We start from the raw sequence: 227,430 nt of genomic DNA, 5'->3' as shown, positions 1-227,430 counted from the left end.
CGCCGCAGGGGTCCGGTGCGCAGCAGCGATGCTATCCGGGCCACCGATCCACATTGCAGGAAGTCGTTGAGCGAAATCTTGGCGCCGAGCAGCCGCTCGAACTCGTCAACGGCGACCGCTGCTAGGAAAGAGTTCCCGCCGAGGCTGATGAAGTCGTCCTCTAGGCCGATCGACCGAGCCCCCAGAACGTCTTGGAATACGCCCTGCACCTGCATTTCCAGGGCATCGCGGGGATTGTTGTGTCCGGATGTCACGACTGTGGTCTCCGATCGGGCGGCGCCGTTATCGGCGCGGGGACGGCTGTGTACGTGGCGAGGGATCCGATGCGCGCGCCACGGCGGGCCTGCCGCCGGTCATCGCGAGCGTCGATACCACACGTCCCCCACCACCATGTCGTCGATCCCGCGCGCCTCGCTGTAGCGGATCAGGTCGGACATTCGGTTGACAAAACCTTGGCCGTTGAGGTTGAGCGACGTGTTGCAGAGCACCCCCATGCCGGTCTCCTCGGCGAACGCGCTCAGCAGCGAATAGACCGATGGGTTGCTGGCCTGAGTGACGCTTTGGGCGCGAGCCGATCCGTCGACGTGGGTTACCGCGCCGAGGCGCGGAGAGCGTACGCGACGGAAGTAGAGCATGTACGGATCTGGGAAGCTTTCCACGAACGCGTCGGCCAAGTCCTCCTCGCGGCAGATCGGGGCGATCGGCCGGTAGTCCTCCCGCTGCTTGATCCAGTTCAACCGGTCCCGGGTGGCGGTTGAATAGGGCTCGGCGAGCAGCGACCTGTTCCCGAGCGCCCGCGGACCGATCTCCCAGCGCCCCTGCACCCACGAGACGACCCGGCCGGAGGCGATGGCCGCGGCCAGCTCGGTGTCGTTGCGCGGGACCGGCTGCCAACGTGACGCATCCGGCACACAGTCGTACACGAACTCTAGGCCCGAATAGACGTCCCAATCCAGCGGCTGGATCGATCCGTGGTGTGCCAATGCGTCGATGGCGGTGCCGATTGCCGAGCCGGAGTCGTTCGTGCACGGAGGGACGAACACGTCGCTGAAATGATCGAGGTCGCGCCATGCGGCGTTCCAGTCGCAATTCAGTCCGCAGCCGCCCGAGATGCGAAGCGGCAGCCCGGCCGGGATCTCGTGGAGCGCCGCGGCGGCGAACGTCTCGAAAAGACGCCGGCTGAGCAGCGCGGCCGCGGTCTTCGTGGCCTCCGATTCGACGCCGGCGTTGTAGAGCACCGTGTCGGCGAAGTCGCCCTTGGGCGCCGGGTTGAGGTCGTCGATCTTGAGTAGGCGGTCGATAGCGGCGATGATGTCCGCGTCAGCGTCGTCCGGATTCCCGTAGGAGGCCAGGGCCATGAGTTTGCCGCTGCCGTCCTGCCGGGCGGTCCGGCCGCGGTCTGGGAACGTCGGATCGGCCAGCGAGAAAAGGAACGCGTACCTTTCGCCTGGGGCGCTCAATACGGGGATCGTCCGCACCACCCGCCACTCCCGGTCGACAAGGTGGAACACGCCGGAGACGCCCTCCCAGACCAGCACAGCGGTTAGATCGGAATCGTTGTGCGGCGCCATGCCGAGAGCCATCATCAGGTGGGAGCGCTCGTGTGACGAGCTGAACAGTTCGACGTCCTTGCCGAAAAACCGCACGGTGCTCCGCTGGACCGTATCCACTCCCTCGTAACCGGCTCCGATGGCTCCGCCGATTCGCGGCTTCTCCCACCCTCCGAGAGCGACGACGTCGGGAATCCGCCCGAGACCTTCCGCCGCGGCCAGGACCGTGGTCGGCGTCAGCGCCACGCGCCGCGGAAAGGTGTCCTTCTCGGACTCCAGACACCAGAGCAGCCGGCCATCCTCAACCGCGGCGATCGAGCCGTCGTGTCCGGGCTTGATTGCCATGATCAACATTGCATGTCCTTTTGTTATGCGTTGTCGCGCATCGAATAGGCAAGATAGAGCGGCGTGAATTTTGCTCCGCGGTGCCGCTTGGGCGCCGGCGATTCGGTGCCGAGGTGCACCGACCGACCGCCGGTCGCGAGGGCGTACCGAATCGGCGCGTAAAAGCCGGCCTCGATGTAGCCCAGGTGCCGCAGATTCTCGTCGTCGATCATTCCGATCTCGTGGACTTCAAGGCTGTCGCCGGTGCGCGCCACGAAGCTGGTGGCGACCGGTCCCACCTCGGGGCTGGTAACCGTAAACGCGAGGTGCTCGTCGGCGCGCGAGTTCAACCAGGTGTGCAGCCGGTACGCCGCGATACGTGGATCGTCCATGACGCCGTGACGGATCTTGACCGCCGCGACGAGAACCGCCGCATTCTCGATCGCCTCCTCCGCCGGACCGCACGCCGTGGCCAACCCGGCCGCAGCGATGTGCCGCCAGTCCCGCCGCACGTTGCGCCGCCGGTCCGGGGCCAGACTTGCCAAGTACGCGTCCATCGACTCCGGTGGGACTTCGATGGTGGCGGCCGCCGCGGACTCCACTGACCGCCAGCCTGCCCCGGGGACGCTGACGAACGCGTCGCGGTCGGTGCGGCCGACATAGGGTGCGGCACCGTAAAGGCCCTCGTGTGTGGTGAGCCCGACTGCCCGGTCGGCGATCGCAGCACGCACCCTGGCGGCTGCGGAATCGGGCAGGTCGCGATGGATCAGAATCCCGCCCCGCAGGCTGTGCGCCCCGCCGATGACCAGCCACTCGCGCGCGTCAGCCGGGATGTCGTCTCGGTCCGACGACGCAACGAGGAGGCGCAGATCGTAGTCACGGTCGGCCATCCGCTGCGTCCGCGGCCGGCTCAGCGGCGTGATCCCTAGAACTTCACCGCCCTCAGCTGCGATGAGGTAGCGGGTCTGCCACCGAGGATCCGTCGACGGCCGGATGACATCGGCGGCGGCCGGCGTCGGCGCGTCGAGGACCCACGATGCGGTGACGACGCCTGCCGGCAGATCGGACGCATCAACAACGTCGAGGTTCATGACATCTGACCCAACCATTCGGCATCGCGGACGCGCCGGCCGTGCCCGTCGTGAAACTCGAAGAGCCCGTCCAGCGCCCGGACCACGGCGCTCGTCCGGTCCTCCAATTCGGCGGCGGTATCGGCGACGAGCCACAGTTTTGCCGCCGCGCCACCGGAACCAACACGCCAGCAAACGGCCGAGCCGGTCGCTGCCACATGATCGACGCCGACCACTCCCGGCAGGTCCGCGATCTGGACCCGCCGGGGAGACGCGGCCACGATACGGGCCTCCCTAGGCGGCTGGAAGAGCAGGCCCAGGACATGGTGCCGCCAAGTCTGGTCGAAGCTCGGATCCACACCCAGGTGACAGGCCAACGCGGTGCGCCCCAGGTCTACGCCCGTGCCGAGCTCAACCAGACGACGAACGTAGCCGCCGAGCCGACCATTGACCTCGATCACCTCAGCGCCGACGTCATCGATCTTCAGCTCGACATGGAACGCGCCGGTGGTCAGGCCCAGCGCCTTATGGGCCGCGAGAGCAACACGGAGAAGGTGCTCCTGCAAGTCGTGATCGAGGGCAGTCGGGCCGATGATCCCCGTTTCGCGGCACGGAGGGGCCAGCCGCGGCCGGTCGGTGATGAGTGCCGCCGTGCGTTGCGGACCGACGAACAGTTCGACGGACACGTAGTCGGCGCGCTGCCGCACGTGCGGTGGCGTCAAACCGGCGACGAACCGCTCCGCGACGAAAGACGACGGCGGCGTTCCCGATCGCTCCATCTCCGACAGGACGGCCGCGACCTCGTCGGGTCCGTGCAGGAGCCAGATGTCACGGCTTGCCACGCCCACGATCGGCTTGACCACCACCGGCCATCCGAGAGCGTCGGAGGCCGCGTGGAGGTCCGGTCCGGTGCGGATGAGCCGGTGCTCGGCACTGGACAACCCCGCGTCGAGCAAACGGCGGCGCTGGATGTCCTTCCCCCAGCGCCCCGGGCATACATCATCGGCGCCGGACAGCGCCGTCCGCAGCCGGTCGACCGCACCGCAGTACGCGTCGGAAAAGGTGAGCACCACGCCGGCACCGAGCTGGTCGAGGGCGGCCAGGGCGGCTCGGGTATCGCTGACGTTGACGACCCGGGTGGGCGCCAGGGCCCGCGTGAGTCGCTCCAGCATCGGTTCGCGTTGCACCTCTGAGGCGTCGATGATGAAGACGACCCGGGCGAGCCCGGCGGCGGCCCGGACGATGTCAAGCGGCGACATCGCCGCCTCGGCCGCCACCAGCACGGCAACGGTCGGCAGCAGGGCTTCAGCGTCCGGTGTCACGTCAGCAGCCGGCGGCGAACGAGGGAGTGGACGTCCGGACTGGCGAGCAACCCGACTTGCGGGACGTCGACGCGGTGGCTCACCACGGCATCGACACCGGGCCACGGCAGCGCGGCGTCGTACTCGGCGGACATGATCCGCGTCGCCTGACCGTCCCAACGCGGCCAGTCGCAGTCGATGGCCAGGGCCAGGTACCGTAGCCAACGCATATAACGGTCGACCAGCCCGTTGACGAGAGCGTCGTCCAGGCGAAACGATCGCCCGAGGGCGATGCAGGCGCGGCGCTGCAGATCCTCGGTGATCGCCTCGACGGCTTTCTGTGGCGTGGCGGCGACCGTGTTGAGATCGAGTCGCAGGATCGGCACTGCATCGGCTCCGACGATCTGCCCCGCCACGGCTTCGTAGGCGACTTGAAGGTCGGCGGGCTCGCATACGGTGGGGTCGAACGCTGTTAGCAATACCGGCTCCCCGCCCCGGTCGGTCAGGATTCTGGCGACCAACTGCGCGATGCCGGCGGCTAGGCAGAACGCCATGATGTGCCGGGGCCTCGCCGGTTCGATGCGGTCGGCCAGCATCGCGGCGTACTCGAGCGCGCTGGCCGGCAGGGCCCCGTCATCTCGGCCAAGCGCGAGATCGCAGCGCTCAAGAATGTCGTCCGGCCACGAGTGGAACGACGTCGCCTCGCGGGTACCGGCGAAGTCGATAAGCAGCGCACGATGCCTAACCAACGGAGTGCACCCCCGGGCTGTCCAACGATGCCTCGATCGCCGAACGGTTGATCTTGCCAGCGGTCGAGTGCGGCAGCGTCGCCTGGACCTTGATCTCCCTCGGCAGGTACGCCAATGGCAGGCGCTCCCGCAGCCAGTGCCGCAGGTCGCGGACCGCAGTCCCGGCGGTGGCCGATACCACCGCCACGATGTGCGCGTCGGACGTGCCAAGCAGCCGACCGAACGCGGCGCACTCGACGACATCCGGATGGCTCAGCATTGCCGCTTCGATGTCGCCGAGCTCGATGCGGTGCCCACGGATCTTGATCTGGCCGTCGATGCGGCCGAGAAACTCCAGGGTCAGGTCGGAGCGATACCGCGCCCGGTCGCCGGTCGCGTAACAACGCTCGGCCGTTGCGGCATCGACGAATCCGGAACGGTCGACCGCATGGTTGCGGACGTAGCCTTCCGCGATGCCGTCACCAGTCAGCACGATCTCACCTTCGGCACCTGGGCCGGTCAGCACCTCGCCGTCCGGCGAACGCAGTTCCAGGCGCGTGCCGGGCAGTGGATCCCCCAGCGACACCTGCGCGCCGGGAGACACCGGGCCCGCGGTGGCCCAGATCGTGGCCTCGGTCGGACCGTACATGTTCCACAGTCGATCGCTGACCGAAAGGAGATTCGCGGCCAGGTCGGCGGTGAGCGCCTCTCCACCGCACCAGATTTCGACCGGGAGTCGCCGATCCCAGCCAGAGGCGATCATCAGGCGGAAGAACGATGGCGTCGCCTGCACGACCGTCGGCCGGAACGCATCGACGGCTGACGTGAAGTCTTGGTGGTTCAGCCGGGCCGCTGCGGGCGCCGTCACCACGGCGCCGCCTACGATGAGCGGCAGCAGCAACTCCGCGAGACAGATGTCGAATGACAGGGCGGTCAGCGCCAGGATGGACGACTCCGTCCCGAACCCGGGAACGCTGGCCAGACCCCGAAGGCGCTGCAGGAGAACGTCCTCGGCAACCAGCACACCTTTAGGCGTCCCTGTCGATCCCGAGGTGTACATCAGATAGCCGCTTGTACCCAGCGACGATGACGCGTCAGCGTCCAGCGCGACGACCGTACCGACATCCTCGCCGGAGGCCTCAGTCACAAGAGCCACCGCGCGCGAGTCCCGCAACACTTGGTTCCGGCGGGTTTCGGGGGCCTGCCGGTCGAGCGGGACGAAGACTGCATCCGCGGCCAGCGCAGCCAGAATCGCCGTCAACCCGGTGACTGACGGCGTCGCGTCGATTGCGACGACCTGGCCGGGCTCGACGCGCATCCGCCCGCGCAGGCGGTGAACCCGACGCATGAGTTCCGCGTAGGTCACGTCGGTCGAGCCGCGCACGGCGCTCGCGTCCGGCCACCGACCGGCATTCGAGTAGACCATCTCCCACAGCGCACCCACGCTAGTTCTCCCGGGCGGGCAGGGCCTCGACGAGCTTGTCGACGAGGAGTGCCTCGAGCGCGGCGAGCGATGGGTCCGCGAAGAACTCCGCGAGGTCGATCTCGACGCCGTATTCAGCCCGGACCCGGTCGAGCAGGCGGAGCGCGCCGAAGGAGTCGCCACCCATCTCGAAGAAGTGGTCCTCCGCCGCGCAATCGTCGGCCATGAGAACGTCGCACCACGCGACTCTCAGACGGGCCACTCGGTCATTCACAACTGCTCGCTCTCCCGGACAAGCCGACGACTGGTTCGAGGCCCACCGATATTGCGGCCTGAGTATGCAGAAGATCATCAGCGGATATCGGCGTGTCCAGAATCAACGTCTCGATGCCGCGCCGGACGTACTCGCTAAGGATCGCGCCAACCTCCGCGTAGCTGCCCACGAGGTAAGGGCAGAACGTCTTATAGGTGCTGAAGGGATGCAGCCAGTACGTCGCCGCCTCGTCGCCGTCGGGTGCGGTGACATCGGCGACGCGATGCGCCAGGTCCTGTTGCCACGACGAGTCCGACCGCGAACTCACCAGGCGGGCTATCTCTCGCCCCCGATCGTCGACCGGGAACCGTTGCACGGCGGCCGACCATGCCTCCTCGCGCTCCGGCCGGGCGATGACGCCGATGCGTATGCCCGTACACGTCGTCGCCGGTGCGAACTCCGCCGCCGGTGGTGGGTACGACAGGCGGTCGATGCCGAGCGTGCGTGCCGCGAGCTCGCTGTCCGGCGACGAACCGGACAGGTACATCCGCGGCTGGAGTTCATCCGGAGGCGTTGCCTGCACCTGGGCCGAGGCCAGCTGGTAGTGCGAACCCGCGAAGCTTACCCGCTGGCCGGTCAGCAGACGGCGAACGACCTCGACGTATTCGACGAGTCGGTGGTACCGCTCGGCATGCGTCCGTCGATCCCCCAACGACGCGAGATCCGCTGCGAATCCCCCGCTGACGAAGTTCAGGTCGACGGCACGTCCATGCAGAAGACTGATCGAGGAGATCGCCCGCGCCACGGTGAAAGGATGCTGATAGACGGGCTGCACTGCGATCAAGGGGACGAAACCGCGCGAGTATTGCATTGCCTGCTGCGCGATGAGCCATGGATCGGCGAGCGAGTTGTCAGTGTAGACGAGCGCTCCACGGCAACCGGCCTGTTCGCACCAGTCCACGACCTGCCGGAGTCGAGCGCTGAAACCCTCGGTGCCCTCGCCCGCTGACGGGCATGTCGCGTACACGGTGAGCGCTAGGTTCGTCTTCGCAGTCCCAGGCATTATTGATATGTCGAACATCTCAATCTCGGCATGTATGGCTACCTCCCCTGTGGTCGTACGCCGTCAGCAGACGCCGATGGAAGCCCGCTCGGCCGTTCCTGGCGTACCAGCTGGCGAGATTAGCAGGCAGAACAGATCGGCACGAGGCGACCGAGCGTCCGGGGAGTGCCGCCCCCGTCGCTCTTCGCCAGCCCCGACGGGGGTGGAACGCCCGCAGTAAGACCAGGTAACCTCTCGCAGTCCCTAGCACGTCGCCCCACCTACGAGGAATAAGGGTCATCCACTGTGTCGGATCTGCTCCAGGTCTCGCCCTATCTGACCTGCTTCCCTTCCGGCGAGGCGAGTCAGATCGTGTTCGCCGTAGACGAGCTGGAGCCCGTCACGCCCGAAGTGAACCCTCCCTCCGGAGCGGCTTTCGGCGTGATCGGACTGAGCCGCGAAGTGGCCTGGCACAACGACGTGCGGGCGCTCGACGCCCTGCACGCCGCGTCGCGCTCGGCTGTTGATCGGCGATCACTCGAGGCGGACTTCGGTGTGGCGGTCGTCGCCGACCTCGTCGGGCGCGGGTGGCTGCAGCGACCGGCGAATCTCTGTCACGAATATCTCCTGACGACGGCGCAGATCGAGGTCACCGCCCACTGCAACTGGGGTTGCAGGTTCTGTCCGGTGTCGGTCGACCGCAAACCCTCGGCGACGATGCCGATGGACCTCTACGAGGAGATCGTCGAGAAGGTCGCCGTCCATGACACGATCCGCTACGTCACGTTCCACTTCTACAACGAGCCGACCCTCGACCGCTTCTTCGAGGAGCGGCTGCACGTGCTCGCGCGACACGGACTGCGCCTGCGCCTGTTCACCAACGCCAGCAATCTGACCGAACGAAAGATTGCCGAACTTCGGGATACCGGTGTGCTCCACCGGCTCGTGGTGAACCTCCCGGCGCTCGATGAGCAGGCGTTCGCGAAGCTGACCCAGTCGAGGACGTACGCGAGGACGGTAGGGAATCTCGATGCGGCCCTGGCGGCCGGGCTCCCGACCGACATCGTCGTCAACGGCATCGGCAGCGAGGGTGAGCGCCACGTCGCCGACCTGAGAAGCCGCTATGAGCCGCTGGGCGTCAACGTCAACGCGACTCTCGTCTCCGACCGGGCCGGGGCCGTCGCGGGCGAGTACAACCAGTCGGTGCGTATCGCCGGCCGGCTGACCGGGTGCGCGTGGCCGGTGAACCACGCGCACTTCTCCGTCAAGGGTGACATGTTCATCTGCTGCAACGACTACTACCAGCGCGAAGTTTTCGGCAACATCAGGCAGGGGACGCTGCACGAGATCATGACCAGCCCGCTGGCCGTAAAGATCCGCCGCCGGGTCTTCGGCGTTGAGGACGCTCCTGACGACTACATCTGCCGCACCTGCCACGACCAGTTACCGGAATTCCCGCGGCGGCAGTTCCGCCCGCTCGCCACGTTCCCGGTCCTCGCCGGCTGTGCCCGGTCCGGGGGCGGCCGGTGAGCAGTCAGGTCCGCATCTGGTACGTGTCCTCCCAGCGGCTGTGCAATTTCCGCTGCACCTATTGCGTTTCGATCAACGACTACGCCAAGAGCACCAGCCAGCACTGGCTTACCCCGCAGGAAGAAGCGGACTTCGAGACGATTGTGCGCTGGATGGGCGGGACTCCGTACCGGGTCGGGGTCCGGCTGGCAACGCTGGGCGAACCGTTCGCCTCCCGCGGCTTCCTGACCAGGGCGGCGTGGCTGAGCAAGCAGGAAAACGTCGACTTCATCGAGCTGCTGACGAACGGTTCGCTGCTCAAGCGCCGGCTCGAACAGCTCGATCGCGAGGGCGACATCACGAAGTTCTCGCTGTGGGTCACTCACCATGAGACCGAGATCAGCGTCGAGCGGTTCATCGACAATGCCCGCTTTGCACAGGAAAGGTACGGCTGCTTCGTCGTCGTCAACGCTCTGCTGTTCCCAGACAACGAGGAGTACATCACCCGACTCAGGGCCGCCGCGAAGGAGGCCGACCTCCGGTTCAACCTGGACCTCGGGTACGACCCGCTGACCCCGCACGGGACACTGTCCAAGATTGACTCGATGGTTCCCGTGCTGGGGGCCGAGGACGGGATTCAACGGGCCAGGCGGCTCGGCGCCGACCCCGAGGTCCTGGACCTCAATATCGGTGCCATGCGCGACCTGCGCGACCGGTCGTGCTCGGCTGGCCACCGATACTTCTATATCGGGCCGCGCGGCGATGTGTTCCGCTGTTCCCGCTACCAGTCGCTGGGGATCGGGAAATTGGGCAACGTGCTCGACGACGGGTTCGTGCTTCCGCTCGGCGAGTCGGCGTCGACGCCCTGTCGTGCCGGTTTCGGATGCGGTAACAAGGAGGACTATCTGCACCTCTCTCGCCGGCTGCAGGACGAGATGGCGAGCGTTCCGAGCCTGGGCTGGACGGGCGTAGCCGACCGCCTCCAGTTCGCGTCGGAGGCGTGACCATGATGGCGGGACCGATCCGCACTGAACTCACCTTCGTTCGCCACGGCCATGCCCACTGCAACGCGGCCGGGGTGATGGCTGGTGCGACCTGCACCGGCCTGACCGAAAGCGGGCGTCTCGCGGCGACCCAGCTGGCCAAACGGCTGGCCCAGGAGAGGCCAGTCACCCTGCTGCGTTCGAGCTCGACGCGGCGGGCGGTGGAGACCGCAGAAATTGTGGGCCACGCGCTGCGCGTGCCGGTTCGGGTCGACGACGATCTTCGCGTGCCGGATCCGGGGCCAGCCGAGGGAATGTCGTGGCGGGACTGGAGGGCCGTAGTGGCCAACGGGGACGCCGCCGGGTCGGAGCCGTGGCCGGACTACCTGGCCCGGGCGAGCCGGGGACTTGGTCGGATCCTCGATGAGCACACTGCCGGCGGGCGCGTGATCGTGGTCGGCCACGCCGAGACGGTGACCGCCGCATTTCAGTTTCTGCTAGGGATCTACGATCTGGGTCGACTGCGGATGAACCTGGACTACACAGCCATCACCACGCTCCATGAGTTGCCAGACAAGACGTCGACCAATGGTGGGAGGGTCTGGGACCTCGTCAGTCACAACGATTCTGCGCACGTACCGGCCGGTCTTCCCCGATATCCAGGACATGTGGCGGCCGTTTCACGCGAGTACCACTGATGGAAGAATCGTTCGAAGGGCAGATGTTCATCACGCGTCGCGGTGTCGACAACAATGTCGAGATCCCCGCCGACCGGTGGGCGTCACTTAACGACGATCAGCGCTGGGCCGTCCTCGATGGTGTGGCCGCCCGCTACCTCATACGGGAACACGATATCCGTTGGGCGAAGGATGGCCTTCCCGGCAGGCGCGACACGGCGCCCGACAAGCCACGCCGGATCGCCTACGACACAGAGTTCATCGAGCGTGGCACCAACCACGAACTGGTCTCGATCGGACTCGTGGAGGTCGACTCTGGCCGGACATATTACGGTGTGTCGGATGAGTTCAACATCGGTCACCTATTCGCCGACGACTGGCTTCGGACGAACGTCGCCCCCGCCCTGCCCTGGACAGGTGGCGCTGTGCACGGCCTCCGCGAACTGGATCGATCCGATCTGGCCGTGAAGAGCCGTTTGCAGATCGCCCGCGACGTGATGCAGTTCATCGTCGGTGACGGCAGTCCTGTCGAACTGTGGGCGCACTTCGGGGCCTTCGACCACGTCATGCTCTCCGGATTGTGCGATCTGGTGAGGCCGGTGCCGCCACAGATACCCGGCTGGACTCGCGAACTCAACCACCGGATCGAGCAGCTCGGGGTAGCCGGACTCTTGCCGGCACAGAGCACCGGTCGACACAACGCCCTGGAGGATGCGCGCCATCTGGCAGCCGGCCTGAGGCTTCTCGACCGCTTCGAAGCGAACGACTTCCGTGTCGACAACCAGGTGGGGAAATGAATCCGACAAACAACGTCGCGGATATGAACTGGCCGGAGTACGCGCAGCGCGTGACCCGCTCGCTTCTGATCCTTCCGGTCGGAGCGATCGAGACGCATGGCGCCCACCTGCCGCTCAATACCGACACGATCATCACGGAGCACCTGGCCCGGACGCTGGCCGCCGATACGGGTGGACTGGTCCTGCCGACTATGCAGTATGGGATCAAAGCATCTCCAATCCGCCTGGGCGGCGAATTCCCCGGAAACCTTGACCTCACCGCGGCGACGTTCATCAGTCATGTGGTCGAGGTTCTAGCGGCCGCCTACCGTGACGGTGCCCGGAACTTCCTGGTCCTCTACGCCACGTACTCCAACGGACCGCTGCTGTTTGAGGCCGCGAAGGAGTTCACCACCAGTCGGCCGGATGCCCGGATCATGGCCGCGGCATGGTGGAACCTCGTCAGCGAGGAAACTCGCAACGCGATCGCGGCCGAGACCGGTGTACCCCGTACCGAGGATCACCACTCCGGTGTCGTCGAGACCAGCCTCGTCATGCACATGGCGCCCGACGCCGTACGGGTCGATCTTCTCGCCGACGAGTCGAGCCGGCGTCGCGCCTCCTACCTGATACTCCCCATGCCGTCCGACTTCTCGACGCCCACCGGAACCGTCTACCGGGCCCGCGGCGCATCGCCCGAGATTGGCAAGCGGGTTACCGACGAGGTCGTCGCCAACCTGACCGACGCCATCAGCACCGAATTCGGTGCCCTCGATCGAACGGAGATCCTCCCGTGATCCGCTTGCCGTGGCGACGGCCAATGACGCCGAGATCCGAGCAGGTCGGTTTCGCGGTCCCAGGCCCAGCTCGCCGCCTGGTGGTCGGCAGCATGCTTGCCAGCATCGGATTCGGCCTCTACAGCGCCGGCAACCTCCTGTTCTTCACTCGCGTCGGCGGACTACCCGCCGTTGACGTCGGTATCGGGCTGTCCCTCGCTAGCGTCGTCGGCGTCGTGGCCGCCGTGCCGGGCGGGCGGTGGTGCGACATCGTCGGCCCCCGCCTGCTGGTCCTGTCGGCGGGCGCACTCAAGGTAGCGACGCTGGTCTTTGCGGCATTCGCCCGGTCATTCTGGTTGTTCCTGCTGCTCATGTGCGTACTTAGTATCGCCGAGCAGGTGGGCGGGGTCGGCCGGACAGCATTTGTCCCCGCGTTGGTGGGCGCGAACAACCGCGCGCGGCTCATGGCGTTCGTACGAACCGCGCAGAACGCCGGTATCACGGTGGGATTCCTGCTCTCCGGCCTTGCGCTCAGCCTGGACACGAAGGCTGGCTTCTATGCCCTCATCTTCGGCCACGCCGCCCTGACACTCATTGCCACGCTGGTGTTCACGGCGGTTCATGTGCCGCTACCGGAGCGTACCGCCGGTATGCCTCGCCGGAGGTGGGAGGTGCTGCGGGACGGTCCGTACATCTCGTTGGCGATCCTGTCCGGTTTGATCACGATGTCGGACCTGGTTCTCGTCTTGGGCGGACAGCTGTGGATCGTCGATTTCACCGACGCGCCGCGCGTGACAGTGTCGGCTCTGCTGGTGGTGAACACCGCCATGGTGGTGCTCCTACAGGTCTGGGCGAGCCGCGGCGTCGATGACATCGCCGGGGCGACCCGTCGCCTCAAGCTGGGACCGGTCCTCACCGCTGTGGCGTGCCTCCTGTTCGCCATCTCAGGGCTGGTGAACGCGGTGGTGGCGACGCTGGTCCTGATCACCGCGGCGATCGTGTTGACCCAAGGTGAGATGTGGGCCGCGGCCGGCATCTGGAGCCTGCGTTTCGCGCTTGCCAAACCGGATGTCCAGGGCGAATACAGCGGCATGTTCAACCTTGCCTCCGGTATCCACGGAATCGTGGGCCCGGCCCTCGTGACCGCACTCCTGTCCAACTTCCGGGGGTGGGGCTGGATCATGCTGACCGCCGCGTTCATCGCGATGGCGCTCCTGGTGGCGCCCGTGGTGAACTGGGGGCATCAACGACGCGAGGCCGAGTCAGCGCCGGTGGCCACCGGAGCCACCGCGGCGGCGTAAGCAGCTCTTGCGGTTCGACACGACAGGACGGATCGGATCACGTGCTCTTGGGGAACGCGCGCGAAACAGCCTCGGATTGGGTCCGCCAGAACGTACGGCACTGGCCGGGCTTCATCGGAGCCTTCTACAGTGGGTCAACCGTGGGGCTGCCGGACAGCGCTGTCCTGGCACCGACCTCCGACGTCGACATCAACGTCGTTACGACTGGATCCGCCGCTGTCACTGGTGTGGGCAAGATCTATCGAGACGACGTCGTGCTGGAGGTGTCCAGCGTTCCGCTCTCGGAGATCTCGACACCGGAACAGGTCCTTGGAAACTACCACCGGGCCGGATCCCTCCGCATGGACTCGATCATCTGCGATCCGACCGGGCGGCTGCGGCACCTGCAACAGCAGGTGGCCGCGAGCTTTGCGGATCGCCGCTGGATCCGGCAGCGATGCCGCAACGCCCGCGATCGAGTGACGAGCCATCTTGGCCGGTTCGACCCCGCAGGGCCGTGGCATGACCAGGTGACCGCGTGGCTGTTCGGCACGGGCGTGACGACCCACGTCATACTCGTCGCTGCGTTGCGAAACCCGACCGTGCGGCTGCGCTATCTCGCCGCCCGCGAGGCGCTCGCCGAGTATGGGTACACCGCGTTCTACGGCGACCTGCTGGACCTGCTTGGGTGTGCGAACCTTAGCGCCGAACGTGCGGCATTCCACCTACGTGGTTTGGCCGCGACGTTTGACACGGCGGCTGCCGCGGCCCGCACCCTGTTCCCGTTCAGCCATGACATCACCGCCTCGACCCGGCGGATCGCCATCGACGGTTCGGACGCGCTGATCCGACAGGGCGATCAGCGGGAGGCGGTCTTCTGGATGATCGCGACCTACGCGCGTTGCCACAAGATCCTCGCGGCCGACGCTCCCCGTCACGTCCAGCAGTCGCTGATGCCAGCTTTCAACGACCTGCTCGACGAGATGGGAATCACCGGCTCGAAGGATCTGTTGGCGCGCTGCGACGCGGTTGTCCTCGCTCTCCCATCGATCGCCGCGAAGGCCGAAGAGATCATCGAGTGCAACCCGGAAGCGTTCGACTCGGCCCCGCTTCCCCGCGGATGAAACTCCTGGTCGACGCCAGCTATCAAGGACTGGCCCAGCAGGTCCGTGGGAATGCGACCGCAAAGGGCAGCCGTCGCAGCGGATCGCGGTCGAGCTGCCATCGTGGAGCTGAAACGATGGCGCGTCCGCAACGCTTCACCGGATGCCATGAGTTGCTCCTCACCAACTGCGCACCAGGTCGTAGAATGGGGTCGTCGAAAGCGATTCATGATCGCCACTTCCTCGTGTCAGAACCGAGGACACACAAACTTGAACCGACGACACCATGTTGTAGAGCCGTCGTCATGGCTTGTCATTCGTTGCCAGAACCTCTTCGTCCAGAATTAGGCCCAATATCTGGATCATGGTGAGGTCTGGCTACATGCGCTGGTCGCGGCGTTGGTCGGTGTTGGGCCCGGTGGTCCGCCAGGGCCGAGAATCCAAGATCTACTCCCCGTGCCCTCCCCGCCAAATGGAGGGGTTTGTGCCATCGGCCTGTGCCGGCATCCCGTCGCGCAAGCTCCGCTCGGCCGGGCCGGAGGCCCTACCCACCGGAGGCATTCTGATTCTCTGCCTTCGAGGGCACCTGTTTTGCCGTGATCTGTGGTGGTCGCTGTTTCGGGGGATCCGCATAACGGAACAGGTAGGTGGCCAGCACTACTCCACCGAGGATCGCCAGGCCCCTGAGCAGGCTGCCGACGTACGGTTCATGGAACTGGAAGTGTTCAAGAGACGCCCCGATTGCGGCGAGGCCTACCAGGGCGGCGATCCGCCACGACCAAGCCTTCACGGATCGCATTTCGCAGTCTCCCTGCCGGTTTTATCCGGATCTTGACTGGCCCTTTTTCATGCTCTCTCGAGCCTAGCGGGTGCGACCGCCGCGGCGAGGCAGTTACGCTGATCTATTGCGCACGAACACACTCCGTTTTCCGGAGGAATCGACCCAAAGAGCCTACGGGGGTATCCCGGGGTGTCGGCGCCTGCGGGGTTGCTGTAAGACTGCATCGATCGATTTCACCGTCGTGTCCTCCGTGGAGGGCGTGTCGGCTGAGATGCAGCGGTCAGTCCGACCGTTGCGGTGATGGTACGGGGGTTCCATCGTGGCGTTTGGACGCATCGCCATGCGGCTTCACCAGCCGTATCGGGGTTTGCGGATGGCATGGGCGACCGGTAGCCGGCGCCTACGACCGCTCAGGGGCTGGCACGGCCGTGCCGCCTGACAACGGACGCGTCGCTGATGAGCGGCGCCTTGTCCTGTTTCTCGGCTCGATGTGGGAATGAGACTCGTGAGATCTTCGATGAGACGACGCCGCCTGCCCTGGATCGCGGGTTTGGCGGCCGGCCTGGCCGTTGCCGTGGCGGTGCCCGGTGGCGCCGCGATCGCGGCGCCCCGGGTGGAGACGCCCGCGGTGCAGCCGCGCGCGATGACCGTGCAGGAGGCGCTGCAGCAGCTGCTGGGCGCGGACACCAAGGCCCCGGCCGATACGCCGATCGGCGACGCCGACCTGGACCGGATGCTGACCCAGGATCTGGCCGACTACGACGAGGATCCGGCGGTGCGGGCGGCCGCGAAGGCGGTCCTGGCCACGAATGATCCGGCGCAGATCAAGGACTTCCTGGACAACGGGCTGCCGGTCTATCGCAAGGCCGATCAGCAGCGGAAGAAGGACGAGGCGGCTCGGAACCGGATTCAGGTCCAGGAATGGGCCGTCACCGGCAGCCCGACCGTGCGCCAGCGGGCGCAGGCCGCGCTGGACTCCAACAACGACGCGAAGATCGCGGCGTTCGTGGCGACCGGTAAGGACGCCGCTGATCTGGCGGACAAGCAGGACGCGCTGAACGCGGCGCAACAGGCCGCGTTGATCCAGTCCCGGGTCGAGCAGATGGTCGCGCACGGCGGCTACGAGGTGCAGACGCTCGGGCAGGCCGCGCTGGACAGTGAGGACCCGGTAATCATCGCCGAGTTCTACAACACCGGGTACGCGGCGGCCAGCAAGCAGGACGCCGACGCGCAGCAGCAGATCACCGACGCGCTGGCGGCCCGGTCGAAGGCGGTCGCCGACCTGACCGATCTGGCGCAGCGGGCCACCCAGGCAGCGGACGCGCAGAAGAAGATCATCCAGGCGAGTGTCGCCGCGACCCAGGCGCTGACGTCCGCGTCCAACGCGATGGGGCTGGCGAACAAGGAAGCCAAGCAGGCCGACGCCATCTACGCGGCGGACCTGCCGGTGCGCAAGGCGGGACGGCCGACGCACACCGCGGACTTGGCCACGCTGCGGATGCAGGCGTGTCGGGACGCCGCTACCGCCCAGCAGTATGCCGACCAGGTGACCGGCCAGTCGGGTGTCGCCTCGACCGCTGCGGCGACGCTGGAAAAGACCGGCCTGTCGTACAACATCGCCTGGTCCGAGGTGATCCAGGCGCAGGCCGACGCGGGCACCTCGGCCGCCGGGGCCGCGATGACCGCCTGCCAGGCCGCGACGGCGACCGAGGCCGCCAGCCGCACCCTGGACGCCGACCACAACGCGACCGTGGACGCGAACAACGCGGTCAAGTACCGGCAGGCGGCCGAGCGCGAACAGGCCTCCGCGGAGCAGCTCGCCGACCGGGCGCAGAAACTCGCCACGGCCGCGCAGGCCGCCGCCGCGGACGCGCACAAACAGCGGCTGCGCGCCGAGGACGACGCGGACAGCGCGCAGGGCCACGCCGACAACGCCGCCGCCGACTACCAGGCCGCCAAAGCGCAGCAGGCCAAGGCCCGGGCCGCGGCGAGCGCGGCGATCAGCCAGTCGATCACCGCGTATCACGCGGCCGGCCGGGCGATCGACCAGCAGAACATCGTGGTGGGCAAGGCGGGTGAGGCCAAGAAGAAGCAGGAGGACGCGCTGGCCGCCGGCGCCGCATTCGCTGACAAGGCGCAGCGGGCGAAGACGCTGGTGGAGAAGGCCAAGGCGGACGACGAGAACACCAGCTCCAAGGAGCTCGCCGCGCAGGCGGCCGAGGCGCACCTGCTTTCCGCGGAGATGGCATGCAAGCACCCGGACAACCCGTCGGGGACCGGCTGTCCCGGCACCGCGGAGATGCAGCGGCTGCGCGATGACGCCGCCCAGCTGCGGGCGATCGCCAACGCTGCCAAGAACGCCTCGGACCAGTCGAAGAGGGACGCGAACGCGGCGTCCGACGCCTCCTCGGCAGCGGCCGCCGACGCCCGGCGGGCCGCCGCAGCTGCCGCTGCCGCGGCGGCAGACGCCCGTGCCGCCGAGCACCAGGCCGCTCTGGCCCGGCAGGATGCCGCGGACGCCAGGACCGCCGCGGTCAAGGCGATCAAAGACGCGAACACGGCGAACGCTGACGCGCGTGCCGCGGTGCAGGCCGCCCGCACCTCGATCAACAAGGCGATCGCAGCCCGGAATGACGCGGACCTGACCGCGCAGGCGGCGCAGGACGCGGTCCGGCAGTCGGCGATCGCCTCGTTCTGGTCGCGGGTGTCCGGCCGGGCCGCGATCGACGCGCGGATCACCGCGGCCGGCGTCGCCGACCCGGTGGCTTCCGCGATCGATGTCGCCTCGGGGTATGCGGCCACCGACAACGACGCCGCGATGGTCGTCGACATCGCCACCAACGCGTTGCAGATCGCTGACGCGCAGGCCACCGCCGCCCAGCAGCACGCCGACGACGCCGCCGCGGCGGCCGTTCACGCGCAGCAGATGGCCGACCTGGCGGTGGCGCAGGTGAAGCCCGCTTACGTGGCCGCGCAGAAGGCCGCCGAGGCCGCCAACCGCGCTGTTCAGGCCAGCAACACCGCGATCCACGCGGCCCAGGCGGCGGCGAAGGACGCGCTGGGCGCTGTCGACGCGGCCAAGGATGCCGCTGAGGCGGCGAGGGACGCCGGCAATTCGGCCGAGAATGCCGAGATCGCGGCGGCGCGGGCCGGCAGCGACGCCGGGACGGCGCAGCAGGCGTCGAACAATGCGAGCGGCTATGCCAGCAAGGCACAGCAGGCCGCGACCAATGCCGGGGTGCTGTCCGGGAAGATCAGCGACGTCAGCACCAACATCACCAATCTGTCCGACAGCATCTGGAGCATCGCCCAGGCGATGTCGGGGATCGCCAAGGACCTGAAGAACGCCGCCTGGGCCAAGTACAACGCCGAACAGGCGGCCGCCGAGGCCAAGGTCAACTCCTGGATCGACGACAAGGCGAACTGGCTCAACGACCACGTCTTCGGCGGTTCCCAGGGCGGCAAGGGCATCACCGACAGCGCCGCCGGCATGGCCAAGGGTCTTCTCCTCACCAGTAGTTGCGTCGGTGGCACCTTCCTGGGCAGCGACAACGCGGCGGGTGACGAGTGGAGCGTCCCGGACGTCAGCTACCTGCCGAAGTCGGACAAGGCCTGCAACGCCCTGGTCACCGGGATCAAGAACCTCATCCTGGATCCCAAGCAGCTGCTGCACTGGGACGACTGGAAGACCAAGGGATGGCAGTACACCCTCGGTGAGGTGTTGTTCGACGTCGCCACCATCGGCGGCACGGACGGCATCGGCATCGTCGGCAAGCTCGGCGAGACCACCGCCGCGCAGACCGCAAAGGCGGCCATCAAGGACGTCGCCAAGATGTCCGCGAAGGATCTGCTTGCCGGTGCGGCCAAGTTCACCATGGACAACCTGGCCAACGCGATCGAGAAGCTCGGCGCGGTCAACGTGGCCCGTCTGATCGAACTGACCGAGAAGATCGGCGCCAAGCTCACCTTCTCTCCGGACGAGCTGGCCGCGCTGTCCAAGGCCGCTGTCACCAAGGGCATGGACGCGATCGAGGACACCCTTCGCAGGCTCGCCGACACCCCGGTTCTCCAGGGATTGAAGGACCTCGCGGAGAAGTGCTTCACCCCGCACAGCTTCACCCCCGACACCCGCGTCGTGCTCGCCAATGGCTCCACCAAGCGGATCGTGGATGTCGCGGTGGGCGACCGGGTCCTCGCCGTCGACCCGATCACCCACGTCCGCCGGACCGAGGCGGTCACGGCACTGCACCGCGACATCGACACCATGCTGGCCGACGTGAAGGTCCGGGACCGGGCCGGTCGCGTCGCCGTCATCCACACCACGCCGGGTCACGTGTTCTGGGACCAGACGAACCGTCGCTGGCGCGAGGCCGGCCAGCTTGCGCCCGGCACGCTGCTCGCCTCGGCGGACGCCCGGCGAGTGACGGTCGTCGACGTCCGGACCTTCCGCGGCAGCCGGCCGATGTACGACCTCACGGTCGACGTGATCCACGCCTTCATGGTGATGGCGGGCCGCACGGCCGTCCTGGTCCACAACGAGGACACGCCGCGGGCGCCCAAGCCCGACGTGGACCACGATTACCTCAAGACCATGGTCGATTACCTGTACAAATCGCACGATCTGCCGCCCGGGATCCCGATCTATGGTGACGGCACGACCATGGCGGCGCTCATGAACGAATGGGCGACCGGCGAGGCGACTAACGGTAGTATGCACCTGACGAAGCTCCAGGACGTACAGAACTCGCTCAACAAGTTCCTCAACACGGACGGATACTGGAAAAAGCCGGGAAAGGGGAAGCCGAAGGTGTTCATCGACTTCACGAACCGCACCGCGAAGGACATCGCGGTCGCGAACGACCTTCTCAAGGCGGTCAATGACTCGCTGGCGAACAAGTACGTCAGCTTCCAGAAATACTCGGGGTTGCTGGGGTGCTGATGGACGCCCGACCGGCCGCGGAGAGGGTCGCCGACGCTCTGGTGGCGGCTGTCCCGGACTTCGAATACGTGTACTCCAACAACATCGAAGCCTATGACGTGTTCTCGGTCGCGTTGTTCTTCTGGGAAGTCGTCCAGGTGACGGTCCGGTCCTACCTGGGTGACCGGGAGGAGCCGGATTGGCGCAGCACACTCCAGTTCATGGAGACCGCTGTGCAGTCCGCCGACCAGTTGGAGCGAAAAGCTATCGGCTTTCACTTCCTGTGGAACCTGCCGAACCGCGGCGAGCCGGGGCACGACCTGGTCGGCGAGCTCGGTCCGGAGCTGACCCGGGTCTTTACCCGGCTACAGCAGGGACATCCGGTCGACTGAATCGACCCTCCGGCCGATCGGCGCGTTGCTCAGCCGATCGGCCGGAGCGCCCGGGACACCGCGTACGCCAGACCGAGCAGTACCGCCACGGCCAGCAGGCTATTCAAGCCTTTGGTCGGGTCGCGCAATTCGCACATCACGCCCGCGATGCGGCGCGCATTCTGCGACGGGCTCACGGAACGGTGGGATGTGGCCCTGCGTGCCCGAAAGGCGCTGGCGCGGCACTCGCCGTCAATGTGCTCGACCGGCTACTACGGACCCTTTGAGAGGGCGCCTGATTGACGTTGTTTTCGTGTTATGCGGTTTAGTCGTATCGCCAGGTTGGGAGTGGTTTCGTCGGCGGCGCGTCGGGTGGGGTTGTCGTTCTTGGCGATGCGGATCATGGTTGTGCCATATCGGACGTCGCGATACCGTGGCAACGACATCGACAGATAGGAATGTTATGAGTCGGAAGTTTGCAGTCTTGCTCGCAACGTCGGTTGCGGCTTCTTCTGTTGCCCTCGTCAGTACAGCTACGGCTGCGTTGGCAGAACCGTGCGGAGCCTCGAGCTACGCGGCTAGGGGAATCCGCTACATCGGCTATAGAAACTGTGGTTCCAAGGGGATCAGCGCACAGGTCAAGTGGAATCACGCTTCCTTCTGGGAGCGGTGCACCTACATAGGCGCCAACAGCGGGGAGACTCTGGGAGCTCATAAGGACAGTCCAGGCCTGACTTGGTCCGTGCGTACCTGCTGATCCACCGCTGCGACGGAGCGACTCTTTGAGCTTCGCGTTTAACGTCCGGATGGTGATCAGTCGCTCTCTTGAGGGGCTGGCAGCGAGCGGCCACCTGTTCACTCCGAGGAAGAAGGCGAATCTTCTCGGGAGGACCAGGTGGCCGTTGCTCGTAGTGTCGTGCAGGCCGAGCGGGCTCACGGTGGGTGGTCGAGCGCAGATTGCTGGGCTGACCGGACGCCGTCGCCTGGCCCGCGACCACGAACGTGATCCCGTGGCGTCCGACGCCTTGATTCGCTGGGCCGCGATCAACACCATGATCCGCCGCCTGGACCGCGGCCGACTCGCCACCCGCCAGAGCTCCCGGGCATTCACCACGCCCGGATAACAGCCCTTCTCAGACACTCACTGAGAGCCGTCTGGGAGAGGCCCCGCCCCAAACCCTGCCCCAAAATGGCCCTGGAAAGGCGATCAGGCCCGGTCGCCGTTTCCGGTGACCGGGCCTGACCTGCACTTTCTCTGGTCGGGGTGGCCGGATTTGAACCGACGGCCTCTTCGTCCCGAACGAAGCGCGCTACCAAGCTGCGCCACACCCCGAGCGTGCGGAGCAATAGTATCCGACCGCACCGGACAGGCAAATCCGGTATCCCCCCAAGGATGAAACCGCAGGTCAGCGCGGTATCAGCGTGATCACCGTGGCCTCCGGACGGCACGCGAAGCGGATCGGGGCGGTGGGGTGGGTGCCCAGTCCGGCGGACACGTGGAGCCAGGAGTCCGAGCCGGGCCAGCGGTGCAGGCCCTTGGCCATGGAGGTGGGCAGGTCGCAGTTCGTGGTGAGCGCGCCGTACCCCGGGACACACACCTGGCCGCCGTGAGTGTGGCCGGCGAGCATGAGGGAGAAGCCGTCGGCCGCCATCGCGTCCAGGACCCAGGAGGCGGGGGAGTGGACCACCCCGATGTGCAGGTCGGCGCCCGCCGAGGCGGGACCCGCGACCGACCGGTAGTCGTCGCGTTCGACGTGCGGGTCGTCGACGCCGACCAACTCCACCGAGCGTCCGCCGGCTTTCAGGACCGTACGGGCGTTGTTCAGGTCTGCCCAGCCGGCTTCGGTGAACGCCTGTCGCAGCGCTTCGTACGGCAGTTCGACACCCTGGACGTACTCCCGCTCGGGCAGCAGGTACTGCAGCGGGTTTTTCCAGACCGGGCCGCGGTAGTCGTTGGAGCCGAACACGAACGCCCCGGGAAGGCCCAGGAAGGGCTGCAGAGCGCGCAGCACGCCGGGTACGGCGTCGGGGTCGGCCATGTTGTCGCCCGTGACCACCACAAGGTCCGGGTCGGTGCCGCCGAGCGCGGCCACCCACTCCTGTTTGCGTCGCTGTCCCGGCATCATGTGCAGGTCGCTGAGGTGCAGGATGCGCAAGGGCTCGGCGTCGGGCGCCAGCACCGGCACATCGACCCGGCGCAGTGTGAACATGTTCCGTTCGACGAGCGAGGCGTACGCGAACGTGGCGGCGCCGGCGGCGAGCGTACCGGCGGCGAGGGCGATAAGGGGGCGCTTTCGCATAACCGCCAGGGTAGTTTGACCGTCCATGGGGACGCTGAAAGACCGCCTGAACGATGACCTGCACGCTGCGATGAAGGGCCGAGACGAGTTGACCACCGCCACGCTGCGGATGGCGCTCGCCGCGGTGCGTACCGCCGAGGTGGCGGGCACGGAGGCCCGGGAGCTCCGTGACGACGAGGTGATCGGGGTGCTGACCAAGGAGGCCAAGAAGCGCCGGGAGGCGGCGACCGCGTTCGCCGACGCCGGGCGCGCCGAGGCGGCCGCGAAGGAGACCGCCGAGGGGGAGATCCTGGACCGGTACCTGCCGCGGCAGCTCACCGACGCGGAGATTGCCGAGCTGGTCGCGGGGGCGCTGCAGGCGGGCGGGTTCACCGGCAAGGGCCAGATGGGCCCGGCCATGAAGGCGGCCCAGGCCGCGGTGGCCGGCCGGGCCGAGGGCGGCCGGGTGGCCGCAGAGGTACGCCGTCAGCTCGGCTGAGCCTGGGCTGCGGGTCGGCTGACGCCGGCTTGCCGGTACGCCGTCGGCACCGCTGAACACGAAACGGGCCGGCCCCTCGAAGAGGGAACCGGCCCGTTTCCGCCTCGGGGGCGGGTTCAGCGTTTCGGTTTCTTGTTGCCGGTTGGCGGGACGAGCACGATCGGCGGGGTCTGGCCCGGGTCGCCGACCGTGGGTGGCTGATCGGCCTTGCCGTTGCTGACCTGGATCTCCACCGCGCCGCCCTTGATCGTCCGGCCGCTGGGGTTCGTGCCGGCGGCCGTGCCGACGGGGCACTTCGAGTCGACCGTGCCACCGATGGTGGGGCTGAAGCCCGCGTTGTCCAGCCGGGCACGGGCGTCGCTGAGCGCGTCACACGTCACGTCGGGGATGGACCGCTGGTCGCCGTACGCCATCTTCTCGTTGCCGGGTTTCTTGAACTGTTCCTTCGGCTTGCCGTCCATGTAGTCGGCGACGGTCTCCCACACGGCGGGGTTGACGATGGCGTGCGACATCCGGTCCCGGTGATCGGGCCAGTCCGGATTGACCAGGTAGCCCGCGACGACGATCGAGGTGGTGCCGACGATGAGCGCGGCGGTCTTGTCGTGGTCGGTGGTGCCGGTCTTGCCGAACACCGGGTGCCCGACGGCGCGGTGCGCCTGCGGGGCCGTCGCCCCGCCGCAGTGGCCGAGCTGGGCCGAGTCGCCGACCGGGCAGCGCGTCGCGTCGAGCGCGGCCCGGGCCACGTCGGGGCTGGTGGCGCGGGTGCAGTGCGGCTTGCCGACGTCGATCGCCTCGCCGTCCTTGGTGGTGATCTGTTCCACCGGGGTCGGGTCGCAGTACATGCCGTCGCCCGCCAGCGTGGCGTACGCGTTGGCCATGTCCAGCGGGGTGGACGCGGTCACGCCGAGGGTGAACGCACCGAACTGGTGTGCGCTGTCGTTGTCGTTGACCAGATCGGCGTCCCTCGACGCCCGGAACTTGACGCCGAAGCGTTTCGCCACGTCGACGACGTTCTCGGCACCGACACGCTCCTCCAACGGCACGAAGAACGTGTTGACCGACTTTCCGAACCCGCTCCACATGTTGTAGACGCCCTCCTCGCCGCCGCCCGCGTTCGAGGGGCAGTAGAAGTGGGTGCCGGGGCAGGCGGCGGGGCTGCTCGGGCTGATGATGTAGCCCGACTTGTACCGCTTCTCCGCCTTGATCGTGTAGCCGAGCGGGTAGCCCTTCTCCAGCGCGGCGACCATGGTGAACATCTTGAACACCGAGCCGGCCTGGTAGCCGGTGATGTCGCCGCCGCCGCTGAGCAGCGGGTTCGTGGTGTTCGGGTAGGTGCCGCGGATGTCCTTGTCGGCCTTCGCCGGGTCGGAGGAGATCTCGTTCTGCGGGTGCGCGGGGTCGTCCAGCTTGAACTTGCGGTTCGCCGCGAGTGCGCGGACCTTGCCGGTTCCCGGCTCGACCGCGGCCAGCAGCAGGGCGTCCTTGTTCTTGTCGGAGATGTGGTCCGTGATCCGTTCGCGTGCGGCCTTCTGCGCGGTGACGTCCATCGACAGCACGATGCGGTAGCCGCCGCTCTTGAGGCGCCGCTCCCGGTCGTACCCGGTCGCACCGAACGTCTCCTGGCTGAGCCACCACCGGTAGAAGTAGTCGCAGACGAAGCCCCAGTTGTTCTTCGCCACCGAGGTGCAACCGCTGCTGACCCGCTTGACGGTACGGCTGAGCTCGGCCTTCTTGGCGTCCACGGCCTGCGCCGGGGTGAGGTACCCGAGCTCGACCATGTCGTTGATCACGTAGTTGCGCCGGTTCAGTGCCTGCGGGTACCCCGTCGGCGTGGTCGGGTTGAACGCGGTCGGCGCCTTCACCATGCTGGCCAGCAGCGCCGCCTCCGGGACGGTCAGGTCCTTGGGCTTCTTGTCGAAGTAGACCTGGCTCGCGGCGAAGACGCCGTACGCGCCGTTGCCGAACGGGGCGACGTTGAGGTAGCGCTCCAGGATCTGGTCCTTGGTGAGTTCCTTCTCGATCTGCAGCGCGTACTTCATCTCGTTGATCTTGCGCTTGGGGGTGTCCTGGGTCGCGTCGATGACCTCTCTGGGGTTGGTCGCCGAGTACGCCAGGGACATGCGCACGTACTGCATCGTCAGGGTCGAGGCGCCCTGCTTCGACTTGCCGTTGTTGTTGTTCACGAACGCGCGGGCGACGCCCTTCAGGTCGACGCCGTTGTGGTGGTAGAACTCGTGGTCCTCCGCCGCGACGATCGCGTGCTGCATGTTGAGCGAGATGTCACGCAGCGGCACGTCGCTGCGGAACTCGTCATACATGATCGCGACGAGGGTCTTGTTGTCCGACGCGTAGATGCGGCTGACCTGCGGCGCGGTGGCCTGCTTGAGCTCGCTGGGCAGTTGCGCGAACGTCTCCCCGCCGGCCTTGGCGGCCAGGCCGGTCATGGCGACGGCGGGGAACGCGGCGGCGGCGACGACAACGCCCGCGAGCAGGCCACAGATCAGCAGCGAGGTCGCATTGGCGAAGATGTTGTGGTCGCGGCGGCGCATCCAGGAGGTCACGCAGGCAGGGTACGCGACAGATGCCCGTGGTCGCCTGCCCGGAAACCACGGTTCGCCCTACGTGATTGTGCCGCCTCTCCCGGTGAGCGGGTAGCACGTTGCCGCCTTTGCACCGTGACTGCACCGTGACTGCACCGGAGTGTCGTGGGCGAGATGCCCGGAACTCCCGAGCTATACGTTTTTGAGGGACAACATTGCGTAATCGTCCGACTACGGAGCATGATGGTCCGGCGAACTGTCGCACGACGTCTGCGCGGCCTGGGGGGACGTGAGCCCGCCGGACGTCAGGGGGTTGAGGCAAGGGGGGACGTGAACACATGGGGATGATCAGCGACTGGCCCAGCATGGCGGCGTGTCAGAGTGGCGACCCTGACGCGCTGTTTGTGCAGGGCGCCGAGCAGAACGTGGCCAAGAGGATCTGCCGCAGCTGCCCGGTTCGCTACGAGTGCCTTGCCGACGCACTGGACAACCGGATCGAATTCGGCGTCTGGGGAGGCATGACCGAGCGGGAGCGCCGAGCGCTGCTGCGCCGCCACCCGTACGTGGCGAGCTGGCGAAAGATGTTCGAGGCCGCGCTGAAGGAGAAGAGCGCCGACCGGGTGCTCGTCTCGGCTCGCTGACTCCGCCGGTCCACGCCCGGGCCGATCACTCGGTGAGGGCGGCGCCGATCGTCCGCAGCCCGTCGACGTCGTGCACGTCGGCGGGCTGCGCGGTCACGGTCACCGCCGGCACCGCCGGGAACGAACCCGTGAACTCGGCCGTGACCTGCGCCTCCCGCCCGATCTGCCGCAGCAGCCGGGCGTGCACCCGCAACGCGTCCGCAGTCACCCGCTGGTCACCGGCGGCCTCCAGGGCCTCCGCGGCGGCCTCCGCCGCCACGGCCGGCACCGTGGTCAGCTCGGCCCGGTGCGTGCGGTTGAGTACCAGACCCGCCAGCGGCATCTGCTCCGCGACCAGCCGCTCCGCGAAATACGCGGCCTCCCGGACCGCGTCCCGCTCCGGCGCCGCGACCAGCAGGAACGCGGTCTGCGGATCCTGCAGGATCCGGTACGTCTCGTCCGCGCGGTGCCGGAAACCGCCGAACATCGAATCCAGCGCCGCTACGAAACCGGACAAGTCAGTCAAAAGCTGCGCGCCGAGCACCTTCTGCACCGCCCGGGTGAACAACCCGAACGACGCGGTCATCAGCGTGAACACGCTCCGGCCGCCACGCGCCGGGGCCAGCAGCAGGCGCAGCATCCGCCCGTCGAGGAACCGGGACAGCCGGGCCGGGGCGTCCAGGAAGTCCAGCGCCGAACGCGACGGCGGGGTGTCCACCACGATCAGGTCCCACTCGTCACGCGCCCGCAACTGGCCCAGCTTCTCCATCGCCATGTACTCCTGCGTCCCGGAGAACGTCGAGCTCATGGCCTGGTAGAACGGGTTTGCGAAGATCTCCGCCGCCCGCTGCGGGGTGGTGTGCGCCTGCACGACCTCGTCGAACGTGCGCTTCATGTCGAGCATCATGGCGTGCAGCTCGCCGCCGGAGGCATCCGTGTCGATGCCCTTGACCTGCCGCGGCGTGTTGTCCAGCTCGGTCAGCCCCATGGACTGCGCCAGGCGCCGGGCCGGGTCGATGGTCAGCACGACCGTACGGCGGCCGTGCCGCTCCGCGGCCCGCAACCCCAGGGCGGCCGCGGTCGTGGTCTTACCGACCCCGCCGGAGCCGCAGCACACCACGATCCTGATGGCCGGGTCGGCGAGCAGGCCGTCGACGTCCAGCCGGGGCACGTCCAGGTGCGGGGCGGTCAGGTCAGCGGCGGCCACCCTTCGAGCGTACTGAGTCGCCGCCCCCATCGCCTTTCCCCGCGCTGCGCGCTGTGGCGGGTCGAACACCGAACGCCCCCGGCTCAGGCGGTCAGCAGGCGCTCGGCCAGCTCGTCCAGACCCGCCCGGTCCACGCCCTGCTCCAGCAGCGGCAGCTCCACCATCGGGCGGCCCGCCTCGACCAGGTCGGCGCGCAGCGACTCCTCCAGCTCGCGCCGGGTCAGGTGGGCCTTCGCCTCGGCGTGCAGCCCGTTCACGGTCGCCGGGTCGGCCGGCAGCCCCGCCGCGGCGAGGCCGCGCCGCAACTCCGCCTTCGTCACCTTGCCGCCGGTCAGCAGCGGTGGGCGGGCCCCGTTCACGATGATCCGGCCCACCGGGATGTGCAGGGCCGTCAGCTCCGCGATCGCGTCGAGGCTCTCCTGCACCGGCATCTCCTCCAGCAGGGTGACCACGTGCACCGAGGTCATCGCGGAACGCAGCAGCGACGCGACGCCCTCGCTCTGGGTCTTGATCGGCCCCATCTTGGCCAGCCGGGCGGTTTCCGCGGTCACGTTCAGGAACCGGCCGATCCGGCCCGTGGGCGGCGCGTCCAGCACCACCGCGTCGTACGCCCGGCGGCCGTCCACCGAACGGGTGGTGGCCTCCTTCACCTTGCCGGTGAGCAGGACGTCGCGCAGGCCCGGGGCGATCGTGGTGGCGAAGTCGATCGCGCCCACCTTGCGCAGCGCCCGGCCCGCAGCGCCCAGCCGGTAGAACATGTCGAGGTACTCCAGCAGCGCCTCTTCGGCGTCCACCGCGAGCGCCCGGACCTCCCCGGCGCCGGGCACGGAGGCGATGTGCCGTTCCTCGTACGGCAGCGGGTCCGTGCCGAACAGCTGCGCGATGCCCTGCCGGCCTTCCACCTCCACCAGCAGCGTGCGCCGACCACCGGAGGCCAGCGCCAGCGCCAGCGCCGCGGCCACGCTCGTCTTACCCGCGCCGCCCTTGCCCGTCACCACATGCAGCCGCGCCGGCCAGCGGCCGGTCCGCTCGATCCCACCCACGACCTCACAGTAGGTCAGGCAGTTCAAGGGACGGTCAGGCGCCGCGGGTGGCGGTCAGCCGCGGACGTCGCAGACCAGCCAGCCGGTCTTGTGCACCACCGTGAACGTGAGCCCTTGCTGCGCCGTCTTCTCGTCCGCGGTCGACATGGTCAGTTGCACCGACACGGTCGCCAGCTCGTCGTTGTGCGCCGCGATCGCCGGCTCGCTCCACGTGAACGTCGGGGAGGCGTACTGGGCCGAGTAGCCCTTGATCTGCTCGACCCGGGCGGCCAGGCGCTTGGAGTTGCGTGCCTCACGGCAGACCAGGCCGTCGGCCGTGGACGCGTTCTGCTCCGTGTACACCGCGGTCAGGAAACGGTCGACCGCGGTCGCCGGGTCGGGCGCGCCCTTGGCCCGGTCGGCGTTGCGCAACAACAGGTACGCCGACACCGCGCCGCCGCCACAGAACGCCAGCGTCAGGACCAGGGCCGCGGACACCCACAGCCCGGTACGCCGACTCCGCCGGTGACCCGGCACACCCGTACCGATCAGCTCCGTCGGCTGCTCCTCGGCGCCCGGCTCGAACGGCGGTGCCTGTCCCGGTGCGGGCGGCTGCTGCCAGGCGACCGTCTGTTGCTGGGAGACGGGCTGGAACTGCTCCGTGACGTCGGCGTCCGGGGCGATCGGCGACGTGCTGGTCGGCTCGTCGGCGCCCGTCCCGGCCGCGCCCGCGATGATCCCGGTCGGGGAGTCCGGATTCCCCGGCTCGCCGGGAAACGCGCCGAGCGGCGGCCACTCCCGCTGCGAACGGGCGGGCAGCGCGTCGATGAAGTCCGCACCGTCGGCAGGCCTGGCCGCAGGCGGGGGCGACGCAGGCACCGCACCGGTCGCCCCGGACGGCGGCGCGGCGGGGCCGGGTTCCCCGGCGGCGGCCTCGGCGGCCGCGATCGACACCGTGGGGGGTCGGCCCGGTCCCCGCGGGGGCCACGTGGGCGGTTCCGGGGTCAGGACCGTGGTGGTGTCGTCCGTGGGGATGCTCGCCGGGTGCGGCGGCTGCGGCGGCGGGACCGGCTCCGGCAGCGGGATCGGCTGCGGCGGCTCCGGCTCGGGCAGCGGCGGCGGAGCGGGCTCGGGATGCCCCGGATGGGCGTCCTGCGCCGCGGAATCGTCGCGGGGCTCCTGTGTCATCGTGTCCCCTGCCCTGCCGGATGTGAGCTGTCGCTCAGCCTAACCAAAATGCCCGGGCCGGGAGCCCTAAGCTGACGCCGTGGCCGCGTCGCGGCCGGCGAGTAGGGAGCTGGCAGGTAATGCAGAAGTGGGAGTACGTGACCGTGCCGCTGCTGGTCCACGCGACCAAGCAGATCCTCGACAACTGGGGCGAGGACGGCTGGGAGCTCGTTCAGGTCGTTCCGGGGCCCAACCCGGAGCAGCTCATCGCCTACATGAAGCGGGCGAAGTGAGTACGCCGCCGGTCAGCGGCGGCGGCGCCGTGGACGTGTACGGGCGGCTCAGCGAACTGGGGCTCACCCTGCCCGAGGTGGTCCCGCCGCTGGCGTCCTACGTCCCGGCGGTGCAGTCCGGAAACCACGTGTACGTCTCCGGCCAGCTGCCGATGGTCGAGGGCAAGCTGCAGGCGGTCGGCAAGGTCGGCGCCGACGTGACCCCGGAGCAGGGTGCCGAGCTGGCCCGGATCTGTGGGCTCAACGCCCTGGCCGCGATCGAGGCACTGGTCGGCCTGGGCCGCCTCGTGAAGATCGTCAAGCTGACCGGGTTCGTGGCGTCCGCGCCCGGGTTCACCGGCCAGCCCGCGGTGGTCAACGGCGCCTCGGAGCTGTTCGGCACGGTGCTGGGCGAGATCGGGCGGCACGCCCGCAGCGCGGTCGGCGTGGCCGAGCTGCCGCTGGGTGCCCCGGTCGAGGTCGAAGTGATCGCCGAGATCGCCTGACCGGCCGGTACGGGCGGGCCGGAGGCGCGTTCCTCAGGCCCGCCGGTTGCGGCCGGAGTGCGGCCCGATTTCGGGGCTCGGCCGGGTCGGCGCGGGCGACGTACGATGCCCTGCATGCGGGGTGTCGCACTGGTCGACCGGTTGCCGGACGGGGTGACGCTGGTCCGCGCCCCCAACCCGGGGCCGATGACCCTCGACGGGACGAATACGTGGGTGCTGCGCCCGTCCGGCGCGACCGCGGCCGTGGTCATCGACCCGGGGCCGGACGACGCCGGGCACCTCGCCGCGATCGCCGCTCACCAGCCGGTGAGCACGATCCTCATCACTCACGGTCACCACGATCACGTCGAGGGTGCGGCGCGGCTCTCCGCGCTGCTCGGCGGCGCGCCGGTGCGTGCCGCCGACCCGGCGCACTGCGTGGGTGCGCCACCACTGACCGCGGGCACGCTCGTTCTGGCGGGCCTGGAGATCGAGGTGCTGCCCACCCCCGGGCACACCCGTGACTCGGTCTGCTTCCGGACCGCTGACGCGGTGTTCTCCGGGGACACCATCCTCGGGCGGGGCACCGCGGTCGTCGCTCACCCGGACGGGGACCTGAGTTCATACCTGGACAGCCTGACGCGGCTGACCGCGTACGAAAGCCTGCTGCTGCCGGGGCACGGCCCGGCGCTGGGCGACTGCGCCGCGGTCGCACGGGCCTACCTGGCCCACCGCCGTGACCGGCTCGCCCAGGTCAAGGCCGCGATGGTCGCGGGGGCCGACACCCCGGGCGCGCTGGTCGACGCGGTGTATCCCGACATCGACCCGGCCATCCGGTTCGCGGCCGAGGCGTCCGCCCGCGCGCAGCTCGACTACTTGCGGCGGGAATCACAGAAGCCACCGGAACAGTTGGACCCGCTGTGACCTGTCCGGTCTGTGGAACCGTCCCCGTGCCGGGCGGCCGCTTCTGCCACAACTGCGGTGCGGCGCTGCCCGCTGCCGCCACCCTGCCCGCCGCCGAGCGGCGCATCGTCACCGTGCTGTTCGGCGACCTCTCCGACTTCACCTCCTGGTCCGAGGACCTCGACCCGGAACGGGTCGGCGCGGTCACCGACCGGGTGCTCGCCGCGCTCGCCGGCGCGGTGAAGACGTTCGGCGGGCACGTCGACAAGCTCACCGGCGACGGGATCATGGCGGTCTTCGGGGCGCCGGTGGCGCACGAGGACGACGCCGAGCGGGCGGTCCGGGCCGCGCTGAGCATGCAACGCGCGGTGCGCCGGGTGCTCGACGACGAACGCGGCGGCGGCGCGCCCCTGGGACTGCGGGTCGGGCTGAACACCGGCGAGGTGGTCGCGGGCATCCAGGCCGCCCTGGAGTACACCGTCATCGGTGACACGGTCAACACCGCCGCGCGGCTGGCCGACGCCGCCGCGGTCGGCGCGGTGTACGCGGGCAGCCGTACCACGCTGGGGACGCGGCACGTGGCGTCGTGGCGCCAGCTGCGGCCGCTGCGCCTCAAGGGCAAGCGGGAGCCGGTGCCGACGTACGAGCTGCTGGGGCTGCACGACGCCCCGGGCACCCGCTCCGGGCTGGGCGACGAGGCGCCGTTCGTGGGGCGCGAGACCGAACTGGGCCGGGTCGCCGGGCGCCTCGGCGAGGCCATCGACTCCGGCACCCCGCGGGTACTCGTCATGACCGCGGAGGCCGGGATCGGCAAGACCCGCTTCGCGTCCGAGGTGAAACGGCTCGCCACCGGCTACGACGTGGGGGCGGGGCGGTTCGCCGGGCACACCGGGGCCCGGGTGCTGCGGGTGCGCTGCCGCGCGTTCGGGGAGCGGCGCCGGTTCGCGCCGCTGGCCGACCTGGTCCGCAAGTCCGCCGGCCTGCCCCGGGACGTGGCCACCACGATGAACCGGCCGGTGGTCGAGGAGCGGCTGCGCAAACTGGTGCACCGGCTCGGCCGCGGCGGCGAGGCCCCCGGCATCGACATCGACCGCCTGCTGGCGCTGCTCGGGTACGGCGAACCCCCGGCCGCCCCGGTCGGCCCGGCCGGGGTCGTGCAGTGGCAGCCCAGCAGCGGACCGCCTGACGCGGAAGCCATGCCGCAAGCGGTCGCGGACCTGCTCACCGCGCTGGCCCGGGAGGCCCCGCTGGTGGTGATCGTGGACGATCTGCACGACGCCACCGCGGAGACGACCGACGCGCTCGGCAGCACGCTGTCGCGGTTGGACGGCCCCGTCGTGGTGCTGCTGCTCGGCCGCCCCGAGCTGGTACGTACGGCCGGGGCGCTGACCCGGCTCGCCGACGCCGAGGTGCACACGCTGCCGCCGCTGCGCGGGGCGGACGCGGCGCGCCTGCTCACCGCGTACCTGGCCGGGGGGCGGCTGTCGCAGCCGGATGTCGATCGGCTGCTGGCCACCGCCCAGGGCAACGCGTTCTATCTGGCCGAGCTGGTCACACTGCTGCTGGAACGGGGCGCGCTGACCCCGGCGGTGGGCGCCGACGCGTCCGGCCGGTGGCAGCTGGCGGCCGGGTCGCTGGACAGCAAGCTGCTCTCCCGCGACCTCGCGGCGGTGCTGGCGGCCCGCATCGACGCGCTCCCCGTGGAGCCGCGTTCGGTGCTGCGGGACGCGGCGGTGGTCGGCGACCAGGTGCCCACCGGGGTGATCGAGGCGTTGCGGGAGCGGCGCATGCCCGGTGACACCCGGCCGGGCGCGGTGACCACGGTCGAGCTGGACCGCGCGGTGGACGAGCTGCTGCAGCGCCGCATGCTGCACCGGGTGCGGGGCGGCTTCGCGTTCGCCACCCCGCTGATGCGGGAGGCTGCGTACAACGGAATCAGCAAGGCCGACCTCGCGGAACGGCACGCGCACCTGGCCCGGTGGGCGGCACCGGAGACGTTCACCCAGCTCGGGTACGACGGAGCGGACCGGCTGAGCCTGACCGATCAGGAGCGGGACGCGTTCGTCGCCACCCACGCCGAATGCGCGCTGGCGCTCGCCGACGAGGTGCGGCTGCGCCCGGACGCCGCGGTCCGCCGGGTCGCGCCGCTCGGCGTGGCCGCACTGGGCCGGCTCGCCCGGCGCGCGCTGGCCAACATCGAGCCGGCCGCCGCGATCGAGTACGCGGAGCGGGCCACCGCGATCGCCCCGGACGGCCTGCCGCTGGCCGATCAGCTCGTGCACGCCCGGGCGCTGCTGCGGCTGGGCCGCGCCGAGGAGGCCCTGGCGTTCGGCGAAAAGATCGCCAAGGGGGCGGACGACGATCCGGTGTCGCGAGCCGAGGCGTTGTTGGTGGTCGGGCGGGCGCACGAGGCCCAGGGCGACTCGGCGCTCGCGGTGGCCTCCTGGCAGGAAGCGCTCGACGTGGCGACCGAGGCGCAGCTCGCCCCGGAACGCGCCAACGCGATGCGCCGCCTCGGCATGGCCGACTTCCTGGCCGGGCGGCTCAGCCAGGCCAGCAGCCGGTTCGCGGCCGCGTACCAGGTGACGCTGGCGGCGGGGGACCGGCACGGGCAGGCGTGGGCGTTGCAGAACCTGGCCTGGGTGACCACGACCCGCGGCGACTTCGCGGGAACGGACGCGGTGCTCGGGCGTGCGGCCCGGCTGTTCGCGGAACTGGGCGACGCGACCGGGCGGGCGTGGCTGCGGGGCACGGCGGCGTTCGCGCGGCTGCTCGCGGGGCGGCTGCACGAGTCGCGGCGGCTGGCTCGGATCTTCCTGCCGTTCGGCGACCGGGTCGGTGAGGGCTGGGCGGTGGGTACGCTGCGCGCGGTCGAGGCGTACGCGTCGGTCGAGCTGGGCGAGCTGGCCGAGGCGGACCGGGAGGCGCGCCGGGCGTACCGGGACTTCGAGGCGATGTCCGACGACTGGGGGCGCGGGCTGGCGCTGGTGGTGCGCGGCGCGATCGCGCGCGGCCTGGGCGAGCCGGAGCACGCCACGGACCTGCTCACCGACGCCCTCGGGTACGCCCACCGGACCGGTCACCCGCTGTTGCTGGGCATGGCGCTGACGTTGCGCGGTTTCGTGGCGTTGCAGCGCGGGGACGTGGCGAGCGCCGAGGCGGACGCACACCGGGTGATGGCCGCGGTGGAGCCGCACAACCCGCTCGCGCCCGCCCAGGTGGGGCCGCGGGTGCTGCTGGCCGAGGCACGCCTGCGCAGCGGTGACGCGGCTACCGCGGTGGGCCTGCTCGCGCCGATCGCGAGTGACATGGGCCGGCCGTCGCTGCTGTTCTCGCGGCGGCAGGCGCTCTCCTCGTACGCGTCGGCGCTGCTCGCGCAGGGCCGGGTGGGGGAGGCGCTGACGTGGGTGGAGCGGGCCATCCAGGTCCCGGCGGAGGACGTGCGCAGCAAGGTGGTCGCCGCGATGGTGGCGGCCCGGGTGCTGGCGGCGGCCGACCGGGGCGAGGAGGCGCGGCAGGCGGCGGAGGAGGCGGTGCGGCTGGCGTACTCGACGGAACAGGTGAGCGAGCGCGGCAAGGCCGAGGCGTTGCGGGACACGATCGGGCTGTCCATGATGGACCCGCCGGCTTCTGTCGCGTACGCGTCTGACGTGCCCGGATGATCCCGGCACCCGCTGGCGTATTTTCTTTACCGTGACGGAGATCCCGCCTGGCGCCCTGCCCACGCCGTACGTGCCAGGCATGTCCGGCTTGTCGGTCATGGCCCGCGGCGGTTACGCGACGGTGTACCGGGCGACGCAGGATTCCGTGGGCCGCGAGGTCGCCATCAAGATGGAGAACCGCACCCTGGACAACCACCGTGACCAGGCGCGATTCCTGCGCGAGGCCAGGGCGGCGGGGCGGATGTCGTCGCACCCGCACGTGGTGGACCTGTTCGACGTCGGCGTGACGGTCGACCAGCACCCGTACCTGATCATGGAGCTGTGCGACGGCTCATACCTGGACCGGATGCGGGTCTCCCCGCTCGGCCCGGCCGAGGCCCGCGACGTCGGGGTGAAGATCGCCGACGCGCTCGTGCACTCGCACGCCAACGGCGTGCTGCACCGCGACGTCAAGCCCGCCAACATCCTGTACTCGCATTTCAATCCGGCCGTGCTCGCCGACTTCGGGCTCGCTGTGCTGGGTGAGATGCGCGACTCGTCGGTCACGCTGGAGGTGCTCACCCCCGCGTACGCCCCGCCCGAGATGTTCCGCCAGGACACGCCGTCCGGCGCGGTCGACGTGTACGCACTGTGCGCCAGCCTGTACGCGATGATGCGCGGGCGTCCGCCGCGCTGGGACTCCGACCGCAGCCCCAGCCTGATCACGCTGATGGAGCTGTTCGACAAGCCGATCCCGGATCTCCCCGGGGTGCCGCGGACGCTCACCGATGTGCTGCGGGCCGGAATGGCCAGCGACCCCCGGGCCCGGCCCACCGCTGAGCAGCTGCGCGACCTGCTGATCCGCCTGCACCTCGACCAGGGCTCGCCGCACGCCTCGGCGTCGCCCCACCTGTACTGGTCCGGTGGGTTCATGCCGCCCCGGCCCGCACCGGGCGGACAGCCCCGGCCGGTCCCGCCGGCGTCACCGACCCGGGACCTGCCCGACGAGACCCCGACCGTGCACACCGAAGGGGCCAAGCGGGCCAAACGCCGGTGGCTCTTCGGCGGCTTCGGCGTGTTCCTGCTGCTGATGGCGCCGGTGGGCGGGCTGGCGTTGCCCCCGCGCCCGGCGGTGCGCGCGGTCCCGGCGGTACGCGCCTTTCCTGCCGTGCGCGCCCTGACCGGCCGTCCGTCCGCCGCGGACCGCCTGTCGGTGCACGACCGGCTGGTGACGTCGCGTGACCAGATCTTGCCGGAGGGGCCCACGGCGGACGCCTCGCTGGTGACTCTGCGCGGCCAGATGGCGGGCGCCGAGTCGCGGGTTGTCGACCCGGCGGGTGTGCTGCCGTAGGCGGTGGGAGTTCTCCGCCGCCGCGGACGGTCGCGTGACGCGGCCCGCGGCCCCGGCATCGGCGGCAAAGCGTGGCGCCGGACACGGACCGCCCTGCGAGGGGTCGGCGGAGGTTGACGCGGCCGGCGGAGTTGCGGGATGCGGGTTGAGGTGGAGGGAGCGCGGCTTCTCTGTTCAGCCCCTATAGCTCTGATGTCGTGGATGGATCGGGGACAGAGGCCGCGGATCGCGGATCGCCGACCGCGGTCTGCGACCTGATCGAGGAGTACGGCCGGTACATCGGCCACACCGAGATCGCCGAGCGTCGAGATCGCCGAGCGCCGAGATCGCCGAGCGCCGAGCGCCGACCGTCGAGCGCCGACCGTCGAGTGCCGACGGCCGAGCGCCTGCTCAGCGTGATGTCGGAAATGGATCAGACCTAGAAGGGCCCGGCTCAGAACACCGAGAGCCGGGCCCGTTGCGTCTCGCACCTGCACCCAGCCCCGATCAGGGCGCGGCGCTGTACTCCGCGGTCACATACGTCTCGTAGCCGATGACGGCGGGTACCCGTACGTTTGCGTCCGGCAGCGGGGCGATGTTCACACCGGGTTGTCGGTGCCGGGTGCTATTCCGGGTCGAGGACCGCCAGCAGCTCGCCGGTGTCGACCTCCGCGCCCGGCTGGACCGGCAGCGAGGCGACCACCCCGGCGGACGGTGCGTGCACCGGATGCTCCAGCTTCATCGCCTCCAGCGTGAGCAGCAGCTCACCGGCGCGGACCCGCTGGCCGGGTACCACCAGGACGCGGCGGACCGCGCCGGGCAGCGGGGCGATCAGCGAGCCTTCCGCGGTGTCCAGCGCGGGCAGCGGGAACCGGGACAACTCACGCAAGGTGACCGAGCCTTCGGGGCTGTCCACGTACGACACGTCGCCGACGCGGTGCACACCGAACGTGAGCCGGATGCCGCTGACGTCCAGGATCACCCGGGTGCCGTCGGCGTGCACCACCGCGGTCGGCGGGTGGTCGTCGATCGTCGGGGCCTGACCGAGGCCGGCCAGATCCAGTTCCTCGGGGTCCACGGCACGCACCCACCAGCCGGCCAGGTCGCCCTGCCGGTTCATCCGGTAGCCGACCTCGACCGGGCCGGCCGGGCCGTCGTACACCGCGGTCTGCGAGCCGGAGGGGACGTTGCGCCAGCCCGAGGGCAGCGAGGCCAGCACGGTGGCGCTCGCGCGCCGGGCCGCCGCGCCGGCCAGCGTCGCGGCCAGGCAGGACACACGTACGGCGTCCACGCTGGACAGCAGCGGGGCGAAGACCTCGGGGTGCCGGTCCAGGAAGCCGGTGTCGGTGTCCCCGGCCCGGAACGCCTGGTGCCGCAGCACCCGTACGAGCAGGTCCCGGTTCGACACGACGCCGTGCAACCGGGAACGGGTCAGCGCGGACGCCAGCATCCGGGCCGCCTCCTGCCGGGTCGGCGCCCACGCGACCAGCTTGGCCAGCATCGAGTCGCGGTGCACCCCGACCACCGAGCCGTCGGCCACCCCGGAATCCAGGCGCAGGCCGGGCTGCGACAGCGGACGGAACGAACCCGCCACGTCCGGCACCGCGAAGCGGTGCAGCGTGCCGGTCGCGGGCAGCCACGCGTACGCCGGGTCCTCCGCGCAGATGCGCACCTCGATGGCGTGGCCGCGGATCGGTGGCGGCCCCGGCATCGGCAGGTTGCCGCCCTCGGAGACCAGCAGTTGCAGCCGGACCAGGTCGTACCCGGAGACGCACTCGGTGACCGCGTGCTGCACCTGCAGGCTGGGCGTCAGCTCCAGGAACCAGAACCCGCCCTCGGAGTCGAGCAGGAACTCGACGCTGCCCGCACCGACGTACCCGATGGCCCGGACCGCGATGATCGCGGCGCGGCACAGTTCCTCACGCAGCGCGGGGTCGACCGCGGGCGACGGGGTCTCCTCGACGATGTTCTGGTAGCGGCGCTGCACGGAACATTCCCGCTCGCCGAACGGCACCACGGCCCCGTGCACGTCCGCGAAGACCGGGATCTCGATGTGCCGGGCGTCCTCCACATACGGTTCGCAGAAGACCTCCCCGCCCGCCTCCTGGCGGGCCGCGGCCACCGCCTCGGCCAGGGTCACCGGGTCGCGCAGCACCCGCATGCCCCGCCCGCCGTCGGCCGCGGTCGGCTTGATGAGCACGGGGAACTGGGTGACCGCCGCCGGGTCCGTCTCGGACGGCAGGACCGGCACTCCCGCCTCGGCCACGATCTTCTTCGTCTCGATCTTGCTGTGCAGCACGGCGAGCGTCTTCGCGGGCGCACCCACCCAGATCATGCCCGCCTCGGCCACGGCTGCCGCGAACGCCGGATCCTCGGCGAGCGTGCCGTTGCCCGGGTAGAGGGCGTTCGCGCCGGAGCGCTGGGCGGCGGCGATGAGCACGTCTCCGCGCTGGTACGTCGACGACGGCGTAGTGCCGGGCAGGTGGACCGCGTAGTCCGCCTCGGCGACGTACGGGGCGTCGGAGTCGGCGTCGGTGTAGACGGCGACCGTCTCGATACCGACCAGGCGGCAGGTGGCGAAGACCCGGCGGGCGATCTCGCCCGGGCTGGCCACCAGAAGACGTCGGATCACAGCTTCGCCTTTCAGGGTCGGAAGACACCCACGTGCTCGGCACCCTCGACAGCCGCGCTGTGCACGGCCGAGAGGCAGAGGCCGAGCACCGTACGGGTGTCGCGGGGGTCGATGACGCCGTCGTCCGGAAGCTTCCCGACCGGGTACGGGGTGGGCCCGGACGCCTCGCCGGACCGTTCGACCGGCCAGCTGAACAGGAACCGGGGCTCGTACGCCCGGCCGTAGATCCCGCCCGCCTCGGCGGCGGGAGTACCGCCGATCATCAAGGTCAGGTGCGGGACGGTGGACTTCGCCACGGCGTGTACCAGGGGGGCGCCGTGGCGCACGTCGGCCGCCTCGTTCGGCTCGGCCGCGGGGGCGGCGCCGGTGTACTGCAGGAACAGCAGCGAGGTGGCGGTCGCGTTGGCGATCTGGATGAAATGCACCGCCTTCTGGGTTTCCGCGGGCGAGAACGCCTGCCCCAGGTTGGCCACCACCCCGACCGGATAGCCGTGCAGTTCCCCCCAGCCGGTCACCAGCGCGGTGCCCTGGGTCGGCTTGAACTCGTCGAAGTCGCTGTCGTCGAGGATCCGGGCCAGTACCTCACGCGGCTCGAAAGCGGCGGCCGGGTCGGCCGCCGCCATGGTCAGCAGGTCCTCGGGATCGTGCCGGGGCGGCAGCGGCGGCGCGGTCCGCGGCCCGGGGCCCCGTTTGCGCCAGTTGAACCGGCGTACGCACTGGCGGGCCAGGCGCAGCCCGTCGCGTTCGTCCTCGGCGAGCTGGTCGGCTGGACCGGTCACCCCGGCGGGCACGGTCGGCGTGCTGCGCACCTCGGGGGCGGGGCGGCCGTTCGGCCCGGCCGCGCGGGCGGGCTGCGGGTGGATCGTGAGCACCTTCGCGTGGCCGCGCACCATGATCGTGTAGTCGGAGAGCGCCGGGAGGTACGCGGCGTCGCCGTTCGTGGCGCCGAACACGACACAGACCGTGGGCACCCGGTCCACCGTGAGCTGGCTGAGGTCGCGGGCGATGGCGCCGCCCGGCGGCGGCCCGGCGGGCGCGGCGGCCCCGGTCGACTCGACCAGGTTGATCAGGGGCAGGCGGTTCACCGAGGCGATCCGGGCGGCCCGCCGGATCTTCTCGACCGTGTACGGGTTGACCGCGCCGCCCTCGACGGTCGGGTCGTTCGCGACGACGACACACTCGACGCCCTCGACCACGCCGATGCCGGTGACCACGCTGGCGCCGACGCCGAACTCGCTGCCCCATGCCGCCACGGGGGACAGCTCCAGGAACGGGCTGTCCTGGTCGAGCAGCATCTCGACCCGTTCGCGGGGCAGCAGTTTGCCGCGGGCGTGGTGCCGGGTCACGGACTTCTCGCCGCCCCCGGCACGCGCCGCCTCCAGCGCGCACTCCAGCTCGGCCAGCCGCTGCAGCATGGCGCTGCGGCTCTCCAGGTATGCAGGGTGGCGCGGGTCGATCGCGCTGTCCAGCACGGTCATGGCGCCACCCCACCGCGTGCCGCGCCGCCCCCCACCGTCTTCAAAGCCCGCGCCCTCTCGCCGTCCTGCTGCCTCTCGACCACCTCCGTAACGAGCGGCCGACCGGGTGCGACACGGATCTCGGGCGGGCTGCTTCCTCCCCCGCTCAGCAGCACGCGGAGCAGGCCCGGAATCGCCGGACGGGCCACCCCGGAAAATGTGAAACGGGCAGGTGGCGTCGCCGTCGACGACGTGGTCGCGCGGTGGGCGCGGGAACTGGGCAGACGTTGAAGGGCCGCCCGGACGGGCGGCCCTTCAACGGCGGATCTGCAGGTCGGCGGCGGTCAGACGCGGGCGCGGCGGGCGAGCCGCTCCGGGTCCAGGATGATCACGCTCTTGCCGTCGAGGCGCAGCCAGGCGCGGGAGGCGAAGTCGGCCAGCGCCTTGTTCACCGTCTCGCGGGAGGCGCCGACGAGCTGCGCCAGCTCCTCCTGGGTCAGGTCGTGGGTCACCCGCAGCACGCCGCCGTCGCGGGTGCCGAACCGGCCCGCCATCTGGAGCAGGTTCTTCGCCACCCGGCCCGGCACGTCCGTGAAGATCAGGTCGGCGAGGGCGTCGTTGGTGCGGCGTAGGCGCCGAGCGAGCACGCGCAGTAGTTGCTCGGCGATCTCGGGCCGGTTGTTCAGCCAGGGGCGCAGCGAGGACTTCTTGAGCCGGGCCAGCCGGCTGTCCGTCACCGCGGTGGCCGTGGCCGTACGCGGGCCGGGGTCGAAGAGCGACAACTCGCCCAGCATGTCCGACGGGCCCATGATCGAGACCAGGTTCTGCCGGCCGTCGGCCGCCCGGCGGCCGAGCTTGATCTTGCCGGAGAGCACGATGTACAGGCTGTCGCCGGCCTCGCCCTCGTTGAAGACGATGTCGCCCTTGCGGACCTCGATCGTGTCCATCTCTTTGGCGAGCGCCTCAGCCGCCTCCGGGTCCACACCCTGGAAGATCCCGCTGCGAGCCAGCACCTCATCCATCGCCGCACCTCCGAATGCGCCACGCCTGCGCTCGATCAGTCTAGGCGCACGCGTACGGGAAACAGGGGAGCACCCCTTGATCTAGATCCGCAGCGTAACCGGTCCGGCGGGCGACCGGTATTTCGTCGCTCCCCGCGACCGATCATGGGCCCGACGGACGTCGTCCGACGAGGGCCGAACGGACGTCGTCGCGATTGCTTCCCGACAGTATCGTCGCCGTCGATGAATGCCCACCCCCCGCCACAGAGCGGCCTGTTCGGCCGTCCCATCCTCACCCTCACCATCGTGGTCGCCGCGCTGATCGGCGCGGGCCTCGGCGGTGTGGCGCTGGCCGACCGCGACTCCGCGACCGGCGCCCCCCAGTGGCACCAGCCGGCCGCCCCGGCCTCGCCGAAGGGCACCAAGCGGGCGAAACCGAGCACCGCGCCCGCAGGCCCGGCCACCGGCGGTGCGATCACGCTGTCCGCCACCGGCGACATCATCATGGGCAGCGCCCCGAACCGGCTGCCCGCGAACGACGGCGCCGGCTTCTTCGACTCCGTCGCCGAGGGCCTCAAGTCGGACCTGGTGATGGGCAATCTGGAACAGCCGCTCACCGACGACACGGGCACGAGCAAGTGCGGCTCGCCGAGCCCCAACTGCTTCGCGTTCCGCTCGCCGCCGAAATACGCGCAACACCTCAAGGACGCCGGGTTCGAGCTGCTCAACACCGCCAACAACCACTCCAAGGACTACGGCCCGGCCGGGTTCCGCAACACGGTCTCGGCGCTGGAGCAGGCCGGGCTTCGGCACACCGGCGCCGAGGACGAGATCACGGTGGTCGACGTCAAGGGGGTCAAGGTCGCGGTCGTCGGCTTCTCCCCGTACGCGGGGGCGAACAACCTCAACGACCTCGACCACTCACGTACGGTGATCCAGGCCGCGAAGCAGAAGGCCGACCTGGTGGTCGTGCAGGTGCACATGGGTGCCGAAGGCTCCGACCGGAATCACGTCAAGCCGGGCAGCGAGCTGTTCTTCGGGGAGAACCGGGGCGATCCGATCGCGTTCTCGCACGCGGTCATCGACGCCGGGGCGGACGTGGTCATCGGGCACGGCCCGCACGTGCTGCGCGGCATGCAGTTCTACAAGGGCAAGCTGATCGCGTACAGCCTGGGCAACTTCGCCGGGGGCGGCAACACGCTGTCCAGCTCCGGGGTGCTCAAGTACGGCGGCATCCTGCACGTCACGCTCAGTGCCGACGGCAAGTTCACGGGCGGGACATTTCTGTCCACGTACCTGAACGGGGCGGGCGTGCCCACCCGCGACAGCGCGAACGAGCGCGGCCGCGGCCTGGTCGCGCAGCTCTCCGCGGCCGACTTCGGCGACACCGCCGCGCGGATCGGAGACGACGGTTCGATCTCCCCGCCCGCGTGACAGTACGTTCACCAGAGCTGTCGGTGCCGCGACGTACTCTTGCACGGTGACTCGTCCGCCCGCCGCCCCCGCCCCGAGCGGGTCCGCTGTTCTTACCCGGTCGGCGAAGCGGTTCGCGCGGGAGACGCCGATCGGGCGCAAGCGCCGAGCCCGGCGGATGTCGCGGCTGCTCGCCGAGACCCACCCCGACGCCCACTGCGAGCTCGACTTCACCACCCCGCTGGAGCTGGCGGTCGCCACCATCCTCTCCGCGCAGACCACGGACGTGCGGGTCAACGAGGTCACCCCGATCCTGTTCCGCCGCTACCGCAGCGCGGCCGACTACGCCGCCGCCGACCGGGGGGACCTGGAGGAGCTGCTGCGGCCGACCGGCTTCTTCCGGGCCAAGTCGGATGCGCTGATCAAGCTGGGTGAGGCGCTGATCGACCGGCACGGCGGCGTCCTGCCGCGGACCCTCGACGAGCTGGTCGCGCTGCCCGGCATCGGCCGCAAGACCGCCAACGTCATCCTGGGCAACGCGTTCGATGTGCCCGGCATCACGGTCGACACCCATCTGCGGCGCCTGGTCAACCGCTTCGGCTGGGTCGCCGAAGAAGACCCGGTCAAGATCGAATTTCAGGTCGCCGACCTGATCGAGAAGCGCGACTGGACGATGATGTCGCACCGGGTCATCTTCCACGGGCGCCGGGTGTGTCACGCCCGCAAGCCCGCGTGCGGCGCCTGCACGCTGGCCACGTTCTGCCCGTCGTACGGGACGGGCCCGATCGACGCCCCGGTCGCCGCCCGGCTGCTGAAGGGACCACGGGCCCGCGAGCTCGCCGCCCAGGCCGGTGTGGACCCCGAGCTGGTCCCGGCGGCCGCCATCGTGACGCCGGAGGCGCCGTGACCGCACGCGGCCCGGCACGAGGGGTGCGCTGGCTGGCCGTGCCGCTCGCGCTCGTGCTGGCGGCGTGCACGGCCGAGGCGCGTTCCCCGGCCCCGCAGAGCGGGCCGTCGCCGTTCGCGGACTGCGCGGCGCTGGCCGCGCCCCCGCCGTCGGCCGAGGCGCCCGCGGCTGCGCCGTCCGCGGCGGCGGCCGGTGACGTGACGCTGCCCGATCTGGAGCTGCCGTGCTTCACCGGCGGTGCGCCGGTCCGTCTGGCCGGACTGCGGGGGCCCGCGGTGGTCAACGTGTGGGCGTCCTGGTGTGCTCCGTGCCGTACGGAGCTGCCGGCCATGCAGCGCCTCGCCGACCGTGCCGCGGGGCGGCTCACGGTCGTGGGCGTGGACACCGGCGACGACCGGGAGGCCGCGGCCGGATTCGCGACGGACCAGCAGGTCACGCTGCCGACCCTGTACGACCGGGACAAAAAGCTCATCGCCGCGCTGGGCCGCACCACGTTGCCGGTGACGGTCTTCGTCGACGGTCAGGGACACGCGCATGTGGAGCCGCTCCCGCTCGACCCGGGGCGGCTCACCGCCCACGTCCGGGACTGGACCGGCGTGACGGTGACCTCGTGAGCGGCGACGCCACACTCCCGGTGGGCGCCCGCCCCGACGGCCTGCCCGGCTGGTTCGAGCCGCTGCTGTCGCGCGTGGCCCTCAGCCGTACCGAAGACTTCACCCCGATCCAGCCGCCCGCCGACGGCGGCCGACCCAGCGCGGTGCTGGTGCTGCTCGGCGAGAACAGCCCGGACGCACCCGACGTGCTCGTGCTGCAACGGGCCGCGACCATGCGCAACCATGCCGGGCAGCCCGCGTTCCCGGGCGGCGCGGCCGACCAGGCCGACCGCGGCCCGGCGCACACCGCCCTGCGGGAGGCCAACGAAGAGGTCGGGCTCGACCCGGCCAGCGCCACCGTGCTGGCGCTGCTGCCACGGCTGTACATCCCGGTCAGCTCGTTCCTGGTGACCCCGGTGCTGGCGTGGTGGCACGCCCCGCATCCGGTGCATCCGCGCCAGCCTGACGAGGTGGCCCGCGTGGCCCGGCTGTCCGTCGCCGAGCTGGTCGACCCGACCAACCGGATCCGGGTCCGGCACCCGAGCGGCTGGATCGGGCCGGCGTTCCAGGCGCGCGGGATGCTGGTCTGGGGGTTCACCGCCGGAGTCATCTCGGCGCTGCTCGACATGGCCGGGTGGGCCCGCCCCTGGCAGCCCGGACGGATCGTGGACCTGCCTGTGACGCCGCCGGCCACGCCGGCCGGAACGCCCGACGAGGTGGTTTCATGAACGGCTGGAATCCCACTTCTACGCTGAGCGGGTGCACGTGGTCGATGGAATTCTGATCCTGCTGATGCTGGTCTTCGCGATCAGCGGCTACCGGCAGGGTTTTGTCGTGGGCGCCCTGTCCTTCGGGGGGTTCTTCAGCGGGGCGCTGATCGGGCTGCAGGTCGGTCCGCTGATCGCGGACCAGTTCGCCAGCGGGGCGACCCGGGTGGTGGTTTCACTCGTGTCCATCTTCGCGCTGGCGGTGCTCGGCCAGACCCTGGCCGGCTGGTTCGGCACCCGGCTGCGGCGCTCCATCTCCAGCCGCCCACTGCAGCGGCTCGACGACGCGGGCGGGGCGGTGGTGTCGCTGGTCGCGGTGCTGCTGGTCGCGTGGCTGGTCGCCGTACCGCTGGGGTCGTCCTCGCTGCCGTGGCTGAACCGGGAGGTGCGCAGCAGCGCGCTGCTCGGCGGCGTCAACAAACTGATGCCCGAGCAGGCGCAGGCCCTGTCGTCGGCGCTGCGCGAAACCCTGGACACCAACGGCTTCCCGGACGTCTTCGGCGGCCTGGCCCGGACCGAGGCCCGTGAGGTCGCCGCGCCCGACCCGGCGCTGGCGAGCTCACAGGTCGTGACGAACGCACGCCGGTCCGTCCTGAAGGTTCTCGGCACCGCGCCGAGCTGCTCGCGGCGCATCGAGGGCTCAGGCTTCGTGTACGCGCCGGAGCGCGTCATGACCAACGCCCACGTCGTCGCCGGCACCCGCAGCGTCCAGGTGGAGACGCCGCGTGGGCGGCTCGACGGCACCGTGGTCGTCTACGACCCGAAGCGAGACCTCGCGGTCCTCCATGTGCCCGGACTGACCGCGCCGGTGCTGCCGTTCGTGCCCAAGGCGGCCGGCACCGGCTCCAGCGGCATCGTGCTCGGCTTCCCGCTGGACGGGCCGTACGACGCGCAGTCGGCCCGCGTTCGGGACGTCAGCCGGATCACCGGCCCGGACATCTACGACTCGGGCGACGTGACCCGGGAGATCTACACGATCCGTGCGCTGGTGCGCAGCGGCAACTCCGGTGGCCCGCTGGTCGCGCCGAACGGCCGGGTGCTGGGCGTCATCTTCGCCGCCGCGGCCGACGACCGGAACGTGGGCTTCGCGCTGACCGCCGCCGAAGCGGCCGGTACGGCCCGGCTGGGGCTCGACCGCACCCGGGCCGTCAAGACCGGAAGCTGCGCCTGACCTGACCCGGGATGCCCGGCTCCGAGGCCGGGTGAAGGTTCGCGAGCCGAGGCCAGGTGACGTCAGCGAGGCGAAGCCGCATCACGTTCGCGAGACGAGGGTGACGTTCGCGAGGGTCAGGTGACGTTCGCGAAGCGGCGGAGCGTGACCAGCCCGGCCAGCACCGAAATCAGGAAGAGGGCTCCGGCCGCCCACCAGCCACGGTCCGAATGCGAGGCGGCGGCCTGCTCGGGCATCGCTGCGCCCGCGTTCGCGCCCGGCACGCGGGTGCCCGCGACGCCCGGGCCGTCGTCCGGCGCCGACTGGGCCTGCCCGGAAGCGGGCGCGCTGCCGAACTTGGAGATACCCGGATCGGGGGTGTTGTCCAGCGGGTTGCTCGGCACCCACGGCACGTCGGCCGTCAGCGCACCGGTCGGGTCGACCATGCCGAAGCCGTACGTGGAGTCGCGGCCCGGGGCGCCGCGATCCTTCGCGGTCCGGATGATCCGGTTGATCACCTCGGGGGCCGACATCGTCGGCCAGCGGGACCGGATCAGCGCCGCCGTCGCGGACACCATCGGCGCCGCGAAACTGGTGCCCTGCACCCGCCAGTACCCGTCCGGCCGCGCGCCGACCAACTGGGTCGCCGGTGCGGTCACCACGGTTTCCTTGCCGGTGATGGAGCCGGACCACAGCACGTCGCCGCCGCGTTCCATACCGGCGACCGCGATGACACCGGGCTCGCGGGCCGGATACCACACCCCGCTCGACGGTGAGGCGCTGGCGTTCCCGGTGCACGCCACCACGACGACGTCCTTGGCGAACGCGTAGTCCAGCGCGGCCGCGAGCGCGGCACTGCTGCCGTTGCCGCCGAGCGAGAGGTTGATCACCCGGGCGCCGTGGTCGACCGCCCACCGCACCCCTTTCGCCACGATCATCGCGTCGTCGTACCGGTTCTCCTCGTCCAGCACGCGGACGGGCAGGATCTTCGCCTTCGGCGCAATGCCGACGACCCCGTCGGCGTCGTCGTGGCCCGCGATGATGGCCGAGACCGTGGTGCCGTGGCCGACCAGGTCCGTGTCGCCGTCACCGCGCGGGTCGACCAGGTCCAGGCCGGGCAGCACCTGGCCCGCCAGATCCACGTGCCGGGCATCCACTCCCGAGTCGATGACCGCGACCGTCACCCCCTGCCCGGAGGAGTACGTCCACGCGCCGGCCACGTTCAGCGTCTTGAGATGCCACTGCTCCGCCCGGACCGAGTCGCCGTGCCACGGCGCGGGCATCTCCACCAGGTGGGCCGGCTCGGCCAGCGGGGCGGTCCACGTGGGCGCCGCCCAGGCCGGAGCCGCGCAGGTGCCCGCGGTGACGAGCCCGGCCAGGACTGCGGCGGCGAGACGCCGGGGCAGCCGCCGGCCGGTCACCAAAGGGCACCCCCGGCGGAGCGCGGGCACAGAAGAAGGCCGCTGGGGTGCGGCTCTACCGCGTCGCGCCGGGATCGGCGGGACGCACCCAATCGCGAAGTCGAAACGCTCACAGGTCGGCGTCGCCATTCTGGAAATGGACGGTCGATGCAGGGAGATTACTCCGATTCAGCGTCTTGTCGCGGGGGTCCGTCCATGCATTTCGCGCCGGGCCTCCCGGCGCAGCGGCCGGATCAGTGCGCGGGACGCCGGCGGGAGGCCCGGCCGGGCGGCCGGATCAGGGCGGCGGCAGGTGCGCGAGCTGGATCAGGCGCACCCCTTCGCGCCTGGTCAGCAGGTGCCCCCGGCCCGGCGGCAGCGTGCTGGGCGCGACCGTGCCGAGCAGCGCCCCCTCGTCCGCCGGTCCGGACATCACCAGGCCCGGCGAGGACAGCTCCCGCAGCCGCTGGATGACCGGCTCGTACAGCGCCCGGCCGGCGCCGCCCGCGCGGCGGGTGACGACCAGGTGCAGTCCGACGTCGCGGGCCTGCGGAAGGTAGTCGAGCAGCGGCGCCAGCGGGTTGGCCTGCCCGGCCGCCACCAGGTCGTAGTCGTCGACCAGCACGAACAGCTCCGGACCCTGCCACCACGAGCGGTCCCGCAACTGCTCGGCCTGCACCTCGGGGCCAGGCAGGCGCTTGGCCATGTACCCGGCGACGGACTCCATCAGGTCCTGCGTCTGCGGCGCCTGGATGCCGTACCCGATGCGATGGTCGGTCTCCGGCAGGTCCATCAGGCTGCGCCGGTAGTCGACCAGGATGATGCGGGCCTGCTCCGGGGTGAACCGCTGCGTCACCGACGTGGCCAGGGCGCGCAGGAACGACGACTTGCCGCACTCGGCGTCACCGAACAGCAGGAAATGCGGGTCGGTCGCGAAGTCGAGTTCGACGGGCCGCAGGTCGGCCTCGGCGACCCCGATCGGCAGCCGCAGCCCGGAGCTGCGGCTCAGGTCCAGTTCGGCGTACGGCAGGGTGGCCGGCAGCAGCCGCACGCGCGGGGCCGCCGGCCCGGGCCAGTTCGCGGCGATCGCCTTCACCAGTGCCCCGGTGTCGCCCAGCGTGCTCACCTCGGGGCGCACGGTCAGCAGATGCAGGCCCTTGGTCCGGTCTGTGGGGTGCTCCACGATGCCCCGGCCCGGCCGCTCGGGGACCCCGGCCGCGGCCCGCCGGTTGACCATCGAGTCGGTCGGGTCGCCGAGGCGCAGCTCCAGCCGGGAGCCGAACAGGTCACGGATCGGCGGGCGGAAGTCCATCCAGCGCGACGAGGCGGCCACCACGTGGATGCCGTACGACAGGCCGCGGGTCGCCATGTCCGTGATGGCCGGTTCCTGCTCCTCGTACTCCTTGCGCAGTGTCGCCCAGCCGTCCACGACCAGGAACACGTCCCCGAACGCGTCGTCGTCCCCGCCCGGTGCGTTCGCCCGTCGCCGCCGGTACGAGGCCATCGAGTCGATGCCGAGCTCGGCGAAGCGGCGTTCCCGTTCGGTGAGCAGGGCCAGCATCTCCCCGACGGTGCGGCGCACCCCGGCCGCGTCCACCCGCCCGAACACCCCGCCGACATGTGGCAGGTCCCGCAGCGTGCCCAGCGCGCCGCCGCCGAAGTCCAGGCAGTACACCTGCACCTCGGCCGGGGTGTGAGTCAGCGCGAGCCCGCAGATCAGGGCGCGCAGCGCGGTGGACTTCCCGCTCAGCGTGCCGCCCACCACCGCGACGTGCCCCGCCGCTCCGGCCAGCGACAGCCACATGACGTCGCGGATCTGCTCGCGCGGCTTGTCGACGAGCGCGATCGGGACCCGCAGCGCGCCGTGCAGCTCCGGATTCGGGAACGCCAGCCCGCGCACCGGATCGGCGGCGACCGGGCCCAGCAGTTCGTCCAGCGCGGCCGGCTGGTGCAGCGGGGGCAGCCACACCTGATGCGCGGGCGGCCCCTGCCCGTGGAGGCGGTCCACCATGATGTCGAGCAGGCTCGCACCGGCCTGCGCTGCCGTGTCGGGCGGGGGCGCGGCGGCGCGCGGGGGCGCAGGCACGAACCGCGTCGAGTACGGCAGCACCCGCGGCGCGCTGCCGTCCCCGGTATCACCCGCACCGCCCGGCGGCGTCGCGCGCACCACCGCGGAGGCGTACGCGGCCCGGAACCGCACCAGCGGATCGGTGCCGAACTTCAGATAGCCGTGCCCGGGAGAGCGGGGCAGCTCGTACGCGTCCGGCACACCGAGGACCGCCCGCGACTCCAACGCCGAGAACGTGCGCAGGCCGATCCGGTACGACAGGTGGGTGTCCAGCCCGCGCAGCCGCCCCTCCTCCAGGCGCTGGCTGGCCAGCAGCAGGTGCACGCCGAGCGAGCGGCCCAGCCGTCCGATCTGGACGAAAAGGTCAATGAAGTCCGGCTTGGCCGACAGCAGCTCGGAGAACTCGTCGCACACCACGAGCAGCGACGGGAGCGGCGGCAGGGCGGCCCCACCGGCGCGGGCCGTCTCGTAGTCGCGCACCCCGGAGTAGTTTCCCGCCTTGCGCAGCAGCTCCTGGCGCCGGACCAGCTCCCCGTCGATCGCGTCGACCATGCGGTCGACCAGCGGCAGTTCGTCGGCGAGGTTCGTGATGACCGCGGCGGTATGCGGCAGCCGGTCCAGCGAGGCGAACGTCGCACCGCCCTTGAAATCGACCAGGACGAAGTTCAGCGACTCGGACGAATGCGTCGCGGCCAGCGCCAGCACGAGCGTACGCAGAAGCTCGCTCTTGCCGGAGCCGGTCGCCCCGATGAGCAGGCCGTGCGGGCCCATGCCGTCCTGGGCGGACTCCTTGAGGTCCAGCTCCACCGGGCTGCCGTCGGCGCCCGTCCCGATCGGCACCCGCAGCCGGTCCCGGTGGGGCCGGGGCCGCCAGCCCTGCGCCACGCCGAACGCCACCGGGTCGCCGATGCCGAGCAGGTCGGCCAGGCCCGTCCCGGCGGCCGGCGGGGCGTCGGGGGACTTCGCGACCGCTGCGAGCCGCAGCGGTGCCAGCCGCCGGGCCACCGCCTCCGCCTGCTCCTCGGTCAGGCCGTCCGGGGTGCCGACGTCGGCGGCCGTGTCCATCGCGTACGTGTGCAGTTCGGGCCGGGCCCCGGCGGCCGTGCGGACCTCCAGCACCAGCTGCGAGCGGTCCAGCCGCCGGGGCGGCTGCCGATCCAGGTCGAGCACGGTCACGCCGTCGGTGCCGTCGTCGAGCCCGGCGGCGCCCTTGAGGTCGGCGCCGTCCAGCACGATCACCACGTGCGGGAAGGCAGCGCTGCCGCCGGACGGGTCGAACCGGGGACGGCTGCCGAGCACGTCCGCCAGCATCGTCTCCAGCTCGGGCCCGGAGCCCGTGACCAGCCGGATCGGGCCGAGCGCGTCCGACCGGGCCGGGTGCAGGCTGTGCGGCAGCCACTTCACCCACTCCCAGGCCGCCCGGCGGTGCGGCCCGGCGCACACCGCGACGATCAGGTCGTTCGGGGCGTGGAACGTCGCGAGCTGGATGAGCACCGCGCGGGTCACGGCACGGGTGTCCGCCTCCGCGCCCGGGCCGTGACCCCGCAGGAAGACCCGCGCGAAGCCGCGCAGCGACACCGCGACCGGCAGGTCCGGCACCACCGAGTACGCGTCGAGAAACCGGCGCAGCGCGCCCGCTGTCATCGGCTCCAGGTCCTCCAGCGGGCGGGTGACCGGCGGGACCAGTGGAGTGGCCAGGGTCTGCGGACCGACCGCGAGCCGGACCACGCCGAAGTCCGGATCGGCCGGGCGTCGTTCCCACAACCGGTGACTGGCCACCGTGGACCACAGCCGGGCCGGATCGGGATGCCGGTAGTACAGGCCCGCCCGCTGCCGGGCGGCCGTCTCCCGGGCGCGGCGGCGCACCCCGGACAGATGCCGCAGGTACTCGCGGCGGGCCGCCATCATCTCCGCCTTCTTCGGCGACCCGCCGGCACCGAACGAGGTGGCCAGCATCGCCACCGACGAGACGCCGAACAGCCCGCCGACCACATAGGAGAACGCGCCACCGCTGCCGCGGCCCATCATCAGTGCCATCGCGACCGAGCCGCCCAGCATCGGCAGGGCCATCATGGACTGCTGCCAGCGGGCGCCGGTGGTCTGCGGGATCTCCGGCGGCGCGTCGACGGCGATCTCACCCGCCGGGATCTCCGGGGCCGCACGCCGGGCGCTCCGTTTGATCAGCACCGTACTCATCGGTGGAAGCAGTCCCCTCGGCCCGTCCGCGGCCGGTCGCCGGTTGCCGCGATCGGCCCATGGTAGGAAAAGTGCGGTCCGTTCCGCAGCCCTCGACAGTCTCGATTGGACAGAAACATGACGGTCGGTCTGGCGCGAGTCACGATCAGTGCGCCCCAGCGCCGGGTGGATGTCGCGCTGCCCGAGCACGTCCCGCTGGCCGAGCTGCTGCCCGAGGTCCTGCGGCACGCCGGGGAAGGACTGGCCGACGACGGGGAGCAGCACGGCGGCTGGCTGCTGCGGCGTACCGACGGGCAGGCACTGGCCACCGCCGAGGGCCTGTACCCGCAGGGCGTACGCGACGGCGAGGTGCTGCACCTCGTGCCCGCCCGCGAGCAGTGGCCGGAACTGGAGTACGACGACGTCGTCGAGGCGATCGCCGACAGTGCACGGCGCCGCGGCACGGTCTGGTCACCGGCCGCCACCCGGGGCGCGGCCCTGGCTGGTGGCGGCGTACTGCTGGCGCTGGCCCTGACGGCGGTGCCGTCGGCGGGTCCGGGGTGGCCCGGTGCGGCGTACGTCGGGGTGGGCGGCGCGGTGCTTCTCCTGCTGGCCGGGGTGACCGCCTCCCGGGCGTACGGGGACGCGCAGGCCGGGGCGGTACTGGGCGCCTGCGCCCTGCCGTACGCGTTCGCCGGCGGCGCGATCCTGGTGGCGCCGGACGCCGGCGACCGGGTCGGGGTGCTCGGCGTACTGCCCTGGCTCGGCGGCCCCGAGCTGCTGGCCGGTGCGACCGCGCTGTTGTTGGCGGCGGTCGTCGGCGGCGTCGGGGTGGCCGCGGCGCGTTCGCTGTTCACCGCGGGCGGCACGGTCGGCCTGCTGGCGGCGCTGACGGCCGTGATGGGCCTGTTCACCTCCGCGGCGGGGGCGGCCGCGGTGCTGCTGTCCGTCCTGGTGTGCGGGATCGGCGCGTTCCCGCTGCTGGCGATCCGGTTCGGGAAGGTTCCGTTGCCGCCGGTGACGCTGCCGTCCGGGGCAGCGGCGGCCGACGCGGATTCGGCGGGTGTTCTGGACGCGTCGCGGGAGCGGCCGGGGCGGGCGATCGTTTTCGCTGCGGTGACCCGGACCGAGGAACTGCTCGCGGGGATGCTGCTGGGCCACGCGGTGCTGGCGGCCGGGGCGTTCATCGTGCTGGTGGCCGGTGGCGCAGGGTCGGCGCGGCTGCTGGTCGCGGTCGGGGCTGCGGCTCTGTTGCTGCGTTCGCGGCTGTTCGTCACGCTGCGCCAGCGGGTGCCGCTGGTGGCGGGAGGGCTGTGCGGGGTGGCGGCGCTCGGGGTGGACCTGCTGTCCGGCGCGCCGACAGGGGTGCTGCTGGCGGTCAGCGGGGCGGCGTTCCTGCTTGCGCTGCTCACGATGGTGGCCGGCGCGACGTACTCGCGCCGGCCACCATCGCCGTATCTGGGACGCGCCGCCGATCTGCTGGACACCCTCGTGGTGGTGTCCGTGATCCCGGTGGCGTGCGCCGTGCTCGGTCTCTACGACCTGGTGGGGGACATCAGCCTGTAGGCCGGCCCCGCCGGATCCCGCTCACTCCTCGGTGTCGTCGTGGTGCTCCGAGGCGGCGGCGCGCTTGAACGACGCGCGGATCTCCTCCTCGGCCTCGACCCGGCCCACCCAGGTGGCGCCCTCGACGGACTTGCCCGGCTCCAGGTCCTTGTAGACCGTGAAGAAGTGCTGGATCTCCATCCGGTCGAACTCACCCAGGTGGTGGATGTCGCGCAGGTGCTCCTGGCGCGGGTCTTCGAACGGCACGCACAGGACCTTGTCGTCGCGCCCGTGCTCGTCGCTCATCCGGTACATGCCGATAGCCCGGGCCCGGACCAGGCAGCCCGGGAAGGTGGGCTCCTGGATCAGTACGAGCGCGTCCAGGGGGTCGCCGTCCTGGCCGAGCGTGCCCTCGATGTACCCGTAATCCGCCGGGTACTGGGTCGCGGTGAAGAGCGTCCGGTCCAGCCGGATGCGGCCGGTCTTGTGGTCGACCTCATATTTGTTCCGCTGACCCTTGGGGATCTCAACCAAAACGTCGAAATCCATCATGTGCTCCCTTGTTCGTCCCGCGCTGGACCCCGGCGATGGGCCGGGCGGCGGAGGAGGGGACATGCAGGCCCACAGGATCCGCGCGCAACGGTGTGCCGGATGACAGTAGTCTCCCCTAAGTCTGCCGCCGTATCCGAGGAGGGGGCCACGTGGGGAGGCAAGATTCACAGCCCGGCCATGCCGCCGAGCCGTCCCGTCCGGGGCGCGCACCGGCCGGCCGGGCCAGTGTGCCGGTCCCGCCGCCCGTCGCCGGGCCGACCGCCATCCCGCCTGGTGGACCGCAGGACGGGCCGCGTGGAGTGCCGTCCGCGCCACCGGTTTCGCCGTCCCCGTCGCATTTTCCGGGCCAATCCCGGCAGCAGCAGCAGGACCCGCCGCACGCCGGGGGAATTCCTCCGATCGGTACCTACGGCCGGGCGGGCGTGCCTCCCGCGGCCGGACGGGCCGTGGTTTCCTCCGCCTCCGGAACGGCTCAGGTGCGGCAACCGATCGCTCCGCCCACGGCGACGAACGGACGGGCCGCGGTTCCGCCGGTCGGTCCGACCCGGCCCGCCGGTTCGGCCATGACGCCCGGCCAGGTTCCTCCGGCGACCCCGCCGGGCCAGGTTTTCCCCGCGACCCCGCCCGGCCAGGTTCCGCCTGCGACCCCGCCGGGCCAGGTTCCGCCTGCGTCTCCGCCGGGCCCGGTCCCGCCCGCGGCGCGGCGGAGCCGGCGTACCGTGCTTGTCTCGGTGCTGGCCACCGTGCTCCTGCTGGCGGTCGCCGCGACGGCCGTCCTGGTCGGGCAGCCCGGGCCGGTGCGCGGCTGGCTGGCGGCCGACACGACCGCGGCGGCGAAGGCACCGGCCACGCCCGACCCGGCCCCCACTCCGGTGCTGCGCGCCGCCGGCTCCGACGCGGCCGCCCCCTCCGCGGACGGGGTGCGTTCCGCGCTCGCGCCGCTGGTCGGTGCGCCCGCGCTCGGCTCCCGGGTGAACGTCTCCGTCGTGGACGTGGCCACCGGCCGGGCGCTGTTCGAGCAGAACGCCGACACCCCGACCACCCCCGCGTCCACCACCAAGCTGATCACGGCGGCCACCGTTCTCGCGGCGCGCGGGCCGGCGTACCGGCTGACCACGCGCGCGGTGGCGGGCAGCCACCCCGGTGAGGTGGTGATCATCGGCGGCGGCGACCCCACGCTGGCGGTCAACGGCGACGTCCAGCAGTTCCCCGGCTCCGCCCGCCTCGACCGGCTCGCCGCCCAGGTGCGCAAGGCCCTCGGCGGCACGAAGCCGACCCGGGTCGTGCTGGACACCTCGCTGTTCTCCGGGCCCACCACAGGCACCGGCTGGAGCTCCGACCTGATCGCCCCGCAGGGCCAGGTCGCCGCGATCCAGTCGCTGATGACCAACGCGGGCCGGATCCAGCCGGTGCACCACGAGCGCGCCCCCGACCCGCGCTACAGCGACCCGGCCATGTCGGCCGCGCGGGCGTTCGCGGCGCAGCTCGGCGTACCGTCCGGCGCGGTGACCCAGGGCAAGGCACCGGAGACCGCCGCGGGGGCGTCGACCGCGCCCGGGCAGGCGGTCGTACCCGGCACGCAGCTCGGCGCGGTGCAGTCCCCGCCGCTGGTGCACGTCCTGGATTGGATGCTGCAGCAGAGCGACAACGTCATCGCCGAGTCCATGGGCCGTCAGGTCGCGCTCGCCGCGGGCAAGCCCGCGACGTTCGAGGGCGCGGCCGAGGCGATGACCGCCAAGCTGGGCGAGCTGGGCCTGCCCAAGGACGAGGCCGATCTGTACGACGCCAGCGGCCTGTCCCGCAACAACGGCATCAGCCCGGCCCTGCTCACCAAGCTGCTGGCGCTCGTCGCCAGCGGTAAGCAGCCCGCCCTGAGCAGCATGTTCGGCGGCCTGCCGGTGGCGGGATGGTCCGGCACGTTGCAGGACCGCTTCGGTACGTCCACGAACTCTGTCGGCAAGGGCCTCGTCCGGGCCAAGACCGGCACGCTCAGCAGGGTCAACGCGATGGCCGGTGAGCTGGTGACCAAGGACGGGCGGCTGCTGGTGTTCGCGTTCATGGCGGACGCGACGAGTACCGACAACGATGCGGCCCGGGCGGCCTTGGACCGGCTCGCCGCCCGGCTGGTCGACTGCGGCTGCTGATCTCCGGGTTTCTTCCGGAGCTGCGCGCTGGCCGGGCGCGGGTACGGTGGTGGGCATGGCGCAGTTCGTGGACTGGGACCTGGCCGCCGCCACCGCGGGCGCCCTGTCGAAGTCGGGGCCGGCGGTGTCCTACGAGGAGGCCACCGAGGTCGTGGCGCAACTGCGGGCACTGACCGACGAGGCGGCCGAGCACGTCGCGGCGTACACGGGGCTGACCCCGCACGTCGATGTGCCGCCGGTGCGGGTGGTGGACCGCAAGGACTGGGCGGCGGTCAACCTCGCCGGTCTCAAGCAGGTCATCGTCCCGCTGGTCAGCCGCCTCACCGGGGACAATCCGCCTGGGGCGATGGCGGACGCGATCGGCTCCCGGCTGACCGCGGTCCAGGCCGGCACGGTGCTGGCGTACCTGTCCGGCCGGGTCCTGGGCCAGTACGAGGTGTTCACCGACGATCCCGGCCAGCTGCTGCTCAACGCCCCGAACATCGTCGAGGTGGAGCGCCGGATCCAGGCCGACCCGCGGGACTTCCGGCTGTGGGTGTGCCTGCACGAGGTCACCCACCGTACGCAGTTCACCGCGGTCCCGTGGATGCGCGGCTACTTCCTCGGCGAGGTGCAGGCGTTCGTCGACGCGTCGCAGAGCGGCGAGCACATCCTGGAGCGGCTGCGCCGCGGCGTGGCCACCCTGTCGGATGCGCTGCGCGACCCGCAGAGCCGTTCCTCGGTGCTGGATCTGGTGCAGACGCCCGCGCAGAAGGCGGTGCTGGACCGGCTGACCGCGCTGATGACGCTGCTGGAGGGGCACGCCGAGTTCGTGATGGACGGCGTCGGCCCGGACGTGATCCCGTCGGTCGAGTCGATCCGCACCAAGTTCAACCGCCGCCGCGAGGGCGGCAACCCGTTGGAGAAGGCGATCCGGCGGCTGCTCGGCATCGAGGTCAAGATGCGCCAGTACGCCGAGGGCCGCAAGTTCGTGCACGGCGTGGTCGAGCGCGTCGGGATGGACGGCTTCAACAAGGTGTTCAGTTCCCCGCTGACGCTGCCCCGCCTGGACGAGCTGAACGACCCGGACGCCTGGGTGAGCCGGGTGCACGGCCCGGCCGGGTCGCTGCCGCCGGCCGGCTGACAGCGCCGTGGCGCGCATCCCCGCCCCGGTGGCCGCCGTGCGGCAGGCGGTGCGTGCCGCACTGGCCGGGCTGCCCGGTGACGCCCGGGTGCTGGTGGCGTGTTCGGGCGGCGCGGATTCGCTGGCGCTCGCCGCCGCGGCCCGGTTCGTGGCCCCCCGCCTGGGTCTTGCCATCGGGCTCGTCACGGTCGACCACGGGCTGCAGGAGGGTTCGGCCGCCCGCGCCGCCGACGTCGCCGCGTGGGCCCGCGCCGCCGGGTTCGACCCGGTCGAGGTGGCGACGGTCGAGGTGTCCGGGCCCGGAGGCCCGGAGGCCGCGGCCCGCTCCGCCCGGTACGCCGCGCTGGACGCCGCCGCAGCCCGCCACGGCGCGTCCGCGGTGCTGCTCGGGCACACCCGCGACGACCAGGCGGAGACGGTGCTGCTCGCACTGGCCCGGGGGGCGGGGCCGCGCGGGCTGGCCGGGATGCCCGTACGCCGCGGCGTCCTGGTGCGCCCGCTGCTGGCGATCGCGCGTGCGGACACCCGCAAGGCGTGCGCGGCGCTGGGGCTGAGCCCGTGGGACGACCCGCACAACACCGACCCGGCGTACGCCCGGTCGCGGGTCCGGGGCCAGGCGCTGCCGGCGCTGGTCGCCGCGCTCGGGCCGGCGGTGGTGGACAACCTGGCCCGGACGGCGGCCCTGCTCGCCGAGGACACCGCCACGCTGGACGCCCTGGCGGCCGCGGCGCTGGCCACGGCCCGTACGGAGCAGGGCCTGTCCGTGGCGGCACTGACCGCGCTGGACCCGGCGGTGCGCGGCCGGGTGCTGCACGCCTGGGCCCGCGAACTCGGCGCCGCGGGTGGGGCTCTGTCGCAGCGGCATGTGGCCGCGCTCGATGCGCTCGTCGTGCGGTGGCACGGGCAGGGGGCCACGCACCTGCCGGGAGGGGCGGCGGTTTTGCGGCGGGCCGGACTACTCGTCCGGGTGGACCCGGACCGAGTGTGACGGTTGTCACGATCCGCAGGGATTTTCGGTCAGACGGGTCCGATCCAGGAGATACACGGTCGTCGGCGGGCCGTCAGGCCCGGACCCGTGCACCGGGACGGCACCGTCATGCGGCAGGCTATGGGCCATGGCTGAGGGCTCCTGGTACCACGCTGACATCGACCGCGTGATCATCTCCGAGGAGCAGATCCGCGAGAAGACCGCCGAGCTGGCCAAGCAGGTGTCGGCCGACCATGCCGACGCCGAGGGCGGCCTCCTGCTGGTCTGCGTGCTCAAGGGCGCGGTCATGTTCATGGCCGACTTCGCCCGGGCGCTGGGCCGGCACGGTCCGTCCGCCGAGATGGAGTTCATGGCGGTCTCCTCGTACGGCTCGGGCACCACGTCCTCCGGGGTGGTGCGCATCCTCAAGGACCTGGACCGCGACATCGCCGGACGGCACGTGATCGTGGTCGAGGACATCGTCGACTCCGGGCTGACGCTGTCCTGGCTGATGAAGTACCTCCAGTCGCGTTCGCCCGCGAGCGTCGAGGTGGTGGCGTTGTTCCGCAAGCCGGACGCGGTGAAGGTGTCCGTGCCGGTGCGTTACGTCGGCTTCGACATCCCGAACGAGTTCGTGGTCGGCTACGGCCTCGACTTCGCCGAGCGTTACCGCGAGCTGCCGTACGTGGGGATTCTGCGGCCCGAGGTCTACGCCCGTAGCTGAACGCGCTCCCAGCCGACTCACAGGAACGGGGCGCACGCCCCTCCGCTCGTGCCGTTTCGCCCCTGTTCGGGACGGTTGCCCCGCATCGGGTACGTGAGCGGGCCCCGCCGAGCCGCCCCGCGGCCGTCGGGCTCACGGGGCCGTACCGGGCACCCACGGTGTACCGTCGAGTGACCGACGGCGCAAGGTTCCGCGCGCGCCGGAGGGACGACAAACCCAGGTGATCAGGACGCCGATACAGGAGGGTCCGGGCGGTTGCCGCCCGACAACAGCATGGAACGTACGCGTTTCTTCCGCCGCCCGGTGGTCTGGATCATTCTGGTGATCATCGGTGCGATCGCGCTGAGCTCATTCTTCACCAGTGGCCCCAGCTACCAGCGGGTCGATACCTCGGTCGCGCTCGACCGGCTCAACCAGCCCGGCATCAAGAAGGCTGTGATCAAGGACAAGGAGCAGACGCTCCAGCTCGAGCTCGCGGCGCCGGAACGGTTCGACGACAAGACCACGAGCAAGATCGAGACTCAGTACCCGTACCAGGTAGCCAGTGACGTCTGGACCGAGGTCCAGGAGGCCAAGGCGGCCGGGCGGGTGACCGAGTCCTACGACACCAAGGTCTCCGGCGACAGCATCCTGCTCAGCCTGCTGGTCAATCTGCTGCCCATCGCGATCCTCGTGATCCTGCTGCTGCTGTTCATGTCGCAGATGCAGGGCGGCGGCTCCCGCGTGCTCAACTTCGGCAAGTCCAAGGCGAAGATGATCACCAAGGACACTCCGAAGACGACGTTCGCCGACGTGGCGGGCGCCGACGAGGCGGTCGAGGAGCTGCACGAGATCAAGGACTTCCTGCAGAACCCGGCCAAGTATCAGGCCCTCGGCGCCAAGATCCCCAAGGGCGTGCTGCTGTTCGGCCAGCCCGGTACGGGCAAGACGCTGCTCGCCCGCGCGGTCGCCGGTGAGGCCGGCGTGCCGTTCTATTCGATCTCCGGGTCGGACTTCGTCGAGATGTTCGTCGGCGTCGGCGCCAGCCGGGTCCGCGACCTGTTCGAGCAGGCCAAGGCGAACGCCCCGGCCATCGTCTTCGTCGACGAGATCGACGCGGTCGGCCGGCACCGCGGCGCCGGCATGGGCGGCGGCCACGACGAGCGCGAGCAGACCCTCAACCAGCTCCTCGTCGAGATGGACGGCTTCGACACCAAGGGCGGGGTCATCCTGATCGCGGCCACGAACCGGCCCGACATCCTCGACCCGGCGCTGCTGCGCCCCGGCCGCTTCGACCGGCAGATCCCGGTCGACACGCCGGACATGGAAGGGCGCCGCGCCATCCTTCGGGTGCACGCCAAGGGCAAGCCGTTCACGCCGGACGTCGACCTCGACGCGGTGGCCCGGCGTACCCCCGGCTTCTCCGGCGCCGACCTGGCCAACGTCGTCAACGAGGCGGCGCTGCTCACCGCGCGTAACGAGAAGCGGGCCATCACGAACGACTACCTCGAAGAGGCCATCGACCGGGTCATCGCGGGCCCCGAGCGCCGCACCCGGGCGATGAGCGACAACGAGAAGAAGATCACCGCGTACCACGAGGGTGGGCACGCCCTGGTCGCGTTCGCGCTGCCGCACTCCGCGCCGGTGCACAAGGTGACCATCCTGCCCCGCGGTCGCTCCCTCGGGCACACGCTTGTCCTGCCGACCGAGGACAAGTACACCCAGACACGCGCCGAGATGATCGACACCCTGGCGTACGCGCTGGGCGGCCGGGCCGCGGAGGAGCTCGTCTTCCACGAGCCCACCACGGGCGCGGGCAACGACATCGAGAAGGCCACCAGCCTGGCCCGGGCCATGGTCACCCAATACGGCATGAGCAGCAAGCTCGGCGCGGTCAAGTACGGCACGAGCAACGACGAGCCGTTCCTGGGCCGCACCATGGGTCACGAGCGGGATTACTCCGACGCCATCGCCGCCGAGATCGACGCCGAGGTGCGGGCGCTCATCGAGCTCGCCCACGACGAGGCGTGGGAGATCCTGGTGGAGTACCGCGACGTGCTCGACAGCATGGTCCTCGAGCTGATGGAGAAGGAGACCATCTCCCGCGAGGACATGGACCGGATCTGCGCCCGGGTCGCGAAGCGGCCGCCGATGGCCCCGTTCAACGGCTTCGGCAAGCGGCTGCCCTCCGAGGCACCGCCCGTTCTGACCCCCGCCGAGCGGGACAAGCTCAAGGCCCAGGCGGAGGCCGACGGTCAGGCCGCCGTGGGCGGCAGCGCCGGAGGCAGCGCCAACAGCACGACGGACGGCAACCACTGATCACCCACGACGCCAGCTCGACAGAGCCGGTCGACTCGGACGACGAGCTCGACTACCTGGCCGCGCGCCTGGTCGACGGCAAGCTCACCGGTGCTCCGGTGGAGCAGGTCGTCGACCTGGCGCGCATCGAGAAGGCAGTCCGCGAGATCCTCATCGCGGTCGGGGAGAACCCGGACCGTGACGGTCTGCGGCACACCCCGTCCCGTGTCGCACGGGCGTACGCGGAGCTCTTCGCCGGGCTTCGGGTCGACCCGGCGCAGGTGCTCACCACCACGTTCGAGGCCAACCACGACGAGCTCGTGCTGGTCCGCGACATCGAGGTGATGAGCCTCTGCGAGCACCACCTGCTGCCGTTCAAGGGAGTGGCGCACGTCGGCTACATCCCCGGCGAGGACGGGCGGATCACAGGGCTGTCCAAACTGGCCCGCCTCGTCGAGGTGTTCGCCCGGCGCCCTCAGGTGCAGGAACGGCTGACCTCCCAGATCGCCGACCTGCTGATGGCGAAACTGAACCCGCGCGGCGCCATCGTCGTGCTGGAGTGCGAGCACCTGTGCATGGAGATGCGCGGCATCCGCAAGGGCGGATCGCGGACCACCACGTCCGCGGTCCGCGGCGCGTTCCAGAGCGACGGCAAGGTTCGTGCCGAAGCGATGGCCCTGATCAACGCCCGCTGAGCTTCAGACCATCATGCGATACGCGTCGGCGCTGTCCATGGCCGCCTGAGCCAGCGTCGTTGCCTCGTCCAGCCGGGTCCGCGCCTGCTCCAGCTGCGCGATCGCGGCGGCCACCGACGGGTGCACCGAGCCGAACGCGGTCAGCCGCAACAACGCCAGCGCGTCGTCGAGCTGGTCCGCGACCTGCTGGATCCCCGCCACCGCGCGCTGCGTGCCGTCCACCGACGCGGCCACGTTCGCCTTGACCTCATCCACGCTCGCCACGACAACCCCTCACCGGAAGAACGCCAGCAGTCCCACGCCCATGCAGGTCAGCAGCACCGGCGTCAGGCAGGTCACCGCACCCACCAGCGGAGTGCGGTCCACCTTGCGGCCCTCGCCGCCGTACACGAAACCGAGCGTCACCCAACCCAGACCGAACGCCAGCACGGGCATGCTCAGCCCGCACAACAGCGCGTACGTGGGCAGCGAACCGGCCGGGGCAACCAGGTACAACACGATCTGCACCAGCAGCACGGCCGCGGCGAACGGGCCGTACACCAGCAGGTTGCGCGCCCACGGCCGCCACGGCGCGGGCGGGCCCGGGCCCAGCAGCGCGGCATCCGCGGCATCGGCCGTGACCCGGGCCTGCCGCAGCGCTTCCAGAACCGCGGCCGGGCCGCCCGCCACGGCCTGCGCGGCCAGCACCTGGTCCGCCGCCTGCGGCGCCAGATCCACTTCGGGTACGCCCAGTTCCTGGACAAGCCTCGCGTGCTGGGGCGCCATCCGCGCCCGTACCCCGGAAAGCTCCTGTTGCGCGGCCTGGACCGTCGCCGCCTGCTTGCCCGCGGCGGTGCTGGCGGCCCGGCGCACCGCATCGAGGCGCTGCGCCGCCGCCAGGTACTCGTCCCACGGGCCAGGGGTCTGCTCGTCACTCACGACTCGTCGCTTTCCGGCCGGGCGAACGGCACGAACGTCACCGAACGGTCCGCCTGCCGGTCGTGCAGCAGCGCCCGGTTCTCCCGCGGCTGCCAGTCCACCGGCCTGCCGACCAGCAGCGTCACATCCTGCTGCGGCACGTTGAGGAAGACCAGGCCCGCGACGTCCTCGCGGCCCGCGCTGCCGCCGGTCTCCTCGGTGAACCGGCGCAGCCCACGCCACCACGACAGCAGATGTGCTCCGCGGCCCGGCCCCTCGCGCAGAAGGCGGCGCAGCGAGGGCAGCGAACCCGGGCCGGCCGCGTCCATGCCGAACACCACCCGGTAACCGGGCCGCTCCACGTCCAGCTCGGCGGCGAGCCCGGCCGCATCGACGACCACGACCTCCTGCCGGTGCCCGATCTCCTCGGCCAGGTCCCGGGCCAGGTCGTCGCCCTCGGCGACCAGCGACGAGATGACGAACCGGGTACTGCGCGGAGGGTGGAACGCCGCCACGCCGCGCGCCGCCGCGTCCAGCACCTCCGCCCCGGCCGTGGACGAGCCGAACACCGCCAGATGCCGCCCCGGCGAACCGTCCAGCGGGAACGCGGCACTGGACAACGGCACGTCGATCACCCGGCCCACCAGCGCCGCCGGACGCCCGGCCCGCCCCGCCAGCGCCGCCCGGTACGTCGGATCGTCGGCCAGATGCTGGCGGGCGTACCCGGCGAAGATGCGCGGCGGCAGTGCCTCCGGGTCGCGCGCGCCCCAGAGCCGGTGCCGCAGGTCGCTCAGCGCACCCTGGTCCGCGTGCGGGTCCGGGAAACGCACCACCCGTTCGTGGCCGCGGGTCGCGCCGCGCGGACCGCCCAGCCCGCCGGCCGTGTTGACCACCGCGGTACCCAGCGGCAGCCCGGCCGCCGAGTCGTTCGTGGCCTCCAGCACGTCACCGCCGCCGGGCAGCGCGATACGCACCGGGAACTGCCCGAAGATGGAATCCCGCTTCGCGTACAGCGCCTCCACCCCGAGCACGGTCTGGCTGGCCAGGATCAGATGGATGCCGTACGAGCGGCCCTTGCGGGCCAGCGACTCCAGCAGCGACACCGCCTCGCCCGCCATCGGATCGTTGCCCGCCAGCAGCACCTGGAATTCGTCGACCACACACAGGATGCGCGGCAGCGGACTGCCCCGGCCCTCCTGCGCGGCCACCGCCCGTAAGTCCGCGAAGCGGGTCACCCCTGCCCGCTTGTACGCCACCGAACGCCGGGTCATCTCCGCGTCCAGCTCGCGCAGCACCGCCAGCCCGTACTCGCGGTCCGACTCGACGCCCACCGCCCGCGCGTGCGGCAGCCACGTGCGGTCCCGCCGGGTCGGGACGAACTCCGCGAAGGACACACCCTCCTTGAAGTCGAGCAGGTACAACGCCAGCTCGTCCGGGCCGTACCGGGCGCCGAGACCGTACAGCACGTTGATGAGGAACGCGGTCTTGCCGGCGCCGGACCGGCCGCCGACCATCCAGTGTGGCGTCAGGTCGTTGAAGCGCAGCGTCACCGGTGTGTCACCGTCGTGGCCCACCACCGTGCCGAGGCCGTCGGCGGCATCACCCGTCCACAACTCGTCGCCCGGCTCGGGCAGCAGATCGGCAAGCACCACCTGGGACGCCGCCGCCGAATGCGCGGCCAGCTCCTGGCAGACCGTCTCCACCAGATGCGGCGGCGGGTCCTCGTCCAGGAACACCGGCGCGTTGAGCCACACCGCCTCGGGCACCGAACCGAACGTGGCACCCGGCGGGTCACCCACCACCGCGTACGGGTTGCGCACCGACACCATCGTGGTGCGCGGCAGAGGTGCCTGCGTGGTCTCCGCGGTCAACGGGGGCGGGGGCCAGCCCGCGACGATCAGGTGCAGGCCCGACTCAGGGCCCTGCTGGGCCAGCGCGGCGATCCGGTTCAGCTCACCGCCCTCGGTCAGCTCCGGAAGGCACGCGACGACCAGCAGCATGACCCGGTCCCGGCGGCCACGCCGGACCGCGCCGCCGCGGGCGGGACGCAGCCACTTCTCCGCCTCGCTGAGCACGTCGCGCAGGCCGTTGCGGTCCGTCGCGGGCGGAGCCGTCAGCCCCGCATCCGCCAGCGGGGCGAACGGTGCGAACACCGCACCACCGGAGGCGTCCACGCACCGGACCAGCAGGGAACCCGCCGGCGCGGTCGCCAGCAGCCGTAGCAGCACGCTGCGCAACAACCCGGCCACCCGAGCATCCCGGGCATCCGCGTCCACGGTGAGATGACCCGTACCGAGCAGCGGGACGATCGCCGGAAAGCGCACGTCGTCCAGCGGCTGCGCGACCCCGACCCGGACGAAGCGCGGCGGATCCGTCCCGCCCAGCGGCGCCGTTGCTGCCTGCGCGTCCAGCGGTGCGCTCAGCCAGCCCGGGGCCAGCTCCTGCGCGGCGGCCCGCAGCTCCTCGGCCAGCCGGTGCTGCTCCCGCGGGTCCGCGGCGGCGTCCGGGTGACCCTCCAGAGCCGCGGCGGCCGCGTCCAGGGTTGCCCGTGCCTGCCGATGCAGGGCAGCGGCCTGAACTATCCGAGTCGCCGAATTCGCCACCGCCCTCACCCCCATCTGTGCGTTCAAACCGTATCCCAGACCCAGCGGCCGGTCCCGTTGCGGAGCCGGTGCAGCTTCCGCGCCGTCGTGCCAGGGCCATTTCTTCCGTACGGGCGTCGCTCCACTCCCGACCCGGGCAGAACGGACGCACTACGCTCGAAGGCGTGCAGCCGCCCGAACTCCCCGACACGCCGGCGGGAGTGCCGCCCGTCCAGCCCGGTGCCGCTCCGCCTCGTCCGCGCAACCGGCGGCTGCGGCTGTGGCTGGCCATGGGGGCGGGCATCATGATGCTGCTCTGCCTGGGCGGGGTGGGCGTGTTCGTATCGCTGTACGACTCGGCCACCGAAATCAAGCGGAGCGCCCCGGACGCGGTCGTCGACAGCTTCCTGCGCGCCTATCTGGTGAACCGCGACGACAAGGAAGCCGCCCTGTACATGTGCAAGTCCGGCGACTTCTCAAACATCGAGGCGTTTCGGGCGGACTTGCGGACCCGAGAGAAGGACTTCTCGATCGGTATCCGGGTCAGCTGGCGTAGCCTGACCGTCGCGAACACCGGTGGGCAGACCACCGTGACCACCGACATCGTCCGCACGATCACCGACGGCAGCGAACGCACATCCGATCGTTGGCGGTTCGTGATGGTAGATCAGGACGGCTGGCGGGTCTGCGGTGGAAGCCAGCTTCCCTGACGATCACTCCACCCAGAGCAGGTGGACCGGGACCTCCATCGTGCTCGGGGCGCGACCGCTCCACGACCACCGGTACCAGTCCAGCTCGGTCGTCACCCGTGCACAGATGTCGCCGTCGTCGCTGGTGTGCAGTTCGGTGACGGCGCGCAGATCGCGGCGCTCACCCCCGTCCTCCAGCAACTGCACGACACGGCGGCCGGTCAGTACATCCGCATCCAGCGCGGCCACCGGACAGCGCCGGGGCGGCTCGTCCAGCGAGACCAACCGGGACACGACATCACCAGCGACGGTGGCGCCGATGCCGGCCATGCCGAGTTCCTCCAGCCAGACCCGCTCGATCGGGACCAGCGGGGCGAACACCTCGGTCTGCTCAGCCTCCGCGCGATACCACTCCGATTCCGGCATGACCGGAACGTACGTGCGGCTGCCCTGCACAACCTTCTCGTCGGCACGCAGGTCGTGCCGCCAGCCGTGCCCCGGCAGACCGATGATGACGCGCCGCCCGCGCAGTTGACCGCCCATCGCCGCCGGGGTCGCCACGAGGGGCCGAGGCGGGTCCGGCAGCCAGTCGGCCTGCCCGGTGAACGGGTCGGGCACGGCGCCGCCGGTCACGCCGTACCACCCAGCGGCGCGCCCTGCTGCTCCATGAACGGCACCGGATTGACGGCTCCCACGCTGCGGCGATCGTTGTTGAGATGCACCTCGAAGTGCAGATGCGGCCCGGACGAGTTCCCACTCGTACCGACCCGGCCGATCTGCTGACCGGCCACGACTCGCTGACCCACCTGCACCGCCGGGTGCTCGACCATGTGGCAGTAGCGGGTCATCACGTTACCGGCATGCACGATCTCCACCATCCAGCCGCAGCCTCCCTTGCCAGGGTAGCCGTCGACGTCGCAGGTCCTGCGCCCCTGATGGTCCTCGTCGCACTTCACCACGGAGACGACACCGCTCGCCGCGGCGTGGATTGCGGTGTAGCGGTCGACGATGAGGTCGACGCCCTGGTGGGTCGGCCGGTCCCTGGTCCGGAAGCCGGAGCCCACCACCGCGCCCTGGACCGGGATGGTCCATCCCGACGCCGCGATCTGCCCCACCGTGGACAGGCACACCATGCTGACTGAATCCCCGACCGCCCGCGCCGCGCCGTGTGCGAGCAGGTTGACGATCCGCGTGGCCAACGTCTCGTGCTTGGCGTACGCGTCGGGATACGCGCTGACCTGCACCTTCTGCGCGGCGCGGGTGAGCGGCATCCGCTCCCAGCCGTCGATGGTCTGCAGCTTCTCGTAGAACTTCGTCGAGGCGTACACCGGATCCATGACCTGGGACGGGGTGCCCCAACCGGTGCTGGGGCGCTGCTGGAACAGGCCCAGCGAGTCGTGGTCGTTGCGGGCACCGAGGTTGCCGAGGTTGGTCAGGCTCGATTCCTGCATCGCCGTGGCGACCGCAATGACCCAGGCGCGGGGCGGCAGTTTCAGGTTCGAGCCGACCTTGATGATGATCGCCGCATTGCGGATCTGGGTGGGGCCGTAGTGGCTGACCCGAGGCATGTTCTCGTCGGGATCGACCACCCCGCCGACGCCGCAGCCGGTCGCGGTGTACTGCGGATCGGTCTTGTCGTTGTCGAACGCACCGACCAGCAGGGCGACCACGCTCCCCCCGCAGCACAGCACGGTCAATGTGGTGACCAGGACGGCGAGAAGGACCACGGCACGTGGCCGGCCGATCCTCACGCTGTCCCTCCCTCGCGGGCCTCGCTGCGCTCGGTGCACTCGGTCATGCGGAGCTGGCTGGGCATGCCCTCGCGGCCCTCGCTGCGCTCGGTGCACTCGGTCATGCGGAGTCCCAGTCGATGCCGTCCACCAGCCAATGGCGGTCGGGCGCCACCAGGCGCAGGGTCAGCTTGCCCGCGTTCGTCGTCACCACCGCGTTGACCAGGCCGTCGCCGACCGGTACGACGGTGGGCCGACCGAGCACCCGGTCGGCGGGTACGTCTGCCGGATTCACTCCGGCCAGTTCGTCGGAGAGGTCCTTTGTCGCGTTCGGGGCGAGGGCGTCGTGCCAGGCGCCTGCGGAGACGTTCTGGTGGTTCACCCATGCGGAGGCGAACGCGTACGCCACCGCCTCAGGTTCCGCCGTGCCGGGATCGCTGGTGGGCGACGGCGGCGGATCGGGGGAGATCACACTGTCGTCGTCTTTCGGGTCAGCGCTGAGGGCTGGCGCCGGCGACGCCGCGGAGATGACCGCGCCGGCGTGGTCATCTCCGTCGGAGAACAGCCGGCCGATGCCGACGACTGCCAGCACCAGCGCGGCGATGACCAGTGCGACACCCCAGCGGGACCGGAAGATCCGGTTGAGGCCCAGTTCGAGGACGCGCGGCACGGCCGATCACCTCGCCTCGGAGCGGGTACGAGGCGGCGCCGGCTCGCGGACCGTACTGCCGATCTCCGGCCGGTAGATAGCGTACGACGTGGGACGCTCGGCCACGTCCGGCTCCGTCCATGAAGGTTGCCGCCGGGGTCGGATCGCGGGCGCCGTCGTGGCGGGGACCCGTTCCGGAGCGTCGTGCCCGCTTTCGGTGCCGTCCGGCCGGGGCGCCGGCCCGCCGCCGGGCTGCCCCGGAGCCGCCGCGGTGACCAATTGGGTGCGTCCGGCGGCGTGTGCGGGGTCCTCCAGGCGTGCCTCCGGCCGCAGGTTCGCCTGCTCGACGAAGACGGTGCGGCCCTTGCCGATGACCGGCTCCCGCGTGCCGCCCGCGTCGGCCACTTCCAGCTTGGCGGCCTCGCGCATGTCCCGGAAGAACCTGCGGTGCCAGGAACCGGCCGAGGTGATCGCGGCCGTGCCGTCCTTGCCGCCGAGCTGGGTGATCCGCCGGTACGGCCGAAGCAGCAGCCACCCCACCACACCGCACAGCCAGACGAGGACAACCTGCAGCCAGCCGGGCAGGCTGGCCGTGTTCATGATCAGGTCGACCGCGAAGAGGTAGATCGCCGCGCCGGTGCCGAAGATCGCGATGTTGAACAGGGCCGCCACCACCGCGTTGCCCAGCCGCCGGATGCCGGAACTGGCCGGGCGCAGCAGGCCGATCGTGCCCAGGATCGGCGCCGCGATCACCGCCCAGCGGATGACGAGGAAGCCCAGCAGGACGAGAAGGGATGCGGTCAGGTCGAACATTGCGAACATCACCGACGCGAGCATGGCGATGAATCCGGCACCGATGCGGTCCATGCCGTTGACACCCTGCAGGTACTCGTACGCCTCCGGGTCCTCCTGCTTGACCTGCTCGGCGACCTTCTCCCACTGCTCTTTCTTGGCGTTGAGGGTGGCCTGCCGGGTGTCCGGGTTGTCCCGCATCTTCTGGGCTTCGTCCCACGTGAGCGACCGGGCGTCGTAGAGCGCCATGCCGTACTTCTTCGCGGTCGTGCTGTCGGCAGAGCCCAGAAGGCCACGCAACCAGTTCCGGTACAGCATGGTCTCGGTGGCGGTGTCACTGGCCCGCACAGCTGGCGGGCGGTTGTCCTTGCAGGCATCCGGCTTGCCGAGCTTGCAGCCAGCCGTCTTGTCGCCGTCCTGCGGGCGTGGGCCGACCGCGTCGTGGACCACGCCGAGCGTGGTGATGAGGCTCTGGTCGGCGATGTTCGCCGAGCGCACCGGCCACGCCGCGATCGCGGTGACCGCCACCATGACCAGGATCGCCCACCCTGCCGTGGTGGTCGCCGCCCCCATGTCGGCCTGCTGCGACCGCCAGATGAGGTACAGACCCACCACGGCCAGGGTGATGACGCCGAAGACGCTGAAGACCTTCTCATACACCGCCCTCGTGGCCTGCTCGACCAGGGGATCGGCCCAGCCCCACAGCGACGCCGGGTTCCAGGCGCGCTCGCGGAGCGCGTTCGACGCGCCGATGATCGCCGTGGCGATCATGAACTCACCGTTGGCCACGGTGGTCTCGAACTTGTAGTCCGGGTCGACGAGCGTCGACGCGCACCCACTGTCCAGGTCGTACGTCGTGTACGCGTAGCCCGCGTAGCCGTATTGGCTGTAGATGCCCTGGGGGCCGGGCAGGGTCGACGACGCGGGGCGCTCGGCGAACCAGCCCGCCAGCCCGGAGTCCGGCGCGCTCGGTGTCGGCGGGGTGAGGCACTGGGCGCGGTCCGCGCTCACGTCCGCCAGCCGGTCGACGCACGCCTTGAAGTCCGACTGCCACTCCTCGGTGCTGCAGAGGCCACCCGGCGCCCGGGCGGGTAGGGCGGCTGACGCGGCGGACGGCGCCGCCACCGCCCACGCGACCGACGCGATCGCCGCGACCACCACGGTGAGCAGCAGGGCGCACGCCCGCCGGACCATTCAGACCTCCAGGTCGGTGAGCGACGACGTGATGGCGGTGGGTGCGGGCTTCGTTGCGGGCGTGGTGTCCAGGTGTTCCAGCAGCCCCTCGACGTACGACACGTCGACCCGGACCTTCTGCACCCGGCCGTCGACGTCGCGCATCACGAACTCCCGGAACCCGAGCCGGCTCGCCGACGACGTGTCCACCTGGGACAGCGAGGCGAGTGTGGCCTCGTACCCGTCGTGGACCGGGACGCGCAGCAGGCGCAGTGCCTCGGAGGCGATCTCCTGGTCCTCGGCGATCCGCCCGACGAACACGGTCGACACCAGGTTCTGCACGTCCAGGCCGAGGATGTCACGCGGGTTCTGGGAGGCGACCAGCGCGGCGAGGTTCCATTTCCGGGAGTCTCGGGCGAGCCGGACCAGGAACGACCGCCCGGAACGCCAACCCTCCATGAAGTGGGCCTCGTCGAGGCCGACCAGCTTGCGCGACGACATCGAGCCGCCGTAGCAGCGGCGCACGGCGAGCCGGTGTGCGGTGTGCAGCATCGGCAGCGCCAGGGACTCCTCGGCGGACCAGTACTCCCGCTCGATCTTCAGGTCGGGCAGGCGCAGCCCGGCCATCGTGATCACCGTCAGGGTCGCGTCGCCGCCGAGCAGGTGCTGCGGCGGGCGGCCGAAGAACAGCAGCGCCAGCGGCATCTCCGCGGTGTCGAGCAGCAGGTTCGCCAGCTCCCGGCCCTCGTCGTCGTCGAGCTGCTGCAACGTGGTGACCACGTCGTCGATCGTGGAGGTCTCCTCGGCGGGCACCTGGCGCACCGCGTGCCGCAGCAGGGTAGCCGTGGAGGCCTCCTTGGCGACCTGCGGCGGGACCAGCATGGAGCAGATGTCCTGGACGAGCATGCGACGCTCGGCGCGGGCGTTGGAGACCGCGATCTCGAACTCCCGGTCACCGGCCGGCCCGGTCGGGAATTCGGTGCGCACCGGCGTCGGGATCAGCGCGTACGGCGCCAGGGTGCCCTGCTCCGAGCCGGTCAGGTTGAGCACCCGCGAGTACGGCCGCAGCTCCGGCATGTGGCACAGCCGGGCCAGCGGGCCGGACGGGTCGAGCAGGGTCACCTGCACGCCTCGCCGGGCGTTCAGATAGCCCAGCGCGCCCATCAGCGTCGACTTGCCGCCGCCGGGCTCGGCGACGAACACGCCGAGGCCGGAGCGCTCCCGCACCTCCATGGGGAAGTGCAGGTCGAGGAAGACCGGCCGCCGACACGTCCCCGCGGTACGCCCGATCAGGTCACCCCGGCGGTCGCCGACCGTGCTGGCGGCCTGCGGCAGCGCGGCGGCCAGCAGTTTGACCGGCATCCGGCGGACGTATCCGGTGTTGGCGATCGGCTCGCCGGGGATGAACTCGCGCGCCAGCTGGTCCTGGTTCTTCGGGTGTTGCAGCGAGATGCGCAGCTCCCGGGAGTAGAGCTGGATGAGGCGGCGCGCCCGCTCCAGGCATTCCTCCCGGTTGGCGCCGCCGACCGCGATCCGATGCCAGCCGTGCGCGCGGGCCGACTCGACCGGCAGGCCGGTGGTCATCTCGTCGCCGATCACCAGCGCCCGCTTGGCCAGGCGCTCCAGCTCGGGCGGGGCGTCGATACCGTGTTCGGCGTAGTCAAGCTGCTGGGACCGGATCATCCGCAGCCGGTGCTCCAGGTTCTTGAAGGAGCTGGTCGAGCCGAGGATGTCGATGCGCGAGGAGAGCTCCATGGGCCACGGCAGCCGCTCGTGGAAGTGCAGCCACGGCTCGTGCTTCTCCGGAATCTCCAGCGGCTCCATCCGGCCCACGGACAGCACCGCCACGTGGCGTTCCTCGCCGGACATGCGGTTGACCAGCTTGACGGTCGATCCGTACGGGGTGCGGTAGCGCTCCACCTGCTCGGTCAGGGCCAGCAGGTCGCCGCGTTCCCACTGCCCGTGGGTGACCGGGGAGAGCGGGCCGGGCGGAGCCATGCAGAGGGCGACCGAGCGGAACAGCAGCCACTCCAGCTCCTGCGGGGTGACCCGCCGCCCGCGCATGCCGAACGCGTTGAGCACCTCGTCGAACTGCTCGACCGTGCGGCCCAGCTTGCGGCGCTCCCCATCCGTGGTGCCCTTGCCGACGATCCGCAGGATGCGCTCGGCGAACGTGTCGCCCAGCGAGCGCCGGGCGAACGTCACCCCCAGGAACGTCTGGCCCTCGGCATGGTTGACCGACAGCAGGTGCCGCTGAGCCGCGACGAGGTGGTCGGACCAGGAGGTGGCGCCGCTGACGTCGGGCAGCGGCTTGGCGGTGAAGGAATCCACCGTGCGGGCCCACTCGTCGGCCGGGAACGGCCGGCTGGTGCGGCGCAGGTGCAGCCGGAAGCCGGCGAGGCCCGCGTACTGCTCGGAGATCGCGGCGAGCAGGGCCTCGCGTTCGGCGTCGGGGCGGAAGGCCCAGCGCACCTCGGGCAGGTTGTACCAGGCGGTGACCGTGCTCTGCGTGAACGTCAGGTGCCCCGCGATCTCGGTGATCTCCAGCTCGACGGCCGGGTCCCGGTCGCTGAACCGCAGCTTGTGCGGGCGCAGCGGCACGGGCTTGGGGTCTTTCTTCTTCCGCTGCTTGCGGTCCGGCTCCGCGGGCCCGGTGACGGCCGGCAGGTTCGCCGGCTCGGCGCCGGTGGTGCCCTCGGCGGCGCGGCCGCGCCGCCCCTTGCGCCGGCCCGCGGACTTGCCGGTGCGGTGCGCGGGCGCATGCTCGGCGCGGTTCGCCGGCCGGTCGGCCCGGCCCGCGAGCGCCGGATCGTACGTCTGTGCGGCCGTTGCCGGGTCGGTCGGCGGCGACCCCGCTCGCGGCGAGTCGGAATGCTGGAGGCCCTGGGCCGAGGGGCCGGCTCGCGTGCCGTCCGGCTGGATGTCGGGCACCGCGGTGACCCCCGGGGCCGTCGCGCTGGAGCCGGGAGCCGCCACCGTCTGCCACAGCGGCGGTGTCGTGACCGGTACGTCCGGAGTCGTGGCCGCCGTCAGGGTGGCCGGAAGGGCGGCGCCGACCGGCAGCACGCCGGGGGTGACCTGGTCCTGCCAGTCATCGAGGTCGGAATCGTCGAAGATCAGGTCTGGGGCACCGGAATCGTCGAAATAGTCCGCGGGCGGCCCGGACGGCACCCGCGTGAACGTCGTGACCTCCGGCGCCGCCGCCTCCGCGATGCCGTCGGCGGCGGGCGGCTCAGCGGCCGGGAGGACTTCCGCCGGCTCCACAGCGTCCGATGCGGACGGTAGCGGCGGCTCGTCGGTAGTGGTGCCCTCGAACATCAGGCCGAAATCCGGGCCGTCGTCGGCATACTGCTCGCCCGGCGGGGTATCCAGGACGGGAGCGGAGGGCTGACCCGGAGCGGGGGCGCCACCGAACAGGTCGAGGAAGGGCGAGTCGATGTCCATCGTGGTGTCCACGGATGGCCTGGGGCGAACGTGCTGGGGCGCCTGGAACACGCCGACCGCGCCGTGCCCGGGGCTCGTCACGACCTCGGGCTCGAGATCGGCATCCTCACCGGGAAAGGGGGGCGAGGGGTAGTTGTTCGAGCGCACACCGTTACCTTGCCTGCCTGCGGGGGATAGGGCCGCGCGAGGATGCCCCGGCGGAGTGGGTTCGGTCATGCGGTTGCCCCGTTCGGGCACGCCGCAGGACTGGTCGGACCGGTCATATCAGCTCCTCCCGAACCCGGATGCGAGTAGCGACAAGTCTCGGATCGCGTCGCTCCACGGCCGGCTCGCGGGTGCGGCGCCAGTCGGTGAGCGCGGTGCGGATGACCACCCGGGCGGGCCGGTCGGGATCGACGTGCCGGAACACGTACGACGTCGTCACCATGGCCAGGGCGATCTCCCAGGCCGGGAACGCGTCGAAGTCCAGGGTCATCAGGTAGTGCAGCAGCATGAACAGTGGCACGAGCCCGACGAACATGCCGTACTGCGCGTACGGCAGGTGGACCGGGAGCGTGTAACCCGGCGGTCCTAGGTAGACCAGCCGGGCCCGGTAGATGTCGTCGTCGGTGCGCAGCCGCATATGTCCGCCTGCGGCCTAGGTGAAGAGGAGGTTGATGAGGTAGTCGCCGACGAAGAACAGGGTCGCCGCCCCGGCGATGAACGCCAGGCCCACGATGGCGATCGCCGAGCTCGTCAACACCTTCGAGATCTCGCCCCGGCTGGCCCGGCCGATGAAGATGACGCCGAGCACGGCGAGCAGGATCGGCGCGATGTTGCTCGCGAAGAACGTGACGACGCCCTCGGTGTTGATGCTCTTGGGCTCGGCAGGCGCCGCGAGCGCGGCGTGCTGGAGCGTCGTCGCGAGCTGAGCGGCGAGTGCGGTGGCGATCATCGGTGTACCTCCCGGGTGCTCGGCGAGGGGCGCCGGGCACGGTGCAGTTGTGTAGCCTCGCTGACGGCAACGCCCATATGGTGCTACTTCCTGCTCACCACGTCGAGTGAGCCGTTAGGGCACTGCAGTCCTTCCAAGCCCATCTGCTCTCTTCGGTCCTTTAATGATGCCCAGTTCCGAAGAGTACGGGCCGTACTTCCTACCTACAAGCTGACTGATTCGTTACCCAAGGTGCGGGCGTGACTGAAGATGAGTCACCCCGGATCGTACGCGCGTACGAAGATCGTGTGGTCGGTAACGTGTGCCTGTGGACAACTCGGTCGGCGTCGGGGACCGGCTCCTGCACAGCAATCACCCGGTCGTGATGGGCGTGCTCAACGTGACCCCGGACTCCTTCTCGGACGGTGGCCGCTACGGCGATCCGGACAGCGCGGTCGCCCACGGCATCGCGCTGCACCGCGACGGGGCGGCGGTCGTGGACGTCGGCGGCGAGTCCACCCGGCCCGGCGCCGAACGGGTCGACGCGGCCGCCGAGATCGCCCGGGTCGTTCCGGTCATCCGGGAGCTGGCGGCGGCCGGCGTCCCGATCAGCATCGACACCAGTCGTGCCGCGGTGGCGTCCGCCGCCCTGGAGGCGGGCGCGACCATCGTCAACGACGTCTCCGGCGGGCTCGCCGACCCGAAGATGGCCTCGGTGGTCGCCGCGGCCGGCTGCCCGTGGATCCTGATGCACTGGCGCGGGCACTCCCGGCACATGCAGGAGCACGCGACCTACACCGACGTGGTCGCCGAGGTCCGCGCCGAGCTGCTGGAGCGGGTGGCGGCGGCGACCGGCGCCGGGGTCGCGCCCGGACAGCTCATCCTGGACCCGGGTCTGGGCTTCGCCAAGCACGCCGAGCACAACTGGGCGCTGAGTGCCCGGCTCGGCGAGCTGGTCGCTCTCGGCTTCCCGGTGCTGTTCGCGGCCAGCCGCAAGTCGTACCTCGGCCGGCTGCTCGCCGGGCCCGACGGTGCGCCGCGCCCGGTCGACGACCGGGAGGCCGCGACCGTCGCGACCAGCGTGCTGGCCGTCGCCGCGGGCGCGTGGGGGGTCCGCGTGCACGACGTTCGCGCCACCGCCGACGCGCTCGCGGTCTGGACCGCCACCGGCAGTCCCCGCCTGCGGGACGCGCCATGAGGTGCCGCCGCCGGCCGGCCTCGGCCGCCAGTGAGGTCGCCGGCTCCGGGCATGCGCAATGCCGCGGTGGACGCGGCCGGCACGATCAGGCACCCCACCACCCGGCGGGGCGCGGGGTAGAGGGGAATCCATGACGGACCTGATCACGCTGACGGGCCTGCGGGTACGCGGCTTCCACGGCGTCTACCCCCACGAGCGGCGGGAAGGCCAGGACTTCGTGGTGGACGCCGAACTGGAGCTGGACCTGGCCCCGGCCGCGGCCAGTGACGACGTCGCCGACACCGTCCACTACGGGGAACTGGCCGGTGAGCTGGCCGCCGTCGTCGCGGGCGAGCCGGTAGACCTCATCGAGACGCTCGCCGACCGGCTCGTCGCGGTGTGCCTGCACGACCCTCGGGTCGCCGCCGCCACGATCACCGTGCACAAGCCTCAGGCGCCCGTCCCGCACGAGTTCGCCGACGTGGCGGTCACCCTGCGGCGGGCCCGATGACCCGGTCGATCCTGTCGCTGGGCAGCAACCTCGGCGACCGGTACGCACACCTGCGCGCCGCGGTCCACGGGCTGGGGGACGCGGTCGTGCTCACCTCCGGGGTGTACGAGACCCCGCCGTGGGGGGACACCGAGCAGCCGCCGTACCTGAATGCGGTCGTGCTGGCGGTGGACCCGGCGGCCGGGCCGCAGCAGTGGCTGGCCCGGGCACGTGCCCTGGAGTCGGCCGCGGGGCGCGTGCGTGATCCGCAGCGGCGGTTCGGACCGCGCACGCTGGACGTCGACGTCATCGCGGTGTGGCAGGACGACGGCGCGCCGGTGTGCCAGGACGACCCCGAGCTGACGTTGCCGCATCCCCGGGCGCATCAGCGGGCGTTCGTGCTCAAGCCGTGGCTGGACCTCCAGCCGTACGCGCAACTTCCGGGCCATGGCTGGGTGACCGATCTGCTGACCGCGAACGCGCTCGCGGCGGACGTCGTCGCGCTGACCCCCCGGCCCGACCTGCCGTTAGAGTCGGAGCCGTGACCAGCGACCCCAGCGGTGACCGGCACCCTCCCACGATGCGGCCGACGAACCCGTCGGTGCTGGTGGTCGCGGCTCTGGGCGCCGCGGCCGTCGGCTGGCTGCTGCTGAGCACCCTGTACTGGCGGATGCCGCCGCTGCCGTGGCCGCCGATCATCGTGCTCGCCGCGCTGGCCGTGGCCGAGTTCCTGCTCGCGCAGAACACGCGGGCCCGGATCCAGCATCGCCGCGGCGCCGCGCCGGTCGACGCGCTGGCCGTCGCGCGGTACGCGGTGCTCGCCAAGGCGTCCTCGCTGGCCGGGGCGCTGTCCGCCGGGTTCTCCGCGGGCCTGCTGTCCTGGCTGGCGCTGGATCCGACGCATGCGGCGCAGGCGGACATTCCGGCCGCGATCGGCGGCGTGCTGTCCGCGGTTGCGCTCGTCGGTGCGGCACTCTGGCTGGAGCGGGCGTGCCGGGTGCCGCGTCAACCCGACCAGAAGGATGAGGACGACTCCGACAAGAGTCCGGGACGTCGCTGACGGGCGTCCAGTTCTTGAGCTCGGGTACGGGTGCCTCCGTATTGTGAGCCGGGGCGGCCTCGGCCGCCTTGACCACACCCTGGAGGGGCGGAGATGGCATACGACGAGGTGGCGTTCGGCCGGCGGGGCGGCCAGGGCGACGACGCCCGCGACCGGCTCGGTGTCCACCTCGGGTGGGAGGTCGTCCTGCTGCTGGGGGCCGCCGCGCTCGGGTTCCTGCTGTACCGGCTCGACCCTGCCAGCCTGCGCCGGCCCGCCCTGGACGATCTGCTCATCACGGGTACCGCGATCGGCCTGTTGACGCTCGGCGTGGGGGTGACGCTGCGGGCCGGCGTACCGAATCTGGCCGTCGGGCCGATCGCGCTGGCCGCGTCGCTGCACTTCGCGGAGAACGGCGACCTGGGCCTGGTCAAGGCCGCGGTGCCCGCCCTGGCGATCGCGGCCGTCGGCGGCCTGGTGGCCGGGCTGCTCATCGTCACCCTGCACGTGCCCGGGTGGGTCGTCACCCTGGGTGCGGGCATGGGGGTCATCGTGTACGACCAGCTGCGCACCGCGCCGGTCGCCGTGCAGGGCCGGTACGACCCGTCCAACCAGGCGTTCTTCCTGTTCGGCGGATTCGCGCTGCTGGCGGTGCTCGGCGGCGCCGTCGGCGCGCTCGAGCCGGTCCGCCGCCGGCTCGGGGCGATGCGCGCGGCGACCGACCCGGCTCTGCGCCGGAAGGGGACCGCCCTGCCGGTGATCGGCTCGCTGGTCGCGTCGTCGGTGTTCGCGATCGTGGCGGGGATCCTGCTCGCGGCGCAGTCCAGCCGGCCGATCGTGCCCGGCACGGGCCTGGAGTGGACCGGCATCGCGTTGGGCACCGCCCTGGTCGCGGGCACGAGCGCGTACGGGCGGCGCGGCGGGATCTTCGGGACGCTGCTGGCGGTGGTCGCGATGACGTTGTACCTGGACTACGCGGACCGGCGCGCCTTCCACATCGCGCTGTTCGCGACCGCCGCCTGCGCGGTCGGCGGGGGGCTGGTGATCACCCGGCTCGTCGAGACGTACGGGCGGTCCCGGACGGTGCCGGACGCGGAGCCGGACTGGCAGCCCGACCCGCCCGCCGAGTCCACCACGTCCCCCACGTGGCGCCCCGATCTGCCCGAGACCTGGTCGACCGGGGTCGGCGCACAGCGCCGCGGCGACCAGTGGGACGACGGCCCGTGGGGCGGCGGCCGCTGATCTCGCCGCCGGCCGCGCGGGCCGCGTCTGCGGACCTCCGGTCCGGCGCGGGACATATGCTGGCACCATGACCGATGCCACCTTCGCCGAGCTGGACGCCCTCTCGACGGATCAGCTGCGCGAGCGGGCCTTCGTCCGTGCGCGGGAGCGCCGCGACGTCGGTTTCTTCTGGTCGGTCCTCAAGCATCTGCCGGACTCCGACGAGGCATCGGGGCTCGACGGCGCCCCGAACTCGGTCGGCCCGACGATCGACGAGGCCGTCGCGTTGTGGCGCGAGTTGACCGGGCACGGCGCGGGGTACGGCGAGCATGAGCCGCTGCTGCGCGCGGCGTTCATCGATTACCTGCAAAAGCACTGAACACCGCCGGAACGCGGACATTCACGGGTATTTTTGCCATCGCGTTTGACCCGCGGATTCCATTGGGAATCAACGGGCGCATGGCAATCGGCAATCGCTATCGGACCGCGCCTGGTGCGGGTACCCTCGCCGCACTCGTTCTCGTCCTGATCTTCGGCAGCCCGTGGTACACGGACTGGGCGGGGAAGAACACCGATCCCGGCACCGCGGCCGGCTGGTGGCTGCGCCTGCTCGGCTGGCCGCACTGGCGGCTCAGCACGAACGACTCGTTGCGGGAGATCGTCGTCGACGACCTCAAGGCGATCCTGCTCGTCGTGCTGACCGCGGTGCTGCTGTACCTGCTGCCCGGCTCCCAGCTCGCCCGCGCCCGCGGCACGATCAGCCAGCTGCTCGCGGGCTGGGCGGCGTACATCTTCGCGGGCGGCTTCGCGGCACTGTTCACCACGCTGATCCTGGCGAACCCGACGCTGCTCGCCGCGTTCCGGGCCGCCGGCGACGGCGCCACGTACGGTCTGTTCGTCGGGTGGATCGTCGGCATCGCCACGCTGGGCGGACGGCGCGGTACCGGCTGATCTCCGGCGCAGGTCAGGCCGTGGCCCGGTCCTGACCGCCGGGCGTCGCGAAGATCGCCGAGCGGGACACCGTGCCGACGGGGCGCCCGTCCCGGATGACGACCACGTTGAGGGTGTCGTCGGTGAGCATCGCGGCCAGCGCGTCGTAGAGCGTGCCCGAGTCGGGGATCGCGGGCAGCCGCTGCACGTCCTCGGTCCCGCTGAGCGGGCGCATCGCATCCCGCACGCGGGTGACCGCGAGGCGGCGGATCCCCCGGTCCGCCCCGACGAACCGGGCCACCGTCTCGGACGCCGGGGCGCTGAGCACCTCCGCGGGCGGCGCGTACTGCAGGAGCAGGCCGCCCTCGGCCAGCACCGCGATCCGGTCACCGAGCCGGACCGCCTCGTCGATGTCGTGGGTGACCAGCACGATCGTCTTGCGGACCGTGGCCTGCAGGCGCAGGAACTCCTCCTGCAGCCGGCCCCGTACGATCGGGTCCACCGCGGAGAACGGCTCGTCCATCAGCAGCACGACCGGGTCGGCCGCCAGCGCCCGGGCCACCCCCACCCGCTGCCGCTGGCCGCCCGACAGCTCGTGCGGGTACCGGTCGCCGTGCCGCGCCGGGTCCAGCCCGACCAGCTCCAGCAGCTCGTCCGCCCGGGCGCGGATCTGCTTGCGTTCGCCGCCGAGCAGCCGCGGCACCGTGCCGACGTTGGTCCGGATCGTCTGGTGCGGGAACAGCCCGACGTCCTGGATCACATATCCGATGCGGCGGCGCAACGCCACCGGATCCTGCCCCGCGATGTCCTCGCCGTCCAGCAGGATCCGGCCCTTGGACGGCTCGATCAGCCGGTTCAGCATCCGCAGCACCGTGGACTTGCCGCAGCCGGACGGGCCGATCAGGACGGCCAGCTCGCCCGCGCGTACCTCCAGGGTGATGTCGCCGACCGCGACCGTACCGTCCGGATAGACCTTGCCCACCTGCTCCACGGTGATCGAGGCCGCGCCGTGCCCGGCGCCGGGGTCGCTCGCGGTAGCGTCCACGTGTGTCCTTCCTGTCCTGGGTGCCGGTGCGGTCGCCGGCCGCCCCCGTCGGCACCCGGCCGGGAAATCCGTGGATCTCCTGGAGCTACCTGCACGAGAACGCCGACACCATCCTGGAGAAGCTCGCGTTCCACGCGGGCCTCACCGCCCGAGCGGTGCTCATCGCGCTGCTCGTGGCCGTGCCGCTCGCGGTCGTCGCCTACTGGTGGCGACCGCTGACCGCGCCGATTCTCGCACTCTCCAGTGTCCTGTACACGATTCCCTCACTCGCGCTGCTCGCGCTGGTCGCACCCGCGGTGGGGACGACGAACGACACGTCCGTGCTCATCGCCCTGGTGCTGTACGCCCTGCTCGTACTGGTCCGCAACACCTTGGCCGGGCTTGTCGGTGTGCCCGGCGCCGTGCGCGACGCGGCCGCCGGCATGGGGTACGGCCGGGTCGGCCGGCTGTGGCGCATCGAGCTGCCACTGGCCCTGCCCGCTCTGCTCACCGGGCTGCGACTGGCGACCGTGTCGACCGTGGCCCTGGTGACGATCGGGGCGCTGATCGGCAACGGCGGCCTCGGTGACCTCATCCTGGGCGGCTTCAACAGCAACTTCTACCGGGCCGAGATCCTCACCGGAACGGTCTTGTGCGTGGCCTTGGCGCTGGTGCTGGACCTGCTGCTGGCCGGGCTGGGCCGGCTGCTCACCCCGTGGACCCGGGGGCGCCGGTCGTGAACTACTTCTCCGACGGGCTGATCTGGCTCAACGACCCGCTCAACTGGACCAACCCGGGCGCCCTGCTGGACCGGCTGCGGGAGCACCTGATCATCAGTGCGTGGGCGGTGCTGCTCGGCTGCCTCGTCGGCTGGCCGCTCGGCATCTGGCTGGGGCACCGCGGCCGGGGCGGCGGGCCGGTGGTCACGCTGGCCAATCTCACCCTCGCCGTACCGACACTGGCGCTGCTGACCATCCTGCCGCTGACCCCGCTCGGCTTCGGCAGGCTGCCGGTGGTGGTCGCGCTCGCGGTGTTCGCGGTTCCGGCGCTGCTGGCCAACGCGTACACCGGGGTGCGTCAGGTCGATCCGGAGATCAGGGACGCCGCGCGGGGGATGGGACTGTCCGGCGGGCAGTTGCTGCGGCGGGTGGAGCTGCCGCTGGCGGTGCCGTATCTGGCGGCGGGGCTGCGTACCGCGTCGGTGCAGGTGGTGGCGACCGCGGCGCTGGCGGCGTTCGTGAACGGCGGCGGGCTGGGCCAGATCATCAGCGCCGGATTCGGGATCGGCATGAGCAACGGCGGTGGGGCGCAGATCGTCGGCGGCGGCCTGGTCGTGGCGATGCTCGCGCTGATCGTGGAGGCGCTGCTCGCCGGCGTGCAGTGGCTCGTCACCCCGCGCGGGCTGCGTACCCGGAGACGTTCCCGGGCCCCCTCCGCCGGGTAACGCTTTGGCAACGCCGGACGTGCTGGGGCGGAGGTTGTCGTACCCCCGTTGTGGGATGGGGGGATGCCGCACGCGATGCGCGCGGCGACCAGATGCGGGCATCGGAGATCTACCGCCCGTCGGACACGCGGCACGGCCACCGGCCGCGCCGGGACACAGAAGGCGGCACCATGCGTCGACACCTGCTCACCATGACCGGCTGCCTGGCAGCCGCGGTTGTCGTCCTCACCGGCTGCGGCCAGTCCGGCTCGTCCGGCACTGCGGCCCCGCCCAGCGCCGCCCTCGCGGGCGCGGGATGCGCCCCCATCCCCGGGGACAAGCTGGTCGTCCTCGCGGACGACAAGCACCTGCAGAACACGGACAACGTCGTTGCGGCCGTCCACAATGCATCCTCGTCGCCGCAGCTCGTCGCGGCGCTCGACAAGGTGTCGGCCGCCCTCGACACGCCCAAGCTCATCGAGCTGAACAAGGCGGTCGACGTCGACCGCAAGACGTCCAAGACTGCGGCGCAGGAGTTCGCCACGGCGAACAACCTGACCGCCGGCCTCGCGAAGGGCCCAGGCGGCACGATCAAGGTCGGCGCGGGGAACTTCACGGAGAGCGCCACGCTCGGTGAGCTCTACCGCATCGTCCTCACCGCGGCCGGCTACACCGTCAAGGTGCAGCAGATCGGCAACCGCGAGCTGTACGAGCCGGCCCTCGAAAAGGGCGAGATCGAGGTGGTGCCCGAGTACGCGGCCACGCTCGCCACGTTCCTCAACGGCAAGGTGAACGGCAAGGACGCCAAGGACCCGTCCTCACCCGACCTCAACACCACGATGAGCAACCTCACGGCTCTCGGCGGCAAAGTCGGCCTGGTCTTCGGCACCCCGTCGTCCGCTCAGGATCAGAACGCGTTCGCCGTGACCCAGGGCTTCGCCGACAAGTACGGCCTCACGACGCTGTCCGACCTCGCGGGCAAGTGCTCCGGGGCGGCCACGATCCTCGGAGGTCCGCCCGAGTGCCCGCAGCGGCCCAAGTGCCAGGCCGGGCTCGTGTCCACGTACGACTTCCAGGCGGGCAAGTTCACCTCGCTGGACGCGGGTGGCCCGCTCACCAAGTCCGCCCTCAAGCAGGGCACGATCAGCGTGGGGCTGGTGTTCAGTTCGGACGCGGCACTGGCCGCAGGCTGACCCTCGCCGGGCGTGTGAAGCCCGGGGGCGGTGCCGTCCCCGGGCTCGTCCGCCCGTTTCGTGCCGGCCCACCGGTGGGTACGATCGGCCATCATGCCGGACCGGGAAGCGCATCAGCAGCACCGTGACGGGCACAGCGCCCGGCTACCCCGTCTTCTCATCTGGGCCGGCGTCGGGCTGGCTCCGGTCGCGGCGATCGTCGCACTGGTCGGGGGCGACACGTCGATGCGGGTCGCGGTCCTGCTCATCGCGGTCTGTGTCGTGTTCATCGGAGCCTCGCTGCTGATCCGCAACGACCCGGTGCTGATGCGGATGGACGTCGAGGACCGCGTCGCCGCCGAGGTCGAAACCCTGCGCGAGCAACTGCGCGGTGAGGTCGCCGCGGCGGCCCGGGCCACCCACCATCGTGTGCAGGCCCTGCAGGACGAGCTCGGCCAGGTGCGCACCCCAGGCCGTCCCGAGCCCGGCGCGGTCACGGGCGCCCGTGCCCCCGTGCCCACCGGCTCCGCCGCGGTGCCACCGGTCCCAGCCGGACCGCCACCCGTAGCCGCTGTGCTGCCACCCCTCCCAGCAGGGCCGCCGCCTCTCCAAGTTGGTCCGCCGCCTCTTCAGGCTGGGCCGCCACCCCTCCCATCTGGGCCGCCGCCTCTTCAGGCTGGGCCGCCACCCCTCCCATCTGGGCCGCCGCCTCTTCAGGCTGGGCCGCCACCCCTCCCATCTGGGCTGCCGCCCGTTCCGGCTGGGCCGCCGCCTCTCCAAGTTGGTCCGCCGCCGCTCTCGGCTGGGCCGCCGCTCGGTCCGGCCGGCGGTGCGATGCCGCGCCAGCGTGGCCCGGTGGCGCAGGCGTCGTCGGTCACCCGTCCGCCCAGGAACCCGCCGGTCGCCCCGCTGCCGCATGCATCACCGCAGGTTCCGCCATGGCCGGGCGAACCAACACCGGTGCCCCCGGCGCCGGGGCCGTCATCGGGTCGCCCGCCGTCGCCGCTGCCGGGCGAGTCCCCGTTGGCGCCTCCGGCTGTCCCCCAGCAGTTCAGCCACCGGCCCGGCGGCCCGTACGCCGCACCCCGTCCGCCCGAGCCAGACCCGGCCCTGTACGAGCGTCCCGCGGACGGCGGCGGGAAACGCCGCGCTGACATCACCGCGGTGGATCTCGGCTACACCGGGCGCCGGTCGCGGCCCGACGACGTCGACGACGAGTTCGGCTACGGACCCGAGCCCGGCCACCCCGGGTACGGCGTGACGGCCCCGGACCCGTACGACGAGGATCCGCTGGGCGACGACTACGACTGGCGACAGCCCTCCGGCGACTGGCATCAGCGCAGCCGCTGGTAGCCGGGCTACTTGTCGATGTCACCGACCACGAAGAACATCGAACCGAGGATCGCGATCAGGTCCGGCACCAGGCAGCCCGGGATGAGGGTGGCCAACGCCTGCACGTTGGCGTACGAGGCGGTGCGCAGCTTCATCCGCCACGGTGTCTTCTCCCCACGCGACACCAGGTAGTACCCGTTGATGCCGAGCGGGTTCTCGGTCCACGCGTACGTGTGCCCCTCGGGGGCCTTGACCACCTTGGGTAGCCGTACGTTGACCGGGCCGCTGAGCTGGTCCACCCGGTCGAGGCACTGCTCGGCCAGCGCCAGTGAGACGTACACCTGCTCCAACAGCACCTCGAAGCGGGCGTGGCAGTCACCGGCGGTACGGGTCACCACGGGCACATCGAGCTGGTCGTACGCGAGGTAGGGCTCGTCGCGGCGGAGGTCGATGTCGAGCCCGCTGGCCCGCGCGACCGGCCCAGACGCCCCGTACGCGGCGGCCTGCTCGGCGGTCAGCACGCCGACACCGACGGTGCGGGCGAGGAAGATGTCGTTGTTCCGGATCAGCCGGTCGATGTCGGGCATCCGGCTGCGGACCAGCGCGATGGCCTCCCGGGCGCGCCGGGTCCAGCCCGCGGGCACCTCCTCCTTCAGCCCGCCGACGCGGTTGAACATGTAGTGGATCCGCCCGCCGGAGACCTCCTCCAGCACCGCCTGCAGCGTCTCGCGTTCCCGGAACGCGTAGAAGATCGGGGTGATCGCGCCGATCTCCAGCGGGTACGACCCGAGGAACATCAGGTGGTTGAGGACCCGGTTGAGTTCGGCGAGGACCATCCGCAGCCAGACCGCGCGTTCGGGCACCTCGATGCCCATCAGCCGTTCGACCGCCAGCACCACACCGAGCTCGTTGGCGAACGCGGACAGCCAGTCGTGCCGGTTCGCCAGCACGATGATCTGGCGGTAGTCGCGCACCTCGAACAGTTTCTCCGCGCCCCGGTGCATGTATCCGATGATCGGTTCGCAGGCCACGACCCGTTCGCCGTCGACGGTGAGCCGCAGGCGGAGCACCCCGTGCGTGGACGGGTGCTGCGGCCCGATGTTGAGCACCATGTCGGCCGTGTCGAGCCCGGCGCCGGTGCCGACGGTCATCTCGCGCAGATCGCTGCTCACGATCTCCGATCGTAGGGGTCCACCCGCCGCCCGGCCGTGCGCGGGCGCGCCGCCCCGCCGCCCGGAGCGTGGGCGGCGAGTGGATCCCGGCGAGATCTTGGAGGACACCGGCCCTCAGAATGCCTCCCAGCCTCCAAGATCGGCGCTTGGCCGGGGCAGGCCGGGTGCGTGGGCGCGCGGGATCGGAAAGTCAGGGGTGGCCGGGGACGTCGGACAGGGGCGGGTCGATGCCGACGCCGTGCAGCAGCCACCAGTGGCTGCCCAGCCCGGCCGCGTCGGTGAGTTCGGCCGCGGCGCCCGCCCGGCTCAGCGCCCGCAGATAGCCCCCCGGGTCGGTGCCCGCCTGATCGAGCGGCGGGCGGGCCCCCGACACCCCCAGGGCCTGCAACGCCGCCCGCTGCCGCAGCAGCACGTACGGGCGGCCGACCCCGGTCGCGACCGCGTCGACGGCCACGTGCGCGGTGACGTCGCAGCCCCCGTCCGGTACGGGCACCACCTGGCGGCCCGCCCGGAACCCGGTGAGCGTTCCGTGCGGCGGCCGGTCGCCGCGCAGGTGCCCGTAGTCGATCGCGAGCGCGCACCCGCGCCGGACCGCGGACACGGCGTCGGCCCAGGCGACGTCGCGGGGCCAGCCGATCTCGGCGCGGTCCCCGGGTGATCGCAGCGGCCACCAGCGCGCCAGCCAGAACGCGTCCGCGGCATCGACCGGGGCGCCCAGCGACTCGGCTCCGGTCACCGGATCGACCAGCACCCGGCGGGCCCGCCCCTCCCGGTCGGTCTCGGCCACGTCCAGCGGCACGTTGTCCAGCCATTCCGTGCCCAGCAGCAGGCCCACGACGCCGTCCGGGACGTCGGGACGCCACGCGATCTCCGGGTTCAGCCCGGGCGGCCGGGAAGCCAGCTCGACCGCGGTCAGCCGGGCCCGGCTGCCGAGGGATTCGGCGAGCAGCGGGTGCAGCGCGGTGAGCAGTTCGCCGCGTCCGGCGCCGACGTCCACCACGTCGAATCTCGGCGGGTGCCGCAGGGCGGCGTCGAGGCGGCTGACGAGCCGGTGCAGCGCTCCGGCGAACAGCGGCGAGGCGTGCACGCTGGTCCGGAAATGCCCGGCGGGCCCGGTCGCGTCGCTGGTGAAGAATCCGGTCGGGCCGTACAGCGCGTCCCGCATCGCCGTGCGCCATCCGACCTGCCGCCCCGTCACACCGCCACCCTAGGTTGAGCCGAGGTGCAGTTGTTCACAGGTGGTTGTCACGGGTGTGTCACGTCGGCGCATACTTCTCCACGACCGGTACCCCAATCGCTGAGGACTGGATCCGAACATGAGCGCAGTGCCGCGCGCCCGAGACCGGGCCGAACCGCTGGTCGTCGGTGTTGTCGGCGCCGGGCGGGTGGGCGCCGTCCTGGGCGCGGCTCTGGCCGCCGCGGGCCACCATGTGGTCGCCGCCGCCGGGGTCTCCGCGGCCTCCCGCGACCGCATCGCCAATCTTCTTCCGTACGCCGCGGTGCTGCCCGCCGACGAGGTCGCGCGCGCCGCGACGGATCTGCTGCTGGTGGCCGTGCCCGATGACGCGCTCGCCGGCGTGGTGTCCGGGCTGCGTACGACCGGTGCCCAGCCGGAGGGCCAGATCGTCGCGCACACGTCCGGCGCCCACGGCATCGCCGTGTTCGGCGACACCGCCGGGATCGCGCTGCACCCGGCGATGACGTTCACGGGCGGCGCCGCCGACCTGGACCGGCTGCCCGGCATCGCGTACGGGCTGACCGCCCCCGCACCGCTGCGCCCGTTCGCCGCCCGGCTGGTGACGGACCTGGGCGGCGTACCGGAGTGGGTCGCCGAGGACGCCCGGCCCGTGTACCACGCCGCGCTGGCGCACGGCGCGAACCACCTGGTCACGCTCGTGAACGAGGCCGCCGACCTGCTCCGCGCGGCCGGGGTGGAACGCCCCGGCGCGGTGCTGGCCCCGCTGCTGCACGCCGCGCTGGACAACGCACTGGCCATGGGTGACGCGGCGCTGACCGGCCCGGTGTCGCGCGGGGACGCGGGCACCGTACGCAAGCATCTCGACCGGATCCCGGCCGAGTCCGCGCCCGCCTACCTGGCGCTGGCCCGGCGCACCGCGGACCGGGCGATCGCGGCCGGGCGGCTGCGCCCGCAGGATGCGGTGGCGCTGCTGGACGTGCTCGCCGAGGCGGCCCGGACCGGGTCCGCGCCGATGGGCCGCGTCGAGGCCGGTCCGGCGGGCGTTGTCGGTGCAGCACGAGTCGAGGAGGCCGCTTCATGACGGATCTGCTGCACACCCGCGCCGAGCTGGATGCCGCGCGCAAGGCGCTGCCCGGCACGGTCGCCGTGGTCATGACCATGGGGGCGCTGCACGAGGGGCACCGCGAGCTGATGCGTACGGCGCGGCGGCACGCGGACCACGTACTCGTCACGATCTTCGTGAACCCGCTGCAGTTCGGCCCGAACGAGGACTACGACCGCTACCCGCGCACCTTGGACGCCGACCTCGAGGCGTGCCGGGCCGAGGGGGTGGACGCGGTGTTCGCCCCGTCCCGCGAGGAGATGTACCCGGGTGGCTCGCCCACCGTGACCGTGGACGCGGGCGCGATGGGCACGATCCTGGAGGGGGCCAGCCGCCCGGGCCACTTCGCCGGGATGCTCACGGTGGTCTGCAAGCTGCTCCTGCTGACCCGCGCCCACCTGGCGTTCTTCGGGGAGAAGGACTACCAGCAGCTCGCCCTGATCACCCGGATGGCCCGCGACCTGGAGATCGGCACCGAGATCCGCGGGGTGCCGACCGTGCGCGAGCCGGACGGCCTGGCGCTGTCCAGCCGTAACCGCTATCTGTCGGCCGAGGAGCGCACGGCCGCGCTCGCGCTGTCGCGCGCGCTGCGGGCCGGCGCCTCCCACACCGTGGCCGAGGCCGCACTCGCTGCAGCCGCCGCGATCCTGGCCGACAGTACGGGCGTCCAGGTCGACTATCTTGCCCTGACCGACCCGGAGCTGGGCCCTGCCCCGGCTCAGGGAGCGGCCCGGCTGCTCGTGGCAGCCCGGGTCGGCACCACCCGCCTGATCGACAACGTTCCGCTCCAGTTGGAGATTGCCGCATGATGCTGCGCACGATGCTCAAGTCGAAGATCCACCGGGCCACCGTGACCCAGGCCGACCTGCACTACGTCGGCTCGGTGACCGTGGATTCCGACCTGCTGGACGCGGCCGACCTGATTCCCGGCGAGCAGGTCGCGATTGTGGACGTGACCAACGGGGCGCGTCTGGAGACGTACGTGATCCCGGGCGAGCGCGGCACCGGCGTGATCGGCATCAACGGTGCCGCCGCACATCTCGTGCACCCCGGTGACCTGGTCATCCTCATCTCGTACGGGCAGATGGACAGCGAGCTGGCCCGGTCGTACGAGCCGCGGATCGTGCACGTCGACGCGCAGAACCGGATCATCTCGCTGGACGCGGACCCGGCGGGTGCGGTGCCCGGCATGGCCGACGACCTGGTCCGGGGCGACCTGACGATGGCGCGCGCCTGAGCGCTGCCGCGCGCAGTGTGAAGCACGCTGCCTCCGTACGAATGCCATATGATTGACAAAAGGGACATCTGTGGCGCTCTGGAGGCAGGGGTTCATGCGACACCGCCTGAGCGGGCTGGTGGCCGCGGGCCTGGTCGTGATGGTCCTCGGCGCGGGCTGCGGCCTGCCCGAAGGAGTCGACGGCAACATCACCGACGACTGGACGCCGATCGCCGCCCCCACGGGCTTCACCCCGGACGCCCAGACCTGCCACGCCGCCGCGTACGCCCCGGTGGGGCCGCGCTCGGCGTACGAGCAGGTCGACTGCGCCCAGCCGCACCGCACCGAGACGGTGTACGTCGGGCGCTACCCGGACGGCGGGACGGCACCACCCGTCCCGGCGTCCGCCGAGGCGAGCCAGGCGTACCGGACCTGTGACCTGAAGTCCGCGTCGTTCGCCGGCGGCCCGTGGCGCACCGCGCGCCTGTGGATCGGCGTCACCCACCCGTCCGCGGCGGCGTGGACCGGCGGCGCCCGCTGGTTCCGCTGCGAACTCGTCGAGGTCAGCTCGGTCGAGGACGGCGGCCCCGCGGTCCCGCGTACCGGCAGCCTCAAGGGGGCGCTCGCCCGGCCGGCCTCGCCACTGCTGCTCACCTGCTACGCGGTGAAGCTCACCCCGGCCGGGGCGATCGACACGATGCCTGCGGCGGCCTGCACCGGCAAGCACAACGCCGAGTTCGTCGGCGTGTGGAACGCGGGCACCCTGCCGTACCCGAAGACCGACGAGCAGTGGGCCAAGTTCCACGCCGGCTGCCGCTCGGTCATCGCCACGTACGCGGGTGTGCCCAACGACGCCGACCAGCAGTACCGCACCGGGGTGGTGTCCCTGCCCGGCGGTGCGGACGTGTGGGCGCTCGGCGACCACGCGGTGCGCTGCTACCTGTGGGTGGACGGCGCCACGCTCACGTCGTCGGTGAAGGGCAAGGGAAACGCCGGATTGCCGATCTTGTACAAGTAACTCCGAGCACTTATCCGGCCCCCGGCTCGATCCCGGCGCGTCCGCGAGGTTGACTGAGCAAATGTCGCATCCTGCGGACCTCCCGGCGCTACCGCGCTGCCTTGCCGCCCCCGACCCCGGCTGGGCCGAGACCACCGACGTCGTGGTGGTCGGCTCCGGCATAGCCGGCCTGACCGCCGCACTGCACCTGCGCGAGGCCGGCCTGCACGTCACCGTCGTCACCAAGGTCAACATCGACGACGGCTCCACCCGTTGGGCCCAGGGCGGCATCGCGGCCGTACTCGACCCGCTGGACACCCCCGAGGCGCATGCGTTCGACACCGAGATCGCCGGGGTCGGCCTCTGCGACCCCGCGGCCGTCCGGGTACTCGTCGAGGAGGGTCCCGCGCGGATCCGCGAGCTGATCCGGCTCGGTGCGGCGTTCGACCGCAACCCCGACGGCTCGCTCATGCTGACCCGCGAGGGCGGGCACCGCGCCGACCGGATCGTGCACGCGGGCGGCGACGCCACCGGCGCCGAGGTGCAGCGCGCCCTGCACGCCGCGGTCCGCCGCGACCCGTGGATCCGCCTGGTCGAGCACGCGCTGGTGCTCGACCTGCTGCGCGCCGCCGACGGGCGGGCCTGCGGGATCACGCTGCACGTGCTCGGCGAGGGCACCGAGGACGGCGTGGGTGCCATCCTGGCCCGCGCGGTCGTGCTCGCCACCGGCGGCATGGGCCAGGTGTACGCCTCGACCACCAACCCCTCCGTATCGACCGGCGACGGCGTGGCCTTGGCCCTGCGTGCCGGCGCCGATGTCACCGACGTGGAGTTCGTGCAGTTCCACCCGACCTCGTTCATGACCGCCAGCATCACCTCGGTGCAGCGTCCGCTGATCTCCGAAGCGCTGCGCGGGGAGGGCGCCCACCTGGTCGACGAGTCCGGCACCCGGTTCATGGTCGGCCAACACGAGCTCGCCGAACTGGCCCCGCGCGACGTCGTCGCCAAGGGCATCCACCGGGTGCTGCGCGCGACCGGCGCCGACCACGTGTACCTGGACGCCCGGCACCTGGGCAAGGAGTTCCTGGAGCAGCGGTTCCCGACGATCGTGGCTTCCACCCGGGCGGCCGGGGTCGACCCCGCGACCGACCTCATCCCGGTCGCCCCCGCCGCCCACTACGCGTCCGGCGGGGTTCGTACGGACCTGCACGGCCGTACCTCCATCCCCGGCCTCTACGCCTGCGGCGAGGTCGCGTGCACCGGCGTGCACGGCGCGAACCGGCTCGCCAGCAACTCGCTGCTGGAGGGCCTGGTGTTCGCCCGCCGGATCGCCGACGAGCTGGCCCGCGACCTGCCCCCGCAGGTGGATCCGGTGCCGGTCTCCGGCGCTCCCGGCTGGGTGGTCGCCCCGGCCGTACGCGGCGAGCTGCAGCGTGCCATGACCCGTGGCGCGGGCGTCCTGCGCTCGGCCGACTCCCTGGCCGGTACGGCCAAGGAGCTGTCCCGCCTCGCCGAGCAGCGCGGCGTCCCGCGCAACGCGGCCTGGGAGGCGACGAACCTGCTCACGGTCGCCAGCGCGCTCGTGGCGTCCGCGACCACGCGCCGGGAAACCCGCGGCTGCCACTGGCGCGAGGACTACCCGACTGCCGCCGACGAGTGGCGCGGCCACCTGCTGACCGACATCGACGCGGCCGGCACCTTGACCCAGTCCTTCGAGGAGATGGCATGACCGAGCGCACCGAGCGCAGCGAGGGCCACGAGCGCGGCCTTGTGGAGGTCGGGGTGGGGCTGGATCCGGCTGCGGTGGAGCGGATCGTCCGTGTTGCGCTCGCCGAGGATCTCGGCGACCCGCCGCTGGACGTGACGAGTGCGGCGACGATCCCCGCCGACCAGGTCGACACGGCCGAGCTGGTCGCCCGCGCGCCCGGCGTCGTGGCGGGCCTCGGGGTGGCCGCCTGGGTCTTCGCGGTGACGTCCGGCGGTGCGGCGACCTTCGAGCCGGTCGCCACGGACGGTGACCGGGTGGTCCGCGGCGACGTGCTGGCGGTCGTCACCGGCCCGACCCAGGCGTTGCTCACGGCCGAGCGGACCGCACTGAACCTGCTGTGCCGGATGTCCGGAGTCGCGACGCACACCCGGCGCTGGGCGGACGCGCTGGCGGGCACGAAGGCGCTCGTGCTGGACACCCGCAAGACCACCCCGGGCCTGCGCGCCCTGGAGAAGTACGCGGTCCGCGCGGGCGGCGGCACGAACAAGCGCATGGGCCTGTACGACGTCGCGATGATCAAGGACAACCACAAGCTGGCGGCGGGCAGCATCACCGCGGCGTACCGGGCGGTGCGGGAGGAGTTTCCGCACGTCGCGGTGCAGGTGGAGGTCACCACGCTGGCCGAGGCGCGGGAGGCGGTCGAGGCGGGCGCGGACTTCCTGCTGTGCGACAACATGACGCCCGACCAGCTCCGCGAGGTGGTCGCGGCGGTCGGGGACCGGGCGGAGCTGGAAGCCACCGGCAACCTCACCCTGGAGACCGTCGACGCGTACGCCGCCACGGGCGTCGACTACCTCTCCGTGGGGGGTCTCACGCACTCGTCGCCGATCCTCGACATCGCGCTGGACCTGCGTGCCCGGTGAGGCGGCGTTGCGGGTGGGGGCGGGTGCACCCGTACGTGATGTCCAGGTCTTAGGGTTTGCTCGTGCTCTTGTGCATTGACATCGGCAACACGAACACGGTCCTGGCCACCTTCGACGGCGACAAGCTGGTGCACAGCTGGCGGATCAAGACGGACGCCCGGTCGACCGCCGACGAGCTGGGGCTGATGTTCCGCGGCCTGCTGGCGGGCGACAACGTGGAGATCACCGGCGTGGCGGCGTGCTCGACCGTGCCGGCCGCGCTGCGCTCGCTGCGCACGATGCTGGCCCGCTACTACGGCAACCTGCCGAACGTGATCGTCGAGCCGGGGGTGAAGACCGGCGTGCAGCTGGCGATCGACAACCCCAAGGAGGTCGGCGCGGACCGGGTGGTCAACACGCTCGCCGCGCATGCCCTGTACGGCGGCCCGTCGATCGTGGTCGACTTCGGCACCACCACGAACTTCGACGTGATCAGCGCGAAGGGGGAGTTCCTGGGCGGGGCGTTCGCGCCAGGCATCGAGATCTCCTTCGACGCGCTCGCGGCCCGGGCCGCGCAACTGCGCAAGGTGGAGCCGGCCGCGCCACGCTCGGTGATCGGCAAGAACACGGTCGAGTGCCTGCAGTCGGGCATGTATTTCGGCTTCGCGGGTCAGGTGGACCGGATCGTCGAGCGGATGATCGAGGAGCTGGGCTCGGTGCGCGCGGTCATCGCGACCGGGGGCCTGGCCGGACTGGTGAAGGACGAGTGCCGGACGATCACCGCGCACGAGCCGATGATCACCCTGATCGGGCTGCGGATGGTATATGCGCGGAACGTCTGAGGCGGCCTGAGTACGCTTTTCCCCGACTTCCATCGCCCCCGACAGAGAGCCCGTGTGCCGTGACCGAGCAGAACCAGCCCGCCGTCGACCCCGCCGAGGACCTTCCCGAGCAGATGCGGGTCCGCCGGGCCAAGCGGGACCGCATGCTGGCCGACGGCACCGAGCCGTACCCGGTCGGCTTCGGCCGGACGGCTTCGCTGTCCGAGATCCGCGAGCGGTATGCGGACCTGGCGACCGACACCGCCAGCGGGGACACGGTCGGGGTCACCGGCCGGGTGATTTTCGTACGCAACGGCGGCAAGCTGTGCTTCGCCACGCTGCGTGACGGGGACGGGACCGAGCTGCAGGCGATGTTGTCCCTCGACCGGGTGGGTGCCGAGCGTTTGGAGGACTGGAAGCGCCTCGTGGACCTGGGTGATCTGGTCGGGGTGACCGGCGAGGTGATCACCAGCCGCCGCGGCGAGCTGTCCGTGCTGGCCGACTCGTGGGCGATCACCGCGAAGTCGCTGCGCCCGCTGCCGGTCGCGCACAAGCCGCTGAGCGAGGAGACCCGGGTCCGGCAGCGTTATGTCGACCTGATCGTGCGCCCGCAGGCCCGCGACGTCGTACGGACCCGGGGGACGGTGGTGCGCAGTCTTCGCGAGTCGCTCTTTGCGCGCAATTATCTCGAAGTGGAAACGCCAATGTTGCAGTTGCTTCACGGTGGTGCGACTGCCCGGCCGTTTGTGACGCACAGCAACGCACTCGACACGGATCTCTATCTGCGTATCGCCCCGGAACTCTTTTTGAAGCGGTGCGTGGTCGGCGGGATCGAGCGCGTCTTCGAGATCAACCGGAACTTCCGCAATGAGGGTATGGACTCCACCCACTCGCCGGAGTTCGCGATGCTCGAGGCGTACCAGGCGTATGCCGACTACGACGTGATGCAGAACCAGGTCCGCGAGTGGATTCAGGAGGCCGCGCAGGCGGTGGCGGGTTCGCACGTGGTGACCCACCAGGACGGCACCGAGCTGGATCTGGGCGGGCAGTGGCGCTCGGTCACGCTGTTCGGCTCCCTGTCCGAGGCACTCGGCGAGGAAGTGACGATCCGTACCGATATGGCGCAACTGCAGCGGTACGCGGAAAAGCACGATCTCGCCGTGGACCCCAAGTGGAGCGCGGGAAAGCTGGCCGAGGAACTCTTCGAGCACCTGGTCCAGCCGACGCTGCAGGCGCCCACGTTCGTGCGGGACTACCCGGAGGAGACCACCCCACTCACCCGGGCCCACCGCGAGACCCCCGGCCTCACCGAGAAGTGGGACCTGTACGTGGCGGGCTTCGAACTGGCTACCGCGTACTCGGAGCTGGTCGACCCGGTGGTGCAGCGGGAACGCCTGGTGGCGCAGTCGCTGCTGGCGGCCAAGGGCGACGCCGAGGCGATGCGGCTGGACGAGGATTTCCTGCGTGCCATGGAGTACGGAATGCCGCCCGCGGGTGGCATGGGAATGGGAATCGACCGGCTGTTGATGGCGCTGACGGGTCTGGGGATTCGGGAAACGATCCTCTTCCCGCTCGTGCGTCCGGAGTAGCACGGGCGGTTTTGGCCGGGGCGGCGGGGTCATTTCGGATCCCGCCGACGACAATCACGCCCCCTGGATTGACGGGTCGTGCGGGCAAAGCGTTATTGTTCTCCTATTACTGCGGAGCGAACCTGTGTTCGGGAGGATAACGGCGCGTGGCCAAGCAGATCATTCACAAGCTGGTCGATGACCTCGACGGTGGCGACGCCGACGAGACCGTGAAGTTCGCCCTAGACGGCATTCAGTACGAGATCGACCTGTCGGAGAAGAACGCAGCCAAATTGCGGGACGTCTTCGCACAGTACGTCGCCGCCGGTGCGAAGGTGGCGCGCGGCGGCGTCGTCGTGGGCGGCCGGGCCGCCCGTGGCCGCGGCGGTGCCACGGCCGACCGTGAGCAGAACAAGGCCATCCGCGAGTGGGCGAAGAAGGCCGGCAAGGAGATCAGCGACCGGGGCCGGATCCCCCAGGAGATCGTGGACGAGTTCCACGCCAAGGGGCCGGGCCGCTAGTCGGTCGGCATTCAGAAGGGTCCGCGGCGCGCTGCGCCGCGGACCCTTCTGCTTTCTGCTCGTCCACCCGGCACCTTGCGTACGGTTATCCACAGGGGTGGACAACGTTGTCCACAGGTTGTGGACAGGCTGGCCGGGGGCTTCCACGCCGGGATTTCGCTGTGCGCGTACTCCCGTGGGGTGGGGAACACCGGTTGAGCGTGGGAGGTTGGGGAAAACATCCGCTCCAGGTACGCCAAGGGGCCGTGAGGGCCCCAGCGGAGTCACCCGGCGGCGATAGAGTTACAGCACGGGTATCACCGATGCCCGTGCGCTGGCCCCGCCAGACCATTGGCGCACGGCACGTGAGGAGCACGAGGGCATGTTCGAGCGGTTCACCGACCGAGCGCGACGGGTTGTCGTCCTGGCCCAAGAAGAGGCCCGGATGCTCAACCACAACTACATCGGGACCGAGCACATCCTGCTGGGCCTGATCCACGAGGGCGAGGGCGTCGCCGCGAAGGCTCTGGAGAGCCTGGGCATCTCGCTCGAGGGCGTCCGGCAGCAGGTCGAAGAGATCATCGGTCAGGGTCAGCAGGCGCCGAGCGGGCACATCCCGTTCACGCCGCGCGCCAAGAAAGTGCTGGAGCTGTCGCTGCGCGAGGCGCTGCAGCTCGGCCACAACTACATCGGCACCGAGCACATCCTGCTCGGCCTCATCCGTGAGGGCGAGGGCGTCGCCGCCCAGGTGCTGGTCAAGCTCGGCGCCGACCTCAACCGGGTCCGCCAGCAGGTCATCCAGCTGCTCTCCGGCTACCAGGGCAAGGAGCCGGCCGCGGCCGGCGCGGCGGCGGGCGAGGCCGCCCCGTCCACCTCCCTGGTGCTCGACCAGTTCGGCCGCAACCTGACGCAGGCCGCCCGCGAGGGCAAGCTCGACCCGGTCATCGGCCGGGAGAAGGAAATCGAGCGGGTCATGCAGGTGCTCTCGCGCCGGACGAAGAACAACCCCGTCCTGATCGGCGAGCCGGGCGTCGGCAAGACCGCGGTCGTGGAGGGGCTGTCCCAGTCCATCGTCAAGGGCGAGGTGCCCGAGACGCTGAAGGACAAGCAGCTCTACACACTCGACCTCGGCGCGCTCGTGGCGGGCTCCCGCTACCGCGGTGACTTCGAGGAGCGCCTGAAGAAGGTGCTCAAGGAGATCCGCACCCGGGGCGACATCATCCTGTTCATCGACGAGATCCACACCCTGGTCGGCGCGGGCGCGGCCGAGGGTGCGATCGACGCCGCGAGCATCCTCAAGCCGATGCTGGCCCGTGGCGAGCTGCAGACCATCGGCGCCACCACGCTCGACGAGTACCGCAAGCACCTGGAGAAGGACGCCGCGCTGGAGCGCCGCTTCCAGCCCATCCAGGTCGGCGAGCCGTCCCTGGCGCACACCATCGAGATCCTCAAGGGCCTGCGCGACCGGTACGAGGCCCACCACCGGATCAGCATCACGGATGCGGCCCTGGTCGCCGCGGCCACACTGGCCGACCGGTACATCTCGGACCGCTTCCTGCCGGACAAGGCGATCGACCTGATCGACGAGGCCGGCGCCCGAATGCGCATCCGCCGGATGACCGCGCCGCCGGACCTGCGCGACTTCGACGAGCGCATCGCCCAGGTGCGCCGCGACAAGGAGTCCGCGATCGACGCGCAGGACTTCGAGCGCGCCGCCCAGCTGCGCGACAAGGAGAAGCAGCTGCTGGGCCAGAAGGCGCAGCGGGAGAAGGAATGGAAGGCCGGCGACCTCGACGTCGTGTCCGAGGTCGACGACGAGCAGATCGCCGAGGTCCTGGGCAACTGGACCGGCATCCCGGTCTACAAGCTGACCGAGGAGGAGACCTCCCGGCTGCTGCGCATGGAGGATGAGCTGCACAAGCGGGTCATCGGCCAGGAGGACGCGGTGCAGGCGGTGTCCAAGGCGATCCGGCGTACCCGCGCCGGGCTCAAGGACCCGAAGCGGCCGTCGGGCTCGTTCATCTTCGCCGGCCCGTCCGGGGTCGGTAAGACCGAGCTGTCCAAGGCGCTCGCGGAGTTCCTGTTCGGCTCCGAGGACGCGCTGATCCAGCTCGACATGTCCGAGTTCCACGACCGGTACACGGTGTCCCGCCTCGTCGGTGCCCCTCCCGGCTACGTGGGCTACGACGAGGGCGGCCAGCTCACCGAGAAGGTGCGCCGCAAGCCGTTCTCGGTGGTCCTGTTCGACGAGATCGAGAAGGCCCACCCGGACGTGTTCAACACGCTGCTGCAGATCCTGGAGGACGGTCGCCTGACCGACGGCCAGGGCCGCATCGTCGACTTCAAGAACACCGTGATCATCCTGACCACCAACCTGGGCACCCGGGACGTGGCCAAGGCGGTGTCGCTCGGCTTCCAGGCCTCCGAGGCCGAGGAGAGCAACTACGAGCGGATGAAGCAGAAGGTCAACGACGAGCTGAAGCAGCACTTCCGGCCGGAGTTCCTGAACCGCATCGACGACACGATCGTGTTCCACCAGCTGCGCCAGCAGGAGATCCTGCAGATTGTCGACATCTTCACCGCGCGGATCGAGACCCAGCTCAGGAACAAGGACATGGGCCTCGAACTGACGGACAACGCGAAGAAGTACCTGGCGAACAAGGGCTTCGACCCGGTCCTGGGCGCCCGGCCGTTGCGCCGCACGATCCAGCGGGACCTGGAGGACACCCTGTCCGAGCAGATCCTCTTCAACGAGCTGCGCCCCGGCCAGATCGTCGTCGTGGACTGCGAGGGCGACCCCGCCCAGGTGGAGAAGTCCAAGCTGGTCTTCAAGGGCGCCGACCGGGGCTCCGTGGTCCCGGACGCCGTCCCCGCCGACCTCGGGGCGGCCGCCGCCGAGGAGTGATCGCGAGTCAACGAACAGCGGCCCGGCACCCGTATCGGGGTGCCGGGCCGCTGCACATCCACGGCGGGTACGGCCACGCGACCGGGCCGCCCACCTCGTCCACCGACCTTCAGGCGGGAAGCACCTGCGGCGGCGGGTCGAACTGCAGCCAGTCGAGGTTGACGAAGTCCCACTGCGCGGAGCTGGCGAACGTGGCATAGACGGTGTGCACACCGGCCGGTGCGTTCGCGGGCGCCACGACGGTCGTGTACCGGTCCCAGCTGCCGGTGCTGCTGATCGGCACGGTGGCGAACGGCGCCGCGTCCGGCCGGTCCGCGCGCAGCTCCACCCGGCCGGTTTGGCCCGCGGGAGGCTGCGAGGCGACGCGCAGGCGTACCCCGCGCGATCCGGCGCCGAAGTCGACCTGGTCGAATCGCATCATGTCGCCCCGCGCGATCGAGCCGGTGGTGACCCCGCCGTCCGGGCCCGGGCCGGTGGCGATGCCGGTGAGCGCGTCTGCGCTCTCCGCTTCGATGCGGTCCGACGCCTGCCGGTTCGCGGTGACCTGCACCCAGTCGACGAGGGTGAACACCTGGCCGGCTTGGATGGCACGCTTCGTCGCGTCGGGCAGCCCGTTGTCCGCCGGGTACACCGATGCCGGGTACTTGCCGCCGATCGCCATGTTGAGCAGCAGATACTGCGGCTCGTCGAAGACCCACGCGCCGTACGGGGTGACGTCCGCCGGGGTGATCCGCAGAAATTCACGCTCGTCGACGAAGAAGGCCAGGCCGCCGGGAGACCAGTCCACTCGATAGACATGCCAGTCCGCGGCGTTGAACCCCGGGAAGGCGGTACGGCCGGGGTACCGGTTGTGGGCCGGATCGTCCGAGGGCAAGCCGGTCACCGTCGGGCCGGAGAAGTGGATCCCCGACGACGTCCAGTTCCGTTCCCCGACGTTCTCCATCACGTCGATCTCGCCGTTGGCCGGCCACCGGGCACCGTCCAGGCCCTGCGACCAGAAGGCCGGGAACGCGCCCGGCAGGGCGGGCAGCTTCATCCGGGCCGCCATGCTCCCGTACGTGAACTGCAGCCTCCGCTCGGTGTTGAGGCGGCCCGACACGTAGTCGAACGTCCTGTCCACAGGTTTGCCGTCGACCGTGTCGTAGCCGGGAACGGTGTGCTTGACAGCCCGGGCGCGCAGGACCAGGGCGCCATTGCTCGCACCGGCGGCGTCGTGGTCGATGAACACGGTGCTGCCGTCGTCCACGTACGCCTGCTGCTCGTCGCCGTAGATCCGGTGGTCCCGCGAAGTCACCTCGACGTTCCAGACGTTGCGGTCGAGCTGCGCCCCGGAGAAGTCGTCGGAGAGAATCAGCTGCCGGCCCGGTGGCGGCCAGGCCAGCGCCGGCGTGCCGGCCCCGACGGCGCCGCCCGCCACCCCGAGCACGACCACGGCGCCGAATGCCCGCCACCGTCGCCACCCGTTCCGTTGTCCTCGCACCGGCATCTCCCCCCGCTTCGTCACAGTGATTCATGCCAGTTCATCAAGCTGTGCGGAATCGCCGGTGCCCCGGCCGGAAGTCTGAGAGATGCCGCACGCGGGCCGGCGCGCTCCCGGCAGCGCGCTCTAGAGCGGCTGGACCAGGTCCGACGGGCCGACGTCGCCGGCGAGCGCGAACCGATCCGCGTCCGGCCCCACCGGCTCGACGAGGCCGTCATCGACGAGTCCGGCCAGGGCCCGGGCCCGCTGCACCTCGTCGGCCCACACCACGTCGAGGCGCTGGCGCGGCACCGGGCCGGTGGCATTGCGCAGCACCTCCAGCAGCAGGCCCCGCACCTGGCGGTCCGTACCGGCGTACCGCTGCGGGCGGCGCGTCGGGCCGGACGGCGCCGGGGCACCGCTGCGCCGCCACGCACACACCGACACGAACGGGCACTCGGGGCAGCGGGGCGACCGGGCGGTGCACACGATCGCGCCCAGCTCCATGAACGCGATGCTCGCCCGGGCCGCGTGCTCCTCGGACTCGGGCAGCAGGTCGGCCATCGCGGTCAGATCGGCCGCCGTGGTGGCCGGGCCCGCGTCCGGCTCACCCGCCACCGCCCGCGCCACGACCCGGCGGACGTTCGTGTCCACCACGGGGTGACGCCGGCCGTACGCGAACGTCGCCACCGCCCGCGCGGTGTACGTACCGATGCCGGGCAGCGCCAGCAGCTCGGTCAGATCGTCCGGCACCCGGCCGCCGTGCCGCTCGACGAGTGCCACCGCGCAGGTGTGCAGCCGCATCGCCCGCCGCGGGTAGCCCAGCCGCCCCCACATCCGGATCGCCTCGGACACCGGATCCTGTGCCAGCGCGGCCGGTGTCGGCCACCGGCTCATCCAGGCGTGCCAGGCGGGGGTCGCCCGTACCACGGGGGTCTGCTGGAGCATCACCTCGCTCACCAGCACTGCCCACGGGGTCGTCCCGGGCCGGCGCCAGGGCAGATCACGGGCATTGTCGTCGTACCACCGGATGGCGTCGTCAGCGAGAGTCATGGCGGGTCCTACCCTAGGTCCTGTGAACGAGCTCGCCATCACCGTCATCGGCCCCGACCGGCCCGGCATCGTCGCAGACGTCGCCGAAGCACTGGCCGGGGTCGGGGCCAACCTGTCCGACTCCACCATGACCCGGCTGCGGGGCCATTTCGCGATGACCCTGATCTGCACCGGCCCGGCCGTCGAAGCCGTGGAGAAGGCGCTGAAACCGCTCAGCGCGGACGGCAGGCTGCTCGCCACCGTGCGTGCCGTGCCGCCGGAGACGGACACCGAACCGGTCGGGGAGCCGTACCTGGTCAGCGTTCACGGGGCCGACCGGCTCGGCATCGTCGCCGCGGTCACCCGCGTGGTGGCCGCCGCGGGCGGCAACATCACCGACCTCACCACCCGGCTGACCGGCCCCCTGTACGTGCTGGTCGCCGAGGCGGACATCCCGCCGGGTGTGGCGGACGACCTGACGACCGCGCTCGCCGTGGTCGCCGACGAGCTGGGTGTCGACGTGACGCTGCGCCCGGCGGAGTCGGACGTACTGTGAGCGACGCCCTCGCCGACTGGAAGCCCGACGTCCTCGGGGTGCCGGGCCGCGTGCTGCCCGTGGTCGCCGCGCCCGATCCGGTACTCAGCCGTCCCGGCGCCGAGGTCGACCCGACCGACCCGGAGATCGTGCAGCTCGCGGCGGATCTGGTCGCCACGATGCGGGTCTCGCCCGGTTGTGTCGGCCTCGCGGCCCCGCAGGTCGGGGTGAGCGCCCAAGTGTTCAGTGTGGACGTCACCCAGCATCCGAAGACCGCCACCACGCACGGCACGTTCGTGTTGTGCAACGCCCGCGTCGTGGAGGCCAGCCGGTGGCGGCCCGGGCGGGAGGGCTGCATGTCCGTGCCCGACCTGACCGGGGACGTCAAACGGGCCGGCCGGGTCGTGGTGGAGGCCGTGCTGCCCGGGACCGGGGAGGCGGTGCGGATCGTGACGGACGCGTTCGAGGCGCGGGCGTTGCAGCATGAGATCGATCACTGTGCGGGCAAGCTGTTCCTCGATCGGGTGGCCGGTGCGCACGCCGTGTACCAGCGCAAGGTCTATCTCTAACGAGTAACCCGCGAGTCGGTGGCGGCTGTTGCGGCGCGTCGGCACGATCCGCCAGAGGTACGGGACTACCGTATGCGCATCATGCGAACGACGGTTGGCCCCCTTCCTCCCGCCGTCTACTGGCGGCGCCGAGCCGTGGTGCTGGGTGCAGTGCTGCTCGGTGTCATCGTGCTGTTCGTGAACTGCTCCGGCAGCGACCAGGGCGGCAAGCAGGCGAATGCCGCCGGTTCACAGGCCCCGACGCCCGCACCGGCCACCACGACTCCGAGCGACCAGCCGTCGTTCGCGGACGCGGAGCCCGGCGACGGTCCGTCCTTGCCGGACCCGTCCGACCTGACGACTCCGCCGGCGGCTCCACCGAGCGCCGCCGCGGGCAACGTGCCCGTGACGGCCGCCGCCGGTGGCCCGTGCACGGACGCCGAGGTCGTCGTGGTGGCGGCGCCGGCCGCGACGACCATCAAGCGCGGCGCGTCCATCGAGATCAAGCTGAAGATCAAGAACGTTTCCGCCCGTACGTGTGCCCGCCCGGTGGGTTCGGACGCGCAGGAGCTGTACATCGATCAGGGCGCGCAGAAGGTCTGGTCGTCCGACACCTGCAGCACCACGAACCAGCCCGAGGTGAAGTCGCTGACGCCGGGCACGATCCTGGACTACCGGGTCACCTGGAACGGCCGCATGGCGACCAAGTGCGAGGCCGGTCAGGCCGTCGGCCCCGCCCCCAACCCGGGCCAGTACGAGGTGCACGCACGGCTCGGCACGAAGATCGGGCCGCCGGTGGTGCTCACGATCGTGGCCTGACCCGGACGCCGACGTCGGCGGCCCGGGGCGGGTCTCGCCCGTAGCGTTCGGGTCTCAGACGTAGCGTTCGAGGATGGACGCCTCGGCGAGCCGGGACAGGCCCTCGCGGACGCCGCGCGCCCGCGCGTCGCCGACCCCCTCCACGGTCTGCAGATCCTCGACCGTGGCGCCGAGCAGCCGCTGCAGACTGCCGAAGTGCACCACGAGCCGCTCCACGATCTGGGCGGGCAACCGGGGCACCTTCGCCAGCAGCCGGAACCCGCGCGGGCTCACCGCGGCATCCAGCGCATCGGAGGCACCCGGATAGCCGATCGCCTTGGCGACCGCCACCAGGTCGATCATCTCGGTGGCGGAGAGCAGGTCCAGCTCGACCAGCGCCTCGTCGAGGGTGCGGGCCTTGCGCCCGGCAGGCAGGTAGTCGCGGATCACCAGCGTACGGTCGGCGTCCACGCCGGCCATCAACTCGTCGAGCTGCAGGGCGAGCAGGCGGCCGTCGGTGCCGAGCTCCACCACGTACCCGGAGATCTCGTCGGCGATGCGGCGCACCATCTCCAGGCGCTGAACGACCGCGACCGCGTCGCGGACCGTCACCAAGTCCTCGATCTCCAGCGCGGACAGGGTGCCGGACACCTCGTCCAGCCGCAGCTTGTACCGCTCCAGGGTGGCGAGGGCCTGATTGGCGCGGGAAAGGATGGCGGCCGAGTCGTCCAGGACGTGGCGCTGGCCGTTCACATACAGCCCGATGATGTGCATCGACTGGCTGACGGAGATCACCGGGAAGCCGGACTGTTTCGCCACCCGCTCGGCGGTGCGGTGCCGGGTGCCGGACTCCTCCGACGGGATGCTGGGGTCGGGCATGAGGTGCACCGCGGCGCGGACGATGCGGGTGCCGTCGCTGGACAGCACGACCGCGCCGTCCATCTTGCACAGCTCGCGCAGCCGGGTGGCGGAGAACTCCACGTCCAGCGGGAAACCGCCGGTGCAGATCGTCTCCACGACCGCGTCGTGGCCGAGGACGATCAGCGCGCCGGTGCGGCCGCGCAGGATGCGCTCAAGGCCGTCGCGCAGCGCAGTGCCGGGGGCCATGAGCGCGAGGTTGGCGCGGAGCGGATCGCCGATGACGCCACCTCCGGTCAGGCCGGGCGCCGCGGGCACGACCGAACGCGGTGCAGAACCGTTGACGCCGGCGCGCAGCGGTGAGCCGGCAGTCGTCTGCCTGGGTCCGTGGCGGTCATGCGGAGCATCGCGGTCGAGCGGCACCTGTACATCCTACGGACTGTCATCCGGCACAACGAGGCGCGGTGCGGTTTGTGCTCCGTAGCGTGATGACCGGTCACTCTTGGTGATCCCCCACGGAGGCGGCCGCGGTGGCCGCCCATTGCAACGCCGTACGCAGGTCGCCCACCTCCTCGACGCGCATGCCAGCCGGTGTCCCGCCCGAGCCGCTCGCCCCGCAGCCGGGAGGAACCAGCGCGAACTTGAAGCCCAACCGTGCAGCCTCGGCCAGCCGGCGGCCCACCGCCCCGACCCGGCGCACCTCCCCGGTCAGCCCCACCTCGCCGATCGCCACCAGATGCGGGGCCATGGCCAGGTTGAGTCCGCCGGAGGCCACGGCGAGCGCGACGGCCAGGTCGGCGGCGGGCTCGATCACCCGGATGCCGCCCACGGTGGCCGCGAAGACCTCCCGATCGTGCAGCTTCAGCCGCTGGGTCCGGCGCTCCAGCACGGCCAGCACCATCGCCAGGCGGGCACTGTCGAGCCCGGACACGGTACGCCGGGGGGAGCCGTTGACCTCCGCCCCGATCAGCGCCTGCACCTCGGTCACCAGTGCCCGGCGCCCCTCCATCGCCACCGTGACGCAGGTGCCCGGCACCGGCTCGGCGTAGCGGGTGAGGAACAGGCCGGACGGGTCGGCGAGGCTGCTGATGCCGCCCTCATGCATCTCGAAGCACCCGACCTCGTCGGCCGCCCCGAAGCGGTTCTTCACCCCGCGCACCAGCCGCAGCGAGGAGTGCTTGTCGCCCTCGAAATGCAGCACGACGTCGACCAGGTGCTCCAGCACTCGCGGGCCGGCGACCTGGCCGTCCTTGGTGACGTGGCCGACCAGCACGGTCGCGACGCCGCGCTCCTTGGCGATCGCCACCAGGGCCGCGGTGACCGCCCGCACCTGGGTGACGCCGCCCGGCACCCCCTCGGTGCCCGGCGCGGAGATCGTCTGCACCGAATCCAGCACGAGCAGGCCCGGCCGGACCGCGTCGAGGTGGCCCAGTACCGCGCCGAGGTCGCTTTCGGACGCCAGGAACAGCCGCTCGTCCAGCGCGCCGAGGCGCTCGGCGCGCAGCCGCACCTGGCTGACCGACTCCTCACCGCTGACCACGAGGGACGGTGTGCCCGCGCCGGTCGCCCACTGCTGGGCGACATCGAGCAGCAGGGTCGACTTGCCGACGCCGGGCTCGCCGGCCAGCAGCACCACCGCCCCGGGCACGAGGCCGCCGCCCAGCACCCGGTCGAGCTCGCTGACCCCGGTGGGCACGGCCCGGGCGGGCGCGGCGCTGATCGTGGCGATCGGCCGGGCCGGCTCGGACGGGATGCGGGAGCTGACCACCCGCCCGGAGACCACTGCACCGCTCACCGTGGACTCGATGACCGAACCCCATTCGCCGCACTCGGGGCAGCGACCCAGCCATTTCGGAGGCTGGTGACCGCACGCGTCGCAGACGAAGACGGGCTTGGCCGGCTTCGCGGCCGTACGGGAGGTGGTCACGCGGGCACGTTAGCGGGAGCCTCCGACGTTTCCGCGGCGATCACTCGCCCTCGTGCGCCTCGGCGGGCGCGGCCGGGGCGCGGGAGGCGGGCGAGAACGGGGTGCTCACCGGCGCCTTGACGGCGAGCGGCTGGGCGCCGTTGCTGAACTCGAAGACGAGATTCAGCGAGTTGCCGGGCTTCAGCGCGCTGGCCAGGCCGACCGCCTGGAGCTGCGGAGTGTCGCCGGGCTGGAACGACAGGAAACTCAGCGGCGGGATCGTCAGCCGCGCGGGCTGCGGCGCGGCACCGGCCGGAGCGCTCGCGCCGGGCACCGGGCTCGCGGCCGCGGGGCTCGCGGGCGCCGCCGGGCTGGCCGCTGCCGGGCTGGCCGGGAGCACGGTGGGCAGGTCCGACGCGGCCGCGGCCGGTGCGCCGCCGATCAGGCCGACCGCGCGGGCGTACACGATGCCCGCGGTCGGGTCCGCGTTCATCGGCGGTGCGCTGCTGACCACCACGGTCACCGGCTGCGGGGTCTGGTTGTACAGGTTGAGCTCCAGCGGGGCGTTGCCGCCGGCCTTGAAGCCCTCGGTCCCGTTGTACGTGACGGCGAGCCCGCGGATGAGCACGCTGCCGTTGGAGTTGTCCTGGTTGACCCCGTACACCCCGGGGTGCTTCAGCGACGTCTCGGCGACCTGACCGGCGCTGCACCCGGTGAGCGCCACGGCGGCCACCGTGACGGCACCCACGGTACGGGCGACACGGCGGGTTCCCAGCGAGCGCATCACAGTCCTCCAAGAAACGCGGGCTCCGACCAACCTGACGCCAGCCTAGAGGGCCGTGATCCGGGCCGTACGGCGACCCGTCCATTCACACCACCCGGTCACACCACCCGGCCGCTGACGATGAGCAGCGTCACGTCGCACAGGGCCACCACCATGATTGCCCGGAACATCGCCACCGGGCGGCCGCGCGCCCGGGTGCCCGCGTACCAGCCGAGCGGCAGGATCACCGCGGCCAGGACCGCCGCGGTCAGCCCGGCCCACGACGGCCGTCCGGGCGGCCCGAACACCAGCGTGAGCGTGGCGGCCAGCAGCAACGCGGCGGCGGCCAGCTGGGAACCGGTCGCGCCGAGCCGGTGCGGCAGCCCGCGCACCCCGGTCGCGGCGTCGTCGGCCAGGTCGGGCAGCACGTTCGCGAAGTGGGCGCCCGCACCGAGCAGGCTGCCCGCGGCGACCAGCCAGGCCGGGGGCCACGGATGCCCCGGCAACGCCAGCACCACGAACGCCGGCAACAGCCCGAACGCCACCAGGTACGGCACCACGGACAGCGGCGTGGACTTCAGCGGCCAGTCGTAGAGCAGCGCGAAGATCCCCACCAGTGTGATGCACACGGTCGCGGCCGCGCCGAACGGCAACCCCAGGACCGGCACCGCCAGCGAGGCGATCAGACCGGCCAGCCCGACCGTACGGCGGTCCACCGCGCCCGCCGCGACCGGCTTGTCCGTACGACCGGCCCGTCGGTCCCGGTCGGTGTCCAGCCAGTCGTTGACCCACCCCACGGAGAGCTGGGTGGCGCCCACGGCCGCGGCCACCCCCAGCAGTGACCAGCCCCGGTGTCCCACGCCGAGGGCCAGCAGCGTCATGGCGGCGGTCACCGCGCCGCCCGGTTCGGGGTGGGCGGCCCGGAGCAGGGGTGGCAGGCGAGACATGAATGCAGTGTGGTGGTTGAGCCATCGACATGCCACGCTCGATCGCATGCGGTCGATCGAGCGCAACGATCCCCGTCAATACGATGCCCTGGCGAGCGAGTGGTGGCGCCGGGGTGGCGACTTCGAGATCCTGCACTGGCTGGCCGAGGCCCGCGCGGCGCTGGTGCCGCCCGCGGCGCGGCCCGCCGCGGTGCTGCTCGACGCCGGGTGCGGTGGCGGGCTGCTCGCCCCGTACGTGCAAGGACTCGGCTATCGGCACGTCGGGGTGGACGTGCGCCGCGCCGGGCTGGCCCGGGCCGTGGCACACGGGGTCACCGGGGTGGCCGGTGACATCACGGCCCTGCCGCTGGCCACCGGCTGCGCGGACGTGGTCGTCGCCGGCGAGATTCTCGAACACGTGCCCGACCTGGGCGCGACCGTGGCGGAGTTGTGCCGGGTGCTGCGCCCCGGCGGGCTCGTGGTGCTGGACACGGTCAACGACACCGCGTTGGCCCGGTTCGTCACCGTCACCGCGGGTGAGTGGCTGGGCGTCGCCCCGCCGGGCCTGCACGATCCGGCGCTGTTCGTGGACCCGGGCGAGCTGACCGCTGAGTTCGCCCGCCACGGCGTAAGGCTGCTGGTTCGGGGGGCGCGGCCCACCGTGACCGGCCTTCTGCGCTGGCTGTTGCCGCGGGCGGCCCGCCTCCGCGACGCCTCGGTCGGCCGCACGGCCGACCGGGCGCAGTCCCGCGACAGCCCGGCGGCGCCTGGCGCTGAGGCGGCGTCCGGCCGGGAGGCGGCGTCCGGTTGGGAAGCGGTGCTCGGCCGGGATGCGGTGCGCGGCGTGACGCCGGAGCGTGGCCGGGATGCGGCGCTCGGGCGGATCGTGCCGACCTGGTCCACGGCCGTGCTCTATCAGGGGCGCGGAATCAAAGGGGGAGAACCGTGGTGATCGACGAGGCGAAGCGGTTGGCGCCGCGGTTCGCGGCGCGGGCCGCCGGACACGACCGGGACGGTTCGTTCCCGGCGGACGACTTCGCCGACCTGCGGCGGGCAGGCCTGTTCGGCCTGATGGTGCCGGCCCGGCTGGGCGGGGCCGGCGCGGGCTTCGCACAGTACGCGGCGGTCGCGTACGAGCTGGCCCGCGGCAACGGCGCCACCGCGTTGATCTTCAACATGCATGCCTCGGTGACCGGAGCGCTTGCGGGTGTCACCGACGAGCTGGCCGACGCCCTGGGCCTACCACCCGAAGCGCTGCGGGCCCGTGACGAGCACCTGGCGGCCGCCGCCCGCGGCAGCTGGTACGCGGTGGCGATGAGCGAACGCGGTGCCGGCTCCCGGCTGTCCCAGCTCAGCACCGCCTACACCCGGGTCGCCGACGGGTTCCGGATCACCGGGTCCAAGACGTTCTGCTCCGGGGCCGGGCACGCGGACGCGTACCTGATCGCGGCCCGCAGCAGCGCCGATCCGGACCAGGTCTCGCAGTTTCTGGTGCCCGCAGGCGCCGGGCTGACGGTCGAGCCGACCTGGGACGCCCTCGGCATGCGCGCCACCGGCTCGCACGACCTGCACGTCGACGTGACCGTACCGGCGGAGGCGCTGCTCGGCGGCGTGGAAGGGCTGGCGCTCGTGGTGGCCCAGCTCGCCCCGCACTGGATGGTGGCCAGCTACGCCGCTGTCTACGTCGGGGTGGCCCGGGCGGCCGTCGACGCCGCTGTGGCGCACGTGACGGAGCGCAAGCTCGGGCACCTCCCGGCCGTACGGGCCCGGATCGGCCGGGCCGACGCCGCCGTGGCCGCCGCCCACCTGGCCGTGCTGGAGGCGGCCCGCCGGGTCGACGAGGCCCCGGGTGACGCCGAGACCAACCGGTGGGTGTGGCGCGCCAAGCTCATCGCCGGCACGACGGCGGCCGAGGTGGCGGCGTCGATGCTGGAGGCGGCGGGCACCTCGGCGATGCGCCGCGGGCATCCCCTGGAACGGCTGTACCGGGATGCGCGCGCGGGCTCCCTGCAGCCGGCGACCTCGGACGTCTGCGCGGACTGGCTGGGCGTCGAAGCGATCGGGGGTGATCCGGACACCGACGGCACCGCACCACGATGGTGAACGACCGGCACGGCGGGTCAGCCTGGGGAGGCAGAGACACGTGAATCGGAGCGCAACGATCGCCGGGCTCGGGACGGCGCTACCGCCTGCCGCCGTGCAGGAGGAGCTGTGGGAGGGGTTCTTCGCGCAGCGCTACTCGGGCGGGCGCCGGGGTCTGGCGCAGCGGATCTTCGCCAACTCGGGTGTGCGTACCCGGCAGGCGGCGGTCAGCCCGCTGCTGGAGGACGTGTCGGCGTGGTCGACCGAGCGTCGGATGCGCCGCTACCAGGTCGAGGCCGTCCCGCTGGGCAAGGAGGCGGTCGGCCGGGCCCTGACCGATGCCGGGGTGGCCGCCGACGAGCTGGGCCTGTTCGCGGTCTGCTCCTGCACCGGGTACGCGACTCCCGGCCTGGACATCCTGCTGGCCCGGGACACGGGCATGTCGCCGCACGTCCAGCGCCTGTTCGTCGGTCACATGGGCTGCTATGCGGCGCTGCCGGGCCTGGGCTCGGTCGCCGACTTCGTGGTGGCCCGGGGACGGCCCGGGCTGCTGCTCTGCGCCGAACTGACGAGCCTGCACATTCAGCCCCCCGGCACCCGGGCGGACGTGCAGCAGATCGTCTCGCACGCGCTTTTCTCGGACGCGGCGGCCGCCGTCGTGCTCACCCCGGGTGACGGGCTCCCCGGGTACGCGGTGACCGAGGTGGCCGCCGTGACGGATGCCGCCACCGCCGACCACATGACCTGGGACGTCACCGACCTGGGCTTTCGCATGGGCCTGTCGCCGCGCGTGCCGCAGGTGCTGGCGCTGCACGTCCGGGGCCTGGTCGACGACGTGCTGGCCCGGCACGGGCTCACGGTCGGCGACGTGACCGGCTGGGCGGTGCACCCGGGTGGCCCCAAGATCCTGGACGTGGTGCAGGAGCGGCTGGGTCTGATCGATGCCGACCTGGCCGCGTCGCGCGACGTGCTGGCCGGCTACGGCAACTGCTCGTCGCCGACGGTCTTGCTGGTGCTGGACGCGCTGCGCCGCCGGGTGGACCCGCCCGCCCGGGTGGTGATGCTGGCGTTCGGGCCGGGCCTGACCCTGTACGTGGCGCTGCTGGAGCGGCATACAGTCGGCCGATGACCGAACGCGCGGGCCGCCCCGACGGCATGTGCCGGCGGGCGCCATGACCGGTGAGCGGGCTCGCGGCCTGCAGCTTTACGCAATCGCCGCGGTGCTGCTCGCCGCGGGCGCGGCGTGGTGGGTCCGTGCGGCCCCGGGCACCGGCGAGGACCCGCGGGTGCCCCGTTGGAAGGACGCCGCGGTGCGGCGCGTGCCGGATGCGACACCGCAGGTCCTGGCGGACATGGTGGTGCTCACCCGGGGCGCGAGCGCCCAGCGGGAGACCGACGTGCCGGGTGGCACGTTCACGCTGACGATGGTGTGTGCCGGGGAGGGCCGGGTGCGGGTACGGCTCAGCTCCACCGGCAACGACTCGGGTCGCGCCGTGCCGTGTGCGGACCGCCCCGATCCGGTGGAGCTCACCGTGGGGGTGGCGCACGAGTTCTTCCTGTCGATGACGGCGGAGACGGACGGCTCGGCGGTGTTCCGCTGGCGGTTGACCCGGTCGGGCGGTTTCTGAGAGCCGGTCGGCCGGGCGTCAGAGCCGGGTCAGCTCGGCCCGGAAGTCCTCGACGGTGAAGGCGCGCTCCACCTTCCGGACAATCTTTCCCAGGTTGTCGACCAGCACGGCCGCGGCGGTGCCGTCGGGTGCCGCCAACGCCAGGCTCGTACGCAACTCGCCGGTCGGGTCGCGGAGTTCACGCACCGTGGTGGCGACCGCGGGTGTCGCTGCGCCGCCTGCCGGGGCGGCGGTGGTGGCCTCCGTACCCGTGGTGACCGCGAGGACCGGCAGATCGGGCCGGACCGCGGCGGTGTCGGCGATCAGTTTCGTGCAGTCGCATCCGTCCGTGAGCAGGACGACCGCGGGCAGCCGCCCGCGCAGCGGGACGGCGCTGCCGTCCTTGCCGATCAGCTCCAGCGCCGGCAGCGCGTCGCCCTCGCCGGTGCCCGCCCCCGGGCTGGTGGTGGTGCCCGCGGTGCGCTGGGTGGCGGGTGCCCGGCCCGGCCCGGGCCAGGCCGAGGCGAACAGGCTGGCGACCGAGACCAGCACCGCCAGCGAGATGATCAGTACGGGCGCGCGCAGCCCGGCGATCGCGAGGCGGCGCATCCCGCGCACCGCGGGACGGGCCGTGAAGCGTTGCCAGGGCGTGCGGGGCAGGGCCAGGTGGAGCTCGGCCTGGATCGCCGCGACCTCGTCGGCGAGCTCCGACAGGTCGTCGGGGACGACGACGGGGCCCCACTCCGCGGGCAGGTCGGGGAGGCCCTCCGGGGAGGCGCCATCGGGTGGCCATTCGTTGCCGTTGTCGCTGAAGCTGCCCACAACTCACCCTCCCCCCTTGCCGACCAGTGCCGCATCGATCGGGGATCTGTGTTCAGCCTGCCGTACCGGAGGCGGGACCGCCAGTAGCGGGCGGTTCCGGACCCGAGCGATAAGCTTGACCTCACAAAGGCGCCAGATCCGAAATATACGACTCGCTGACTTGTGTGGTTACGGTGTAGTCACTCTCTGTGAGAGCGGCACTTCATCGGGCTCATGTCAAGCGGGAGAAAGACCTCTCACAGGCCCTCTGAGCTGCACTAACAGTCACGGCTGGGGTGGGACATCGCTGCCTGAGCGTGTTACCCTAGACACAGCGAAAGGGGTTTCGAACCTATGGTTTTCAGTGTCGGCGAGACCGTTGTTTACCCCCACCACGGGGCCGCACTCATCGAGGCAATCGAGACTAGAACTATCAAGGGCGTGGAGAAGCAGTACCTCGTCCTTCGGGTCGCCCAGGGCGACTTGACGGTCCGTGTGCCCGCTGAGAACGCCGAGATCGTCGGCGTGCGCGAAGTGGTCGGCGAGGAAGGCCTGGGCAAGGTCTTCGACGTCCTCCGCGCACCGCACACCGAGGAGCCGACCAACTGGTCGCGGCGTTACAAGGCCAATCTCGAGAAGCTTGCCTCCGGTAACCCGCTGAAGGTTGCCGAGGTCGTTCGTGACCTCTGGCGCCGTGAGCGCGAGCGTGGTCTCTCGGCAGGAGAGAAGCGCATGCTCGCCAAGGCCCGCGACATCCTCGTCGGCGAGGTGGCCCTCGCCGAGAAGAGCACCAAGGACGAGGCCGAGGTGCTCCTCGACAAGGTTCTCACCGAGGCCTGACGTTCCACCCGCGATCGCACCATCCCTCACCTGGACCGCGACGTGACCGCGCAGCTCAATCCGCACGGTGACGTCGCGGTCCTGGTTCCTGCGGCCGGCTCCGGCGTACGGCTGGGGCCGGGCGTGCCCAAGGCCCTGCGCATGCTCGCCGGTGAGCCGTTGCTCGTTCACGCGATCCGCCGCGTCGCCGCCGCTGCCTCGGTGCGTCTGATCGTCGTGGCCGCTCCAGCCGCGGAGATCGACGCGGTCCGTGCGCTGCTCGCCCCCGTCGCCCCGGTCGTCGTGGTCGCGGGGGGCGCCGAGCGGCAACAGTCTGTGGCGGCGGCCCTGGCAGCCGTACCGGACGATGTCGACATCGTGCTGGTCCATGACGCGGCGCGGGCTCTCACCCCGCCCGAACTGGTCGAGTCCGTGGCAGCGGCGGTTCGCGGCGGACTGCCCGCGGCGATCCCGGTACTGCCCGTGGTCGACACGGTCAAGGAGGTCGGGCCGGACGACCGGGTTCTCGGCACGGTCGACCGGACGGTGTTGCGCAGCGTCCAGACCCCCCAGGGCTTCCGGCACGACGTGCTGGCGACCGCGCATGCCACCGCCAGCGACCCGTTGACGGACGACGCGGGCCTGGTCGAGAAAGCCGGGATCGTGGTGACCTGCGTGCCCGGCTCCGAGTTCGCCCTCAAGATCACTCGCCCGCTCGACCTCGTCCTGGCCGAGGCGCTGCTCGGCGTACGCTGACTGCCATGATCGTTCCGCGGGTCGGTATCGGCACCGACGTGCACGCGTTCGACCCGGAGCAGCCGTGCTGGGTCGCCGGCCTGCACTGGCCCGGTGAGCCCGGCCTGGCCGGGCACAGCGACGGGGACGTCGCCGCGCACGCCGCCTGCGACGCCATGTTCAGCGCCGCCGGCCTGGGCGACCTCGGCAGCAACTTCGGCACCGACCGGCCCGAGTGGGCGGGGGCGTCCGGCGTCACACTGCTGGCCGAGGCAGCGCGCCGGGTGCGCGCCGAGGGCCTCGTTGTGGCCAACCTGTCCATCCAGGTCATCGGTAACCGGCCCAAGATCGGAACGCGGCGCGCGGAAGCCCAAAAGGTGCTCGGCGACGCGGCCGGTGGGCCGGTGTCGGTCTCCGGTACGACGACGGACGGACTGGGCCTCACCGGTCGCGGCGAAGGGCTCGCGGCGATCGCGGTGGCATTGCTGCGCGACGCGGATCCGGCACCCGCCGGGTGACGCAGACGGCAGCCACCGCCGTACCCGCCGGATGTAGCAGGCGGGCCACGGCCATCCCCACCTGCTACGCGGCCCGAGTTCAGGGCGCCTCCGTGCAAGCAAAAACGGCGATCCGGGCGCGGTTGATGCGGATCATGGGCCGCTGATTTTAGGGGCCGCGCATTTCTGGTGAGTGCCTCATAAGCTGGCGTCGTGTCCAGCGATGCCGCGTCGGTTCCGTTCGAGCCGGAGACCACCCCCGAGGAGTACCGGCAACGGTCGCTGCTGTTGGCCGATCTGGGCCGCTACGACGAGGCGGCCGGGGAACTGGCCGCCGCTCTCGCCGCCGCACCTGCCGACCCCGCGCTGCTGGCCACGCTTGCCCGGGTCCACCTCGTGGCGGAGCAGCCCGTCGAGGCGCTCGTCGCCGCCGAGCAGGCCGTCGCGGCCGGGCCGGACCGGGTGGACGGGCTGGTCGCCCGCGGGATGGCGCTGGTCGACAACCGCCGGTTCGCCGAGGCCGCCCAGGTGGCCGGGGCGATCCTCGGCCGCTGGCCGGCCGACCCGTACGCGCAGCGCACCGGCGCGGCGCTGCTCAGTGAGGCGCGCAACGGCCAGGAAGCGCTCAACGCCGCGTGGCACGGCGTGCGGATCGCGCCCGCCGACGGCGAGGCGCACCTCGTGCTCGCGGTCGTGGCCGCCCGGTTGCGCCTGTTCGATCTGGCGCAGCGGGCGTACGCGGAGGCGCTGGACCTGGACGAGGCGCTCGGCGAAGCTCAGCGGGAGGTCGGCATCGTCCGGCTGGAGCGCCGCCGGTGGGCCCGCGCCCTGGAGGAACTCGCGGACGAGGCCGCGCTGGCCCAGCCGCCTGCACCCGACACGGCGGACGCCGCACTCGCGGCGCCCGCGGCCCCGCAACTCCCGGCCGTGGTCCGCCCGGCCGGTCCGGTGCTCGACCCGGGACCGGACTCCGCCGCGGCGGTCCGCCAGGCCGTGCTGTACGGCGCGAACGCCGTCCTGGTCGCCGGATTGCTCACCGGCCTCATGCGGTTGGCCAGCCCCGGCGCGTCCCGGGTCTGGGCCGGGGTGATCGGTGTGCTGATCCTGGTCGCGGTCACGGTTTGGCTGACCCGGCGGCTCACCGAGCCGCTGGGTGCGGCGCTGCGCCGCGTGCGGGCCGGGGATCAACCGCTCGCGGCGGCGGCGTACCTGGCCGGGGCGGCCCCGTTGCTGGTCGTCCTGCACGCCGCGTTGGGCGGCGTGGTCACGCTGGTGGCCGCCATGATCACCGCTGCGCTGGCTGAGTTGTTCGTCCTCGCCCGGCGCTGAACCGCCGCACCGCGTCACGGGTCCCGTCCGCCTCGCGCGGTGCTGGGGCGCCCACCCAGCGTCACAGCGTGACGGGTACCTCCGCGGGTGCGGCGGCGCCGCGGATCGCGGTGCGTACGGCGTGCTCGACCGGTCCCGGCGTCGGGCCGCCGGTCAGCGCGTCCAGCGCCAGCAGTGCGGCGCCCGCGACCGGCGGGTCGGTCACCACGCTTACCTCGGCCCGGGGAGCCTCGGCGCGGGCACCCGCCACGATGCGCTCGTGCAGAACGGGGTGCCGCGCGCGCAGGACACCGCCGCCCAGCACGAGCGCGTGCGGGGCCGCGATCAGCCCGAGGCGGCCCGCGGCCACCCGGTGCTGGGCGAGGATCTCGTCGGCCTGCCGCTGGACCAGCCGTACGGCCACGGGGTCGCCCACGGCGGCGATCTCGAACAGCAGCGGGGTCAGCTCGTACACGGCATGGCGGGGCAGTTCGCCCAGGTGCAGCGCGATGCTGACCTGCTCCACGGTGCGCCGCCCGAAGTGCCGGGCCACGGCGTCGCTGAGTCTGGTCGGTTCGCCGCGGCCGTCCTCGCCGCGGGCGGCGTACCGCAGGGTGTGCTCGGCGAGGTCGTGGCCGCCGCCCCAGTCGCCGGAGATGGGGCCCAGCGACGGGAAGCGGGCGGTACGGCCGTCGGCGGCCCGGCCCACGCAGTTGTTGCCCGCCCCGCACACCACCGCCACCGCGTCCGGCATGGCGGTGCCGGCCCGCAGCAGCGCGAAGCAGTCGTTGTCGACGACGTACCGGCGGGCCCAGTCGCGTTCCGCGACCGCGGCGTGCAGCCCGTCCACCTCGACCGGCAGGTCCGCCCCGGCCAGGTAGACGGCCGCCAGGTCGACCGGGGTCGCGGCGGGCACTCCGGCCCGGACACGTGCCGTCGCGATCAGGGAGTCGAGTACGCGTACCGCGCCGGGCAGGCCGAGCGCGTGCGGGGAGGACGTGCCGCCGCGGGCGTGGCCGAGCACCCGCCCGTCGGCGGTGCCCAGCACGACGTCGGTCTTGGAGTTGCCGCCGTCGACGGCGAGGAACAGGGTCATCGGGCCCAGGCCAGGTGCTCGCCGCCGGCGGCGATGAGCTTGCCGGTCAGCGCGTCCGCGTACTCGTGCTGGCCGACCAGGGGGTGCGCGAGCAGGGCCCGGTACACCCGTTCACGGCCGCCGCGCAGCGCCGCGTCCAGCGCCAGTTCCTCGTACCCGGAGACGTGGGCGATGAGCCCGGCCTGGTCGGGCGCGACCGGCCGGACCGGCAACGGCGCCGGGCCGCCCGGGCCGACCCGGGCCGAGACCTCGACGACCGCGTTGGCAGGCAGGAACGGCAGGGTGCCGTCGTTGCGGACGTTCACCGAGTGCACCCCACCGGGGTCCAAGCCGTGCAGGGCCGCGATGAGGCCGACCGCGGCCTCGGAGTAGTACGCGCCGCCGCGCTCGCCGAGCAGCGCGGGCTTCGCGGTCAGCGCCGGATCCCGGTACATCTCCAGCAGTTCCGCCTCGATCCGCGCGACCTGCGCGCCGCGGGTGGGTGCACCGCGCTCGGCGCGCACGACGCGGTCGTGGCCGTAGTAGTACGAGAGGTAGTACGACGGTACGCAGTCCAGCGCGGCCAGCACCGGTTCGTCGATCTCCACCTCGGCGGCCAGTTCGGCGCGGTACGCGGCGAGCAGCTCGGGCAGCCGGTCGACCCCGTCGACGTACGCGGCGCGTTCCCACGTCAGGTGGTTGAGGCCGACGTGGTCGAGCACCACGGCCGCGGGGTCGACGCCCAGGTATCCGGCGAAGCGGCGCTGGAAGCCGATCGCCACGTTGCACAGGCCGACCGCGCGGTGACCCGCGTCGAGCAGCGCCCGCGTGACGATGCCGACGGGGTTGGTGAAGTCGACGATCCAGGCACCCGGGCGGGCCCGCTTGCGTACGCGCTCGGCGACGTCGAGCACGACCGGCACCGTACGCAACGCTTTCGCGAGCCCGCCCGCCCCCGTGGTCTCCTGCCCGACGCAGCCGCAGTCGAGCGGGAACGTCTCGTCGCTGATCCTTGCGGACTGCCCGCCGACCCGCAGCTGGATCAGCGCCACGTCGGCGTCGGTGACCCCGGCGTCCAGGTCGGTCGTCCAGGTCACCTTGCCGGGGTGGCCGTACGCGGCCAAGATGCGTGCCGCGAACCCCCCGACGATCTCCAGCCGGTCCGCGGCCGGGTCGATCAGCACCAGCTCGTCGACCTGGAGGCCGGAGTCGCGCAGCCGGGCGAACCCGTCCACCAGTTCCGGCGTGTACGTCGATCCGCCGCCGACGACAGCGATCCTCATCCTTTGACTCCCGTGAGCGTGACGCCCTGCACGAACGCGCGCTGGGCGAAGAAGAACACGACGACTATCGGCGCCATGGTCAGCACGGTGGCCGCGATGACCAGGTTCCAGTCGACGTGGTGGACACTGTGGAACGAAGCGAGCCCGAGCGACAGCGTCCACGCCTGCTCGTTCTCGCTGGTGTAGAGCAGCGGGCCGTAGTAGTCGTTCCAGCAGTAGAAGAACTGGAACAGCCCGGCGGCCGCGATGCCGGGGCGGGCCATCGGCAGCACGACCCGGATCAGCGTGCCCCATTCGCCGCAGCCGTCGACCTTCGCCGCGTCCAGGTACTCGTCCGGGATGGTCAGCAGGAACTGGCGCAGCAGGAAGATGGCGAACGCGTCGCCGAACAGCATCGGCAGGATCAGCGGCCACAGCGAGCCGGTGAGGCCGTACCGGGCCCACATCAGGTAGAGCGGGACGGTCACCACCTGCGGGGGCAGCATCATTACGCAGATGATGACCAGGAACAACGCGTTGCGGCCGCGGAAGCGCAGCTTGGCCAGGGCGTACGCGGCGGGGACGCTGGACAGCAGCATCAGTACGGTCGCGGTGACCGCGTACAGCAGCGTGTTGAGCAGGTAGCGCGGCAGCGGGGTGACCTGGAAGACCCGCACGTAGTTCTCGGGGTGCCAGGAGTTGGGCCAGTAGTCGCTGGTCAGGGCCTGGTTGCTGGTCATCAGTGAGATCAGCACGAGGTAGACCACCGGGGTGAGGAACATGATGGCCAGCGCGATGGCGACGCTGTGCCGGGCGATCCACACCAGCCGGTCCTGCCGCTTGGCCCGCCGCACGGCAGGCGGGGTGTCTGTCGGCGCGGGCGGCGCGTCGAGCACCGCGGTCATGGTGCCGCCTTCGTTGCCTGCGATGCGGTCGCTCACGATGTCTCCTCCCCGGAGAACGCCTTGGCGCGGCGCAGCAGGATGACCGTCACCGCGAACGCCACGGCGAACAGCGCGACCGCCAGCGCGTTGGCGTAGCCGAGCGCGTTGTAGCGGAACCCGACCGTGTACAGCCACAGCGGGTACGTGAACGTGGAACCCTCCGGGAAGCCGAACGACTGCGAGATCCCGGCACCCGTGGTGGCCTGCCCGCTGGCGATCGAGCCCGCCACCGCGGCCTGGTCGAAGTACTGCAGCGTGTAGATGACCCCGGTCACCGCGGCGAACAGGATCACCGGGCGGATCGTCGGAATGGTGACGTACCGGAAGCGGTGCCAGGCGTTCGCGCCGTCCAGCGCGGCGGCCTCGTACAGGCTGGTGGGCACGCCCAGCACCCCGGCCAGGAAAATGACCATCAGGTCGCCGATGCCCCACAGGCCGAGCAGCACCAGCGACGGCTTCGCCCATTCCGGCGAGTTGAACCACAGCGGCCCGTCGATGCCCAGGTGCGCCAGGGCGGTGTTGACCGGCCCGGTGCCCGGTTTGAGCAGGTAGACGAACGCGATCGTGGCCGCCACCGGCGGCGCCAGCGCGGGCAGGAAGAAGACCGTGCGGAAGAACCCGGCGCCGCGTTTGAGCTGGGTGAGCAGCACCGCCAGGCCGATCGCGCTGATGATGCGTACGGGGACGAAGACCGCCACCATCCACAGCGTGTTGCGGACGGCCTGGAGCAGGAACGGGTCGTCGGCCATCCGCCGGTAGTTGTCCAGCCCGACCCACTGCGGCACGGACAGCAGGTCGAACTTGGTGAACGAGAAGTACACCGCGGACACCAGCGGATATCCGAAGAACAGCACGATGCCGATCAGGGCCGGGGCGAGGAACGACAGCGTGGTGGCGTGCTGCCGGGCCCGGACCGCCAGGGGTTTCGCGCTCATCGTCAGCCGCCCAGCGTCATGACGCTGTTGACCTGCTTGTCCGCCTCGGCCAGCCCGGCGTTCAGGTCGGCCACCTTGCCCGCCTGCCAGCTGGTCACGAACGTGCCGAAGGTCTCCTGGTACGCGGGCCCGGACGCGGACGGCGGGGTGGTGGACGAGTTCGGGTTGGCGAAGATGTCCAGGAACGTCTTGAACGCGGGATCCATCTGCAGCGCCGGATCGGCCGCGGCAGCGGTCGTGGTGGGGATGTTGCGCAGCGAGTTGGCCAGCTTGACGATCGTCTTGTCGTTGGTCGTCAGGTACTTGATGAGTTCCCAGGCCGCCTCGGGGTTCTTGGCGTTCTTGGCGATGCCGAGGATGTTGCCGGTGACGTATCCGGCGCCGTACCGGGCGGGGTCGGTGGTCGGCAGCGGGGCCACCCCGTAGCTGAGCTTCGGGGCCTGGTCCTTGAGGAAGGCGAGCCGGTACTCGGCGTCGATGTTGATCGCCACCTGACCCTTCTGGAACGCGTTGTCCGCGCTGAACTCGTCGCCCAGGCCGGCCCGGAACTTCTGCAGGTTGTCGTAGCCGTACCAGTCCACGAGGCTCTTCTGCCAGGCGAGCAGCGTTTTCCAGGCCGGGTCGGCGCCGATCGCGGACTTGCCGTCGGCGGTCAGCCACTTGGCGCCGACCGCGGGGGCGAGGTGCGCGGCGGCGTTCTCGTAGAAGTCGAACAGGGGCAGGAAACCGACCTGTTTCAGTGAGCCGTCGGGGTTGCGTACGGTCAGCTTCTTGGCGTCCTCGCTCAGTTCGTCGAGGGTCTTCGGGGGCCTCGTGATGCCTGCCTTGGCGAACAGGTCCTTGTTGTAGAACAGCCCGTACGCGTCCGCGAGGAACGGCATCGCGCACCGCTTCCCGCCGTACTCGGTGTACTGCCGGGTGGTGGGGTTCAGCCCGGACAGGTCCACGTTGTCCCGCTTGAGGTACGGGGTGAGGTCGACCCAGGCACCGGAGGCGCAGAACTTGCCCACGATGTCGGTGGAGTACGACAGGCCGATGTCGGGTCCGTTGCCCGCGCCGATGGCCTGGGTGACCTTCGAGTCGTCCTGGCCGGACTTCACGGTCACCTTGATTTTCGGGTGGCCGGCCTCGAAGTCCTTGACGACCGCGTCGATCGCGGCGGCCTCCCGTTCGGTGAAGAAGTGCCACAGCTCGACGGTGCCGGACACCTCCGTGCCGGGGTCGGCGATCTTGTTCTCGGGAGGTGCGGGGGTGCACCCCGCGGTCAGTGTCACGGCGGCTGTCAGGGCAAAAAGGGCGCGCGGTATCCGGGTGTTCATGAGGGGGGTCCTTCCCGGGTTTTCCTTGAGGGGTTGGGGATCAGTTGTCGCGGATGGACGCGATGAGCGCTTCGCGCACGGCGGCCAGGCCGGCGTCCAGCGCGCCGAGCAGCACCGCGTCGTCGTCGATGGTGGTGACCGCGACCGTGCTCTCCAGCGGCGCGGCCCGGTGCAGGGCGCTCTCGACCGCGGCCAGCAGCGTCCGGCCGCCGGCCTGCGCGACCGGGCCGGCGAGCACCACGAGGCTGGGGTCGAGGACCGCGATGACCGCGGCCAGGCCGACCGCGATGCGGTCGGCGAGCCGGGGCAGGAATTCGCCCGCGGCCTCCGGGTCGGCGGCGGCGGCGCGGACCACCTCGGGCGGGGTACGCCCCGGCACGCCGTGATCCTGGGCCAGGGCGAGCACGGCCGCGCCGCCGACCAGGTCCTGCAGGTCCACTTTGCGGTGCGTGGAGTCCGGGGCGTACAGCGGCATGTAGCCGATCTCGCCCGCGCCCCCGCGGGCGCCGCGCATCAGGGTGCCCGCGATGTCGATGGCCAGGCCGAGCCCTTCGAGCCCGAGCCAGAGCAGGGCGAAGCCGTCGGACTCGCCGGCCACGCCGCGGCGGCGTTCCGCGATCGCGGCGAGGTTCACGTCGTTGTCGACGCCCACGTGGGTGCCCAGCGCCGCGGCGATCTCCGGCACCAGCCCGGTGCGCCCGAGGCCGGGCACGTCGACGTGCCGGATGGTGTGGGCCCGGCTGTCGTACGAGCCGGCGACGCCGAGCTGCACGTGGCGGATGTGCTCGGGTGGCACCCCGCTGTCGCGGCCCAGCGTGGACACCGCGTCGAGCACGGCGGACTTCGGGTCGGTGCGCAGGAAGTCGACGCGCAGTTCGGTCCGGGAGCGGATGACGCCGGTCAGGTCGCACAGCGCGGCGGCCACGGACGGGGCGTCGCTGGGACCGATGTCGCGGATGGACACCGCTGCCGCGTACGCCGCGTCGGGGTTGACCGCGTACAGCTCCGCGTTGGGTCCGGGGCGCCCGCTGTTGTGCCCGACGACGGTGACCAGACCGGACTCGGTGAGCCGGCGCAGCACCTCGGAGATGGTCGGCGTGCTGAGTTTGGTGAGTTTCCGCAGGTCGGAGCGGGTCAGGGTGCCGGGTTCGAGCAGGTGGGCCAGGGCCGCGCTCTCGTTCATGGCGCGGAGCAGCTTGGACGAACCGGCGAGACGCGACACGGTGGCCCCCACCTGATAGGCAAACTGGCTAACAATTAGCTCGGACGGTAGGCCGGGGCCGGCGCGACTGTCAAGGTCCTGATCGATGAACGAATCGTCCTGAACCGCCCATCGGGCTGTCAATCGCCGAGGAATCATAAAACTCTCTTACGATTATTGATTAACATCTTTAACTGTCGTAGCGTCACCACCCATCGCCGGCGGCGGCGCAACCCCACCGCCCGTCGCCGGTGCCGATCCTGCGCGTCCATCCCTCACCCCCAAGGAGCGCAATGACCACCCCCATCCACCGCCGTCGCACCGCGGCGTACGTCGCCGCCGGCCTGCTCGTCCCCGGTGCCGCCCTCGCGTACGGCCTGCTGCCCGCGGACGCCGCGACCGCGCCCGCCGCCCGGCCCGCCGCCGGTCATGTGGTCGCCGTCGACCCGGCCGTGGCCCGTCCGGTAGCGGCGGCGCGGAAGAACCTCGACGATCCGGCGAAGAAGGAGGTCGCGATGCAGATCGTCTCGGCCGCCGAGAACTCGTCCCTCGACTGGCGGGCCCAGTTCCCGTACATCGAGGACATCGACGACGGGCGCGGCTACACCGCCGGCATCATCGGCTTCTGCTCCGGCACGGGCGACATGCTGGAACTCGTCGAGGCGTACACCAATACCAAGCCGTCGAACGTCCTGGCCAAGTACCTGCCCGCGCTGCGCAAGGTGAACGGCACCGACTCGCACGCCGGGCTCGACCCGAACTTCCCCAAGGATTGGCGCGCCGCCGCCAAGGACCCCGTGTTCCAGGCCGCCCAGGAGGCCGAGCGTGACCGGGTGTACTTCAACCCGGCCGTGTCCCGCGGCAAGTCCGACGGGGTACGCGCGCTCGGGCAGTTCGCGTACTACGACGCGGCCGTCATGCACGGTCCCGACGGCATGGCGGCGATCCGCAGCCGCGCCCTGCGTAAGGCGAAGCCGCCCGCCCAGGGCGGCAACGAGACCACGTGGCTCAATGCCTTCCTGGACGAGCGGGTCGCCGAGATGAAGAAGGAGGAGGCGCACTCGGACACGTCACGCGTCGACACCGCCCAGCGCGTCTTCCTGCGCAACGGCAACCTCGACCTGGACACCCCGCTCGACTTCGCCGTGTACGGCGACCACTACCACATCGGCTAGACCGGTTCGGGCGGGCGGGACGTTCGCGCCGACCGCCCGCCCGACCCGCTGTGAAAGTCACATGACGGACGGTGTTGTCCGCTTCTCGAAACGTCCATTAGGTTCATTATTCGTGTCAACGCTGGTGCCGCCGCTCTTTGCGGGACTCGTCGATGACGCCGTCCTGCTGCCGCCGAACGACACCGACGCCGGCGCCGCGGCGGCGGCGTACCGCGCGCACGCCGCCGCGTGGTATGCGCCGCTGCTCGGCTCCCTGCTCGTACCGTCGTCGCTCGCCCGTCGGACCCCACCCGTCGGTGACCTGGCGGTCGGCGTCGTCTGCGACTCCGCGATCGACGGCCTGGGGGCCGCGATCGCCGGGCTGCGCGACGCCGGGGCCGTGGTGTGCCAGGTCGAGGCGGCGGTCGCCCGCCGCGGCGAGGACCCGCAGCCCGGCCTGCGCGAGCTGCGCGCGCTCGCCACCGCACAACCCGATCTCGATGTGTACGCCGAGATCCCGCTCAGCTGGGGCCTGCTCGCCGCGCTCGACACGGTCGCCGAGGGTCGTAGCAGCGGGCAGCGGATCGGCGCGAAGTTCCGCGTGGGCGGCCTCGCCGCCGAGCTGTTCCCCACCCCGGTCGAGCTGGCCGCGGTGATCTGCGCCTGCCGCGACCGTGACCTGCCGTTCAAGCTGGCGGTCGGGCAGCGTCACGCGTTGCGGCACACCGACCCCGAGACCGGATTCACCCACCACGGCTTCCTCAACGTGCTCGTCGGCTGCATCACCGCGGTCGACGGGGCCGAGGTCGCCGAGGTCGCCGAGGTGCTCGCCGCGACCCACCCGGTGCCGCTCATGGAGCCTGCCCGCGTCCGCCGGGACGGACCGCGCCCGCTGCTGGCCGGCTTCGGTGCCCGCGACATCCGCGACCCGCTCACCGAACTCATCCGGGTGGGCATGATCAACGGGGGATTCGAGTGAGCCGGAGGCTCATCGGGTAATCGCTGTCCGGAACTGCTACCCACCCGTACGGTGTATCCGGGAGGTCACGCTATGTCGACGGTCGCGGTCACTCGATTGGTCGAGGCGCCGGTCAGTGAAGTCTGGCGGGTCTTCACGGATCTGTCCCGCCGGGCGGAATGGTTGTCCACGGTTCACCGGGTCGAGCCACTTACGCGTGGCGACTTCGGGACCGGCACCGCCTGGCGCGAGGCCCGCACCATGGCCGACGGCACCGAAATCACCGAGGAGTTCCGGGTCCGCGAGTGCGCGGCCCCCGAGCAGTTCGTCGTCGAATCGCCCGGGATCGGCGCGGACTACCGCATGACGTACGCGTTCGCGCCCGTGGAGTCGGGCCGGCACTCCGGCGGCACCATGGTCGCGGCGGTCCAGGACGGCACTCCGACCGAGCCCCGGGGGCGCCTGCTCGCGCTGGTCTTCGGCGGGCTGGCTGCCCGTACGGTCGAGGGCGCGCTGCGCCAGGACCTGGACGACCTGGCCCACGCCGCCGCGCACTCCTCCACCGAAGCCGCCTGACCGCACGGGCGTACGTCAGTCGACGCTGCCGCGGGGCACGATCCAGCCCTGAGGCTGGCCGGTGACTGCGGCGATGTGCTCGAAGTCGGCGTCGTAATGCAGGATGACGGCGCCGTGGTGCTCGGCGATCGCTGCGGTGAGCAGGTCGATGACCCCGGCAGCGCGATGGTGGCCGCGGGCGGCCATGCGGATCTGGACCTCCCGGGCCCGCTGGGCGATGGCCTCGCTGATCGGCAAGAGCACGTACAGGTCGCGCCGGCGCTCCGCGATGATGCGCACCGCGGTGGCGTCTCGCCCGGAGTAGCCCGCCTCCAGATCGACGGTGACGCATGTCGCCGCGGCGCGGTCCGCGATGAGCCCGGCGATGACCGTACGGACCTGCACGTTGTTGGTCCGGGCCTGCGCCGATGTGTCGATCAGGTAGAGCTGGCCCGGACCCACCGGAATGGTCACCGACGAGCCTGCCGCATGACCTCCGGGTCGGTGATGTCGGCGCCGACACCCAGTGCGTGCGGATCATTGAGAAGCAGTTCGATGCGCAGACGCCGGTTGGCCACGAAGTCGAGGGCCGCGTTGACGGTGTCCTTCTTGGTCGTCGTGCCCAGCTCCTTCGCGGCCCGGGCGAGTGCCTCGTCGTCCAGGTCGATCATCGTCTTCATATATTCGACAGTACAGTCGCATATATATCCTCGGCAACATGATGGGTGGCCCGATCGGGCGCCGGCGCCGATCGCTGGGCCGTCAGGTGCGGTCGAGGCCGTACGCGGCGAACGACTGGCGGTTGCCGTGCCAGGCCCGCCGCGGAGCGGCATCCTCCAGCGCGGCCAGATCGGCCGGGGACAGCTGCACGGCGGCGGCACCCGCGTTCTCCGCGACCCTTCCGGGGTTGCGTGAGCCGGGAATGGGCACCACGTCCGGGCCCTGTGCGAGCAACCAGGCGAGCGCCAGCTGGCCGGTCGCGACCCCGTGCTGGTCGGCGAGCTTTTCGAGGACCTGCACCATCGCGAGGTTCCGGGCCAGGTTGTCGCCGGCGAAGCGGGGATCCGAGGCGCGGAAGTCGCCCTCGGGGAACGGCCCTTCCGGCAGCGCACCGGTCAGCAGGCCCCGGCCGAGCGGGCTGTAGGGCACCAGCCCGATGTCGAGCCGGCGGGCGGTGGGCACCACGTCGTCCTCGGGCTCGCGCCACGCCAGGGACCACTCGAACTGCACCGCGGCGATCGGGTGGACGGCCGCGGCCTGCTCCAGCTGGGTCGGGTTCACCTCGGAGACGCCGAGGTGGCGCACCTTGCCGGCGGTGACCAGCTCGGCCATGGCGCCGATGGTGTCCGCGATCGGCACCTCGGGGTCCACCCGGTGCAGGTAGTACAGGTCGATGACGTCGGTGCCGAGTCGTTCGAGGGAGGCTTCGCAGTAGGCGCGGACGTGCTCGGGGCGGCCGTCGAGGTGGACGCCGTCCGGGCCGCGGACGATGCCGAACTTCGTGGCGAGGACGACCTCGTCGCGGCGCCCGGCGAGAGCCCGGCCGACGAGCGTTTCGTTGTGGCCGCGCCCGTAGCTCATCGCAGTGTCGATCATGGTGACACCGAGGTCTAGGGCGGCGCGGATGGCGGCCAGGGACTGCTCGTCGTCGGCCGCCCCGTACGCCTGGGAGAAGCCCATGCAGCCGAGGCCGATCGCCGAGGAGACTGGGCCGTTCGTGCCGAGGTGTTGTGCCTTCATGCCGACCAGCCTCCCGCGGTCGTACTCATATGTCCAAGACGTACTTGCGCTGGGACTCATCGTGCAACACGATGAATTGCATGGAGCTACGGCAACTCGCGTACTTCGAGGCGGTGGCGCGGTGTGGCGGGTTCACCCGCGCGGCGGAGCAGCTGCACGTCGCGCAGTCGGCGGTGTCCGCCCAGATCCGGGCCTTGGAGACCGAGCTCGGCGTGCCGCTGTTCAGCCGTACGACCCGCCGGGTCTCGCTGACCCACGCGGGCGAACTGTTCCTGGCCCGGGCCCGGCGGGCGCTCGGCGAACTGGACAGTGCCCGTGCCGAGCTGGCCGACCTCACCGCGGTGCTGCACGGCCGGGTGACCATCGGAGCGACGCCGGTGACGGGCCCGTTCGACCTGCCGGATGCGCTGGCCCGGTTCCACACCCGATACCCCGGCGTCGCACTGACACTGCGCTCCGGGCTCATCTCCGAACTGCTCGCCGAGCTGGACACCGGCGGCGTCGACTTCGTGCTCGGGCCGATTCACCGCGACCTCGCCTCGCGGTACTCCGCCCGCCGGATCGCGGACGAGGACATCGTCGTGGTGCTGCCGGTCGGGCACCACCTGGCTCGGGAACGCCGGGTCGGTTTCGCCCAGCTCCGGGACGAGGCGTTCGTCTGCCTGACGGCCGGCAGCGGCCTGCGGTCCATCCTGGACGACGCGGCGTCCGCCGCCGGATTCACGGCGCATGTGCAGTTCGAGACCCACAGCCCGGCCAGCATCCGGGAGCTGGTCGGGGCGGGCCTCGGGGTGGCGCTGCTGGCCCGGGCGGCCGCGGAGCGCGACGGGGCACCGGTGGTCGTGCGTACGCTCGAACCGGCCCCCGGGCACCCGCCGATCGGGCTGATCCATCACCGCGACCATCGGCTCTCCGCCGCCGCGCAGGCGTGCCGTGGCCACCTCATCGAGCTGGCCACGGCATGAGGTGCGGGGGCCGGGCGGCCGGCTCCCCGCACCTGCCGGGATCAGCGATTGCGCAACTGCGCCAGCGTCAGCCGGGCGACCTTGCGTGCCGAGGCGGGGTTCTGACCGGTGACCAGCCGCTGATCGGCGACCGCGTGCTCGGCGAAGTTCTCCGCCTTGGTGAACTTCGCGCCCCGCTCGACCAGCGCCGTCTCCAACGCGAACGGCACCGCGTCCATCAGGCCGACGGCGGTCTCCTCCTCGTTGGTGAACGCGCTCACCTCCTTGCCCTCCACCAGGTACGAGCCGTCGGAGAGCGTCAGGTTCACCAGGGCCGCGGGACCGTGACACACGGCGGCGACCACGCCACCGTTCTCGTAGATCCGGGACGCCAGGTTCGCCAGCGCCGCGGAGTCCGGGAAGTCCCACATGGTGCCGTGGCCTCCCGCGAACAGGATCGCGTCGTACTCGGCCGGGTCGACGTCGCCGGCGGCGGGTGTGTTCGCGAGGCGGGAGCCCTGCTCGGCCAGGAACTCGGCGACGGCGGTGTCATCCGGCTTCACCCCGTCCCGCGGCGGCTCGCCACCGGCCACGGAGACGAAGTCGACCGCGTATCCCGCCTCGGTGAACAACGCGTACGGATGTGCTGCCTCCGGCACGTAGAAGCCGGTCCGGCGACCGGTGTCACCGAGCTCGCCGTGACTGGTGAGGGCGATCAGAACCTTGGGCATGACAGTGTCCTTTCCAAACTGGTCAGACGTTCAGTGTCGGCAGGCCGGCCAGCGTGAGCGGCCGTACGCGTGCGCCCGCGGCCGCCGCCACGTCCTCGGGTGTGTGGTACCCCCACGTGGCCCAGTACGTGCGCGCACCGGTGCGCGCCACCCGCCGGACGTTCGTGAGGTTGTCGTCGATGAAAACGGTTTGCTGCGGGGTCGTGCCGGTGCGGGCGCAAAGCTCGGCGACCGCCTCGTCCTTGCGTGAGCACTCGCCGATGACCTCTCCGACCGTGTGGTCCAGGCCGCGCCGGCGCAGGATGGTCCAGACGGAGTCGGCGTCCTTCGCGGTGATCACGGCGACCGCTCCGGCATGCCGGAGCAGCAGGTCCTCGACGCCGGGATACAGCGCGTGCAGGTCCAGCCAGTACGCCGTCTCCTCGACGCGGCACCGTTGCCGCGCCGCCGTCGCGGCCGCCACGAAACTGCGCACGGTCGCCGCCGGGATCACCCCGTACAGTGCGTCGAACTGTGCCTGCGTGGTCAGCCGGTCCGCCGCCGCGCGATGCGCGACCAGGAAATGGTGCAGCGTACGGGCATAGTCGCGAACCTTCGCGAAGCGCCGGACGAATCCGTCCGGCATGGCGATGGCGTACGAGCTGACCGGCACGTCCGGTGCGGGTGGGTGCGCCCCCAGCCAGGTGACGAGGGCGCATTCCACCAGCGCATCGCAGACCACACCGTCGAAGTCGACGATCAGCCGGGGTGGGGACATCAGGCCGGGACAGCGGCGGCCAGCTTCTCCACCGTCTCGAACACGGTGCGCATGAACGCACCCATGTAGCCGTAGTAGGAGCAGGTGATGATGTGGCCGTCGACGATGACGTCGCTGTCGACCACGTCGGCACCGGCGTTGATCACGTCGTCGCGCAGGCCGATGTAGGCGCACGCCCTGCGGCCGCGCAGCACGCCGGCGCTGACCATGATCCACGGGCCGTGGCACAGCCCGGCGACCACCTTGCCGCGCTCGTCCATGCCGCGGACGAAGTCGAGCACCCGGGCGACCTGGCGGACCCGGTCGGGTGCCTCGTGGCCGCCGGTGAGGATGACCGCGTCGTACAGGTCGACGTCGAGCTGCTCGTACGAGATCAGCGGGCGTGCGGTCTTGTCCATCGGCAGCGGAACGCCGTACTTGCCGATCACCTCCTCGCCGTTCTTGGTGGCGACGTCGACGGTCCAGCCCTCCTCCAGGAGGCGGTAGTAGCAGTAGACGACGTCGTGGTCCTGGAAGCCTTGTGCGGTGATGATGACCGCCCTGCGGGTCATGCGGTGCTCCTTACCTCGGTGCCGATCGGTGGTGGGGTTGAAGGCTCCTCAGACCGCGTGGGAGACGCACAGGTACTCCATGTCGGTCTGCGGGCGCCGGTCGTCGGTGCGCGTGAGGATGTCCACGTCGGCGTGGACGACTCCGGAGATGCACAGCGGGATGTAGAAGATGTCCTCGCTGCGCCGCCGGTAGAAGATGTCCATGCCGGTACGCAGCTCGAACGCGAACCGGCCGTCCGGTGTCCGGTCGCGCATTTCGGCGTGCGGCCGGCTGGGGACCGCATGCAGGTGACTGCGGTGTTCCGTGACGGACTGGGACTCGTACCCGGTGCCGGCGCGGTTGTAGGCGTCGTGCATGCGTACGAGGTCGTACTTGTTGCGGGGCGCCTCGACCTCGATGAGCTCCAACGGGTCGTCGCCGATGTTGCGGGTGGCGTGAAACGCGCCGCGGCCGATCCGGACCAGGCTTCCGGGACCGATGGGGTACTCCCGGTCGCCGAGACCCGAGGTTATGCCGTGACCGGCCAGGCAGATCAGGTAGGTCAGCTTGCGGGGGTGCACGTGCATCGAGGTGCCGTGTGGTGCGTCGATGTGCAGCGCCCACAGGTCGAAGAAGTCGTCCACGTACGCCCGGTACTCGTAACCCCAGGGCTTCGGGATGACCTCACGCAGGTGCGCCTCCTCCTCGAAACGCTCGTTTCCGGATCGGATGCCCTGCCGGAGCAGCCGGTTGAGATGGGTGATGTCGGCGGGCGCGGCGTCGAGCCGGTACGCCGCGGGTGGTGCCTCCACTGTGGTCGGTTGCGGCATGATGGGCAACTGTCCCTCCTCCTGCAGCCGCGATGAAGATCTTGGGAAGGTCCGCCGAGTTGTCCCGGCGGGCGCCGGATGCAGTCAACCCGCGTCCCAGGCCCAAATCAAATAAAAAGATCTTCGGGCCCCATCAGCATTGTTTGCCGGGCGGAGAATGCATTGGCCCCGTACGCCCGTACGGTCCATCGCAATTCGTTTCGGCGTCAAATAAATAGACCCGGCTCGACGTAGCGATGTGATTAACGTCATGAACACCGGTACGGGGCCGATCGCGGCGCTGTGCTTCGATGGTGGACGCACGAAGTGCGGACGGAACTGTCACGGGGGGCGGAGCTGTCATGCGTGAAGGCGTCGACTTATCGTTGCTGCGTACTTGTCTAGCGGTTTATCGTGCGGGTTCGCTGACCAAGGCGGCCCGGATCCTTGGCATATCCCAGCCCGCGGTGACCGGCCATTTGCGGGCACTTGAGTCCAAACTCGACCAACCGCTGTTTCTGCGGTTGCCCAGCGGGACCGTGCCGACCGACGCGGCGCACGAGCTGGTGCGCGACATCTCGGCCCCGCTGGACAGCCTGGAGGGCGCCCTGTCGCGCCGGCTGCAGCCGGAAAGGCTGGAGGACTGCACCGTACGGCTGGCCGGGCCGGCCGAGATCATCACGGCCCGGGTGCTGCCGGCGATCTCGGATCTGGTCGCCGACGGGCTGCGCCTCAAGGTCTCCCTCGGCCTCACCGACGACCTGCTCCAGGAGCTGACCGACGGCGTGCACGACATGGTCATCGCGACGCGCCGGCCTCGCGCCACGGCCGTGCACGCCACCGCGTTCATGGACGAGGAGTTCGCGCTGGTGGGCGACGCCGGATGGGCGCGGCGCCTGCCGCAGGACGAGATCGCCGCGCGCGGCGCCGCGGTCCTCGACCAGGTCCCGATCATTGCGTACGCCGAGAGCCTGCCCATCATCCGGCGCTACTGGCGCACGATCTTCGACACGTGGCCGGGCCCGACCGCCCAGGTGACCGTGCCGGATCTGCGGGCGGTGCTGACGGCGGTCAAACACGGCGCGGGTATCTCGGTGCTGCCGACCTACCTGTGCGCGGAAGAGATCGAGCGCGGCGAGCTCGTGGTGCTGCACGACGTCGAGGTGCCGCCGCTGAACACGCTGTTCCTCGCGGTCCGCGCCGGTGTGCTGCCCAGTACCGGACTGACCACCCTGCGCTCGCACCTGCTCACGAAAGCCGGGCTGTGGCGCTGATCAGGTGGCGCGCGAGCACCGGCGCGGAGGCGGGGTTCTGCCCGGTGATGACCGGCCCGGCGACCACGTGCGGGCGGAACGGCGGGCCGTGCCGCACGAGCGCGCCGTGCCGGGCCAGGTCGTCGGCGAGCCACCGGCCGTCGGGTGCGGCGACGCCGAGGGCGCGTTCCTCCTCCGGCGACGGGCAGGTCAGCTCCCGCGTACGCAGGGCCGGCGGGTCGAGTGCGGCGACCGCGAGCAGCGCGGCGACGCCGTACCCGGTGGCGGCGACCACGCCGCCGCCGGTCAGCACCGCATGGGTGAACCGTGCCAGGGCGCAGTCGGCCGGCAGGTCCACCGCGGCGCCGGCGCCGCCGGTGAACACCACTGCGCCGAAGTCGGCGGGCTCGTAGCACTCGACGCGGCGGGTTCCCGCGAGGGCACGCTGAGCGGCCGGGTCGTCCAGGAACGTGCGCTGCGTCCGGTCGGTCCGGTCGACGCCCCCGGGGCGCGGCGGCGCGGCGACCGTGCTCACGCTGACGACCGTCCAGCCCGCGGAGACCAACGCCTGCCATGGGTACGCCGCCTCCGGCAGCCAATACCCGCACCGGCGGCCGTCCGGGAGCCGGTCGACCCCGGCGAAAACGACGGCGGCGTATCTGCTGGCCACTTCGGCAATCCTCCCCGGTCGCCGCACCCCGGCGGCTCGGTCCTGTGTGGACCGGGTCGCGGCTGCGGCGGGCAGACGACAGCGAAAAGCTTCGCGCATACGGCAACGCCGACACTACGCTGCTATCCCGCCAATTCCGAGCAGACTAACGCCAGAGCGTCTTCCGGTTCAGCATCGGGAAGCCATTATCGGTGTGATGTCGGCCCGAGAAATGCTTATTTGCTCGCCGCCCGGCGCGCTGGTTGAGTGCTTCCCAGCGGGCGACGATCCGGAATGAGCCTGACTCTTCCACGTCCACGTCGTGCTGCTCGAAGGTCAAGATCACAAATTCGAGAGGCGGCATCCGTAATGACCATGGTCGAATCAATCGGCGTTCTCGGGTATGACAAGGTCAGTGAGCAGGATTCCATCACGCCATTGGAGATCTTCAAGGGTGCGGCGATGGTGGTGGCCGGCAACATCGCACCCTGGCAGCGTGAGGTGCCGCCGGGCCGGCTCGACGTGAAGTTCGTCAGCGCCAAGCCGGGTGTCGTCACCATGCAGATGGGCACCCAGGTCATCCCCGACGGCACGCTCGACGACGACCAGCTCTTCGACATCCTCTACATTCCCGGCGGCATCGGGTCCGGGGCGATCGCCACCGACGAGCGAGTCCTTTCGCTGATCCGCCGCCACCACGAGGCCGGCAAGGTCGTCGCCGCCAACTGCTCCGGCGTGGGCGTGCTGGCCCGCGCGGACATCCTCGGCGAGGCTCCGGTCACGTGTGTGGCGGCCGTCGCCCGTGGGCTGCGTGCCGAAGGGATCAACGTTTCGGAGAACCGTCGCATGTGGATCGGTGACCTGGAGAACCGGATCTGGACCTCCACAGGCTCATACGGCGTGCACGGCGGCGCGGTCGCCCTCGTGGCCCACTACCTGGGCCGAGAGGTGGGCACGATCGTGTCGATGATGTTCGACACCCTGGGTGGGCTGGGCGAGCAGATCTTCGAAACGGTCGGCCCCGAGTTCTACCACCACGCCGTCCTGGAGACCACGTTCCAGGACTACTTCGAGACGATGCTGCTGCCCACCCCCGCGAAGGTGCCCGCCGGAGTCTGATCGCGCAGTCGTGCAGGAAGGATGCCCGCTTCATGCCCGGTCCACAGGGCGTCACGCCCACCCAGTTCCGCGACCTGAGCTGGATCCGCGGTGCGATGCAGACGGCCATCGCGCTCGAACACTCGACGATGCCGCTCTACTCGGCGGCGATGTATTCACTCGAGGTGCAGAACTACCCGTCGTACAACTCCATCCGCAGTGTGCTGATGGAGGAGATGCTGCACATGGCAGCCGCCTGCAACATCCTGGCTGCGCTGGGCGGCCGCCCGGGCATCGCCGATCTCGAACCCCGATTCCCCCGCGCGGGCCTTCCCGGCCAGGTGGCCCCCGACCTCCGGGTCGTCCTGGCGCCGCTGTCCGTGCGACAGCTCAAGACTTTTATGCGGATCGAGGCGCCGGAGTTCCTGCTGGCCAAGCGGGAACTGGCCACGGCGTACCCGACCATCGGCCGCTTCTACCAGGCGATCAAGGACGCGGTGGCGAAGAACGCGACCGCGGTCCGGGCGGCCGTGCGCGACGGCGGCCCGGCCAACCAGGTCGGCGGCAACCTCGGCTACCGCACGATCGTGCCCCGCGACGGCGTCGACCCGGTCGACGAGATCCTGGAAGCGCTCGACATGATCATGGAGCAGGGCGAGGGTGAACCGGCCCGCGGCATCGGCACTTCCAGCACGTTTCAGAACGAGGAATCGCACTACGGGCGATTCGCTGAGCTGCGCTACGGGGCTCGGTACCAGCAGGTCAGCGAACCCGTTGCGGTGACCGCGGAGACCGAGGAGCAGTTCTTCCGGGGTGAGCCGATCGCCTGGCCGGTCGTCATCAACACCCTGGCCGTGCCATCGGACCACTACGGGGCGGTGCTGTCGGAGGACCCGAACGCACCCGCCGTGGAGAAGGAACTGGACGCGTTCGACGCCGCGTACACGGCGATGATGACCGCATTGCACCAGGCATGGAACGGACCCGTCGAGCGCTCCTGGCCCAGCCTGGGCGAGGCGGTCGTGCAGATGAACGAGATGCGGGTGTTGTCGTGCTTCAACATCCTGCGTCACCAGGTCCCCCCGGCAGCCGTGGCCCGGCTGGCCGAGCTCTATCCGGCGGAGTACCGGCTCCTCGCCGAGTTCACCGACCTCGACCGGCCGGTGTTCTACGGCCCACGGTTCGTCAACCAGGCGGCGCGGTGACGACGCCCGCGCCGGCCTCACGGAAGGGTCCGCACATGATCACGGTTACCGCCACACAGAAGGTCAAGCCCGGCAAGGAAGCCGAGCTCAACAAGCTGATGGCGCGGCTCGAAGCCGACATCCGGGCCAACGAGCCGGGGTGTCTGCGTTTCGACTACGTCCGCTCCGACGCCGACCCGAGCCTGCGGCTGGTGTACGAGCAGTACCGCGACCGGGAGGCGCTGGAATACCACCAGCGCAGCGTGTACCTGAGGGAGTTCATCCCGCACCTGCTGGAGTGCCTGGAGGAGCCGCCCCAGGTCACCACGTACGGCGATGTGGCGGCGACGAGTGTGCCGCCGTCGTTCTTCCACATCGGCATGGTCGTCCCCGATCTGGACAAGGCCGTCGCCCGCTACTCCGACGTGCTCGGCATCGAGTTCACCGAACCGCACACGTACGAGATCCCGCGCCTGGAGGACCCGTACCCGCACCCGTTCAAACTCACCTGTGTCTTCTCGCGTACGGAACCGCCGTACTACGAGCTGATCCAGGCGGAGGGTGAGGGGATCGTGTCCGCCGCGCAGGCCGGCAAGATCCTCTACTACGGCCTGTCCGAGACCGACATGGCCGGCCGGCTCGAGAAGCTGCGTGCGCAGAACGTCGGCATCGATGCCCTCTTCCGGCCCTCGGCCGGGGCCACGCCGTTCGCCATCATCACCGCCCCCGACCTGCTGGGGGCCCGCCTCGAATACGTCGGCGTCGACGACGTCCTCGAGATCGAGGAGTGGGTGCGTACCGGGCGTCACCCCGGCTGAGCCAACCCGATCGTCCGGGCGGAGCGAGGCTGCGCCCGGACGATCGCCATTCATCTCACAGGCAGATGAGTCCAAGCGCAACTGTGTCTTGGACATATGAGTCCAGCGACGGAAGGCTGGTCACCATGACCACAGACATCGGCGCCACCAACACCGCGCCCGGCGTCGCACCGCCCGGGCCGGCGCCGGCCGACAGAACGGCCGGACGCTTCTTCGGCATCGCTGCCGGTAACTTCCTCGTCCTGCTCGACGCCTCGGTGCTCACCGTGGCACTTCCCGACCTGCAGCAGGATCTCCATGCGAGCGTCAGCGCCCTGCCATGGGTGGTGAACGCGTACACCGTAGTCTTCGCCGGGCTGCTGCTGGCCTCGGGATCCATCGCCGACCGGTGGGGCCCGCGCCGGGTGTACCGGCTGGCGCTGGGCGGCTTCACGGTCTTCTCCCTGCTGTGCGCGGTAGCGCCCACGACCGGCCTGCTCATCGGCGGGCGGGCCCTGCTCGGCGTCGCCGCCGCCGGCCTCGTACCCGCGTCGCTCGCACTGCTGGCCGCGCTCTACCCGGACAAGGCCAAGCGATCCAAGATGGTGGGCGCCTGGGCCGCCGTCACCAGCCTGGGCCTGGTGTGCGGGCCGATCCTCGGCGGTGCGCTCGTCACGGCGGGCGGCTGGCGCTGGGTCTTCCTCGTCAACCCGCCGATCGCGCTGCTCGCCCTCGCGTTCTCCGGCCGGCTCAGCGGGCAGCGCTCCGGACAGCGCCGGCCGATCGACCGCGCCGGGCTGCTGCTGTCCATCGTGGGCCTGAGCGCGTTGACGTTCGGCCTGATCTCCGGCGGCACCACGGGCTGGGGTCACCCCGTCCCGATCCTGGCCCTGGTGCTCGCCGCGGTCGCGTTCGTCGCCCTGATCCCCGCAGAGCGGCGAGCCCAGGCGCCCGCGCTGCCGCCGACGCTGCTGCGCCTGCCCCGGGTCCGCGCCGACATCGTCGCGGGCTCCGTGGCCAGCCTCATCTTCTACGGTGTGTTCTTCTCGCTCACCCTGTGGCTGCAGGACGAGCGTGCCCTCACGCCGCTGCAGGCGGGCGTGGCGTTCCTGCCGATGACGGTGCCGATGTGCATCCTGCCGCTGGTGGCCGGGCGGCTCGTCGCACGCCTCGGGGCGCGACCGGTCATCCTCGCCGGCCTCGCCGCGGACCTGGTGTCGGGCATTCTGCTCGCGCTGATGGGCCCGCACGGCTCGATCGGGTGGGTCGTCGGGGCGCAGATCGCCCTCGTCCTGGGCAGCACCCTGGCGATCCCCGGAGCCACCGCGGACATGGCCGTCGCCGCGCCATCCGAGGTCGCCGCGACCGGCCAGGGTGCGTTCAATGCCGCCCGGCAAGCGGGAGCGGCCCTCGGTGTTGCGCTGCTCGGCACGCTGTCGTCTCTGCCCGCGGTCGGTGTCACCCTGGCCGTATTCGCCGCCCTGGCCATCGGCCTGGTGCTCGTCGCCCACAGCCGGGTGGGCAAGCCCGCCCGGTGAGGATGCCGTTCAGCATCACCCGGCACAGTGGAGTGTGGCCTCGTGCGCAGCGCGCCGAGGCCACACCGCTGTGCGGGCCGCGGTCAGGCCAGGGCCTGCTCGGCGGCGGCCAGGAACGCGTCGTTCTCCTCCGGAGTGCCGATCGTGACCCGGACACCGTCGCCCTGGAACGCGCGGACGATGACCCCCCGCGACTCGCACGCCGCGCCGAACGCCGCGGCCCGGTCGCCCAGCGGCAGCCACACGAAGTTGGCCTGGCTGTCCGGAACATCCTGCTGCAGCTTGCGCAGAGCCTCGGTGACCCGGTCGCGCTCGGCGATGATCAGGGCGCAGCGCCGCGTCACCTCGTCCTCGGCGTCCAGCGCGGCCATCGCGGCCGCCTGCGCGAGCAGGTTGGTGGAGAACGGCGTCACCACCTTGCGAATCGTCGCGGCCACCTCCGGCTGGGCGACCAGGAACCCCATCCGCAGCCCGGCCAGGCCCCACGCCTTGGACATGGTGCGCAGGACAACCACGTTCGGGCGGTCACCGTACGCCTCCAGGCCGTCCGGCACCTGGTCGTCCGTGACGAACTCCCGGTACGCCTCGTCCAGCACCACGAGCACGTCGTCGGGTACGGCGGCAAGGAACCGGTCCAGCTCGGCGCGGCGCACGCTGGTGCCGGTCGGGTTGTTCGGGTTGCACACGATGACCAGGCGGGTACGGTCGGTGATCGCGTCGGCCATCGCGGCCAGGTCGTGGCCGTGCGCCGCAGTGTTGGGTACGCGTACGCCGGTCGCCCCGGCGCCGGTCGCGATGATCGGGTACGCCTCGAAGGACCGCCATGCGTGCACGATCTCGTCGCCCGGCAGGCAGGTCGCCTTCGCCAGGACCTCGGCGAGGGCGACCGAACCGCAGCCGGTGACGACCCGGTCGGCGCTCACGCCGTACCGGTCGGCGAGCCGGTCGCGCAACGCGACCACGCCCATGTCGGGATAGCGGTGCACCGTACGGGCCGCCTCGGCGATCGCCTCGGGCACGCCGGGCAGCGGGCCGTACGGCACCTCGTTGCTGGCCAGCTTGATGGCCTCGGTCAGGCCGAGCTCGCGGGCCAGGTCGGCGACGTTGCGCCCCGCCACGTACGCGGGAAGGGCGTCGAGGTCGGCGCGGGTGAGCCGGGTCATGGCTGTCCTCCGGTTGGATCGCCGCCACCGGCGGCCTCTACTGGGCGGCGGTACTTCGCCGGGAGCGCGACCACTACGGTCTGCGCGGTCTTGTCGTGCAGTGCCTGCCGCAGTCGCGCATCGAACAGCGGGGACACCGAGTCGATGAACTGCAGCAGCAAACCGAGGCCGTAACAGCCCCAGAACGGGGTCCACAGGCCGAGCCGGGCCCAGCGCCGGAACGAACGGCCGAAGCCCAGCTGGTCGGTGTTCTCCAGCCGGACCACCTTGACCTGCATCAGCCGCTTGCCGAGGGTCTGCCCGCGATTCGCGATGGCCGGCACCTCGTACGCGAACCACAGCGCCGTCGCGATGAACAGCATGGTGAGTACCAGGTAGTTGGCGCGCAGCGACGCCTGCTGCGGCTCGCTGAGTGGGTCGTTCATGGCGGCGCGCACCACGGGCTCGACCTCCTGCCACCACTGGTACGCGAACCAGCCGTTCACGACGACGTTGAGCAGCAGGACGACGAAGAAGTCGACCATCCGGGCGACGAGGCGGCGGCCGAACCCGGCCAGCGCGAAGCCGTGCGGTCGCAACTGTGGCACGTATGCCCAGGAGTAGCCGGGAGTTCCCGGCGGATGCGGCTGCCATCCCGGTGGCGGCTGCCATCCCGGGAGCGGCTGCCACCCGGCCGGGGGCTGCGATCCGGGCGGTGGCTGCCACCCGGGTGGGGCCTGCCAGCCGGGTGGTGGGCCCCAGCCCGCCGGAGTGGGCGGGGCCTGTCCCGCCGGTGGCACCGTGTTCGGAGGGGTCCATCCGGGGGGCGGCTGCCAGCCCGGCGGCAGGTCGACGGCGGGCTGTCCCGGCGGCTGAGCAGCGCCGGGCGGCGTCCAGCCAGGCTGCTGCGCGCCCGGCGGCGCCCAGCCCGACGGCCCGGCCCCCGTCCACGGTGTGCCGGTGCCGGTGCCGGGGGCTTGGGCGGGGACGGGCGTGGTCGGTCCGGGCGTGGTGCCCGGCGTCGTCGAGTCGGGCGCGGCGGTTCCGGGCGTTGCGAGTCCTGGCGTCCCGACCCCGGGGGCAGGGGTTCCCGACGTCGGGGCGGGCGAGGTGGGCGTCTCGTCCGGTGGCGGCCCGTCCGGGGGTACGGCGTCGGCCGGGATCGCCTTGCCCAGCCAGCCCTCGCCGTCCCACCAGCGCTGCGTCGACGGGTCGGCCGGGTCCTTGTACCAGCCCGGAGGTAGGGAGGTCATGCCGGAACCTTAACCACGACCGTGCGCCCCGCCTTGTCGTGGAGGGTCTGCTGGAACGGCTTGTCCCACAACTGCCACAGTCCGTCGATCCATGCCATGAAAGGCACGAAGTTGCCCGCCACGTACGCGACGAGGTATCGCTTGGTCGCCATCCCGCGGGTCAGCGTGGCGGCGGGGTCCAGCGGCACCACCTTGATCTTGAGTACCTTCTTCCCCACGGTCTGCCCGGAGCGGTACATCATCTCCACGTAGTAGACGTAGTACGCCGCCACGGACAGCAGGACCATGCCGACATCCAGCAGAAGGAGCGGCAGGAAGAAGTCGCGGAAGACCACGGACGCATCCGGCTGGGCCGAGTACGGGTCGGCCGGGGATGGGAACCCGTCCGCCAGGTTGGCGAAGAAGACGAAGAACACCGGCACGAAGATCACCAGCATCACGGCGGTGAGGATGGCCCCGTCGATGAGGTGTGCCAGCAGCCGGGTGCCGAAGTCCGCGAGTGGCTGGCCGCCCGGGCTCAACGCCGGAGGCTGGTAACCGGGCGGCGGCCCGTAGCCAGGGGGCGGGATGTAGCCGGGCGGGGGCGGCCCGTAGGCGATCCCCGGCCCGTGACCCGGCGGCGGCCCGTAGCCGGGCGGCGGTGCACAGCCGGGTGGATGGGCGGGCGCGGGCACGTGACCCCAAGGAGAGGGTCCGGGCTGAACGCCGAGCGGCGGCCCGTACCCGGTGGGGGTGTCGGGCCGCCCGCCCGTGTCGGATGGGTGCGTCACGCAGACAGTGTTACAGGTTGCCGCGCAGTTCCTGCTCCCGCTCGATCGCCTCGAACAGGGCCTTGAAGTTGCCCTTGCCGAAGCCGAGCGAGCCGTGCCGTTCGATCAGCTCGAAGAAGACCGTCGGCCGGTCCTGCACCGGCTTGGTGAAGATCTGCAGCAGGTACCCGTCCTCGTCGCGGTCGACCAGGATGCGGCGCTTCTTCAGCTCCTCGATCGGCACCCGGACGTTGCCGATGCGGGCCCGCAGCTCCGGGTCGTCGTAGTACGAGTCCGGGGTGGCCAGGAACTCGACGCCCGCGGCGCGCATGGCGTCGACGCTGGCCAGGATGTCGTTGGTGGCGACCGCGATGTGCTGGGCGCCGGGGCCGCCGTAGAACTCCAGGTACTCGTCGATCTGCGACTTGCGCTTGGAGACGGCCGGCTCGTTCAGCGGGAACTTGACCTTGCGGGTGCCGTCCGCGACGACCTTGCTCATCAGCGCCGAGTAGTCGGTGGCGATGTCGTCGCCGACGAACTCGGCCATGTTGGTGAAGCCCATGACCCGGCGGTAGAACTCCACCCACTCGTCCATCTTGCCGAGCTCGACGTTGCCGACGACGTGGTCGACCGCCTGGAAGAAGCGCTTGGGCTGCAGGCCGGCGTCGATCGCGGGCTTCCGGTCCACGATCGGGTCGCGGGCCACGAAGCCGGGCAGGAACGGCCCGTCGTACCCGGAGCGGTCGATCAGGGTGTGGATCGTTTCACCGTACGTGGCGATGGCGGCGAGCCGGACCGTGCCGTGCTCGTCCTTGACGTCGTGCGGCTCGGTCACCGAACGGGCGCCCGCCTCGATCGCGTGCCGGTACGCGGCGTCCACGTCCGGGACGGCCAGCGCGATGTCCTTGATGCCGTCGCTGTGCCGGGTGACGTGGTCGGCGCCGGGCGCGTCGACGTGCACCGCGCCGGTGATCAGGAACCGGGCGGAACCGCTGACCAGGACGTACTCGGCGTGGTCGCGGTAGCCGTGTTCGGGGCCCCGGTACGCGACGCAGGTCATCCCGAACGCGGTCGAATAGTAGTGGGCCGCCTGCTTCGCGTTGCCCACGAGGAACTGCAGGTAGTCGACGCCCTTGACCGGGAACACGTCGACGCCGGGCGACTGGTCGGCTGCCATCATCTGCGTCATGTGCCGAGGTTGGCGCAGGTCACACCGCTGGGCAACTGTCTCGTTCTCCGCTGATCACTCTGTGCATTCGGTATTCTCGAAAATCACTATGGCTGTACAAGATGTTCAGCTCGACGCGCTCGACGCACGGCTGCTCACGCTGCTGCACGCCGAGCCGCGCATCGGCGTGCTCGAACTGTCCCGCCGTCTCGCGGTCGCCCGCGGCACGGTCCAGGCCCGGCTGGACAAGCTGATCGCCCGCGGCGCGATCCGCGGCTTCGGCCCGGACGTGGCGGCGGAGGTGATCGGCTTCCACGTGACCAGCTTCGTCACCCTGGAGATCAGCCAGCGGTACGGGCACGACGCGGTCGCCGCGCACCTCGCCGAGATCCCGGAGGTGCTGGAGGCGCACACGATCACCGGGGCCGGAGACATCCTGTGCCGGATCGTGGCCCGGTCGAACGCCGATCTGCAGCGCGTCATCGACCAGATCGTGGGCTACGAGGGGATCGTGCGCGCCTCCACGATCATCGCGCTGGCGGAGCTGATTCCGTACCGGGTGTTGCCGTTGGTGCGATCCGCCGCATTGGGGGCATAACGACTCGACACGGGCCAATCGTGCTGCAGGGTGCGGCGGCCGCGGATCGCTAGGTTGTCCGGCGTGGCGTCCGGCGGAGGGTGGCGAGGCTACGCGGTCTGCGCCGGCGTGGTCGTCGTCGTGCTGGCCACCACCGGCGTGTGGAACCCGTTCCCGAAGCTGTGGAGCTGGCTCGACCGCAGCGAGCCCATCGCCCCCGGTGCCGCCCAGTGGCAGGCCCGCCTCGGCGGCACCCCGCGCAGCATCACGATCGCCGACGACGCGGTGGTGGTCGAGTACCGCACGTCGATCGAGGCGTACGGCGTGGGCGCCGGGGTGCGGCTGTGGAAGTCCGACGCGGACTGGTCTGCGGTCGCGGGCACCGGCGCGAACACGGTCGTGGTCACCGGGCGGCTGCTCACCAAGGGCTACCAGGTGCTCGACCCGCGTACTGGGGCGGTCCGGCGGGCCGACTCCGCGGCGACCGCGGTGTGGACGTACACGAATGCGATCCTCGATCTGCACTGTGCGGACGCGGGGTGTGAGCTGACCGCATGGGATCCGCGGGGGAACGCCCCGCTGTGGCGGGTGCCGTCGCCCAGCCTGGGCTTCGTGCTGGACGGGGACAACCCGGACCTGCCCGGTACCCGGCCGCTGACGGGTGGCCAGATCGACGACCGGATCGCCGGGCCGACGCTCATGCCCGCCCTGCTCGGGCTGCCCGACGACGATCACGTCCGGATCGTCGACACGGCCGCCGGGAAGCTCGTGCAGACCGTCGCGCAGGGTACGGAGCATCGCGTCGCGGTCGCCGGTGGCCGCGTGCTCACGGTGACCGGGCAGGCCCGCGACGGCACCTGCTACTACCACGTGGCGGCGACCGCCCCGCCGTCCACGGACCCGGTGTGGCAGCGCGACGTCAACCTGCGTACGGCCGACGACGGGGCGGGCTGCCGCCAGGACCGCGACCCGGTGGGCGGCGACGACGTGGTGCTCGGGGTCGACCCGGTGGGGCAGCAGGTGCTGATCGCGGCGCACGACGGGCGGGAGCTGTGGCACGGCGAGCCCGGGGAGCGGGTGCTCGCGGTCGACGACCGGTACGCGGTCGTCCGCGACGCCGACGGGCAGACGGCTCGCGGGCGCTCGTTCGCCCGCGGCGGCAGCGGCTGGCGGCGGCCGATCGGCCCGGGCACGCAGGCGGCGCTGACGCCGTACGCGGCGGTGCTCGTGGAGCCGAAAGCGGCGCGGATCACGGCGGTCAGCCCGGGTACGGGCGCGGTGCTGGCGCAGGTGCAGACCGGGGCGAAGCCGTACGCCACGGGGCCCGGCGGGCTGGTGCTGGTGTCCGGGCGGGAGCTGGCGTACGTGCCGTTCACAGTTGATCGAGCAGGTTGATTCGCACCTTGAGCAGGGGCTGGCCTAGGCTTGCCGCTCATGAGCAGAGCCGCCGCTTTCTCGTATGCCCCGTTGCTGCCGATCGGTGACGACCTGACCGAATACCGGCTTGTCACGGACGAGGGTGTGGACGTCGTCAACGGGCCGGGCGGGCGCCGGTTCCTGACCGTCGAACCGTCGGTGATCACGCAGCTCACCGCGGAGGCGATGCACGACATTGCGCACTACCTGCGCCCGGCCCACCTGACCCAGCTGCGGTCGATCATCGACGACCCCAAGGCGTCGGCCAACGACCGCTTCGTCGCCCTGGACCTGCTGCGCAACGCGAACATCGCGGCCGGCGGGGTGCTGCCGATGTGCCAGGACACCGGCACCGCGATCGTGATGGGCAAGCGCGGCCGGCACGTGCTCACCGACGGCCAGGACGAGCAGGCCATCGCGCTCGGCGTCTACCAGGCGTACACCCGGCTCAACCTGCGGTATTCACAGCTCGCCCCGCTCACCATGTGGGACGAGAAGAACACCGGCACGAACCTGCCGGCGCAGATCGAGCTGTACGCCGAGGACCCGGGCGGGCATCCGGACGCGTACAAGTTCCTGTTCATGGCCAAGGGTGGCGGCTCGGCCAACAAGTCGTACCTGTACCAGGAGACCAAGGCACTGCTCAGCCCGGCGCGGCTTATGCAGTTCCTGGACGAGAAGCTGCGGCTGATCGGGACCTCGGCGTGCCCGCCGTACCACCTGGCGGTCGTCATCGGCGGCACCAGCGCCGAGCACGCGCTGAAGACCGCCAAGCTGGCCAGCGCCAAGTACCTGGACAACCTGCCCCGGCACGGGTCGATGACCGCGCACGGCTTCCGCGACGTGGAGCTGGAGGCGGCGGTGCTGGAGCTGACCCGCGACTTCGGCATCGGGGCGCAGTTCGGCGGCCGGTACTTCTGCCACGACGTACGGGTGATCCGCCTGCCCCGGCACGGCGCCTCCTGCCCGGTGGCGATCGCGGTGTCCTGCTCGGCGGACCGCCAGGCCCTCGCCAAGATCACGCCGTCCGGGGTGTGGCTGGAGCGGCTGGAGACCGACCCGGCCCGCTTCCTTCCGGACGTCACGGACGAGCACCTGGAGACCGACGAGGTCGTCAAGGTCGACCTGCGGCGTCCGATGGATGAGATCCGCGCGCAACTGTCCAAGTGCCCGGTGAAGACCCGGCTGTCGCTCAGTGGCCCGCTGGTGGTGGCGCGGGACATCGCGCACGCGAAGATCGCCGAGCGGCTGGATGCGGGCGAGCCGATGCCGCAGTACCTCCGCGACCACGCGGTCTACTACGCGGGCCCGGCCAAGACGCCGGAGGGGTACGCGTCCGGCTCGTTCGGCCCGACGACGGCGGGGCGGATGGACTCGTACGTGGAGAAGTTCCAGGCGGCGGGCGGCTCGCTGGTGATGCTGGCCAAGGGCAACCGGTCGGCGCAGGTCACGAACGCCTGCCAGAGTCACGGCGGGTTCTACCTCGGCTCGATCGGCGGCCCGGCGGCCCGGCTGGCGCAGGACTGCATCAAGCACGTCGAGGTGCTCGAATACCCCGAGCTGGGCATGGAAGCGGTTTGGAAGATCGAGGTCGAGGACTTCCCGGCCTTCATCGTCGTCGACGACAAGGGCAACGACTTCTTCGCCGAGGTCACTCGCCCCAAGAATGTCCTCCAAATCGGGGCGAAACCCTAGCTGCCCCAGGGCTCTCCGGCTCCACGTGAGCGCCTGTCGATATATAGCCGGCCGACATCCTCTATTCTTCGCGGAGCCCAGCGCGAGGATACGGGGGAACAGTGGCAGTCGGAGAACACACGCCAGCCGTCGGCGAGAGCGGGCGCGTGGGCGCTGCCGGGGTTGTCGACCGGTCGAAGCGCATCACGTTCCTCGAGGGCGTGCGGGGGATCGCGGCCGCCGCGGTCGTCATCCAGCATCTGTTCGCCGAGAACTTCGCCGGTTACCGCGCGTGGACCCATGACCACGTTGACCTCGGCCGCGTCGGCGTAGTCGCGTTCTTCCTGGTCAGCGGGTACGTGATCCCGCTGAGTCTCGCCGGGCAGACGCTGCCTGCCTTCGCGATCCGGAGGTACTTCCGCCTGTACCCCGTCTACTGGCTGGCGTTCGGGATCTTCGTCGTGGTCGAGCTGGTGGACCGCGGCTCGCTCGCCGGTGCCACGCTGCCAGTGATCGTGCTCAACGTTCTGATGCTGCACGGTCTGCTCGGCGCGGTCAGCCTGCTGCCGCCGGCCTGGACGCTGAGTATCGAACTGCTCTACTACGTGCAGTCGGCGGCTGCCAAGGCCCGCCGCCTGCTCGACGCGTCGGTGCACCTCGGCTGGGCATGGCTCGCCTTCTACCTGCTGTTGTGCATCGGCGAGCGGGTCACCGGCAAGGACTTCCCGACCACGCTGCCGATGTTGCTGTTCGTGGCCAGCCTGGGCCACGCCATCCACCTGCGTGATGCCGTCGGCCGCCGGGTCTGCGACGCGATGCTGGTCGCGGGCGCGATCGTCGTCCCGCTGGGCGCGTACATCGGCGTGGACGGGGACGGGGAGTGGCCGCCGTTCACGTACTCGTCGTCGTTCCTGGCCGGGCTTGCGCTGTTCGGAGCGTTCTATCTGCTGCGCGGTCGCGGCATGGCCCGCCCGCTGATCTTCCTGGGCGGGATCAGCTACGCGGTGTACCTGATGCACCCGATTCTCATGGAGGTCTTCCGTGGCCTGCACGGCTTCGTGAGCGTCGGCGTGAACGCCGCGGCGGTGCTGGTCCTCGCGTACCTCATGCACCGGTTCGTGGAGAAGCCGAGCATCGACGTCGGGCGTAGGGCGAGCGCGCGGTTCAAGCGCTGACTCAGAGCCGAAGAAAGCGGGCACCGGCGCATCTGCGCCGGTGCCCGCTTCTCTTGGCTGTCGGTCAGGTCAGCCGCAGATGCCCCCGACCGGAACGAACCAGGCAGTGAACTCCGCCTCGAGGTTCTTGTCCAGGTCCTTCGGGTCCTTGAGCTTCGCGAACAGCGCCTTGTCGTCCGCGCTCTTGGCCATGTTGTCGGCCGCCTCGGCGCCCGCCGCCTTCAGCTTCGGGTCCTTGGCGGTGGCCGCCGTCTTGCGGATCTTGTCAGCCCAGGCCTTCAGCTCGTCGCCGGCGGCCTTCTGCGCCTTGGCGGCGGCTGCGGTCTGCTTCGCCGCCTTGTAGGCCATCATCTTGCCGAGCTCGGTCGCGAAGCCCTTCACGTCGCTCTCGATCGACTTGGAGAGCTTGTCGCAGACCTTCTTGGTGTCGGCGCTGTAGTCGGGGGCCTCCGAGGTGGCGTCGGCCGCCGGGGTGGCCGCCGCGGTCGTTCCCGCGGGGCCGGCCGCGTCGGCCGGGGTCTTCGAGTCGGTGCTGCAGGCAGCGGCGCTCAGCAGCACGCCGCCGAGGGTCACGGCCAGGATGGCGCGTCGCATGACTGTTCCGTTCATCGAGGGGGAAGATCGTCGGGGACGATACGGACGGTGCGGGTCACGTGCAAACCGACGTTCAGCCCATATGTCAGACGATCTGGGAATGCTCCGATACCTGATCGGGTCAGCCGCAGACTCCCGCGACCGGGGTCAGCCACGCGGTCATCAGGGTCTCCAGCGACTTGTCCAGGTCCGCCGTACTCTTGATCTTGTCGAGGAGCGCGGAGTCCTGCGCGCTCTTGGCGAACTTGGCCGCCGACTCCGCGCCCGCCTTGCGCAACTCCGGGTCCTGGGCTGCCGCGGTCTCCTTGCGGACCTTGTCGGCCACCGCCTTCAGCTGGGCGCGTGCGGCCTTGGCCGCCTTCTCCGCGGCATCGGCCTGCTTCGCCTCCCGCAGGGCGATCATCCGGCCGAGCTCCGTACCGAAGTTCTTCAGATCCTTGCTGTAGATCGTCTCCAGCTTGCCGCACACCTGCCGGGTGTCGGCGGCATAGTTCGGCTTGCTCTCCGCCGGTACGGCCACGGCGGGCGGCGTGGAATGGGCGCCCGCGGCGGACGGGGTGGCCGGCGGCGCGTCGTCACCGCAGGCCGCCGCGGTCAACAGGGCGCCGCCGAGGGTCACGGCCAGGATGGCGCGTCGCATCACAATGGATCCTGTTCGTCGGGGCCGGGGGCACGTGGCACACGGAGGAGCAAACCCTCGGGACGATACGTGCGCTTCCCGGCCGCGTCCAACCCGAGCCGTACCACCTGGGCGGTACGGCCGCTCCATTGTCGATTTTCGCCCTCCCTGCCTGCCAGGCCCGGGGCTAGCATGAACCGAGATCGATGCCGTTACCCCAGGCGAAGGGGACGAGGTCGACATTTCGCCAGCACAGCGATGACGCGTCGCGGACCGAGTCTCCGGGCTGCCGGTATGGGGCTGATGCCAGGCTCGGTGACGCCGAAGTTACCTCACAAAACATGTCTAACCTCCTAAAATGCCCTTAACGGCCGAGGTGGAGGGATGAGGTGATGGCTGGGCAGCAGGATGAGGCTGACCGGCGAGGAGTACGCGAGCCGTCGCTGGCTGACGCCATCATTCCGATGGTCGTCCTCGCCGGGCTGATCGCCGCATCACTCGCCCTGTTCGGGCTGGACGCCTTGGACGGCCCCATTCAGGTCGCGTTGATCGTCTGCGTACTGGTCGCCGGGCTCATCGGCATGCGCAACGGCCACACCTGGGCCGACGTCGAGCGGGCCGCACAGAGCGCGTTCACGTCGATCACCAGCGCGGTCCTCATCCTGTTCGCGGTCGGTGCCCTGATCGGTGTCTGGAACCTCTCCGGCACGATCCCCACTCTGGTCTACTACGGCATCCAGGTGCTCTCGCCGGTGTGGTACTACGCGGCCACGGCGCTGATCTGCGGCGTGGTCGCCCTGAGCATCGGCAGTTCGTGGACCACCGCCGGAACGATCGGCGTCGGCCTGATCGGGGTCGCCGCGATGCTCGGGGTCTCTCCGGCGATCACGGCCGGTGCGGTCATCTCCGGGGCTTACCTGGGCGACAAGCTGTCGCCGCTGTCGGAGACCACCGTGCTCACCGCGCAGATGGTCCAGGTCGACGTGCACGAGCATGTGAAGCGCCAGGCATGGACGTCGATCCCCGCGTTCGTCGTCGCGTTCGCCGTGTTCCTGGTGCTCAGCCTGGTCCGCGCCCCGGACGTGCACAACCCGGTCGGCAAGGAGGTGGAGCTGCACAGCCTCGCCGACATCTACCACATCACCCCGTGGAACCTGCTGCCGCTGGTGCTGCTGGCCGTCCTGTCCATCCGCAAGGTGCCCGCCACGCTGGCCCTGCTGAGCTCGGCGCTGTTCGCCGGGATCCTCGGGGCGTTCCTGCAACCCGACGTGATGAGACAGTTCGTCGGCGGAGCTTGGGAGCATCCCGTGCTCGGCTCCGTCAAGGGCATCTGGCTGGCGATGGCGAACGGCTTCACCATCGACAGCGGTATCGCCGACATCGACAGGCTGCTCTCCCGTGGCGGCATGGACAGCATGCTGACCACGTTGTGGCTGATCATCGGGGCGGTCACGTTCGGCGCGGTGCTGGAGGAGTTCGGGCTCATCGGCCGGCTGGTCGACCCGATGATCCGTACCGCCCGTACGCGTGGCCGGCTGTTCGCCACCGTGTTCGGGTGCGGGTTCGGGCTCAACGTGGTCGCCGGGGACCAGTACATCGCGCTGGTGCTGCCGTCGCGGGTGTTCCGCGTCGAGTTCGCCCGGCGCGGGCTGGCCCCGACCAACCTGTCCCGGCTGGCGGCGGACAGCGCCACGGTCACCTCACCGCTGGTGCCGTGGAACTCCTGCGGCGCGTTCATGGGCGCGGTGCTGGGCGTGCCGACCCTGTCGTACCTGCCGTACAGCGTCTTCAACTACGCCAGCCCCGCGCTGAGCGTGCTGTACGGCATCACCGGATTCCGCATCGAGAAGGTCCCTGTGTCGTCGCCGTAGCCCCCGCGAACGAGAGAAGGCCATGACCGCCACCGACACGAACACGACGCAATCCGCCGCCGCGAAGCTCAGCTTCTGGACCATGACCGCGATGGTCGTGGGCGGGATGGTGGGCGCCGGCGTCTTCTCGCTGCCGCGCCGCTTCGCGCAGGAGACCGGGGTGGCCGGGGCGCTGATCGCCTGGGTCATCGCCGGCACCGGCATGCTCATGCTGGCGTTCGTCTTCCAGACCCTCGCGATCCGCAAACCCGACCTCGACGCCGGGGTGTACGCGTACGCCAAGGCCGGTTTCGGCGAGTACCCGGGCTTCTTCGCCGCGTTCGGCTACTGGGCCAGCGCGTGCGTCGGCAACGTCACGTACTGGGTGCTGATCATGTCGACGATCGGCGCGATCGCCCCCGCGCTCGGCGAGGGCGACACGCTGCTCGCGGTAGCACTGTCCACGCTCGGCCTGTGGGGGTTCTTCTTCCTGATCCGGCGCGGCATCAGGGAAGCCACCGCGATCAACCGCATCGTCACCGTCGCCAAGGTGGTGCCGATCCTGGTCTTCGTCCTGCTGGCGCTGTTCTACCTGGACCCGAAGGTGTTCGCGGACAACATCGGCGGCGCCGACTACGCGGGCTCGCTGTTCAACCAGGTACGCGGCACGATGCTGGTCACGGTGTTCGTCTTCCTCGGCGTCGAGGGCGCCAGCGTGTACTCCCGGCACGCCCAGCGCCGCGAGGATGTCGGCCGCGCCACGATCCTCGGGTTCCTCAGCGTTTTCGCGGTCTTCGCCTCGGTCACCATCGTGTCGTACGGCATCCTGCCGATGGGCGAGATCGCGGAGCTGCGCCAGCCGTCCATGGCCGGCGTACTGGAGGCGGCGGTCGGCACCTGGGGCAAGGTGTTCGTCAGCATCGGGCTGATCGTCTCCGTGCTCGGGGCGTACCTGGCGTGGACGCTGATGGCCGCCGAAGTGCTGTTCGTCGCCGCCAAGGACGACGACATGCCCCGGTTCCTGCGCGGGGTCAACTCCGCGGACGTCCCCGTACCGGCGCTGCTGCTGTCGACCGCGCTGTCGCAGCTGTTCCTGATCGTCACGATGTTCTCCGAGAACGCGTTCTCGTTCGCGCTCGACCTCACCAGCGCGCTGACGCTGATCCCGTTCCTGCTGGCCGCCGGGTACGCGGTCAAGATCGCGCTCGGTCGCGCCGAAGTCGCCCGGGGCGCCACCCGGGAACTCGTCATCGGCGGGCTGGCCACGGTGTACGTCGCGTTCCTGTTGTTCGCCGCCGGCCTGAAATTCGTCCTCGTCTCGTTCATCGTGTACGCCCCCGCCACGATCCTGTTCGTGATGGCCCGCCGCGAGCAGGGCCGGCGCCTGTTCAACCCCGCCGAGACGGTGCTGTTCGCCGTGTCGATCGCCGGCGCCGTCCTCGGCATCGTCGCCCTGGCTGCCGGCTGGATCCACCTCTGACCCTGTTAACCCACGCCGAGACATGGAGGCCCGCGTGACCACCACCCAGGACAAATCCCTCGCGGAAGGCTACGGCGTCTACTCCGAGGTCGGCCGGCTGCGCAAGGTGCTGGTCTGCGCGCCGGGTCTGGCGCACCGCCGGCTCACCCCCACCAACGCCGACGACCTGCTGTTCGACGACGTCATGTGGGTGGAGAACGCCCAGCGCGATCACGCCGACTTCGTCAACAAGCTGCGTGCCCGCGGTGTCGACGTGGTGGAGCTGCACGACCTGCTCGCCCAGACCATGGCGATCCCGGACGCACGGTCCTGGCTGCTCGACCGCAAGATCGTCGCGAACGAGGTGGGCCTCGGCCTGGTCGACGACACCCGTGCCTTCCTGGAGTCACTCGACAGCGGTCAGCTCGCCGAGTACCTGATCGGCGGGCTGGCCACCACCGACCTGCCCGACGACTTCCGCCCGGAGTACGTCGCCCTGGCCCGCGAGGGCACCGGCGCCCGCGAGTACCTGATGCCGCCGCTGCCCAACACGCTCTACACCCGCGACACCACCTGCTGGCTGTACGGCGGCGTCACGCTCAACCCGCTGTTCTGGCAGGCCCGCAAGGACGAGACCCTGCTGATGAAAGCGATCTACGAGTACCATCCGGACTTCGTGGGCGCCACGGTGTGGTGGGGCGACCCGGAGAAGCAGTGGGGGCAGGCGACGTTCGAGGGCGGCGACATCATGCCGGTGGGCAACGGGGTCGTCCTGATGGGCATGAGCGAGCGCACCTCCCGGCAGGCCATCACCCAGGTGGCCGCGGCCCTGTTCGCGCAGGGCGCCGCCGACCACGTGGTCGTCGCGGGCATGCCGAAACTGCGGTCGGCCATGCACCTTGACACCGTGTTCACGTTCGCCGACCGGGACGTGGTCACGCTGTATCCAACCATCATGGACGGAGTGCGCGCGTTCTCGCTGCGCCCGGCCGACCGGGCGCCCGGCGTCGACATCGTCGACCACGGCTCCCGGCCGTTCGTCGACGTGGTCGCGCAGGCGTTGGGCCTGTCCGGGCTTCGGGTCATTGCGACCGGCGGCGATGTGTACGCCTCCGAGCGCCAGCAGTGGGACAGCGGCAACAATGCGGTCGCGCTGGAACCGGGCGTGGTGTTCACGTACGACCGCAACACCCAGACGAACACGCTGCTGCGCAAGGCCGGCGTGGAAGTGATCACCATCGTCGGTGCGGAGCTCGGCCGGGGCCGCGGCGGCGGCCACTGCATGACGTGCCCGATCATCCGCGAACCGGTGTCGTTCTGAGGAAGTCTGTCAGAGGATGAGGGGGTGACTGTCGAGAACGGCTACCGCATCGAACGCGACACGATGGGCGAGGTCCGGGTCCCCGCCGACGCGCTGTGGCGGGCGCAGACCCAGAGGGCGGTGGAGAACTTCCCGATCTCCGGACGCGGGCTGGAGCCCACGCACATCCACGCCCTGGCCCGGATCAAGGGGGCGGCGGCGCAGGCCAATGCGGCTCTCGGCGTACTCGAAGAAGATCTTGCGAAGGCGGTCGAGACTGCCGCCGCGCAGGTCGCGGACGGCGCCCACGACGACCAGTTCCCGATCGACGTGTTCCAGACCGGCTCGGGCACGTCGTCGAACATGAACGCCAACGAGGTCATCGCCACCCTCGCCGCCCGCGAACTGGGCCGCCCGGTGCACCCCAACGACCACGTCAACGCGTCCCAGTCCAGCAACGACGTCTTCCCCTCCTCGATCCACCTGGCTGCCACCGAGGCCGTCACCAGCGACCTCATCCCGGCGCTGGACCACCTGACCACCGCGCTGAACGCCAAGGCCGCGGACTGGGCCGAGGTGGTCAAGAGCGGCCGCACCCACCTGATGGACGCGACCCCGGTCACCCTGGGTCAGGAGTTCTCCGGGTACGCCGCGCAGGTGCAGAACGGCCTCGACCGCCTCACCGACACGCTGCCCCGGCTCGGCGAGCTGCCGCTGGGCGGCACCGCGGTCGGCACGGGGGTGAACACGCCGCCCGGCTTCGCCCCGGCGGTCATCGAGCGGCTGCGCGAGGCGACCGGCCTGCCGCTCTCCGAGGCGCGCAACCACTTCGAGGCGCAGGGCGCCCGGGACGCGCTCGTGGAGGCGTCCGGCCAGCTCCGGGTCGTCGCGGTCAGCCTGTACAAGATCGTCAATGACATCCGGTGGATGGGCTCCGGCCCCCGGGCCGGTCTGCGCGAGCTGAGCCTGCCCGACCTGCAGCCCGGCTCGTCGATCATGCCGGGCAAGGTGAACCCGGTGGTCCCCGAGTCGGTGCGCCAGGTCTGCGCGCAGGTGATCGGCAACGACGCGGCGGTCGCGTTCGCGGGCACCCAGGGCGACTTCGAGCTCAACGTGATGCTCCCGGTGATGGCCCGCAACCTGCTGGAATCCATCCGGCTGCTGGCCGCCGCCGCGCGCATGCTGGCCGACCGGTGCGTGGCCGGCCTGACCGCCAACGTCGAGGTGGCCCGCGCGTACGCCGAGGGATCGCCGTCGATCGTCACCCCGCTCAACCGCCACCTCGGGTACGACGAGGCCGCCGCGATCGCCAAGCAGGCATTGGCGACCGGACGGTCGATCCGTGAGGTGGTGCTGGAGCGCGGCCACGTCGATGCCGGGCGGGTCACCGAGCAGCAGTTGGACGAGGCCCTGGACGTGCTCCGGATGACCCGTCCCTGAGCCCCGGGACGGGCGGCAAACCGCTCGCCCCGGTCGGTACCCTTAGACGGTGACGCTGCGCTTGTACGACACCGCGACCCGATCGGTCCGGGACTTCGTCCCGATGACGCCCGGTCAGGTGGGGATCTACCTGTGCGGTCTCACGGTGCAGTCCGTCCCGCACATCGGCCACCTGCGCAGCGGCGTCAACTACGACATCCTGCGCCGCTGGTTCCGCCACTCCGGGTATGACGTCATGTTCATCCGCAACATCACGGATGTCGACGACAAGATCCTCGACAAGGCGGTCGAGCAGGGCCGGCCGTTCTGGTCCATCGCGTACGAGAACGAGCTCGTGCTGGCGGCCAACTACCGCGCGCTCAACGTGCTGGAGCCGACGTACGAGCCGCGGGCCACCGGCCACATCACCGAGATGCACGAGCTGATCGGCGAGCTGATCGCGCGCGGCCGGGCATATCCGGCCGAGGCGGGCAACGGCGACGTGTACTTCGACGTGCCGTCCTATCCGGAGTACGGCGCCCTGTCCGGGCAACACCCCGACGACATGCGCGTCCCCACCGACGGCGGTGAGCCGGACAAGCGGGACTTCCGCGACTTCGCCCTGTGGAAGGGGGTCAAGCCGCAGGAGCCCGCGGACGCGGCCTGGTCCTCCCCTTGGGGGCCCGGCCGCCCCGGCTGGCACATCGAGTGCTCCGCGATGGCCAAGCGCTACCTGGGCGCCGAGTTCGACATCCACGGCGGCGGGCTCGACCTGACGTTCCCGCACCACGAGAACGAGATCGCCCAGTCCCGCGCGGCCGGGCTGCCGTTCGCCCGGTACTGGGTGCACCACGCGCTGCTCAACCTCGGCGAGGCCAAGATGAGCAAGTCGCTGGGCAACGTCATCGACCTCGACGCGGTGCAGGCCCTGGGCGTTCGCCCGGTCGAGCTGCGCTACTACCTCGGCAGCCCGCACTACCGCTCCCGCATCGACTACTCCGACGAGGCGCTGCGCGAGGCCGCGACCGCGTACCGGCGGATCGAGGGGTTCGTGACCCGCGCCGCCGAGGTGGCCGGGGCGGGGGAGCCGGGCCCGGTGCCGGACGCGTTCGCCGCCGCGATGGACGACGACCTCAACACGTCCGCGGCACTGGCGGTCGTGCACGACACGATCCGCGAGGGCAACACCGCCCTGGCGGCGGGCGACCAGGCGGGCGTCGGGCACGCCCTGGCCGCCGTCCGCGCCATGCTGGGCGTGCTCGGCATCGACCCGCTGGACGAGGCGTGGGGCGGCACCGAGCGCGGCGGCGACCTCAAGCCCGTGGTGGACGCGCTCGTGGCGTTGGCCCTCGAGCAGCGGGCGCAGGCCCGCACACGTAAGGACTGGGCGGCCGCGGACGCGGTGCGTGACCAGCTCAAGCACGCCGGCATCCAGGTGGAGGACACTCCGGCCGGGCCGCGATGGACCGTAGGGGAGCAACACTGATGCCGGGCAACTCGGCCAACCGCAGCCGCCGTGTGGCGTCCAAGAAGGGCGCCGCACAGGGATCTGGCGGCAAGAACCGCAGCGGGCTCAAGGGCCGCGGCAAGACCCTGCCCGCCGACGAGCGGCCGTGGCACAAGGGCTACTCCGGCACCGAGAAGCTGCCCGACAAGACCGCCCGCAAGCAGGACAAGGAGCGCCGCGCCGCGGCGGCCGAGGGCCGTGCCCCGAAGGTCGGCGTTCCCGGCACCAAGGACACCACCTGGGGCAAGGGCTGGCGGGGCACCGGCAAGCCCGCCGCGCGCGGCAAGGTGCAGCCGCACCGCGGCCCGCGGATCGCCCCCGGCCGCCGTTCCCACCCCACCAAGGAAGGCCCCGAGCTGCTGCTCGGGCGCAACCCGGTGGTCGAGGCGCTGCGGGCGGGCATCCCCGCCACCGCCCTGTACGTGGCACAGGGCCTCGACATCGACGAGCGGATCACCGAGATCGTCCGGACCTCCGGCGACCGGGGCATCCCGATCTTGGAGATCAGCCGCGCCGAGCTGGACCGGATGACCGGTGGCGTGCTGCACCAGGGCGTCGGACTGCAGGTGCCCCCGTTCGCGTACGAGCAGTTCGACGACCTGGTCGCCGCGTCCCTGGAGCAGACCGCCCCGCTGCTCGTCGCTCTCGACGGGGTGACCGACCCGCGCAACCTGGGCGCGGTGATCCGGTCCGTGGCCGCGTTCGGCGGGCACGGCGTCTTCCTGCCCGAGCGGCGCGCCGCGGGCATCACCGCGACCGCGTGGCGCACCAGCGCCGGGGCGGCCGCCCGCGTCCCCGTCTCCCAGGTCGTCAACCTGACCCGGGCCATCAAGGCCTGCCAGCAGGCCGGCTTCACCGCGATCGGCCTCGACGCGGACGGCGAGACCGACCTGTACGAGCTGGAGGCCGCGGTCGGCCCGTTGCTGGTCGTGGTCGGCTCCGAAGGGCGCGGCCTGTCCCGGCTCGTCGGCCAGACCTGTGACCTGCGTGTCGGCATCCCGATGGCTTCCACGGTGGAGTCGCTGAACGCCAGCGTCGCCGCCGCGGTCACCCTCGCTGAGGTGGCCCGCCGCCGCACGTTCGGCTGACCCCCCGCCGCCGGACGCCGACCCGTAGCATGACGGGCCGGCGTTACGGCGGCGGAGGAGCAGCATGACGGACCCCGGCTTCACCCAGGATGCCGGCCCTGGTACCCCATCCATCGATGCTGCGCGGCCCGGGCCGGAGCCGGACTATGCCGAGCCGGTCGACCCCTGGGCGGACGGCGAGGCCACCGCATTCGCGCCGGGCGGAGCAGACTCCCACCCCGTCCCGCTTCCGGACACCTGGCCGGACGAGCGTGGAGAGCGCCCGGTCCCGGCGTACCGGAAGAAGTGGTTCTGGCTGGTGGCCGCCGCCACCGCGATCGTGCTCGGTGCGGGCGCCACCCTCGCCGTGGTGTTCTGGCCCGGCTACCGGGCGCTGGACTACCACGCCCTCGGCGAGCCCCGCCGGGTGGCCCCGGCCGTGCCCTTCAGCGGCCATTTCATCACCGCCACCGTGCGTGACGATCGGGCGTACCTTGCCAGCGTGTCGGACGACGGCGTGCTCGGCATCGTCGCCGCCGACACCCAATCCGGCACCCGGTTGTGGGCCAAAACCGCCCCGGGCAGCGCCGAGGACTGGGAGCGCCTCGTCGCGCTGCCCGATGCCCTGGTCGCGTTGTCCGCCGCGGACGACGACCAGCGCCGGCTGGTGCTGCTCGACCCCGGCACCGGTGACCTGCTCTGGCAGCGGACCGTCGGCGAGGACGACGGCCTGCTGTTCGCCGACGACACGGTGGTGCTCGTGGACCGGAACCAACACCGGCTCGTCGGTCTGGAGACCCGCGGCGGCGGCAAGGTCCGCTGGGAACTGAAGGACCCCGCCGCCCCGTCCGGTTCGGACGACACCGCCGTCTACCCGGCCGGCACCCCCGACGACCTCGGCGGGCCGGCCACGGCCGCGGGCCTTCCGATCGCCCCGGTACTCGACGGCGACGAGCACATCGTCCAGATCGGCGCGGACCGCTCGGCCAGGGTGATCGACGCGGCCACCGGGAAAGTCCTGTCACTGCCGCGGCAGAGCGTCGCCGACCCCGATGACCAGGTGCTCGCGTACGACGGCCGGCTGATCGTCGCCGAGTCGGACGACGCCCGCCGGATCGTCGCGTACGACCTGGCGAAGCTGGGCGAGCCGCGGGTGCTCTACACCGCACCGGACACGAACACCCGGTTCACGCACCTCACCCCGTGCGACGCCGACGGAGTCTGCTTCGTGCAGACCACCAACTCCGACGCGCACACCGCGCGCGTGGTCGCCGTGAATGCGGCCGAGGGCGGGCGGCGCTGGGAGCGCCCACTCGCCGACACGGGCAACCTGGTGCCCGTCGGCGACTCGCTGCTCGCCGCGCAGGACACGTCGCCCGCGCAGGTCAGCCTGCTGGGCGCGGACGGAACGGTCCGGTGGACCCGTGAGGGCGCCGCGGCTCGGCTCGACGGGGGCAACATGCTGCGCTTCGCCAAGCCGCTGTCGACCTCACCGGACGACGTGTCGGTCGCCGGGGAGCACCTCGGCGACGACGGCGTCGAACTGGGCCCGCTCAGCGGTGTGCGGTCGGCGACCTGCGCCTGGAACACGACCGTGCTGGCGTGCGCGGCCGACAAGGACTTCGTGCTCCGGTCGTTCGCCGGTTGAACGACGAAGGCCGGCCCCCGCGCGGGGCCGGCCTTCGAGACATCTCAGATCAGATACGTACGCCCGTGCCGGCGTGGAAGACGTGCACGTTGTCCGGCTGCGGCCGGATGAACACCGTCTCGCCCATCGTCGGCATGCTCCGCCGGTCCGTACGGACGACGAAGCGCTCCGAGCCGCCGTCCAGAGCCGCATGGCCGTACACGTTCGCGTCCGAGCCCAGGTCCTCGACCAGGTCGACGACGATCGGCATCCCGCCCGCGGTCGGGGCCACCAGCTCGGTCGCCTCCGGCCTGAAGCCGATCGTGACCTTCCCGCCGCCGCTCTGCGCGTCCGCGACCTGCCCACGGCTCAGCGGCAGCAGCATCGGGCCGAAAGCGGCGCCCGACTCGCTCAGCGGCACCGTCTTGATGTTCATCGCCGGGGACCCGATGAAGCCCGCGACGAAGACGTTGCCCGGGGCGTCGTACAGGTTCCGGGGGGTGTCGCACTGCTGGAGCACACCGTCGAGCATGACCGCCACCCGGTGGCCCATCGTCATGGCCTCGACCTGGTCGTGGGTCACGTACACGGTCGTGATGCCCAGCTTGGCCTGCAGCGTCGCGATCTGCGAACGGGTCTGGACACGCAGCTTGGCGTCGAGGTTCGACAGCGGCTCGTCCATGAGGAAGACCTGCGGTTCACGCACGATGGCCCGGCCCATGGCGACGCGCTGGCGCTGGCCGCCGGAAAGCGCCTTCGGCTTGCGGCCAAGGTACTCGTCGAGCTGAAGCAGCTGGGCCGCCTCTTTGACCCGGCGGTCGATCTCCGACTTGGGGGTCTTGCGGAGCTTCAGGGCGAACGCCATGTTCTCGTACACCGACATGTGCGGGTACAGAGCGTAGTTCTGGAAGACCATCGCGATGTCGCGGGACTTCGGGGGGAGGTTGGTGACGTCCTTGCCCTCGATGAGGATCCGCCCGCGGTCGACGTCCTCCAAGCCGGCGAGCATGCGCAGGCTGGTGGACTTGCCACAACCCGAGGGGCCGACGAGGACCAGGAACTCGCCGTCGCCGATCTCGAGGTTGAGCTCGTTGACCGCGGGGCGCTCCTGACCGGGATAGATCCGGGAGGCCTTTTCGTAGGTGACCGTAGCCATGGTGAAGCGCTTCCTTTCCACCGGCAGGAACGTGCCGGACGATCCGAGTGGAGGAACATGAGCCCACCCCGTCCGAAGATGAGGCAGGCTCGCTGACCGTCACGGTAGGTCAAATCGCCTCACCTGCCAAGGTCCTGTGCCATCAGGTGGACCTGGGGCTGGGCAGGCGCGGGCGGGGGCGCGGGCGGAGGGCCCGGAGCGGCTATGCTTCAGGGCGCATGCCCCTGTAGCTCAGTTGGCCAGAGCACTCGCCTTGTAAGCGAGATGTCGTCGGTTCGATTCCGACCGGGGGCTCCACCATCACAGACCCGCGAAAGCTCGGTCTACCTCCGACCGCGGCGTTTCGCTTACCCGCAGTGACGATTTGGCGGGACGATCTTCCAAACTGGCGCTACTGGATCGGGTCCAGGTCTACCATCGCGGCGTGCACGACGAGGACCCGAGCGGCTACGCCTGGCGGGTACTCGGCCTGCTCCTCCGGGTGCTGGGCTCCCTCGCCGCCACCGTGCTGTGCTGGATCGGCGCAGCCGGCTCGTTCATCGCGGCCGTGTGGGCGATCCACCCATGGCCGGGCGATCACCGCGAGCCGGCATTGGCCGTCGCCTACGTGCTGTTGCTGGTACTGCTGATCGTGGCACCGTCTGTGGCGTGGCGATTTCTGCTGCCAGGCACCCGTTGGTGGAGCGCCGCTCCGTTCGTGCTGCTCGCAGCCGGCGCGGTCGGCGGATTCCTGTTCGTGATCTGATCGCCGTGTTGGCGAGGGCGTCGGCCATCGACTATCCGGCAGACATCCCGTTGGATCCCCGGTGGGTTCGCAAGATCGCGCGCAGGGCGGAGCGCACGGGCGTTCGCTGCGGGGAGGGCAGGCTTCCCCGGGCGGCGATGTAGGCCTCCTGCGCGGCGAGTGCCTCGGCGTGCTCACCGCGGATGGCGTGCAGCTCGGCCTTCTCCTGATACACCCGGACCAGAAGTTGCCGCAGGTCACGTCCGGTGCACTGCAGATGCGCGTCGTGCAGGGTCGCCAGGGCCCGGCCGGTCGCGCCGAGCCCGCGCTGAGCCCGGGCCAGTGTCAGCAGGTACTCGGCCAGTTCCTCCGCGTCATTTGGCCCGGCACCCTTGCAGCGGGCGATGCACACCTGAAGCGTCTGCTCCGCCTCGGCGTACTCGCCGTTGGTGATCTGGATTGCGCCGATCGTTTCCAGCGCGTCCGCATCGAGGTGGTAGCCGCGCGCCACGGCGTTGTCCTGCATCCGCCGCGCGATCCGCCCCGCCTGCGGAAAGTCACCGGTCTCGTACTCGGCGTAGGCCCAGTTGTTCAGCACCACGGTGAGCCGTTCCCACTCGTGGAGCTGCCGGGCCAGTTCTTCGGCCTGCCGGTAATGCGGCCGTGCCGCCTCGATGTCTCCGTTCTCGGACAGCGCATCGGCCAGCCTGACACGGTGCCAGATCTGCATGTGTGCGGTGGCCGCCTCGTCGAGCAGCTCGACCGCGCTCACGGAATGCGCCAGGAACCTGGCCGCGTGGCCGGCCATTCTTTCGATGTTCGCCCGCACCAGATGGGCACGCGCTTGCAACCGGCGGTCACCGTGTTTACGCGCCCACGCCTGGATGCCTTTGATCTGCCGGGCAGCTCCCGGGACGTCGCCGGTACGCCGGAGCATGTCGGTCCAGCACAGGCGGGCCCGCATGAGCAGGGCCTCGTCGCCCAGAGCCTCGGCCTGCCGTTCGAGCTCCACCGCGATGGCGTACCCGGCGGTGGCGTCGACGATGACCCGGTCCTCCAGCGCCAGCAGCGCAGCGGACAACTGCTCAGCGTCGGCCGCACTGCCGTTCAACCCGAGACGGTTCACCGCAGTCTCATCGGTCGTGAGCCCACGATGATGAGAATCTGCCCGGCCCGCGCGCGGGAGGGGACGAACAGCCGACCGTACGTGTGGTGTGGGCGTGGTGAACTCCCTGACCATGATCGAGACCGCCTCCCGGACCACTGCGGCGCTCAAGCGCTGGCGCCCGTTCGTGGTGGGCGGGTACGTCGTCGTGGCCACCGCGGTCACGTTCGCCGCGTCGTACGAACCGAGCCTGCTGTCGCCCGTCGGCATTGCAGCGCTCGTTCTCGCGCCCCTGGCGGTCCTCAGCGGTCTGGCCGGCAGTGTTGCGCTCGCACTTCCCTACATGACCGGGCTGACGGATGCCGACCCCGACGAGTACAGCCTCACCTGGTGGCTGCCGTTCATCATGTTCGGCGCCGTCGCCAACGCGGTCCTCTACCTCGTCATCGCCCGCGCCTGGCGCAGGCGCCGCCGCCCGCACAGCGTCGACGGCGCGTGAGTTGATCCACGCAGTTCGCCCACCGGGCCTCCGCTAGCCTTCTTCGATGATCACCTTGACCCGGGCGACGCTGACCGGCGCCGAGTTGGACAGCCTCGTCGACATCTGCCGGTCCCAGCCGGAGTACTGGCGGTCGAGCGGGGACCAGGACCCTGATGCGATGTCCCGGGCTGCGGTCGAGGTGATGCTGCGCGAGGACGCGGAGGCCGACGGGTGCGAGACCGTCGTCGGCCGGGACGGCGAAGGCCGGGTCGTGGGCTTCGCCCAACTGCTGCTGCGCCACCCGATCGACGGTCACCCATGGATCGGGCTGCTGCTGGTCGACGGACGGGTCGGGCGCCAAGGGTACGGACGGGCGATCGTCGCCGCGGTCGAGGACCGTTTCCGGGCCGACGGCGCCACAGCCGTACGGCTCGGTGTCCTTGTGGCGAATGCCGAGGCGTTGCCGTTCTGGGAAGCACTGGGCTACCGGCAGATCGATCTGCGCCCGGACCGCGCCAAGGCCCGCCCCACCCGCGTGATGGAGAAGCTTCTCCTGCCGGCCTGTTCGGGCTGAGGTGGTCAGGCGACGTCGCGGTCGCGGTAGGCGCGGGGAAGGCGCTCCCGTGACAGACCCGCGACGACGCGGTTGCGTCCCTCGTGCTTGGCGGCGTAGAGGTTGCGGTCGGCGGTGGCCAACGCGGCGGACTGGCTGGGCGGCGAGCATTGGCGGACCGAGGCCACACCGATGCTGACGGTGACGGGCAGATGCCGGGTGATGTCGTGCCAATCGTGTCCGCCGATGGCCGCACGGATGCTGTCGAGCGTGGTGGCCGCGTCCGTGAGGGGGGTGGCGGGCAGGACGAGCAGGAACTCCTCCCCGCCGAGGCGGGCGACGAACCCGCCCGGGACGGCCGCGGCCAGACCGATCTCCAGCAGCTGCGCGACCTGTTCGAGCACCTGGTCGCCGGTGTCGTGGGAGAGCTGGTCGTTGATCCGCTTGAAGTAGTCGATGTCCGCGATCGCCAGGCTCAGGCCGGGGTCGCCGGCGATCAGGGCGGGCAGTTCCTCGTCGACGTAGCGGCGGTTGCGCAGGCCGGTCAGCGGGTCGCGGCGGGCCTGCTCGCGGAAGCGTTCGGCCTCCTCGCGGGCTTCGGTGGTCTCGAACATCGCCTGCCGGGCCTGAGCCTGTGCCTCCCGTTCCTGCGAGCGCAGGCTTTCGCGGGCGGCGATGAACACCTTCAGTTCGGCGAACGCCGCGACATGGTCGCCCCGGGCGGCATGCAGGTCGGCCTGTTCCTCGTGCACCTGGACCAGGACTTCCTGCATGCCGAGTTCGACGCACCGCGCGCGGCAGGCATCCAGGCTCTCCTGGGCCCGTACGTGATCACCGAGGCCGCGCCGGGCGCGGGCCAGGGTGAGCTGGTAATAGACCAGGTCGGCGACGGCCTCGAAGTCTCCCGCGTCGTACCGGGCGATGCACGTCAGCATCGTCTGCTCGGCTTCGGCGTACTCGCCGTTGGCGGCCTGTACTTCGCCGACCGTGTGCAGGGTCGGCGGGTCGAGCTGGAGGCCGCGCTCCTCGGCGTGCTCGATCATCCGGGCGATGACCTCGCGGGCCCGGACGAAGTCGCCGCTCTCGAACTCGTAGTGCGCCCAGTTGTTGAGCAGGTCGTTCAGCAGTTCCCACTGGTGCGCCTTCCGGGCCAGGACCTCGGCCTGCCGGTAGCGCTGCCGGGCCGCGTCCATGGCGCCGGTGTCGGCCAGCGCATCGGCCAGCCGGATGCGATGCCTGACCTGGGTGAATACGGTGGCGGTGTCGTCGAGCAACTCGACCGCGCTCAGTGAGTGCTCCAGGCGCTTGGCCGCGTCGCCGGACAGCCGCTGAATCAGCGCGCACTGCCCGTGGGCGCGGGCCTCCAGGTTGCGGTCGCCGTGCTCGGCGGCCCATTGCTGGATGTCGTAGACCTGCCGCGCGACCCCCGCGATGTCGCCGGTCCGCACCGCCATGTTGGTCCGGCAGAGCCGGGCGCGCATGACGAGACGCTCGTCGCCCAGCGCGGCGGCCTGCTGTTCCAGCTCCACCGCGGTGGCCAGTCCGCCCGTGGCGTCCGCGACGAACTGCTCCTCCATCGCCAGGAGGGCAGCCGACACCGCCTCGGCACCCAGCGTGTTGCCGCCCATCGGTCCACCCCCCGGCTCAATCCCTCTGATGTTTCCCATCGGCCAGGGGAGCCGTTCGTTTAGCCGCGCGCGACGCCTGCGCCGGGCCGTCGGCGGTGAGCGGCCGTCGCAGCCGTGCCTGAGACCGGGAGAAACGCCCATCTCGACACGCAGCGTCGAATACGTGACCTACGATGATCATTGACCTTGAACCCGAATAATAATGGTCATTCGTGACGTCAGTCGTCGCGCCGACGGCCGCGGATCCACCCGCCTGGTGTCGTGAGTGGATGGTCGGAACTGTGCGTGCCTCACTACGATCCAGGCATGAGTACGGAGGCCCCGCGTGACGCCGCCGCGAGGCGATCCGTGTTGTCCCGGCTGCGCGACGGGCTGGGCCAGAACGGCGACGACGCCCGCCCCCATTTCGTGGTCTGCGGGTCGGACGCCCTGGTGTACACACTCGCGGAGGAGCTCGCGAACTCGGGACATCGGATCCGGCTGACCGTCATCGCACCCACCCGGGTGCGGTCCGACGTTCCCGACCTGGGGCAGCTGCGCAACATCAAGGTGGTACGGGCGGACCGGCTCGACGAGCGTACGTTCCGGGCGGCCGGACTGTCCGGCGCGGCGGCGCTGGCGCTGGTGATGCCGGACGACGTGGTCAACCTGCACGCGGCGCTGTGCGCCCAGGCCGTCGAGCCCGATCTGCGGCTGGTCATCCGCATGTTCAACTCCGGCCTCGGGTACGGCGTACGCCACCTCTTCGCCGACTGTGCGGTGATGTCCGACGCCGCGATGGCCGCGCCGGAGTTCGTGGCGGCCGCGCTGGGCGAGGTGGCCCCGACCTACTTCCGGCACGCGGGTCGCACGCTGTATCTCGCGCGGCGGGCCGACGTACACGAACGTCATGTGGTCTGTGCCGTGACCGCGACCGACAGCAAAGGGCAGGTGGCCGTGCTGCCGGCCGAGCCGCCACCCGGCGCGGAGAGCCCGGAGGATCTGGTCCTCGCCGAGGCCACCGGTCGCCCGGCGGGCCAGGCCCTGGCCGCCCAGCGGCTGGTGCGGGCGCGGCGGCGGCGGTGGCCGTTCGCGGTCGTCGGCCGGGCCTTCCGCGGCGCACTCAGCCGCAAGCTCGGCGTGGCGGTGCTGATCACGCTGGGGGTGACGCTGGTCGCGGGCGCGGTGCTGGCGCACTTCGACCACGTGCACGGACTCTGGCGTTCGCTGTACGTCACGCTGCTCACCGCGGTCGGGTCGTCCGATGTGGAGGAGAACCGCAACGCGGTCGCGCAGGCCGCCCAGCTCGTGCTGACGATCGCCGGGCTCGCGCTGCTGCCGCTGATCACCGCGGCCGTGGTCGACGGCATGGTCAACGCGCGGCTCGCGCTGGCCGACGGCCGCACCCGGCAGGTGCACACGGATCACATCGTCCTGGTCGGGCTCGGGAACGTGGGCACCCGGGTGTTGCGGCAGCTCAAGGACTTCGGCCTGGACGTGGTGGCGATCGACCGCAACGCCGACGCCCGCGGCGCGAAGATCGCCCAGCGGCTGGGAGTGTCGTTCATCGTGGGCGACGCGGGCCTGGAGGAGACGCTGCGCGCCGCGTCCGTCGAGACGTGCAAGGCGCTCGTGGTCGTCTCCACCGACGACGTGACGAACCTGCAGGCCGCCCTGAACGCCCGGGCGCTACGCGGGGACGTGCGGGTGGTGCTGCGGCTGTTCGACGACGACTTTGCGCGGCGCGTGCAGAGCGCGTTCGCGATCAACACCTCGCGCAGTGTGTCCCGGCTGGTGGCGCCCGCGTTCGCGGCCGCCATGCTGGAACGCGACGTGCTGGCCACCCTGCCGGTCGAGCGGCACGCTCTGCCGGTCGCGGAGGTGACCGTGGCCGCGGGCGCGCCGCTGATCGGGCGGGAGCTGCGCCAGGCGGACCGGCCACTCAGCGTACGGGTGCTCGGCCTGTCCCGCCCCGGGTCGCAGTGGGTGGACTGGCGGCCGGATCCGTCGCACACGCTGGTCGCGGGCGACCGGCTGCTCGTGGTGGCCCGCCGGGCCGGGCTGCGGGCCCTGGCCGAACAGGCCGCCCCGCCCCCGCCGCCGCTGGAGCACGCCCGCCTCGACGTGGCCCACTAGCGGACATGGCCCACCGGCGCTAGCCGAGAATCTCGTCCAGCGAGCCGACCTCGACGCCCAGCACGGCCTGCTCGTCGGGCTTCTTGACCAGCACCTCCGTCAGGTACGACTGCACCGCGGGCGCCATGCCGACGTCGCGGCCGGCCCGCTCCGACAGCAGCCACTTGTGCTCGATGATCTGCGCGAAGATCTCCTGCGGCTCCAGCTTGCGCCGCAGATGCCCGGGCACCGCCCGTACCACCGGCTCGAACACCTCGGTCAGCCAGCGGTGCGCGGCCTGCTGTTCGTCGATCAGGTCACTCTCGGCCCGGTACGCGTCCAGGTCGTTGAGCAGCGACCGGGCCTGATTCTCCTCCGAGTCCAGGCCGGTCAGGCGCAGCAGCCGCCGGGTGTGGTAGCCGGCGTCGACCACCTTCGGGCGGACCCGGTAGCCGCCGTCCATGGTGGACATGGCCACCTCGGCGACGTCGAAGCCCATCTCGTTGAGACGGCGGATGCGCCGCTCGATGTTGTGCCGGGCGTCGCGCGGCACCTCCTGCTCGTACGTGACCTCGTGCCACAGCCGCTCGTAGCGGGCCACGATGTCGTCGACCACCGCCTCCGGGTCGATCGACGGGTGCAGCAGCTCGGCAGCCTGCAGGTCCAGGGACTCGCCGAAGATGTTGAGCCGCAGCACCTCGATGTCCTCCAGGCGCTGCCCCTCGCTGAGCCGCGGATACAGGCTGCCGGTCTCGGCGTCCACCAGGTACGCGGCGAACGCCCCGGCGTCACGCCGGAACAGCGTGTTGGACAGCGAGCAGTCGCCCCACGCGAACCCGGTGAGGTGCATCCGCACGATCAGCGCGGCCAGCGCGTCCAGCAGCCGGTTCAACGTTTCGGGGCGCAACACGTGCGAGAACAGCGCCCGGTACGGCAGCGAGAACTGCAGGTGCCGGGTGATCAGCACACTCTCCAGCGGTTCGCCGTCGGCGGTCTGCCGGTCCGTGACCACGGCGACCGCCCGTACCGCGGGGAAGTCGATGCGCTCCAGCGCGCGCAACAGGTCGTACTCCTTCTCGGCGATGCGCTCGCGGGTCTCCTTCAGCGCGTACACGGTCTCGTTGAGTTTGACGAAGCGGACGACGTGCCGCGAGATGCCCTGGGGCAGCGCGACCAGGTGGTCCGCGGGCCACTGCTCCAGCGGCACCCCCCACGGCAGATCGAGCAGCGCCGGGTCGACGACGGCGGAGGTGATGCGCACGCCCCCCAGTCTGCACACGTACGCCCAGTGCGACAGCGCGTCGCCGCCCGAGGTGGTTCGTTACACAGGCCGGAGCACCACGTTGGTCCATATGTCTCTGATGTGACTCAAGTGGCGGGAGTGGCATGCAACGCAGGGTGAGCATCCTCGTCGGGACGCTCGCGGCCCTCACCCTGGTCGCGGCCGGCGCCGCCCTGGCCTGGACGGCACTGTCCGGCGAGGGCCGCAGCGTCGGCACCTGGCACGACGCCCCGGCAGTGGCCCAGTCCCCGGTCGCGGCCCAACGGCCCGCCGGCCAGCCGGTGCGCGACACCCACGGGGCGACAGCCCCGGCCGGGGCACCTCCTTCGGCCGTCGGGGGCCAACAGCAGGTCGGCGACCTGGTCCGGGTGAACCGCCGACTCGGGTACGCCGCGGCGGAGACGTTCCGCTTCCCCGGGGCGACGTACGTGAAGGTGCATTTCAGCCGGATGCACCTGGGCCCGGGGGAACACGTCGACGTGGCCAGCCCCGACGGCGCGGAGGCGTACCGGTACGACGCGCCCGGCGCCGCGGGCACCTGGGCCATGTCGATCACGGGGGACACGGCCGTCGTCCGGCTGTACCGCGGCAGCCGGTCGTCGCGGCCCGCCGTCACCGTGGACCGCGTCGCCCGCGGATTCAGCGCCGCCGAGCAGCGGCTGGTCCCGGAGGCCCAGCTCACGAGACCCGGGACCACCGGCCGGGAGGAATCGGTGTGCGGCCTGGACGACAGCACCGAGGCGGCCTGCTACCGCTCCGCCAACCCGGTCGCGTACGCCCGGTCCCGGGCCGTGGCCCGCCTGCTCATCAACGGCACGCAACTGTGCACCGGCTGGCGCGTCGGCGCGAAGAACCGGATGCTCACGAACAACCACTGCTTCACGTCGTCCCGCGAGGCGTACGGCACCGAGGTGTGGTTCAACTACGAATGCGCCAGGTGCGGCGGCGGCGCGGCGCTGCGCCCGGTCAAGGTGTGGGGTGACCGGGTGTTGTCGACCAACCGCACCTACGACTACACGCTGTTCACGGTCGACGACTTCAGCCGGGTGCAGAAGTTCGGGTACCTCGCCTTCGAGACCGCGCGGCCCGTCAAGGGCCAGGAGCTGTACATCCCGCAGCACCCGGCGGGCGAACCCACCCGCATCACGGGCGGCCTGAAGGAACGCGCCGGCACGTGCGCGGTCGCCGACCCCACGTACGACGGGTACGCCAAGGACTCGGACGTCGCCTACTACTGCGACACCGAGGGCGGCTCGTCCGGCAGCCCGGTGATCTCCCGCGCGACGAACCGGGTCGTGGCGCTGCACCACTTCGGCGGCTGCCCCAACTCCGGCGTACGGGCGGACCTCCTCGCCGCCCGGCTGCGTGGCCTCCTGTGATCGCTGCCGGTGCCCTGGCCTGCTGTGATCCGTGCCGCGCTGGGCGGGCCCGGGTAGCCCACGCTGGGTAGCGTGGGCCGGGTGGAGCGGACAGCGGTGCGTACCCGGGTCCGGCCGGTGACCGGCTGGTGGCTCGACGCTGCCCTGCTCGTGGCGTTCGGGCTGCTGACCCTCGCGCTGGCCCGCGGGCACCTGCTGAGCGCGGACGAGGCGGTCGCCGACTGGGCGCTCGCTCACCAGCCCGTCCCGCTGCACTGGGCCGCCCGGGTGCTCAACTACCTCGGCCAGGGCGGTCAGGTGCTGATGCCGGTCGCGGGGCTGCTCGCGCTGCTGCTCGCCCGGCGGACCCGGTCGGTGCGGCCGGTGCTGGTGTGCGCGGGCGCGTTCGTGCTGACGTACCTGACGATCGGGCCGCTGAAGGTGTGGCTGGACCGGGCGGCGCCGAAGTTCCACGGCCCGCAGCGGGCGGTGCTGTTCAACGCGTACGCATCCGGCAAGGACGCCCTGAGCTATCCGTCCGGGCACGTCGCCAACGCCCTGGTCTGGTACGGCGTGATCGCCCTGCTGGCCGGTGCGCTGCTGCGCGCGTACGGTCGGGGGCCGCTGTCGTCGCGGGCCCGGGCCGCGTTGCGTCTGCTGCCGCCGGTGATCGTCTTCTGCACGACGACGTACTTGGCGTTCCACTGGATCACCGACTCGGTCGCCGGGCTGCTGCTCGGGCTGATCCTGGCCCGCCTGATGGCCCGCGTCCCGTGGGACGCCGTGCCGCTGCCGCGACTCCCCGGCGGCGTGGACCGCCCCGCAGGGCTGACCTGACCGACAGCGTGGGCGCCTCGGGGCTTACGGCGCGGCGCGGCGGCTGGATAATGCTCCGGTGAGCGTTGAGAGCCTGCCGTCACGGTTCGCCACCGCGGCCAGCCGGGTGCCCGCCTGGGACGAGTTCCACGGCCCGGACAGCGGCGATGTGAACCTGCCGACCAGGCTGTTCTGGTCCGGATCCCCCAGCTTCTCGATGGATGATCCGCTCGAACGGCTGGCGCTGTACACCACACTGTTCGACGCCGGGCAGCGTGAAGACATCGCCCGCTACATCAACCGGGATCTGCTGGTGCACGATTGGCCGCAGATGCGTCGCCTGACCTCCCGGGAGCTGATCGGCATCTGGGAGAAGCGCCTTCCCGCTCTGGCCTCGGCCTGAACGCGGCCCGCAGTGGATCCGTTCCATCGGCGGCTTGCCCACCTGGTGCTCACGGCTGACGAGAAGCTTGGTTTGGTTCTTGCTGGTGGATATGCGATCCGCGCCCACGGGCTGACCTGTCGGCCGTCGCAGGATCTGGACTTCGTGACCCGGTCGCCCCTGCCGATGGCAGAGGTCGTCGACCGGCTGGCGCAGGTGTTGCGGGAGGCCGGGTGCGCGGTGGCGGTGATCGAAGCAGCGCCACTCATGGCGCGCATGGAGACGACCTTCGAGGGGCGGGTCTGCGAGATCGACCTGCTGAAGGGACCGATCGGCTCGCCGGTGTTGTTGGAGATCGGACCGGTCCTGGCAATGGACGACGCGGTCGGCATGAAGGTCGCGGCCCTGCATGACCGCGCCACACACCGGGATTTCGTCGATGTGCATGCCGCGGCGGACGCTGGATATACCCTGACCGACCTTGAGCGACTTGGTGCTGCACACAAGCCGGGCTTCTCGGTCGAGGAACTGATGGATCGACTGGAAGCGGTGGAGCTCCGCGCCGACCAGCGGTTCTTGGACTACGGGCTGACCGGCGAACAGATCGCTGAGTTGCGTCGGTGGGCGCTGGTCTGGGCCCACGGCATCCGTCGCCGGCTGGCATCCGGCAATATCGACATTGCCGGTCCGACCGCATCGGAACCCGACTGGGACGAGTACCTGAAGGACTGACCTTGACGCCCGCTCGTGGGCGTTCAGGGCACCCAGGCGCCGGCGCGCATCACTCGCTTGACCTGCAGGTCCGGGGAAAGAACCACCAGGTCCGCCCGCATCCCGGCCTCCAGCGCGCCGACCTGGTCCGCGAGCCCCAACGCGCGGGCCGGCGTGGTCGCCGCCATCGCGCACGCGTCCGGCAGGGCGATCCCCGCGGCCACCGCCTCCCGCAGAGCTGCGTCCATGGTCAGGGTGCTGCCCGCGATCGAGCCGTCCCGGGCCAGCCGGGCCACCCGGTCCGCGACGACGACCTCCTGGCCGCCCAGTTCGTACCGGCCGTCCGGCATGCCTGCGGCGTCCATCGCGTCCGTGATCAGGGCGGCGCGGTCCGGGCCGGCGGCGTGGGCCGCGAACGACAGCGTTCCGGGATGCAGGTGGAAGCCGTCCGCGACCAGCTCGCAGACGACCGTACGCGCGCCGAGCAGGGCGACCACCGGACCGGGACGGCGGTGGTGGGCGGGCGGCATGCCGTTGAACACGTGGGTGCCGACGGTCGCGCCGGCGGCCACACCGGCGAGGGTCTGCTCGTACGTGGCGTCGGTGTGTCCCACCGCGGCGATGACCCCGGCCCCGGCCAGGTACGCGATGGCTTCCAGCGCGCCGGGCAGTTCGGGGGCGATGGTCACCATGCGCACCGCCCCGTCGCCGAGCTTGACCAGGGCGGTCAGCTCCTCCAGGGACGGATCCCGCAGGTGGGCGGGGTTCTGCGCCCCGCACCGGGCCCCCGCCAGATAGGGCCCTTCGAAGTGGATCCCGGCCAGGGTGCCGTCCGCCACCAGCGGCGCGAACGCGGCGGTCGCCGCGCGCATCAGCTCGTACGGTGAGCTCACCAGGCTGGCCAGCAGCGTGGTCGTGCCGTGCGCGAGGTGGAACGCGGCCGCGCCCCGCGCGGACTCCGCGTCGCCTGTGGTGAACGTGTGCCCGCCGCCGCCGTGGCAGTGCAGGTCCACGAAGCCGGGCACGATGATGTCGTCGGGTGTCCCGGAGTCGGCGGCCGTGACGTCCAGGATCGTCGGGCCGTCCACGTGCACGACGCCGGGAACGACCGCGCCGGGCCGCACGATGCGGCCCCGGACCTCGACAACGGCCGGGCCTTGACGAACGTCGGGAGTCACGGGCGGTCCGCCACGGAGTCGAGGGCGAGCAGGGCGGCGCCGAGGCAGCCGGCGGTGTCGCCGAGCGCCGCCCGGGTGAGCCGGGGCATCCGGTGGAACGTGATCCGGGATTCGCACGCGGCGCGCAGCGGGGCGAGCAGCGCCTCGCCGGCCTCGGCCAGCCCGCCGCCCAGCACGATCGTGCCCGCGTCGTACAGGGCCTGGGCGGTGAGCAGGCCGTCGGCCAGGGCCTCGGTCGCGTCCTGCCACACCGATGCGGCCGGCTGGTCCCCGGCCGCGGCGCGGGCGGCCACGTCGAACGCGGTCGCGTCGGCCTCCCCGGTCAGTTCCGCGTAGCGGCGGCCGATGGCCGCGGCGGACGCGATGGCTTCGAGACAGCCGCGGGCCCCGCAGGCGCACCGCGGGCCGCCGGGGCGCACGATCACGTGGCCGATCTCCCCGGCCGCGCCGTGCGCTCCCGCGAACGTGCGCCCGTCGACGACGTGGGCCGCGGCGATGCCGGTGCCGATCGCGACGAACAGCACGTGCCGTTCGTCGCGGCCCGCGCCGAGGCGGGCCTCGGCCAGGCCGCCGACGCGGACGTCGTGGCCGAGCGCGGCGGGCAGGCCGAGCCGTTCGGCGACGAGGCTGCGCAACGGTACGTCGCGGAAGCCGACATTGGACGACCACACCGCGGTGCCGGTCGCCTCGTCCACGACCCCGGGCACGGCGACGCCCGCGGCGATCGGGGTGAGCCCGTCGGCTCCGGCCCGCTCGGCGAGCCCCGCAGCGATGTCGAGAATCGCGGCGGTGACCGCCTGTGGGCCGCGGTCGGCCCGGGTGGGGTGCCGCTCGGCGTGGTGGACCGTGCCGTCCGGGCGGACCACGGCGCATTTCATGCCGGTGCCGCCGACGTCGAGGGCGATGACCGCGTCGTCGCTCACGGGGTGCACGCGCTCATGGGAGCACGACCGAGCGGGACAGGTGGGGTGGCCGGTCCGGGTCCAATCCCTGGCTGGTGGCGAGCAGGACCGCGACGCGCTGGGCCACCACCAGGTCGGCCATGGGGTCGAGCGGGGCCCGGCCGCCGCGCCAGGCGCCGAGGGCCGCATATCCGCCGTTGTAGCGGCTGTGCACGAACGCGGCGCCGGTGGCCTCGACGTCGTCGACGAGCCCGGCCGGGATCTCGCCGAACACCCAGACGACGCGGCGCGGGGCCGCGAGCGCGATGGGTCCGTGCCGGTAGTCCATGGCCGGGTACGCCTCGGCCCAGTACGAAGCGGCCTCCCGGCACTTCAGCGCGGCCTCCTCGGCCAGCCCGATCGTCCAGCCGCGGCCCAGGAACGTGATCTGCTCGGCCAGCGCGGGATGCACCGGCAGCGGGATGCGGACCGCGACTTCGGCGTCGCAGGCGATGCCTTCGATGTCGGTGCCCAGGTGCGCGCGGAGCAGGGCCAGCGCGGTGGTGGCGAACCGGGTCTGCACGACGGCCAGTTCGTCGGCGAAGTCCAGCCCGATCACGTCGGTCGCCAGGGTGGCCGCGGCCTGTCCGGAGTCGGCGGTGATGACCGTGGTGGGGCAGCGGCCGTGCAGCTTCTCCAGCAGGTCGAGGATCTCGGTGGTGGTGCCGGAGCGGGTGATCGCCACGACCCGGTCGTATCGGCGTTCGAGCGGGAACTCCGACGCCTGGTACGCGTCGGTCTCGCCGTGGCCGGCGCTCTCGCGGAGGCCCGCGTACGCCTTGGCCATGAACCAGGAGGTGCCGCAGCCGGCGACGGCCACCCGTTCGCCGGACCGGGGGAGGCCGGGGGCGTCGGCGGCAAGTTTGGCGGCTTGGCGCCAGCAGTCGGGCTGGCTGGCGATCTCCGCCTTGACGTGGGTCATCGCATGTCCTTACGGCCGCCGTTTGCGCAGAAGCGTTCGGTACGACGTTCTTTCGAGCGTCATTCTGCGCAGATGCTCGCCTCTGAGGCAATGCACCGAGGGTATTCGCGCAGGCACCCTCTTTGCTTCGTGAGTTTTCGCGCACTAATGTGCACACTCTTATCACGGAACGTGCAACGGGGAGGCTCGGGTGGACCGGTACGCGCGGTGGAATGCCCTGCTCGAGTTACTGGCCGAGAGCGGGCGGGTGAGCGTCGAGGATGCGGCCGGGCGTCTCGACGTGTCCCAGGCCACGATCCGGCGTGACTTCGACCAGTTGGCCCAGCAGCAGATGATCACCCGGACCCGGGGCGGGGCGGTCGCCAACGGCGTCTCGTACGACCTGCCGCTGCGCTACAAGAGCGCCAAGCACTCGGCGGAGAAGCAGCGGATCGGCGAGGCCGCCGCCAAGCTCGTGGTCCCCGGTACGGTCGTCGGGCTCAACGGCGGCACCACCATGACCGAGGTGGCCCGGGCCCTGGCGGTACGCCCGGACCTCAACACCGTCGGCGACGGCGCCCAGCTCACGGTCGTCACGAACGCCCTGAACATCGCGAACGAGCTGCTCGTCCGTTCCCGGATGAAGATCGTGGTGGCCGGGGGCGTGGTGCGTCCGCAATCCTTCGAGCTGGTGGGCCCGCTCGGCGGCGCGCTGCTCAAGGAGGTCACGCTCGACATCGTGCTGCTCGGCGTCGACGCGCTGGACGTGGACCTCGGCGCGGCCGCCCACCACGAGGGCGAGGCGGCCATGAACAGTCTCATGGTGGCGCGCGCCAAACGGGTCGTCGTCATCGCGGACTCCTCCAAGCTGGGCGGACACGCGTTCGCCCGGATCTGCCCGATCGGCAAGATCGAGACACTGGTCACCGATTCCGGTGCGCCCGCGTCGGTGGTACAGCGCTTCGACGAGGCCGGCGTGCAGGTCATCTGCGCCTGAATTGACAGTTGGCGAAGACCACCTAGGGTGACGCCGAACATCCCATGACACGGGGAGGTGCGGCGTGACCGCCGTCCTGGAGATAGCGGGTCTGCAGAAGACCTACCGCAGCCGGAAGGGGGTGCGGAAGGCCCTCGACGGCTTCGACATGCTCGTCGAGGCGGGCCAGGTGCACGGCTTCCTCGGGCCGAACGGCTCCGGCAAGACCACCACGCTGCGTACGCTGCTCGGGCTCATCCGGCCGAACGGCGGCCGTATGACGCTGCTCGGCCGTGAGGTACCCGCCGCCCTGCCCGAGGTCGCGGGCCAGGTCGGGGCGATCGTGGAGAGTCCGCAGTTCTTCGGCAACTTCACCGCACGCGACACCCTGTCCCTGCTGGCCGACGCGGGCGGCGTCGACCAGCAGCGGGTCGACGAGGTGCTGGAACTGGTCGGCCTGCGCGACCGGGCCCAGGACCGGGTCAAGACGTACTCGCTGGGCATGAAGCAGCGGCTCGCGGTCTCCTCCGCGCTGCTGAAGAACCCCAAGCTGCTCATCCTGGACGAGCCGGCCAACGGCCTCGACCCGGGCGGCATCCGGGAGATGCGTACGCTCATGCGCAACCTTGCCGAATCCGGCATGACCGTGGTGCTGTCCAGCCACATCCTCGGCGAGATCCAGCTCATCTGCGACTCGGTGACCATCATCGCGGCCGGCCGCCGGGTCGCCGCCGGTACGGTCGCCGACGTCCTCGCCCAGCACGCCCCCGGCGCGGTCCGCGTCCGGGTCGAGTCGGACGCCGACCTGCCCGCCGCCGCCGAGGCGCTGGCGGCCAACGGCGCGCAGGTCCAGGTGGAGTCCGGGCACCTGATGGTCACCGGCCTGGCAAAGCCCGCCGAGATCACCCGTGTGCTGGCGCAGCGCGAGCTGTACGTCAGCGAGCTCACCCCGGTCACGGCCGACCTGGAGAGCGTCTTCCTCGAACTCACCGGCACCGCGCCGGTGGACGGCCAGCATCGCCAGGTGGACGACAACGTGCTGGCTCCGGCCGGCCAGGCCCAGGGTGGGGGCGACCAGTGAGCCTGTTCCGCGCGGAGACCCGGCGCCTGGGCAAGCGCCGGTTCACGAAGGTGATGGTCGTCGGCTGCCTCCTGGTGCTCGCGGCGATCGCGATCGGCATGTTCGTCACCAACCAGAAGGTCGGGCGGGCCGAGGTCGCCCGGGCCCAGGCCCGCGCCGAGCAGGACTACGAGCAGGCGGTGCGGGACACCGACCAACAGCGGCAGCAGTGCCAGGCGGCGCACGGTACGCCAGAGGCCCCGAACTTCCCGCCGGACTGCCTCGGCATCACGCCGCCGAGCCCCGAGGACTTCGACTACCAGTGGTACATGCCGGGAACCTTCGACTTCCACAAGGGTTTCCCCGAGATGGTGACCGTGCTGGCGGCGATCCTGGCGGTCGGCGCGTTCGTCGTCGGCGCGTCCTTCGTGGGCGCCGAATGGACCAGCGGCGGCATGATGAACCTGCTGCTCTGGCGCCCGCAGCGGATCCGGGTGCTGGGTACCAAGCTGGCCGCGCTGCTGGCCGGGACGGCCGCCCTCGCGGTCGTGGCGTCGCTCGTCTGGACGATGGTGTTCCAGCTCATCGCGGTGCTGCGGGGCAGTACGGCCGGGATGACCGCGGGGTCCTGGTTGTCCCTGGCGCTGCTGGAGGTCCGCGCGCTCGTGCTCGTCCTCGTCGCGGCGGCGCTCGGCTTCGCGCTCGCTTCGCTGGGCCGGCACACCGCCATGGCGATGGGTGTCGTGGTGGGCGTGATCGTGCTGTTCCAGTTCGGGCTGGCCACGGTGCTCGCCGTGGCCGACGTCAAGTTCGCCGAGCTCTACCTGATCCCGGTGTGGACCGAGGCGTGGCTGAACAAGCAGGTCAAACTGGAGCACTACAACGCCTGCAGCTCGGCGGTCGGGCAGTTCTGCCGGCCGGAGACGCTGACGATCACGTGGCAGATGGCGGGCGGGGTGTTCGTCGCGGTCGTCGCCCTCGTTGTGGGGGCAGCGATGTGGACTATCCGTAGTCGCGACGTTACGTGAGGTAACCTCGCGGCGTGCGCGCCGCCCGTGCGAAGGGATCGCCGGCTGCCACTATGCTGGCGATCCCTTCGTACGTTTGTGCGTGCTCTCCGACCACCCCGAGGAGCGCCCATGCAGCCACCCGCCGAGACCCCGGACGTCCACGAAACCTCCGCTGTGGAAGCACAGCGCGTGCCCATCCCTCGCGTCGAGGCGCCGGCCCCGGCCGATGCGCCCACCCCCGCTCAGGCGCCCGGCCCGCGCCTCGCGCCGGTCGAGGCCGCCGCGCCGATTCCCGCACAGGTCGGTTCCGACGCGCCCACCAGGGCCCCCGGCCTCACCGAGCGGGAGGAGCAGATCCTGGCGTTCGAACGCAAGTGGTGGAAACACGCGGGCTCCAAGGAGCAGGCCGTACGGGACGCGTTCGGGCTCTCCGCCACCCGCTACTACCAGGTCCTCAACGGGCTGCTGGACAATCCGGCCGCCCTAGAGCAGGACCCGGTCCTCATCGGGCGGCTGCGCCGCCTGCGTTCGGCCCGGGCCCGCACCCGCCGCCGCTAGCCCACCTTCTCGGCGTACGCCGCGAGCCACGCGACCTGGGCGGCGTCCAGGGACGCGCGGACGCGTCGCCGGGCCGTCGCCACGTGTGCCGCGGTGACCGTGGTGGCCTCCAGCGACTCCCGCATCGCGGCCAGCGCCGACTCGCGGATCAGCGCGGCACAGTCGGCCGCGGAGAAGCCCTCCAGGTCGGCACCGAGCGCGGCCAGATCCACCGCCGGATCCAACGGCACCGACCGGGCCGCGGCCCGCAGGATCGCCGTACGGGCGTCCGCGTCCGGCGGCGGCACGTACACCAGCCGTTCCAGGCGGCCGGGGCGTAGCAGCGCCGGGTCGACCAGGTCGGGGCGGTTCGTCGCGCCGATGACCACCACGTTGCGCAGCGCCTCCACGCCGTCCAGCTCGGTGAGCAGCGCGGCCACCACCCGGTCGGTGGTGCCCCCGTCGGTGGCCTGCCCGCGGGTCGGGGCCAGAGCGTCCACCTCGTCCAGGAAGACCAGCGTCGGCGCGGCCTCCCGGGCCCGGCGGAACAGCTCCCGGACCGCCCGTTCGCTCTCGCCCACCCATTTGCTGAGCAGTTCCGCACCCTTGACCGACAGCACGTTCGCCTTGCCCGTGCCGGCGATCGCCTTGACCAGGTAGGTCTTCCCGCAGCCGGGCGGGCCGTACAGCAGCACGCCGCGCGGCGGCTGCACGCCGAGCCGGGCGAACGTGTCCGGATATGTCAGCGGCCACAGCACCGATTCCGTGAGGACCTGCTTGGTCTCGGCCATGTCGCCGACGTCGTCCAGGGTCACCGCGGCGACCTCCAGAGTGGACTCGGCCATGGAGGTCGGGCGCACCACGTCCAGCGCCGCCTCGAAGTCCGTCATCGTCACCGTGGGCGACTGGGCGTCCTTCTGCCGCAGCGCCGCACGCACCCCGGCCTCACGCGCCAGCGCACCGAGGTCGGCCGCCACGAAACCCGGAGTACGCCCGGCCACGTCGTCCAGGCGCACGTCCTCGGCGAGCGGCATGCCGCGGGTCAGGACGCCGAGCTGCTCGCGCCGCATCGCCGCATCCGGCAAAGGTACGGCCAGCTGCACCGCGAGCAGGTCCGGGTCACGCAGCGACGGGTCCACGGACTCCGGACGGCTGGTCGTGCACACGACGGCCACGCCGGCCTTGAGCGTCGCCGCGAGCACCTGCCGGAACACCGTGGCCAGCGGGCCGGGCTGCTCCCGCGGGGCGAGCGCCTCCACGTCCGAGATCAGCACCACGGACGGCGCTGCCGTCGCGTCGGCGCGGTCACCGGGTCCGCTGCCGTGCGGGGCGCCCGTCCGGGCGTCCTGGGCCAGATTGCGCAGGCGGGTGGCCGCGGCGTCGTTGGTCAGCGCGGCCAGTTCCGGCGCCCACACCGGCAGCACCCGGGCGCCGACCCCGGCCGCGACCGCGCGGACCAGCGCCGACTTGCCCGATCCGGCCGGTCCCGAGACCAGTACGCCCAGCGACACGGTCGTGCCGAGCCGGCCCAGCACCTCCCGGTGGTGGAAGCCGAGATCCAGCAGCTCGGTGAGCTCCTGCGCCTGAGCCTTCAGCCCGGGCAGGTCGTCGATGCTGGGCGGCGGCACCTCGGGATCGGTCGAGGCGGGTCCGTGCGCCGGCGCCGCGGCGGTGGAGGCGGTTCCCCGTACGGAAGAGAAGTGCCCGCCCTCCCACCCCACCACCGTGTCCATCGTGACCAGGCCCGCGTCGGCGCCGTCGACCGCGACCACCGTGAGAAGCGTGCTCGTCCACGCGTAGCCGACCCGGTTGGCCAGGCTGCGCCGCGCCGCCTCGACCAGCGACCGGTGCGCGGCGTCCGGCATGACGTCCTGGGGCAGCAGCGACACGTCGTCGCCCGCGGTGACCACCTTGCCGAGCAGTGCGAGCCGCAGCATCTCCGGCGACACCACGGCGACGATCTCGGGCGGCCCGGCGAGGGTCACCCCGCGCGTCTCGGTCACCGGGATCGGGGTGACCGTCACCTGCCCGCCGTCGCGCATGCCGAGGTTGCCCAGCGTGAGGTCGTCGGCGTAGAGCAGGGCCCGGCTCGCGGTCGGTTCGGCGCGCGCGGCGAGGCCCGCGGTGGTCCGTGTGCCGGTCAGCCGCAGCGGGTCGCCGGGGCGGACCGCGAGCGCGGCCATCACCTCGGGGTGCAGCCGCACGATGCCGCGGCGGGCATCGAGGGCCGCCGGCCGCAACGTGACGGTCAGGGTGAGATCGTCTGGCACCGCGAGAGCCTCCGGATTGCGTGAGCGACTAGGTTGACACGCTATCGCCGACCGGCTCGTCGTAGCCCGCCCCGCACCCCTCGTCCGCCCGGAGGCACCCCCCATGAGGCACCGCCGCCCCACCGTCCTCGCCGTCGCCGCCCTCGCCCTGCTCGCGGTGGCCGCCTGCTCCCACGACGCCCCGAAACCGGCTCCGGCCGTCACCGCGTCCGCGCCACCGGAGGCGGGCGTCGGCACCCCCGAGCCCACCCCACCCGACGCCACCGGTACGGCGAAGCCCGCGTTCTCGAAGAACCCGGACGGCACCGCGAACCGCAGCGGCGCCCCGCAGCCCACGACCGAGGACTCCACGATCAGCGCGGGCGGCCTCGGGCCGTACAAGATCGGGGTGCCCGAGGAGACGCTGAAGTCCGCCGGGCTGCTCACCCGCCCGCCCACGGCGAAGTCGTGCACCGGCTACTCGGGCGCCATCGGCCTGGCCAAGTACCACTCGCCCACGCTGGTGTTCTTCAAGGGCCGGCTGCTCTACCTGGGCGTATCGGCCGGAGTGACCACCGCGCAAGGCCCCAAGATCGGTACGGCCGTGGCCGACGTCAAGCGCGGGTACCCGCGGGGCAAGCAGCTCGACGACTGGTCCGGCGCCAGCGCCTGGCTGGTCCCCACGGGCGACTACGCGCTGCTGTTCACGATGAAGGACGACAAGGTTGCGCTCGTGCAGGCGGGAATGGCCGAGCCCCTGCAGTTCCGCTTCACCGACCGCCAGGGCTGCTGACGGCCGGGGCTGCCGCTGGGGGTGCGTTCTCAGCGGCAGCTCAGCCGGGCGCGGCTAGCGTTGCCGCATGCCAGTACTCCCGTCCCGGCTGCGCCGCGCGCTGCCCCGGCCGACCCGCCGTCGCCTCGTGGCCGGCGCGGCCGTCCTCGTGCTCGTCGCTGCCCTGGCCGGTGCGGCGGCCTGGCCCAAACAACCCGGGTACACCAGCCGCGACCTGCGGATCACCGTGCAGTCCGGCCCGTCCGGCACCGAGCCGGTGGACCTGGACGCGCGGTTCTACCTGCCCGCGCAGCGTTCCGGACGGGTGCCTGCGGTGCTGCTCGCGCACGGCTTCGGCGGCAGCAAGGACAGCGTCCGCACCGACGCCGAGGACCTCGCCGCACGCGGGTACGCGGTCCTGACCTGGACCGCCCAGGGCTTCGGGCGCAGCGGCGGCCAGATCCACCTGGACAGTCCCGACTACGAGGTGAAGGACGCCCAGCGCCTGCTGGACTGGCTCGCCGCCCGTCCCGAGGTGCGGACCGACGCCCCAGGCGACCCGCGGGTCGGCGTGGTCGGCGGCTCGTACGGCGGCGCCCTCGCTCTGCTGCTCGCCGCGGCCGATCGGCGGGTCGACGCGATCGTGCCGCTGATCACCTGGAACGACCTGGCCCGCGCGTTCCTGCCGCAGTCGGCGGACATCGCGGCCGCCGGCGTCTTCAAGAAGGGCTGGGCCGGGCTGTTCTTCGGCAACGGCGCCGCCGCGGGCGCGTCTGCCCTCGGCGCGGCCGACGCCTCCGCGGCCGACGGCCCACCCGATGCGGGCGGCGGCTCGTCGTCCGCGGGCGGCGGCCGGCCAGGCCGTGGGCCGTCGTCCTCCGGGGCGGGTACCGACCCCGCGTGCGGGCGGTTCGCCGCGGACGTCTGCGCGGCCTACCTGCGGCTGGCCTCGACCGGGACGCCGGACGAGGCGACCCTCGCGCTGCTGCGCCGGTCCAGCCCCGGCCCGGTGCTCGACCGGATCGCCGCACCCACGCTGCTGATCCAGGGCGCGGTGGACACGCTGTTCCCGCTGTCCGAGGCGGACGCCAACGCGCGCGGCATCGCCGCCACCGGCACCCCGGTCCGGGTGGCCTGGTTCACCGGCGGCCACGACGGCGGCGACGGCCCGCAGTCCGACTCCGACCGCACCCGCTTCCTGACCGCGCAGTGGCTCGACCACTACGTCCGCGGCGCCGGGGCGGCACCGGCGACCAGCTTCACGTACTCGCGGGTGGCCGGGTTCAGCGCCACGGACCGGGGCCTGGTCACCAACGGCTACTCGACCCCGGCGTACCCGGGTCTGGCCGGCACCGGGCGCACCATCGAGGTCGCGGCGACCGGCCCGGCGCAGCGGATCGCCAACCCGCCCAACGGCACCCCGGCCGCGATCTCCTCGCTGCCCGGCGGGGGAGGCCAGCTCAGCACGTTGCTCGGCGGGGTGGCCGGGGACATCCCCGGCCAGCACGCGACATTCGAGTCGCCGCCGGTGGCCGCCGCGGTCGACGTGGTCGGCGCGCCGACCGTCCGGCTGCGGGCCGCGTCCCCGACCGGGGAGGCGGTGCTGTTCGTCAAGCTTTACGACGTGGACCCGGCCGGCGCCGCCACGCTCAGCGGGGGCCTGGTCGCCCCGGCCCGGCTCACCGGCCTGCCCAGCGACCTCGCGGCCGCGAAGCCGGTGACGGTCACACTGCCCGCCATCGTGCGCCGCATCGACGCCGGGCACACCATCAGGGTCGTCGTCGCCACCAGTGACCAGGCGTTCCTCACCCCCGCGCAGCCGACCACGTACACGGTCGCGCTGGACTCGCCGCTCACGCTGCCCACGGTGACCGGCACGCCGATCCCCGACCCGGACACCGTCTGGTGGTACGTCCTGGCCGGGCTGGTCGCCGCGATCGCGCTGGGCATCGTCGCGGTCCTGGCCGTCCGCGGCCGCCGGGCCCGCCGCACGAACATCCCCACGATCCCCGAGTACGCGGACACCCCGCTGGTCGTGCGCGGCCTGCGCAAGGCATACGGGGACGGGTTCGTGGCCGTGGAGCGGGTGGACTTCACCGTCGAACGGGGCCAGGTGGTCGGGCTGCTCGGGCCCAACGGTGCGGGCAAGACGACCACGTTGCGGGTGCTCATGGGGCTGACGATGCCGACCGAGGGCGACGCGCTGGTGTTCGGGCACCGGCTCGTGCCGGGCGCGCCGATCCTGTCCCGCGTCGGTGCGCTCGTCGAAGGCCCGGGCTTCCTGCCTCACCTCAGCGGCTACGAGAACCTGCGCGCGTACTGGCGGGCGACCGGGCGGCCGGAGGCGGACGCGCACTTCGACGAGGCACTGGAGATCGCGGGGCTCGGTGACTCCGTGCACCGCAGGACCAAGACGTACAGCCACGGGATGCGGCAGCGGTTGGCCATCGCCCAGGCCATGCTGGGCCTGCCCGAGCTGCTGGTGCTCGACGAGCCCACCGACGGGCTGGATCCGCCGCAGATCGCCGAGATGCGCCGCGTGTTGCAGCGCTACGCGACCGACGGGCGGGCCGTACTGGTCTCCAGCCACCTGCTCGCCGAGGTGGAGCAGACGTGCACGCACGCCGTGGTGGTCAACAAGGGCCGGATCGTGGCGGCCGGGCCGGTCTCGGAGATCGTCGGGGACTCGCCGTCCGTGCTGCTCGAAGTCTCGGACGTGCCCGCCGCGTCGCTGATCCTGGCGGGGCTGGACGTCCGCTCGGTCACCCCGGACGGCGACACCGGCCTGATCGTCGACATGAACGGCACCCCACGCGCCGACGTGGTGGCGTCACTGGTCCAGGCCGGGGTCGGGGTGGACCGGGTGGTGCCCCGCCGCCGGCTGGAGGATGCGTTCCTCGCGCTGGTCGGGGACAACTCGCGGGGAAGTGGGGACCGATGAGCGCAGTGATCGACAAGCCGGATACGGGGCTGAGCGCCGCGACCGGGTACCGGCCGTCGGCGACCCTGCCGATCCTGGCGGAGGTACGGCGGCAGGCGTCGCGGCGGCGTACCCAGCTCGCGCTGGGGTTCATGGTGGTGCTGCCGCTGATCATCCTGCTGGCGTTCGAGTTCGGCGGGGACGGCAACGACGACGGGCGCCGCCGCGGCGGGGCGTTCGCGAGCCTGGTCGACCTGGCCACCTCGGGCGGGCTGAATTTCGCGCTGTTCAGCATCGCGGTGTCGGCGGGTTTCCTGCTGATCGTGGTCGTGGCGCTGTTCTGCGGCGACACCGTGGCGAGCGAGGCGAGCTGGGGCACGCTGCGGTATCTGCTGGCCGTGCCGGTGCCCCGGGCCCGGCTGCTGGGCGTCAAGCTGTTCGTCGCGCTGGCGTACTCGCTGCTGGCGCTGCTGACCCTGTTCGGCACGGCGTTGCTGGTCGGGACGCTGCGCTACGGCTGGCATCCGCTGGGCAGCACGATCGCCGCCCAGATCCCGCCGGGCGCCGGGGTGCTGCGGCTGCTGGCGATCCTGGCGTACCTGGCCACCACGATGCTGATCGTCGCCGGGCTGGCGTTCCTGCTGTCCACGCTCACGGACGCAGCATTGGGCGCGGTCGGCGGCGCCGTGCTGCTGTGGATCCTGTCCAGCATCCTGGACCAGATCACGGCCTTGGGAAATTTGCGCACCGTGCTGCCCACCCACTACGCCGACGCCTGGCAGGGCCTGCTGTCGACCCCGATGCAGACGGCAGACCTGGCCAAGGGCGCAATCGCCGCCCTCTGCTACGCCACGCTCTTCATCGGCCTGGCGTTCTGGCGTTTCACCCGCAAGGACGTCACCAGCTGACCGGACGGGACGGCGTCGTGGTCGTGGTCGCACGGACCTGGCAGGGACGGGCGTCCTGGCGCCCGTCCCGGTCTCGGCGGGAGCGACGGTCAAGAGCACGACGGACGTGCGACAAAAAGCTCTAATCCCCGAGAGGACGCTCACAGATCGGGATCACAGGGTGATGAGCACCCTGACGCCCCGTAAGCTGGGCGGCACAACTGCATACCTCATCCAGAGGGGCTGAGGGAACGGCCCGATGACGCCCCGGCAACCACCGCACTCGACTCGATGACGAGGCCAGACGTGCGGCAGGTGCTAATTCCGTCCCCCGCGCGACGCGCCGGGGAAAGATGAGAGGACGGCCTCCCATGACGTCGATCGTCGACGCCCCTGTCTCGACGAGCCCCGCTCGCGCCCTCGTCTGCCGCGGCTGCGGCGCCGAGTTCCCGCTGGCCGCGCAGCACGCCTGTTACGAGTGTTTCGGGCCCCTGGAGATTGCGTACGATCCGGCCGCGCTCGCCGGGGTGACCCGTGCCCAGATCGAGGCGGGCCCGCAGAACATCTGGCGCTACGCCGCGCTGCTGCCCGCCGGGCAGGATCCGGCGCAGCGGGTCACGCTCGACCCGGGGCTGACGCCGCTGGTCAGCGCGCCCGCGCTGGCCGCCGCGGTCGGGCTGCGCGCGCCGCTGTGGGTGAAGGACGACTCGGCCAACCCGACCCACTCGTTCAAGGACCGGGTGGTGTCGGTGGCGCTGAGCGCGGCCCGCGGGCTCGGGTTCACGCGCTTCGCCTGCGCCTCCACCGGCAACCTGGCCAACAGCGTGGCCGCGCACGCCGCTCGCGCGGGGGCGCCGTCGGTCGTGTTCATCCCGGGCGACCTGGAGCAGGGCAAGGTCGTCACGACCGCGGTGTACGGCGGCCAGCTCGTCGCGATCGACGGCTCGTACGACGACGTGAACCGGCTCTGCAGCGAGCTGGTCGAGACGGAGGAGTTCGAGGACACCGCGTTCGTCAACGTCAACGTCCGGCCGTACTACGCGGAGGGTTCCAAGACCCTCGGGTACGAGGTGGCGGAGCAGCTCGGCTGGCGCATCCCGGCCCAGGTGGTCATCCCGATGGCCAGTGGCGAGCTGCTGACCAAGGTGGACAAGGCGTTCACGGAGCTGGTCGAGATCGGACTGGTGGAGGCGCCGGCCGGCGGGTGGAAGGTGTTCGGCGCGCAGTCCGCGGGATGCAACCCGATCGCCACGGCGCTGCACAACGGTACGGACACCATCACGCCGGTGAAGCCGACCGGCATCGCCAAGTCGCTCAACATCGGTGATCCGGCCGCGGGGGCGTACGCGATCGAGACGGTGACCCGCACGGGCGGGTGGATGGACTACGCCGACGACGACGAGATCCGGGCCGCGATCGGGCTGCTGGCCCGTACGACCGGGGTCTTCGCGGAGACCGCGGGCGGGGTCACGGTCGCGGTGCTGCAGAAGCTGGTGGCCGGTGGCCGGCTCGATCCGGATGCTGAGACGGTCGTGTTCAACACCGGCGAGGGCCTCAAGACGCTGGACGCGATCGCCGCCCAGGTGGGCCCCACGCACCGGATCAAGCCGTCGCTGCGTGCGGCACGTGAGGCGGGCCTGCTCGGCTGAACGGCACCGTCGGGTATCCGACCGACAACTGGTTTTTCCTTCGGGGGAGGGCTTGCGGACCGATCCCGGGGTCGGCAGGATGCTCTACGCGGGAGGGCGCGTCGCCGTACGAGGTCCCACCTTACGAGCTTGGCGACAATCTCCTAGGGGCCCAACGACCCAGCGCCGGAGGCGCTGTGCGCGCGTCCTCCCGACCAAATCTCCTCTGCCGCCAGATCTTCTCTGCCGACTGTGCCTCGGCGTAATTCGCCTGCGCCGGACGGTGTGTGCGCTCATCCTGGCGGGATGCGCATCGAGCCGATCACCGAGGCCACCCTCGAGCGGGCCTTCACCGTGGTACGAGCCGCCATGGAGCTGGACGTTCCGGACCTTCCGCCCGCGGAACGGGCGGTCTTCTTCGCCGCGTTCCACCACCCGTTCCCGGGGGCTCTCCAGGAGCGTTACCTCGCGTCGGACGACGATGTCCCGGTCGGATTTCTGGGGATCAATCTGCCCCGATACGACAACTTGGACAATGTGCACCTCGACCTGATCGTGCACCCGCAGCACCGGCGCCGCGGCGTCGGCCGGGCGCTGTACGACCACACCGTCGCGCGGGCCCGCGCGCTGGGCCGTAAGCGCCTCATCGCGACGACCGAGGGGCCCAGCCCGGACGGGCCGGCCTTCGCGGACGCGATGGGAGCGGCGGTGGCGCTGCGCGAGACCCGCAGCCGGTTCGACGTCGCGCATGCCGACGAGGAGGCACTCGACGCGATGCGGGCGCAGGCGTGGCGGCACGCCGACGGATACCGGATCGTGCAGTGGATCGGGATCCCCCCGGACGAACTGCTCGACGATCTCGCGTACCTGGACGGTCGGCTGCTGGAGGACGCCCCGGTCGGCGACCTGGCCGTGGAGGCCGAGCAGGTCGACGGTGCCCGGGTGCGCGGCACCGAGGAGGCGCGGCAGGGCCGCGGGCTGACCGCGTTCCACACCGGCGCGGTGCACACCGGATCGGGGCGGCTGGTCGCCTGGAGCGCCCTGACCGGGACGCAGGAGGCCCCGTGGCACGCCTGGCAGCAGATCACCATCGTTCACCCCGAGCACCGTGGGCACCGGCTCGGCCTCATCGTGAAGCTGGAGAACCTGCGCCACATCCGCGCCGCCCGGCCCGGGCTGGCCGCGATCGACACCATCAACGCGTCCGCGAACGAGCGCATGCTCGCCATCAACCGCGAGATGGGGTTCCGGCCGGTGGATGCGCAGGTCCAGTGGCAGCTGACGCTCTGACGGGCCGCGCCGGCCGTCAGGCGCGGCGGCGCATCTGCAGCTCGGTCAGCGCCGGGATCACCGGGTGGGGCACGCGGACGCCGGTGTCGGTGAACCCGATGCGCTCGTACGCCCGCAGCGCCCGGTCGTTGCCGACCACCACCTCCAGCATCAGTTCCGGGCGCCCGGCGGCCCGGGACCAGTCCGCCACCGCCTCGATGAGCTCATCGAGCACCCCGGCCCCGCGGTGCGCGGGGGTGACGTAGACGGCGAACACCACGGTCGCACCAGGATCGTCCGGCAGCACCGTCCCGCCCGCGTGCCCGATCAGCGGGCCGGCGCCCGGATCCGCCACGAACTGCGCGAGCCGTGGGCCGTGGCACGCCTCGGCGATCCGCCGCCGGTAGTCGTCGTGCGGGCGGGCGGCGGCCTGCGCCAGCGTCTCCAGGAACGCGAGCGGGCTGTCGGCGAGCATCTCCAGCCGCAGCGCGCGGGTCCGGGCGGTGTCGGCGGGCGTGACCCGGTGGACCGTACGGGTGCGGGGCCGGGCGAGTGTGCCGGTCATGGTGTCTGCCTACCGGTCTCGGGGCGGCCAGGCAACTCGGATGCGGTATTCCGACCGCACGGAGCTGTGCGTTGATCACGGTGAGTGCTTGCCCGGCGCGATTCCGTCGTTCGGTCCGCGTGGCGCGTCGATCGGGGAGATGATTCGCTGGCCCGATGCGGCCTGCTCACCGTACGTGATCAAGACCTCGTCGCAGCGGCGTGGGCTACCGCCGGGTGTCCTTGCACTCGCCACCTCAGAGTGCTAAACAGGTCATTGGCACTCGCGCCACGCGAGTGCCAACAGGTCGGGACGGTGGGGTCACGGTCACGGCGCCGCCATCGGTGCCGGGGCACGAGGCCGGTCGTCGCGGGCTATCCGGCCCGTCCTGCGGACGTCGCATCGCCAGGTGGCGACGTCCGGAGATCCTCAACGTGCGGAAAGCGGGGCCGAGAAGGCCCGGCACCGCGAGTGTCCAGGAGGACAACGCCGTATGGCCAAGATCATCGCATTCGACGAGGAAGCTCGTCGCGGCCTCGAGCGGGGCATGAACCAGCTCGCCGACGCCGTCAAGGTGACGCTCGGCCCCAAGGGCCGCAACGTCGTGCTCGAGAAGAAGTGGGGCGCGCCCACCATCACGAACGATGGTGTGTCGATCGCCAAGGAGATCGAGCTCGAGGACTCCTACGAGAAGATCGGCGCCGAGCTGGTCAAGGAGGTCGCCAAGAAGACCGACGACGTGGCCGGCGACGGCACGACGACGGCGACCGTCCTCGCCCAGGCGCTGGTCCGCGAGGGCCTGCGCAACGTCGCGGCCGGCGCGAACCCGATGGCCCTGAAGCGGGGCATCGAGGCCGCCGTGGCGAGCGTCTCCGAGGCGCTGTCGCAGATCGCCAAGGACGTGGAGACCAAGGAGCAGATCGCCTCCACCGCCTCCATCTCCGCCGGTGACTCCACGGTCGGCGAGATCATCGCCGAGGCCATGGACAAGGTCGGCAAGGAAGGCGTCATCACCGTCGAGGAGAGCAACACCTTCGGCCTGGAGCTGGAGCTCACCGAGGGTATGCGCTTCGACAAGGGCTACATCTCGGCGTACTTCATGACCGACGCCGAGCGGATGGAGGCCGTCTTCGACGACCCGTACATCCTCATCGCCAACAGCAAGATCTCCGCGGTCAAGGACCTGCTGCCCGTCCTCGAGAAGGTCATGCAGTCGGGCAAGCCGCTGGTCATCATCGCCGAGGACGTCGAGGGCGAGGCCCTGGCCACCCTGGTCGTCAACAAGGTGCGCGGCACGTTCAAGTCCGTCGCCGTCAAGGCCCCGGGCTTCGGCGACCGCCGCAAGGCCATGCTGGAGGACATCGCGATCCTCACCGGCGGCACGGTCATCAGCGAAGAGGTCGGCCTCAAGCTCGACGCCGCCGACCTGAGCCTGGTGGGCCAGGCCCGCAAGGTGGTCATCACCAAGGACGAGACCACCATCGTCGACGGTGCCGGCAACGCCGAGCAGATCCAGGGCCGGGTCAACCAGATCCGCTCCGAGATCGAGAAGTCGGACTCCGACTACGACCGCGAGAAGCTGCAGGAGCGCCTGGCCAAGCTGGCCGGCGGTGTTGCGGTCATCAAGGTCGGCGCGGCCACCGAGGTCGAGCTGAAGGAGCGCAAGCACCGCATCGAGGACGCCGTGCGTAACGCGAAGGCGGCCGTCGAGGAGGGCATCGTGCCCGGCGGTGGCGTGGCGCTCGTGCAGGCCGGCAAGACCGCGTTCGACAAGCTGGACCTGTCCGGCGACGAGGCCACCGGTGCGAACATCGTCAAGGTCGCCCTGGACGCCCCGCTGCGCCAGATCGCGGTCAACGCCGGCCTCGAGGGCGGCGTCGTGGTCGAGAAGGTGCGCAACCTGGAGGCCGGTCACGGCCTGAACGCCGCCAACGGCGAGTACGTCGACCTGCTGGCCGCGGGCATCATCGACCCGGCCAAGGTCACCCGCTCGGCGCTGCAGAACGCCGCGTCGATCGCCGCCCTGTTCCTCACGACCGAGGCGGTCGTGGCGGACAAGCCCGAGAAGACCCCGGCCCCGGCCGGTGCCCCGGGCGGCGGGGACATGGACTTCTGAGTCCAACCCCACACGCACCACGTCAAGGCGGGCCGCTCCGGCGGCCCGCCTTTTCGCGTCCCTACGCACCGATTTCCACCCGCACGCGCCGCCACAGCGCCACGTTTCCCTCGCCGGTGTGACACCCGGGGGCGCTAACCTCATACGGGTGCGTGATCCCTCCGTCTCCCGGTACTCGGCCGGTCGGCTGTCGCCGATCCGCCGCATCGCTGACCTGCGCCGGCTGCGCAACGAGCAGTTCGACGTCCTCGTCGTCGGCGGCGGAGTCACCGGCGCAGGCGCAGCCCTGGACGCCGCCTCCCGCGGGCTCAGCGTCGCCCTGGTCGAGGCCCGCGACCTGGCCGCCGGCACGTCCAGCCGGTCCAGCAAGCTCATCCACGGCGGGCTGCGCTACCTGGAGCAGCTGGAACTGCACCTGGTGCACGAGGCGCTGACCGAGCGCGGTCTGCTGACCAGCCGGCTCGCCCCGCATCTGGTGCGTCCGGTGCCGATCCTGGTGCCGCTGCTGTCGGCCAACCCGCCCGTCCGCGCCTGGAACCGGACGTACTACGGGGCCGGTGTGGCCGCGTACGACGCGTTCGCCGGGGTGTTCGGCAGCGGCCGGGGGATGCCGCTGCACCGGCACCTGACCCGCGACGGGGCCCGAGGATTGTTTCCCAGCCTGCGCGCCGACGCCGTGACCGGCGCGATCCGGTACTACGACGGGCAGGTCGACGACGCCCGTCTCGTGGTCAACCTGGCCCGGACCGCGGCCAGCCTCGGCGCGGCCGTGGTCACCAGCGCCCGGGTCACCGGTTTCGTCCGGCAGGCCCGCGAGGTCGTCGGGGTGCGGGTGCGGGACCTGGAATCGCCCGACGCCCCCGAATTCGAGATCCGCGCCCGTACGGTCGTCGCCGCCACCGGCGTCTGGAGCGACGACATGTCCCAGATGCTCAGCGACGTGGGAGTCCGCCCGGGGATGCGGGTGCGCGCGTCCAAGGGGGTGCACCTGGTGGTGCCGCGCTCGGCCATCACGGGCGAGGCCGGGCTCATCCTGCGTACGCCGACGTCCGTGCTGTTCGTCATCCCGTGGGGCGGCCACTGGATCATCGGCACCACGGACACCGACTGGGAACTCGACCGGGCCCACCCGGCCGCCTCCGCCCGCGACATCCGGTACCTGCTCGACCAGGTCAACACCGTGCTGGACCGGCCGCTGACCACGGACGACATCGAGGGGGTCTACGCCGGGCTGCGGCCGCTGCTGTCCGGCGAGGCGGATTCGACCTCGAAGCTGTCCCGGGAGCACGCGGTGGTCGAGCCGATGCTCGGCCTGCTGCTCGTGGCGGGCGGCAAATACACCACGTACCGGGTGATGGCCGCGGACGTCATCGACCGCGCGGCGCGCCGCCTCGGCCAGCCGGTGCGGTCCTCGCGGACCGACCAGCTGCCGCTGCTCGGCGCCGACGGGTACGCGGCCGCCTGGCGTGACCGGCACGACATCGCCCGCCGCCACGGGGTGACCGCCGGGGTGGTCGAGCACCTGCTGGAGCGGTACGGCACCCTGACCACCCATCTGCTCGCCATGATCGCGGCCGAGCCCGGGCTGGCCGGCCCGCTGGACGGCGCCCCGGAGTACCTGTCCGCCGAGATCGCCTACGCCGCACTGGCCGAGGGGGCCCTGCACCTCGACGACGTGCTGACCCGGCGTACCCGGATCTCCATCGAAACGGCGCACCGCGGCACCGAGTCCGCCGCGCACGCCGCCGAGATCATGGGCGAGGCGCTGGGCTGGAGCCCGGCCGTGCGCGCCCGCGAGGTCGAGCACTACCTGGCGCGGGTGCAGGCGGAACGCCAGTCCCAGACCATGCCGGACGACCTCACCGCGGACGCCGCCCGCATCGGGGTGCCCGACGTACGTGGCATCGCCAACGACCGGGGCGGCGCGGACCTGCTCGAAGTGGACCTTTGATCCTCGTCGACGAGCCGCGCTGGCCGGCCCGCGGGCGGCTCTGGTCCCACCTGGTCAGCGACGTCTCGTACGCGGAACTGCACGCGTTCGCGGAGATGCTCGGGGTGCCGCGGCGCGGGTTCGACCGCGACCACTACGACATCCCGGCCGCCCGCTTCCCGGCCGCGCTGTGGCTGGGCGCGACCCTGGTCGCGCCGCGCGACCTCGCGGCCCGGCTGCGCGGCGCCGGCCTGCGGCGTCCCAAGCACACCGTCCGCGGGCGGGCGTGATCACGTCAGCGTGCTGAGCTCGCGGGTCAGATTCGCGCGGGCCCGGGATTCCCACGCCTCGTGCAGGGGCGCCAGGCGATAGATGCGGGGCAGCTCCAGCAGGGCCGTCAGGACCTGGGTACGTCCGGCCCGGAACGCGTCGTCCGGCACGTGCGCGTACTCGCGGCGGATCGCCACCGTGTACGCCGCGTACCGGTCGTCGTCGGCGGCCAGGATCGCCAGGTCGGCGTCGCACAGCAGCTCGCCGTCCGGGTCGTCGGAGTCGGTGGCGTGCCCGGCCGTCAGCCCGACCAGCCGCGCCACCTCGTCGGCGACCCCGGCCGGTGCGCCCAGCGTGGCGAGCAGACCGGCGGCGAATTCGGCACTGTCCCGCTCGTTCGCGTCGCCCAGCGCGCGGGGGTCGTAGACCGCGTCGTGCAGCCACGCCGCCACCCGCACCCGATCCGGTGCGGGGGCCAGGTCCGCGTACCGGTCGATGACGTCGAGCACGGCACTCAGGTGGGTCACCGTGTGGTACTGCCGCTGCGGCTCGGACCAGCGGCCCAGCAGGTACGCGCCCGCCGCGTCCAGGTCCGTCTCGGGCACGGTCGCTCCCGCGCCCCGCGCCGCCGCGCTCCACCGGTGCACCAGATCCGTCACGCCGACATCGTGGCATGCGGGCCCGTAGGGTCGGGGACGTGACCCGGAGCGCGCAGCGCGGGAACAGCGACGAGCGGCAGCGGGGGCTGGCGGCGGCGCTCGCGCAGGTGCGCGGCAGCTCGCGGACGAGGGCACAGGCGAGCTGGTCGCGCGTCCGGATCGGCTTCTTCCTGGCCGTCCAGGCGGGCGTCGCGGCGGGACTCGCCTGGTTTCTGGCGCACGACGTGATCGGCCGCGCCAATCCGTTCTTCGCCCCGGTCGCCGCGGTCATCACGCTGGCCGCCTCGGTCGGGGCACGCGTGCGGCGCGCCGCCGAACTCGTCCTCGGCGTCGCGATCGGCATCGGCATCGGCGACGCGATCATCCTGCTCATCGGCACCGGCCCGTGGCAGATCGCGCTCGTCGTCATGCTGGCCATCGTGGTCGCCACGGCCCTCGGCGGTGGGCCGTCCATGGTCGTACAGTCGGCGTCCTCGGCCGTGCTGGTCGCGACGCTGACCTCCGCCACCGGGGTGCCCTGGACCCGGTTCATCGACGCGCTGGTCGGCGGCGCGGTCGGCCTCACCGTCATGACCGTGCTGCTGCCGCTCAACCCGCTCACCATCGTCCGGCACGCCGCCGAGCCCGCGCTGCGGGCACTCGCGGACGGGCTGCGTACCGTCGCCGAGGCCCTCGCGGAGCGTGACGAGGCCCGGATTCTCGCCGTCCTGGACGAACTGCGCGGGGCCGAGGCCGCCTTCGCCGGGTACGCGGCAGCGGCCGCCGCGGCCAAGGAGAACGTGGCATTCGCCCCGGTCCGGTGGCGTACCCGCGGCGCCCTCGCGCAGTACGTCGACGGCGCCAACCAGGTGACGTATGCGCTGCGGAACATCCGGGTGCTCATCCGGCGGGTGCTCACCGCGCTGGACGACGGCGAATCCGTACCGGCGGTGCTCCCCGCGTCGATCGAACTGCTCGCGGACGCGGTGGACCTGCTGCAGCACGACTGGGCGAAGGGGATCGAACCACTGGCCGCCCGCGAACAGGCGCTGCGGGCGGCGGCCGAGTCGGGCAAAGCGTACGGCGAAGGAGTCGGATTCTCCGGCGGGGTCATCGTGGCGCAGGTCCGGACCACGGTCTCCGACCTGTTACGGGCCACCGGCGTCGAGTACGGGGAGGCGCCGCGCATGGTGCGGCGTGCGGCGGGCTGGCACGGGCGTTCGCGCGGCGGGCGCCGCGGGCGTACCCGATCGCCGTGACGGCCGGGGTGGCGGCGAGCCGTGTTCACCGGTGAGCAGGCGGCGACGGCACGGCCGGATTGGCCGGGGTCCGCCGGGGTCGGCGGGGTCGGCGTGCCGCTCCCCGCCGCGGGCGGCTGCGCTGCGGTGATCCGCGACTACCTGCCCGCCGGGCGCAAGGCCCGCACCCTCGACGAGGCGCTGGTTGAGCTGGACCTGCTGCTCACCGTTGCCGGGGTCGGGGTGCTGCGTCCGGCCCGGGCTGGCTGGGGCGGCCCGCCGAAGCCCGCATGGCTAGGCTGGCGGCATGGCCGACGAAGCACCGGGCGGGTCGCCCGACCAGCCTGCCCCCTCTGCGGCCGGCCAGTCCCCAGCAGGCTGGTCGCCGCCCGATCCCGTCGTGATCCCGGATCCCGTCGTGGCCCCCGGGGCGGCACCGGGGCCGGTTCCGGTGACCGGGACCCCGGCGACGGCTTCGGGCTTCGGGCCGGTTCCGGTGACCTCGGCGACGGCTTCGGGCTTCGGGACGGTGCCGGCTTCCGTCCCGGCGGCACCCGGCGGGGGGATCCTCGTACCCGGAGTGACCTGGACCGGGCCCGGCGAGCGGCAGCCGGAGCTGCCCCACCGGCGCGGGTGGCGGCGCTGGCTGCCGCTGGCCGCGGTCATCGGATTCATCGCCGTCTGCGCCATCGCGATGCTGGTCTTCCTGGGCTACAGCTTCGGGATCGCCGGCCTGGTCATCGGCCTGGTGGCGGCGATCCTGCCGGTGCCCATTCTCGTGGGCTGCTTCCTCTGGCTGGACCGGTACGAGCCGGAGCCGACCCGGTATCTCGTCTTCTGTTTCGCCTGGGGTGCCGCCGTCGCGACGGCCGTGGCACTGGCGGTCAACACCGGGCTGGCCTGGGTCTTCGAGCAGGCTCACCTGCCCGAAGCGCTCGTCGCGGTGCTCGTCGCGCCGTTCATCGAGGAGTCGATGAAGGCGCTCGGGCCGATCCTGCTGCTCTGGAAGCGCCGCCGCGAGTGGTCCGGCATCACCGACGGCATCGTCTACTGTGGCATCTCCGCGATCGGCTTCGCCATGGTGGAGAACGTGCTGTACCTGGGCGGCCACGGCTACGCGGCCGGCGCCGACCAGTACGGCCCGGCCACCGGCATCCAGAACGTCTTCCTCATCTTCATCGTCCGGATCGTGTTCACCGGCTTCGCCCACCCGCTGTTCACGTCGATGAGCGGCATCGGCCTGGGCATCTCCTCGCGTTCGCCGGACCGGCGGGTGCGCTGGCTCGCACCGATCGCCGGCCTGCTGCTGGCCATGATGCTGCACGGCACGTTCAACCTGCTGCCGACGCTGTCGGTCGCCACCGGGCAGCCACTCATCATGCTGTACGGCTACATCGGCTTCATGGTGCCGCTGTTCTTCGCCATGGTCGGCATCGCGGTCGCGCTGCGCGGCTGGGAGGGCCGGCTCAGCGAGCGGATCCTGCCGTACTACGTGCGTGCCGGCTGGCTCTCCCCGCCCGAGGTGGGCGCGCTCGGCAGCCTGGGCCGGCGCCATTCGGCGCGCCGCTGGGCCCGCCGCGTCGCGGGCGTCCCGGGTTTCAAAGCGATGCGCGAGTTCCAGTTCGCGGCCACACAGCTCGCGCTTCTGCGCGACGGGATGCAACGGGGCCTGGACCGCCGGCCCGAAGACGTGCAGCATGCCGGCGACGAGGAACGACGCCTGCTGGAGGCGATCACGGCGTACCGGTCGACGTTCGTGGGGCGGGACCCGCAGACGCCGCAGGCGCTCTGGGACGGCGACGGCTACCGGATCGCGTTCCCGGACGGCGTGACACGTACCGTGCCCGCGCCCGAGGAGCCTGTGGTGCCCGTTCCGGTCCGCCTCGCGCCGCCGGTGCCGGTGGGGGCGGGCTGGGGCGCTGCCCCGTTCGGTGCGTCGGCGCCGCCGTACGGCCCGCCGCCCTACGCCGCCCCTACCGGCTACGCCGTTAGCGGCGGCTATGCCGCTCCGAGCGGTTATCCCGCGCCCGGTGGTTACGCCGCGCCCGGCGGCTATGGCGCACCGGGTGGCTACGCGCCTCCGAGCGGCTATGGCAGCCAGGGCGGTTACGTCCCAGGCGGTCACGTCCCAGGCGGCTACGGCCCACCGGCCGGATACGGTGCACCCGGGGGCCCTGCGTCGCCGGGAATCGGCGCGTATGGCGGGGTGCCCGCTCCGGCCCCGACGTCCGGCGCGATCCAGCCGGGTTATGGCACCTCGGGAGCCAATGTCCCTCCCGGCTATGACGGCCCGGTTTTCGGCGCCCCCGCCTCTGGATCCCCTGCGTACGGTGGCCCGGCCACGGGTGGCCCGGCCTATGGTGGCCCGGCTTCGGGTGGCCCTGCGTACGGTGGCCCCGCCCCAGGTGGGCCCGCCTCGGGTGGCCCCGCCTATGGCGCTCCCGTCTACGGTGTCCCAGGCTCAGGTGGCCCCGCCTACGGTGGCCCGGCATACGGTGGCCCCGCCTCGGGGGGGCCCGCCTCGGGTGGCCCCGCCTATGGCGCTCCCGTCTACGGTGGCCCAGCCTCAGGTGGCCCCGCCTACGGGGCTCCCGGTTACAGCGGCCCCGCCTACGGTGCTCCCGGTTACAGCGGTTCCGGCCACGGCGCTCCCGGCCATGGGTCCGACGCCGTTCACGGCGCTCAGCCCGGGCATGCGCCGTTCCCGACTTCGGGTCTGCCGGGCCCCGCCGCACCGCCGCATACCGGTGGTCCGGCCGGTTCCGCAGAGCCCGATATCGGCGCCCAGCCGACATTTGGCGCTCAACCCACATACGGAGCCTCGCCGGCCTATGGCGCGCAGCCGAAACATGGTGCCCTGCCGGGCTCAGATTTCCGGCCCGGTGGCGAGGGAGAATCTGCGCCCGGTCCACATGCGAGCCGCGGCGAGGCACCGACCGCGGGTTCAGCCCCGGAATTCACGGCGGCGCCGACGCCGAGCGCGGACGACCCTGCTCAGACGGCCGAGCCGTCGTCCGAAGCCGGTGCGGACGGTTCGCAGCCGAAGTCGTAGCAGGCCGTCCCGGCGCCACGTCGCCCACACCGGTGCGGACAGCCGGCGAGTCGGGACGACCACGACGATCCGGCCTGCCCGTACATCGGTCGGTGCGACAACTGCGGCGATCACGGGGAAGATTTCCCGTGATCGGACATGGTGCCAGGGCAGCCAGCGATCCATTCCTGGATCAGACCTGTAGCGCACGGAACCAGCCACCGGCGCCGCTACGTCGAGGCTCCCGAGCCGACGACGTGACACCCGCTCGGCCCGCGCAGGCGGCGCGGCTGACCAGTTCCTCATCGTGGCGGCCGGCGTCGGCCGCGGCGGCCGCGGGCGCGCCGGGTGGTCAGAGATACAGGCCCGTGCCGTCGGACTCGACCCGGCTGGCGGCCACGGCGTGCACGTCACGCTCGCGGAGCATCACGTACGTTTTTCCGTGCAGCTCGACCTCCGAGCGGTCGTCGGGGTCGAACAGGACGCGGTCGCCGGTGACGATGGAGCGCACGTTGGGCCCGACCCCGACGGCGACCGCCCACGACAGGCGGCGGCCCATCGACGCGGTTGCGGGGATGACGATGCCGGCTGTCGATCGGCGCTCGCCCTCGCCGCCGTCGAGACGGACGAGGACGCGGTCGTGCAGCATCCGGATCGGCAGACCGGTGTCGGTGGTGGTGTCGGCGCTCACGAGCAGACGGTACGCCCGCCCGTCATCGGCCCTGGCCTGGGCCTGCGGATCGGTGGATTCTGCAGCCGAGTCGGGACGCTCATGCGGACTGCGACTACGGTGGATATCGCGTGACAACGGCGAGGGGGGTCGGCGGTTGAGCCGGTTGCAGCGGGTCCGGCAGAACCTGCGAAAGGCATACGAGACGGGCCGTGAGTCCGTGCGGGCGGCACGCACCGAGCAGAACGAGGACACGGACGTCGACCGGAACGACCAGTTCCTGATCCCGGCGCCGGTGGTGCAGGTCGATCAGCAGTCGACGACGAGCCGTGACGACATCGAGGTGCCGCATTCGCTGCGGATCGCCGCGGCCTGGTCGTGGCGGCTCATCGTGGTGGGCGTGATCGGGTGGGCCCTGCTGCGGTTCATCGGGATCATCAGCATCGTCGTCATCCCGTTGGCCATCGCGCTCCTGCTGTCCGCGCTGCTGGCGCCCGCGGTCGGCTGGCTGCTGCGCATGCGGCTGCCGCGGTCGCTGGCCACGTTCCTGGTGCTGATCTGCGGTATCGCCGCGGTGGCGGGCACGCTGACGCTGGTGATCAACCAGTTCGTCGACGGGCTGCCGGAGCTGACGAGCCGGGCCAGCGACGGCATACGCCAGATCCAGGACTGGGCGCGGACCGGACCGCTGCACCTGTCGGACAAGCAGGTGGACCAGGCGATCAACTCCGCCCAGAATTGGATCAACTCCAACACCTCGTCACTGACCGAGACCGGGTTCGCCACCGCGGCCACCCTCTTCGAGCTGGTCACCGGCATGCTGCTGGTGCTGTTCGCGACGTTCTTCTTCCTCCGGGACGGCCGCAAGATCTGGTATTTCATCGTCCGGTTGTTCCCGGTCAATGCCCGGTGGAGCCTGTCCGACGCGGGTGACGCGTCGTGGGTGACGCTGGGGGCGTACGTGCGGGCGACCGTACTCGTGGCCTTCATCGACGCGGTCGGCATCGGGATCGCTTTGCTGATCCTGCACGTGCCGTTCCCGTTCCCGTTGGCGGCGCTCGTGTTCCTGGGCGCGTTCATCCCGATCGTGGGGGCGACCACATCGGGCGCCGTGGCCGTGCTGGTGGCACTCGTATCCCGGGGCTGGGTGATCGCGCTCATCCTGCTGGGCGCGGTGATCCTCGTGCAGCAGCTGGAGGGGCACGTCCTGCAGCCGCTCATCATGGGCCGGGCCGTGGCGATCCACCCGCTCGTGGTCATCATCGGCATCGCCTCGGGTGTCGTGCTGGCGGGCATCATCGGCGCGTTGGTCGCTGTGCCGCTGATCGCGGTGCTCAACACCGGCGTACGCCGGCTGGCCCGGGGCCGTCCCGAAGGCCCCCTCGAAGCGGTCCCGGACGACCCCGTCCCCGCCACCCCATAGCTGGGGCGCCTACGTCGCGGCGAGCCGTTGCAGTGCGCCGATCGCCGCCTCGGGGCGGGTCGTGTACCAGAACGGGGGCAGGGAGCCGCGCAGGAAGGCGCCGTACCCGCGGGCGGTCTCCAGCCGGGAGTCGAGCACGGCCACGACCCCCTTGTCGCCGGTGGAGCGGATCAGCCGGCCCACGCCCTGGGCCAGCCGGATGGCCGCGATGGGGACGCTGACCGCGGCGAAGCCGGAGCCACCGGCCGCGTCGACCGCGGCCGCGCGGGCCGCCGCGAGGGGTTCGTCGGGGCGCGGGAACGGCAGCCGGTCGATGACCACGAGCTGGCACGCGTCGCCGGGCACGTCGACGCCCTGCCACAGTGACATGACCCCGAACAGACAGCTGGCGCGGTCCTCCCGGAACTTGCGGACCAGGATCGGCAGCGACTCGTCGCCCTGCAACAGCACGGGCAGGTCGGTACGCGCGCGGACCAGCTCGGCGGCCTGGGCGGCGGCGCGGCGGGAGGAGAACAATCCCAGGGCACGCCCGCCCAGCGCGGTCACCAGCTTGAGCAGTTCCTCGCCCGCGGCCGCGGGCAGGCCTGAGGCGGCGGGACGGGGCAGGTGCGCGGCCACATACAGAATGCCCTGCTTGGGGTAGTCGAACGGGGAACCGACGTCGAGGGAGCTCCAACCGTCCCCGGAGGTGGGGGCGGCGGCCCGGCCGGATCGCTGCTCGGGGACCGCTGCCGCGTCGCCGCCGGCGCTGGGCAGTGGCAGGCCGAGCGCGCGGGCCACGGTGTCGAAGCGCCCGCCCAGCGTCAGCGTGGCCGAGGTCGCCACGACCGTCCGGTCGGTGTAGAGACTGCCCGCCAGCGTGCCCGCAACCGACAACGGGGCCACCACCAGCGCGCGCCGTCCAGCGCCCACCTCGGACTTCTCGACCCAGGCCACGTCGTGCGCGGCCTGTTCCAGAAGCCGCTGGGCCGTCGTGGACAGCTCGTCCAACGTGGCCTTCGCCTGCTGCTTGCGGACCGGGTCGGGGTCGTCGCCCTTGACGTCGCCGATCGCCTCCAGTGCCGATCGGGTGGACGCGTCGATGAGTGTCACCGCGTGGTGCAGCAGGGGTGGCAGCCCGTCCGTGAGCCGGCCGGCGGGGGCCTCGCCGAGCCCGGCCGCGAGAGCATCCCCCGCCTCCGCGATGGCCTCACCGGCCGCCGGGGTGATCAGAGGGCGGGCGCGCCGGCCGGCCCGCTCGACGGCCTCCGCAGTCAGCTCGGCCTGGGCCGCTGAGGAGACCCGGTCGGCGAGCTCGTGTGCCTCGTCGACGACGAGCAGTTTGTGCGGCGGGACGATGTGGCGCCCGGCCAGCATGTCCACCGCGAGCAGGCTGTGGTTGGTGACCACGATGTCGGCCTCGCGGGCGCGGGCGCGGGAGGCCTCCGCGAAGCAGTCCGCGCCGTACGGGCAGCGGGCGGCGCCGACGCAGTCGCGGGCGGGCATCGACACCTGCCGCCACGCGGTGTCGTCGACGCCGGGGTCGAGCTCGTCGCGGTCGCCGGTGGTGGTCTTGTTCGACCAGTCGCGCAACCGCTGGATCTGCTTGCCCAGGCGGCCCGCCTCGCCGAGCCAGCGCTGCCGCGGCGGGTCGTCGAACAGCGTGTCGGCGGGCTCCTCCTCGTCGGCGTGCTCCAGCTTGGCCATGCACAGGTAGTGGTGGCGCCCTTTGAGCACGGCGAACGTGGGGCGGCGCCGCAGCAGCGGGGTGACCGCTTCGGCCAAACGGGGCAGGTCGTGCTCGACGAGCTGGTTCTGCAGCGCGAGGGTGGCGGTGGACACGACCACCGGGCCGTCGACCAGAAGCGCCGGAGTCAGGTACGCCAGCGACTTGCCCGTCCCCGTACCGGCCTGGACCAGCAGGTGCTCGGAGTCGGCGACGGCGCGCTCGATGGCCGTCGCCATGGCTTCCTGGCCGGGGCGGGTGGCCCCGCCGGGCACGGCCCCGACCGCGGCGGCGAGGAGTTGGGTGGCGGTGGCCGGGGAGCGGGTGGCGGCGGGCACGACGAAGACCGTACCCGCCGCCACCGACGAAACCCGCACACCGTTAGGGTGCCAAGCATGCCGAGCGAGACGGTCCGGGTGGTGTACACCAAGTACGACGGTTCGGCCCACCGTGACTATCCGGCGCGCCGTCTCAGTGAGGACGACCTGGGCATCTGGGTCGGCGTGCCCCGGGGCACCGCCTCGGTCTACCACGGGCGGCCGTCGGTCGAGCAGATCCCGTTCGTGCTGTTGATCCCGCGTGATTCCTGGTGGACCGCGATGTTCAACCCGCCGCCGCGCACCAGCGAGGTGTATTGCGACATCACCACTCCCGCCCGGTGGGAGGGCGACACGGTGCACATCATCGACCTCGATCTGGACGTGGTGCGCCGGCGGGAGTCGGGGCTGGTCGAGTTGCGCGACGAGGACGAGTTCGAGGAGCACCGGGTGCATTTCGGCTACCCGGAGGACGTGGTCGTCGAGGCGCAGGCCGCGGCGGAGCGGCTGCTGGTCGCGCTCGGCGACGGGACGGAGCCGTTCGCCGCGGCGTACCGGAAATGGCTGTCCGCGGTCGTCGAGTGACCGCCGCCGCGCCCGCCTGAACCCCGCGGACCATGACGTCACCAGGGAAAACTCGCCAAGATTTACCCGGGTGGCGGTGTCACCTGTGTCACAGTGGTCCGAGCGATAAGTACGTTTAGTCCTATTCGCGTGGCGGGGACGGGGGCGTGACGGTGGCGGGGGACATCTCGACGATCGCGGGTGGCGTGGCGGGGGTAGCCGGTGCGGTGGGCGCGGTCTCGGTCGGCTTCTCACTGCTCCGCCATCCACAGCCGTACCTGCCGTGGGGGCACGCGATCATCCGCCCGCAGGACACCGACCCGTTGCCGGCGGTGCTGCGCCGCGGCCTGGCCGGGCTCAGTATCCCGGTACGCCCCGGCCCGCACGGCGAGCTGTTCCTCGGCCGCGGCGCCCCGCAACCCGGACGCACGTTGCGCCGGCTCGTCCTGTCGCCGCTGTTCGTCCGGGCCAAGGCCGGTGCGGGCCGCCTGCGCCCGGATCAGCGGCTGCCGTTCCGGCTGGTGGTGGAGTTCGTCGGGCCGCAACGGGACACCGAGACGCTGCTGCGGGCGTTCCGGATGCTGGACCGGCAGCTCCGCGACCACGCCTCGCTGCTGAGCCGGTGCGTGGACGGCGTGCTGGAGCCGGGCGCCGTGACCGTGGCCGTGTCCGGGATCGTGGACGTCCGCGAACTGCTTGCGGCCCAGCCGATCCGGTACGCGTTCGCCGACGGCACGTTCGACGACATCGGCACCCGGGCGGCCCCGCCGTCGCTGGTGCCGATGATCAGTGAGCAGTGGTCGCGGCGGTTCGGCTGGGACGGCCGGGAACTGATCTCGGCCGAGGAGCGGCACCTGCTGCACGCCATGGTGCGCGCGGCGCACGAGGACGGCCGCCTGGTCCGCATCTCCGGACTGGCCGAGGGTCCGCGCCGGGCGCGGCGGGCGATCTGGGCCGAACTGTGCGCGGCCGGGGTGGACGTGATCGCGGACACCGACCAGGTGGGGCTGATCCGGCACCTGCGCCAGTGCCCGGTGAGTCAGCCGGCGTCCCCGCCGGCCGAGGCGGCCAGGCCGGCGCGCCGTACGGCGCCCGCCCCGCACCCCGCACCCCACCCCGCGTCGGCAGATGCCGTACCGCGGGTCTGAACCGTGTCGGCCCGGTGCCGGCGGACCCATCCATGGGCGGCGATAGTGAACATCAGATGAATTGCGGTTGAACTGCACCCGAGCTGGGGTAGGCGGGGTCCATGTAGAGATCGCCGTTACCTAGCATTCCCCCGGAGTTCGCCGTGCCCGCCGCGGCGGGATCCGTACCTGCCCACCCGTCCCGCGAGGTTCGCGCCGTGAAGTTCTCCTTCCGCCCCACCGAGGGCGCCTTCTACGACCTCTTCACCAAGGCCGCGCAGAATCTGGTGCGGGGCACCGAACTGCTCAACGAGCTGGCGCTGCCGGATGCCGACGTGCAGTCCGTCAGCGAACGGCTGACCGATGTCGAGCACGACAGCGACCAGATCACCCACGATCTGTACAAGAAGATCAACTCCACGTTCGTCACGCCGTTCGATCGGGAGGACATCTACTCCCTCGGCTCGCAGCTCGACGACGTCATGGACCACCTCGAAGCGGTCGGCAACCTGCTCTACCTGTACGGCCTCACCGCGCTGCCGTCGCTGCCGCGGGAGATGCACGAGCTGGTCCACGTGCTCGACCAGCAGGCCAAGTTGACCGCCGAGGCGATGCCCCGGCTGCGCGCTCTGAAAGATCTCGAGGAGTACACGATCGAGATCAACCGCCTTGAGAATGACGGCGACCGGGCCTACCGGATGCTGCTGGTCCGGCTGTTCTCGGGCGAGTACGACGCGCTCACCGTGCTGAAGATGAAGGAGGTCGCCGACGAGTTGGAAGCGGCCTGCGACGCGTTCGAGCACGTGGCGAACACCATCGAGACGATCATGGTCAAGGAGTCGTAGGCCTTGTCCGCTGAGCTCCTCGCCGTGCTCGCGGTGATCACTGCCGCGATGGTCTTCGACTACACCAACGGTTTCCACGACGCGGCCAACGCCATCGCCACCAGCGTCAGCACCCGGGCTCTGACCCCCCGGGTCGCGCTGGCCATGGCCGCTATCGGCAACTTCGTCGGCGCCCATTGGGGTGGCCGGGTGGCAAAGACGGTGGGCGAGGGCATCGTCCATCTGCCCCCCGGCGTGGCCAGCCTCGGCGTCGTCTTCGCTGGCGTCCTGGGCGCCATCGCGTGGAACCTCATCACGTGGTACTTCGGCTTGCCGTCGTCGTCCTCACACGCGCTGTTCGGCGGGCTGGTCGGCGCGACCCTGTTCGCCGCCGGTGGGGTCGTCGAGTGGGCGAGCATCACCCAGAAGGTCCTCATCCCGATGGTGCTGTCGCCGGTCGTCGGTCTGGCCCTGGGCTTCGCCGTCATGCTGGCGATCCTGTGGGGCTTCCGGCGCGGTCACCCCGGCCGCCTGAACCGGGGTTTCCGTCACGCGCAGACGGTGTCGGCGGCCGCCATGTCGATCGGACACGGCATGCAGGACGCGGCCAAGACGATGGGCATCATCGTGCTCGCGCTGTACACCGGCGGATACCAGGACAGCCCCACCCACATTCCGACGTGGGTCTATTACACGTCGGCGACGATGTTGGCACTCGGCACCTACGCGGGTGGTTGGCGGATCATCCGCACGCTTGGTCGCAAGATCATCGATCTGGGGCCGCCGGAAGGCTTCGCGGCCGAAACCGTCGCCAGCTCCGTGCTGTATTTCAACGCGCTCGTCCTGGGTGCGCCGATCTCGACGACCCACACCATCACCTCGGCCATCATGGGTGTGGGCGCCACGAAGCGGCTCAGCGCCGTGCGCTGGAACGTGGCCGGCAACATCGTGATCGCCTGGGTCATCACGTTCCCAGCGGCGGGCGGAATCGCCTGCCTCGCCTACTTCCTGGTCCGGCCGTTGTTCAGCTGAGCGCCGCGTACGGGTCCGGCTCGTACGTCACGCCGATCTGCGCGCGGACCGCGTCCAGCAGGTTCATGATCTCCATGGTGGCGGTCTGCGGCACGAGTGGGCTCTCCAACTCCCCGGCGGCCAGGCACCGCTGCACCTCGGCCGCCTCGTACTGGTAGCCGTGCCCCGGGAACGGCAGCTCGACGGTCTCCGCGCGGCCGTCGCGGTGCAGCACGAACGAGCGCGGCACGTAGAACTCCGGCGGCAGGTCGATGCGGCCCCGCGTGCCGGTGATCGAGGCGGCGTTGCGGGTGGCGCCGCCGATGCCGCACGTGAGGGCGGCGACCGCGCCCGAGGCGTACCCGAGCAGCATCCCGGTGTTCTCGTCCACCCCCTCCGGGGTGAGCCGTGCCCACGACTGCACCGATTCCGGGGTGCCCAGGATGAGGTGCGCCAGGTGCAGCGGGTACACCCCGAGGTCCAGTGCGGCGCCGCCGCCCAGCCGCGGGTTGCGCAGCCGGTGCCCGGTCGGGAACGGCCCGGCCAGCCCGAAGTCGGCGTGCACCGCGGTCACCTCGCCGATCGCGCCCTCCGCGACCAGTTCCGCGACCCGGCGGATCGCCGGGTTGCAGCGCATCCACATGGCCTCCATCAGGAACAGCCCGCGCGTGCGCGCCTCGTGGACCAGGTGCGTGGAGGACGCCAGGTCCAAGGTCAGCGGCTTCTCGCAGAGCACCGCCTTGCCGGCGGCCAGGCACGTCTGGGCGGCCGCGTGGTGCATGGCGTGCGGTGTCGCCACGTACACGACGTCGACCTCGTCGTCCGCGGCCAGCTCGGCCCACGAGCCGTGGGCCCGGGCGAACCCGTGCCGCCGGGCGAACGCGGTGGCGGTCTCGGGCCGGCGGGAGCCCACCGCGGCCAACTCCGCACCCGCCACCAGCGCAAGGTCGGAAGCGAACGTGGCGGCGATCGCGCCCGTGCCCAGGATCCCCCAGCGGACCGGCGACACGTGCTTGGTCATGATCGCCACGGTATCGCTCACGGCACCATCGGTGGCACGATCGGACCGTGACCAATCCGATGTCGTTGCCGGAGGCGCTCGCGCGCCGGGCGCGCGAGTTCCACGGCACCCCGGTCCCGCCGCGTCCCGCAGCCACCGTCGCGCTCCTGCACCCCGAAACCCTTCAGGTGTACGTGCTGCGCCGGCGCAGCACGATGGCTTTCGGCGGGATGTACGCGTTCCCCGGTGGCGGGGTGTCCTCGGACGACCGCCCGCAGACGCTGCGCGACGACTGGGCGGCCCGGCTAGGGGTGCCCGACGAGCAGGCCCATGCGGTCGTCGGCGCCGCCGCCCGGGAGCTGTTCGAGGAGGCCGGGGTACTGCTGGCCGGCCGGGCCGAGCAGCCGGACCACACGATCGGCAACGTGGGCGGGCAGGACTGGGAGGACGACCGGGCCCAGGTGGTGGCCCGGCAGCTCTCCATGAGCGAGCTGCTGGCCCGCCGCGGGCTGCGGCTGCGCGACGACCTGCTGTTGCCGTGGGCGCGGTGGATCACGCCGGAGTTCGAGCCCCGGCGGTTCGACACCTGGTTCTTCGTGGCGCTGCTGCCCGCGGGGCAGATCGCCCGCGACGTGTCCGGCGAGGCCGACAGCACCGCGTGGATCCGCCCGGCGGACGCGGACGAGCTGACGATGCTGCCGCCGACCCGCGTGCTGCTGGACGAGCTGAGCGCGTACGCGAGCGCGGACGAGGTTGTTGCCGCGTCCGCGCACCGCAACGCCGCCGCCCCCGTGATGCCTCGTGTGGAGGTGTCCGAGGACGGCGGCGTCACCGTGACGATCAGCCGAAACGACCCGTGATGTAGTCCTCGGTCTTCCGCTCACTCGGGTTGCTGAAGATCTTCTGCGTGTCGTCGTACTCGATGAGCCGGCCGGGGTCCCCGGTCTTCTCGATCGAGAAGAACCCGGTCTTGTCGCTGACCCGGGCGGCCTGCTGCATGTTGTGCGTGACGATGATGATCGTGAAGCGGTCCTTCAGCTTGAACATCAGGTCCTCGATCGCCAGCGTCGAGATCGGGTCGAGCGCCGAGCAGGGCTCGTCCATGAGCACGACCTGCGGCTCGACCGCGATCGTCCGGGCGATGCAGAGCCGCTGCTGCTGACCGCCGGACAGGCCCGCGCCGGGCCGGCCCAGCCGGTCCTTGACCTCGTCCCACAGGTTCGCCGACCGCAGCGACTGCTCCGCGGAATCGTCCAGCAGGGACTTCTTGCGGACGCCGTTGAGCTTCAGCCCCGCCACCACGTTCTCGTAGATGGACATGGTGGGGAACGGGTTCGGCCGCTGGAACACCATGCCGATCATGCGGCGGACCGCGGTGACATCCACGTCGGGGTCGTAGATGTTCTGGTCGTCGATGGTGAGCCGGCCCTCGATCCGGGCGTTCGGCAGCACCTCGTGCATGCGGTTGATCGACCGCAGGAACGTCGACTTGCCGCAGCCGGACGGCCCGATCAGGGCGGTGATCGTCTTCGGCTCGACCGTCATGGAGACGTTGTCGATCGCCTTGAACGATCCGTAGTACGACGAGACGTTGTGCGCCTCGATGCGCTTGGCCATGGGGGACACCTCTTATCGCGTCAACTGGTTGCGACGGGCGAGCAGCTTTGCCGCGATCGTCAGGACGAGGACCAGGGCGACCAGCGTCAGTGCTGCCGTCCAGGCTCTGGCGGGTGCGTACTTGGAGGCGTCGCCGGCCTGCTGGAAAACGAACAGCGACAGGGACATCTGGTTGCCGCTGAACGGGTTGAAGTTGATCGCCGAGGCGCCGCCCGCGACCAGCAGCACCGGCGCGGTCTCACCGGCGGCCCGGGCGATGGCCAGCATGACACCGGTGACGATGCCCGGCAGCGCGGTCGGCAGGACGATCTTGATGATCGTCTTCCACTGCGGTACGCCGAGGGCGTACGAGCCCTCCCGCAGCGGCCCCGGAACGAGCCGCAGCATCTCCTCCGTGGACCGCACGATCGTCGGCAGCATCAGCACGGCCAGTGCCAGCGCAGCCGCGAAGCCCGAGTACTCCGGCCGGCCGTCGTTGAACCACGGGCTGACGATGAGCACCCAGAACGACAGGATGAACAGACCGGCCACGATGGACGGGATGCCCGTCATCACGTCGACGAAGAAGCGTACGGTCAGCGCGAACCGGCCCCGGCCGTACTCGACCAGGTAGATCGCGCCCAGCACGCCCAGCGGCACGGCCAGCAGGGTGGCGATGCCCACCTGCTCCAACGTGCCGACGATCGCGTGGTACGCGCCGCCGCCCGGGTCGCGCGCGCCGATGTTGTTCATCGACGTGGTGAAGAACGTGGCGTCCAGCCGCTCGGCGCCCTTGGAGATGAGCGTCCACACCACGGACGCCAGCGGCAGCACCGCCAGCAGGCACGCGGAGTAGATGAGCGTCTTCCACATCCGGTCCCGCGCGGCGCGTTTGCCCTCCACGCGTCCCGCCGTGAACAGGAGCCCGGCGAGGTAGAGCGCGAGGCCCAGGACCGCCACCAGAACCCAGCCGCCGATGTCCAGGCCCAGCACGACGATCGACGCGACCGCGAGGGCGCCTACCGCGACCCCCAGGTTCGCGCCGAGCGACAGTCGCTGCGACCGAATGTTGTCCGGCGTCATCCCGACGCCGGCAGTCTCACGCTCCATCAGACTCATGCTCGGCTTCCTTCCGGCATGTCCTCGCGGCCCTCGCTTCGCTCGGTGCACTCGGTCATGCTGTGCTGGCCGGGCATGTCCTCGCGGCCCTCGCTTCGCTCGGTGCACTCGGTCATGCTGTGCTGGCCGGGCATGTCCTCGCGGCCCTCGCTTCGCTCGGTGCACTCGGTCATGCCGCACTGTCCCGGAACTCGCGGCGGCGGTAGATGATCGCCCGGGCCGCCATGTTGACCACGAGGGTGATGGCGAACAGCACAAGGCCGGAGGCGATCAGCGCCCCGCGGCCGGTCTCGTTGGCCTCGCCGAACGTGTTGGCGATGTTCGCAGCGATGCTGTTGCCGCCGTTCTCGATGATGTTGAAGGAGATCCCGAAGACGCTGCCGAGCGTCAGGGCCAGGGCGATCGTCTCGCCGAGCGCGCGACCCAGGCCGAGCATGACCGCGGCGATGATGCCGGGCCGGCCGTACGGAAGCACCGCGGTCCGCACCATCTCCCACTTGGTCGCGCCCAGTGCCAGCGCCGCCTCCTCGTTCATGCCGGGTGTCTGCTGGAACACCTCACGCGAGATGGAGGTGATGATCGGCAGCACCATGATCGCCAGCACGAGGCTGCCGAGCAGGATCGAGTAGCCGAACGGCCCTTCCCCGTCGAACAGGGGCAGCCAGCCGAAGTAGTGGTTGAGCCACACCGAGAGTTCGCGCACCGGCTCCACGAAGAAGTCGCGGCCCCACAGGCCGAAGACGACACTGGGCACGGCCGCCAGCAGGTCGACGACGAAGCCGAGCGGGTTGGCCAGGCGCTTCGGTGCGTAGTGCGACAGGAACAGCGCGATGCCCAGCGCCACGGGCACCGCCACGATCAAGGCGATGATCGAGGTCAGCAGCGTCCCGAAGGCCAGGGCAGCGATACCGAACTTGGGTTGGGTCTCGTTCGGGAACCACTTCTGGTACGTGAAGAAGTCCTCGGTGTTGGCCTGCAGTGCCGGCACGGCCTTGGCGATCAGGAAGATCGCGATGGCGACGATGATGACCAGCACCATCGCGCCGGAAGCGGTACTGAGGCCGCGGAAACCGCTCTCCAACGAGAAACGGGCCTTGCGGGGGAGCGCGCCGCCACCGCCGAGAGGCGTACGGCCGCCGCTGGGGACGTCGTCGGGGGGGACTGGCGAAACGCCGTTGCCGGCGGGCCGGGCGTGGCGTCCTGCCACACGCGACCCGCCGGCGCCGAGGTTCGCCGAGCCGGAGGGGTACTCACCCATCTGCTGCTCGCTGTCGTCTCGGAGGGACGCTAGGTCGTATCAGGCGATGGCTGCGACCGAGGCCGAAACCTTGGTACGCATGGTCTCGGGCAGCGGCCCGTAGCCCAGCTCGGCCAGGGCCCCCTGGCCACCGGTGCTGGAGGTGTAGGTCAGGAAGCCCTTGATGGCCGCGGCCTTGGGGCTGCCCTTGCTGCACACGATCTCGTACGTCACCAGGACGATCGGGTACGCCCCGGCCGTGGTGGTGCTGTAGTCGATGTCCAGCTTGAGGTCGTTGCCCGTGCCGGCCACCTTGGCGCCCTCGATGGTCTTGCCCGCGCTCTCGGGGGTCAGCTCGGTGTACTCACCCGCGCCGTTCTTGATCTTCGCCTTCTTCAGGTCGCTGTTCTCGGCGAAGGACAGCTCGACGTAGCTGATCGTGCCGGGCGTGCTCTTGACGCGAGCCGCCACACCGTCGGACTTGGCCGCGCCGGTGCCGCCCGGGGCCTTCCATGCCTTGGCGTTGCCGTACGTCCAGTCGGACGGAGCGGTCTTGCTCAGGTACTTGGTGAAGTTGTCCGTCGTGCCGGACTCGTCAGAGCGGTGGACCGTCTCGATGGTGGTCGCCGGCAGCTGAGCGCCGCTGTTCTCGGCGGCGATCGCCGGGTCGTTCCACTTGGTGACCTTGCCGGAGAAGATCTTGGCGATGGTGCTCGAGGACAGCTGCAGGTTGTCGACGCCGTCCAAGTTGTACACGACGGCGATCGGGCCCACCAGCATCGGCAGGTTGAGCGCCTGGCCGCCGGCGCACTTGGCGTCCGCCTGCGGCTGCTCCTCCGGCTTGAGCGCGGAGTCGGAGCCGGCGAAGTCCGCCGTACCGGAGATGAACGCCTGGATGCCGGCGCCGGAACCGGTGCCCTGGTAGTTGATCTTCGCGTTGGAGCACTGACCCTGGTAGGTCTTGATCCACTCGTCCATCGCGTTCTTCTGCGCTGTCGAACCCTGCGCCGTCAAATCGCCCGCGGCGCAGTTCTGGGCCGCGGCGGAAGCGCCACCGCCCGACGGCGACGCCGTGTTGTTGTCCGAACCACACGCGACCAGGGAAAGGGTCGCGGTCAAAGCAATACCGGCCAGCAGGCCAGACCGCTGGAGCTTCACGTTTTCTCCTCGAGTGGATTGCCGGGCTCCATCGGCCCGGCAAGCCGGTCTCACCGGCCCACTCGGAAAGCTAGGAGGGTCAGATGACCTGTTCCCCGGTCGCAAGTGAACCTGCGGTGAACAGGTCGACCCCGTGAGGTGGCCGAGGACTGAGGGCGAGTTGTCCGTTACGTGAACCGAGGGTCAGGAGACCGAAATGTCGGATCTCCGGACACCCCTGAGACGGCGCCGTGACATACGCTTGACCGTTCTGTTATCGCCACCGGTGCGAACCCGGTCGGCCGGGCGCTCAGACGATCTTCTGGTAACCGACGTCCGCGGCGAAGACCGTGAACCCCAGTCTGCGGTACAACGCCACCGCAGCCGCATTGGACTCGTCGACGTAGAGCATGGCCTGCTGCACCCCGTGCAGCGCCAGATGCTGCAGCCCAGCCACGCTGAGCGCGGCGCCCAGCCCACGCTGGTGCACGTCCGGGTCGACGCCGAGCACGTAGATTTCCCCCATTCGAGGGACGTCGCCGGTCGCCGGATGCACCTTCGTCCAGTGGAAACCCATCAGGGTGTCGCCGACGTCGACGGCCAGCAGGAAACCCTCCGGCTCGAACCACGGCTCGGCCATCCGCAGCCGCAGGTCCGCCTCGGTCCACCGGCCCTGCTCCGGATGGTCGGCGAACGCGCGGGCATTGAGCCGCAACCAGAGCTCGTCGTCGAAACCGGGCCGGAAATGACGCACGGTCACCCCGGCCGGCAGCGGCACCTCCGGCAGCGGCTCGGTCAGCGGTCGGCGCATCTGCCACAGCACCCGGGCCCGAGCGAACCCGGCACCCTCGGCGAACGCGCGCGCCCCGGCGCCGTCCCCGTGCGCCCACACGCTCAGCGTGGCCCCCGCCGCCACCTCGGCCGCGGCCGCCGCCAGCAGCGCGGTGCCGTGCCCGCCACGCCGGTGACGGGGATGCACCACCAGCTCACCGGCGGGCGCCGCCGGGTCGGACCGGTCCAGGCAGGCGTATCCGGCCAGGCCGTCCTCCGCGAAAGACAACAGGTGTGCGCGCGCAGCGCCCGATTCTGTCGGCTCGTCGGGGGTGTGGCGCACCGCGAGCACGGTGTCCTCGGCGAGCGGGAAGACGCCGTCCGCCGCGGCAGACGCGTCGGCGACCGCCAGTACCGCGGCGATCTCCTCGCCGGTGAGCCGGTCCGCGCGCCGGACCGGCCGCACCGTCGTCATGGGTCAGCGTTCCCTCAGACCGGCAGCGAGACCGGCTCATTGTCGGGCAGCTGGCGCCCGGCCGGCGGCACCACGAACTTGTACCCGACCTGACGCACCGTACCGATCATCGCCTCGTACTCCGCGCCGAGCTTGGCGCGCAGGCGCCGGACGTGCACGTCCACGGTCCGCGTGCCGCCGAAGTAGTCGTAGCCCCACACCTCGCGCAGCAACTGGTCGCGCGTGAACACCCGGCCGGGGTGCTGGGCCAGGAATTTCAACAGCTCGAACTCCTTGTACGTGAGGTCGAGCGGGCGGCCCTTGAGCTTCGCGGCGTACGTGTCCGGGTCGATGTTGAGCTCGCCGGCCCGGATCGAGCCGCCGGTGCCCGCGGTGGCGTTGGTCAACCGGCCGACGCTCAGGCGCAGCCGCGCCTCGACCTCCGCGGGTCCGGCGCTGGCGAGGATGACGTCGTCGACACCCCAGTCGGCGTTCAGCGCGATGAGGCCGGCCTCGGTGACCACCGCGATCAGCGGCACCCCCAGCCCGGTCGCGTGCAGCATGCGGCACGTGGCCCGGGCCTCCGACAACTCCGAGCGGGCGTCGACCAGAACGGCGTCGGGGCTCGGCCCGGACACCAGCGTGCGTACGTCCCGAGGCGCGGTGCGCACCGAGTGGGGGAGCAGGTCCAGCGCGGGAAGCACAGCCGGGGCCTCGCCCGCACGTGCCGTCACCAACAGAAGGATCTCCACACTCACCTCCGTCCTCGCGGCACGCGGCCGCATGGGTGACCCGGTGTGCGTACTCAACGCGGCGCGACCGGTGGAGATGCGCAGACCGGGAGGATCGGTCCCCGGCATCACCGACGGGTGGGCTGGGCTCACCTTAACCGACGGACGGGCACGAAGTCCCTGGTCGCGTTGTCGAGTGATGCAAGGAACCCGACGGGGTTGACCGAAAGGATGACAGGCAACGAGCCGTTCGATGGAGGCGTGCTCCCGGTCCGACCGGTCGTGGTTTCGCGGCGCCCGGTCGCCGGATGACCCGGGTACACGTGGTCTGGCACCATCGCAGGCGTGTTTCCCACCAGGCCGCAGCGCGGCGACTTCACCCCGGTGCCGCAGGGCGGCGACCGCGACCCGTGGGACGCGGATCTCTCCCGGGAGATCCCGCGTCTCGCGCCGCGCCGGGCGCCGGGCGTGTTCGGTGCCGTCCAGGACCCGGAGCCGCCGGTGCGCGCCGAGGCGGCGGCCGACGCCGACGCCGACGAGCCGGAAGAGGCCGAAGTCGTCGAGGTCCGGCGGCAGCTGTCGCTGGCCATCGCCGGTTTCGCCGCGCTGCTGGCCATCGGCCTGATCATCGGTGCGCAGAGCTCCGGGCCGGATGCCCGCGTCCCGTACGCGATCGTGATCTTCGGGGTGCAGCTGTTGTTCGTGCTGGCCTGGACGATGGCGATCCGCCCGCCCGCCTCCGCGGCCGTGGGGGTGATCTGCGCCGTGGTCGCGGGCGTGGCCGACTACGCGGCCGTCACCACCGACGAGCCCGCGCTGGGCCCGATGTGGCTGGCCATGTCGGGTGGCCTGGTGGCCGCCGTGATCGCCCAGCTGCTCAGCCGGGCGGGCTGGCAGCGGGTGAAGGACTCGCTCGGCCCCACCCTGATGATCATGGCGGGCGTGGTCGCGTACTCCACGCTGCTTGTGCTAACCCGCAAACCCATCGGCACCCAGACCGTCCTGGTCTGCCTGGCGGCGGCGGGCGTCGCGCTGGTCGTGGCGCGGGCGACCGACGCCGGGTACGCCAAGCCCCGGCTGGCCCCGCAGGTGCCGCGCGGCGCTGCCGGCATCGTGCTCGGCGCCATGCTCGGCACCCTCGCCGCCGCGGCCCTGGGCAGCGTGCTCGTGCTGCCGTTCGACCCCGCCAAGGGTGCGGTGCTGGGCCTGATCACGGCCGCCTTCGCCGTGCTGGTCGACCTTGCCGTGAACTACTCTGAGGCCGGGCGCAGCATGGCCGGAGACGTGCCGACATTCTGGCTGGCCCGCCACATGCAGGGGCCGCTCGGTGCTTTCGCGGTCGCCGCGCCCGCCGCGTACACCCTGGCGGCGTTCTTCCTGTCCTGACCGGGGTAATGCATCTGCGGCGTTCGTTCGAGCGTATCGATCCGGTGGCGTCCGCCCGGTACGGTCCTGAAGGTCCGCGCCAACGGTCGACCGAGGAGGACATGTGGCCCAGGTGTACGAGCCGACGCGACCTCGCAAGCGCTGGGGTAGGCGTGTGCTCGTGACACTGGCCGTGCTGCTGGCGATCCTCGCCGCCGGGCTGTTCGTGGCCGACCGGGCCGCCGCGGCGTTCGCGGAACGGGTCATCGCCGAGCGGGTCGCGCAGCAGGTCGCCGCCAAGGGCGCGCGGTGCGACCACCCGGACGTCACGGTCGCGGGCATCCCGTTCCTGACCCAGGTCACCTCGGGCCACTACGAGGAGACCAGGATCGCGCTGAAGAACTTCTCCGGGCCCGCGGGCAACGGCCGGACGGTCCACGTGCCGGTGCTCGACGTCCGCGCGACCGACGTGCGCGCCCCGCTGGACACCGTGCGCAGCGGGCACGGCGACATCTTCGCCGGGACGGTCACCGGCACCGGCACGGTCGACTACGCGCAGGTCGCAGCGCTCATCAACCAGCCCGGACTGGTCCTTTCCGAGCACGACGGCAAGCTCGTCGGCACCGCCCCGGTGCAGCTGCTCGGCCGCACGTTCCAGGCCACCGCCACGGCCGATCTCCAGGTCGTCGACGGTACGGTCCGGGTCCAGTTCTCCGACGTGACCGCGGCGGGGTTGCCCGACATCCCGCTGGTCCGCACGTTCATCGACGCGTACGTCAAGCAGCTCTCGGTCGCACTCAAGGTGCCCGAGCTGCCACTCGGCCTGACCGTGGAGAACGTGGAGGTGCGCCCGGACGGGCTGGAGTTCACCGCCAGCGCCCACGACGTCCCGCTCACCGGTGGCAAGTGACCTGAGCTGCACGAACGCCGGGCTGTGACGGCCGCCTCCGTCCCGGATCGTGGTCGGATGTGTTCCGCGCCGTGGACCCGCTGGTAGGGTCCGTTCCCATGAGCCTGTTGCTCACCAAACGGCGCGCGGTCGACCTGTGTCGCGTGGCCGCCTGCCTGTGTCGCCCCGTCCTCTGACGGGGCCACCCGAGCTGCGCAGGTTCTAACGCCCGGCAGTGGCGCCGTCGCACCAACCCCGTGATCCGTTTTCGCTGAAATGGGTCCCGCGCGGGTGCGGCCGAAATTCCCCCGCGCGTCGACTCACCCATCCCACCCGACAAAGGGAGTAAACGATGAGTCGCGACACCGCGCTCGTCTCTGCCGACTGGGCCGAGAAGAACCTCGAAACCCCGGGAGTCGTGTTCGTCGAGGTCGACGAGGACACCACCGCGTACGACGGTGGGCACATCCCGGGCGCCGTCAAGCTGGACTGGAAGAAGGACCTGCAGGACCCGGTCCGCCGCGACTTCGTCAACCAGGAGCAGTTCTCCGCGCTGCTCTCGGCGCGCGGGATCGCCAACGACGACACCGTGATCCTGTACGGCGGCAACAACAACTGGTTCGCCGCGTACGCGTACTGGTACTTCAAGCTGTACGGCCACGGCGACGTGAAGCTGCTCGACGGCGGCCGCAAGAAGTGGGAACTGGACGCCCGCCCGTACGCCACGGACGTGCCGAGCCGCGCCGCCACGGCGTACCAGGCCAAGGCCCCCGACCTGTCCATCCGGGCGTTCCGCGACGAGGTCGTGCCGGCCATCGGCGTGCAGAACCTGGTCGACGTGCGCAGCCCCGACGAGTACGCGGGCCGGCTGCTGGCCCCCGCGCACCTGCCGCAGGAGCAGTCGCAGCGCGCGGGACACATCCCCACCGCGATCAGCGTGCCGTGGAGCAAGGCGGCCAACGAGGACGGCACGTTCAAGTCCGACGAAGACCTGGCCAAGCTGTACGCCGCGGCCGGGCTGGAGGACGGCAAGGACACCATCGCGTACTGCCGGATCGGCGAGCGCTCCTCGCACACCTGGTTCGTGCTCAAGGAGCTGCTCGGCCGCGCGAACGTGAAGAACTACGACGGATCCTGGACCGAGTACGGCTCGCTCATCGGCGTGCCGATCGCTCTCGGCGACGAGCCCGGAAAGGCCTGACCCATGACCTCTCCCGCCAACACCGCAGCCGGGTGCGCCGCCCCGGACCAGTCCGCCCCCATCCCGGCGAGCGTCGACCTGGAGAAGGAGACCGTCATCACCGGTGCGGTGCGCACCGCCGACGGTGAGGCCGTGGCCGGCGCGTACGTCCGGCTGCTCGACTCCTCCGGCGAGTTCACCGCCGAGGTGGTCACCTCCCCGGAGGGGGTCTTCCGGTTCTTCGCCGCGCCCGGCGCGTGGACCCTGCGGGCCCTTTCCCGGCACGGCAACGGTGACCTCGCCGTCGACGTCGCCCGCGGCGTCAACGAGGTCGGCCTGACCGTCGCCGCCTGACCCACGCTCTGTTGCCGCGGGGGCGGGACCCGATTTCGGGTCCCGCCCCCGCACACGTATGCGGACCCGCATGCCACCATGGCGGCGTGACCCTGCCGGCGTACCCCCCTGCCGCGCCGCCGCCCGCCACCCGGCCGCCGCGCCGCCCCTGGCTACGGGCGGTCGCCGCCGCGTGGGCGGTGCTGCTCGCCGGCCTCGTCGTGTGGTCCGTGCGGCACGACCCGCCGACCGTGCCCGAGCAGCGCGACATCGCCCACGCGCTGCCGTTCCTGGACGCCGCGGCGGGCGCCCTGGTCGCCGCGGCCGACGGCGACGGGCGGGCCGTGGTCCTGCACTCCACGCAGTTCTCCCGGGACTGCCACGTCACCCCGGTACGCCCCGGGGTCGAGGCGGTCCGCGAGGTCACCCTGCGGGTGCGCGCCGACGGGGCCGCCCCGGCCCTCGACGCGGTCGCCAAGGCACTGCCCGCCGGGTATCACGCCCAGGTGCACCGTAGTTCCACCGGCAACCGCCTGGAGCTGTACGCCGACGCGGGCGGGTTCGTGGCGATCGAGGCCCGTACCCCGGGCGACGCCACGGTCGTCACGCTGCGCGCGTCGACCGGCTGCCGCCCGCTCGCGCACGGGGTGAACCTGAACCCCACCGACCCGCCGGTGTCCGAGCCAACCCCGCCGTACGCGGCTGCGGTGCGCGCGGTGGGGCCGGCCGATACCGCGGCGGGGACGGTGACCGAGGTCGCCTGCCCGGACGGCGGCACCGCACGTACCGTGACCAGCGGTCCCGTGCCGGCGCCCGGGGATCTGGAACGGGCGCTGCAGCCGGTGACGGCCGGGGCTCACCTGGTGCAGGCCGAGCCGCAGGCGTGGGCGTGGCGTACGGGCGGGACGTCCGTGGTGGTGACCGTCTCGGACGGCACCGCCCGGGTCAGCACCACCACCGGGTGCGGCTGAGTTCAGTACACGAGGGCCTGCGCACCCTCGCCCATGATCTCCTCGACGAACACCGCGGCCCCGGCGATCCGCACCCCGGGCAGCACGTCCTCCGGGGTGATGCCGCGCCGGGCGGCGCACTGGGTGCATGCGGTGACCCGGCCGTTCTCCAGCAGCAGGCTCAGCAGGTCGGGCAGCGGCGCGGCGTGCGGCAGCTCGAACTGCTCCGCCCGGCCGGGCAGGGCGAACCAGGTCGACTCGCCGGTGAGCCAGAACGAGACATTCACCCCGGCCGCCGCGGCCGTGCTGGCCACGGTGAACGCCTGCGAGCAGCGTTCCGGGGCGTCGGCGCCGGCGGTTGCCTTGACCACGAGCAGGCGAGTCATGGCCGTCAGCCTAGGCGCGCCCGATGATGACTACGATGACCGGGTCATGGTTACCGAGATCGGATTCGTGAGCCTGCTGGTCGCCGGGTTCGGCGCGCTGGCGGGCGGCCTGGGCTACCTGGCGGTGCGGATGGCAAGGGGACGCTGGTGAGCAACGACAAGGCCGCCGACAATCCGCTCGGCCCGCCGCCCTGGCTGAACGCGCCGCCGGTGGAGCCGTACCCGTACGAGGACACCCACGATCTGCGCTCCGGGCCGGACCTGCACCCGGCGCTGCTGGGGCTGCTGCCGTTCATCGGGCTGTGGCGCGGGCGCGGCCAGGGCGGGTTTCCCGGTGTGGAGGACTTCAACTTCGCCCAGGAGATCCGGATCAGCCACGACGGGCGGCCGTTCCTGCACTACGACTCGCGGGCGTGGATCCTCGACGACGATTCGCAGCCGGTCCGGATGGCGAACCGGGAGACCGGATGGTGGCGCCCGGTGACCACGTCCGAGGGGCGCGCCACCGACGACATGGAAGCCACCATGTGCACCCCAACCGGGATCATGGAGCTGTACCTCGGGAAGGTGACCGGCACCCGGCTGGAGATGGAGGCGGACGCGATCGTCCGCTCACCCACCGCCAAGGAGGTGACCGCGGGTCACCGGCTGTTCGGCATCGTCGAGGGCGCCCTGCTGTACGCCCAGGAGGTCGCCGCCGAGGGCCGCGGCCTGGAGCCGCACATGTCCGCCCGGCTGCTGCGCATCGGCGGCTGAGCTGTCTGGGCAGTCTCAGGCAGGGAAGCCGAGCAGGTCCAGCAGCCGTGACGTCCACGGTGAGGCGGGTCGTGCCGTGCCGTCCAGCGCGCGGATCTCGGCGAGACCGCGCAGTGACGACGCCAGCCACAGCGCGTCCACGCCCGGCAGACGCGCCCCGGTGATCATCCGGGGCTCGGCCCGCAGCCCCAGCTCGCCCGCCCTGGAGAGCAGATGGGCGGCCGTGGTCCCGGGCAGGATCGGAGTCCGGGCGGCCGGCACGGTGCACAGGGTGTTCCCGGCGAGCCACACCAGGCTGGCCGTCGGCGCTTCCAGGGCGTACCCGTCGGAGGACAGCCAGAGCAGATCGTCCGCGCCCTGCCGGACGGCCCAGCGGCGGGCGGCCAGCTGGGTCGCGTAGGACAGCGACTTCGCCCCGGCCAGCGACCACGGCGGCCGGTGCCGCGCCGAAACCCCCAGGTCCGCGGTGACGACGCGGACCCCGCCGCGCCGTTCCCGCACCACCGATCCGGGTACGGCCGAGACGGTCGCGTACCAGGTCGGCGTGCCGTCCTCGGGGCCGCGCGTGCCGACCAGCCGCAGAGCGCCCTCCGGGCCGCCGGTCCAGGCATCCGCCCCGGCCAGAGCCAGGGCGCGCAGCATGTCACGGTCGGGTGGCGGCAGCTCCAGAAGCCGCGCTGACGCGGCCAGCCGGTCCAGATGGGCGTCCAGCAGCCAGGGGCCGTCCGGGCGCAGGTGCAGCGTCTCGAAGACTCCCTCGCCGTGCAGCACGCCGCGGTCGTCGCCGCGCAGCAGCGGCATGCCGGGCGGCAGCGGGCCGCCGTCCGGGACGATCACGATGCGCTGCGCCACGGGCGGAGCGTATCGGCACGTCGAACTATGCTCATACCGTGACCGCCCCATCGCTTGCCGACAAGCTCCGGGAACGCGGCCTGCGGCTGACCCCGCAACGCCAACTGATCCTGGAGGCGGTCTACGAGCTGGGCCACGCCACCCCCGAGCAGATCCACCACGCCGTGCGCGAACGGGCGGCCGGCGTCAACATCACCACGGTCTACCGCACCCTCGAACTGCTCGAGGAGCTGGGCCTGGTCAACCACACCCACCTGTCGCACGGCTCGCCCACCTACCACCCCGCGGGCGAGGACCAGCACGTGCACCTGGTCTGCCGCCGGTGCGGGTCGGTCGGCGAGGCCGACCCCTCGGTGCTGCTGCCGGTGACCCGGCAACTGCAGCACGAACGCGGGTTCCGCGTCGACGTCGGGCACGTCTCGCTGTTCGGGGTCTGCGGCGACTGCAAGGAGCTCCCATGATCATGGTCGAGGATCTGACCCCCGGCTCCCTCGACGCGGGCGTCGCCGCCCACTACGGCGACCCGATGCGCGAGCAACGCCTGCTCGACACCGCGGTCGGCCTGGTCGACCGTTCGCATCGCGAGGTCGTCGCGGTCCCCGGTGCGGAACGGGCGAGCTGGCTGCACACACTCACCACCCAGCACCTGAGTGACCTGCACGCCGGGCAGGGCACCGAGCTGCTCGTGCTGTCCCCGCACGGTCACATCGAGCAGCACGCGCTGGTCACCGAGGACGGCTCCACGGCGTGGCTGGACACCGAGCCGGGCAGCGGGGCGGGCTTGCTCGCGTACCTGGAGTCGATGCGGTTCTTCACCAAGGTGGAACCGCGCGACGCCACCGCCGAGCTGGCGGTGCTGTCGCTGGTCGGGCCGGACGCCGTCGACGCCGTCGCCCGGCTGGGCGTGACCGGGCTCGCCGCGCCACGGGTCGCCGAGGTGCCGGACGCCAAGTTCGCCAAGGGGGCCGTTCCGGCGGGACCGACCGCCGAGTACGACGTCCGCGAGTTCGCGTACGGGCTGGCCCGGCGGGTCCCGCTCGGCGTCGACCTGCTGGTGCGCCGCCCCGAGCTGGCGGCGGCCCGGGCAGCGCTGGACGTGCCCGCGGCTGGGCTGTGGGCGTACGAGGCGGTCCGGGTCGCCCACCGCGTCCCGCGGCTGGGGTGGGAGACCGACCACCGTACGATCCCGGCGGAGGCCGGGTTCCTGGCCGCCGCGGTGCACCTGGACAAGGGCTGCTACCGGGGTCAGGAGACGGTCGCGCGGGTGCACAACCTGGGCCGTCCCCCGCGCCGCCTCGTGCTGCTGCACCTGGACGGCGTGGCCACGGACCATCCGCCCGCGCAGGGCACCCCGGTGACCCTGGACGGCCGCGCGGTCGGCTTCGTCGGCACCGCGGTCCGCCACCACGAACTGGGCATGATCGCCCTGGCGGTGCTGAAACGGAACGTCCAGGACGACGCCCGGTTGCAGGTCGCCGAGTCCGCGGCGGCCGTCGACCCGGACTGAGGCAACTCTTGAGCTGCGGTAGGTGCGACCCGGCCCCGTCCCACGTGGCAGGATCGCGGGCATGACCGGGACCCTCATCACCGTCGCGCCCACCGGCGCGGAGAGCAGCAAGGCGGCCGTACCCGCGCTGCCCGTGACCCTCGACGAACTCGTGGCCACCGCCAAGGAGTGCGAGGCGCTCGGCGCCGCCATCATCCACGTGCACATCCGTGACGACGACGCGAAGCCCACCCTGGACCAGGGCCGGCTGCGCGCGACCGTCGCGGGCCTGCGCGAGTCCACCGGCCTGATCGTGCAGCTCTCCTCGGGCGGATCGGTGACCGACCCGGAGGCGGACCGCCTCGCGGTGCTCGACGCGGGGCCGGAGATGGCCTCGTGCACGATGGGTACGGTCAACTTCGGCGACGACGTGTTCATGAACCGCTGGGAGTTCGTCGTCGAGCTGCACACCCGCATGCAGGAGCGCGGCATCGTCCCCGAGTACGAGATCTTCGACCTGGGCCAGCTCACCACGCTGCAGCGCCTGCTCAGCTCGTACGGGCTGCCGTTCGGCGGGCACGTGCACGTCGACCTGGTGATGGGCGTGCCGGGCGGCATGCCGGGCACCGCGGAGGCGCTGGTGGCCTGCCGTCAGGCGGTGCGTGACCTGCCCGAGGGCACCACGTTCTCGGCCACGGGCATCGGCCGCAGCACGATCCCGGTCATGCTGGCGTCGCTGTCGGCCGGCGGTCACCTGCGGGTCGGTATGGAGGACACGGTCACGTACGCGAAGGGTCAGCCGGTCGAGTCGAACATGCAGCTCGTGGCGCGTGCGGTCGGTTTCGCCCAGCTCGCCCAGCGGCCCCCGCTGAGCCCGGCCGAGGCGCGGGAGCTGCTCGGCATCCCCGCCCGATGATTCTCGCGGAGGTCGTGCGGTCCGGTTTCGTCGAGAGTGTGCACCACGGGTCCGTGGTGGTCGTGGACGCCGCAGGGGAGGTGAAGGACAGCGGTGGGGACGTGACGTCGCCGATGTTCCCCCGTTCGTCGAACAAGCCGCTGCAGACCGTCGGCATGCTCCGCGCCGGGCTGCGCCCGCGGGAGGCCGCGGATCTGGCGTTGATCAGCGGCAGTCACCTCGGTGAGCCGTTCCACGTGCACCGTGCGCGGGAGATCCTGGCCGCTGCGGGTCTCACCGAGCAGGCGCTCGGGTGCCCGCCCGCGATGCCGGCCGCGGCGGCGGAGCACGAAGCGGTGCTGCGTGCGGGCGGTTGCCCGGAGCGGATCTTCATGAACTGTTCCGGCAAGCACGCCGGCATGGTGGCGACCTGCGTGGTCAACGGGTGGCCGGTCGAGTCGTACCGGGAGCCCGGGCATCCGCTGCAGGTCGCGCTGGCGGAGACGGTGGCCGGTCTCGTGGGCGAGCCGATCGCGGCGACCGGGGTGGACGGCTGCGGGGCGCCGGTGTTCGCGTTCTCGCTGACCGCGCTGGCGCGGTGTTTCCTGCGCCTGGTGGAGGCGGAGCCGGGCAGCATGGAGCGGCGGGTGGCGGATGCCATGCGGGCGTACCCCGAGCTGGTGCACGGCACGGGCGGTGACGACACCCTGCTGATGGCCGGGTCGCCGGGCCTGCTCGCCAAGGGGGGCGCCGAGGGCGTGCAGGCGGTGGCGATTCCCGGGGTGGGCGCGGTCGCGTTCAAGATCTCCGACGGGGCGCCGCGGGCCCGGATGCCGCTGTTGCGTTCGGCGCTGCGCCGCCTCGGGGTGGACGCGCCGGTACCGGAGGTGCCCGTGCTGGGCGGTGGGGAACCGGTCGGCGAGGTGCGGGCGGCCTGGTGACGGGCCGCGGCGGCGCGGTAACTCAGTGAGGTGATTCACGCTAGCTGCTGCAAGCGTTTGCTTGCAGCAGCTAGCACCCGCGGCTAACGTCAGGGACATGGCCACACCCAAGGATCTGCCGCAGGACATCGGTGGATTCATCCGCGACCTGCGGCAAACCGCCAAGATCTCGCTCCGGCAGCTCGCCGAGCGGGCCGGGGTGAGCAACCCCTACCTCAGCCAGATCGAGCGTGGCCTGCGCAAACCCAGCGCCGAGGTGCTTCAGCAACTCGCCAGCGCGCTGCGGGTCTCGACCCCCGCGATGTACCTGCGCGCCGGCCTGCTCGACGGCGAAGGCCAGCAGGGGGTGCTGGCCGCGATCGCGGTCGACCCCGAGCTGACCATCGCGCAGAAGCAGTCGCTGTCCCAGATCTACGAGACGTTCCGCAACGAGAACGCCCGGCACGCGCCGGCCACGGCCGCGGAGATGTCCGCCGGGGAGGGCGGCGACCTGGCCGCGGTCCTCGAGGACGTCGCGGTCGTGGAGGACGGCGCAGCGCCCCCGCCCAGGACCAAGTCGGAGGAGACGACATGACCGAGCAGACCAAGACCAAGATCCCCACCCCGCTGTACGCCGCTGCCGGCGCCGGCGACCTCGCGTACGAGCAGCTGCGCAAGCTGCCCGCCGTGGTCAGCGAGCTGAGCGACCGTGCCGTGGCGACCCTGAAGCCCGCCATCGCCAACGCCAACACCAAGGCCGGCACGCTGCGCGAGAAGGCCGCCGCGACCGACTTCGACAAGCTGCGCAGCGACGCTGCCAGCAACGCGGTCGCGTTCGCCCAGCTCGCCCAGGAGCGTGCGGTCAGCGCGTACTCCGCTCTGGTCGCCCGCGGCGAGCGTGTCGTGGGCTCCGGCGTCGTCGAGGCCGCGGACGTGGTCAACGCCGACATCGAGGCCACCGAGGCGCCGAAGGCCGTCGAGGCCGCTGCCGCCGACGAGCCCAAGCCGCGCGCCACCAAGCGGACCCGCCCCGCCGTCAAGTGACGAACCGCGGGCCCCGGCTTCGGCCGGGGCCCGCAGCATAGACTCGGGCCATGGCCACCACCGCACCGATCTTCTACCGGGACGTCGTCGACGGCATCAACCTGGTCGTCCTGATCATGTCGTTGATCGTGCAAGGCGTGGCCCTCGTGCATTGCATCACCCAGCGCGGTGACGGGTTCCCCGCAATCGGCACCCTTCCCAAGGGCGCGTGGGTGGCCATCCTGGCGGTCTGCCTCGTGCTGACGTACCTGATCAGCGGCCCCATCGGCATCTTCGGGCTGATCGGCATCGCGGCCGCCCTGATCTACCTTCTGGACGTCCGGCCCGGCCTGCGCGACCTCACCGACGGCAAGGGATTCTGGTAACCGGCCCGCGGCACCCCGGCCCGCAGCCGGCCGTTTCCCGGTCCGGCCCGCTGCCGGGTCCGTCCACCGAGTTGATCGAGACCGCCCATGGCGTACGCCTGGAGCGGCTGGTGACCGGCGCCGGGGACCCGGTCACGGTGTTCGCCCACGGCCTCGCCGGCGACATCGCTGGCACCCGCCCGCTCGGCAGTGCCGTCGCCGGGCGCCGGGTCTTCTTCCAGCAGCGCGGGCACGGCCGCTCCGACACGCCGCCCGGGCCGTGGAGTTTCGCCGACCTCGCCGCCGACCTCGCCGCGGTCGCGGACCTCTCGGGCGCGACCCGGGCGGTCGGCGTCAGCATGGGTGCCGCCGCGCTGTGCCGGCTGCTGGCGCAGCAACCGGACCGCTTCGCACGCGTGGTGCTGTTCCTGCCCGCGCCGCTGGACGGGACCCGTCCACCCGCCGCCCGCGCGCGGCTGGAACGGCTGCTCGCCGCGCTGGGCGACCCAGGCGACGCGGCCGCTCTTCGGGTCGGGCATCAGGCCGCGGGGGTCGGTGATGCGGCGCTCGCCGAGGCGGTCGGTTCGGAGTTGCCGCTGGTCATCCGCGCGACCCCGCCCGGACGGGCGTACGTGCGCCAGCGGGTCGAGCAGCTGCGGCGCGACGGCCTCGCCCCCGAACTCGGCACGCTCTGGCCGGCCCCGGCGGTGCCGGACGAGCGGGCACTGCGGGCGTTCGAGGGGCGGGCGCTCGTGCTCGGGTGCACCGGCGACGAGGTGCACCCGGCGGCCGTGGCCGAGCGGGTCGCCGCCTGCCTGCCCGGCGCCGAGCTCCACGTGTACGACCACCCGGCGGTGTTGTGGACCCACCGTCAGGACCTGCGTGAGCGGATCTCCACGTTCCTCAACGCCCATTGAGCTGTGGATACGCCGTAACCTTTCGGGCCGCGGAACGATTGTCAATCCGTGCGGCTCTCCCCCAAATCGATCTTCATCGGCGTCGTGCTCGTCGGGCTGCCGTTCGCCGTCGCCGCCGGATGGGCGCTCGGCCCGTCGCCCGCCGGACCGGTGCCGGCGTCCGCCCCCGCGGGCAACGGCGTCATCGGAACGGCGCCGAGCCGGATCGCCACCCCCGAGTCCGTCACGGCGGTGGAATGGCCCGAGCGGCCGTCCCGGACGGCGGCGCCCACGGTCAGCCGTACGCCGCGGCGCGCCGTGGTGAGCGCACCGGTGCCCGCCACCTCGCGGCCCCGGCGCGCCCGGCCGTCGATGACCGTCACGCCGCCGGCCCCGGCTGATCCGACCGTGCCGGCAATCACCGCGTCCGCGTCGCCGTCCCCGAGCACCCCCGCGGGGCTCGGGGCGGGTGGCCTGGTGTCCGGGTCCTAAGCTGCCGGATCGTGACAGAAGACGCGCACGGGCCCCGGACCGCGGCGGTGGGTGGCAGCGACGCGGCGGGCGTAGTCGCCCCGGCCGGCGGGGCCGCCCCGACCGGCCGGAATCCCGCTGGGCCGGGAGGGCCGGTGCGGGAGTTCGTCCTCGGCGCGACCCTGCTCGCCCGCGGTCTGGGTCTGTGCCTGCGCAGCCCGCGCCTGATGGCGCTGGGCCTGATCCCGGCAGTCATCGCGGGCCTGCTGTACGCCGCGGCCCTGATCGCCCTGATCGCTTTCCTGCCGGAGCTGTCTCACGCGGCCACGTGGTTCGCGGACGACTGGGCTGTCGGCTGGCGCGATCTGCTCCGGGTGCTCGCCGGCATCGCGGTGCTGGGCCTCAGCGGCCTGATCGGCGTGCTGACGTTCACCGCGGTCACCCTGCTCATCGGCGACCCCTTCTACGAGAAGATCTCCGGCCTGGTCGAGCAGCGGTTCGGCGGGGTCCCGGACGAGGTCGACGTGCCGTGGTGGCGCTCGCTGGGCCGCAGCCTCGTCGACTCGCTGCGACTGATCGCCCTGTCGGTGCTGTTCGGCGTCCCGCTGTTCCTGGCCGGCTTCCTGCCGTTCGTGGGCCAGACCGTGGTGCCGGTGATCGGCGCGGCGATCGGTGGATGGCTGCTCGCGGTCGAGCTGACCGGTGTGCCGTTCCAGCGGCGCGGGCAGCGGCTCGCGCAGCGCCGGGCGGCGCTGCGCCGGAACCGGCCGCTGGCGCTCGGCTTCGGCGTCGCGGTGTTCGTCTGCTTCCTGCTCCCGCTCGGCGCGGTCCTGCTCATGCCGGCCGCGGTCGCCGGCGCCGCGCTGCTGGCCCGCCGGTCGCTGGGACTGCCCATCGAGTCCGCCCAGCCCTAGCACCGGCGAGTGCGCATCAGGCGGAGTCGCGGACCACGAGCTCGGTGGGCAGAACGACCGAGCCGGCCACCTCGGTACGGTCGTCGACCAGGGCGAGCATCAACTTCGCCATGGTGCGGCCCATGTCGACGATGGGCTGGCGGACCGTGGTCAGGGGCGGGTCGCTGTACCGGCTGATCTCGAAGTCGTCGAAGCCGATCACGGCGACGTCCGAGGGCACCCGGCGGCCGAACTCCCGCAGCGCCTGCAGGGCGCCGTGCGCCATCAGATCCGAGGCGACGAACACTGCGTCCAGCTCGGGGTCCTCGGTGAGCAGCCGGTGCATCGCCTGGACGCCCGACTCGCGGGTGAAATCACCCGTGGTGACGTGCTCGGGCAGCCCCGCCTCGTTGAGCACGGCCCGGTAGCCGGCGAGCCGGTCCACCCCCGCGATCATGTCCTGCGGCCCGGCGATGGTGGCGATCCGGCGATGGCCGGTGCCGATCAGGTGCCGGACCGCGGCCGCCACCCCGCCGAAGTGGTCCACGTCCACGTACGGGACCTCGTTCACCGTGGGGCTCATGGGGCGGCCGCTGCAGACCACCGGGATGCCGAGCCGGGCGAGAGTGCCGGGCAGCGGGTCGGCGCCGTGCATCGAGGCGAACATGACGCCGTCCACGTGGCCGGCCATCGCGTACCGCTCGACGCGGTCGTGGCTGGCCGCGGAGCCCGCCATCATGAGGACGAGCTGTTTGTCGGCGGCCTCCAGCTCCGTGCTGACGCCGCGGATCACCGCGGGGAAGAACATGTCGTCGGAGAACACCCGGCTCGCGGTCTCCGGCAGGATCAGCGCTATCGACTCCGTCCGCTGCGTGACCAGGCTGCGGGCCGCCTGATTGGGTACGTAGCCCAGCTCCGCGACCGCTTGGTTCACGGCGTCGCGGATCGAGGCGGCCACCGTGGTGGAGCCGTTGACGACGCGGGACACCGTGGCCCGGGAGACACCGGCGCGTCGCGCCACCGCTTCGAGGGTCGGCCGCTCCCGCGTCACCATTCAGCTCACTCCTCCGCCCGGGCGCGGCCGGCCAAACCGTTACGCCTGATCACCTCCTGGTACCACCGTGCGCTGTCCTTGACCACCCGCGTCTGGGTCGTGTAGTCGACGTGCACGATGCCGAAGCGTTTGGCGTAGCCCTCCGCCCATTCGAAATTGTCCATCAAAGACCACACGAAGTATCCCCGAAGGTCAACACCGGAGGACAGGGCCTCGTGGCAGGCGCGTAGGTGGCCATCCAGGTAGGCGATCCGGTCCAGGTCGTGGACGCCGCCGTCCGCTCCCGGACCGTCCGGGTACGCCGCCCCGTTCTCCGTGATCAACATCGGGATGCCGTGGTAGTCGCGGTGGATGCGTTCCAGCAGGCGGGTGAGCGCGGCCGGCTCGATCTGCCAGTTCATGTCGGTCACCGGGCCGAGCGGGTCCCGGAACGCGATGCCCTCGGTGCCGGGGCTGTCCGCGGCGGCCGGGGCGCCGGGCTGCGCGGAAACGTACGTGGGCTGGTAGAAGTTCACCCCGAGCACGTCGAGCGGCGCGTTGATCAGCTGCTCGTCGCCGTCGCGCAGCCACGCCAGGTCGGTGAAGTGGCGCATGTGCTCGATGATGTCGACGGGGTAGCGGCCGCGCAGCAGCGGGTCGAGGAAGATCCGGTTGTGCAGCCCGTCGACGAGCTGGGCCGCCTCGACGTCGGCCAGGCTGTCCGGGTCGGCCGGGTACACGGCGGTCGGGTTGAGCGTGATGCTGACCTGCTCCGC

At 71.5% G+C, this 227,430-nt stretch carries 213 protein-coding genes, 2 tRNA genes, 2 pseudogenes and 1 riboswitch (2 of these 218 cut by a window edge); of the genes and pseudogenes, 129 read left to right on the top strand and 88 right to left on the bottom strand.

The window, feature by feature from the left end:
- The 8 genes from ACMCNK_RS19800 to ACMCNK_RS19765 all read right to left on the bottom strand — a co-directional run.
- Positions 1-254 carry the start of an alpha/beta fold hydrolase gene (locus ACMCNK_RS19800; protein ID WP_412737882.1) on the bottom strand. 799 nt of this gene lie to the left of the window's left edge, so only the first 254 of its 1,053 coding nucleotides appear in the window; it begins with the start codon at positions 252-254; its stop codon lies off the left edge, out of view.
- Positions 255-353: 99 nt separating this feature from the next.
- Entirely contained in the window at positions 354-1,895 is a 1,542-nt protein-coding gene (locus ACMCNK_RS19795; RefSeq protein WP_412737881.1) for a carbamoyltransferase C-terminal domain-containing protein, read from the bottom strand.
- 23 nt (positions 1,896-1,918) lie between these two features.
- Complete coding sequence (locus tag ACMCNK_RS19790) at positions 1,919-2,965, bottom strand: hypothetical protein (RefSeq protein WP_412737880.1); 1,047 nt, start codon at positions 2,963-2,965, stop codon at positions 1,919-1,921.
- Positions 2,962-4,266, bottom strand: a complete 1,305-nt coding sequence (locus tag ACMCNK_RS19785) for an ATP-grasp domain-containing protein (RefSeq protein WP_412737879.1) — start codon at positions 4,264-4,266, stop codon at positions 2,962-2,964. The genes ACMCNK_RS19790 and ACMCNK_RS19785 overlap by 4 nt, the downstream gene beginning before the upstream one ends.
- The gene (locus tag ACMCNK_RS19780; protein ID WP_412737878.1) at positions 4,263-4,994 is read right to left on the bottom strand and encodes a hypothetical protein; all 732 of its coding nucleotides are present in this window, start codon (positions 4,992-4,994) and stop codon (positions 4,263-4,265) included. Before ACMCNK_RS19780 ends, ACMCNK_RS19785 begins: the two co-directional genes overlap by 4 nt.
- Positions 4,987-6,417, bottom strand: coding sequence for an AMP-binding protein (locus ACMCNK_RS19775; RefSeq protein WP_412737877.1), 1,431 nt, complete (start codon positions 6,415-6,417; stop codon positions 4,987-4,989). The genes ACMCNK_RS19780 and ACMCNK_RS19775 overlap by 8 nt, the downstream gene beginning before the upstream one ends.
- Before the next feature lies 1 nt (position 6,418).
- On the bottom strand, positions 6,419-6,748 hold the full coding sequence (locus ACMCNK_RS19770; protein ID WP_412737876.1) for an acyl carrier protein: 330 nt from the start codon (positions 6,746-6,748) through the stop codon (positions 6,419-6,421).
- A complete protein-coding gene (locus ACMCNK_RS19765; RefSeq protein WP_412740925.1) occupies positions 6,663-7,712 on the bottom strand; it encodes an LLM class flavin-dependent oxidoreductase in 1,050 nt (349 codons plus the stop codon). Before ACMCNK_RS19765 ends, ACMCNK_RS19770 begins: the two co-directional genes overlap by 86 nt.
- A 285-nt stretch (positions 7,713-7,997) precedes the next feature.
- Here ACMCNK_RS19765 and ACMCNK_RS19760 point away from each other — a divergent pair, with 285 nt between their 5' ends.
- The 7 genes from ACMCNK_RS19760 to ACMCNK_RS19730 all read left to right on the top strand — a co-directional run bounded on the left by ACMCNK_RS19760 (position 7,998) and on the right by ACMCNK_RS19730 (position 14,816).
- Entirely contained in the window at positions 7,998-9,221 is a 1,224-nt protein-coding gene (locus ACMCNK_RS19760; protein WP_412737875.1) for a radical SAM/SPASM domain-containing protein, read from the top strand.
- Positions 9,218-10,204 carry a radical SAM protein gene (locus tag ACMCNK_RS19755; RefSeq protein WP_412737874.1) on the top strand — a complete coding sequence of 329 codons (987 nt, stop codon included), beginning with the start codon at positions 9,218-9,220 and terminating at the stop codon, positions 10,202-10,204. Before ACMCNK_RS19760 ends, ACMCNK_RS19755 begins: the two co-directional genes overlap by 4 nt.
- Before the next feature lie 2 nt (positions 10,205-10,206).
- Entirely contained in the window at positions 10,207-10,881 is a 675-nt protein-coding gene (locus ACMCNK_RS19750) for a histidine phosphatase family protein (RefSeq protein ID WP_412740924.1), read from the top strand.
- The gene (locus ACMCNK_RS19745) at positions 10,881-11,657 is read left to right on the top strand and encodes a 3'-5' exoribonuclease domain-containing protein (protein WP_412737873.1); all 777 of its coding nucleotides are present in this window, start codon (positions 10,881-10,883) and stop codon (positions 11,655-11,657) included. Before ACMCNK_RS19750 ends, ACMCNK_RS19745 begins: the two co-directional genes overlap by 1 nt.
- Positions 11,654-12,433 (top strand): creatininase family protein, encoded by a 780-nt coding sequence (locus ACMCNK_RS19740; RefSeq protein ID WP_412737872.1) that lies wholly within the window; start codon positions 11,654-11,656, stop codon positions 12,431-12,433. Before ACMCNK_RS19745 ends, ACMCNK_RS19740 begins: the two co-directional genes overlap by 4 nt.
- A gap of 80 nt (positions 12,434-12,513) precedes the next feature.
- Entirely contained in the window at positions 12,514-13,713 is a 1,200-nt protein-coding gene (locus tag ACMCNK_RS19735; protein ID WP_412737871.1) for an MFS transporter, read from the top strand.
- A gap of 140 nt (positions 13,714-13,853) precedes the next feature.
- Positions 13,854-14,816, top strand: coding sequence for a hypothetical protein (locus tag ACMCNK_RS19730; protein WP_412737870.1), 963 nt, complete (start codon positions 13,854-13,856; stop codon positions 14,814-14,816).
- Positions 14,817-15,339: 523 nt separating this feature from the next.
- Here ACMCNK_RS19730 and ACMCNK_RS19725 read toward each other — a convergent pair.
- Positions 15,340-15,594, bottom strand: coding sequence for a hypothetical protein (locus ACMCNK_RS19725; RefSeq protein WP_412737869.1), 255 nt, complete (start codon positions 15,592-15,594; stop codon positions 15,340-15,342).
- Between the two features lie 499 nt (positions 15,595-16,093).
- On the opposite strand from ACMCNK_RS19725, the gene ACMCNK_RS19720 reads away from it, so the two are divergent.
- Both ACMCNK_RS19720 and ACMCNK_RS19715 read left to right on the top strand, forming a co-directional pair.
- Complete coding sequence (locus tag ACMCNK_RS19720; RefSeq protein ID WP_412737868.1) at positions 16,094-20,515, top strand: polymorphic toxin-type HINT domain-containing protein; 4,422 nt, start codon at positions 16,094-16,096, stop codon at positions 20,513-20,515.
- Positions 20,509-20,886, top strand: coding sequence for a hypothetical protein (locus tag ACMCNK_RS19715; protein ID WP_412737867.1), 378 nt, complete (start codon positions 20,509-20,511; stop codon positions 20,884-20,886). The genes ACMCNK_RS19720 and ACMCNK_RS19715 overlap by 7 nt, the downstream gene beginning before the upstream one ends.
- A 29-nt stretch (positions 20,887-20,915) precedes the next feature.
- Here the strand turns inward: ACMCNK_RS19715 and ACMCNK_RS19710 are convergent, their stop codons facing one another.
- The 3 genes from ACMCNK_RS19710 to ACMCNK_RS19700 form a co-directional block, all read right to left on the bottom strand.
- Positions 20,916-21,062: a hypothetical protein gene (locus ACMCNK_RS19710; protein WP_412737866.1), complete on the bottom strand. Its 147-nt coding sequence runs from the start codon at positions 21,060-21,062 to the stop codon at positions 20,916-20,918.
- 1,059 nt (positions 21,063-22,121) lie between these two features.
- A tRNA-Pro gene (locus ACMCNK_RS19705) sits at positions 22,122-22,198 on the bottom strand.
- A 73-nt stretch (positions 22,199-22,271) separates the two neighbouring features.
- Positions 22,272-23,165: a metallophosphoesterase gene (locus ACMCNK_RS19700; protein WP_412737865.1), complete on the bottom strand. Its 894-nt coding sequence runs from the start codon at positions 23,163-23,165 to the stop codon at positions 22,272-22,274.
- A 25-nt stretch (positions 23,166-23,190) separates the two neighbouring features.
- Here ACMCNK_RS19700 and ACMCNK_RS19695 point away from each other — a divergent pair, with 25 nt between their 5' ends.
- A complete protein-coding gene (locus tag ACMCNK_RS19695) occupies positions 23,191-23,643 on the top strand; it encodes a GatB/YqeY domain-containing protein (protein WP_412737864.1) in 453 nt (150 codons plus the stop codon).
- 116 nt (positions 23,644-23,759) lie between these two features.
- Here ACMCNK_RS19695 and ACMCNK_RS19690 read toward each other — a convergent pair whose 3' ends face one another.
- Positions 23,760-26,192 carry a transglycosylase domain-containing protein gene (locus ACMCNK_RS19690; protein WP_412740923.1) on the bottom strand — a complete coding sequence of 811 codons (2,433 nt, stop codon included), beginning with the start codon at positions 26,190-26,192 and terminating at the stop codon, positions 23,760-23,762.
- A 329-nt stretch (positions 26,193-26,521) separates the two neighbouring features.
- On the opposite strand from ACMCNK_RS19690, the gene ACMCNK_RS19685 reads away from it, so the two are divergent.
- A complete protein-coding gene (locus tag ACMCNK_RS19685) occupies positions 26,522-26,824 on the top strand; it encodes a WhiB family transcriptional regulator (RefSeq protein WP_412737863.1) in 303 nt (100 codons plus the stop codon).
- 25 nt (positions 26,825-26,849) lie between these two features.
- Here the strand turns inward: ACMCNK_RS19685 and ACMCNK_RS19680 are convergent, their stop codons facing one another.
- The 3 genes from ACMCNK_RS19680 to ACMCNK_RS19670 are packed head-to-tail and all read right to left on the bottom strand — an operon-like array spanning position 26,850 to position 30,220.
- On the bottom strand, positions 26,850-28,040 hold the full coding sequence (locus tag ACMCNK_RS19680; RefSeq protein WP_412737862.1) for an ArsA family ATPase: 1,191 nt from the start codon (positions 28,038-28,040) through the stop codon (positions 26,850-26,852).
- A 53-nt stretch (positions 28,041-28,093) separates the two neighbouring features.
- Positions 28,094-29,053, bottom strand: coding sequence for an ArsA-related P-loop ATPase (locus tag ACMCNK_RS19675; RefSeq protein ID WP_412737861.1), 960 nt, complete (start codon positions 29,051-29,053; stop codon positions 28,094-28,096).
- Between the two features lie 54 nt (positions 29,054-29,107).
- Positions 29,108-30,220, bottom strand: coding sequence for a hypothetical protein (locus tag ACMCNK_RS19670; protein ID WP_412737860.1), 1,113 nt, complete (start codon positions 30,218-30,220; stop codon positions 29,108-29,110).
- 119 nt (positions 30,221-30,339) lie between these two features.
- On the opposite strand from ACMCNK_RS19670, the gene ACMCNK_RS19665 reads away from it, so the two are divergent.
- The 5 genes from ACMCNK_RS19665 to ACMCNK_RS19645 all read left to right on the top strand — a co-directional run bounded on the left by ACMCNK_RS19665 (position 30,340) and on the right by ACMCNK_RS19645 (position 36,851).
- The gene (locus ACMCNK_RS19665; RefSeq protein WP_412737859.1) at positions 30,340-30,492 is read left to right on the top strand and encodes a DUF4177 domain-containing protein; all 153 of its coding nucleotides are present in this window, start codon (positions 30,340-30,342) and stop codon (positions 30,490-30,492) included.
- A complete protein-coding gene (locus tag ACMCNK_RS19660) occupies positions 30,489-30,977 on the top strand; it encodes a RidA family protein (protein WP_412737858.1) in 489 nt (162 codons plus the stop codon). The genes ACMCNK_RS19665 and ACMCNK_RS19660 overlap by 4 nt, the downstream gene beginning before the upstream one ends.
- A gap of 105 nt (positions 30,978-31,082) precedes the next feature.
- On the top strand, positions 31,083-31,880 hold the full coding sequence (locus tag ACMCNK_RS19655) for an MBL fold metallo-hydrolase (protein WP_412737857.1): 798 nt from the start codon (positions 31,083-31,085) through the stop codon (positions 31,878-31,880).
- Positions 31,877-35,521, top strand: a complete 3,645-nt coding sequence (locus ACMCNK_RS19650) for an adenylate/guanylate cyclase domain-containing protein (RefSeq protein ID WP_412737856.1) — start codon at positions 31,877-31,879, stop codon at positions 35,519-35,521. The genes ACMCNK_RS19655 and ACMCNK_RS19650 overlap by 4 nt, the downstream gene beginning before the upstream one ends.
- A gap of 31 nt (positions 35,522-35,552) precedes the next feature.
- A complete protein-coding gene (locus tag ACMCNK_RS19645) occupies positions 35,553-36,851 on the top strand; it encodes a protein kinase domain-containing protein (protein WP_412737855.1) in 1,299 nt (432 codons plus the stop codon).
- 604 nt (positions 36,852-37,455) lie between these two features.
- Here ACMCNK_RS19645 and ACMCNK_RS19640 read toward each other — a convergent pair.
- From ACMCNK_RS19640 to ACMCNK_RS19630, 3 genes are all read right to left on the bottom strand, one after another.
- Entirely contained in the window at positions 37,456-39,462 is a 2,007-nt protein-coding gene (locus ACMCNK_RS19640; protein WP_412737854.1) for a biotin carboxylase N-terminal domain-containing protein, read from the bottom strand.
- 11 nt (positions 39,463-39,473) lie between these two features.
- A complete protein-coding gene (locus ACMCNK_RS19635; RefSeq protein WP_412737853.1) occupies positions 39,474-40,940 on the bottom strand; it encodes a carboxyl transferase domain-containing protein in 1,467 nt (488 codons plus the stop codon).
- Positions 40,941-41,263: 323 nt separating this feature from the next.
- Positions 41,264-41,941: a Crp/Fnr family transcriptional regulator gene (locus ACMCNK_RS19630; protein ID WP_130509547.1), complete on the bottom strand. Its 678-nt coding sequence runs from the start codon at positions 41,939-41,941 to the stop codon at positions 41,264-41,266.
- A gap of 222 nt (positions 41,942-42,163) precedes the next feature.
- Here ACMCNK_RS19630 and ACMCNK_RS19625 point away from each other — a divergent pair, with 222 nt between their 5' ends.
- The 5 genes from ACMCNK_RS19625 to ACMCNK_RS19605 all read left to right on the top strand — a co-directional run bounded on the left by ACMCNK_RS19625 (position 42,164) and on the right by ACMCNK_RS19605 (position 46,771).
- Positions 42,164-43,354: a CapA family protein gene (locus ACMCNK_RS19625; protein ID WP_412737852.1), complete on the top strand. Its 1,191-nt coding sequence runs from the start codon at positions 42,164-42,166 to the stop codon at positions 43,352-43,354.
- Between the two features lie 130 nt (positions 43,355-43,484).
- Positions 43,485-44,240, top strand: coding sequence for an endonuclease III (nth, locus tag ACMCNK_RS19620; RefSeq protein WP_412740922.1), 756 nt, complete (start codon positions 43,485-43,487; stop codon positions 44,238-44,240).
- Positions 44,237-44,854 (top strand): TlpA family protein disulfide reductase, encoded by a 618-nt coding sequence (locus ACMCNK_RS19615; RefSeq protein WP_412737851.1) that lies wholly within the window; start codon positions 44,237-44,239, stop codon positions 44,852-44,854. The genes nth and ACMCNK_RS19615 overlap by 4 nt, the downstream gene beginning before the upstream one ends.
- Positions 44,851-45,561 (top strand): NUDIX hydrolase, encoded by a 711-nt coding sequence (locus ACMCNK_RS19610; protein ID WP_412737850.1) that lies wholly within the window; start codon positions 44,851-44,853, stop codon positions 45,559-45,561. The genes ACMCNK_RS19615 and ACMCNK_RS19610 overlap by 4 nt, the downstream gene beginning before the upstream one ends.
- Before the next feature lie 31 nt (positions 45,562-45,592).
- On the top strand, positions 45,593-46,771 hold the full coding sequence (locus ACMCNK_RS19605) for a MarP family serine protease (RefSeq protein ID WP_412737849.1): 1,179 nt from the start codon (positions 45,593-45,595) through the stop codon (positions 46,769-46,771).
- A gap of 116 nt (positions 46,772-46,887) precedes the next feature.
- Here the strand turns inward: ACMCNK_RS19605 and mycP are convergent, their stop codons facing one another.
- A complete protein-coding gene (gene mycP, locus ACMCNK_RS19600) occupies positions 46,888-48,171 on the bottom strand; it encodes a type VII secretion-associated serine protease mycosin (protein ID WP_412737848.1) in 1,284 nt (427 codons plus the stop codon).
- A gap of 277 nt (positions 48,172-48,448) precedes the next feature.
- Positions 48,449-52,414 (bottom strand): type VII secretion protein EccCa, encoded by a 3,966-nt coding sequence (gene eccCa / locus ACMCNK_RS19595; protein ID WP_412737847.1) that lies wholly within the window; start codon positions 52,412-52,414, stop codon positions 48,449-48,451.
- A gap of 117 nt (positions 52,415-52,531) precedes the next feature.
- On the opposite strand from eccCa, the gene eccD reads away from it, so the two are divergent.
- Entirely contained in the window at positions 52,532-53,959 is a 1,428-nt protein-coding gene (gene eccD, locus ACMCNK_RS19590; RefSeq protein WP_412737846.1) for a type VII secretion integral membrane protein EccD, read from the top strand.
- Between the two features lie 21 nt (positions 53,960-53,980).
- Here the strand turns inward: eccD and ACMCNK_RS19585 are convergent, their stop codons facing one another.
- A complete protein-coding gene (locus ACMCNK_RS19585) occupies positions 53,981-54,487 on the bottom strand; it encodes an inorganic diphosphatase (protein ID WP_412737845.1) in 507 nt (168 codons plus the stop codon).
- A 722-nt stretch (positions 54,488-55,209) separates the two neighbouring features.
- Between ACMCNK_RS19585 and dacB the strand changes: the two genes are divergently transcribed.
- From dacB to folE, 6 genes are all read left to right on the top strand, one after another.
- Entirely contained in the window at positions 55,210-56,634 is a 1,425-nt protein-coding gene (dacB, locus tag ACMCNK_RS19580) for a D-alanyl-D-alanine carboxypeptidase/D-alanyl-D-alanine-endopeptidase (RefSeq protein ID WP_412737844.1), read from the top strand.
- A 55-nt stretch (positions 56,635-56,689) separates the two neighbouring features.
- On the top strand, positions 56,690-57,757 hold the full coding sequence (locus ACMCNK_RS19575) for a zinc-dependent metalloprotease (protein WP_412737843.1): 1,068 nt from the start codon (positions 56,690-56,692) through the stop codon (positions 57,755-57,757).
- 7 nt (positions 57,758-57,764) lie between these two features.
- Positions 57,765-58,745, top strand: coding sequence for a tRNA lysidine(34) synthetase TilS (tilS, locus tag ACMCNK_RS19570; RefSeq protein ID WP_412737842.1), 981 nt, complete (start codon positions 57,765-57,767; stop codon positions 58,743-58,745).
- Positions 58,746-58,872: 127 nt separating this feature from the next.
- Positions 58,873-59,448 carry a hypoxanthine phosphoribosyltransferase gene (gene hpt, locus ACMCNK_RS19565; RefSeq protein WP_412737841.1) on the top strand — a complete coding sequence of 192 codons (576 nt, stop codon included), beginning with the start codon at positions 58,873-58,875 and terminating at the stop codon, positions 59,446-59,448.
- Positions 59,449-59,721: 273 nt separating this feature from the next.
- Positions 59,722-61,746, top strand: a complete 2,025-nt coding sequence (ftsH, locus tag ACMCNK_RS19560) for an ATP-dependent zinc metalloprotease FtsH (RefSeq protein WP_412737840.1) — start codon at positions 59,722-59,724, stop codon at positions 61,744-61,746.
- Complete coding sequence (gene folE / locus ACMCNK_RS19555) at positions 61,746-62,420, top strand: GTP cyclohydrolase I FolE (protein WP_412740921.1); 675 nt, start codon at positions 61,746-61,748, stop codon at positions 62,418-62,420. The genes ftsH and folE overlap by 1 nt, the downstream gene beginning before the upstream one ends.
- Positions 62,421-62,423: 3 nt before the next feature.
- Here folE and ACMCNK_RS19550 read toward each other — a convergent pair whose 3' ends face one another.
- Genes ACMCNK_RS19550 through ACMCNK_RS19540 form a run of 3 tightly spaced genes read right to left on the bottom strand, consistent with a single transcriptional unit; the run spans position 62,424 to position 65,935 of the window.
- Entirely contained in the window at positions 62,424-62,684 is a 261-nt protein-coding gene (locus tag ACMCNK_RS19550) for a hypothetical protein (RefSeq protein ID WP_412737839.1), read from the bottom strand.
- Between the two features lie 9 nt (positions 62,685-62,693).
- Positions 62,694-63,338 (bottom strand): hypothetical protein, encoded by a 645-nt coding sequence (locus tag ACMCNK_RS19545; protein ID WP_412737838.1) that lies wholly within the window; start codon positions 63,336-63,338, stop codon positions 62,694-62,696.
- Positions 63,335-65,935 carry an FtsK/SpoIIIE domain-containing protein gene (locus tag ACMCNK_RS19540; protein WP_412740920.1) on the bottom strand — a complete coding sequence of 867 codons (2,601 nt, stop codon included), beginning with the start codon at positions 65,933-65,935 and terminating at the stop codon, positions 63,335-63,337. Before ACMCNK_RS19540 ends, ACMCNK_RS19545 begins: the two co-directional genes overlap by 4 nt.
- Before the next feature lie 149 nt (positions 65,936-66,084).
- Here ACMCNK_RS19540 and ACMCNK_RS19535 point away from each other — a divergent pair, with 149 nt between their 5' ends.
- Positions 66,085-66,609 carry a hypothetical protein gene (locus tag ACMCNK_RS19535; RefSeq protein WP_412737837.1) on the top strand — a complete coding sequence of 175 codons (525 nt, stop codon included), beginning with the start codon at positions 66,085-66,087 and terminating at the stop codon, positions 66,607-66,609.
- Positions 66,610-66,612: 3 nt separating this feature from the next.
- Here the strand turns inward: ACMCNK_RS19535 and ACMCNK_RS19530 are convergent, their stop codons facing one another.
- The 7 genes from ACMCNK_RS19530 to ACMCNK_RS19500 form a co-directional block, all read right to left on the bottom strand.
- A complete protein-coding gene (locus ACMCNK_RS19530) occupies positions 66,613-67,221 on the bottom strand; it encodes a hypothetical protein (protein WP_412737836.1) in 609 nt (202 codons plus the stop codon).
- Positions 67,218-68,339, bottom strand: a complete 1,122-nt coding sequence (locus ACMCNK_RS19525; protein WP_412737835.1) for a M23 family metallopeptidase — start codon at positions 68,337-68,339, stop codon at positions 67,218-67,220. Before ACMCNK_RS19525 ends, ACMCNK_RS19530 begins: the two co-directional genes overlap by 4 nt.
- 100 nt (positions 68,340-68,439) lie before the next feature.
- Positions 68,440-68,988 (bottom strand): hypothetical protein, encoded by a 549-nt coding sequence (locus tag ACMCNK_RS19520; RefSeq protein WP_412737834.1) that lies wholly within the window; start codon positions 68,986-68,988, stop codon positions 68,440-68,442.
- Between the two features lie 6 nt (positions 68,989-68,994).
- Positions 68,995-70,953: an MFS transporter gene (locus ACMCNK_RS19515; protein WP_412737833.1), complete on the bottom strand. Its 1,959-nt coding sequence runs from the start codon at positions 70,951-70,953 to the stop codon at positions 68,995-68,997.
- Positions 70,954-74,376 carry an ATP-binding protein gene (locus ACMCNK_RS19510; protein WP_412737832.1) on the bottom strand — a complete coding sequence of 1,141 codons (3,423 nt, stop codon included), beginning with the start codon at positions 74,374-74,376 and terminating at the stop codon, positions 70,954-70,956.
- A gap of 259 nt (positions 74,377-74,635) precedes the next feature.
- Positions 74,636-74,998, bottom strand: a complete 363-nt coding sequence (locus ACMCNK_RS19505) for a hypothetical protein (protein WP_412737831.1) — start codon at positions 74,996-74,998, stop codon at positions 74,636-74,638.
- Positions 74,999-75,013: 15 nt separating this feature from the next.
- Complete coding sequence (locus ACMCNK_RS19500; RefSeq protein ID WP_412737830.1) at positions 75,014-75,310, bottom strand: hypothetical protein; 297 nt, start codon at positions 75,308-75,310, stop codon at positions 75,014-75,016.
- A gap of 364 nt (positions 75,311-75,674) precedes the next feature.
- On the opposite strand from ACMCNK_RS19500, the gene folP reads away from it, so the two are divergent.
- The 7 genes from folP to ACMCNK_RS19465 all read left to right on the top strand — a co-directional run bounded on the left by folP (position 75,675) and on the right by ACMCNK_RS19465 (position 80,167).
- Entirely contained in the window at positions 75,675-76,487 is an 813-nt protein-coding gene (folP, locus tag ACMCNK_RS19495; RefSeq protein WP_412740919.1) for a dihydropteroate synthase, read from the top strand.
- A gap of 130 nt (positions 76,488-76,617) precedes the next feature.
- Entirely contained in the window at positions 76,618-76,977 is a 360-nt protein-coding gene (folB, locus tag ACMCNK_RS19490; RefSeq protein ID WP_412737829.1) for a dihydroneopterin aldolase, read from the top strand.
- Positions 76,974-77,501, top strand: coding sequence for a 2-amino-4-hydroxy-6-hydroxymethyldihydropteridine diphosphokinase (folK, locus tag ACMCNK_RS19485; RefSeq protein WP_412737828.1), 528 nt, complete (start codon positions 76,974-76,976; stop codon positions 77,499-77,501). The genes folB and folK overlap by 4 nt, the downstream gene beginning before the upstream one ends.
- Positions 77,502-77,536: 35 nt before the next feature.
- Positions 77,537-78,016, top strand: a complete 480-nt coding sequence (locus tag ACMCNK_RS19480; RefSeq protein WP_412740918.1) for a DUF3180 domain-containing protein — start codon at positions 77,537-77,539, stop codon at positions 78,014-78,016.
- Between the two features lie 93 nt (positions 78,017-78,109).
- Positions 78,110-79,237, top strand: coding sequence for an ABC transporter permease (locus ACMCNK_RS19475; RefSeq protein ID WP_412737827.1), 1,128 nt, complete (start codon positions 78,110-78,112; stop codon positions 79,235-79,237).
- A 67-nt stretch (positions 79,238-79,304) separates the two neighbouring features.
- Complete coding sequence (locus ACMCNK_RS19470) at positions 79,305-79,595, top strand: hypothetical protein (RefSeq protein ID WP_412737826.1); 291 nt, start codon at positions 79,305-79,307, stop codon at positions 79,593-79,595.
- 80 nt (positions 79,596-79,675) lie between these two features.
- A complete protein-coding gene (locus ACMCNK_RS19465; RefSeq protein ID WP_412737825.1) occupies positions 79,676-80,167 on the top strand; it encodes a hypothetical protein in 492 nt (163 codons plus the stop codon).
- Between the two features lie 13 nt (positions 80,168-80,180).
- On the opposite strand, the gene ACMCNK_RS19460 is transcribed toward ACMCNK_RS19465, so the two are convergent.
- Positions 80,181-81,191: an ABC transporter ATP-binding protein gene (locus tag ACMCNK_RS19460; RefSeq protein WP_412737824.1), complete on the bottom strand. Its 1,011-nt coding sequence runs from the start codon at positions 81,189-81,191 to the stop codon at positions 80,181-80,183.
- A gap of 2 nt (positions 81,192-81,193) precedes the next feature.
- On the opposite strand from ACMCNK_RS19460, the gene ACMCNK_RS19455 reads away from it, so the two are divergent.
- The 3 genes from ACMCNK_RS19455 to ACMCNK_RS19445 all read left to right on the top strand — a co-directional run bounded on the left by ACMCNK_RS19455 (position 81,194) and on the right by ACMCNK_RS19445 (position 83,786).
- Entirely contained in the window at positions 81,194-81,910 is a 717-nt protein-coding gene (locus ACMCNK_RS19455) for an ABC transporter permease (RefSeq protein WP_412737823.1), read from the top strand.
- The gene (locus ACMCNK_RS19450; protein ID WP_412737822.1) at positions 81,907-82,614 is read left to right on the top strand and encodes an ABC transporter permease; all 708 of its coding nucleotides are present in this window, start codon (positions 81,907-81,909) and stop codon (positions 82,612-82,614) included. Before ACMCNK_RS19455 ends, ACMCNK_RS19450 begins: the two co-directional genes overlap by 4 nt.
- 170 nt (positions 82,615-82,784) lie before the next feature.
- Positions 82,785-83,786, top strand: coding sequence for a glycine betaine ABC transporter substrate-binding protein (locus ACMCNK_RS19445; protein WP_412737821.1), 1,002 nt, complete (start codon positions 82,785-82,787; stop codon positions 83,784-83,786).
- A gap of 144 nt (positions 83,787-83,930) precedes the next feature.
- Here ACMCNK_RS19445 and ACMCNK_RS19440 read toward each other — a convergent pair whose 3' ends face one another.
- Positions 83,931-84,377: a hypothetical protein gene (locus ACMCNK_RS19440; protein ID WP_412737820.1), complete on the bottom strand. Its 447-nt coding sequence runs from the start codon at positions 84,375-84,377 to the stop codon at positions 83,931-83,933.
- Positions 84,378-84,788: 411 nt separating this feature from the next.
- Here ACMCNK_RS19440 and ACMCNK_RS19435 point away from each other — a divergent pair, with 411 nt between their 5' ends.
- Entirely contained in the window at positions 84,789-85,118 is a 330-nt protein-coding gene (locus ACMCNK_RS19435; RefSeq protein WP_412737819.1) for a hypothetical protein, read from the top strand.
- Between the two features lie 5 nt (positions 85,119-85,123).
- Here ACMCNK_RS19435 and ACMCNK_RS19430 read toward each other — a convergent pair whose 3' ends face one another.
- A complete protein-coding gene (locus tag ACMCNK_RS19430) occupies positions 85,124-86,248 on the bottom strand; it encodes an NADH-quinone oxidoreductase subunit D (RefSeq protein ID WP_412740917.1) in 1,125 nt (374 codons plus the stop codon).
- Between the two features lie 211 nt (positions 86,249-86,459).
- On the bottom strand, positions 86,460-87,434 hold the full coding sequence (locus tag ACMCNK_RS19425; protein ID WP_412740916.1) for an SAM-dependent methyltransferase: 975 nt from the start codon (positions 87,432-87,434) through the stop codon (positions 86,460-86,462).
- Positions 87,435-87,585: 151 nt separating this feature from the next.
- Between ACMCNK_RS19425 and ACMCNK_RS19420 the strand changes: the two genes are divergently transcribed.
- The 10 genes from ACMCNK_RS19420 to ACMCNK_RS19375 all read left to right on the top strand — a co-directional run bounded on the left by ACMCNK_RS19420 (position 87,586) and on the right by ACMCNK_RS19375 (position 99,186).
- On the top strand, positions 87,586-88,548 hold the full coding sequence (locus tag ACMCNK_RS19420) for a Rossmann-like and DUF2520 domain-containing protein (protein ID WP_412737818.1): 963 nt from the start codon (positions 87,586-87,588) through the stop codon (positions 88,546-88,548).
- Positions 88,545-89,378: a pantoate--beta-alanine ligase gene (gene panC / locus ACMCNK_RS19415; protein WP_412737817.1), complete on the top strand. Its 834-nt coding sequence runs from the start codon at positions 88,545-88,547 to the stop codon at positions 89,376-89,378. Before ACMCNK_RS19420 ends, panC begins: the two co-directional genes overlap by 4 nt.
- Positions 89,378-89,806: an aspartate 1-decarboxylase gene (gene panD / locus ACMCNK_RS19410; RefSeq protein WP_412740915.1), complete on the top strand. Its 429-nt coding sequence runs from the start codon at positions 89,378-89,380 to the stop codon at positions 89,804-89,806. Before panC ends, panD begins: the two co-directional genes overlap by 1 nt.
- A gap of 94 nt (positions 89,807-89,900) precedes the next feature.
- Complete coding sequence (locus tag ACMCNK_RS19405) at positions 89,901-90,803, top strand: septum formation family protein (RefSeq protein WP_412737816.1); 903 nt, start codon at positions 89,901-89,903, stop codon at positions 90,801-90,803.
- A gap of 61 nt (positions 90,804-90,864) precedes the next feature.
- Positions 90,865-92,511, top strand: coding sequence for an L-aspartate oxidase (locus tag ACMCNK_RS19400; protein WP_412737815.1), 1,647 nt, complete (start codon positions 90,865-90,867; stop codon positions 92,509-92,511).
- Positions 92,508-93,413 (top strand): carboxylating nicotinate-nucleotide diphosphorylase, encoded by a 906-nt coding sequence (nadC, locus tag ACMCNK_RS19395; RefSeq protein ID WP_412737814.1) that lies wholly within the window; start codon positions 92,508-92,510, stop codon positions 93,411-93,413. The genes ACMCNK_RS19400 and nadC overlap by 4 nt, the downstream gene beginning before the upstream one ends.
- Positions 93,414-93,475: 62 nt before the next feature.
- Entirely contained in the window at positions 93,476-94,234 is a 759-nt protein-coding gene (locus ACMCNK_RS19390) for a type III pantothenate kinase (RefSeq protein WP_412737813.1), read from the top strand.
- A gap of 59 nt (positions 94,235-94,293) precedes the next feature.
- Complete coding sequence (gene lysS / locus ACMCNK_RS19385) at positions 94,294-95,802, top strand: lysine--tRNA ligase (RefSeq protein WP_412737812.1); 1,509 nt, start codon at positions 94,294-94,296, stop codon at positions 95,800-95,802.
- A gap of 146 nt (positions 95,803-95,948) precedes the next feature.
- Positions 95,949-96,302 carry a histone-like nucleoid-structuring protein Lsr2 gene (locus ACMCNK_RS19380; RefSeq protein ID WP_412737811.1) on the top strand — a complete coding sequence of 118 codons (354 nt, stop codon included), beginning with the start codon at positions 95,949-95,951 and terminating at the stop codon, positions 96,300-96,302.
- Positions 96,303-96,663: 361 nt separating this feature from the next.
- Complete coding sequence (locus ACMCNK_RS19375) at positions 96,664-99,186, top strand: ATP-dependent Clp protease ATP-binding subunit (protein ID WP_412737810.1); 2,523 nt, start codon at positions 96,664-96,666, stop codon at positions 99,184-99,186.
- Positions 99,187-99,295: 109 nt separating this feature from the next.
- Here the strand turns inward: ACMCNK_RS19375 and ACMCNK_RS19370 are convergent, their stop codons facing one another.
- On the bottom strand, positions 99,296-100,666 hold the full coding sequence (locus tag ACMCNK_RS19370; RefSeq protein WP_412737809.1) for a carbohydrate-binding protein: 1,371 nt from the start codon (positions 100,664-100,666) through the stop codon (positions 99,296-99,298).
- A gap of 126 nt (positions 100,667-100,792) precedes the next feature.
- On the bottom strand, positions 100,793-101,698 hold the full coding sequence (locus ACMCNK_RS19365) for an A/G-specific adenine glycosylase (RefSeq protein ID WP_412737808.1): 906 nt from the start codon (positions 101,696-101,698) through the stop codon (positions 100,793-100,795).
- A gap of 22 nt (positions 101,699-101,720) precedes the next feature.
- Between ACMCNK_RS19365 and ACMCNK_RS19360 the strand changes: the two genes are divergently transcribed.
- The 3 genes from ACMCNK_RS19360 to ACMCNK_RS19350 all read left to right on the top strand — a co-directional run bounded on the left by ACMCNK_RS19360 (position 101,721) and on the right by ACMCNK_RS19350 (position 103,579).
- Positions 101,721-102,233 carry a glycine cleavage system protein R gene (locus ACMCNK_RS19360; protein WP_412737807.1) on the top strand — a complete coding sequence of 171 codons (513 nt, stop codon included), beginning with the start codon at positions 101,721-101,723 and terminating at the stop codon, positions 102,231-102,233.
- Entirely contained in the window at positions 102,230-102,781 is a 552-nt protein-coding gene (locus tag ACMCNK_RS19355; RefSeq protein ID WP_412737806.1) for a peptide deformylase, read from the top strand. Before ACMCNK_RS19360 ends, ACMCNK_RS19355 begins: the two co-directional genes overlap by 4 nt.
- 81 nt (positions 102,782-102,862) lie before the next feature.
- On the top strand, positions 102,863-103,579 hold the full coding sequence (locus ACMCNK_RS19350) for an adhesin (protein WP_412737805.1): 717 nt from the start codon (positions 102,863-102,865) through the stop codon (positions 103,577-103,579).
- A 54-nt stretch (positions 103,580-103,633) separates the two neighbouring features.
- On the opposite strand, the gene disA is transcribed toward ACMCNK_RS19350, so the two are convergent.
- The 4 genes from disA to ACMCNK_RS19330 all read right to left on the bottom strand — a co-directional run bounded on the left by disA (position 103,634) and on the right by ACMCNK_RS19330 (position 108,032).
- A complete protein-coding gene (disA, locus tag ACMCNK_RS19345; protein ID WP_412737804.1) occupies positions 103,634-104,839 on the bottom strand; it encodes a DNA integrity scanning diadenylate cyclase DisA in 1,206 nt (401 codons plus the stop codon).
- A 73-nt stretch (positions 104,840-104,912) separates the two neighbouring features.
- The gene (gene radA, locus ACMCNK_RS19340; RefSeq protein WP_412737803.1) at positions 104,913-106,343 is read right to left on the bottom strand and encodes a DNA repair protein RadA; all 1,431 of its coding nucleotides are present in this window, start codon (positions 106,341-106,343) and stop codon (positions 104,913-104,915) included.
- 40 nt (positions 106,344-106,383) lie between these two features.
- On the bottom strand, positions 106,384-107,106 hold the full coding sequence (locus ACMCNK_RS19335; RefSeq protein ID WP_412737802.1) for a hypothetical protein: 723 nt from the start codon (positions 107,104-107,106) through the stop codon (positions 106,384-106,386).
- A gap of 98 nt (positions 107,107-107,204) precedes the next feature.
- Entirely contained in the window at positions 107,205-108,032 is an 828-nt protein-coding gene (locus ACMCNK_RS19330) for a UbiA family prenyltransferase (RefSeq protein ID WP_412737801.1), read from the bottom strand.
- A gap of 46 nt (positions 108,033-108,078) precedes the next feature.
- Here ACMCNK_RS19330 and ACMCNK_RS19325 point away from each other — a divergent pair, with 46 nt between their 5' ends.
- From ACMCNK_RS19325 to ACMCNK_RS19310, 4 genes are read left to right on the top strand one after another with little or no spacing between them, the layout of a single operon-like run.
- A complete protein-coding gene (locus ACMCNK_RS19325) occupies positions 108,079-108,963 on the top strand; it encodes a methyltransferase domain-containing protein (RefSeq protein WP_412737800.1) in 885 nt (294 codons plus the stop codon).
- Positions 108,960-110,114 carry an acyl-CoA dehydrogenase family protein gene (locus ACMCNK_RS19320; RefSeq protein WP_412740914.1) on the top strand — a complete coding sequence of 385 codons (1,155 nt, stop codon included), beginning with the start codon at positions 108,960-108,962 and terminating at the stop codon, positions 110,112-110,114. Before ACMCNK_RS19325 ends, ACMCNK_RS19320 begins: the two co-directional genes overlap by 4 nt.
- 40 nt (positions 110,115-110,154) lie before the next feature.
- Entirely contained in the window at positions 110,155-111,222 is a 1,068-nt protein-coding gene (locus ACMCNK_RS19315) for a type III polyketide synthase (RefSeq protein WP_412737799.1), read from the top strand.
- Positions 111,223-111,265: 43 nt separating this feature from the next.
- On the top strand, positions 111,266-111,721 hold the full coding sequence (locus tag ACMCNK_RS19310) for a DUF6023 family protein (protein ID WP_412737798.1): 456 nt from the start codon (positions 111,266-111,268) through the stop codon (positions 111,719-111,721).
- Between the two features lie 18 nt (positions 111,722-111,739).
- Here the strand turns inward: ACMCNK_RS19310 and ACMCNK_RS19305 are convergent, their stop codons facing one another.
- Positions 111,740-112,522 (bottom strand): hypothetical protein, encoded by a 783-nt coding sequence (locus tag ACMCNK_RS19305; protein WP_412737797.1) that lies wholly within the window; start codon positions 112,520-112,522, stop codon positions 111,740-111,742.
- Positions 112,523-112,855: 333 nt separating this feature from the next.
- Here ACMCNK_RS19305 and ACMCNK_RS19300 point away from each other — a divergent pair, with 333 nt between their 5' ends.
- The 4 genes from ACMCNK_RS19300 (at position 112,856) to ACMCNK_RS19285 (ending at position 115,881) form a co-directional block, all read left to right on the top strand.
- Positions 112,856-113,341, top strand: coding sequence for a CarD family transcriptional regulator (locus tag ACMCNK_RS19300; protein ID WP_041832964.1), 486 nt, complete (start codon positions 112,856-112,858; stop codon positions 113,339-113,341).
- 42 nt (positions 113,342-113,383) lie between these two features.
- Entirely contained in the window at positions 113,384-114,076 is a 693-nt protein-coding gene (gene ispD, locus ACMCNK_RS19295) for a 2-C-methyl-D-erythritol 4-phosphate cytidylyltransferase (protein ID WP_412737796.1), read from the top strand.
- Positions 114,077-114,081: 5 nt separating this feature from the next.
- Positions 114,082-114,573 carry a 2-C-methyl-D-erythritol 2,4-cyclodiphosphate synthase gene (gene ispF, locus ACMCNK_RS19290; RefSeq protein ID WP_412737795.1) on the top strand — a complete coding sequence of 164 codons (492 nt, stop codon included), beginning with the start codon at positions 114,082-114,084 and terminating at the stop codon, positions 114,571-114,573.
- A 192-nt stretch (positions 114,574-114,765) separates the two neighbouring features.
- Positions 114,766-115,881 (top strand): tetratricopeptide repeat protein, encoded by a 1,116-nt coding sequence (locus ACMCNK_RS19285; RefSeq protein WP_412737794.1) that lies wholly within the window; start codon positions 114,766-114,768, stop codon positions 115,879-115,881.
- A gap of 61 nt (positions 115,882-115,942) precedes the next feature.
- Here the strand turns inward: ACMCNK_RS19285 and ACMCNK_RS19280 are convergent, their stop codons facing one another.
- The 6 genes from ACMCNK_RS19280 to ACMCNK_RS19255 are packed head-to-tail and all read right to left on the bottom strand — an operon-like array spanning position 115,943 to position 122,617.
- The gene (locus ACMCNK_RS19280) at positions 115,943-116,956 is read right to left on the bottom strand and encodes an N-acetylglucosamine kinase (protein WP_412737793.1); all 1,014 of its coding nucleotides are present in this window, start codon (positions 116,954-116,956) and stop codon (positions 115,943-115,945) included.
- Positions 116,953-118,218: a 6-phospho-beta-glucosidase gene (locus ACMCNK_RS19275; protein ID WP_412737792.1), complete on the bottom strand. Its 1,266-nt coding sequence runs from the start codon at positions 118,216-118,218 to the stop codon at positions 116,953-116,955. Before ACMCNK_RS19275 ends, ACMCNK_RS19280 begins: the two co-directional genes overlap by 4 nt.
- A complete protein-coding gene (locus ACMCNK_RS19270; protein WP_412737791.1) occupies positions 118,215-119,138 on the bottom strand; it encodes a carbohydrate ABC transporter permease in 924 nt (307 codons plus the stop codon). Before ACMCNK_RS19270 ends, ACMCNK_RS19275 begins: the two co-directional genes overlap by 4 nt.
- The gene (locus ACMCNK_RS19265) at positions 119,135-120,076 is read right to left on the bottom strand and encodes a carbohydrate ABC transporter permease (RefSeq protein WP_412737790.1); all 942 of its coding nucleotides are present in this window, start codon (positions 120,074-120,076) and stop codon (positions 119,135-119,137) included. The genes ACMCNK_RS19270 and ACMCNK_RS19265 overlap by 4 nt, the downstream gene beginning before the upstream one ends.
- 2 nt (positions 120,077-120,078) lie before the next feature.
- The gene (locus ACMCNK_RS19260; RefSeq protein WP_412737789.1) at positions 120,079-121,395 is read right to left on the bottom strand and encodes an ABC transporter substrate-binding protein; all 1,317 of its coding nucleotides are present in this window, start codon (positions 121,393-121,395) and stop codon (positions 120,079-120,081) included.
- Between the two features lie 40 nt (positions 121,396-121,435).
- Entirely contained in the window at positions 121,436-122,617 is a 1,182-nt protein-coding gene (locus tag ACMCNK_RS19255; protein ID WP_412737788.1) for an ROK family protein, read from the bottom strand.
- Between the two features lie 272 nt (positions 122,618-122,889).
- On the opposite strand from ACMCNK_RS19255, the gene ACMCNK_RS19250 reads away from it, so the two are divergent.
- From ACMCNK_RS19250 to ACMCNK_RS19240, 3 genes are all read left to right on the top strand, one after another.
- The gene (locus ACMCNK_RS19250) at positions 122,890-123,771 is read left to right on the top strand and encodes a chitosanase (RefSeq protein ID WP_412737787.1); all 882 of its coding nucleotides are present in this window, start codon (positions 122,890-122,892) and stop codon (positions 123,769-123,771) included.
- A gap of 112 nt (positions 123,772-123,883) precedes the next feature.
- Positions 123,884-124,729 carry a hypothetical protein gene (locus ACMCNK_RS19245; protein WP_412737786.1) on the top strand — a complete coding sequence of 282 codons (846 nt, stop codon included), beginning with the start codon at positions 123,884-123,886 and terminating at the stop codon, positions 124,727-124,729.
- A 72-nt stretch (positions 124,730-124,801) separates the two neighbouring features.
- The gene (locus ACMCNK_RS19240; RefSeq protein ID WP_412737785.1) at positions 124,802-125,284 is read left to right on the top strand and encodes an SRPBCC family protein; all 483 of its coding nucleotides are present in this window, start codon (positions 124,802-124,804) and stop codon (positions 125,282-125,284) included.
- A gap of 15 nt (positions 125,285-125,299) precedes the next feature.
- Here ACMCNK_RS19240 and ACMCNK_RS19235 read toward each other — a convergent pair whose 3' ends face one another.
- The 3 genes from ACMCNK_RS19235 to ACMCNK_RS19225 form a co-directional block, all read right to left on the bottom strand.
- Positions 125,300-125,737: a PIN domain-containing protein gene (locus ACMCNK_RS19235; RefSeq protein WP_412737784.1), complete on the bottom strand. Its 438-nt coding sequence runs from the start codon at positions 125,735-125,737 to the stop codon at positions 125,300-125,302.
- The gene (locus ACMCNK_RS19230) at positions 125,734-125,943 is read right to left on the bottom strand and encodes a type II toxin-antitoxin system VapB family antitoxin (RefSeq protein ID WP_412737783.1); all 210 of its coding nucleotides are present in this window, start codon (positions 125,941-125,943) and stop codon (positions 125,734-125,736) included. Before ACMCNK_RS19230 ends, ACMCNK_RS19235 begins: the two co-directional genes overlap by 4 nt.
- Before the next feature lie 82 nt (positions 125,944-126,025).
- Positions 126,026-127,003, bottom strand: coding sequence for an aldo/keto reductase (locus ACMCNK_RS19225; RefSeq protein WP_412737782.1), 978 nt, complete (start codon positions 127,001-127,003; stop codon positions 126,026-126,028).
- 80 nt (positions 127,004-127,083) lie between these two features.
- Here ACMCNK_RS19225 and ACMCNK_RS19220 point away from each other — a divergent pair, with 80 nt between their 5' ends.
- Positions 127,084-127,968 carry a LysR family transcriptional regulator gene (locus ACMCNK_RS19220; RefSeq protein ID WP_412737781.1) on the top strand — a complete coding sequence of 295 codons (885 nt, stop codon included), beginning with the start codon at positions 127,084-127,086 and terminating at the stop codon, positions 127,966-127,968.
- A 41-nt stretch (positions 127,969-128,009) separates the two neighbouring features.
- Here the strand turns inward: ACMCNK_RS19220 and ACMCNK_RS19215 are convergent, their stop codons facing one another.
- Genes ACMCNK_RS19215 through ACMCNK_RS19200 form a run of 4 tightly spaced genes read right to left on the bottom strand, consistent with a single transcriptional unit; the run spans position 128,010 to position 130,796 of the window.
- On the bottom strand, positions 128,010-128,678 hold the full coding sequence (locus ACMCNK_RS19215; protein ID WP_412737780.1) for a type 1 glutamine amidotransferase domain-containing protein: 669 nt from the start codon (positions 128,676-128,678) through the stop codon (positions 128,010-128,012).
- 22 nt (positions 128,679-128,700) lie between these two features.
- Positions 128,701-129,435 (bottom strand): HAD family hydrolase, encoded by a 735-nt coding sequence (locus ACMCNK_RS19210; RefSeq protein WP_412737779.1) that lies wholly within the window; start codon positions 129,433-129,435, stop codon positions 128,701-128,703.
- The gene (locus ACMCNK_RS19205; RefSeq protein WP_412737778.1) at positions 129,435-129,986 is read right to left on the bottom strand and encodes a DJ-1/PfpI family protein; all 552 of its coding nucleotides are present in this window, start codon (positions 129,984-129,986) and stop codon (positions 129,435-129,437) included. Before ACMCNK_RS19205 ends, ACMCNK_RS19210 begins: the two co-directional genes overlap by 1 nt.
- A 48-nt stretch (positions 129,987-130,034) precedes the next feature.
- Complete coding sequence (locus tag ACMCNK_RS19200; protein WP_412737777.1) at positions 130,035-130,796, bottom strand: cupin domain-containing protein; 762 nt, start codon at positions 130,794-130,796, stop codon at positions 130,035-130,037.
- Positions 130,797-131,137: 341 nt separating this feature from the next.
- Here ACMCNK_RS19200 and ACMCNK_RS19195 point away from each other — a divergent pair, with 341 nt between their 5' ends.
- Positions 131,138-132,049, top strand: coding sequence for a LysR family transcriptional regulator (locus ACMCNK_RS19195; protein WP_412737776.1), 912 nt, complete (start codon positions 131,138-131,140; stop codon positions 132,047-132,049).
- Here ACMCNK_RS19195 and ACMCNK_RS19190 read toward each other — a convergent pair.
- Both ACMCNK_RS19190 and ACMCNK_RS19185 read right to left on the bottom strand, forming a co-directional pair.
- Positions 132,024-132,698 carry a DJ-1/PfpI family protein gene (locus tag ACMCNK_RS19190; RefSeq protein WP_412737775.1) on the bottom strand — a complete coding sequence of 225 codons (675 nt, stop codon included), beginning with the start codon at positions 132,696-132,698 and terminating at the stop codon, positions 132,024-132,026. The genes ACMCNK_RS19195 and ACMCNK_RS19190 overlap by 26 nt on opposite strands.
- A gap of 145 nt (positions 132,699-132,843) precedes the next feature.
- Positions 132,844-133,017 carry a hypothetical protein gene (locus tag ACMCNK_RS19185; RefSeq protein WP_412737774.1) on the bottom strand — a complete coding sequence of 58 codons (174 nt, stop codon included), beginning with the start codon at positions 133,015-133,017 and terminating at the stop codon, positions 132,844-132,846.
- Between the two features lie 35 nt (positions 133,018-133,052).
- Here ACMCNK_RS19185 and ACMCNK_RS19180 point away from each other — a divergent pair, with 35 nt between their 5' ends.
- The 4 genes from ACMCNK_RS19180 (at position 133,053) to ACMCNK_RS19165 (ending at position 137,294) form a co-directional block, all read left to right on the top strand.
- A complete protein-coding gene (locus ACMCNK_RS19180) occupies positions 133,053-133,796 on the top strand; it encodes a DJ-1/PfpI family protein (RefSeq protein ID WP_412737773.1) in 744 nt (247 codons plus the stop codon).
- Positions 133,797-133,828: 32 nt separating this feature from the next.
- Entirely contained in the window at positions 133,829-134,980 is a 1,152-nt protein-coding gene (locus ACMCNK_RS19175) for a ferritin-like domain-containing protein (RefSeq protein ID WP_412737772.1), read from the top strand.
- 35 nt (positions 134,981-135,015) lie between these two features.
- Positions 135,016-135,777 (top strand): antibiotic biosynthesis monooxygenase, encoded by a 762-nt coding sequence (locus tag ACMCNK_RS19170; RefSeq protein ID WP_412737771.1) that lies wholly within the window; start codon positions 135,016-135,018, stop codon positions 135,775-135,777.
- A 125-nt stretch (positions 135,778-135,902) separates the two neighbouring features.
- Positions 135,903-137,294: an MFS transporter gene (locus tag ACMCNK_RS19165; RefSeq protein ID WP_412737770.1), complete on the top strand. Its 1,392-nt coding sequence runs from the start codon at positions 135,903-135,905 to the stop codon at positions 137,292-137,294.
- Positions 137,295-137,377: 83 nt separating this feature from the next.
- Here ACMCNK_RS19165 and hisC read toward each other — a convergent pair whose 3' ends face one another.
- From hisC to hppD, 4 genes are read right to left on the bottom strand one after another with little or no spacing between them, the layout of a single operon-like run.
- A complete protein-coding gene (hisC, locus tag ACMCNK_RS19160) occupies positions 137,378-138,457 on the bottom strand; it encodes a histidinol-phosphate transaminase (protein WP_412737769.1) in 1,080 nt (359 codons plus the stop codon).
- Entirely contained in the window at positions 138,454-139,689 is a 1,236-nt protein-coding gene (locus ACMCNK_RS19155) for an RDD family protein (RefSeq protein ID WP_412737768.1), read from the bottom strand. The genes hisC and ACMCNK_RS19155 overlap by 4 nt, the downstream gene beginning before the upstream one ends.
- Complete coding sequence (locus ACMCNK_RS19150; protein ID WP_412737767.1) at positions 139,686-140,459, bottom strand: RDD family protein; 774 nt, start codon at positions 140,457-140,459, stop codon at positions 139,686-139,688. The genes ACMCNK_RS19155 and ACMCNK_RS19150 overlap by 4 nt, the downstream gene beginning before the upstream one ends.
- Before the next feature lie 10 nt (positions 140,460-140,469).
- Positions 140,470-141,627, bottom strand: coding sequence for a 4-hydroxyphenylpyruvate dioxygenase (gene hppD, locus ACMCNK_RS19145; protein ID WP_412737766.1), 1,158 nt, complete (start codon positions 141,625-141,627; stop codon positions 140,470-140,472).
- Between the two features lie 88 nt (positions 141,628-141,715).
- On the opposite strand from hppD, the gene ACMCNK_RS19140 reads away from it, so the two are divergent.
- From ACMCNK_RS19140 to ACMCNK_RS19125, 4 genes are all read left to right on the top strand, one after another.
- Entirely contained in the window at positions 141,716-142,204 is a 489-nt protein-coding gene (locus ACMCNK_RS19140; RefSeq protein WP_412737765.1) for an Lrp/AsnC family transcriptional regulator, read from the top strand.
- Between the two features lie 63 nt (positions 142,205-142,267).
- Positions 142,268-143,578 carry a hypothetical protein gene (locus tag ACMCNK_RS19135; protein ID WP_412737764.1) on the top strand — a complete coding sequence of 437 codons (1,311 nt, stop codon included), beginning with the start codon at positions 142,268-142,270 and terminating at the stop codon, positions 143,576-143,578.
- 39 nt (positions 143,579-143,617) lie between these two features.
- The gene (locus tag ACMCNK_RS19130; protein WP_412737763.1) at positions 143,618-145,294 is read left to right on the top strand and encodes a fumarate hydratase; all 1,677 of its coding nucleotides are present in this window, start codon (positions 143,618-143,620) and stop codon (positions 145,292-145,294) included.
- Positions 145,295-145,440: 146 nt separating this feature from the next.
- Positions 145,441-146,448, top strand: a complete 1,008-nt coding sequence (locus ACMCNK_RS19125) for an acyltransferase family protein (RefSeq protein WP_412737762.1) — start codon at positions 145,441-145,443, stop codon at positions 146,446-146,448.
- A gap of 69 nt (positions 146,449-146,517) precedes the next feature.
- Here ACMCNK_RS19125 and ACMCNK_RS19120 read toward each other — a convergent pair whose 3' ends face one another.
- Together ACMCNK_RS19120 and ACMCNK_RS19115 are read right to left on the bottom strand one after the other, a co-directional pair.
- Entirely contained in the window at positions 146,518-147,042 is a 525-nt protein-coding gene (locus tag ACMCNK_RS19120) for a hypothetical protein (RefSeq protein WP_412737761.1), read from the bottom strand.
- A gap of 121 nt (positions 147,043-147,163) precedes the next feature.
- Positions 147,164-147,682, bottom strand: coding sequence for a hypothetical protein (locus ACMCNK_RS19115; RefSeq protein WP_412737760.1), 519 nt, complete (start codon positions 147,680-147,682; stop codon positions 147,164-147,166).
- A gap of 371 nt (positions 147,683-148,053) precedes the next feature.
- Here ACMCNK_RS19115 and nhaC point away from each other — a divergent pair, with 371 nt between their 5' ends.
- The 7 genes from nhaC (at position 148,054) to ACMCNK_RS19080 (ending at position 157,911) form a co-directional block, all read left to right on the top strand.
- Positions 148,054-149,532 carry a Na+/H+ antiporter NhaC gene (gene nhaC / locus ACMCNK_RS19110; protein WP_412737759.1) on the top strand — a complete coding sequence of 493 codons (1,479 nt, stop codon included), beginning with the start codon at positions 148,054-148,056 and terminating at the stop codon, positions 149,530-149,532.
- Between the two features lie 22 nt (positions 149,533-149,554).
- Positions 149,555-150,991, top strand: coding sequence for a basic amino acid/polyamine antiporter (locus ACMCNK_RS19105; RefSeq protein WP_412737758.1), 1,437 nt, complete (start codon positions 149,555-149,557; stop codon positions 150,989-150,991).
- A gap of 34 nt (positions 150,992-151,025) precedes the next feature.
- Positions 151,026-152,291 (top strand): arginine deiminase, encoded by a 1,266-nt coding sequence (locus tag ACMCNK_RS19100; protein ID WP_412737757.1) that lies wholly within the window; start codon positions 151,026-151,028, stop codon positions 152,289-152,291.
- 24 nt (positions 152,292-152,315) lie between these two features.
- Positions 152,316-153,710, top strand: coding sequence for a class II fumarate hydratase (locus ACMCNK_RS19095; protein ID WP_412737756.1), 1,395 nt, complete (start codon positions 152,316-152,318; stop codon positions 153,708-153,710).
- A gap of 49 nt (positions 153,711-153,759) precedes the next feature.
- Positions 153,760-155,175, top strand: a complete 1,416-nt coding sequence (gene cysS, locus ACMCNK_RS19090) for a cysteine--tRNA ligase (RefSeq protein ID WP_412737755.1) — start codon at positions 153,760-153,762, stop codon at positions 155,173-155,175.
- Positions 155,175-156,284: a 23S rRNA (guanosine(2251)-2'-O)-methyltransferase RlmB gene (gene rlmB, locus ACMCNK_RS19085; RefSeq protein ID WP_412737754.1), complete on the top strand. Its 1,110-nt coding sequence runs from the start codon at positions 155,175-155,177 to the stop codon at positions 156,282-156,284. Before cysS ends, rlmB begins: the two co-directional genes overlap by 1 nt.
- A gap of 64 nt (positions 156,285-156,348) precedes the next feature.
- A complete protein-coding gene (locus tag ACMCNK_RS19080; protein WP_412737753.1) occupies positions 156,349-157,911 on the top strand; it encodes a PQQ-binding-like beta-propeller repeat protein in 1,563 nt (520 codons plus the stop codon).
- Between the two features lie 49 nt (positions 157,912-157,960).
- On the opposite strand, the gene ACMCNK_RS19075 is transcribed toward ACMCNK_RS19080, so the two are convergent.
- On the bottom strand, positions 157,961-159,046 hold the full coding sequence (locus ACMCNK_RS19075; protein ID WP_412737752.1) for an ABC transporter ATP-binding protein: 1,086 nt from the start codon (positions 159,044-159,046) through the stop codon (positions 157,961-157,963).
- A 220-nt stretch (positions 159,047-159,266) separates the two neighbouring features.
- Between ACMCNK_RS19075 and ACMCNK_RS19070 the strand changes: the two genes are divergently transcribed.
- Positions 159,267-159,343, top strand: a tRNA-Thr gene (locus ACMCNK_RS19070).
- 127 nt (positions 159,344-159,470) lie between these two features.
- Entirely contained in the window at positions 159,471-159,791 is a 321-nt protein-coding gene (locus ACMCNK_RS19065; protein WP_412737751.1) for a hypothetical protein, read from the top strand.
- A 31-nt stretch (positions 159,792-159,822) separates the two neighbouring features.
- Here ACMCNK_RS19065 and ACMCNK_RS19060 read toward each other — a convergent pair whose 3' ends face one another.
- The gene (locus ACMCNK_RS19060) at positions 159,823-160,896 is read right to left on the bottom strand and encodes a hypothetical protein (RefSeq protein ID WP_412737750.1); all 1,074 of its coding nucleotides are present in this window, start codon (positions 160,894-160,896) and stop codon (positions 159,823-159,825) included.
- Positions 160,897-160,990: 94 nt separating this feature from the next.
- Here ACMCNK_RS19060 and ACMCNK_RS19055 point away from each other — a divergent pair, with 94 nt between their 5' ends.
- Both ACMCNK_RS19055 and ACMCNK_RS19050 read left to right on the top strand, forming a co-directional pair.
- A complete protein-coding gene (locus ACMCNK_RS19055; protein WP_412737749.1) occupies positions 160,991-161,374 on the top strand; it encodes a hypothetical protein in 384 nt (127 codons plus the stop codon).
- 46 nt (positions 161,375-161,420) lie between these two features.
- Positions 161,421-161,930 carry a GNAT family N-acetyltransferase gene (locus ACMCNK_RS19050; protein WP_412737748.1) on the top strand — a complete coding sequence of 170 codons (510 nt, stop codon included), beginning with the start codon at positions 161,421-161,423 and terminating at the stop codon, positions 161,928-161,930.
- Between the two features lie 5 nt (positions 161,931-161,935).
- On the opposite strand, the gene ACMCNK_RS19045 is transcribed toward ACMCNK_RS19050, so the two are convergent.
- A complete protein-coding gene (locus ACMCNK_RS19045; RefSeq protein WP_412737747.1) occupies positions 161,936-163,537 on the bottom strand; it encodes a diguanylate cyclase in 1,602 nt (533 codons plus the stop codon).
- Positions 163,538-163,843: 306 nt separating this feature from the next.
- Here ACMCNK_RS19045 and ACMCNK_RS19040 point away from each other — a divergent pair, with 306 nt between their 5' ends.
- A complete protein-coding gene (locus tag ACMCNK_RS19040; RefSeq protein ID WP_412737746.1) occupies positions 163,844-165,652 on the top strand; it encodes a potassium channel family protein in 1,809 nt (602 codons plus the stop codon).
- A 19-nt stretch (positions 165,653-165,671) separates the two neighbouring features.
- Here ACMCNK_RS19040 and ACMCNK_RS19035 read toward each other — a convergent pair whose 3' ends face one another.
- On the bottom strand, positions 165,672-166,892 hold the full coding sequence (locus ACMCNK_RS19035) for a DUF4032 domain-containing protein (RefSeq protein ID WP_412737745.1): 1,221 nt from the start codon (positions 166,890-166,892) through the stop codon (positions 165,672-165,674).
- A gap of 125 nt (positions 166,893-167,017) precedes the next feature.
- Between ACMCNK_RS19035 and ACMCNK_RS19030 the strand changes: the two genes are divergently transcribed.
- The 4 genes from ACMCNK_RS19030 (at position 167,018) to ACMCNK_RS19015 (ending at position 170,201) form a co-directional block, all read left to right on the top strand.
- Positions 167,018-168,292: a trypsin-like serine peptidase gene (locus tag ACMCNK_RS19030; RefSeq protein WP_412737744.1), complete on the top strand. Its 1,275-nt coding sequence runs from the start codon at positions 167,018-167,020 to the stop codon at positions 168,290-168,292.
- Between the two features lie 81 nt (positions 168,293-168,373).
- Positions 168,374-169,108 carry a phosphatase PAP2 family protein gene (locus ACMCNK_RS19025; protein WP_412737743.1) on the top strand — a complete coding sequence of 245 codons (735 nt, stop codon included), beginning with the start codon at positions 168,374-168,376 and terminating at the stop codon, positions 169,106-169,108.
- Positions 169,109-169,166: 58 nt separating this feature from the next.
- The gene (locus ACMCNK_RS19020; RefSeq protein WP_412737742.1) at positions 169,167-169,490 is read left to right on the top strand and encodes a hypothetical protein; all 324 of its coding nucleotides are present in this window, start codon (positions 169,167-169,169) and stop codon (positions 169,488-169,490) included.
- A gap of 12 nt (positions 169,491-169,502) precedes the next feature.
- Positions 169,503-170,201 carry a nucleotidyl transferase AbiEii/AbiGii toxin family protein gene (locus tag ACMCNK_RS19015; RefSeq protein WP_412737741.1) on the top strand — a complete coding sequence of 233 codons (699 nt, stop codon included), beginning with the start codon at positions 169,503-169,505 and terminating at the stop codon, positions 170,199-170,201.
- A 23-nt stretch (positions 170,202-170,224) separates the two neighbouring features.
- Here the strand turns inward: ACMCNK_RS19015 and nagA are convergent, their stop codons facing one another.
- The 3 genes from nagA to ACMCNK_RS19000 all read right to left on the bottom strand — a co-directional run bounded on the left by nagA (position 170,225) and on the right by ACMCNK_RS19000 (position 173,221).
- Positions 170,225-171,268 (bottom strand): N-acetylglucosamine-6-phosphate deacetylase, encoded by a 1,044-nt coding sequence (gene nagA / locus ACMCNK_RS19010; protein WP_412740913.1) that lies wholly within the window; start codon positions 171,266-171,268, stop codon positions 170,225-170,227.
- An 86-nt stretch (positions 171,269-171,354) separates the two neighbouring features.
- Positions 171,355-172,281 carry an ROK family protein gene (locus ACMCNK_RS19005; protein ID WP_412740912.1) on the bottom strand — a complete coding sequence of 309 codons (927 nt, stop codon included), beginning with the start codon at positions 172,279-172,281 and terminating at the stop codon, positions 171,355-171,357.
- Positions 172,282-172,294: 13 nt separating this feature from the next.
- Positions 172,295-173,221: an SIS domain-containing protein gene (locus tag ACMCNK_RS19000; RefSeq protein ID WP_412737740.1), complete on the bottom strand. Its 927-nt coding sequence runs from the start codon at positions 173,219-173,221 to the stop codon at positions 172,295-172,297.
- A gap of 190 nt (positions 173,222-173,411) precedes the next feature.
- Between ACMCNK_RS19000 and ACMCNK_RS18995 the strand changes: the two genes are divergently transcribed.
- The 4 genes from ACMCNK_RS18995 to ACMCNK_RS18980 all read left to right on the top strand — a co-directional run bounded on the left by ACMCNK_RS18995 (position 173,412) and on the right by ACMCNK_RS18980 (position 176,804).
- A complete protein-coding gene (locus tag ACMCNK_RS18995; protein ID WP_412737739.1) occupies positions 173,412-174,197 on the top strand; it encodes a DeoR/GlpR family DNA-binding transcription regulator in 786 nt (261 codons plus the stop codon).
- Positions 174,198-174,261: 64 nt separating this feature from the next.
- A complete protein-coding gene (locus ACMCNK_RS18990; RefSeq protein WP_412737738.1) occupies positions 174,262-175,257 on the top strand; it encodes an ATP-binding cassette domain-containing protein in 996 nt (331 codons plus the stop codon).
- The gene (locus ACMCNK_RS18985) at positions 175,254-176,264 is read left to right on the top strand and encodes an ABC transporter permease subunit (RefSeq protein ID WP_412737737.1); all 1,011 of its coding nucleotides are present in this window, start codon (positions 175,254-175,256) and stop codon (positions 176,262-176,264) included. The genes ACMCNK_RS18990 and ACMCNK_RS18985 overlap by 4 nt, the downstream gene beginning before the upstream one ends.
- Positions 176,265-176,375: 111 nt before the next feature.
- Positions 176,376-176,804: a DUF3263 domain-containing protein gene (locus ACMCNK_RS18980; protein ID WP_412737736.1), complete on the top strand. Its 429-nt coding sequence runs from the start codon at positions 176,376-176,378 to the stop codon at positions 176,802-176,804.
- Here the strand turns inward: ACMCNK_RS18980 and ACMCNK_RS18975 are convergent.
- A complete protein-coding gene (locus tag ACMCNK_RS18975; RefSeq protein ID WP_412737735.1) occupies positions 176,801-179,053 on the bottom strand; it encodes an AAA family ATPase in 2,253 nt (750 codons plus the stop codon). The two genes, ACMCNK_RS18980 and ACMCNK_RS18975, sit on opposite strands and share 4 nt — an antisense overlap.
- A 103-nt stretch (positions 179,054-179,156) precedes the next feature.
- On the opposite strand from ACMCNK_RS18975, the gene ACMCNK_RS18970 reads away from it, so the two are divergent.
- The 5 genes from ACMCNK_RS18970 (at position 179,157) to ACMCNK_RS18950 (ending at position 186,529) form a co-directional block, all read left to right on the top strand.
- A complete protein-coding gene (locus tag ACMCNK_RS18970; protein ID WP_412737734.1) occupies positions 179,157-179,825 on the top strand; it encodes a hypothetical protein in 669 nt (222 codons plus the stop codon).
- A gap of 67 nt (positions 179,826-179,892) precedes the next feature.
- On the top strand, positions 179,893-182,745 hold the full coding sequence (locus tag ACMCNK_RS18965) for an alpha/beta fold hydrolase (protein ID WP_412737733.1): 2,853 nt from the start codon (positions 179,893-179,895) through the stop codon (positions 182,743-182,745).
- The gene (locus ACMCNK_RS18960; protein WP_412737732.1) at positions 182,742-183,632 is read left to right on the top strand and encodes an ABC transporter permease; all 891 of its coding nucleotides are present in this window, start codon (positions 182,742-182,744) and stop codon (positions 183,630-183,632) included. Before ACMCNK_RS18965 ends, ACMCNK_RS18960 begins: the two co-directional genes overlap by 4 nt.
- Positions 183,633-183,838: 206 nt before the next feature.
- Positions 183,839-183,971, top strand: a riboswitch (SAM riboswitch).
- Positions 183,972-183,982: 11 nt separating this feature from the next.
- Positions 183,983-185,260: a threonine synthase gene (thrC, locus tag ACMCNK_RS18955; protein WP_412737731.1), complete on the top strand. Its 1,278-nt coding sequence runs from the start codon at positions 183,983-183,985 to the stop codon at positions 185,258-185,260.
- Between the two features lie 285 nt (positions 185,261-185,545).
- The gene (locus ACMCNK_RS18950; protein WP_412737730.1) at positions 185,546-186,529 is read left to right on the top strand and encodes an N-acetyltransferase family protein; all 984 of its coding nucleotides are present in this window, start codon (positions 185,546-185,548) and stop codon (positions 186,527-186,529) included.
- Positions 186,530-186,545: 16 nt separating this feature from the next.
- Here ACMCNK_RS18950 and ACMCNK_RS18945 read toward each other — a convergent pair whose 3' ends face one another.
- Positions 186,546-187,073: a GNAT family N-acetyltransferase gene (locus tag ACMCNK_RS18945; protein ID WP_412737729.1), complete on the bottom strand. Its 528-nt coding sequence runs from the start codon at positions 187,071-187,073 to the stop codon at positions 186,546-186,548.
- Between the two features lie 472 nt (positions 187,074-187,545).
- On the opposite strand from ACMCNK_RS18945, the gene groL reads away from it, so the two are divergent.
- From groL to ACMCNK_RS18930, 3 genes are all read left to right on the top strand, one after another.
- Complete coding sequence (gene groL, locus ACMCNK_RS18940; RefSeq protein WP_412737728.1) at positions 187,546-189,168, top strand: chaperonin GroEL; 1,623 nt, start codon at positions 187,546-187,548, stop codon at positions 189,166-189,168.
- Between the two features lie 148 nt (positions 189,169-189,316).
- A complete protein-coding gene (locus ACMCNK_RS18935; RefSeq protein WP_412737727.1) occupies positions 189,317-191,119 on the top strand; it encodes a glycerol-3-phosphate dehydrogenase/oxidase in 1,803 nt (600 codons plus the stop codon).
- Entirely contained in the window at positions 191,116-191,388 is a 273-nt protein-coding gene (locus tag ACMCNK_RS18930) for a DUF4031 domain-containing protein (protein ID WP_412737726.1), read from the top strand. Before ACMCNK_RS18935 ends, ACMCNK_RS18930 begins: the two co-directional genes overlap by 4 nt.
- Here ACMCNK_RS18930 and ACMCNK_RS18925 read toward each other — a convergent pair whose 3' ends face one another.
- Positions 191,389-192,027, bottom strand: a complete 639-nt coding sequence (locus ACMCNK_RS18925; RefSeq protein WP_412737725.1) for a metal-dependent phosphohydrolase — start codon at positions 192,025-192,027, stop codon at positions 191,389-191,391.
- A 38-nt stretch (positions 192,028-192,065) separates the two neighbouring features.
- On the opposite strand from ACMCNK_RS18925, the gene ACMCNK_RS18920 reads away from it, so the two are divergent.
- The 3 genes and pseudogenes from ACMCNK_RS18920 to ACMCNK_RS18910 all read left to right on the top strand — a co-directional run.
- On the top strand, positions 192,066-193,265 hold the full coding sequence (locus ACMCNK_RS18920; RefSeq protein WP_412737724.1) for an FUSC family protein: 1,200 nt from the start codon (positions 192,066-192,068) through the stop codon (positions 193,263-193,265).
- A 126-nt stretch (positions 193,266-193,391) separates the two neighbouring features.
- Positions 193,392-193,508, top strand: a pseudogene (locus ACMCNK_RS18915) (DNA integrity scanning protein DisA); the annotation flags it as partial.
- A 43-nt stretch (positions 193,509-193,551) separates the two neighbouring features.
- Positions 193,552-195,447 (top strand): annotated as a pseudogene (locus tag ACMCNK_RS18910) (PrsW family intramembrane metalloprotease); the annotation flags it as partial.
- A gap of 1,180 nt (positions 195,448-196,627) precedes the next feature.
- Here the strand turns inward: ACMCNK_RS18910 and ACMCNK_RS18905 are convergent.
- Entirely contained in the window at positions 196,628-196,924 is a 297-nt protein-coding gene (locus ACMCNK_RS18905) for a GroES family chaperonin (RefSeq protein ID WP_412740911.1), read from the bottom strand.
- A gap of 178 nt (positions 196,925-197,102) precedes the next feature.
- On the opposite strand from ACMCNK_RS18905, the gene ACMCNK_RS18900 reads away from it, so the two are divergent.
- Entirely contained in the window at positions 197,103-198,368 is a 1,266-nt protein-coding gene (locus ACMCNK_RS18900; RefSeq protein ID WP_412737723.1) for an AI-2E family transporter, read from the top strand.
- A 9-nt stretch (positions 198,369-198,377) separates the two neighbouring features.
- Here the strand turns inward: ACMCNK_RS18900 and ACMCNK_RS18895 are convergent, their stop codons facing one another.
- Positions 198,378-200,312 carry an ATP-dependent DNA helicase gene (locus ACMCNK_RS18895; RefSeq protein WP_412740910.1) on the bottom strand — a complete coding sequence of 645 codons (1,935 nt, stop codon included), beginning with the start codon at positions 200,310-200,312 and terminating at the stop codon, positions 198,378-198,380.
- A gap of 156 nt (positions 200,313-200,468) precedes the next feature.
- Between ACMCNK_RS18895 and ACMCNK_RS18890 the strand changes: the two genes are divergently transcribed.
- From ACMCNK_RS18890 to ACMCNK_RS18875, 4 genes are all read left to right on the top strand, one after another.
- Positions 200,469-200,975: a DUF402 domain-containing protein gene (locus ACMCNK_RS18890; protein ID WP_412737722.1), complete on the top strand. Its 507-nt coding sequence runs from the start codon at positions 200,469-200,471 to the stop codon at positions 200,973-200,975.
- A gap of 146 nt (positions 200,976-201,121) precedes the next feature.
- On the top strand, positions 201,122-202,102 hold the full coding sequence (locus ACMCNK_RS18885; protein WP_412737721.1) for a hypothetical protein: 981 nt from the start codon (positions 201,122-201,124) through the stop codon (positions 202,100-202,102).
- A 197-nt stretch (positions 202,103-202,299) separates the two neighbouring features.
- A complete protein-coding gene (locus tag ACMCNK_RS18880) occupies positions 202,300-202,926 on the top strand; it encodes a DUF47 domain-containing protein (protein WP_412737720.1) in 627 nt (208 codons plus the stop codon).
- Positions 202,927-202,929: 3 nt separating this feature from the next.
- Positions 202,930-203,937 carry an inorganic phosphate transporter gene (locus ACMCNK_RS18875; protein ID WP_412737719.1) on the top strand — a complete coding sequence of 336 codons (1,008 nt, stop codon included), beginning with the start codon at positions 202,930-202,932 and terminating at the stop codon, positions 203,935-203,937.
- Here ACMCNK_RS18875 and ACMCNK_RS18870 read toward each other — a convergent pair.
- Positions 203,930-204,937, bottom strand: a complete 1,008-nt coding sequence (locus tag ACMCNK_RS18870) for a Gfo/Idh/MocA family protein (protein ID WP_412737718.1) — start codon at positions 204,935-204,937, stop codon at positions 203,930-203,932. The genes ACMCNK_RS18875 and ACMCNK_RS18870 overlap by 8 nt on opposite strands.
- 59 nt (positions 204,938-204,996) lie before the next feature.
- Between ACMCNK_RS18870 and ACMCNK_RS18865 the strand changes: the two genes are divergently transcribed.
- Positions 204,997-205,776: an NUDIX hydrolase gene (locus ACMCNK_RS18865; protein WP_412740909.1), complete on the top strand. Its 780-nt coding sequence runs from the start codon at positions 204,997-204,999 to the stop codon at positions 205,774-205,776.
- Here the strand turns inward: ACMCNK_RS18865 and pstB are convergent.
- From pstB to ACMCNK_RS18830, 7 genes are all read right to left on the bottom strand, one after another.
- On the bottom strand, positions 205,757-206,533 hold the full coding sequence (gene pstB, locus ACMCNK_RS18860; protein WP_412737717.1) for a phosphate ABC transporter ATP-binding protein PstB: 777 nt from the start codon (positions 206,531-206,533) through the stop codon (positions 205,757-205,759). The genes ACMCNK_RS18865 and pstB overlap by 20 nt on opposite strands.
- Positions 206,534-206,545: 12 nt before the next feature.
- Positions 206,546-207,595, bottom strand: coding sequence for a phosphate ABC transporter permease PstA (pstA, locus tag ACMCNK_RS18855; protein WP_412740908.1), 1,050 nt, complete (start codon positions 207,593-207,595; stop codon positions 206,546-206,548).
- Between the two features lie 32 nt (positions 207,596-207,627).
- Positions 207,628-207,804 (bottom strand): hypothetical protein, encoded by a 177-nt coding sequence (locus ACMCNK_RS18850; protein ID WP_412737716.1) that lies wholly within the window; start codon positions 207,802-207,804, stop codon positions 207,628-207,630.
- Complete coding sequence (pstC, locus tag ACMCNK_RS18845) at positions 207,801-208,889, bottom strand: phosphate ABC transporter permease subunit PstC (RefSeq protein ID WP_412737715.1); 1,089 nt, start codon at positions 208,887-208,889, stop codon at positions 207,801-207,803. Before pstC ends, ACMCNK_RS18850 begins: the two co-directional genes overlap by 4 nt.
- 39 nt (positions 208,890-208,928) lie before the next feature.
- On the bottom strand, positions 208,929-210,026 hold the full coding sequence (gene pstS / locus ACMCNK_RS18840) for a phosphate ABC transporter substrate-binding protein PstS (protein ID WP_412737714.1): 1,098 nt from the start codon (positions 210,024-210,026) through the stop codon (positions 208,929-208,931).
- Positions 210,027-210,315: 289 nt separating this feature from the next.
- On the bottom strand, positions 210,316-211,251 hold the full coding sequence (mshD, locus tag ACMCNK_RS18835) for a mycothiol synthase (RefSeq protein WP_412737713.1): 936 nt from the start codon (positions 211,249-211,251) through the stop codon (positions 210,316-210,318).
- A 14-nt stretch (positions 211,252-211,265) separates the two neighbouring features.
- On the bottom strand, positions 211,266-211,988 hold the full coding sequence (locus ACMCNK_RS18830; RefSeq protein ID WP_412737712.1) for a winged-helix domain-containing protein: 723 nt from the start codon (positions 211,986-211,988) through the stop codon (positions 211,266-211,268).
- 318 nt (positions 211,989-212,306) lie between these two features.
- On the opposite strand from ACMCNK_RS18830, the gene ACMCNK_RS18825 reads away from it, so the two are divergent.
- The 6 genes from ACMCNK_RS18825 (at position 212,307) to ACMCNK_RS18800 (ending at position 216,699) form a co-directional block, all read left to right on the top strand.
- Positions 212,307-213,347 carry a hypothetical protein gene (locus tag ACMCNK_RS18825; protein WP_412737711.1) on the top strand — a complete coding sequence of 347 codons (1,041 nt, stop codon included), beginning with the start codon at positions 212,307-212,309 and terminating at the stop codon, positions 213,345-213,347.
- A gap of 160 nt (positions 213,348-213,507) precedes the next feature.
- The gene (locus ACMCNK_RS18820; protein WP_412737710.1) at positions 213,508-214,236 is read left to right on the top strand and encodes a DUF2993 domain-containing protein; all 729 of its coding nucleotides are present in this window, start codon (positions 213,508-213,510) and stop codon (positions 214,234-214,236) included.
- Between the two features lie 98 nt (positions 214,237-214,334).
- Positions 214,335-214,412: an Ms5788A family Cys-rich leader peptide gene (locus ACMCNK_RS18815; RefSeq protein ID WP_364700138.1), complete on the top strand. Its 78-nt coding sequence runs from the start codon at positions 214,335-214,337 to the stop codon at positions 214,410-214,412.
- 155 nt (positions 214,413-214,567) lie between these two features.
- Positions 214,568-215,416 carry a sulfurtransferase gene (locus ACMCNK_RS18810; protein WP_412737709.1) on the top strand — a complete coding sequence of 283 codons (849 nt, stop codon included), beginning with the start codon at positions 214,568-214,570 and terminating at the stop codon, positions 215,414-215,416.
- Positions 215,417-215,419: 3 nt separating this feature from the next.
- On the top strand, positions 215,420-215,749 hold the full coding sequence (locus tag ACMCNK_RS18805) for a DUF1416 domain-containing protein (protein ID WP_412737708.1): 330 nt from the start codon (positions 215,420-215,422) through the stop codon (positions 215,747-215,749).
- An 86-nt stretch (positions 215,750-215,835) separates the two neighbouring features.
- Positions 215,836-216,699, top strand: coding sequence for a hypothetical protein (locus ACMCNK_RS18800; protein WP_412737707.1), 864 nt, complete (start codon positions 215,836-215,838; stop codon positions 216,697-216,699).
- Positions 216,700-216,701: 2 nt separating this feature from the next.
- On the opposite strand, the gene ACMCNK_RS18795 is transcribed toward ACMCNK_RS18800, so the two are convergent.
- A complete protein-coding gene (locus ACMCNK_RS18795; RefSeq protein WP_412737706.1) occupies positions 216,702-217,064 on the bottom strand; it encodes a DsrE family protein in 363 nt (120 codons plus the stop codon).
- 46 nt (positions 217,065-217,110) lie between these two features.
- Between ACMCNK_RS18795 and mtfM the strand changes: the two genes are divergently transcribed.
- A complete protein-coding gene (gene mtfM, locus ACMCNK_RS18790) occupies positions 217,111-217,215 on the top strand; it encodes a small membrane protein MtfM (RefSeq protein WP_278044974.1) in 105 nt (34 codons plus the stop codon).
- A complete protein-coding gene (locus ACMCNK_RS18785) occupies positions 217,209-217,820 on the top strand; it encodes a heme-binding beta-barrel domain-containing protein (RefSeq protein WP_412740907.1) in 612 nt (203 codons plus the stop codon). The genes mtfM and ACMCNK_RS18785 overlap by 7 nt, the downstream gene beginning before the upstream one ends.
- 15 nt (positions 217,821-217,835) lie before the next feature.
- On the opposite strand, the gene ACMCNK_RS18780 is transcribed toward ACMCNK_RS18785, so the two are convergent.
- Entirely contained in the window at positions 217,836-218,621 is a 786-nt protein-coding gene (locus ACMCNK_RS18780; protein ID WP_412740906.1) for an aminotransferase class IV, read from the bottom strand.
- A gap of 89 nt (positions 218,622-218,710) precedes the next feature.
- Here ACMCNK_RS18780 and ACMCNK_RS18775 point away from each other — a divergent pair, with 89 nt between their 5' ends.
- The 10 genes from ACMCNK_RS18775 to ACMCNK_RS18730 all read left to right on the top strand — a co-directional run bounded on the left by ACMCNK_RS18775 (position 218,711) and on the right by ACMCNK_RS18730 (position 225,642).
- Complete coding sequence (locus tag ACMCNK_RS18775; RefSeq protein WP_412737705.1) at positions 218,711-219,133, top strand: Fur family transcriptional regulator; 423 nt, start codon at positions 218,711-218,713, stop codon at positions 219,131-219,133.
- Positions 219,130-220,179, top strand: coding sequence for a YgfZ/GcvT domain-containing protein (locus ACMCNK_RS18770; protein WP_412737704.1), 1,050 nt, complete (start codon positions 219,130-219,132; stop codon positions 220,177-220,179). Before ACMCNK_RS18775 ends, ACMCNK_RS18770 begins: the two co-directional genes overlap by 4 nt.
- Positions 220,180-220,240: 61 nt before the next feature.
- A complete protein-coding gene (locus ACMCNK_RS18765) occupies positions 220,241-221,074 on the top strand; it encodes a 3-keto-5-aminohexanoate cleavage protein (protein WP_412737703.1) in 834 nt (277 codons plus the stop codon).
- The gene (locus ACMCNK_RS18760; RefSeq protein ID WP_412737702.1) at positions 221,071-221,994 is read left to right on the top strand and encodes an asparaginase; all 924 of its coding nucleotides are present in this window, start codon (positions 221,071-221,073) and stop codon (positions 221,992-221,994) included. Before ACMCNK_RS18765 ends, ACMCNK_RS18760 begins: the two co-directional genes overlap by 4 nt.
- A gap of 97 nt (positions 221,995-222,091) precedes the next feature.
- Entirely contained in the window at positions 222,092-222,568 is a 477-nt protein-coding gene (locus ACMCNK_RS18755; protein ID WP_412737701.1) for a helix-turn-helix domain-containing protein, read from the top strand.
- Positions 222,565-223,017, top strand: a complete 453-nt coding sequence (locus ACMCNK_RS18750; RefSeq protein WP_412737700.1) for a hypothetical protein — start codon at positions 222,565-222,567, stop codon at positions 223,015-223,017. Before ACMCNK_RS18755 ends, ACMCNK_RS18750 begins: the two co-directional genes overlap by 4 nt.
- 50 nt (positions 223,018-223,067) lie before the next feature.
- Positions 223,068-223,382: a DUF2516 family protein gene (locus tag ACMCNK_RS18745; RefSeq protein WP_412737699.1), complete on the top strand. Its 315-nt coding sequence runs from the start codon at positions 223,068-223,070 to the stop codon at positions 223,380-223,382.
- Positions 223,373-224,278 (top strand): alpha/beta fold hydrolase, encoded by a 906-nt coding sequence (locus ACMCNK_RS18740; RefSeq protein WP_412740905.1) that lies wholly within the window; start codon positions 223,373-223,375, stop codon positions 224,276-224,278. Before ACMCNK_RS18745 ends, ACMCNK_RS18740 begins: the two co-directional genes overlap by 10 nt.
- Before the next feature lie 48 nt (positions 224,279-224,326).
- On the top strand, positions 224,327-224,749 hold the full coding sequence (locus ACMCNK_RS18735) for a hypothetical protein (RefSeq protein WP_412737698.1): 423 nt from the start codon (positions 224,327-224,329) through the stop codon (positions 224,747-224,749).
- A 134-nt stretch (positions 224,750-224,883) separates the two neighbouring features.
- Positions 224,884-225,642, top strand: coding sequence for an EI24 domain-containing protein (locus tag ACMCNK_RS18730; RefSeq protein WP_412740904.1), 759 nt, complete (start codon positions 224,884-224,886; stop codon positions 225,640-225,642).
- Positions 225,643-225,658: 16 nt separating this feature from the next.
- On the opposite strand, the gene ACMCNK_RS18725 is transcribed toward ACMCNK_RS18730, so the two are convergent.
- A complete protein-coding gene (locus tag ACMCNK_RS18725) occupies positions 225,659-226,675 on the bottom strand; it encodes a LacI family DNA-binding transcriptional regulator (RefSeq protein ID WP_412737697.1) in 1,017 nt (338 codons plus the stop codon).
- 5 nt (positions 226,676-226,680) lie between these two features.
- Positions 226,681-227,430, bottom strand: partial view of a GH1 family beta-glucosidase gene (locus tag ACMCNK_RS18720; protein ID WP_412737696.1) — the 3' portion only. 690 nt of this gene lie beyond the right edge of the window; 750 of the gene's 1,440 nt are visible here — the last part of the coding sequence; its start codon lies beyond the right edge, outside the window; the stop codon is at positions 226,681-226,683.

It is taken from the genome of Krasilnikovia sp. MM14-A1259 (assembly GCF_047159535.1).
GTDB lineage: Bacteria > Actinomycetota > Actinomycetes > Mycobacteriales > Micromonosporaceae > Actinoplanes.
Note: the sequence above shows the minus strand (reverse complement) of the source record. Positions and strands in the feature narration are given on the sequence as shown.

What these genes read in the sequence shown, in the direction of transcription:
- ACMCNK_RS19795 (WP_412737881.1), bottom strand. Translation starts at nt 1,895, where the DNA reads ATGGCAATCAAGCCCGGACACGACGGCTCGATCGCCGCGGTTGAGGAT.
- ACMCNK_RS19790 (WP_412737880.1), bottom strand. Translation starts at nt 2,965, where the DNA reads ATGAACCTCGACGTTGTTGATGCGTCCGATCTGCCGGCAGGCGTCGTC.
- ACMCNK_RS19770 (WP_412737876.1), bottom strand. Translation starts at nt 6,748, where the DNA reads ATGATCTTCTGCATACTCAGGCCGCAATATCGGTGGGCCTCGAACCAG.
- ACMCNK_RS19765 (WP_412740925.1), bottom strand. Translation starts at nt 7,712, where the DNA reads ATGCCTGGGACTGCGAAGACGAACCTAGCGCTCACCGTGTACGCGACA.
- ACMCNK_RS19750 (WP_412740924.1), top strand. Translation starts at nt 10,207, where the DNA reads ATGATGGCGGGACCGATCCGCACTGAACTCACCTTCGTTCGCCACGGC.
- ACMCNK_RS19745 (WP_412737873.1), top strand. Translation starts at nt 10,881, where the DNA reads ATGGAAGAATCGTTCGAAGGGCAGATGTTCATCACGCGTCGCGGTGTC.
- ACMCNK_RS19740 (WP_412737872.1), top strand. Translation starts at nt 11,654, where the DNA reads ATGAATCCGACAAACAACGTCGCGGATATGAACTGGCCGGAGTACGCG.
- ACMCNK_RS19725 (WP_412737869.1), bottom strand. Translation starts at nt 15,594, where the DNA reads ATGCGATCCGTGAAGGCTTGGTCGTGGCGGATCGCCGCCCTGGTAGGC.
- ACMCNK_RS19720 (WP_412737868.1), top strand. Translation starts at nt 16,094, where the DNA reads ATGAGACGACGCCGCCTGCCCTGGATCGCGGGTTTGGCGGCCGGCCTG.
- ACMCNK_RS19700 (WP_412737865.1), bottom strand. Translation starts at nt 23,165, where the DNA reads ATGCGAAAGCGCCCCCTTATCGCCCTCGCCGCCGGTACGCTCGCCGCC.
- ACMCNK_RS19695 (WP_412737864.1), top strand. Translation starts at nt 23,191, where the DNA reads ATGGGGACGCTGAAAGACCGCCTGAACGATGACCTGCACGCTGCGATG.
- ACMCNK_RS19690 (WP_412740923.1), bottom strand. Translation starts at nt 26,192, where the DNA reads ATGCGCCGCCGCGACCACAACATCTTCGCCAATGCGACCTCGCTGCTG.
- ACMCNK_RS19685 (WP_412737863.1), top strand. Translation starts at nt 26,522, where the DNA reads ATGGGGATGATCAGCGACTGGCCCAGCATGGCGGCGTGTCAGAGTGGC.
- ACMCNK_RS19680 (WP_412737862.1), bottom strand. Translation starts at nt 28,040, where the DNA reads ATGGGGGCGGCGACTCAGTACGCTCGAAGGGTGGCCGCCGCTGACCTG.
- ACMCNK_RS19670 (WP_412737860.1), bottom strand. Translation starts at nt 30,220, where the DNA reads ATGACACAGGAGCCCCGCGACGATTCCGCGGCGCAGGACGCCCATCCG.
- ACMCNK_RS19665 (WP_412737859.1), top strand. Translation starts at nt 30,340, where the DNA reads ATGCAGAAGTGGGAGTACGTGACCGTGCCGCTGCTGGTCCACGCGACC.
- ACMCNK_RS19655 (WP_412737857.1), top strand. Translation starts at nt 31,083, where the DNA reads ATGCCCTGCATGCGGGGTGTCGCACTGGTCGACCGGTTGCCGGACGGG.
- ACMCNK_RS19635 (WP_412737853.1), bottom strand. Translation starts at nt 40,940, where the DNA reads ATGACCGTGCTGGACAGCGCGATCGACCCGCGCCACCCTGCATACCTG.
- ACMCNK_RS19630 (WP_130509547.1), bottom strand. Translation starts at nt 41,941, where the DNA reads ATGGATGAGGTGCTGGCTCGCAGCGGGATCTTCCAGGGTGTGGACCCG.
- ACMCNK_RS19625 (WP_412737852.1), top strand. Translation starts at nt 42,164, where the DNA reads ATGAATGCCCACCCCCCGCCACAGAGCGGCCTGTTCGGCCGTCCCATC.
- eccCa (WP_412737847.1), bottom strand. Translation starts at nt 52,414, where the DNA reads ATGAGTACGGTGCTGATCAAACGGAGCGCCCGGCGTGCGGCCCCGGAG.
- eccD (WP_412737846.1), top strand. Translation starts at nt 52,532, where the DNA reads ATGACGGTCGGTCTGGCGCGAGTCACGATCAGTGCGCCCCAGCGCCGG.
- ACMCNK_RS19585 (WP_412737845.1), bottom strand. Translation starts at nt 54,487, where the DNA reads ATGGATTTCGACGTTTTGGTTGAGATCCCCAAGGGTCAGCGGAACAAA.
- ACMCNK_RS19575 (WP_412737843.1), top strand. Translation starts at nt 56,690, where the DNA reads ATGGCGCAGTTCGTGGACTGGGACCTGGCCGCCGCCACCGCGGGCGCC.
- hpt (WP_412737841.1), top strand. Translation starts at nt 58,873, where the DNA reads ATGGCTGAGGGCTCCTGGTACCACGCTGACATCGACCGCGTGATCATC.
- ftsH (WP_412737840.1), top strand. Translation starts at nt 59,722, where the DNA reads ATGGAACGTACGCGTTTCTTCCGCCGCCCGGTGGTCTGGATCATTCTG.
- ACMCNK_RS19540 (WP_412740920.1), bottom strand. Translation starts at nt 65,935, where the DNA reads ATGGGGGTGAGGGCGGTGGCGAATTCGGCGACTCGGATAGTTCAGGCC.
- ACMCNK_RS19515 (WP_412737833.1), bottom strand. Translation starts at nt 70,953, where the DNA reads ATGGTCCGGCGGGCGTGCGCCCTGCTGCTCACCGTGGTGGTCGCGGCG.
- ACMCNK_RS19510 (WP_412737832.1), bottom strand. Translation starts at nt 74,376, where the DNA reads ATGGACATCGACTCGCCCTTCCTCGACCTGTTCGGTGGCGCCCCCGCT.
- ACMCNK_RS19505 (WP_412737831.1), bottom strand. Translation starts at nt 74,998, where the DNA reads ATGCGGCTGCGCACCGACGACGACATCTACCGGGCCCGGCTGGTCTAC.
- ACMCNK_RS19500 (WP_412737830.1), bottom strand. Translation starts at nt 75,310, where the DNA reads ATGATCGCCACCGCACTCGCCGCTCAGCTCGCGACGACGCTCCAGCAC.
- folP (WP_412740919.1), top strand. Translation starts at nt 75,675, where the DNA reads ATGGGCGTGCTCAACGTGACCCCGGACTCCTTCTCGGACGGTGGCCGC.
- folB (WP_412737829.1), top strand. Translation starts at nt 76,618, where the DNA reads ATGACGGACCTGATCACGCTGACGGGCCTGCGGGTACGCGGCTTCCAC.
- folK (WP_412737828.1), top strand. Translation starts at nt 76,974, where the DNA reads ATGACCCGGTCGATCCTGTCGCTGGGCAGCAACCTCGGCGACCGGTAC.
- ACMCNK_RS19480 (WP_412740918.1), top strand. Translation starts at nt 77,537, where the DNA reads ATGCGGCCGACGAACCCGTCGGTGCTGGTGGTCGCGGCTCTGGGCGCC.
- ACMCNK_RS19475 (WP_412737827.1), top strand. Translation starts at nt 78,110, where the DNA reads ATGGCATACGACGAGGTGGCGTTCGGCCGGCGGGGCGGCCAGGGCGAC.
- ACMCNK_RS19470 (WP_412737826.1), top strand. Translation starts at nt 79,305, where the DNA reads ATGACCGATGCCACCTTCGCCGAGCTGGACGCCCTCTCGACGGATCAG.
- ACMCNK_RS19465 (WP_412737825.1), top strand. Translation starts at nt 79,676, where the DNA reads ATGGCAATCGGCAATCGCTATCGGACCGCGCCTGGTGCGGGTACCCTC.
- ACMCNK_RS19445 (WP_412737821.1), top strand. Translation starts at nt 82,785, where the DNA reads ATGCGTCGACACCTGCTCACCATGACCGGCTGCCTGGCAGCCGCGGTT.
- ACMCNK_RS19430 (WP_412740917.1), bottom strand. Translation starts at nt 86,248, where the DNA reads ATGACCGTCGGCACCGGCGCCGGGCTCGACACGGCCGACATGGTGCTC.
- ACMCNK_RS19425 (WP_412740916.1), bottom strand. Translation starts at nt 87,434, where the DNA reads ATGCGGGACGCGCTGTACGGCCCGACCGGATTCTTCACCAGCGACGCG.
- ACMCNK_RS19420 (WP_412737818.1), top strand. Translation starts at nt 87,586, where the DNA reads ATGAGCGCAGTGCCGCGCGCCCGAGACCGGGCCGAACCGCTGGTCGTC.
- panC (WP_412737817.1), top strand. Translation starts at nt 88,545, where the DNA reads ATGACGGATCTGCTGCACACCCGCGCCGAGCTGGATGCCGCGCGCAAG.
- panD (WP_412740915.1), top strand. Translation starts at nt 89,378, where the DNA reads ATGCTGCGCACGATGCTCAAGTCGAAGATCCACCGGGCCACCGTGACC.
- ACMCNK_RS19405 (WP_412737816.1), top strand. Translation starts at nt 89,901, where the DNA reads ATGCGACACCGCCTGAGCGGGCTGGTGGCCGCGGGCCTGGTCGTGATG.
- ACMCNK_RS19400 (WP_412737815.1), top strand. Translation starts at nt 90,865, where the DNA reads ATGTCGCATCCTGCGGACCTCCCGGCGCTACCGCGCTGCCTTGCCGCC.
- nadC (WP_412737814.1), top strand. Translation starts at nt 92,508, where the DNA reads ATGACCGAGCGCACCGAGCGCAGCGAGGGCCACGAGCGCGGCCTTGTG.
- ACMCNK_RS19375 (WP_412737810.1), top strand. Translation starts at nt 96,664, where the DNA reads ATGTTCGAGCGGTTCACCGACCGAGCGCGACGGGTTGTCGTCCTGGCC.
- ACMCNK_RS19365 (WP_412737808.1), bottom strand. Translation starts at nt 101,698, where the DNA reads ATGACTCTCGCTGACGACGCCATCCGGTGGTACGACGACAATGCCCGT.
- ACMCNK_RS19350 (WP_412737805.1), top strand. Translation starts at nt 102,863, where the DNA reads ATGCGAACGACGGTTGGCCCCCTTCCTCCCGCCGTCTACTGGCGGCGC.
- ACMCNK_RS19335 (WP_412737802.1), bottom strand. Translation starts at nt 107,106, where the DNA reads ATGCGCTCGCTGGGAACCCGCCGTGTCGCCCGTACCGTGGGTGCCGTC.
- ACMCNK_RS19330 (WP_412737801.1), bottom strand. Translation starts at nt 108,032, where the DNA reads ATGTCTCGCCTGCCACCCCTGCTCCGGGCCGCCCACCCCGAACCGGGC.
- ACMCNK_RS19325 (WP_412737800.1), top strand. Translation starts at nt 108,079, where the DNA reads ATGCGGTCGATCGAGCGCAACGATCCCCGTCAATACGATGCCCTGGCG.
- ACMCNK_RS19310 (WP_412737798.1), top strand. Translation starts at nt 111,266, where the DNA reads ATGACCGGTGAGCGGGCTCGCGGCCTGCAGCTTTACGCAATCGCCGCG.
- ACMCNK_RS19300 (WP_041832964.1), top strand. Translation starts at nt 112,856, where the DNA reads ATGGTTTTCAGTGTCGGCGAGACCGTTGTTTACCCCCACCACGGGGCC.
- ispF (WP_412737795.1), top strand. Translation starts at nt 114,082, where the DNA reads ATGATCGTTCCGCGGGTCGGTATCGGCACCGACGTGCACGCGTTCGAC.
- ACMCNK_RS19280 (WP_412737793.1), bottom strand. Translation starts at nt 116,956, where the DNA reads ATGACCCTGTTCCTCGCCGTCGACGGCGGCAACTCCAAGACCGACGTC.
- ACMCNK_RS19275 (WP_412737792.1), bottom strand. Translation starts at nt 118,218, where the DNA reads ATGAGGATCGCTGTCGTCGGCGGCGGATCGACGTACACGCCGGAACTG.
- ACMCNK_RS19265 (WP_412737790.1), bottom strand. Translation starts at nt 120,076, where the DNA reads ATGAGCGCGAAACCCCTGGCGGTCCGGGCCCGGCAGCACGCCACCACG.
- ACMCNK_RS19260 (WP_412737789.1), bottom strand. Translation starts at nt 121,395, where the DNA reads ATGAACACCCGGATACCGCGCGCCCTTTTTGCCCTGACAGCCGCCGTG.
- ACMCNK_RS19250 (WP_412737787.1), top strand. Translation starts at nt 122,890, where the DNA reads ATGACCACCCCCATCCACCGCCGTCGCACCGCGGCGTACGTCGCCGCC.
- ACMCNK_RS19240 (WP_412737785.1), top strand. Translation starts at nt 124,802, where the DNA reads ATGTCGACGGTCGCGGTCACTCGATTGGTCGAGGCGCCGGTCAGTGAA.
- ACMCNK_RS19230 (WP_412737783.1), bottom strand. Translation starts at nt 125,943, where the DNA reads ATGAAGACGATGATCGACCTGGACGACGAGGCACTCGCCCGGGCCGCG.
- ACMCNK_RS19225 (WP_412737782.1), bottom strand. Translation starts at nt 127,003, where the DNA reads ATGAAGGCACAACACCTCGGCACGAACGGCCCAGTCTCCTCGGCGATC.
- ACMCNK_RS19220 (WP_412737781.1), top strand. Translation starts at nt 127,084, where the DNA reads ATGGAGCTACGGCAACTCGCGTACTTCGAGGCGGTGGCGCGGTGTGGC.
- ACMCNK_RS19215 (WP_412737780.1), bottom strand. Translation starts at nt 128,678, where the DNA reads ATGCCCAAGGTTCTGATCGCCCTCACCAGTCACGGCGAGCTCGGTGAC.
- ACMCNK_RS19210 (WP_412737779.1), bottom strand. Translation starts at nt 129,435, where the DNA reads ATGTCCCCACCCCGGCTGATCGTCGACTTCGACGGTGTGGTCTGCGAT.
- ACMCNK_RS19205 (WP_412737778.1), bottom strand. Translation starts at nt 129,986, where the DNA reads ATGACCCGCAGGGCGGTCATCATCACCGCACAAGGCTTCCAGGACCAC.
- ACMCNK_RS19200 (WP_412737777.1), bottom strand. Translation starts at nt 130,796, where the DNA reads ATGCCGCAACCGACCACAGTGGAGGCACCACCCGCGGCGTACCGGCTC.
- ACMCNK_RS19195 (WP_412737776.1), top strand. Translation starts at nt 131,138, where the DNA reads ATGCGTGAAGGCGTCGACTTATCGTTGCTGCGTACTTGTCTAGCGGTT.
- ACMCNK_RS19180 (WP_412737773.1), top strand. Translation starts at nt 133,053, where the DNA reads ATGGTCGAATCAATCGGCGTTCTCGGGTATGACAAGGTCAGTGAGCAG.
- ACMCNK_RS19175 (WP_412737772.1), top strand. Translation starts at nt 133,829, where the DNA reads ATGCCCGGTCCACAGGGCGTCACGCCCACCCAGTTCCGCGACCTGAGC.
- ACMCNK_RS19170 (WP_412737771.1), top strand. Translation starts at nt 135,016, where the DNA reads ATGATCACGGTTACCGCCACACAGAAGGTCAAGCCCGGCAAGGAAGCC.
- ACMCNK_RS19165 (WP_412737770.1), top strand. Translation starts at nt 135,903, where the DNA reads ATGACCACAGACATCGGCGCCACCAACACCGCGCCCGGCGTCGCACCG.
- hisC (WP_412737769.1), bottom strand. Translation starts at nt 138,457, where the DNA reads ATGACCCGGCTCACCCGCGCCGACCTCGACGCCCTTCCCGCGTACGTG.
- ACMCNK_RS19155 (WP_412737768.1), bottom strand. Translation starts at nt 139,689, where the DNA reads ATGACCTCCCTACCTCCGGGCTGGTACAAGGACCCGGCCGACCCGTCG.
- hppD (WP_412737766.1), bottom strand. Translation starts at nt 141,627, where the DNA reads ATGACGCAGATGATGGCAGCCGACCAGTCGCCCGGCGTCGACGTGTTC.
- ACMCNK_RS19140 (WP_412737765.1), top strand. Translation starts at nt 141,716, where the DNA reads ATGGCTGTACAAGATGTTCAGCTCGACGCGCTCGACGCACGGCTGCTC.
- ACMCNK_RS19130 (WP_412737763.1), top strand. Translation starts at nt 143,618, where the DNA reads ATGAGCAGAGCCGCCGCTTTCTCGTATGCCCCGTTGCTGCCGATCGGT.
- ACMCNK_RS19120 (WP_412737761.1), bottom strand. Translation starts at nt 147,042, where the DNA reads ATGCGACGCGCCATCCTGGCCGTGACCCTCGGCGGCGTGCTGCTGAGC.
- ACMCNK_RS19115 (WP_412737760.1), bottom strand. Translation starts at nt 147,682, where the DNA reads ATGCGACGCGCCATCCTGGCCGTGACCCTCGGCGGCGCCCTGTTGACC.
- nhaC (WP_412737759.1), top strand. Translation starts at nt 148,054, where the DNA reads ATGGCTGGGCAGCAGGATGAGGCTGACCGGCGAGGAGTACGCGAGCCG.
- ACMCNK_RS19105 (WP_412737758.1), top strand. Translation starts at nt 149,555, where the DNA reads ATGACCGCCACCGACACGAACACGACGCAATCCGCCGCCGCGAAGCTC.
- rlmB (WP_412737754.1), top strand. Translation starts at nt 155,175, where the DNA reads ATGCCGGGCAACTCGGCCAACCGCAGCCGCCGTGTGGCGTCCAAGAAG.
- ACMCNK_RS19080 (WP_412737753.1), top strand. Translation starts at nt 156,349, where the DNA reads ATGACGGACCCCGGCTTCACCCAGGATGCCGGCCCTGGTACCCCATCC.
- ACMCNK_RS19075 (WP_412737752.1), bottom strand. Translation starts at nt 159,046, where the DNA reads ATGGCTACGGTCACCTACGAAAAGGCCTCCCGGATCTATCCCGGTCAG.
- ACMCNK_RS19050 (WP_412737748.1), top strand. Translation starts at nt 161,421, where the DNA reads ATGATCACCTTGACCCGGGCGACGCTGACCGGCGCCGAGTTGGACAGC.
- ACMCNK_RS19045 (WP_412737747.1), bottom strand. Translation starts at nt 163,537, where the DNA reads ATGGGCGGCAACACGCTGGGTGCCGAGGCGGTGTCGGCTGCCCTCCTG.
- ACMCNK_RS19040 (WP_412737746.1), top strand. Translation starts at nt 163,844, where the DNA reads ATGAGTACGGAGGCCCCGCGTGACGCCGCCGCGAGGCGATCCGTGTTG.
- ACMCNK_RS19030 (WP_412737744.1), top strand. Translation starts at nt 167,018, where the DNA reads ATGCAACGCAGGGTGAGCATCCTCGTCGGGACGCTCGCGGCCCTCACC.
- ACMCNK_RS19000 (WP_412737740.1), bottom strand. Translation starts at nt 173,221, where the DNA reads ATGACCCACGTCAAGGCGGAGATCGCCAGCCAGCCCGACTGCTGGCGC.
- ACMCNK_RS18980 (WP_412737736.1), top strand. Translation starts at nt 176,376, where the DNA reads ATGCAGCCACCCGCCGAGACCCCGGACGTCCACGAAACCTCCGCTGTG.
- ACMCNK_RS18970 (WP_412737734.1), top strand. Translation starts at nt 179,157, where the DNA reads ATGAGGCACCGCCGCCCCACCGTCCTCGCCGTCGCCGCCCTCGCCCTG.
- ACMCNK_RS18965 (WP_412737733.1), top strand. Translation starts at nt 179,893, where the DNA reads ATGCCAGTACTCCCGTCCCGGCTGCGCCGCGCGCTGCCCCGGCCGACC.
- ACMCNK_RS18960 (WP_412737732.1), top strand. Translation starts at nt 182,742, where the DNA reads ATGAGCGCAGTGATCGACAAGCCGGATACGGGGCTGAGCGCCGCGACC.
- thrC (WP_412737731.1), top strand. Translation starts at nt 183,983, where the DNA reads ATGACGTCGATCGTCGACGCCCCTGTCTCGACGAGCCCCGCTCGCGCC.
- ACMCNK_RS18950 (WP_412737730.1), top strand. Translation starts at nt 185,546, where the DNA reads ATGCGCATCGAGCCGATCACCGAGGCCACCCTCGAGCGGGCCTTCACC.
- ACMCNK_RS18945 (WP_412737729.1), bottom strand. Translation starts at nt 187,073, where the DNA reads ATGACCGGCACACTCGCCCGGCCCCGCACCCGTACGGTCCACCGGGTC.
- groL (WP_412737728.1), top strand. Translation starts at nt 187,546, where the DNA reads ATGGCCAAGATCATCGCATTCGACGAGGAAGCTCGTCGCGGCCTCGAG.
- ACMCNK_RS18905 (WP_412740911.1), bottom strand. Translation starts at nt 196,924, where the DNA reads ATGCTGCACGACCGCGTCCTCGTCCGTCTCGACGGCGGCGAGGGCGAG.
- ACMCNK_RS18895 (WP_412740910.1), bottom strand. Translation starts at nt 200,312, where the DNA reads ATGGCGACGGCCATCGAGCGCGCCGTCGCCGACTCCGAGCACCTGCTG.
- ACMCNK_RS18890 (WP_412737722.1), top strand. Translation starts at nt 200,469, where the DNA reads ATGCCGAGCGAGACGGTCCGGGTGGTGTACACCAAGTACGACGGTTCG.
- ACMCNK_RS18870 (WP_412737718.1), bottom strand. Translation starts at nt 204,937, where the DNA reads ATGACCAAGCACGTGTCGCCGGTCCGCTGGGGGATCCTGGGCACGGGC.
- ACMCNK_RS18865 (WP_412740909.1), top strand. Translation starts at nt 204,997, where the DNA reads ATGTCGTTGCCGGAGGCGCTCGCGCGCCGGGCGCGCGAGTTCCACGGC.
- pstB (WP_412737717.1), bottom strand. Translation starts at nt 206,533, where the DNA reads ATGGCCAAGCGCATCGAGGCGCACAACGTCTCGTCGTACTACGGATCG.
- pstA (WP_412740908.1), bottom strand. Translation starts at nt 207,595, where the DNA reads ATGACGCCGGACAACATTCGGTCGCAGCGACTGTCGCTCGGCGCGAAC.
- ACMCNK_RS18850 (WP_412737716.1), bottom strand. Translation starts at nt 207,804, where the DNA reads ATGACCGAGTGCACCGAGCGAAGCGAGGGCCGCGAGGACATGCCCGGC.
- pstC (WP_412737715.1), bottom strand. Translation starts at nt 208,889, where the DNA reads ATGGGTGAGTACCCCTCCGGCTCGGCGAACCTCGGCGCCGGCGGGTCG.
- mshD (WP_412737713.1), bottom strand. Translation starts at nt 211,251, where the DNA reads ATGACGACGGTGCGGCCGGTCCGGCGCGCGGACCGGCTCACCGGCGAG.
- ACMCNK_RS18815 (WP_364700138.1), top strand. Translation starts at nt 214,335, where the DNA reads ATGAGCCTGTTGCTCACCAAACGGCGCGCGGTCGACCTGTGTCGCGTG.
- ACMCNK_RS18810 (WP_412737709.1), top strand. Translation starts at nt 214,568, where the DNA reads ATGAGTCGCGACACCGCGCTCGTCTCTGCCGACTGGGCCGAGAAGAAC.
- ACMCNK_RS18805 (WP_412737708.1), top strand. Translation starts at nt 215,420, where the DNA reads ATGACCTCTCCCGCCAACACCGCAGCCGGGTGCGCCGCCCCGGACCAG.
- ACMCNK_RS18795 (WP_412737706.1), bottom strand. Translation starts at nt 217,064, where the DNA reads ATGACTCGCCTGCTCGTGGTCAAGGCAACCGCCGGCGCCGACGCCCCG.
- mtfM (WP_278044974.1), top strand. Translation starts at nt 217,111, where the DNA reads ATGGTTACCGAGATCGGATTCGTGAGCCTGCTGGTCGCCGGGTTCGGC.
- ACMCNK_RS18780 (WP_412740906.1), bottom strand. Translation starts at nt 218,621, where the DNA reads ATGCCGCTGCTGCGCGGCGACGACCGCGGCGTGCTGCACGGCGAGGGA.
- ACMCNK_RS18770 (WP_412737704.1), top strand. Translation starts at nt 219,130, where the DNA reads ATGATCATGGTCGAGGATCTGACCCCCGGCTCCCTCGACGCGGGCGTC.
- ACMCNK_RS18765 (WP_412737703.1), top strand. Translation starts at nt 220,241, where the DNA reads ATGACCGGGACCCTCATCACCGTCGCGCCCACCGGCGCGGAGAGCAGC.
- ACMCNK_RS18760 (WP_412737702.1), top strand. Translation starts at nt 221,071, where the DNA reads ATGATTCTCGCGGAGGTCGTGCGGTCCGGTTTCGTCGAGAGTGTGCAC.
- ACMCNK_RS18755 (WP_412737701.1), top strand. Translation starts at nt 222,092, where the DNA reads ATGGCCACACCCAAGGATCTGCCGCAGGACATCGGTGGATTCATCCGC.
- ACMCNK_RS18750 (WP_412737700.1), top strand. Translation starts at nt 222,565, where the DNA reads ATGACCGAGCAGACCAAGACCAAGATCCCCACCCCGCTGTACGCCGCT.
- ACMCNK_RS18745 (WP_412737699.1), top strand. Translation starts at nt 223,068, where the DNA reads ATGGCCACCACCGCACCGATCTTCTACCGGGACGTCGTCGACGGCATC.
- ACMCNK_RS18725 (WP_412737697.1), bottom strand. Translation starts at nt 226,675, where the DNA reads ATGGTGACGCGGGAGCGGCCGACCCTCGAAGCGGTGGCGCGACGCGCC.